Below are 169835 nucleotides of genomic sequence, written 5' to 3' on the forward strand. Positions count from 1 at the left end.
GATTATATTTATCTCTAACTTTATAGGCAGTTGTATTTTTTTCAACATCTGTTAATACTTCATTTACAAATATTTTTATTTTAACCACCTCCAATAAAGCTAATAAGTTCTACAACATCTTCATCCTTTAATATATATGTATTGTAATTGGATTCTTCAATTATTTCTAGATTTATCTCAACTACAACTCTATCGCTCTTCAAATTATATTTATTCAACAAATCTATAACAGTTAAGTTTTCTTTGAATTCAACATTCTTTCCATTAACCTTCACTAAATCACCTCCTCATTTTGACTTTATTCAACTAATGCTCTGCACAAATTATATTAAATTAAGTTCCTCATTGTTTAATATTTTTTTAACTGTTCTCATTGAACACATTTTTCCACACATAGTACAACTATCTTCATGAGTCGGAGTTGACTCATCTCTATATCTTTTAGCTTTTTCAGGGTCTATTGCAAGTCTAAACATTTCACACCAATCTAAATCTGCTCTAGCTTTACTCATTTTGTTATCCCATTCACGAGCTCCTTTAACATTCTTAGCTATATCTCCTGCATGAGCAGCTATTTTAGCAGCTATTATCCCTTCTTTCATATCATCTAAATTAGGTAATCTTAAATGTTCTGCTGGAGTTACATAGCATAAGAAGTCTACTCCTTTAGCACATGCTAATGCTCCTCCTATTGCACTAGTTATATGGTCATAACCTGGGGCTATATCTGTAACCAATGGACCAAGAACATAAAAAGGTGCTCCATGACATAGTCTTTTTTCTAACACTACATTTGCTTCTATTTCATCAATAGCCATATGACCAGGTCCTTCTATCATGACTTGTACATTTCTTTCCCATGCTCTTTTAGTAAGTTCTCCTAATACTACAAGTTCTTGAATCTGAACTCCATCTGTAGAATCTTTTATACAACCAGGTCTACATGCATCCCCCAAACTTAATGTAACATCATACTCTTCACATATATCTAAAATCTTATCAAAATTAGTATAAATAGGATTTTCTTTATTATTTAACTCCATCCAAGCAAATAATAGTGAACCTCCACGAGATACTATATGAGTTAATCTTTCATGATTTTTTATCTTTTGACAAACACTTCTAGTAAGACCAGCATGTATAGTAATAAAATCAACTCCGTCAATAGCATGTTGTCTTATTACATTTAAAAATTCTTCTTCTGTTATATCCTTTAGTTCTTTTTCTAAATACCCTACTGCATCATACATAGGAACCGAACCTATCATTGCGGGTGACATTTCAACAACTTTTTCTCTAAATTCTCTAGTTTTTCCATAGTTACTCAAATCCATTATTGCTTCAGCTTTCATGTCTATTGCCACTTTAACTTTTTCAAGTTCATTTTCTATATTCTTACAATCTCTTGAAATTCCTAAGTTTACATTTATCTTTGTTCTTAAATTTTTACCTACACCTTCTGCACTTAAGGATTTATGATTTTTGTTAGCAGGTATAACAACTTGTCCCTTTGCTATTAATTCTCTTAATTCATTTACTTCTACTTGTTCCTTTTGAGAAACGATTTCCATTTCTTTAGTTATTATGCCTTTTCTAGCAGCATCCATTTGCGTTGTATAATTCATATTACATTCCTCCAAGATTAAAGTTATAGTTTTTAACAATAAAAAAAGTGCTTTTCCTTGTTTTGGAAAGCACTCTTATAATCATATATACACTTAGACAAATTTCTCACTATGCAGAATAATTTATCTATTTATATAACAAAATTATATTACAAAGCTTCCCTTCGCAAGCATTATCTTGATCAGGTTATTAGGGTTTGTAAGTTACGGCTTTATCTCTCAGCTAGCCAATTCTAGCGCCCCTAGCTCTAAATTTTTATCATTTTTACAAATTCAGTATAACACAGCAAAAATATTAGTTCAACATAATAATACAAATTTTATATTTTAATCCAGCTAACTTTACTCCAATGATGCACCTTTTTTCGAATTTTCAAGATAAGATTTAAGTATAACAGCCCTTATATTTTCATACTTTATTGAATCTGGAAGTTTTCTTTTTATGTTATTTAAATTTTCATAACCTACTTCTTCACATACTTCTAAAATCATCTTCCTTTCATCTTCACTATAAAAATTTTCTAAATCTAATGTAAATGATATACTTTGCCCATCTTTTAAATAATCATATACATATCCAATAACTGTAGATAGGGAGACTTCTATTTCTTGACTTACACTTTGTATATCCTTACCTTGATTTAACAAATCTAGTGCTATTTCATTGTTTTTTCTGCTTTCTCCATCTAGTATCAATTTTCTTTTTTTCTTTTTCTCCCAAGTAACATCAATACTATTTTCTTTTACATAATGTTTAACTTCATCTAAAATACTAGCCCCATACTTTTCAATTTTTACTTCACCTATACCAGAAATATCCTTTAATTGTTCTTTATCAATAGGATATCTTCCACTTATTTCTTTCAAAGCCTTATTAGTTAAAATCATGTATGGAAGTAATTTTTCTTTTTTAGCATATTCTTCTCTAATATTTATTAGCCTTTCATATAAAGCTTTATCTGTATTAACTTCAAGAAATTCACTATTGACATTTATTAAATCGACATTTTTTTCTTTGTCTTTTTTATCTATATTGTTTTTTTCGACATATTCTTTGATTAGTGTTTCAAAATCTTCACCATATTTTTGATATTTAATTTCTCCTACTCCAGATATATTTAGCATTTCTTCTTTATTGACTGGATAACTACTAGACATAGCTCTAAGTGTTCCATCTCCAAAAACCATATATGGAGCTATTCTTTCTTCACTTGCAATTAAGTGTCTTAATTCTCTTAAAGCACTATATAATTCATCTTCTATTTCTAGAGATTTTGTCATTACAATTTCCTTAAATTCTACCTTTACCTCGCCCTTCAAAACTTTCATAGACATATCATTTAATCTTATAGTTGGGTAACTTCCTCTGTTTCCGCTACCTAAAGTTTCGACTAAATCTAAAAAACCATGAGAAACTAATGTATTTATAAAATTCTTCAAGTCTTCACTTGAATAATCTCTCATAATATTATATGTAGACAAAGTATCTAAACCAAGTTGTAAAATTTTTTTGTTTTTAGACCCTCTAAGTACATCTACAATAGTAGTAACACCATAACTTCTTTTCATTCTAGCTACACATGAAATAACTTTTTGAGCATCTATAGTTTTATCCACTATTTCTCCTTCAACTAAACAATTACTACAGTTATTACAGTTTTCTATATAATTTTCTCCAAAGTAATTTAATATTGTCCTCCTATAGCATGAATTACTATAAACTAAATCAATCATATGCTGAAGTTTTTTATGTTGAAATAATTTTCTTTCAGGATTTTCAACACCAATATCTATTAAATATTTTTGTATATGTACATCTCCTGGAGAAAATAAAAGTATACATTCACTTTTTTCTCCATCCCTACCAGCTCTCCCTATTTCTTGGTAGTAATTTTCTACACTTTGAGGCATATTGTAGTGTATAACCCATCTTATATTGGGCTTATCAATACCCATCCCAAATGCATTTGTTGCTATCATTATATCTATATTATCATTTATAAAATCTTCTTGATTCTTATTTCTTTCATTTTTAGATAAACCTGCATGGTATTTTGATACAGATATATTTCTCTTTGCCAAACCATTATAAATATTTTCAACTTCTTTTCTAGTAGCTGTATATATAATTCCAGACTCATTTTTATGATTTTGAATATAGTCTAAAATATATTTATTTTTACTAGATGATTTCACTATATTTATTGCTAGATTTTCTCTATCAAACCCTGTTATGTAACAATCTGGACTCTCTAAACACAATAAATTTATTATATCAGCTCTTACCTCTTCTGATGCAGTAGCTGTAAAGGCTGTGACTATAGGTCTTTTAGACAAACTATTGATAAACGTAGAAATCCTTCTATAACTCAGTCTAAAATCATGTCCCCATTGAGATACACAATGTGCTTCATCTATTGCAATTTGACTTATGTCATTATTATTTATTAGTTCAAGAAATTCTTGGGTATCTAATCTTTCTGGAGCAATATAAAGTATTTTATAAGTATTTTTTCTAATATTACTTAATATTTCATTAAATTCTTTGTTTCCCAATGAACTATTTATAAAAGCAGCATTGATTCCCATGGCTTTTAAAGCATCTACTTGGTCTTTCATAAGAGATATAAGTGGTGAAATCACTACTGTCATCCCATCTAATATCAATGCTGGAAGTTGATAACATATAGATTTTCCTCCTCCAGTTGGCATTATAGCTAATACATCTTTTTTATTCAAAATAGAATTTATTATGGACTCTTGGCCTTTTCTAAAACTTGTATATCCATAGTATTTTGATAATATTTCTAAAGGTTTTTTATTCATATATTTCTCTCCCAATTCAAATTAATTAAACTTCTTTTCTGATTATGTTCAAATTTTTATTTTTATATTCACAATCGCATTATTCCAAAGTTTCTAGCTGTTATATATTATATATTAACATATATTTTTAAAAAAATAGTTTGCAAAGTAAAATAATTTATGATACATTCTAAATATAAATTTAATACTTAATCTTCGGGGTAGGGTGAAATTCCCAATCGGCGGTATAGCCCGCGAGCTGAGTTAAAACTTGGTTGATTTGGTTAAATTCCAAAGCCGACAGTAAAGTCTGGATGGAAGAAGATATATACTAAATAAGTGTTTTTGTAGAGCCGTTTTGCTATACATTTATACAATATTTATTGTAGATTATTCTAAACCCCGAGTTAATTCTCGGGGTTTTTTGTTTGAAAATTATCTAAGTTTAAATAGGAGGTGTAAATATTGTGAAATTTATAAGTCAAAAAGAGAAAGATATTTATTATATGAAAAAAGCTATTGAATTAGCCAAAAATGGAGAAGGTTTTGTAAATCCAAATCCATTAGTGGGATGTGTAATCGTTAAAGATGATGACATAATAGGTAAAGGATATCATGAGAGATTTGGCTCTAATCACGCTGAAATAAATGCTATAAATAGTGCTAATCAAAGTTTAAAAGACACTACCCTTTATGTAAATTTAGAACCCTGTTCTCATTATGGCAAAACACCTCCTTGTGTAGATAAAATTATTCAAAATAAGATTAAGAGAGTCGTAATATCTACATTAGACCCAAATCCAATCGTTTGTGGTAATGGAGTAAAAAAACTAAGAGACAATAACATTGATGTTACTGTAGGTATATTAGAAAAAGAAGCAAAACAATTAAATGAAATATTTTTTTACTATATAAAAACAAAAAAACCTCTTTGTATTGTAAAATCAGCAGTAAGTTTAGATGGCAAGATTGCCACAAAATCGCTAGAATCAAAATGGATATCTAATGAATCATCAAGATATCTAACTCATAAGTATAGAAATAAATATCAAGGTATAATGGTTGGGATAAACACAGTTTTAAATGATAATCCATTGCTAACTTGCAGACTTAACCAAGAAAATGTATCTCACCCTGTAAGAATAATAATAGACACAAACTTAAAATTGCCAGTTGATAGCAAATTAGTTAAAGATAAAAACAATAAAACTATAGTTTTTACGTGTTGTGAAGATAGTGAAAAATCATTAGTTCTAAGAAAAAATAATATTGAAGTAGTACTTTCTCCTAAAAAAAATAATATGGTAGATTTAGAATTTGTAATGTATAAATTAGGAGAATTAAAAATTGATTCTGTTTTAGTTGAAGGTGGTGCTACACTTAATGACAGTCTATTTAGAAACAATTTAGTTGACAAAGTCAAATTGTTTTTATCACCTAAAATTATAGGTGGAAAAGATGCTCCTACTTTCGTTTCTGGAGATGGAATAGATTACTTATCAGATGCTATACAATTAGAAATTAAGAATGTAACTTTAATAGATGGCGATATTTTGGTAGAGTCTGATGTTTTAAATTAAATTTATAAATATATACGTCTAGGAGGTTAAAATGTTTACTGGCATAGTAGAAGAAGTTGGAATACTTAGAAAAATTACTGCTAATGGCAAAAGTGGAAAAGTCACCATACAATCAAATAAAATACTAGATGGTACAAATCTTGGAGATAGTATTGCTGTAAATGGAGTTTGCTTAACTGTTTCAAGTTTAGGTAAAAATGAATTTACTGCTGATGTCATGATGGAAACAGTCCGTTCCACAAATTTAAGTTCATTAAATCCAAGTGATGAAGTAAATCTTGAAAGAGCTATGAGCCTTTCTTCTAGATTTGGTGGACACCTAGTAACAGGTCATGTTGATAGTAAAGGTACTATTTGTAAATTTGAAAAAGATGAAAATGCAGTTTTAATAAGCATACAACCGTCCAAAGAACTTTTATCAACAATGATACACAAAGGTTCTGTTGCTATTGATGGTGTAAGTCTAACTATAGCTTATTTAGATGATGAGATATTTAAGGTTTCGGTTATACCTCATACTAAATTTAACACTACTCTCTTGACAAAGAATATTGGAGACTTTGTCAATTTAGAAAGTGATGTAATTGGAAAGTATATTAATAATTTTCTTGTAAAAAACTACAAGGAATTAAATTCTAATAGTAGTAACTATAAATCAAATATAGATAAAGAATTTTTATTTAAAAATGGTTTTTAAAAATAATAAAAGGAGTGAATTACATGTTTAACACTATTAAAGAAGCTATTAATGATATCAAAAATGGAAAAATGGTAATCGTAGTTGATGATGAAAGCAGAGAAAATGAAGGAGATTTATTGATGGCAGCTGAAATGGCTACACCTGAGACAATAAACTTTATGGCTACATATGGTAGGGGCCTTATTTGTCTTCCTGCTACTGAAGAAAAATTTAAAAGTCTAAATATACCTCTTATGGTTAAAGAAAATACAGACACATTTCAAACTGCATTTACTGTCACTATAGATGGAATAGATACTTTAACAGGTATATCTGCATATGAGAGAGCTGAAACTGTCAAATTATTCTGTAATGAAAGTTCCACAAGTAAAGATTTTAAAACACCTGGACATGTATTTCCATTAATAGCAAAAACTGGAGGTGTCCTAGTTAGAGATGGTCACACAGAAGCTTCTGTAGACCTTGCTAGACTTGCAGGATTTAAAGAAATTGGTCTTATCTGCGAAATAATGAAAGATGATGGTACAATGGCAAGAGTTGATGATTTAATGATATTTAAAGAAAAACATAATTTAAAAATAATTACTATAAAAGACTTGATAGAATATCGAAAAAGAAATGAAACCACTATAGAAAAAATTTCTAGTGCTTTTCTTCCAACAAAATATGGAAATTTTGAAATAATAGGATATAAAGATATTTACTCAAATGAAGAACACATTGCCCTTACTTATGGAAATGTAAATGAAGAAAATACACTAGTCAGACTTCATTCTGAATGTTTAACAGGTGATGTATTTCATTCTTTAAAATGTGATTGTGGGCTACAGTTAGAAACTTCTATGAAAAAAATTGTAGAAAATGGAAGTGGTGTTTTAATTTATATGAAACAGGAAGGCAGAGGTATTGGGCTTTTAAATAAAATTAAAGCTTATAAACTTCAAGAAGAAGGTTATGATACTGTTGAAGCGAATTTAATGCTTGGATTTGAAGAAGATATGAGAGATTTTTATATCGCTGCTCAGATATTAAAAAATTTACATATAAAAAGTATAAACCTTTTAAGTAATAATCCTGACAAAATAAATCAATTAGAAAAATATGGAATAAAAATTGAACATAGAGTTCCTATTAATGAAGAAATTAATGATTTTAATAAATTATATCTGAAAACTAAGAAGGATAAAATGGGACATCTATTAGATATTATATAGCTAATGGTATTTAATTTTTATTCTACTAAGTAATTTTTATTACAATAATATGCATATATACTAAAAATATAGATTTATAACCTAAATAAAATTGGAGGAAATAAAAATGATATATGAAGGAAAACTTATTGGAAAAGATTTAAAAATAGGTATAATAAACTCTCGTTTTAATGAATTTATAACATCAAAACTTTTATCTGGTGCTCAAGATTGCCTTTTAAGACACGATGTTACTCAGGAAAATATAGAAGTGGTTTGGGTACCTGGAGCTTTTGAGATTCCTCTCGTTGCTCAAAAAATGTCTAAGAGTGGTAAGTATGATGCTATAATATGTTTAGGATGTGTTATAAGAGGTGCTACTTCTCATTATGATTATGTATGTAGCGAAGTATCTAAAGGCATTGCAAAAGTATCTTTGGATAATGAATTACCTGTTATATTTGGAATAGTAACAACAGAAAATATTGAACAAGCTATTGAAAGAGCTGGCACAAAAGCTGGAAATAAAGGATATGATTGTGCTATGAATGCACTAGAAATGGCAAACCTATTTAAGGTTCTAGATTAAATACCTTTATTGATTAAATAGTGGAAATTAAAATAGAGGCTATAAAATACTATTAAGTACCAATATGGCAAAGCATACTTGTCTTTTGGTACTTAATAATTTTAAAGATAATTATCTATTTGAACAACCTTACCCATATCTTCATATTCATTAGAAATGCCAACTCTATTCACGTATATTTTGAAATTAAAATATATACAATCATTATGTAAATTTTTAAGGACACAAGATAGATTTTTAGTGTTAAATTCCCTGTAATCTAGGAAATATAAGTTAATAATAAAAAATACTTTTAAAAGCTTAAAATAACTACAAATATAAATCTAAATATAAAATACCATAAATTTGTACATATTACTATCAAAGCTATCGTTTTTATTTATAGCATATATTAATGTTATATTAATTATCTATTTTATTATTTTCTCGATTAATTATACAATATAATTAAGTAAGCAATAATAAACTATAAATGAACACCATAATTTAATGGTTGTTTATTGAATATTTATGGGGGACTGAATTATGAAAACAAGTTCAATACAAGATTTAACACTAGAAAAACGTAACCTTATAAAAAAATATTCTCTTACTTTGAATGAAGATTTAATCTGGGAATTTAAACACGATAAATACCACACTGTAAAATACTTCACACACAAGTTTGCAGTTAAAGAATCTATATTTGCTCTTTTATTCAATATACACAGATTATGTTATGCTAAAATAAAATACTTTGAATCAAATTTTTCAAAATATGAACCTTATAAATACAACTATCAAGAAGGATTTGTTAAATGTGAAATATATGATATGAGTTTTATGTTGCATAAATATAGCAACATGATGATAGACTTAAGAAATTTACAAGAAATCAAAAATATAGAAGAGTTTAGATTATTTTGTGATTACTTAGAAAGCTTTGAAGATAACTTACAAGATTTAATTGTGTAGTATTTAAAAAGAGAGGTTTTAATATATTATTTATGATAACTAAATTATATTAAAATACTAAAAACTCTTAATAAAATATAATATACTTGATATAAAAAAATATTACTGGAATTAAAAATTCCAGTAATATAAGTTAGCTAAAATACTATATTCACATAAATTAAATACATTCTAATCTATCAAAATTACTCTATAATTTTTATACTACTTTTTATCCTAAACGTTCATCAGATAATTCAGTGTGCCACTCTGATACATTTTCTAGTCCTTCTATTTCATCTGCAATAAATACAGGGTCTTTTATTCCAGATTTTTTTTGGCTTGTATAGTCTTTTAAAGCAATAAATGCGTACTTACCTAAAAGAGTTATTGCTATTAAGTTTATTATAGCCATCAGTGCCATAAATAAATCTGCTAAATTCCAGACTACTTCTACTTGAGTAAGAGAACCAAATAAAACCATACCTACAACGAAAACCCTAAATACATTAAGTTTAATTTTACTTCCACTCATAAACTCCATATTTGATTCTCCATAGTAATAATTTCCTACTATAGAACTAAATGCAAATAAGAATATACAAACTGCTATAAAAATATTTCCTATTGGACCTATATGGTGAGTTAAAGCTTCTTGAGCTAATTCAATTCCTGTTGCTCCACTACTAGCATAATCTGAATATAATAATACCATGAATGCTGTACAACTACATATAATTATAGTATCTGTAAAAACACCTAGAGATTGGATTAAACCTTGTTTTACAGGGTGAGTTACATGTGCTGTTGCAGCAGCATTAGGTGCACTACCCATTCCTGCTTCATTAGAAAATAAACCTCTTTTTACTCCAGTCATTACAACTCCCATAAATGTACCAATTGCCATTCCTCTAAAATCAAATGCGCTTTCTACTATTAATGATATAACTCCTGGTATTTCTGTTATATTCATTACAACTATAGCTAAAGCAACTAATATGTATAATCCTGCAAATACAGGAACTATTATTTCTGAAACTTTTGCTATTCTATGAACACCACCAAAAATAACTATTGCTGTTAAAATTCCAAGACCTATTCCCATAGCCATTTTACTTATACCAAATGCATTATTAAACGCCAATGAAACAGTATTTGCTTGAACTGCATTGAATACAAATCCATAACAGATAGTTATAAGTATTGAAAATAAAACACCCATCCATCTTTTATTTAAACCTTGTTCCATATAATAAGCTGGTCCACCCCTAAAAGCTGGTCCATTCTTAACTTTATAAATTTGAGCCAATGTACTCTCCACAAAACTTGAAGCAGAACCAATTAAAGCTATAAGCCACATCCAAAATACAGCACCAGGACCTCCTGCTACTACTGCAATTGCTATCCCTGCTATATTTCCAGTACCAACTCTTGAAGATGTACTTATACAAAAGGCTTGAAATGAAGATATTTTTCCTTCTTTTTTTGCATTTTTATTTGCTGCACCATCACCTAAAAGCCTAAACATTTCTATAAAATATCTGAATTGTACAAAATTTGTTTTAATAGTAAAGTAAATACCAATTACAACTAACATTATAATTAGAATATAAGACCATAAGTAATTGTTTACAAATACTACTGCATTGTTAATGCCTGTTAAAATACCATTTAAAAAATCCATTTTATTAATTACCCCCTGTTAATATTGTTTTCTCAATAAATCTTAAAATCAAAAAAATGCATAATTCCTTGTGAAAAATTCATTAATTTAATTATAATATTTATAAAATTAAATTACAAGGTTTAAAATGAATAATTTCTTTAATAAATTGCAGTTTTATCTTTAAATTCAACTTTATTTTATTAATTTTATAACTTAGATGTAATTAATACTTTATATTGCTTATCAAATACAATAAATTATACTTTTGAAGTATATTTTTTCGTTTGTCGTTTAATATTATAAGTAATGATATGATTTTAAAATTTATTTAAATAACAAAAATTTTCTCTAAATTCTGTTAATTTTTTAAAAACTTTGTTAAATAATATACTTTTATACATCCATTGAAAAAACTAGAAAAAAGTAATACTATATATAGTACTAGCATTAGACACAAAAGAATACAAATGGAGGTACTTATATTATGGAATTTCAACAAATAATAGCTATATGTATATTTTTAATAGTTATGGCAGCTATTATTACAGAAAAGGTAAACAGATCTGTAGCAGCGGTTGGTGGTGCACTATTAATGATAATATTCAATATACTTACACTTGATGAAGGATTAAGCCATATAGACTTCAATACTATTGGAGTATTGGTTGGTATGATGCTATTTGTTGCTGTTGTTAAAAACTCAGGACTATTTGAATATATAGCTATTTGGACTGCAAAAAAAGCTAAAGGTGATCCATGGAGAATAATGATTTGTTTTGCTATTATAACAGCTATTTTATCTGCTGTATTAGATAATGTTACTACTGTTTTACTTATAGGTCCAATGACTATAGTTATTACACAAATTCTAGGACTTAATCCAGTTCCATTTTTAATAACACAAATTTTAGCTTCAAATATCGGAGGTACATCTACTCTTATAGGTGACCCTCCAAATATTATGATTGGTAGTGCTGCCAATCTTAGTTTCATGGATTTTGTAATAAATTTAGGACCTGCTGTTATAGTAATACTTATTATAACAATAATATGTTTTAAATTTATTTATGGAAAAGAACTTGTTGTAGATGATAAAGCCAAAGAAGTAATATTAAAGCTTGATGAAAAAAAATCTATTAAAGATAAACCCTTACTTATAAAAAGTCTTCTTTTAATAGCATTTATACTCTTTGGTTTTATGTTTCATAGCACAATCCATATAGATTCTTCTGTTGTAGCATTAACTGGTGCATCTATAATGCTTCTTATAGGAAAACAAGATGTAGATGAAATTATGGCAGGTATTGAATGGTCTACAATCTTATTCTTTATGGGATTATTTGTAGTAGTTGGTGGATTAGTAGAAGTGGGTATAATAAATAAATTAGCTCAAGCATTGATTGGACTTACAGAGGGCCATATTGTATTTACAATGTTATTAATATTATGGTTATCAGCAATAGTTTCTTCATTCTTAGATAATATTCCGTTTGTTGCAACATTAATTCCACTTATTTTGACTATGCAAGCTGAAGGAATTGATGTAATGCCACTATGGTGGGCAACATCCCTTGGAGCTTGTCTTGGAGGTAATGGGACACTTATTGGAGCCTCTGCCAATGTTGTACTAGCAGGTATAGGCAATAAGCATGGTCATCCTATATCTTTTAAAGAGTATTTTAAGATAGGTTTTCCACTTATGATTATATCTATTATTATATCTACTGTTTATTTAATTATAAAATTTTAGAAAATATAGTATAATAGTATTAAAGGGGATGTGTATATATGAATATTAATACTGTTCAAGGAGATTCAATTGAAGTTCTTTTAAGACAACTTGGAGCTACAAAAATATCAAAAGTAAGTAGTACATTATATTTTATTAAGTTTGATTTAGGAGACAACTGGGAAATATCTTATACTTATAATATTAATGCTAAAGATCAATATTTTTTACAAAGAATTGAACCATATCCTATTGGTAGAGGTCTTTTTAATGATGAATATGAAATAATATCATTTATATCAAAGGATTTAAACAAATTTCTAAATGCTAAAAATAGTAGTAACTTTAAAACTTTTGTTGAAGTTACTAGAAAAGTCAATTCTATTATTGATAATGTAGAAGAGTTATTTTTAAACTATAATGTAGATGGAGATGATTTAAAAACACTCAATAAAGAACTTAACGATATATTAAATGATATTAACTATATAGAAAAGCATACAAAGAAAATCTAAAGTAAGATACTTATAAATTTAAGGTTATATAAAAAAACTTTGTACAACCTCAAAATTTAATACTAAATATAAAGAATCTTATTTGTTAAAATGATAAAATAGCTGATGAAGCATATGCTTCATCAGCTATCTTGTTTTTAATGATGCCCACATCCATCATGTGAACAAGTATGATTTGATGGAAATTCTACTAATTTTCCATCTTTAAGTAAGTCCAAATTACCACTGATAGTATCAGCTTCAGCTCTATAAACTTTTATTCCCATACTATTTAATTTAACTATGGCACCTTGCCCTATTCCTCCAACTACTACTGCATCTACAACTGTACCTGATAATGCTTTTATTGGTTGGCATTTCCCATGTTCATGACCTAAATCTCCATTGTCTAAAGATTTAACTTCTCCACTTTCTAAGTCACACACAACAAAGATTGGTGCAGAACCAAAATGACCATATGGTTTACTATCTAATCCTTTATTTTCTTCTACTGGTATACATACTTTCATTATTATTTCTCCCTTCTCTTGCAACATTTTTTCATAGATTTACATTCTTTACTGCATCCTAGATGTATTGTATTTATATCAAATACATCTATAAAGCTTTCACTAGAATTACTTAACATAGAATTTATAAAATCCATACATATGTTAAACACTTCTTTGTTAATATGATATAAAACATAGTATCCTTCTTTATATCCTGTTATTATGCCAACTTCTTTTAATATTTTTATATGTTGTGAAACAGCAGAATCTGAAATTCCTAAATATTTAGAAATTCCTTTTTGGCAGATATTTCTTTTAGATACTAATATAAGTATGTTAAGTCTAGTTTCATCACTCAATGCTTTAAATATTTTAACCAAATTTTCCATAAAGACCTCTTTTTGATTAAGTAATTACTTAATTAAATTATAGTACTCTTAATTAGATTTTTCAACTATTATTTTGAAATTTTGGAACTTATTATAAATAATTCTAATTGTTTCTATATATATTTCAATTGTCAATTTAAATCTATCAAAATAAACATACCTAGAGATACATCTCTAATGTATCTTGAAGTAAAATAATAATATACAAATAAAAAACTGTCTAAAATAATTATATTATTTTAAGACAGTTTTTTATTTGTATATTTAAAAATTTACTTACTAATTATACTAAGCTCTTTTTAATTTATCTAGATAATAAACAGCATTTAATGCTGCTATTTGTCCTTGCCCAGCTGCTTTGATATAAGAATAGGGTTTACCTACACAGTCTCCTGCGGCAAAACATCCTTCTATATTAGTTTTCATATTATTGTCAACCTTAATATGGATACCATCAATTTCTATTCCAGGAATCAATGTACTTGGAGCTGTACTATCTTTTATAACGAATACTCCATCAACTTCAATATGATTTTCTTTAAAAGATATCTTATTTACAAGTTTATCTCCATCTATTTGCACTGGTCTATCATGTATAATCTCAATAGAATCATCTAAATTATCTGAACTTCTCATAAGGTTTTCTTTTTTATACATAGGTATAAAATAAGTTTTTGAAGTAAGTTCACTTAAGAAATTTGCCTCTTCTTTAGATTCTTCATTATATCCTATAACTGCTACTTTTTTATTTCTATAAAGTGGTGCATCGCATGTAGCACAATATCCTACTCCTCTTCCTAGAAATTCTTCTTCACCTTTTATTGGTCTAGTATATTCTACACCAGTTGCAAGGATTACAGTAGTAGCTTCATACATATCATTTCCAGACATTATTGCAAAGTATTCTCCCATAGCATAAATATTATTTATTCTTTTATTTTCAATTGAAATATCCATGTTATCTATATGGGATTTAAATTTGTCTTTTAATTCATCTCCACTTATATCATAAAAACCTAAATAATTATCTATTGAAGGAGCTTTAACAAGCTTATTGCTTAAATTATCATTGCCAAACATAATCATTGTTTTATTTCTTATTTTTGCATTTATAGCAGCAGATAATCCTGCTGGACCACTACCTATTATAGCTATGTCATATCTCATAATATTCACCCATTTTTATAAATATGATTTTACTTTCATCTCAATTTTGTTCTTAGGCATAAATCCAATTAGAGTTTCAACTGGCTCTCCATCTTTAAATATAATCATAGTTGGTACTGTAGATACACTAAATTGTTGAGCTATTTCTAAGCTTTCATCTATATCAACTTTTACAAATCTAGCTTCGTCTTTCATCTCTTCGCCTAATTCTGCAAATACAGGTCCTAACATATTACAAGGTCCACACCAAGTTGCAAAGAAATCTACTACAACTACTCCTTTACTACCTTCAACACTACTTCTAAATTCAGATGTATTTATAATTTTTGCCATTTTTTTAATCCTCCTAAAAATTTATTATCCTTATAATTATACTATGAAATTTATAAATATAATTTTACTTTTATAAATTCTTTTATATTTTATTTTATACTATTAGTATACCCATTCTTTATTTGTAAAAACAGATTTTTATATTTTTATTATTTTAATTTTTTTGGTATTGATATTTCAAATGTAGTTCCAATACCTATATCAGAAGTTACATCTATTTCGATAGATAAATTCAAGCTAATCATATGTGCTATTGAAAGACCTATTCCAGAACCTTCTAAATCTTTATTTCTCACATTTTCACTTCTAAAAAATCTGTCAAATATAAAAGGCATTTCTTCTTTTTTTATACCTATACCAGTATCTCTTATAAGTAATGTTACTTCATCTTCCACATCTTCTTTTAATTCTAATACTATCTCATCACCTAGTTTAGTATATTTAAAAGCATTATCAATAAAAATTAATATAAGTTGTCTCAATTTATTTTTATCTGTTATTATAATTTTATTCTTTAATTCAGAGTTAAATGTAAATTTTTTTTCTTGAAACTCAGCAATATCCACATAATCTTCTGATATTTCTTCTAGTAATTTTTCTAAATCAATTTCCTCCAAGTTAACTTTAACAATAGAATCTTCCTTAGTAAGAGATAGTAAATCCGTTATCATCTTTTTAAGTCTTCTAGTTTCTTTCATTGCAGTAGCTATTGTTTCAACTTCATCATTTACTGTATTTTCTGGAGATTTTAACATACTTTCTAATTTTGATGAAACTATTGTTATTGGAGTCCTTAACTCATGTGAAGCATCTTGTATAAATTTAGCTTGGTTCCTCCAAGCAGTCTCTATTGGAATTAATGCTTTTCGAGTAAGATATACAGCTACAAAGTATGTTATTATAACAGAAATTAGTATTCCAATTATAAGTACAGATGTCAACTGTTTTAAAGAATTCATCTCTGAGTCAATGTTTCTGATTATTTGTATCTGATATCTGCCCACATCCACATTTAATTCTCTAAATGTATAACCATTTTCTGTATATTTAAAAAATGTATTTTTCTTATCTAGTCTTCTGTCTGGAAGTAATTCATCAAAATATTCATTTTGAGTATAGTAACTTATTCTGTCATTCTCATAAACATATACCATATCTTTAGGGTCTTTAAGTCTTATTGGGTTTAAAAATGAGGTTCTCTTAAATTGAGAAACTATATACTCCAGTTCATCATTGATTTCACTATCAATTCCACTATATGTAAGACCTCTAAAATATGAATATATAAATATAGAAAATATTATTAAAAAACTACCCACTACAACAATGTACATTTTTATCAAATGGTTTTTAGTGCTGGTAAATACATTCTTATTTATCATCGAATATGTATCCTACCTTACGCTTAGTTTTAATATATTTATCATATCCATATTTACTTAGTTTTTTTCTCAGATTACTTACATATACCTCTACTATTTCAATAGTTGCATCTGAATCAATTCCCCATATTCTATCATAAATCTGTTCTTTTAATAAAATTGAACCTTTATTTAAAACAAAATATTCCAATAAGTTAAACTGTTTATTTTGAAGTTTTATTTCTTCTTCTTCAATATACACTCTTTTTTCTAATGTATCTAGATATAAAGATTTAAATTCTAATCCATTTCTTTCTTTTATTTTTCCATTAGTCCTCAATATGGCATATACTCTTGCTACTAGTTCCTCCATATAAAAAGGTTTTGTTAAATAATCATTAGCTCCTATAGTAAATGCTTCTACTTTATCATCTAATGCTTCTTTAGCAGTCAATATAAGTACAGGTGTATCTATATTATTGATTCTCATTTTCTTCAAAATATCAATTCCATTTATATTAGGAAGCATTAAATCTAAAATAACTAAATCATATATATTTTGATTTATTAAATATAATGCTTCTTCTCCATCTTCACATTTTTCAGTTTCAAAATGATTACTAAGTTCTTCTACTACACTTTCTAAAAGCACCCTATTATCTTCAACTATCAAAACCTTCATAAATATCCCCTACCTTTACTTGTCTATCTTGACTTTATGAGATTTCAAATCAATATCTACATTTGCTTTTTCTTTTATATCATCATAAGTATATCCTACTATTTCAACATTCTTTGCTTTTGTTGAACATGTTATATCTATATCTGTTTCTTCTGAAGCCTTCAAAACTTTGTATGATGGTACACGACTTACTGTCAAGTATTCCCCATTATCATTAACTTCTGCCGTCTTAAGGATAATATTTCCTAAGTCTTTTGATGATGAATTCTTTACTTTTATTTGATATGTGATTCCCTCTTTTGACTCATTTACTTTTTTAAGTTCTGAAGTAGATAATACTTCATACTGACTACTATTTTCTAGCTTAATTTTATTGTTTCTTATATCAATAGTATTTTCTTTTAAATTAACATATACAATTTTACCCTCTGCTTCATATTCATATGCATAGACTTCTACACTTTTAGCAAAAGTTTTATGTCCACATTCTACATAAGCAACTTTCCCAGGCATTAAAGTCATATCTAGCAGAGATTTACTATCAGATGAAGTAATTTTTTTATTATCATCGTATTCATTATATATTAGTTCAACATTCGATATATTAAATGTTGAATTATTTTCTATCTTTGTGGATGTATCTATTTTTCCACCTTCATCTACAGTTATAATCTCTGTTGCTCCTATATTCAATACTTTTGCATTGTCCTTATCTATTGTCACTTCATTATTGTCTTCTGCTTGAATCTCAACTGAATCAGATTGCTCTTCTTCCCTTTTACATGCAGTCAGTGTAAAAATAAATATTGTTAATATAATCATTAAAAAAATTAATTTTTTTACTATTTTATTCATATTAAGCACCTCATATAGTAGTATTTTATAGTAGATTTTTATACTTTTTCATAAATTCCTTCAATGCTTGTGTAAGTATTTGGTGTTTTTCAAAATTTGAGTTGCTACATAATCTTTCAAAGTCACTCCAAGTTTCTTTATCTATACGTACTCTTGTTGTTTTTAATTCACTTAAAGATTCATTATCTATATGTACATCTTTTTTATTAGATATTTTTTTAGGTTTTATATTATAATCCTTCACTTCTAAATACCAATCATACACTTCACAAAGCTTATCTAAATCTTCTTGAGTTATATTTATTTTTCTGTCTTTTTTAGGTTTAATATTTTTTCTTGATTTTATATTTTTTAAATCTGTGTCGTTAAACTCAATTTGTTCAATACTCTTATTTAAAACCTTTTCATTAGATTTCTTCTTTTTGGTGCTTACCTTTTTTACATTATTAGTGTTATCTTCCTTAGTTTTTTCTTTATCCAAATCTTCTTTATTCTTTAATTCGTCTTTTAATATGTATTTACCTTTTTCTGACTTATATCCTTTTTTATTTAAAAAAGTTCTTAAAGTACTTTGACTAATTTTTAGATTTTGAGCTATCTCTGTAAATTTGATTCCTTTACTTTGAAATTCTAAAAATTTATCAATTCTTTCCTCATTATTCATTAATACTCCTCCGTCAATATCTTCTTGTCTTTCTTTTCATACTTCTTATTATATTCTTCTTTTCTAAATCTACTCTGTTTGATTCAACTATTTTTTGTAACATTTTATTATAAGTAAAATCATCTAAATTATTATTTTTTATATAAAGAAGTGTTTCTTCTTCATACTTAACAAAACAAATTGACAATAGCCATGCCATACCCATTTTAACATAATATTCTTCACTTTGTATATTGTTACAGTATTCAAAAATATCTTTAATATGTTCATCATCAACATAATATATTAAAAACATAACTAATGCAAATCTAATCTCCCACGGATTTTCTGAACAAACATATTTTTTTAATATATCATACATGTATTCTTTATAATTATTTGTACATTTTAGTCCAGAACAAAATCCATCACAAATTGCCCAATTACTAATTTTAGGTACAAATTTTTTTATGTAATATAAAATCTCTTCAAAATTACTATTTATATTGCCAATCACCATACCCTGTAACATAACTTCTTCATAATAAGTATCTTCTGCTACTTCTAAAAATTCTTTCCAGTTGCCTTTACTTATTTCTTTTGACAACTTTCTTAAATTAGGAATTCTAATACCTATTATATTTTCTGTTCCTGGTATAAGTTTCTTATTAAAATCTCTATACTTAACATCTTGCATAGATTTCATATACTCTAAAAATTCGATATATTCCAATTTATCCCATTTTTCCCTACTAAGCATCATTTATTTACTCCTTAGTTCCTTTTTTCTTATTGTAACATAAAATTATATAAAAAAAAGCTTCTACATATCAGAAGCTTTTTCAAAAATGTACTAAATTTTTCAATTTAAAATTTAAATTAAATTAATCTTTACTACAGCATAATATCTCTTTAGAAAATCTTACTAATCTCCCACACCGAAGTCTGTATTATTGTATAAAACTTCTATATTTGGATTTTCATTTAAAAATTCATACTTATTAATAAACCATTTAACCAACTCTTCATCTCTTTTTATTTTAGAAGAATTGTTTATAAAAACATTCACAGTTGCTTTTTCAAAAGTATTTAGAATAATATCCATGTCATTATCTATCATTTCTTTAGTCTGTCCTTTTATTCCAACCATAATACAAGGCGAATCAAAATATTCTTTTACATCTTCTGGAGTTTTAAATCTTGCATTCTTATTTAAAAAATTATTTCTAAAATCATAATCAAATGTTTCAACCCCAATTTTAAATATTATAGGAATTTCAAAATAATCTCTCATTTCCTTTAGTCTATTTTTGTAGGACCAATGACTTTCTAAGAATAGTTTTTTTATATTTTTTTCTTTTATAATCTTCTTTATTCTCTCTAAAGTATCTTTAGGTATTTCAAAACAGCTACCAGAATTTATGACTTCAAGAACTCCATATTTTCCAGTTATATTTTTTAAAACTTCAAAGTTTACTTTGTTCATTTCTTCTTCCAAATTAGAATTATCATCTATATAATCACAAAAAGAACATCTTCCCCATATACATGGAAAGCTTTTAAGTAAAACTATTTCTCTTTGATTTTTATTTATTATCTCACTATATCTATCCATATTCTCTCCTATCTTTCTCCAGTTAATGATACTTTTAAAGTCTTTGGAACTGCATTTAATCCCAAATTTACCAAAACAACAGCAATTAATTTATCTGTATAATCTGTGAACACTTGAGTTATAAACACACTAAATACATCTCCAAGCCCTAGTACTTTTAAAATTTGAACTATATAAGAAGAACCCGATGATGTCACCCCGCCAAACAAAAAAGCTGAAATTACTGAGCTTACTATAGATGTTGGTATGGCAAACAACAATACTCCTAATGGAGTTTTTAAACCAGTTAAGAATTTCTTTTTAAAAGCAATACCAGCAAGTAATCCTGTTGATATCTGAACTGGTGCAAAATAAAGAGAATATACATCAAATGTAACTCCACTTATTAAACTTCCAAACACACCTGTAATAACAGCATATTTAGGCCCCAAAAGTGAAGCTATCATTATAGTTCCTATTGAATCTAAATATATAGGTAGCCTCAGCCCCATAGCTATAAACGCACCTACTATATTTATAGAAATCCCAAAGGCTATAAGTGTAATAGTTTTGACACATATTTTTCTTTTCACACTATATCACTCCTTCCACAGAGTCTATAATGTTTTCATATCCTTTAAAAAGTCTTTTTAAAAACATATACATAAATTTCTTTTCATCAACCTCATTTAAAATAATCGCATTAGCATGTTTTTTGTAGAAATTAAATGAGTCTACTATGGATTGCCCCATAGCTATTCCATCTTCCACAATTTCTACATATGATTCAAATCCTTTACATATACTTCTGTCTATAAAATATGCCACTGCTAGAGGGTCATTTATTACACAACCTATTATTCCTTCTTGCTCCCAATGAAAATCAATATAAAATCTAGTGATTTCAGTTATATATTTTGCCATTTTTTCATCAAGTCTATTTATAAACTCAATAATATTAGGAGTAAGTACAATTTTTCTAGTTACATCTAAACCTACCATGTGAATTTTTTTAGATAAATTCTTGTAAACATAATCTGCTCCATGTGGGTCTACCCAATAGTTAAATTCTGCTACTGGAGAACAATTTCCATGAATTTTAAAAGCTCCTCCCATAGATACAAATTCATCAAGATTTTCAAAGGCTTTTTTATCTTTCATAAGTGCTTTAGCTATGTTTGTAAGTGGTGCAAGTGCTATTATAGATACTTTTTCACGATTATGTAAAGTATTTATTATAAAATCTACTGCTCCATTTTTTGCTTTAACTTCTGTCACTTTTTGATAAAAATTTTCTCCTATACCATCTTCTCCATGTGTATCTTGAGCTGTTACAAGTGTTCTTTTTAGTGGTGCTTCTTCTCCTATATATACTGGAATATTTAGTGAAGAACACATTTGAAGTGTTTTTAGTGCATTTTCTGCACCTACATTTGCTGGTACGTTACCACAACATGTGGTAATTCCAATTACTTCTAGCTCTGGTGAGTTTAAAGCCAAAAGGATTGCCAAAGAATCATCAATTCCTGGGTCACAATCAATTATTACTTTTCTTTTTTCCATATTACTATCCTCCTTGATTTGTGGTCGAGGAGAACTACACATCTTTTTTCCACTTTCAAAAAGGTGTGTCTAAGGGTATTAATTATATACTGCCACTATATAATTCCTTAGTTTTTTATACTTGGAGTTCTCGAACAAGTACAGATGTTAAGTTTAGTTATGATTTTAAGTCATTTATTATAACCTGTCAATCAACTAAAACCTTTCAAACACCTGATTTACTAACTACAAAAACACTGTTTGTAGTTTAAAAGAATTTATTATATTTTTATGTGTCTCATTAAAGCATGCTTAAATAATAAACAAACTTTAATAAAATGTGGCACGTTTAAACCGATTATTATTATACAACAATATTATAAATATTACAATTAATACCTTTAATTAAATTTACATATAAAATTTATACTAAATTTAATTTTTATGTTGCAAATAAGCATCAAATGTTATATATTTTTAACAAGAAGTTAAAAATATATAACATTTACTAAAGGAGTTGTTAATAATGAAAAGTTTTAGGGAATTAAATAAACTAGGATTTTTAGGTTTCTTAGGTTTTTTAGGACTAGCTGGAATATATGCTGGTGAAATACGAACTATTAGTTTTTGTGCATTCTTTGTTTTTTTTAGATACTTTAATATTATGCCAGATGAATTATTTAGAGAAAACCTGAGAAAAGCAGCTGTGCCAGCATTTTTCTTTACACTTTCATCGCTATCAGTAGCTATGGTTTTATCCATCATCTCAGATAATATTTCTACTATTGAAAATGGTCTAGGAATAAGTTTTTCTATATCAATGATTAGCTTTGTTGCAGTTTTTGCATACTTACAGTATAAAGAAGGAAAAGGACTAGAGTAATGATGATTCGTTCAAGAACTAAAGAATATAGAGCAAAATATAATATGAAACAAGATGAACTGGCATCATTAGTAGGAGTAAGAAGAGAAACTATAGGAAATCTTGAAAATGGAAAATATAACCCTTCATTAAAATTAGCATTTGACATTGCTAACGTATTCAATGTAAGTATAGAAGAAGTTTTTGAATATATAAAGGATTAGTAACTATTCTCTTCTTAAAATTTTTGCTATACTTTTCTTAAATAGATTAAAACTAATACAATTTGGTGATTATATGAAAAGAAAACTTTCAACACGCTTTTTTGGATATATTTGGTTTGTTCATATTCTTTTTAGTGGCTTTTATATTAAAAAATTAGTACTAGATACTATGATAGGAATAATAATTCAACCAGTTTTACAGTTGTAATATCCAGTTTTGCATATACACTTGTAAAATATATTAAAGCGAAGTATTATACATATATATTTTCAAATAAAATAATTTATTTTATTTACTGAATATTTTTATTTTTTAGGGGGATGTATTGTGTTTAAAGACAAAATTGATGAATGTGTTCATATAATGACTGCATACATTGTTAGTTTAAAAGAATACTATTCATTTATAGAAACTCAGATTGATGATTTTATTAAAAGATATGGAGAAGATATTGTAGAGTCTTGTCTTCATAGAATTATGATTTTATTATGTGAATGTGGTTTGGCATAAAATTTAATTCATCAAAAAGAATAAGAAGAATTTTATATAAATTCTTCTTATCTAAATATTTAATTTAATAAAGATTTTAAATTACGCTTTTTCTTTTATAAATGCTCTTACTTTATCCATTGTTGACCACACATCACTATCATATATTTGTGTAAATTTTTCTCCTGTGCTCTTACTCATTTCTTCCATCTTGCTACAAGCACCTCCGCCAATAACATACAAATTTTCTGTTTTATATGGCTTATAATCTTTTATATCTGTTACTAAACAGCTTTCATCTTTTCTTTTATAATATAACCCTATTATTTCTGCTGAAACTCTATCATCTCCACTATAAACTATTGTATGTTTAATCTGCTTGATATCTCCACCATTTATATTATTATTTAATACGCCTTCTACGATTAACTTAGCCACACCCTCATATCCAAGTTTTTCTGCTTTCTCATAATCCTCTTTATTGTCACAAAAAAAACTTTCTATTAATATAGCAGTAGGTTTTGAACTATTTAGAATATACAATCCTTTATCTAATTTGGCTCCTCTATTTTTAAATACCATACCTAATTTATTACATATTCTAGTTGCATATTCTAAACCTTTATTACTATAATATAACACTTCTGAGCCTTTTCCTTGACCATCACTTGCATTTAAATGTAACTCTATAAGTAAATCATATTCTCCATTATTAACTTTAGGTATTTTATAAGACTTTTCCTCATTTTTAGAACTAAACTGTTTTTCAGGGCATATTATTACGCTTACTGTATGCCCTTTTTTCCTAAATATATCTGCTAATATTGGTGCCAATAATTTGTTATACTGATATTCATTAACTAATCCATCAGCAGAAGTACATGCACCATTTTTTAGAATACTGTGTCCTACTGTAATACATATTTTCATAACATTTTACTCCTTTAATTAAATTTTATCCATGTATATGTCCCATAATAATGAAAATCTAAATTTATATAAATCATTCATCTTCATAAAAAAAATAATTATCATTTTATTTTTTATAAAAATATCACAAATATTCTTAATATTCAATATATAATACATAAGTGGTAATCTAAAACGCATAACTAGACAAAAACATTTTTATTTTCATTTATTTTCATCTGATTTGATAAACTTTTATGTGATTCTACTATATAATCTCTATTGTCTATTTTTATTTAAAAATTCGTAAAATTATTAATTGATAATACTTTTTTTAACTATAACACTTTTTTATCATTTATATATTTTATAAATACTCTGTTTTAATTTTTTTATGTTAATATCTAATGATTACATTTTTTAGTATAACTTTAGTTATATCAAAAATATTTTAAAAATCTTAAATATATTCACACATTCTCATAAATTATGTTATAATGAGAATATTGCGATGACAGTTTTAGATTTTTGACAACTGGAGTGTAAAATCACTCCCTTTTCTTTTTACTAATTATGATAAATATTTAGTTAATACTAATATGCTATTATATAAAGTAAATATAAAAAATAAACTTTGTTATATGTACATTTTGCATTAATGCAAAAATGAATTTCATATATATTTCTCACAATAGGAGTGCTATGGCACTCTTTTTTGTTTTTTATAATTATGTGAAATATTCAGATACCATGTAATAAACCTTCATTTTTCAATTTTATATAAGAATCAATCATTAGATAAATACTATCTTTTTTATCTTAATATTATCCAAATCAGCACATAATAAATCCAATGTATCTTCTTAATATCACATAAGAAGATTCTAATCAATTTTAGTATCCTAAATTATTTTGCAAAACCAAATTAATTTGATTTAATAGTAATTTAATTAAAATGTGTAAGTACTGTACCAATATAGAAAGTATAGAAATCTAGATTGTTGACAAACTTAAAAATAAAACATACAATAACATTGTAAATTAAATTAACACTGTTAAGTTAAAGAGGTGATTATATGAGTGTCAAAGAAAGACGTAAAAAGGAAAAAATAGAAATGAAGAAAAAAATTATAGATGCTGCCATTGAAATTATCAATCAAGAAGGATATGAAAATTTATCAATTAGAAAAATTGCTACAAAAATAGAATATTCTCCAACTACTATTTATCTTTACTACAAAGATAAGGCACAGATTATTAATGATATGGCTAATGAACTTTATAATAAAATAGAAAATGATTCTATTACTGTTATGGATAAGTACTCCTCATTTTCAGTAGATAAACAAATCAGAGAAATTATGCTTACTTTTATCAAAATTCTTTCTAGCAATCCAGAAATGACAAAAGCCATAATGTATAGTGGAATGAATATTATATTTGCATCTCAAAATACTGCTAGTACTCCTGCTAATAATGGTATAGAGATGTTTGATAAACTTCTTGCTATTGGAATTAAGCAAAAAATATTTAAACCAAACATAGATAATGCTTCTTGGATGCTTATAAGTGCATTATTAGGCTTTGTTTTATGTGCTGTTGAAAATCACTTGTATTCTTTACATAACTTCCCACAATTTATAGACAATTTCGTGGATATTTTACTTGGAGGAATTTACAATGAGCATTCACATCAAAAATCTTAATAAGAAAAATAAATTTTTAAGAATTCTAAAAGTATTAATAGTTTTATTTTTTATATTTATATGTATTATTATTGTAGCTGTAGTTAATTTGAAACCAGAAAAATTAGTAGTACAAAATATAAATCCTACTAAAATAAAAAATGGTACTTATCTTGGAAATGCTGATAATGGTCTAGTAAAAGCTACTGTATCTGTCAAAGTTAACAATGGAGTAATAAAAGATATTCATATATTGAAACATGACACTCTTTTAGGTAAACCAGCTGAAAAGATTGTAAATAATATTATTAAGCAACAATCTTTAGAAGTGGATGCTATAACTTCTGCAACTTACAGCAGTGATACTATACGAAAAGCTATAGAAAATGCTTTACAAAAAGGAGAGTAAAATATGGATACTATTATTGTATATTCAAGTAAATATGGTTGTACAACAGACTGTGCAAATATATTAAAAAGTAAACTATCAAATAATGTGACTATTGTTGATATTAAGGATAAAAACAGTAAAATTGAATTATCAAAATTTGATACAGTTATTATTGGAAGTTCAATATATGTGGGTTCAGTTTCAAAAGAAATTCGTACATTCTGTAATGATAATATAGAGTCATTAAACCAAAAGAAAGTTGGAATTTTTCTTTGTTGCGCATTCTCTGAACAGACGGATAAATATCTATCAAGTAATTTCCCATCATCATTATTAAAGAGTGCAAAATCAATAAGTGTATTTGGTGGTGAAGCTAGATTAGAGAAAATGAAATTTTTTGATAAATTGATTATGAAGTCAGTTACAAAAAATGATTACAATGGTTTGAAAATATCACAGGATAATATAGATAATTTTTTAAGAAATTTTAATGACTAAAATAAGCTATACTCTTCGTTAACAACCCCATCTACCCCTACTTTATGGCAAAGAGCTCAAAAGTCATGGAATGTTTTACCATATATTTTTATATCAAAAGTTACATAACTTTCCCTTATATAACTTTTGATATAAAATATAATAAAGTATACAATATGTTTTCACATTTAAACTTGAACATTATAAAACAAAAACTATTATATTTACTACATTGGAGATGATACTTATGGGAAAAGTTAAAATCAGACTAGCAAAGGAAACAGATGCTGAAGAAATATTAAAAATATATACACCATATATCACTAATACAGCAATTACTTTTGAATATGATATACCAAATATTAGTGATTTTAAAAATAGAATAAAAACAATTTGTTCAAAATATCCATATCTAGTATGTTTAATTGATGAAAAAATTGTTGGATATACTTATGCTCATGAACATAATGAAAGAACTGCTTATCAATGGAATGCTGGATTATCAATTTATATTGATGAAAGGTTTGTAAGTTGTAAAATAGGCATAGCTCTTTATAATTCAATAATAGATATATTAAAATTACAAAATATTCAAAACTTATATGTTAGCATTGCATCGCCTAATATTAAAAGCGAAAGACTTCACCAACACTTTGGTTTCAAACTATGTGGAATTTATCATAATACAGGATATAAGTTTGGTAGTTGGCATGATGTTATGTTATTTGAAAAATACATAGGTACTCATCCTATAAAACCAGACTACATAAAAACAATCAAACAAATTGATACGAAAGAAATCGACACTATTTTAAAAAAAAGCAGTCTTCTTGTCAAATTACTTTAAAATAAAAACTTTAAATAAACCAAAATAAAAATAAGAAAGTAACTTTAAAATAAGTATTTTAAAGTTACTTTCTTATTTTTTATTAAATTTTATAATAATAGTCATATTAACGTAAATACTATAAAAAGAGTTTAAATTTATTTATTTAGTAAAATTAAATCAAAATAGAAAAAATGGAAGGAGAATAATTGATGATAAAACTGATTGGTATATTAATAGTTGTGATTGGATTTATACTTAAAATTGATACATTATTTACTGTATTATTAGCAGGAATAGCAACAGGACTTGTAGCAGGATTAGATTTTAACCAAATCTTTACAACTCTAGGAGATTCTTTTGTCTCAAATAGAGGTGTGTCATTGTTTATACTAACATTACCTGTAATTGGTGTTTTAGAAAGATATGGATTAAAACAAAGAGCAGTTTCTCTAATAGAAAAATTACAAAGACTCACAACAGGAAAAGTACTGAGTATATATATGTTTGCTAGACAAATAGCTGGAGCCTTATCAATAAGAATGAGTGGACATCCTCAATTTGTAAGACCACTTGTTAACCCCATGGCACAAGCTGCTGGATTAAGCAATAGTGATGAATTAAAAGAATCAGACGAAGAAGCTATAAAAGCATTATCTGCTGCATCAGAAAACTATGGTAACTTCTATGGTCAAAACTTATTTGCAGGTAGCAGTGGAGTTTTACTTATAGCATCTACTCTTACTCAATTTGGATATAATGTAACTGGAATTGAGATTGTAAAAGCTAATATCATTATGGCCGTAATAGCATTTATAGCTGCCACAATCCAATTTACTCTATATGATAAAAAATTAAATAAAAGTCATAAGAGATAGATTTATTTAGGAGGTATAAAAGTGCAAAATTTTATAAACATATCATTAGAAATTTTTTATGCATTAATGGGGCTTTTAATGATTGTCATAGCATACAGGTCTTTTACTACAATAGACAATAATAAAAAATACGGTACATCATTATTTTGGATACTAATATCACTACCATTTATATTTGGAAGATTAATTCCAGCTAATATAATAGGAATCATACTAATATTATCTAGTTTATTAACACTTACTAAACAAGTCATATTTGCAAAATACGAAGAGCCAAATGAAAATTTTGGGAAAGAACAGGCAGACAAACTTAAAAATAAAATATTCATACCATCATTAATATTAGCTTTTGCAGCAGTAATTGTAGCTATGAGTCTTTCTAATTTCGATAATTCTTCACAGTTTGCAATAGGTGTAGGTTCAATAATTGCACTAATATCTGCTCTTATAATAACCAAATCAAAATCATCTACCTCAGTTCATGATGGTTCAAGATTATTGCAACAAATGGGACCAGCTAGCATGCTACCACAACTTTTGGTTGCATTAGGTGCTTTGTTTACTCAAGCTGGAGTTGGCGAAGTTATCTCAGGTATGATATCAGGAGTAGTTCCTACTGACAATAGATTATTTGGCGTTATAGCTTATGTATTGGGTATGGTTATATTTACTATGATAATGGGAAATGCATTTGCTGCATTTTCAGTCATAACGGCAGGAATTGGAATTCCTTTTGTATTGTCTCAAGGTGGAAATCCTGCTATAATTGGAGCATTAGCATTAACAGCAGGATATTGTGGAACTCTACTTACTCCAATGGCAGCTAATTTTAATATAGTTCCAGCAGCTTTACTTGAATGTAAAAATGATTATGTTGTTATAAAGTATCAAGCACCAGTTGCTTTAATATTAATTGTAGCACACATATTAGTAATGTATTTTTTAGGATTTTGATATAAATAGGAGGTAAAATAATGAAAGTTTTATTAACAGGGTTTGACCCATTTGGTGGAGAACCAATTAATCCCGCTCAAGAAGCTGTCGAAAGGGTCAAAGATAATATAAATGGCTCAGAAATTATAAAAATAACTATACCAACAGTTATGACAAAATCTGTTGAAGCAATAGATAAAGCTATTCAAAAACACAACCCTGATATAGTAATATCAGTCGGACAAGCAGGAGGTAGATTTGATATTACACCTGAGAGAGTTGCTATAAATGTAGATGATTTTAGAATAAAAGATAATGAAGGAAATCAGGTTATAGACACGGTTATAAAAGAAGATGGTCAACCTGCATATTTTTCAAAATTACCTGTAAAAGCTATGGTAAAACATATGAATGAAAATAAAATTCCAGCTAGTGTTTCAAATACTGCAGGTACATTTGTTTGCAATCATGTAATGTATGGAATTCTTTACATGATAGATAAAAAATATCCTAATATAAAAGGAGGCTTCATACACATACCATACATGACTTCTCAAATAATAGATAAAAAGAATACACCATTTATGTCTTTAGAAGAAATAGTTAAAGGTTTGGAATTAGCCATAGAAGCTTGTGTAATCTACAAAGATGATATAAAAGAAATTGGTGGTGAAATTTCATAAAAAATATCTAAAATAAATTTTTTAAATTATAAATGAAAATAGACATTTTTTTAAATATAGACTGTAAGTATATTTGTTTAAATTCAAATTTACCTACAGTCTTTTACAATATGTACAATCTTCAAATGTAAAATTAAATTCTATTCTGTTCTCCCCACTCACACATTGCATCTAAAATCTTAATCAAAGACTTCCCTCTCTTTGATAAACTGTATTCTACTTTAGGTGGTATTTGAGGATATTCAGTACGAATAATCAAATCATCTGCTTCTAATTCCTTTAAAGATAAACTCAGAGTCTTATAAGAAATAGTCTTTATATAACGTTTTAGTTCATTATATCTAACAACTTTAAATTCAGCAAGGCAATAGAGAATTACCATCTTGTATTTTCCATTAATCAGTGAAAGTGTATAACTAAACCCTGTTTCACTTAAATCTGCTTGTGAGATACAATCCATATCCATGTGCTACACTCTCCTTTAGGTTAGTATTGAACAAAAATGTGCGTACTTGTCTTTTAGCTAATTTATAATAAAATTATAGTGTAAGAACAATTAAAAGTCAATTTGCTATAATACATATAAATTCTACTTAATGCTAGTACTTTAGCATATTGTCAAATTTTAATTTATTTACTCTTTAATTCAAGTTATAAAAAACTTCTAACATAATGTAGTTTCATATCACTGATAAATTTAGTAATAGGAGGTGTTTTAAATGTAAATCTAAGAACAAATGGAATATACCTGTACTTATAGATTCATAGAAAACCTATTTTAGAAAAAGCAAAGACCCTTGAATATCGATTAAATAAATTTTACTGGAGGAATTTCTAATGAAAGTTTTATTAATAAATGGTAGCCCAAACCAATACGGGTGTACTTATACAGCATTAAATGAAGTTGCTAAAACATTAAATAAGCATGACATTGAAACCGAAATATTATATTTAGGTAAAAAACCAATACCAGGTTGTATTGCTTGCTCATCATGCTTTCAAACTGGCAAATGTACTTGGAATGATAAGGTCAATGAGTTAGCGAAAGAACTAGATAATATTGATGGTATTATTGTTGGCTCACCTGTATATTATTCTGGTGCAAGTGGACAACTAACTTCATTTCTTGACCGCTTATTTTTTTCAGCTGGAAGTAAAATGGCAAAGAAACTTGGTGCATCAGTTGTATCATGTCGACGTGGTGGAGCAACTGCAACATTTGACCAACTAAATAAATATTTCTCAATCAGTAATATGCCTATTGTATCATCACAGTACTGGAATCAGGTTCATGGTTTTACCCCAGAGGATGTTATGAAAGATAAAGAGGGATTACAAACTATGAGAACTTTAGGTGAAAACATGGCATGGCTTCTTAAGTGTATTTCAGCTGGGCAAAAAACAGGAGTCAAAGACCCTCAATATGAAGAAAAAATTATGACTAATTTTATACAATAAATAATTTGGTTTTATTAATTGTTAATTTAAAATTAAAGTGATACTTAATAAATGGAATAGCGCATAGAAAGCAGTATAATACCTAAATAGTGGTTTTGATTCTATTTATATCGAAACCACTATTTTATTATTTAATCTGTTTAAAACGATTAATTTCTGACATGCTCAGTTATACCCTTCCATTTTCTTTTATAAAAATAGATTAACCCAATAATAGCTGGGAGTATTGGTGATAAAGATTGAGCAAAATAAACGCCTATAAATCCATATTCTAAAATAGTTCCTAGTGTATAACTAAGGGATAGTCTAATAACTACAGAATCTAATAATGCATTAAACATAGCTAGACTAGTAAAACCTATACCAGTTACAAATGAATCATAAATATGCATTACTGCATAAATCAAACTGTTAATTAAACAATAAATTCTAAGATACACAATTCCCTCTCTAATAACTTCTTGATTTTTAGACCCCCAAAATACAACTATTGATTCTGCAAATATTTGTACAAAAACAATGGAAATAAATGTTACAACCAAGCTTAATAATGACAGCTTGACCAACTGCCCAACATAGCATCCCTGCAAAAGTATTTATCTTCAATCCAATTCCAGATACTGCTGAGACAGCAACTCCATAATTATTTAACATGCCAGTCATTAATAAGTAGAATATATTGACCATAGACATTTGTATGAAATATAGAAAGTTATTAATAACCATACTTATCAATGTCTTCTATATTCTTAGATTTTTATCAAATACACTCCTAAAATATACAATATATATATATGTATTGGATAGTATAAATAAAACAAATATTTCATACTCTTACCTTTTTCTCCATTATAAAGCAACATAAAAGGAAGTGACGCAATCATCATCCATTGGTAATTTTCTAGAAGAGATTTTTTCAAGCTATAATCTCCTCCTGCTATGGCTACAAATATAAATATACACATCAAAAAATAACAAATACTTAAACTAAACTTCTTTCCTCTACATAAATAAAAAATAATCCCCAGTGCAATCAAAATTGGTCCCCCTTCTACCAAAAATGGTACTGGTACAAAAATCATAATAAACATAAGTACTTTATCCGCTGAGCTAAAAAGTAAAGTTAATATAACGATTCCTAAAATTATAGGAACACTTATCATCAAAAGCCCTCTCACAAGATACTTTTTTCTTTTTCTGTTCTAAATTTCTTTATAAATTCTATAGCCTGTAAATAAATTACTACCAAAAATAATGTTGCAAAAATATTATTCATAATAATTGAACCTTCTGGATTTTGGAAAGCAGTATTAATTATTTGATTCCCTATTGCCATAATGATAGCCCCTACATATAATCTAGCAATATACTTTTTTTTGTTGCTTGTATGACAAAACCCTTCTACTACCATAAACGTAAACAATGGTGCTGATATTCTACCTAACCAATGAAACCAAACTGGTATATGCATTGTTTGTGGCATAAAAGCTGCTATATGGTCAAATGTCATAAATACCAGTGCTAATATTTTAATAGTAAATCCATTGAAACCTTTTTTAAGAAAATCCATATCATATCTCCTACTTCTGATTTATTTTTATGACGACTTCTGTTCCTATTCCTATTTCACTATTCACATAAATACTACCTTTATGAATCTCTATTATCTCTTTAGAAATAGCCATTCCAAGACCAGAGCCTTTATGTAATTCACCTGTATTAGTACCTCTATAATATTTTTCAAAAATATGCTTTAAATCATTTTTACTTATTCCTACTCCACTATCTTTTATTATAATTTCTATAGTATCTTTTTTTACTATTTCTATTTTTATCAGAGTTTCTTCTTTATTATGCACTATTGAATTAAATATAAGATTTGTTATAGCTCTTCTAAATAAAATTGAATCTACATATACTTCAATTAAATCTTCATAACTTACAAACTCAATATTTCTATTTTTATATCTATTGTCATTTAGAATATCTATTATTATATTTCTAACCAAACTAACTAAATTTATTTTCTTCTTGTTCAAAACTAAGCTATTATTTTTTAATCGAGTTGATAAATTTAAATCATCAACCAAATTTTTTATATACTTGGACTTATTGTATATAATCTCTGTATATTCTCGTAATTCCTCTTCCACAAATTCATAATCTTTATCATTGATTATCTCTGCATATCCTTGTATAGAAGCCAGTGGTGTATTTATATCATGTGTTATATTAGCTAACCATTCCTCTCGCATCTCTTCATTTTCTTTTCTCTCTGCTTCGTTTACCCTCAATGTATCAGCCAACATATTGATATTTTCAAAAACTTCTTCATATATTCCCCTGTTTTTAAGATATAAACTATAATTTCCGTTAGCCATAGTTTCAATACTCCATATTACATTGGATATTGGCTTTGTAAGTTTTCTACTAAATAAGTATCCTATGCTTAAAGCTACCATCCCATCAATTATCAATGTCAAAGTGATAATCTTATTTAAAATTGCTTTAGCATTATCTTGAGAATAAGTTAAAATTATTCTCGATACATCTCTACTAGGCATACCTATTATTATATTTAGATGTTTGTTGCCTAAATATTTTTCTAAAACAAAATTAGTATACTCTGTTTCTATATATTTGTAGTTATTAACCATTTGAAAAGGAGTATATTTTTTTGGAGTATTCGTTGGCACATTTACTCCATACAATTCTTCTCCTGAGTCATTTAAAACTTGTACCCAAGAATGTGATTTTTTTAATTTTTCAATGCCAGCTTTTGATAACTTGAACTCTCCATTTTTTTCATATAGCTCTTTTTCAAAAGAACGAGCAAACTCTTCAGGACTGTTTTTAGAACCTACAACATTAAAAAAATTATTAGTCGAAATCACATATAAAATAGACGCAATATTTATAATAACCACTGATATAACTACAAATACGATTGTAAACATAAAGTTTCTAGTAATCTTCCACTTCATATTCTAATCTTCCTTTACTGCTAATTTATATCCAAGTCCTTTTATCGTAAGGATATATTCTGGCTTTGAAGGATTATCTTCTAATTTTTCTCTAATCTTTCTAATATGAACCATTATAGTATTATCAAATCCAATATAATCTTCACCCCATACTTTATCCCATAACTTTTCTTTACTTATAATTTGATTTTGATTGTGTGCAAATAAAGACAATATTTTTAATTCTTTTGCAGATAATGCAATAGACTTACCATCTTTTATGAGTTCTGCTCTACTTTCATTTAATTTATATGGACCAAATGATATAATCTTTTCTTTATTATCTGAGTTTATGCTTTCATTTTGTTCTTCATTAAAATAATTTAGTCTTCTTAGATGAGCTTTTGCCCTAAAAGCGACCTCTTTAGGACTAAAAGGCTTTGTAACATAGTCATCGCCTCCAATTGCTAGTCCAAGTAATTTATCTAACTCTTCCGTCTTAGCTGATAAAAATATGATTGGTACATTAGAGTTTTTTCTTATTTCTTTACAAATATCGTACCCTTCACCATCTGGCAACATAATATCCAGAATGATTAAGTTAGGATTATATTTTTTAAATACTTCCAATCCTTCCTTTCTTGTTTTTGCAGTATACACATTGTTAAGACCTTCTTTCTTAAATACAGTTTCTAAGAGTTTTAAAATTTCTACCTCATCATCTATTACTAAAATGCTATTTTCCATAAATAACCTCCTATGATAATTTATCTATATATTAACATATATCTTCTCTAAGCTTCATTTATATTATTTTAAATCAAGTCAATATATAAACAAAATCATTGTTCTTTTTTATTCTTAATTAAAACCTTTTACTTGATGTAAAATTTTTATATGTTATTTTAGTTAATATTATTATCAATATGATTGAGATTAATATAGATAAACCTATTAAAGTATTTGGTACATTATACTTAACAATTTGTTGACTCATCATAATCCAGTTTGGAGTAATAGAAACAAATTTTATAGCATTATCTGGTATAAAGCCTGTAATAAAGTATGGAACAGCCATAATTAAGCCTCCTAATATGAAAGGCATTACAGCTGATTTAAATATTGAAGAAAGTGCTAGTCCTATTTGTGCAAATATGAAAGAACCAAAAATGACTGATACTATAACAATCAAGTACATTTGTATTACTGTAAGATTTAAATTACTATTACTAAAATACCATAAGTTCTTAATTGGTTCATTCAAATTTTTAAATTCAAAAAAACTAAATCCTCTAATCCCAACCAATAATACAAAAGAAATGTTAATCATGGACAAAGTCAATCCATTAGCTATTATTTTTGATACTACTACTGACTTTTTCCCATTTTTAGTTGTATTTATTAGACTTGTCATATTAGAATCATATTCTTTTGTATAGTTTCCAGAAGTTATTATAAACATTATCAACCCTATTAAAGGTATAGAACCCTCTATTTTATAAAATATATCTGAATATGTGTCAAAAACATTAAATTTTCTAATCAATACAAACCCAAATAATAGTAAAAATATCCAAAGCATCCAAACACTTTTTAATTTTAAGGCTTTTATTATTTCTGCTTTAACTAAATTTATCATATCTGTTATATCTCCTTTGCATCTTCTAAATCAAAGTAAAGCATATATACATCCTCAAATTTTGCTTGAACTAGTTGTACATTAGCTTCAGTTGGAGTATTTTCTGACACAACTCTAATTACTATTGAATTAACATCACTTTGAATACTTATAACTTTATATTTAGATTGAATCTCATCAATATCACACTCATCTTCAACTTGAATATTATAAACTTTATCTTGCATATGATTTAATATTTCTTTATGTGTTCCTTTCATAAGAAGTTTACCATTTTTAATCATTATTGTTTCTTTTGCAACTGATTCTATATCTGAAATTATGTGAGTAGAAAGAATTATTATCTTATCCCTTGATATTTTTGCTATTAGATTTCTAAACCTCGCTCTTTCTTGTGGGTCAAGTCCTGCTGTTGGTTCATCAAGTACTATTATTTTAGGATTGTTTAATAAAACTTGTGCTATGCCAACTCTTCTTTTCATACCTCCAGAGAATTTTCCTATAGCCTTATTTCTGACATCATAAAGACCTACTAACTCTAACAATTCATCTATCCTACAATTTAAATTTCTGCCTTTTAGACCTTTCAACGCTCCTATATATTGTAAAAATTGTCTAGCTGTAAAGTTTTTATATACTCCAAATTCTTGTGGTAAATATCCTAAAATATTTCTATAATCATCATCCATATTAAATATATCCTTACCATTGTAAAGTATTTGCCCACTCTCAGGTTTTATTAGTGTGGTTATTTGTTTCATTAGAGTGGATTTTCCTGCTCCATTTGGTCCTAAAAGACCATAAACTCCATTTTCTAATGTAACTGTAATTTTATCATTTACTACTTTTTTTCCATATATCTTTGAAATATTTTTAACTTCTAATTTATTCATTTTAATTCCCCTTTTATCTATTTATATACTTTGACTTTATTACTGAGAAACACAAAGTCATTATACCTAAAAATATTACTACTAAAAGTCCTATTGATAGATTGACAATATCTATATTCATTTTAAATATTCTAATATCACCTAAATAATTTCCTATTATTTTATTAAATCCAAATATTAAATCATAGTAATTTACTGTTGAAATAATCGAAAGCAATCCTTTAGGTAATATGTGAACTACTGACATCACTTTAGCTACAGCTATACTTAAAATAAGAAAACCTACTGATGATATTGAAGATTTGCTAATAAAAGAACCTAACATAGCTATCATTGCCCATCCTTCAAACATTAAAATATCTATAGCTATATTTGATATTACATAATTGGCTATATTTGAATTTGCTTTTAATGTAGCTATATTGTCTACTATCCTAAACGATTCTAAGTCACCATTAATTGGTAATCCTTGTTGTATGCAGGTCATAATAAATATCCAGATTAAATAAACAAAATAAATTACTAATGGTATAAATATAGCAATAACTATTTTAGATTTTAATGCCTTTTCCTTCTCTTTTGATGATAGTATAATATCTTTTACTGAAGAAATTACTTCATCTGTATAAAGATTTGATACAGTTATGATTATGACAATCAACATCCCTATATTTATAAGTGAATTTGTGGCTCTATAATTAAATACCTTCCAAAAGTCAACATTTTTATATTCATCAACATTTAGATTATCAAGTTTTTCTTTTGACATGGATTTAATCTTTTTAGAAAATTTATCACTATATGTTTGATTTGAAAGTTGTTTTAAAATATCAAGTTTTTTTTGAAATTTATCATTAGCTATATCTGTTCTATTACTTGTATATTCTATATGACCTTTTTTCTCATCAATATAATAATCTTCTGTTTCTAAAACAGGTTTAACAAATATACTGATTAATAATATGAATATTAATATCCCTAAAGATATCAACATGCTCTTAGATTTAATCAATTTCTTTATTTCCCAACTTATCAATATACATTTCCTCCTAAGTCTTTTTAATTGCTTTTTATTTATATACATAATAAAACTTAAATCTTATATCAATATAATTCTAACCTTAAATAAAACTTAAATTATGTGTTTAGTTTTATTCGCTACTTATTTTTATTGTAATTTTTTAGTTTACATTTTTTATAATAAACTTGCTATACTTTTATTAATAGGATTAAATCTAAGATAAGTTGGTGATTGTATGAAAAGTATAGATATTTATACAAAATTAAAAATAATCTTCTTAATATCTATGGCTATGTTTATTATTGGAGCAGCATTTATCTTTTTTATAGAAAATTATATAGTATCAATTATTTTTGTACTTGTTGGTATTTTTATTGATTGGAAATTTTATCGTTGCCCAAATTGTAATCATTATTTAGATTCAAGAATGGAACTTGTAAAGAATAGTACTTATTGCCCATATTGCGGAAAAATTATCAAATAGTGACTTAAATTGCATTTTATATTTAAAAGGAATTTTTTAATATAAAAACTTTATTATTAATAATCAAGATATTACATATAAATAATATAGTTTAACCAAATTTAATTGCATTGTTTTATTTATTTTTATAAAAGAACATATATATGTGTTATAGATATGCTCTTATCTTTTTTGTTGTCTCTTAAAATTTTTTATCATAACAAAAAAGATATAAAGAGTTATCTACAAGCTCTTTATATCTTTTAAATATCTATAAGTAAATCAATTAGTTTTTATATCCGTTTTAAAATATCTATCTTAAAATTCTTACTAACAATAAATTTTATTTTTTATATTATTGTTAATTTTAATATTCTAGCATTTCACTTTATTTATTCTTACATTCATTTTAATAATATATCCTGAATACTTTTTTAGTTTATCCTCTACTTTGAATCTAATTAATTCAAATATATAAACCTTTAATTCAATCTATTCATGTAAACCTTATCAGTTTATTGTCAGAGTTTATTCTTCAAAAAATAAATATAATTTTATAATATTTTTTAATCTAAAACAAGCATGTTGAATAATAAATCATATTCTAGTATTATTAACTTGTAGAATAAAAGCTAAATTGGTAAAACTAGAAAAATTTAGTAATAAAGTTATAGTGATAAGTACTAAAAAATGCTTTGTAAGTTATGTTAGCAAATTAGCACATATATAATTTTTTTATTTTTACTAAAGTTTTTAGGGGGATGGATAATATGTTTATTGGAGAAATAGACAGATGTACACATATATTGACTGCTTATATAAGTAGTTCATATGATTATTGTAATTTTATAGATACACAATTAGATGATTTTATATCAGAATATGGAGAAACTGTAGTTGAATCTTGTTTATATCAAGTTTTATTGTTAGTAAGTAGATATAATTAAAATTAAGTTTCATTTTCTAGAAAAACCTTTTTAGATTTTCTACCTTAAATAACTATATAATTTTTTATACTTTTCAAGTAACTATAACTTATTTTAAAGTAAAGATGTATTGGGAGTACATCTTTACTTTTTCACTATATAATTTAAAAGTATATACTATAAAATAAAACAACTATACAAATTACATCCTTTATATTCTCTTGAAACACAAGAATCATTCTATACACATATTCTACAATTTCATCAAATATGAATCTAAGTTTTTACTACTCCAAATTTTATCTATCTATAACGCAAATTATATTTATAAAATATCCCCCTATTGTACTTAAATCATATATAAAGTAACATCAATATTTAGAATATTCAATATCAATTGCGTAACTGGTCAATAAAAATGTATAACTAGACAAATTTCCATATTTATATAAAAAATTCAAGAAAAATAATCATTTTATTTAGATATATTTTTTATTTTTTTATTTAATTTATATTAAAAAATATCACTAATAAAGATTTTAATTAGTGATTTTCAAAGTATTAATCACAGAAAATTATATACCTGTAAATTAACTTTAGCATTTCTAATTTATAAAATAAAAGCCCAGCAAAATCTTTACTGGGCTTTTATTTTATAAATTGAGTTTATTATTTTCACCCCATTTACACATTTCTTCTAAAATAGGCATTAATGACAATCCCCTTTTGGAAAGTGAATATTCAACTTTAGGAGGAATTTGAGGATATTCTTTGCGTATGATAATACCATCTCGTTCCAATTCTTTTAACTGATTATTGAGAATCTTATCAGTTATTGAACCAATACATCTTTTAAGTTCTCCATAACGTAATACATCATACTCGACTAACCAAAACATTATAATCATCTTCCATTTTCCTCCAATAATTGAAAGAGTATATCCAAATGGTGTAGAAGTTATATTAGTTAAATCAGATGTATTATAGTTTTTCATACTCATTTAATCACCATCCTATAATAAAGATACTATCCTAAATGTTAGTACCTTACTTAAAAGTAAATACTTGTTTAAATATAAGATAGCACATATACTTATATAAATAAAAGTTACAAATTACGAGGAGATGACTTTCATGAAAAAATGTAAAATAGAAGTAATAAAAACAACATTCCATAAAGATTTAGCAGATGAGTATGGATGTAAAGGTATTGGAAAATGCCCTATGCATAAAGTAGGAGAAGTATTTTTTGGAGATTTTGCTAAACCTGAAAAATTATGTGACGAAGCATGGAAAGCAATGTATCAATATGTATTTGCTTTATCTCATGGTAGTGAAAAATTTTACTATGGAGATTGGATAGATAAAGAAGGAGTGGCTATATGCTCCTGTAATGATGGAATTCGTCCTGTCATTTTTAAAATTGAGAGAACTGATGAAGAATCTAAAATGGAATATAAACCCATAAGATAGATAATCGTCTTAAACTAATTTTACTAATCATATTTTAAATGCATTATTCCAATTTATTCCTTAAAATTTAATGCTTATAGTGAAATATAGTACCAAAATTAAATTAATGAAATACAATAAAAGGAAATTGTATATTGTACAATTTATGTCATAAAAAAGATTCATTTAAATCGATTTTAAAAACTGTTAAGTAATGTACCTAATATTTTTTTAATCCACTTATAAAGAGAATACTCCTACCAATAGATGTCTCTAACATGATTATAATATATGATAAATCTTGTTCATTTTGTCATATATTATAATCTTATTAATTCCTAATATATTTTTTGTAATACAAAATTTCCTAATGTAAGAATCCTTTGAAATTTCACTTTTATATAATTTTATTATTTTATTCTCTCCATAATCATAAATTTTAGATGTATTTCCTTTACCAATACATTCGTATTGTTTCATTATTTTCATCCTCTCAAATTCAATAATATTTATTATTATTTAATAGTATTTATAACTCAGATTTGATATAATACATAGGGTAAAATTTTAATTAATAAACCCTATATATTTACTTATATATTAAAGTTAACAAATTTAAAACTAAGGAGAGCTATATGTTAAAAGCAATAAAAGGAAATATAATTTTTACAAAGACTTCAGATACTTTCACAGTATTTGAAAATAGCTACATTATACTGAACAAAGGCAAAGTAAAAGGTGTCTTTAAAGATATACCTAAAGAATATAAAAACTCAGAAATCATAGACTATACTGATAAACTTATAATACCTGGTATGAACGACCTTCATTGCCATGCACCTCAGTTTAGAAATTTAGGCATGGCTATGGACAAGGAACTTATACCATGGCTTGAAACTTATACATTCCCAGAAGAATCAAAGTATATAGATATAGAATATGCTACAAAGATGTATAAAAAATTTGTAAAAGAAGTATGGAAATCAGGTACTACTAGAATAGCTGTATTTGCAACAGTACATAAAGAAGCATCTATGAAACTTATGGATATTTTTAAAGAAGCTGGTCTTGGAGCATATGTTGGTAAAGTAAATATGAACATGAATTGTCCTGACACTCTACTAGAAAATACTGAGGATTCTATCAACGATACAGAAGAAATAATAAACAAATACAGTGACATAAATTCTATTGTAAAACCAATTATAACTCCTAGATTTATACCTAGTTGTACAAGTAATCTCTTAAGGGAATTAGGAGATTTATGTTTAAAGTATAATGTTCCTATACAATCACATTTATCTGAAAACCATGATGAAATTGAATGGGTTAAAAGTTTAGAACCTGAATCTAAATTTTACGGAGATGCCTACAATAGATACAATTTATTTGGTCAAACACCTACATTAATGGCTCATTGTATTCACTGCTCTCAAGAAGAAATAGATTTAATGAAAGAAAATGAGGTTATGGCTGTTCATTGTCCTGCTTCTAATTTTAATGTTGGTAGTGGAGCCATGCCTATTAGAAAATTACTTGATAATAATATAAAACTAGCTCTTGGTTCAGATATAAGTGGTGGTCATACATTGTCAATATTTAAAGCAATAGTATCTGCAATCCAGCTATCTAAATTATACTGGGTAAATTCTAATAAGAAATGTAATTTCCTATCGTTATCTGAGGCTTTTTATATTGCAACTAAAAGTGGAGGAAGTTTTTTTGGAAAAGTTGGTAGCTTTGAAGAAAATTATGATTTTGATGCATTAATTATTGATGATTCAGATTTAAATCATGACAACTACTCTATACTTGAAAGACTTGAAAGATTTATCTATGTTGGTGATGACAGAAATATTATTCATAGATATGTATGTGGAAAATTAATTGAGGAACCTTCTGTAGAATTATAATAAAAAATTTTATTGTACATACCTTACTTAATTCATATACTCAATATTCATATACTCAATAAAAAGAGTATGTACTAAAATCCATGAAATCATAGATTAAAACATACTCTTTTAGATTATCTTTGATTTATTTCTAGTTGTATTTAATTTTAATAATTATATTGTGTTTTTTCATAGTCAGTTTTCTTTCTAAACTTTAATTTGTACACATTACTCTTAGTCCTTAAATAAGAATGCTACAATTTTTATGAAGTTTAACTAAATTACTCTTTGTAATACCCTTCTAAGCTTTAATTTTAGTTTTATTGTATGCTTTGCATACAATAACTATTAAGCCTATACCTATAATCACCAAAGCTATTCTACTTATTACAAATCTCTGTGGAATATCAAATGCAAGATTACCCATCGTGTCTGCAACTTTACTCTCTAGTATAGAGTTCACTAGATTTTTACCAGATATAATAGATAGTGTACCAGAATTTGTTATAAGAAATATTATTGGAATAAAAATATATAGAAAGTTTCCATTTATATTACCAATAAACATGCCCATACCTGATATAAATAACACAGATGGTATTAAAATTAGAATTATAGGTTTTATAAATTGACTAAAATCATTAAATTGAAATAATCTATTGTAAAAAATGAAACTTATTGCAATTACAACTGCAACTGTTAGAAGATACGCAACTGCTATTGTAACACTTTTTAAGCAAAAATATGTTGTAGGTTTTATCTTAGTGGTCATAGTAATTGTCCTTACAGCTTCTTCTCTCTTTGAAAAGATGTACGTGCAAAACACAAGAACTATAACTAGTAAAAATGGATTTACATCAAGTAAAAAACCAAAATAGCTCCACTCTGAAAATGGTGCTGTGTCGTTTAAACCATAGATTGTCTTTGTCTTAAGGACATTGTAGGAGAACCATCCTGTTATTAATATTAAAACCAAATATACCTTAGAGAATAACAATCTCTTCATTTCATATTTTATTATTTTTAAATTATTCAAAATTCAATTCCTCCCCTGTAAGATTACAAGCCTTTAAGAAATCATCATATTTTAATATATTGTACTTATATTTGTTATATAAGTCTTTAAGAATAGCTTCAAACTTATCTTGTCCTAAAATCTCTTCTGCCTTCAAAATTTGTAATGGCATTTTGTTATATAGAAGTCTCATAGAATTAGGTGATAAAATATTGAATACATAATTTTCAGGCAATTTTTCCAAATACTGCGGATTATTCATATAGAAATTTCTCTTAAGCTTATCATTTTCTTCTTTCCAATTATCTATAGTTTTTTTACTATACTCTTTTCCATACTCGTATTCCATGAACTTATTAGTTGCATAATTTGTTATTCCTTCTGGTGACCAAGGAGGTGTCATTTGGTCAACTTGTACTATAATCCCCCACCACTGGTGGCATATTTCATGAGCCAAAACTTCAGATCCATTTTCTCCCTCTCCTATGTGAGTATCAAATACATCTGGGTTGAAAATACTTTCATCCATATAACTTATATTCTCATGTGCTTTTCCTCCAGTTACCTGTCCTGATGAGGCTCCTCCTTCTACTAGCTTAAGCGGAATAACTTTATAACGTTCTAGTTCTCCATATTGTTTTGTATAGAAATTGATAGAATCTTTTATAATTTTCTCTGCATTCATTTTATTTATTTTATCTCCATGCTTTCTATTATAGTAAAATTGCACATCAATCCCACCTGCTTTTATATCTTTTTTTACATAGTCTGCAGCTATTATAGTCAACATTATTCCTCTTGTGCTAAATTTCCATGTACATTCATTATCCTTTTTATCACCTTTTACCTTTTCTGTACTGATTCCACTTACTACAGGTGTTATTCCAGTAGGTAGAGTTATATTACCATGAATCATCGATTCCATTGTATTCATAGCATCAACTTTAGGTTTTGGAAATATTGAACCTTTACTACGTAACTCAACCTTATCTTTACTTATTGTATCTCCTGCAAGAATAGTTTCAAATAGTTGATTGTTTATTAATTTCCCTCCATACTCAATTTCAATTTTAAGATTTTTTTCTTTAGGTATATTCAAACTAAGTCTTCCTTCTGCTTGTTTCTTCTTAGAAATATCATATTTAGCTTTCTTACCATTTATCTTAATATCTTTAATATCGTATCCAGGATTTAAATCAAATTCCAAGTTTTGATTTTCTCCACTAGTATTTTCCATAGTGTAGTGTATTTTGCCATCTAATCTTGCCTTTTTAGGATTTATTTTTATATCAAGATCTGAATCAAGTAATTTTATATTCTTATTTAGCTTTTCATCAGCACCAGTAGACATAACAGCACCTAAGCCAGACTTCTTATCTGATACCTTTTCCATTTTAGGTGGAGGAGTATCATCATAATATGGTTCAAATGCATATACACTATAAGAACCTGCAATTAATACTATAGTTAAAATTGATAGTAATACCTTTTTCATATTAATTAGTATAGATGAAAAAACATTTTTTTCATATTTTCTTGTGCATATCACACCTAATAAATACGTTGATATTGATATAAAACTCCAAAGTAGTCTATTCCAACATAAAGCTTTTAATTGCAAAGTATTCCCAAAGCTATCAGAATAAATAGTAACTTTTGTCTGTACCCAATCAATAAGATAACTATCTTTTATATTTATAGATAAAAATACTAGAACAAGGAGTATAATCATACTTAAATCAATACGTCTTGTTATAGAATAAAATCCTGCTGAAAGTAAAATACCAAATAATAAGGCTGGTAACATTAAAACTAAATAGTTTATAAGATAAGTACTTAAACTAAAATTATCACCCATCTTAATGATAGAATATGGAAAACATGTAATCATCGAAATTATTACAGATACTATAGTTGATACAAGAATAGAAATCACTCTAGCTAAATTTAAACTTTTAGCATCCATAATAGTTTCTATGATACCATTGGTTTTGTTTCTATAAATACTATCCATCTCATATATTGTAAACATTGAGAATAAAACTGTACCTATTAAAGCCCCTAACTTTGCTGGATTAAGTAAAACAGGTATACTCAAACTAAGTGATTGTCCTGAACTACCTTGGGGCAATAATCCAGGATTTTCATACATTATTATTGATAGACCTGGTATCAGTGCTATTACTACTATGAAAGTCCATGTAATCTTTGAGCTAAAAATCCTCTTTATCTCATCTTTGATAAATTTAATTGATTGCATTACTTTATCTCCTCCTCAGATATTAAAAACATATACGCATCCTCTAATGATGGTTCTACAGGTATCGCAAATTCTGGAAGCTTATGACTTACAATACGATATGAAGTCCCTGTTGTAGTAAGAATACTTGATGTAACTTTAAATTTGCTTGTTTTATTGCTATGTATTTTTCCATTTTTATCTTCATAAACTCCAACATGTCCCTCCGCTTTTTTAATTAACTCTTCAGAACTTCCATCAAATAGCACATTTCCTTTATTTATTACTATCAATCTATTACATACAGACTGAACATCTTCTATAATATGTGTGGACAATATTACAATCTTATCTCTTGAGTTTTTTGAAAATAAATTACGGAAGTTTATTCTCTCCTCAGGGTCTAGTCCGACTGTAGGTTCATCTAGTATTAATAACTCTGGATTTCCCATTATTGCTTGAGCTATTCCAACTCTCTGTTTTTGACCACCTGATAGGGTCTTAATCTTTGAATTTATCTTTTCTAATAGATTAGTTTGACTAATAACTTCTTCTATTATCTTTTTTGTGTTCTTATTAATACCTTTTAAAACTGACATGTACTCAAGAAATTGATACACTGTCAACTCATCATACAAACCAAATTCTTGTGGTAAATATCCTAATTTACTTTTTAAATTTGTTTCATTCTGTTTAAGGGGTTTACCATTTACTAAAATCTGACCTGAAGTTTGAAGTATTCTTGAAGTCAAAAGTTTCATTAAAGTACTCTTACCTGCTCCATTAGGACCAAGTAAGCCTATCAAATTTGGACTTTCAAGACTTATATTTATATCTTTTAGTGCTTCCTTCCCTGCTCTATAAATCATATTTAAATTTTTAACATCAATTTTCATGTTTCACTCACCTTTCACGTTTTTTAGTTTCTTATTACATTTTTTATTATATAAATGAAGTATGTAGTTAATATGTTCTTATCTTGTTTTTTATATGGTAGCTAAATACTTTTTAAATACATTCTTATACTCAAAATAACCCTATACTAAAATTTAAATTTAACCTTAAAATTTTAGTATAGGGTTATTTTATTTATAAAATATTTACTGCAATGTATTTTTTAATGCGATAGGAAATATAGCTGTAAATTTTACACCTACTGATGTATTTTCAATTTTATATTTGACCTTGTGCATATCAAATATAACTTTAATAATATACAATCCTAGACCACTTCCACCAGATTGTCTACTTCGTGACTTATCTACACGATAAAAAGGATTAAAAATATTTTCTATCTCAGATTCTTCTATAAATGTATTTGAATTCTCAACTTCAAAAACTCCACATTCATTATTCTTATACAATTTTATACTTACCAAAACACCATTTTTTGAGTGCTTAATTGAATTGTTAATAATATTAGAAATAGCTTTTTTCATCAATTTTATATCTACAAAAGAGTATAAATTTTTTTCTATATCAGTAATAACATCTATATTCTTATTTTCTGCTAATATCAAGTAATTTTGTATTGATTTCTGTACTAATGAACTCATATTGATTTCTACTGTATTTAATTTAAATCCAGATGACTCCATACGAGAAATATCGAGAATTTCACGTACCATTTCTTCCATACTTTCTATTACCTTAAGTGAATGTCTTAAATAAGTATCTCTATCTTTATACATGCCAACATTGTATATCATGCCTTCAAGTTGACCTTTTATAATCGTAATTGGTGTTTTTAACTCATGAGATACTGCTGCAAAAAAGCTCTTCTACTTATTTCATTCTTTCTTTCCTTTTCAATGTCTTCTTGAAGCTTTAAATTTGCATGCTCAAGATTATTAAGTGTGCTTGATAAATTATGTGCAAGCTCATTTAAACTTAAAGCAAGAGAGCCTATTTCATCATCACTTTCTACATCACATCTAACATCTAAATTCATCTGTGCAATTTTTTTTGAAGTATTACTTATCTTGACAACAGGTTTTGTAATTACTCTAGAATAAATAAATGAAGTAACTAGTGATATTATCAAAATCATTATTGCAACTACTGGTATCAATTTTAATAAAACCATAGAAGCTTCATCAACTACCATCAATTTTGGCATAACAGAGAGAATATATTTATCTGAACTATTTTTAAATGTAATATCAGTGGATATGGCACTTACATAACTACTTCCCGAAATTTGATTATTATTTAGGTAATTATATAAAAAATTATCTTCATTGAATATGGCTCTTTGCTTCTTATTTGATATAATATTTTCATCACCTAATTTCCCATACTTTATATTAGATGGTATTTCTACTGATTTTCCATTTTTCATTAAATTAATAGACACATTATTTTCAATTATAAAATCATAAAATTTAGGTGTAGAATCCTCATATTTAGTCTTCTCAATAACTTTAACAAATTCATTCAGATTTTTTTTGATATCATCTGTTAAGTATGATTTATATGTTTTGGGCATTGATATCATGATAAATATGTAAATTAGTGTACAGGATAAAATAAGTATCAAAGTTGTACTTAAAAAAACTTTTCTATTTAGACTTTTCTTAATCCAATACATCAATCCTATATCCTACCCCTCTTATTGTTTCTATGTAATTCACATCAAGCTTTTTTCTAAGATTTTTTATATGTGTGTCTACAACCCTTTCATCTCCTAAAAAATCATATTTCCACAGGCTATTTATTAAATTTTCTCTAGTAAGTACACGACCCTTGTGTTCTATTAGTTCCTTTAGAACTTCAAATTCTCTAGCAGTCAATTCAATCTGTTTACAATTAACAAAAACTTTATATCCTTCAACATCAACATTGATATCTCTATATGATAAAAATTCTCTATCTTCATGATTTTCTTCCTTATCCCCAGTTCTTCTTAATACTGCCTCTACTCTTTTTAGAAGAACAATTGTAGAAAATGGTTTTGTAATATAATCATCCACTTTTAATTCAAATCCTTTTACTTGGTCTGTTTCTTCATCCAATGCTGTAAGTATAATAATTGGAATATTAGATTCATTTCTTATTATTTCACAAACTACAAAGCCATCTATTTTTGGCATCAGTATGTCTAATAAAATCAAATCAAATTGTTGCTTTTTAAACTTTTCAATTCCATCAAGACCATTATTTGCTGTTATGATAGTATAATCTACATTTTCTAAAAATGTTTTTATTATATTTTGGATATCTATATCGTCTTCTATGACCAATATTCTCTTTGACAAGCTTATCCCCTCTTTCTATAATTATAAACTTTAGATTGTATAACATATTTAGATTATACACTATCTTTATGTTTTTGATGTGTAGCATATGGTACTTCTCCTAAGTACTTTTCATATTATATTTATAAAATTGCGAAGTCAATATAATAACAATATGAATTTTTTCCATTCATTTTTTAAATTTTTTCTTATTTTATCTTTATTAATTTTTTTTATAAATACTAAATTTTATTTGTAAATATATAGCAATTTTTATATTATTTCTATATAATATATATGAGTAAATAATTTTGGAGGATTTGTCTAATGAGTGAATTTAAAGATGTTACTGCAGTAAAAAAAGCAAACGTTTATTTTGATGGTAAAGTAAGTAGTAGAGTAATAATATTTCCTAATGGAGAAAGAAAAACTTTAGGATTGATGTTACCTGGAGAGTATACTTTTTCTACTAGAGAAGAAGAAATAATGGAAATGCTTGCTGGAAGCATGGATGTAAAACTACCTGGAAGCAATGAATTTGTGACATATAAAGAAGGTCAAAAATTTAATGTTCCTTCTGATTCAAGTTTTGATTTAAAAGTTAATGAAGTTGTTGACTATTGCTGTTCATACATAGCTGATTAATAAATATATATGATATTCTTATATAAAATTTAATGTAAATAAAAAAAGAACAACTATATTTAATATTAAGTTGCTCTTTTTTTTATATTGCTCAAATTAGTTTAAATCTGGAACTATTGTGTCTAGTATCTCATCTAATACAAATAACATAACTTTTATCATAATCGGCATTAACACTGCTAATACCATAGTTATAAGGATTAGCTCTTTACTTAGAGCTACAAATGAGAATAATCCACCTAAAAATAGAATCCCAATAACAAATGCTATGGTCATGCTTACAATTAAAAATAATCTTTCTTTATTAAATGGCAAGCATTGCTGTCTTAGTATTAAAAGACCACATATACCAGTTAATATAGCACACATTGTGGAAAATACACTTGAACTATAACCTAAATATTCGACTATATTGTAAACAATAATTACATTTAATGTTACACATAATGCTCCTGGTAAAGCATTTTTTAATATATTAAGTAAAAAATTTCCTGAAATTCTACTTCTATTTGCCTCAAGAGCTAAAAAGAATGATGGTATACCTACTGTTACAGCTCCAATCAATGATAATTGAATTGGCACAAATGGATACTGTCTACTAAAGAAAAATAATGTTAATAGTGATAAGAAGAATGAAAAGATTGTTTTTACTAAAAACAAAGAAGATGCTCTTTGAATATTATTGATTACCTTTCTCCCCTCCATAACAACCTTTGGCATGGATGCAAAATTTGAATCTAATAAAACTAAATTAGAAACATTTTTGGTAGCATCACTTCCAGATGCCATTGCAATACTACAGTCAGCTTCTTTAAGTGCTAACACATCATTTACACCATCTCCTGTCATTGCTACTGTACGATTTTGTTGTTTTAATGCTACAATCATTTGTTTCTTTTGTTGTGGGCTTACTCTTCCAAAAACACTATATTTATCAACAGCATCGTATATGTCTTTATCATTTTTAAGTGTTGTTGCATCAATAAATCTATTAGCTGTTTTAAGACCTGCTTTTCTTGCTACTTCACTTACTGTTATTGGATTATCTCCAGATATAATTTTTATATCTACACCTTCATTATAAAAAAATTCTAAAGTTTCCTTAGCCTCATTCCTAATTTTATCTAATATCAATATAAAAGCAAGCGGTTTTATATCTTCAGGTATCTTATTATCTTCCATGTAAGAGTTACTATGAGCTAAAGCTATTACTCTATTTCCTGCTTTAGAATATTTTTCAATTTCTATTTTTAAGTCTTTATATCTATCTTTAAAAATAAACTCAAAGGCTCCTATTAAGTATGTACCTTCATTTTCAAAAACAACACCACTGTATTTTCTTGCTGATGAGAATGGAATCAAATTTTTAACTTTATACGTATCTGAAATATCATATTTATCTCTTATAGCATTTAATGTCGCATTATCATCTTTAAGAGAATTACACAAATTTCCCATAATCTCATTTACATCAACTTTTTCAAGCATTACTACATCATCAACTTGCATTTTACCTTCTGTAATTGTACCTGTTTTATCAAGACATAATGTGTCAACTCTAGCAAGAGTCTCTACACAATATAATTCTTGAACTAAAGTCTTGTGGCTTGCAAGTTTTATTGTCCCAACAGCTAAGGCAATACTTGTAAGCAGAGTTAATCCTTCTGGTATCATTCCATTTACAGCTGCCACAGTACCTACTACAGATGTTACTATAGAATCTCCATTTCCAAAATGTTGTTTTACAAACAATATAATTCCTAAAGGAATAATTATTACACCAACAACTTTTAATATTGCATTTAATGAATTTCTGAGTTGAGAATTGTGTTTCTTGGAAATTTTAGCGTCACTAGCTATCTTATTTGCATAGTTATCTTTTCCTATATTTTCAACTTTTACAAATGCATCTCCAGAAACTACAAAACTACCAGAATATAAAAAATCACCTTTGCTTTTTACAATAATATCAGATTCTCCTGTGATTAGAGATTCATTTACCTCTAACTTTCCTTCTAAAACTTTTGAATCAGCACAAATTTGATTTCCTGTTTTTAAAATCATAATATCGTCTAGCACTAATTCTTGAACATCAATCTTTATTTTCTCTTTTTCTCTTATAACAGATACTTTGCTTGATACTATAACAGATAGATTGTCCAACAATCTTTTTGCTCTTATTTCTTGAATCACACCAATAATAGTATTAATTACAGCAATAAATATAAATAAGGTATTTTTAAAAGAGCCAACTGAAACTAGCAAACAAACTAAAACAATATTTATAAGATTAAAAAGTGTAAATATATTATCTTTAAAAATTTGCTTGTATGTTTTAGTTTTTCCATTGTCAAATACATTAATTAAATTGTCTTCTCTTCTACTTTTAAGTTGTTCACTGTTTAATCCAACATTTATATCACAATTATATCTTTTTAAGTTAACTTTATCCATATTATACTCCTTTCAACTTAACTTTTTCTTTAATAGTAATATCTATAAATATATTGTAAAATTCTAATTTAGTTTAATGTATCTTATTGTAGTTTATATAATAAAACATAAATCTAAAGATTTTAATATCATAATTCTTAAGATTTCCTAAATTTTTTATGAATTTCGATATATTCTTATTAAGTTTAAATTAAGTTAAAAGAATAAATAGGTTTATTCCCTATAAAATAAAACTAGTTTATATATTCAATTTCCAAATCTTCATGTTTTCCTTTACCATATATAATCATTCCTATAACTGAAATTATTATAAGCATACTTCCTACAATACTATAAAAATTGAACTTTTCATTCAGTAAAAATACTCCTGCAAATATAGATACTACCGTAGCGATATTTGATAATATTGATGTAAATGATATTGTTCCAATTAGTTGCATTGCTGCTGTTATTTCAATTGGTGTAAATTCACTTTTAGATAATTTTCTTACATATACACCATATGCACCTGCACAAATTACTGCCGCAAGTATCATTATTCTTCCAAGTATACTACTTGTTTGATTACCTGTATTTTGTAAATTTATTATTATAACTCCAAATGTCTCAAGCATAAAATATAGAAATGGTTGAAACATACATAAAATCAAGAGGGATTTAAATCCTTACATTTTCTAGTAATATATAAAAAACTTTAACAGTACATACCATGTATGTCAACATATATACAAAAAAGCTATCTAATTTAAAATAGTTTAGATAGCTTTTTAATACAAATACAAAGTTTTTGTATATTTAAATTATTTATTATTTTAATTACTTATCTTTGTGACCATGTTAATATAGGCTTTTTCACTGCTCTTGCATCATCAACTCTTTTAACTAAAGTATTATGTGGAGCAGTTTTTAGTAATTCTGGCTCTTCCTTAGCTTCTTTGGCGACATTCTTCATAGCTTCAATAAAACTATCTAATGTTTCTATACTCTCACTTTCTGTAGGCTCTATCATAAGTGCTTCATTTATAATAAGAGGGAAATACATTGTTGGAGGATGATATCCATAATCCAACAATCTCTTTGCTATATCAATAGTTTTTATATTTGCTTCTCCTCTTGGTAATCCACCTAATACAAACTCATGTTTACATAAAGTGTCTATTGGTAAAATATAATCATCTTTTATACTTTCTTTTATATAATTAGCATTTAGAACTGCCATTTCACTAGCTTCTTTAAGTCCATCTCTTCCCATTGTCAATATATATGTGTAAGCTCTTACAAGGACTCCAAAGTTTCCATAGAAATTTTTAATTTTTCCAATAGACTTTGGTCTATCATAGTTTAATACATATTTATCTTCTTGTTTTTCGATTATTGGAATTGGTAAAAAAGACACTAACTCTTTTTTTGCTCCAACAGGTCCAGCCCCTGGACCACCGCCACCATGAGGAGTTGAAAATGTCTTATGAAGATTAAGATGGACTACATCAAATCCCATATCTCCTGGTCTTGTTATTCCCATAATAGCATTCATGTTTGCACCATCATAATACAAAAGGCCACCTGCTTCATGTACAAGGTCAGCTATTTCTTTTATATTTTTTTCAAATAGCCCAAGAGTACTCGGATTAGTAAGCATAAGGGCTGCTACTTCACCATTTAAAACTTCTTTTAATGCATCTATATCTACAGCACCATTTTTATCAGACGTTATTTGAATTACATCAAAATTCGCCATAGCTGCACTTGCTGGATTTGTTCCATGTGCAGAATCTGGAATTATTACTTTAGTTCTTTTATAGTCTCCTCTATTTTCATGATACGCTTTTATAAGCATAAGACCTGTAAATTCACCATGTGAACCTGCTGAAGGTTGAAGTGTCACTTCATCCATACCTGTAATTTCTGCAAGTTTATTTGATAAATCATACATAAGAGCAAGAGACCCTTGTGCTGTATCTGAAGATTGATATGGATGCATTCCAGTAAAGTTTGGAAGTGCTGCCATATCTTCATTAATTTTAGGGTTATATTTCATTGTACAAGAACCTAAAGGATAAAAACCAGTATCAACACCAAAATTCTTATTTGACAATAAAGTATAATGTCTAACTAATTCTAATTCACCAACTTCTGGTAAGTTTAATTCATTTTGTCTAGCCATAGTTGGGTCAATCATATCTTCTATTTTTATATCATCTATATCTAATTCTGGAAGTGAGTATGCTTTTCTACCTTTTTTAGATATATCTATCAACAAACTATTATATTCTTTCATTATAACCCCTCCATTATTCCAACTAACTTATCTATTTCATTTTTACTTCTTTTTTCAGTTACACAAAGTAAAGTTGAATTTTTTAATTCTGGATAATTGTGTTCTAAATTATAACCACCTAATATATTTTCTTCTAAAAGTTTATCGTTTATAGTGTCTATATTATAATTTCCTTGTACTGCAAATTCTTTAAAAAATCTGCCTTTAAATATAGGTCTGTATTTTCCTGTTTGCACAAGTTTATTATAAGCATAGTGTGCTTTTTTCATTGATTGCATACCAACTTCTTTAAATCCTTCTTTACCCATAGTAGCCATGTATATTGATGCTACAAGAGCATTTAGAGCTTGATTTGAACATATATTAGAAGTTGCTTTTTCTCTTCTTACATGTTGCTCTCTAGTTTGTAAAGTTAATACATATGCAATTTTCCCTTCTGTATCTAAACTTTGCCCAACTATTCTTCCAGGCATTTTTCTTGTATATTTAGATTTACTAGCCAAAAATCCTACATAAGGACCTCCAAAATTAAGAGGATTTCCTAGTGATTGAGCTTCTCCAACAACAATATCTGCTCCTATTTCACCTGGTGTTTTTAAAACACCTAATGATATTGGGTCAACACTCATAATTAACATGGCTTTATTTTCATGAGTTATTTTTTCTATTTCTTCCATCTCTTCAATAATCCCAAAGAAGTTAGGAGTTTGTATAAGGACACATGCTGTATCTTTATCTACAGAAGTTCTTAATTTTTCTATATCTGTAGTTCCATATTCATTACAAAAATCAATTTCTACTATTTCACAATCTTTATATTGTAAATAAGTTTTTAGTACTGATAAAGTTTCTGGATGTGTAGTTTTTGATACTACTATTTTACTTTTTCTAGTTTGATTCATTGCCATTATACATGCTTCTATTGCAGCAGTCGCTCCATCATACATTGATGCATTTGCAATTTCCATACCAGTAATTTCTGCAATCATAGATTGGAACTCAAACACTACTTGCAAAGTTCCTTGACTTATTTCTGCTTGATATGGAGTATATGCTGTATAAAATTCGGACCTTGAAGTTATATGCTTTATAATTGATGGTATATAATGGTCGTATGCACCAGCTCCAAGAAAACAAGTTAAATCTTCTAGACTTAAATTTTCCTCTGACAATCTTTTTACTATTTTACTAACTTCCAATTCAGATTTTCCACTATCTAGATTTAAATCTCTTTTTAATTTTAGTTCATCTGGTATATCTGAAAATAATTCATCAACTGAGTTTAATCCAACTACTTTTAACATTTTTTCCTTATCTTCATTTGTGGCAGGTATATATGAAAATTTATTTTCTTTATTTACTACAACATTATCTTTTTTATATTGTTTTTTATAAAAAGGCTTCTTAACTGTTATAGCAGGAACAACTTTTTTTCTAATTGCTATACCTATTTCATTTCCTGCTTTTGCATATTCAGCATCTATAATTCCCATTCCTAAGATTTTTCCTGTTGTTGGAGATGCACACCCAGTAGTTACAAAACCAACTGTTTTATCTCCAACTTTTATATCATATCCATTTCTAGGCATCCCTTTACCTTGCATTTCAAATCCTACTAATTTTCTTTTAATCCCATTTTCTTTTTCTTCTGCTAAGATTGATTTGCCAATAAATGATTCCTTATTTACTTTTACAAAAATAGATAATCCTCCTTCAAGTGGAGATATGTGTTCATTTATCTCATGTCCATATAGAGGTAGAGCTGCTTCAAATCTTAAAGTATCTCTACAACCTAGACCAGCTGGACATATATCTTCTCCTCCAACTTTCAGGACTTCATCCCAAATTGCTTTTATATGTTCATTTTTGCAATATATTTCAAAACCATCTTCTCCAGTATATCCTGTTCTTGAAACTAAACAAGAGTATCCAGATACTTTTATTTTTGGCATTGACTTATAAAATTTTATTGATTCTAAATTTATGTCCGTGATTTTTTGAAGAATTTTTTCTGCTTTAGGTCCTTGAACTGCTAATTGACAAACTTCATTAGATATATTTTTTATATTTACTTTATACCCTTCACTTTGCTTCATTATCCATGCAACATCTTTGTCTATATTTCCTGCATTTATTACTAACAAATAATCTTCTTCCCCAAACTTATATATTAATAAATCATCAACTACTCCACCATTTTCATAGCACATAGGTGTATATATGATGTCATTGACTTTTAATACACTTATATCATTCGTAACTAGATTTTGTATAAATTTTTCTGATTCTACTCCTTTTACTTCTATCTCTCCCATGTGAGATACATCAAATATACCTGCACTTTTTCTAACCATTTCATGCTCTTTGTTTATTCCTTCATATTCTAAAGGCATTTCCCAACCAGCAAATTCAACAAGCTTTGCACCAAGCTCTTTGTGTGTATTATACAAAGGTACTCTTTTTAATTCATTCATATATAACCCTCCCTATAAAACTAAACTTATTCTATTTAAGCAACTTCGCCATTATGTCCTGTATTTTCCCATAAAAAAAAATATATAAGCATAGGAAATAATCCTAGCCTATATATCCCTGTTTGTATACCTGAAAGATTTAATAATTTAATATTATTCTGCTTCTTCGGTGACTTATAGTATTTAACTTAAGTCTCTCCAGAGTCCCATCAATTAGCGATATCTTTGCCTGAAAGCTTCTCTAAGAATTGGCATTTCTTAAATTTCTTCTTCGGCGCCTTTTTGTATAAAGGTCTCTCTCGCTAATCTCACTTGGAAATATTTATTTTCAATTTTATTTTATGAATATTTAAATCAAATGTCAACACATTATATTTATTTTTTTTTATGTATTAATTTTTTTGTTAAGTTTTTATTATCAATTATTTCTCTTTTATATTATTCACTCTTCTGCAAACATATTATATATTAATGCAAAATAACATTTTCACTTAATTTATTATTAAAATAACACACAAAGAACCAAATGTAAATTTGTATCGAGATTTACTATAACATGTTAAAAGTATATTCATACACTTGATGAAATCGTTTACAATTTTAAACTTGTGAAAAATAAGATTTTTAAAATAGAATATTTTTAATAGAATTACAACTATTGAATGGTTATGTGATTTGAATATTTCTTAAAATTTTAATCATTTTATACTTTTAAAATACATTGCTATAAAATTTTATACCTTTATTTACATACATTTTAAATGTTGTATATGTAATTTTATTTTTGTATAACAAAAAGAACTTATTGAGCTTTTTTACAAGTTTTCTAAAAATAACAATATAGCAAATTCCTATCATTAGGTATCCCTATTAATTTAATATAGTTATTTATCAAAAAATAAAAACGGGATAGCCCACTCCGAAAGCCAGCAACCCCAGTTTTTTTTCAGCACAACTAAGTACTGTAAAGTGCGGATGAAGGGAGTCGAACCCCCACGCCAATGGCGCTAGATCCTAAGTCTAGTGCGTCTGCCAATTCCGCCACATCCGCTTATATTACTCTTTTATTTTACTATATTTCGCTATTATTTTCAATAACTTTTTTAAATTATCTAAAAATAAACAAAATAATGATAATAAAAGGTAAAATTCATTTACAGCCTTATTCTGCAAGTTCTATTTCTGCTTCATCTACTCTCTTACCTATAATTTGAAGACCTATAAATACAGCTGCTATAGCAACTGGCAATACTATATATATTGGCAATCCAAATCCAGCTGGTATATATCCAAATACAATAGTAATTACTGCTGTAAATATAGCATATGGCATTTGAGTATTAACATGGTCTATATGATTACATCCAGCTCCCATTGAAGAAAGTATTGTTGTATCTGAAATTGGAGAACAATGGTCTCCAAATATTGCACCTGTTAAAACTGCACTTGTGCTTACTATTACATAAGACATGTCAGGATTTAGTGAATATGCAAGTGGTATCGCAAGTGGCATAAGTATACCCATTGTTCCATAAGCAGTTCCAGTAGCAAAAGATATTATTGCTCCTAATCCAAATATTAAACTTGGTAGTAAGAATGGAGGCAGTGAACCTGATAATAAATGTATCAAGAATTTAGCTGTACCTAACTCTTTTATTACTGAACTTAATGACCAAGCAAGTATTAATATTACACCAGTGATTACTAAACTTTTCATACCATCTATCCAAACATCAATTGCTTCTGATACTGTAAAAATCTTCTTAACTACAGCCATTATAATAGCAACTAAACTTGCAACTAATGCAGATTGGAATAATGCTCTAGATGCATCAGATGCACTAAACGCTTCTTTGATTGCTTCAAAAGAATATGGCGAATTTGTAAATAATTGTATTAAAGTCTTATCTTCTCCTCCCATTATAGATGTATATCCACTATAATAGAATGATGCTAGTGCAACTACTATTAATGTACCTATTGGAATTATAGCATTCCATACACTTAATTTCACTCCATCTTTTGGAGCTAAATCATCCAACTCTTCAACACCTTCATCAAGGTCTGTACCAATTTTTCTACTTCTAGATTTTATTTCAGCTTTTCTCATTGGTCCAAATTCTTTTAATAATAACGCTGAAATTACAATAAATGCTAATATTAATATGTTATAAAATCTAAATGGTATTGTATTTAAAAATATGCCAAATGCATCAACATCTACACTGATACTTTCAAAAGCATCATGTATCAAACCAACTTCAAGACCTATCCATGTAGATATTATAGCAAGCCCAGCAACTGGTGCTGCTGTAGCATCTATTATAAATGCTAATTTTTCTCTTGATATTTTCATTTTATCTGCAACTGGTCTCATCATAGGTCCTACAATTAATGAATTAGCATAATCATCAAAGAAAACTAAAAGACCTAAAAACCAAGTTATAATCTGTGTACCTTTAGCTGATTTTGCTCTCTTTGCAAGTGCTTCAGCTATAGCCTTAGCACCACCCATCTTGGCAACAAGATTTATTACTCCCCCAATTGCTAAGACTTGTAGTATTATCCCTGCATTCCACGGGTCTGATAGAGATACTAAAGCTCTATCTACTAAGTCTAAAAACGCTTGTATAAATGCAGCAAATACATTAACTCCACTGACTTGAATTATAAAACTTCCAGAAAGAATTCCTAGCAATAAAGAAATTATTACATTTTTAGTTATAAATGCAAGTATTATAGCAACTAATGGTGGTATTAAAGTTAAAATTCCAAATTTTTCTGCGTTAGCCAGTGCAATGGTATCTATATCTTCCTCTGCAAATACCATTACAGTTGACATTATAAACATAATTGTCGTCAGAAAAATAATGTTAAATTTTTTATTTCTCATATAAATCTCCCTCTCTTTTTAATTTTGTGAATTATATAGGGTATTATGGGTTATGATAAAATAAAAAAGCCTTGAGTGGTAAACACTCAAGGCTTAAACATTACAATACATTGATAATACTAAAAACAAATATAATATAATTCCTTAAATGATAGCTCACCACAAATAAACCTGTGACAGTTGTACATATATTTTATGTACCCCCAGCAATATAATCTTAAAGCATCGATTATAAAACTTCGGCAATATCCCCTTTCCCAATAATTCTTTGTGCTTAACTCCTTATTGGTACTGATAGATTATTGCGCCTCTACCCTTTTATTCACTTTTATTAAATATATTTTGAGTATATATTATTTATTTAAAATTTGCAAGGAAGTTTTAAAAATTTTACTTTAAAGGATTTTTTATATTATTGTCGAATTATAAAAATAATTGTACTAAAATCAGCTAAAAAAATTTTATCAATTATATGGAGGAATTACTTTAATGTTATTAATTTACAATGAAAAAACAAACCCTTATTTTAATTTAGCAATGGAAGAATATCTACTTAAAAACTTTGACGAAGATTTATTTATTTTATGGAGGAACGAACCTTCTATAATCGTTGGAAAAAATCAAAATACACTTTCTGAAATAAACTTAGAATATATAAAAGAACATTCAATACCAGTTGTTAGAAGACAATCTGGCGGAGGAGCTGTATTTCATGATTTAGGAAATATAAACTTTACATTTATAGCTTGTAATAATAATAGCTTTAGTGATTTCAGAAGATTCACTCAACCAATAATAGACTTGCTTAAAACCTTAGATGTCAATGCTGAGTTTTCTGGAAGAAATGACCTTCTTATAGAAGGTAAAAAATTCTCTGGAAATGCTCAACATAACTATAAAAATAAAGTGATGCATCATGGGACACTTTTATTTTCATCTGAAATAAATGACCTTTCAAATGCACTAAAAGTAAAACCCATAAAGTTTGAAGGTAAAGGCATAAAATCTGTAAAGTCTCGTGTAACCAATATAAGCGAACATTTACAGTCTGATATGGATATACTTGAGTTTAAAGATGCTATAATGAATTATCTTTCTTCAACAAATACTGGTAATACAAATTACTCTCTAAGTAAATATGACATAGAAGAAATAGAAAAACTTACTAAATCAAAATATGAAACTTGGGATTGGAATTTTGGTAATTCACCAAAATACTCTCTTTCAAATGAATTAAAATATGCTGGTGGAAATGTAGAATTTAATTTAAATGTTGATAAAGGTATAATAACTAGTATAAAGTTTTTTGGAGATTTCTTTGGGAAGTGTGATGTATCTTTTGTAGAAGATAAACTTATTGGTACAAAGCATGAGGAGAATTCATTGAGAGCTATTTTAGATGCTATTGAAATAAATGACTATTTCTTGGGTGCTGATACTAATATTTTAGTTTCTGGAATTTTGGGTGTTAAATAGAAATAACAAAAACTTTAAAATATTTATAAAATTATGTTTACAGATACAAAAAATCATGCTAATATGTATAACATAATTAAAAATTAATACTTCTTATCCAGAGTGGTGAAGGGACTGGCCCTGTGAAACCCAGCAACCAGTATATTTTTTAATATACATTGGTGCTAAATCCTGCAGTATTGTACTGAAAGATGAGTTTAAATTAGCTTTTAAAGCCTGAGTTTACACTCAGGCTTATTTTATTTTCACGATGTGATAAAAAGAGGGTATTTTATTTTTAACTAATCAATTATATTCAGGAGGGAATTTTTATGAAATTCAAAAAATTATTAAGCTTGTTATTATGTCTAGTATTTACTTTATCTGTAGTTGGATGTTCAAAATCTAAAGACGATAAAAAAATTGTTGTTGGTGCTACTTTAGTTCCAGGTGGAGAGTTGTTAGAGGAACTAAAACCACTGATTGAAGAAAAAGGTTATACTTTAGAAGTTAAGAACTTTGACGATTACATACTTCCAAATGAAGCTTTAAATAATGGCGAAATTGATGCAAATCTATTTCAACATGAACCTTATCTAAAAGAAGCTGTTAAAGCTAAAGGTTATAAAATAATGGCAGGAACTAAACTATATGTATGCCCAGCGATACTTTACTCTTACAAAATAAAATCTGTTGATGAATTTAAAAAGGGAGATACAATTGCAATAAGCAACAATCCATCTTCTTGTTCTAAAGACCTTAGATATCTTGAAAGTATAGGACTTTTAACTTTACCTAAAGAAAATAATTTAGTTAGTCCTAAAGATATAATTGAAAATCCAAAGGGCATACAATTCAAAGAATTAGATATTGCTCAAATACCATCTTCTCTTCCAGATGTAACTGCTGCATTTATAGACACTACTTACGCAGTACCTGCTGGTCTTGATGCTAAGAAAAATGGAATCTACACAGCACCAGTAAATGATGAATATGCTAATCTTTTAGCATTTAGAAGTGAAGATAAAGATAGTGAAAAAATTAAAGTTCTACAAGAAGTTCTTACATCAGATAAAGCAAGAAACTTAATTGAAGAAAAATACAAAGGAATTGTAATTCCTGTTTTTTAGTAGAATTAGTATAATTTTAATATTATTATTGTAATCTTGTTGAATATTGACTTGTTAAGTGCTACCATTTAAGTAAATCTATGTTTGTGGAGGAAGATTACTATGGCTATAGAATTGAAAAAAGGACAAAAAATAAATCTTACAAAAAAAGAAAATACCGATTTAGGTGAGATTTTAGTTAATCTAAATTGGAATCAAAAAGTACAAAAAAAGGGCTTTTTTGGAGCTCTAAGAAATAGTAATATAGATTTAGATTTAGGTTGCTTGTTTGAAATGAAAAATGGTGTAAAAGGTGCTGTTCAAGCGTTAGGCAATTCCTTTGGCAATTTAGAACATCCTCCTTTTGCTCAACTAGATGGAGATGACCGAACAGGAAGCAATACACAAGGCGAAAATATAAGAATCAATGGTAACAAGATAAAAGAAATAAAAAGAATATTGATTTATGCTTTTATTTATGAAGGTGTGGCTAATTGGTCAGAAGCTGACGGAGTTGTAACTATTAAACAAAAACAAGATTCTGATTTAGTGGTTAAGCTTGATGAGCATAAAAATGGCTATAATATGTGTTCAATAGCATTAATAGAAAATGTAAATGATGAAACATTTAGTGTTGAAAAGGTAGTTAAATACTTTAAAGGACATAGAGAAATGGATAATGAATTTAACTGGGGCTTAAAATGGGTTGCAGGGAAAAAATAACAATGTTTAAGAGACTATAAGTAAATCTACTTATAGTCTTTATTTATGTATTCGCCATCAACACTATCAATAAGTTCATCTTCTCTAAAACATAACTCTATATTATTTACACCTCACATAAAACCTTATAAGAATTTATAGTTTTCATGTAATTATTTAAATAAAGTTGTATATTATGTATTGATGTTATTCTCAATATTTGTATCACTGTACATTTTAAATAGTTAACAAAATTAATAAAGCACTTATATTATAAGCACTTTATTAGATTAGTATATATTAAAATATACTTTAACTATTATAAACTATAAACAGTTTCTTCATCTAATATTTTTTCAAAGTCTAATATTGGCATTGGTTTATAAAAGACAAATCCTTGAACCAAATCACACCCAATCTCTTTAAGAAACTCAACCTGTTCTTTATATTCAATACCTTCAGCAACAGTTATAATATTTAACTCTTTTATCATATGTATAATATTTTTTATTACTATCTTCTCTTTTTCTTTATTTAAACTTTCTTTAAAAAACATTGAGTCAAGCTTTAAAACATCAAATGGTAAATCCTTCAAAACACTTAGAGACGAGTATCCTTTTCCAAAATCATCCAAAGAACAAGTAAAGCCACTTTCATGTAGGTCATGTACAATTTCTAAAAGATGCTCTTGATTTTCAAAAGCAACACTTTCTGTAAATTCAATTTCTATAGTATTTTTAGGTATATTATATTTATTTTGTATACGCGAATAAGTTTCTACAAACTTAGTATTATAAAATTGAATCTTAGAAACATTAACTGAGATGGGAACAACTTGTTCATTTTCATCTAATCTCTTTCTAATCCATCTGCATACCTCTTCAAATACATATTGGTCTACTAAGCTAATAAAAAATTCCTTTTCTAATATTGGAATAAATATCGCTGGAGATATCACACATTTGTCTGGTGTCATCCAACGTACTAAAGCTTCTGCACAATCTATTTTTTGATTATGTAAATTAACTTTAGGTTGAAAATAAACAACAAATTCTCTTCTATTGAGTGCTTCATGTATTCTACTCTTAATGGTATTTTCTTCAATCATTTTTTTGCGAATATTTTCATTATAAAAAGCATACTTAGTACCAGGTTTATTCTTGACAGTCTTTTGTGCAAAATTTGCACGATTTATCAAATCATCTATATTTAATTTTTCATTCACATCTTCAATACAACAAATTCCACTGACAATAGTAATACTATATTTATTTTTAATTTCATCTGTAATGTTAATCAACTTATCATCTACAATTTGTTGTCTTCTTAGTAAAGCTTCCTTATCTACATAACATCTTAATGCAACAAATCTATCTGCAATCTCTCTTGCAAATGTTTCATATTTTCCAATATCATCCATCATGAAATTAGAATAGCGTTTTAATATCATGTCCCCATAATCGTATCCAAATATATCATTGATATACTTAAAATTTTCAAAATCGATATAAAATATAGCAAATTTCTTGTCTTTATGTTTATAAATATACTGTTCTGCATCCAACTTAAACTTGTCTATAGTATTTGCTCCTGTAAGTTCATCTTTATATGCAATATTTTTTAAATCTACATTTAATTTTTCAAGTCTAATTAATCTTCTATTGTACTGCATAATCAATATAATCCATGCTACTATACCTACAATTGATATTATAATTATTAAAGTCATTAAGTAATCGCTTTTTTCTTTCGAATAATGTTCTATCTCAAATACTGTGTCATTTGCAATCTTAAAAAATTCTTCACTTGTTTGTAGTAACTGACTACTATCTTCTTCCATCCTTACTTTTTTAATTTCAATATTTAAATCTTCCCATTTTCTTTCTAATAAAGATAAATACTCGTTATATTTTTTACAATCAGTGACTACTAGACCATATTTTCCATGTCCTGTATTTAATTCATGTAAAATTTCATCGATATATTCTACTAGTTCATCATTTGGTTGAAAATTCATTTCTAATTTAGTTAGACGTTGACTCGCTCCACGAACAATACCAACATAATTAATCAACTTTCCATAATCTCCAATGTTGTGAATTAATTGAACAGAAATGTAACTTATAGAAATTAATAAAACAAATAAAACTAAGATAGTTATCTTTAAAAATCTCTTCATAAAATACCTCTATCCCCTATGTTTTCACGTTTATCAGATATTCTACAATTATGCTAACTAGGTTTTATATGTTATAAATAATTAATATGATTTCTTCAATAAATTTTCTAAACATTTTTAATAACCAACTTAGTAAAATATTGTATAATCATTTTCTCAAATAACGTGTATTAAACCTTAATAAAACTCTCTTATTACTTAAAATATAGAAGATTTTATTCTACATAGTTTATTTTTGACATTGCATATTTTTGTAAATCATCATTTTTTCAAATTTTCCAATAGGTCTAGGTTTAGTTTCTGTTAACAAACTTTAGAACCTATATAAATACTATAATCATAATAGCTATTGCAAGTTTAATGTTTGTTTATTTTTATTCAAAATCTGCAATCTAAAATCTATCGTGACCTTTTTCCTTTTTTTCATTGTTATTAATCTAGGTTGTTCATTATCCTTTGTAGGTGGTATTGAAAATATCAATGTGTTTTTTATAATCATACTTAATAAAATAATCACTCATAAGTCCATACACTTGTAAATGTTTTTCAAGTTTTGTTGTGCAAAGTATTTTTTATGTAAACTAGTTGAGAAATAAGGGTCTGTTTAATCAATTTCTACATTCTTTCTTTAGTGCATATGCTGGAGGTTTTATACGGATAAAATCAATAATTAGTAACAAAAATAGAAAAACGTTTTTTTAGAAGATTTTATTCTAATATTTAAACCACTCTTGAGAGATTATATAATAAATATATATCCATTGAATTATTAATATAATAACATAACCTTGTTCATGTATGTATTAGATTAATTGTATCAAAATAACTAATAAACCGCAAGTTCTAGCTAGTTTTCTTAAACCTTAAACATAGAATGATAAAATAAGATTCATCAAATAAGTTGTATAATAATAGGAAGTGTAAATACTTTGAAACACGAATATGGCTTGTATTATTTAATTTATGAATACTATGTATAGAGTATATTATTTGGACATTATAAAAAAGGGCAAACTCTACCATCTATTGAAACAATTTGCAAGCAATTTAGAGTTGCACCACAAACAGCTCGTACTGCTCTATCACGAATGCAAGGTGCTGGCTATATTTCAATTAGAGTTAAACTAACTTCTATTATCATCTCTGAACAAGATGAAGAAATTCAAAAAAGTATTCAATTAATTACTTTTCAGCAATAAAGGAAACTGTTATAGATTTATACAAGTCTACAAAACTCGTCCACAGAAGTATTTAAATCAAAAAAAATCAGCCACTTTAAGGTGGCTGATTACATAATCATTATATAAAACACATTTGCCATAAAAAATAGACTTACTTATTAACTGCTTTTGAAGCATCATCTATCATCTTATTTAAAGATGTAAGACCACCATCATTTACATACCATGTTGGTGCATCTAAGTATATTATATTATCATTTTTATAAGCATCCATAGACTTTATTACGTCATTGTTTAAAACAGATTTAGCTGTTAAACCAGCTTTCACATCACTACCAGTAGCTATACCTCTATCTATAACAAACATAATATCTGGATTTTGTTTAGCTACATATTCAAAAGTAATATTTTGACCATGACTTGATTCCTTTATATTTTTATCTTTATTCTTAAATCCAAAACTATTATATAATATGCTAAATCTAGACTCTTCACCAAATACACTTAAATTCCCCTCATTTACCATAAGAGTTAAAGCATTTAAGTCTTTTTCTGTTACTTTTTTATTTAAAACTTCTATTTTCTTTTCAATTTTAGCAAATTCTTGATTAGCCTTCTCTTCTACTCCAAATATTTTAGCTATTTTATTTATATTATTTTTGACAGATTCTAAATACTTCTTATCATCTTTACTTGTACTTATTGTTGGTGCAATCTTAGATAATTGCTCATAAAAATCTTCTTGTCTTCCATTTATTATGATTAAATCTTGATTTGTTGATTTTATACTTTCTAAATCTGGTTCTTTTAATCCACCTAAATCTGCATATTTTTCATCTTTATACTTTTCTAAAGATACTGGTAAGCTTGATTTTGGAAGTCCTGCTAAACTCTCACTTACACCTAGTGCATCCATTGTATCTAGTGCTGAATAATCAAATACTACTACTTTTTTAGGCTTCAACTTTACATCTGTTTCTCCTAAGCTATGAGTTATTTTTATAGTAGCATTTGAAGCATCTAATGTTTTCTTATCACTTTTTTTACTCCCACCTAATGCAAATACTGCTACTAATCCTACTATAGCCACGGTTGCTATTATTGCTGCTTTTTTATTCATCTTAATGTCTCCCTCATTTTTTATTAATACTTGTCTTAGTTTAAATTTTGATTAGAAAATTCATAGATTTTTATCTATAGTGTTTTAAAAATAAACACATATTCTATTTCCATTTATATGCTTAATGTCAAAGTTCATTTCGTAAATATCTCCTAAAACTTTTTCATTAACTATTTCATCTGTACGACCTACCTTTTCAATTTTTCCATTTTTAAGTGCAACTATATTATCTGAATAGCATGAAGCAAAATTTATATCATGCATGACCAACACTATAGTCTTACCTAACTCATCACAAAGACTTCTAAGTACCTTCATCATTTGTACTGAATGATTCATATCCAAATTGTTAAGTGGTTCATCAAGTAATATGTACTCCGTATTTTGGGCTATTACCATTGCTATATAAGCTCTTTGTCTTTGACCTCCACTTAATTCATCCAAATATTTGTCTTGTATATCAGTTAATTTCATATACTCTATTGCTTCATTAATATATTTTTCATCCTCTTGAGTTAAATTTCCTTCACTGTATGGAAATCTTCCAAAGCCAACTAATTCTCTTATTGTGAGTTTTAAAGTTATATTATTAGATTGTTTAAGTATAGCTATTTTTTTTGCAAGTTCTTTATTGTTGTAAGAACTCAAGCTTTTTCCTTCTATCAATACTTCTCCACTATCACCTCCTATAAGTCTTGTTACTATTGATAACACAGTGCTTTTACCAGCCCCATTTGGACCTATAAAAGATGTTATTTTTCCTTTTTCTATATTAAAAGAAACATTATCTACAACATTTTTATTTTTATATTTTTTAAATATATTTTTTATTTCTATCATCTATTTGCCCCCTTTAATAATAATTGGATAAAGTAAATTCCTCCTATAAAATTTATTACTACACTTAATGTTGTATCAAATTTGAATATATGTTGTATAAAAAATTGACCTATTATTAACGTAATCATTCCTAGCAATATAGAACCTAAAATTAAATAGGTATGTTTATATGTTTTAAAAACTTCTCTAGCTATGTTGGCTAGTAAAAGACCTAAAAATGTCATAGGTCCAATAAGTGCCGTTGATACTGAAACTAAAATTGCTATTAGGATTATCATTTTTTTTACTACTTTATCAAAATCTACACCTAAATTAATTGCTTGCTCTCTACCTAATGATAGTACATCTAAATATTTTATATCATCATATATAAAAGGTATTGTTGCAATAACTATTATAAATGCAATTAACAATACATTTGTATTTATATTATTTAGACTAGCCATTATGCTAGTTTGTAGTGCTAGAAATTCATTAGGGTCTATCATTACTTGAATAAATGTTGTTGCACTTTTAAATAGAGTTCCAAATACCATTCCTACTAGGATTAAAAAGAAAATATTATTTTCTTTTCTTTCAAATAATGCCCTATACAATAACATTGAAGCTACAATCATTATAGTCACATTAATGATAAAATTATAATTTTCATTTGTAATGAGATTACTGCTTGCTCCAAATATAAATACTATTATAGTTTGAATCATTACATATAAGGAATCTAATCCTAGCACACTTGGTGTTAATATCTGATTGTTAGTAATTGTTTGAAATACTACTGTAGTAAATGCTATACATCCTCCTCCAAGTATCATTGCAAGTATTTTTGGTATTCTTTGTGATAATGCATAATCTAGATTATTCATATCTATTCCATAGGTTAAAAAAAGTGCCATTGATATCAAGAGTAATGCAGTCACTAAGTAAATTTTTTTATTAAGACTAAGCTTCATTTATATTCCTCCTTAGTATTAAGTAAAGGAATAGTATACTTCCTATAACACCAACTGTAAGCCCTATAGATATTTCATATGGATAAATGATAAGCCTTCCAAAAATATCACATATAAGTACAAATAGTGCCCCAAATAATCCCGTATGCCATATACTATCTCTTATATTGTCACCCATATACAAAGATACAATATTAGGAACTATTAGACCTATAAAAGGTATATTACCAGCAGTAACAACTACACATACTGTAACAAGAGCTACTATTATTAAACCTACATTAACGACTTTTTTATAACTTAGACCTAGGTTAGTTGCAAAATCCATCCCCATCCCAACAACAGTAAATCTATTTGCATAAATATATGCTACTATTATGAGAGGTATTGTTATGTATAATATTTCATAATTTCCTTTAAGTATCATAGAAAAGTCACCTTGCATCCAAGAACTTACATTTTGACTCAAATCATATTTATATGAAATAAAATCAGTCATAGAACCTATTATATTTCCAAACATTATACCTACTAATGGCACGAATATTATACTTTTAAACTGTAACTTCCTTATTATTTTCATGAACATAAATGTTCCTATAAGAGAAAATATAAATGCTATTATGGTCTTCGTGAAAATCGATGCACTTGGTATTAAAAGCATACAAATTACTATACCAAATTGAGCCGCATCTATTGTTGCTCCTGTAGTAGGCGATACAAATTTATTTTTACTTATCTGTTGCATTATAAGGCCTGCTATACTCATTCCTATACCTGCAATTAATATACTTATTAATCTTGGTATTCTACTCATGACAAATATCATAAGTTTATGCTGATTTTTTGCAAATATATGCATTATGTTTATATCTTCTGCTCCTATAAATAAGGAAAAATAAGATAAAATTATTATTCCTATAATTAAATATCTCTTTTTCATTCTCCCTCCTTAATTTTTTTACTAAAAATGATAATTATTATCATTTCTTTTTACATTTTATCAATAATAATTATCATTGTCAATATGTATATATATTTGTTTTTTTATATAAAAAATGTTACTAGAATTAAAAATTCTAGTAACATTTAAATTTAATCTAAACCATATCTCATATATAAATCTATATATATGAATGCTTCTTATTAAATATAGTATTTTCTACACCTAATTTAATTACTATCTTACTTTAGTATCTCTTTAAACACTCTATAAAAGTTTCCACTCGATATTAGATTTATATCACTTTTTTTATATCCTCTTTTTTCAAGCTCTACTATTATATTTTTAGCTTCATATGTACTTTTAAGCCCATCTACACTTGGATTTTTGGAATTTTCTTCAGTAAAAGAACCTATAGTCTCTTCTCCTAGATAATCGCTAAAATCAAAACCAAAAGATACATGCTCTATACCTATAAGATTCACCATATAATCTATATGGTCAACTAAATGTATTAAATCTTGCTTCTTAGGATTAATATTGGTAAATGCTCTAAAGCTATTTATTCCCACTAATCCACCTGTTTTTGAAATTTCTTTTAATTGATTATCTGTAAGATTTCTTTTTACATCACATAGATTCTTAACATTAGAATGAGATGCTATAACTGGTTTACTTACAACAGACATCAAATCCCAAAATGATTTTTCATTTAGATGTGATACATCTATTAGCATACCTAATTGTTCTAACTTATCTACTGCTTTTTTTCCTATTGCAGTTAAGCCTCTGTTTTCATCTCCTAAACACCCTGTAGCAAGTTCATTCTGCTCATTCCAAGTTAATGATGCATGTCTAGCTCCAACTTCTTTATAATAATATTCGATTAAGTCTAAATTTTTTCCAACATGGCTTAAACCTTCAAGACCAATTAAAATATTTATTTTATTCTCATTTAGACCTTTATTTATATCAGAATATTTTTTTACTATGTTTACAATATCCTTCATATCTTCAATTTCTTCTTTTACACATTCTATTATCTGCTTAACTCTCTTTTCAGGCTTTTTATCATATGGTGGGTCTATCCATATTACAAAAATAGCCCCTTCAATATTTGCTTTTTTAAAATTTTCAAGATGGATTCTTCTAAATACATCTTTCTCTCCATTAATTCTTCTTATCGTTACATCTGACCAAGTATCTGAATGTCCATCAAAAATCATGACAACCTCCAATTAAATAAAATCTTTTTCAAACGTTTGTTTTTCACTCTTTACAAAACTTATATTAAAATATTTCCTACCAAAAGACCAAAATAATTACCAACTATATAACCAAATGTTCCAACTATAAGTATTGGCCCTACTAACTTAGACCACCCTTTTGATATTGCCATAGCTGCTGCTGTTGTAGGTCCACCAATATTTGCATTAGATGCAAGAATAGCTTCTTCCAAGCTAAACTTAAATATTTTGGCAACTGTAAATGTAACTAGCATGTTTATAAGTACCATTATTCCACAATATAAAAGTAATAATGGTGATTTTTGAATTATTAATGGGATTGAAGCAGGAACACCTACTACGACAAAGAAAATGTAGATTAAAAATGTACCCAGCTCTTGCGCTCCTTTTATATCACTAAAGAAATTAGGCATAAAGGTAGCAAACATCATAGTTAAAGTAGTTATTATTAGATATTGATTGCCAAATAAAGTATTTAACATTGCTAAAAATGGATTTGATGTTGGTATTATAGCTTTAAACCAACCTGACAATTCTACTGATACTGCAACTATTATAAAAGCACTACCAATGGCTATTGCTATATCTTTTAAAGATATTTCTTTTCTTCCCCAATAATTTGCTGCTATTGTTTCGCCTTCATTTACACCTATGCTTTCCATCTCATCTACATGTGGATGTTTAAAATGTTTTCTAAAAAATCCAATAGATGGGATAGCTATTAAAACAAAGAAATATAATGCCATTAAAAGATTATCTGCTACAACAGTTGCTGATACCAATTCTCCAGGTGCATCAAATGCTCCTGACATAGCTGCAAAGTTTACATTTCCACCTATATAAGAACCTGTCATCATAGCTGCAACAATATTTAAATCTGGTACTGCATTTTTTAATGCCAAGAATCCAATCATAGCTCCAAGTACAGTTCCTATAGAACCTACAAGAAATATTACAAGTAATCTTCCACTTTCTTTCCATATCTTTTTGATATTACATTGATATAACAACAAAGCTATGGCTAAAGGGACAACATAACCCCAGACTTGGTCATATACAACAGACTCTACTGGTATAATATTTAGATTTGATAATAACATTGCTCCTACAAGAGCTATTATTGCTCCTGATATTTTTGATGCCCAACTATACTTTTGCTCTAAATAAATACTAAATGCTGCCCATCCAGTTACAATTGCCCACAATACCCAAATATTATCAGGACTTACAAAACTCCTCATCTCAACCGCCTCCATTTCATTAAATTAAAATATCAGTATTAATATTCAATATATTGAATATTAATACTATTATAATTCATCTTTTCAGAAAATTCAATATAACGATGTAAATACATGCATTATATAACTTTTATTTTATTTTATTAATTTTGAAAACTATATATGTTATAATCATGTTTGAGGGGGTTTTTATCTAATGGACATAGATGTTGGAAGCAAAATTAGAGCTCTTAGAAAATCTAAAAATATAAGTATAGCTACCTTAGCAAAAGAGTCTGGTTTAAGTACAGGTTTAATAAGTCAAATTGAACGTAATATGGTTGTTCCATCAATTATAGCAATGTGGAAAATATCAAAAACGCTTGATGTAAACATAGGTTATTTTTTTGATGATATTGGGAAGGATAATTCTAATATAGTAGTAAAGAAAAACAATCGAAAGAAAATAGTAACTAACGATTCTACAAAATTTTACGAGCTTCTTGTTCCTAATTTAATTGGAAAAAAAATAGAATTTATACTTGTTACATTAAATGGACATACAAAAAAAAGTAATGAATTTGTGACACATGAAGGAGAGGAATGCGGATACATAATAAAAGGAAAAATGAAAATAACACTTGGTAATAAAGAGTATATATTAGAGGAGGGTGACAGTTTTTATTTTAACAGCACTATACCACATATATATGAAAACTGTGATGATGATGAATGTATTTCCGTCTGGGCAATGACTCCTCCTTCATTTTAATATATGCAGCTCTTGTTTAAATATAAATTAATAAAAATCTGAAATAAATTAGTATGATAAATTTTATCCTAATTTATTTCAGACTTTTCTAGTTTATTGGTTATATATTGAGTAGACAACTTTCATCTAAAATTTCAGATAATATTTCCTCAGTTCCACTCATTCCATCAAATTTACTTGATATAAATGTGTTTTTTATTTCATTTTTATTTATATCACCATGCTTCAATACATAAGCTTTATTTGAAATATCGAGCATCCCATAATCCATAATAGAATCCCCAATTGCATAAAAATTTTCTATTCCTAATTCTTTGGTTAAATATTCTATGGCATTTTCTTTTGAGATTTTTTTTGGTATAAAATAAATTTTTCTACCACTCACATACAATCTCCAATTTTTTGATTCTAATATATTTATATACTCCCTAATTGAATCTAAATTAAATTTTTTAAAATCTACAACTATATAAAAAAATGTATCCTCTGCAACTTTAAAATTAGTTATTCCTTCTACATTCAAATAAATTTTAAATTTATCTACCATGCTTTCAATAGGCTCATAGTCAGATTTTAATTTGTCTATCTTTTCACTCCATGATTTCAATATTTCATTATCTTTAAGTATAACTCCTCCATTTGAAGTTATACTCCATGGAAAGTAAATACCATATTTATTAAATTCTATACGCTTAAACTGCTCTATTGTTCTAGTAGTAGTTGGTACAAACATACCATAGTACTGTATTTGTTTTATTAAATTTATAGTATTTAAAGATATATAAGAGATTTCTTTCTCTTTATAGATTTCTATATTGGTATATCTCTTATTAGTATTTAAAAATTTATCAGAGTAAATAATACTCCTGTCTAAGTCTGAAAAAACAATCATTCAGCATTCTCCTGTCAAATATATTTTCTAAACATCTTTCATATTCTTTATTATGCCACAACACTTGTAAGCTTTTAAATCTATTTTCTCAACTTCAACATTTTTTTCTTTTGCCAAAATAAATATATGCTCTAAAGATTTATCATTTAAGTCTTTAACAAGTATCTTATATGGAACTCTCCTAAGTAAAACTCTTGTTGTTTCTCCTACCCCTGGCTTGATAAAGTTGATATCTTTTATATCGTACTTTTCCTTTATATTTAAAACATCAAAATAACCATCTTTAGTTATAATATCACTTTTCCATTTTTCAACTTCATCAGATATATTTTCAAATTGGTTTTTGAAACATGCTTCTATAGTTTCTATATAATTTATAGACTCATCTTTATCCTTTAAATGGCTATAAAACTTAGCACCATGAAAATCATCCTTACCAATCAAATCTTCTCTTAGCACAGTTCTACTCACTAATCCAGAAACAGTTGAGTTTAAACATGCACTTGGTATTAAAAAGTCTTCTCTAATTCCATAAAGTCCAGAATATCCAGCAGGGTCAGCTAATACAGCAAGTGTTGAATCAAAATTCTTTTTAAATTTAATTTTAAGCTCATCACATGCTTTTTCTAGCTCCCTTGATATTGTTCCCTTGCCAGTCCATCCATCTAAAAATTGTATGTTTGAATTTGGATGACTACTTATTATATATTCAACTGCATTCATATCTATTCCTTTATCTCTTATTATAGATATTGTATAGTGAGGTAAATTTAAACTATACTTATTTTTTAGATATCTTTTTGCCAAAATACCAATTGGTGTTCCTGCTCTAGCAAGTGAAACTAGTACAACATCATTTCCATTTTTTTTAATTATCTTTTCACACATAACACCTATAGAAAATGCAAGTTTATTCTTATTTTCTTCTAGTTTATCATGATATAATTTCAGATAATCTTCGCTAACCTCATACTCTATTGGTATCATTTCCGAATAATGTCTGCCATTTTGTATTTTTAACTCTCTCTCTTTGTTTCCTTCTTCTTCAATTAAATTTGATATATCTTTTAATAAAAAGATAACATCATCTTTAGAATATGTGCTAAATTCTCTCATATGACTCAACTCCTATCTTAAAACTGTGATATATTTTATCGCAATAAAACATTTTAGCTACAACATACTATAGTCAATTTTTTTATACTTGTATTTTTAATTATATCAATAAATTCCAGATAAGAATTCTCACTTTTATCTAACTCAACAAATAAATAACACTCAGAAAAATTATGTCTGTCTATGTTGTAAATGTAATTTTGAACATCTAAATTATAAAAACTCTTTAATTTAAACTTACTTCTAATAGGATAATTATTTTTATCAATATTAATTATTGGACTTCTAGTTGTTGAATGATAGTATATATCACATTGATTTTCTTTTTCTTTTGCAAATAACATAGGTATATACATAAATTCTTCAGTGCCTAAAAATAGAACCTTTTCTGCTTTCTTTTTTAAAGATTCTTTACTTTCTATAACTATTTTTTTACTTTCTCTTTTTATAATTTCTTTTAATTTAATTTGTTCTCTTTTGTTAATTCCAAACCTACCTGTATATCTTATATATTTTTTATTTCCAATATAATCTTCTAAATCAACATTGATATGATTTACTATTAAATTTATTTTATCATCCTTCATAATACTCAATTTACTAATATTGTAATTATCATTGTAATTTGCAACAATATCTTCATTTATATCAAAATTAAAATCTCCTTTAAATAAATACACAAATTCTATTTTACATCCAAGTTCTATTTCTAGACTACTAATTCTTCTTAAATTTTCATCACTTACCCAATTAAGTATAGAACATATAGTATATATTTTTTTAGGATAGATACTTTGAATCTTTTTGATTATATTCATACATGTATTAGCTGTAGTAATTTCATCATCTACCAAAATTACTTCATCGCCAAATTTAAAGTTGTCTAGCATTTCAAAATATAAATTTTGGTCTGTTGCATGAGAATGTTCTTCTAAAAAATCTAAATTTTCTAGCTCATCAAATTGCTCTCTAGTGGTATGAATAAATTCATAATTTCCAGATAAGTAATCAAAAAAGCTATGCCCAACGGCTGTCCCAGTTTCTGCAAAAGCTATTACAGTTCCATTTGATGCCACCTTATTTTTTTTATTATAAATCGTAGCCATTAGTTTTCCTAAATTATCCATTTCACTTGGCTTACAAGCTAAATGTTTTCCAAGTTTTTTTGATATAAATAAAAAACGTCTTTTGCTGTTATTTCTTATTCCTATATCTAAAAAATCATTTAAATCTAAGTTCAATGGATTATCAACAATGTCAATCTCACAATTAAAATTTAAGCAATTCTTCATAGTCTACTCCTTTATTTAATACACCATATATTTTAGATAAAATCAATGTTTTTTTAGCCCATAAAAAATGAGGATTAGTTTCATTCATTCTCTCACCTAATATGCCTTTACTCACACCATATTTACTATTTGTACTATCAAGTATCTCCAAAGCATCAGTAAAATCTTCATATGATACTGCAGACAAAGCTTGTACAATTTGAATTTGCATTGGATGAATTACTGTCTTTCCAACTAATCCATGAAATTTATCCAATAGTATTTCTTCTATATACTTATTTCTTATCTCTTCATTTGTCATATCAAAAAATTCCGATACACCTCCACTTATTGGTATATCTATCTCTGGTCTTTGAAGATATGTAATTATATCTAATATAAAAGAAGAACAAATTAAATTATTATATATAGAAAAATTTTTATTTCTTCTTATACCATACATACCTAATATGTCAGTTAGACCTATTCTAATACTGAGTATTCTTGATTTATATCTTAAAATAGTATTATATAAACTACTGAAGCTTAATTCTTTGTTTTCTTTATATATGAATTCTCTTGTTTCTATTATTGGAATAACATACATATTTTGAAGACCTATAGAATTCAAAACTTCTATACAGTTTTCAATTAACTCAGAATTTGCTTTAGGAATCAATATTCCTGTTATTGTATTATTGTTTTTAATTATAATATCTTTAATTCTTAGCAATTGCTCTACATCTTTTATTCTCACAAAAATTAATGGTATACCATCTTTATTAGTTATATTTTCATTGCTAATATTTTTCAAAATCAATTTAAGATTTTCTATAGCCTCAGATTCTCCATTTGCCCCAACAGCATCTTCTAAACAAATAGCTAATGGTCTAACTCCCTTAACATCACCTATAATACTTTTATAAATCATGTTATATTGAGTCGCTGGAACGTATAAAAAAGCACCTAGTGCATATTTCAGTACATCTTTTTCAGTATTGGCATTAAAGTCTTCTGGCACTTTCAAAAAAATTTTCTCTAAATCCTCTTTGCAGATATAATCGAAATATTTCAATGTGTGGCCTCCTCATATACATAGAAAGGGCCAACTTTATCAAAATTAGCCCTTAATATACTACTTATTATAAATTATAGCTGTATTTAATTCTTCTAATCTCTTTGTATTATCCTTAATTGTAACTCTATTATTTTCTTCTATTCTCATAGTTTCATCTATACCAGATTTAATTGTATTGTACATTTTTTCTAATGTCTCTATTTGCACAGAGCTTGTTCCAGCCATTCTAGCTATTTGTGCACTTTGAGAACTTACATTTTGTGCATTTCTAAGCAGTAATTCATTAGTTTTATCATCAAGAGCTTTTAAAGACTTTGCTTGTAATTCTTGCTTTTTAAGTAATATAGCTTGAGATAAACATTGTTTAAATACTGGTAGAGTTACAACAAAGGCACTATTGATTTTTCTAATTAAACCATAGTTATTATGTTGCATACCTCTAAGCATAGGTATAGTCTGAATAGCTATATTTTCTGCTATCCTTAAATCATAGACTCTTTGATTTAACATATCATAGACTTTTAATAGTTCTTGATAGTTGACAATATCCATTTGGTCTCCACTAGTCTCTGATTTTTGTTTGAAATATGGTAGTATTTCATTATCCATTTCTTCTACTGCCATTTCTCCAGCAACAATATATTTTTGAAGTTCATTATAAAAGTCAAAATTTTCATTTAGCATAGCACCAATTTGCTTGTTAGAAAGAGCTATATCTCTTTCATATTGTTCAAGTTCAATTTGAATCTTTTCAACTTCTCCTCCCAGTGTTTCATACTTTTGAAACATCATTTCAATAGCATTATTAGCTTTTTTGAAAAGTTTTTGAACAAAATTTGGTTCCTTAGTTTCTTGAAAATCATCTAAATCAAACTTATCCATTATTTTAGTTAAGTGAACAAGCATCTTAGAATTTTCTTCATTTCTATTTAATTTTATTGTGTTTAATAGGCTATCAGAAACTCTAGCTACTCCTTCAGATGCTTTTCTACCAAATTGTAAAATTGTATCTGGATTTTCTACTTCTATAAGAGAAGTTAAAGCCTCCACCTCTTTAGACTTTCTAAGTTCATTTTTTTTATTATTTGTATATTCCATTATATCAAAATTTTCTTCTTGTATAGTCGTAGGTAAATTTTCAACAGTCTCTACAGAATTATTATCTTTTGAAAAATTATTTATATTTATCCCCATTTAAAATCGTCTCCTCTTGCCAAAAATTTTTTTAAGTAAAGGTATTCCATCTTCAAGTAAGTTCAATTTAAGGTCATATACCATTTTATCCAATCTGTGTATATCAATCAATTGGTTATTTATAACATTTTCTATATTATTTTCTCCGCCTGGAGATAATATAATAATATCAAATCCAATTTTACTAAGTAAAAGCATTAGGAATACAACTTCTTTATCAAACACAATGCTCTTATACATATATATAACCAACTTTGGATTTATGAGAGAGTAATCGAAATTATTCATCATATGAACAAGCTTTTTATCCATATGAAGTACTGTGAATAAGCCTTTTATTTTATCCTCTCCACTTAGTCCATTTAAAAACATGTTGCCTTCTATAAGTTCTTCCACTTTTTCTAAAATCATAATTTGTTGATTTAATGCTAATGTTGAAATAGAATATTCTTTATTATTTAAAACAGAATTTTTATCTATAATACCTTTTGAATTTAATACAAATGATAGGCTAAAAGCTTCTCTTGTAAATTCTTTTGAAAATCTATCTATCTCTCCATTAAATTCAATAAATGTTGAACTTTCTGAATCTCTTAATAAATCTAAAAACTTAATGTATTCATTTTTATCATTATATATTCCATTGATTTTAGAAAAGAAAACTGGAGTTTCTACTATAGTATCATTAAACTTAAATCCTGGTCTCAATTTTAATGGCTGATTCCAATATATTGATATTTCATCAATAGTTGAACTTAAAAGCAAGCTTTTTATTTTTCTATCTTGAAGTTGCCAGGGTTTTATAAATCCAGCATCATTTAACAATTCTTCACTTATTCTTTTTGATGCTTCTGCTCCAACAGTAAAAGCTTTTTTTACAGAACCTTTATCTATCTTTTCACCTGAAACAACTCTATCTTCAAAAGAAACATTTTCTTCTATTATATTAGCCTCTTCTAATTCTATCTTATATTTCTCTAAATTTAAGATACTTATATTACTCTTTGAGTTTGGATTAAGGTATAATATATCAAATCCTGCTAAGTACAATATTAAAAGTAGATAGACTTCATGCTTTTTTATGTCTCCATAAAATATTATTTTTGGAGCATCATTTTTATTTATATCTAAGGCACCAATATAAGTCTTTATCCATGCCATTATTTTCACTATAAAATTTTGTTTAACTCTATCATTAGTAAAATCTTTTTCTTCCTCTTTTAATACTTTATCTATTGCTTGCTTTATTTTATAATCTATTTCTTCAAACCCTAAAATACTTATGTCTACATCTTCTGTACTGTTTTTATAATTTTTAAGCCCATTTTTAAAATAATTAATAATGTCAAAATCACTAGGATTTGCTATAGCATCAGTAAATAAGGCAATATCTTTTCTACTATCAATATTTTGCTTCGCCTTAAATATTTCAAGATTATACAAAATCTCATCTTCTAAACCAATATATGAAATAAAATAACTTAGATATCCCTTTGAAGGAGTGTAATTTCCTCTATCTGATTGGCTGGAGAATATTTTTTCAAATACCTTTGAGTCACCCATAATTATCCTCCCAATTTAATTGTTTATTGATAACTGACTCAAAATATATATTTTGAGCCAGTTTGTTTTTTTATAAAATTTGTTTTAAGCTGTTTTCTTTGGTTTTACTAATCTTATTACACACTTTACAACTTCATTGACTACAACTACACTTGCTGCAACACATAAAACTTTTACCCATGTCATAACATCCATAGCTACAGAATTAAAGAAATCTTGGAATAACTGAGTAAATATTACTTGTGCAATACCTGTTAAAACTATTATTTGTAATGCTAGTTTATTATGTGTAAAGTTTGGAAAAATACTATCTGCACTAAATTCTCTACAGTTAAATGCATTAAATAATGCACTAAAAGCAAATAACGCAAACATTACAGTTCCCTTATGAGCTTCATCAACACCTAAGAAGTTAAATGTAGATTGTAACATTAGTATTGCTGTTATATAGAATGCATTTAATACTATTGTATATACCATTGACTTAGAAATTATATTTGCTTTTCTATCAACAGGTTTTCTATTTAATACGTGGTCTCTAACAGGCTCTAAACCTAATGCTAGTGCTGGTGGCCCATCCATAATTATATTTACCCACAACAATTGTATTGTTGTAAATGGCATTTCTTGTCCCATAACCTGAGATATTATAGCCACTAAAAATGCAATTACATTTACTGTTAATTGGAATTGAACAAATCTTTGGAAGTTATCATAAATTCCTCTACCCCATTTAATACCTTTTACAATAGTGCTAAAACTATCATCAGTTAAAATTATATCTGCTGCACTTTTTGATACTTCTGTACCAGATATACCCATTGCTATACCAACATCTGCCTTTGAAAGCGCTGGGGCATCATTTATCCCATCACCTGTTACAGCAACAACATCTCCACTCTTTTGAAGAGCTGAAACTATTCTCATTTTACTATCTGGCTTACTTCTTGCAACAATCGAAATAGTTTGTATTTCTTGTTTTAATTCTTCATCATCTAAAGTATCTATATATGAAGCTTCAACTGCTCTCATATTTCCTTTTAATAGACCTAACTCTTCACCTATAGCTCTTGCTGTATTTATATTGTCTCCTGTAAGCATTTTTACAGAAACACCAGCTTTATTTGCTGTATTCACTGATTCTATAACATCTTTTCTAAGTGGGTCTCTTATACCAACAAATCCACTAAATACTAAATTACTTTCCATTGCACTTACATTCATAGAATCACTTTCAGCAGTTACTGCTGCTTCTTCTTCAGCTTGGGAAATTTCTTTATATGCAAAACCTAAGGTTCTCATTGATTTTACTTGTAATTTTTTTATTTCTTCTAAAATCTCATGTTTTATACCTTCAGTTATTGGAACTATGTCTTTACCTCTTTGAATGTGTGAACATAGCTCAAGCAATACTTCTGGTGCTCCTTTTGATAACAACACATGATTATTATCTTGACCTATGACAGATGTCATTCTCTTTGAATCAGAAGTAAAAGGATTTTGAGCTACTATATTAGATTCTTTTCTAACTTGTCTGTAATCTACATTTTTATAATATAGAAGTAATGCACATTCTGTAGCACTTCCTAGGTACTTAACATCATTATCATTATGCTCTACATCAGCTGTAGAGTTTATCATACAGTTTTCTTCAAAATAACTATTTATTTCTTCTTCTGAGCTCTCAATATATCTTCCATCAATATATGCAACTTCTACTGTCATTCTATTTTCTGTTAATGTACCAGTTTTATCTGAACATATTACAGAAACAGAACCTATAGTTTCACAAGCTTCTTTTTTGGTAACTAAGGCATTTATTTTAGCCATTTTTTGCATTGTTATTGCAAGTGTCATATTTATCATAGTTGGCAGACCTTCTGGAACTGCTGCAACTATCAATGCAACACATACTGTAAAGGCTGTTTTAACGGGGTCTATTGATTCTAAAAATGGTAAAATTCCAGACATATCAACATTTAATACATTCTTACTTACCATTTGGAAAACCATGAATATAAATAATAGTCCTGCTACTGCACTGGAAACTTTAGCTATCAATCCACCTAAATTTCCAAGCTTTATCTGAAGTGGAGTTTGCTCATCTGCATCTGATAAGTTTTGAGCAATTTTACCCATTTCACTGCTATCTCCAATTGAAGTTACAACTAATATTCCTCTACCATAAGCAACAAGTGTACCACCAAATACCATATTTATTTGTTTTGCAGGAATTGGTTCTTGTACCACTAGTGCTCCTTTAGATTCTATTTCTTCCATTGGAACTACTACATCACATTTTTTAGATACATCATCTGATTCTCCTGTTAACATATCTTCTCTAATTTTAAGATTTATAGTTTCTATAAGTCTACCATCAGCAGGTACCATATCACCAGTTTCAATATATACTATATCTCCTGGTACTAGTTCATTCTTAGAAATTTGATGTATTTCTCCATCTCTTAGTACTTTAACTTCAATATTTTCAGTCATCTTAGAAAGAGCATCTGCTGCTTTCTTAGAACGACCTTCTGTAATCATACCTATTGCTATACCTATTGCTATAGCTCCTACAATCCCTATTGCATCATGAGTTTCTCCAATTACTGCACTTACTACTGCTGCAATAATTAAAATAACTATCATTGGTTCACTTAAACTGTCTTTTAAATCATCCCAAAAGCTTCCTTCCTCTTTTGGTGTAAATTCATTTAAACCATACTTTTCTCTTCTAGTCTTGACTTCTGATTCTGATAGACCTCTATCAGGGTTAACAGATAAGTCTTTAGTTACGTCTTCTTTGTCAACATTATAATATTTGATATCGTTATTAAATTCCATATACACACTCAATCCTGTCTAAATTTTGCATTACTTCTTTAAGACCCGCATCTTTTGTTCCTTCACCTATTGCTTTAAACTGCCAACTTCCATCTTTTCTATATATAACCCCTACTATAAGAGTAGTTTTTTCTGAATAATTATCAGATAAATTATACTTTGCTATTTCCTTTTTATTGCTTTGGTCCTCAACTCTTATATAGGCATTTTTTATCATCCCAAAGTGTTGTTTTCTGTCTATACAATTGTATATATTTACTACAAATAATAATCTGTGAATATTTGATGGAACTTTATCTAAATTAACTAGAATTTGTTCATCATCACCCACACCTTCACCAGTTAAGTTATCTCCTGTATGTAAAACTGACTTACAGGCACTCTTTAAATTTCCAAAATAAATTAAGTCTTTTATACCACTTAATTTTCCTTCCTGATTTAGCATAAATACAGATGCATCGCAATCTATATCAGCTTGTCCTCCACCAAATAAAGACTTAAGGAATCCTCCACCTGCCTGTTGCACAGGGTCCCATCCTAGGCCCACAAGTATATTACTCAATCCTGGGTTGGATTTTTTTAAATCTATTTTATCACCCTTTGATAAATTAATTGACATACTAAACCTCCATAAAATTTTATATAATATAACCTATACATTATTTGTATAGGCTACTTATATTTAATATACTGTGTTACTCATACTAAACACTTAATCCATAGTTTCTGCAAAGTGCTTCTAAGCCACCTTCAAATCCTGCTCCAACTGCACTAAACTTCCATTCTCCATTATATTTATATATCTCGCATACTGTAATTGCAGTCTCTATACTAAATTCTTCACCTAAGTCATATCTTAATATTTCTTGGTCATTTTCAGAGTTTAAAACTCTTATATATGAGTTGCTTACTTGTCCAAAGTTTTGTTTTCTTTCAGCAGCTTCATATATTGTAACTGTTACAGCTATTTTTTGTATATGCTTTGGCATTGTATCTAAGTTTACTAATATTTCTTCGTCATCTCCATCACCTTCACCAGTTCTATTATCACCTAAATGCTCAACTGCTCCAGATGGATGTTTTAAATTATTATAGAATATAAAATCTTCATCTCTTTCAACTCTTTGAGATTCTCCTACCATAAAAACACTGACATCTAAATCGTAATCATATCCACTATCAAATGAATTTGTATCCCATCCTAGTCCAAGTCTAATATTTTTAAGTCCTGGATTTCCCTTAGTTAAATCAATTTTTTGTCCTTTTTTTAATACTATAGCCATGGAAAATACCCCCTCTAGTTTATTGTATTTAAAATTATAAGTTTATTCCAAAGTTTCCACATAACGCAGCAAGTCCACCTTCAAAACCAGAACCTAGTGCGTTAAATTTCCATTCTCCATTGTGTTTATATATTTCAGCTACTACTATAGCTGTCTCTATACTAAAATCTTCACCTAATTCATACTTTATTAGTTCTTCATTTGTATCTTTATCTACTATTCTTATATAAGAATTACTTACTTGCCCAAAATTTTGTGTTCTTTCTGTAGCATCATGAATTGTAACTGTAAAAGAAATTTTGCTTATTTCTCCAGGAATCTTAGATAAATCAACAACTATTTGCTCATCATCTCCATCACCTTCACCAGTTCTATTATCACCTAAATGTTCAACTGCTCCAGAAGTATGCTTTAAATTGTTGTAAAATACAAAATCTCCATCATTAGTAACACTTCCACTTGCTCCTGTTAAAAATGCTGCTGTATCTAAGTCAAAGTCAAATCCACCATCATACTTGTTAGTGTCCCATCCTAACCCTACTAAAATATTTTTAAGCCCTGGGTTTCCCTTAGTTAAATCAACCTTTTGGCCTTTTGATAATGTTATACCCATAATTTATCGCTCCCTTGTTAATTTTAGCTAAACAAATCTTGCTAATTATTTATCTTTTTCTTTAATCATATTATAACATTTTTTATTCATTTGTGAATAAAACTTACTTGATATTTTTAAAATATAATTAAAAAAATGTTTATATTTCTTACTTTTTACATAGATTTTACATATTTTTTTAAATAGATAAAATCTATGTTTAATATGTAATTATATATCATTTATATATACAAGTATACATTTTATTTTGAAACTACAAAATTCTTTGTACTATATTGTTTTAAGATGTTTTATAATAGATTATATCATCTTATTAGAGGAGAAAAAATATGATTTGTACTATTAAACCATTAAAAGTTGTAATAAAGAACTCAAAAGAGCCTTTAAATGAATTTATGTCTAGTAAGTCTTATACAAATAAGAGTTCTTCTTATATTAAAGAAGTCTACTTTACACGATATATAGGTATTGATAATTCGATTGATAAATACATAAAAAACATCAAAAATATAGATGCTCATTTTTTTAACAATATAACAGTTCCCTATATTAGGCTAAACAACTTAAATATAAATTTTGATAAATCACAAACAGATAAGATGCTCAATACTTTCAATACTTATAATGATGCTAAATTTAACAGTTGGAATTTATACAATATTGAATTTCCTTGTAAGATAGAAAATGATACATTAGATTGGACAAAAAAAATTGCATTTAAAAATACATTAGATTTGTTTTCTAAAAACACACCACATTCAACACCTTCTATTGTTAAAAATTTTGCTGTTAAACTTTTATGTTGGATAGATTATTTTCTACCTAAATTATTTTATAATAAAATTAAAATTACTGTTTCACCCAAGGTAGTGTATTTTGGAAATATTAAGAGACAGGAACTTTTTTTCTTATATTTTTTATCACAGCTTGGATGTGATATTTTATATATAAATCCTCATAAGGATATCCTTGATTTGTATCCTGAATGTTCTAGATTTTCTACTTTAGTTGAATTTTCTAAAAAAAGTCCAACTATGCTAGATATACCTTTGGAAAAATTAAATACAGATATAAATAAGAACATCAATAATAACAAAACTTATACTCCTATAAATAAACCTCAATCTGAACAAACTTCTGTTGACACAAACTTTACATCTACAAAAAATAAAAAAGATAAAGAAATAGAACTTACATATGAAGAACTCGCAAAATTATCAACTTCCGTTGTTATGATTGTTGTGTGTGATAATGAAAACAAACCATTCAAGAGCGGTTCTGGAGTAGTCATAAATAGTGAAGGTTACATACTTACAAATCTCCATGTAGTTAATGAAGGCTATTCATTTTTAGTTAGATTTGAAAATGATGATAAAGTTTATACATCACATCAAATCATAAAATACCACTCAGATTATGATTTGGCTGTAATAAAAGTTGATAGAGAATGTAAATCAATACCAGTCAAGGTTAGTAAAAAACCTGTAAGAGGCCAAAAAATAGTTGCAATTGGAAGCCCTTTAGGTCTTTTCAATACAGTTTCAGATGGAATTATCTCTGCTTTTCGTGACTTTGAAACAGTTCAAATGATACAATTTACAGCTCCAATCTCTAGTGGTAGTTCTGGAGGGGCTCTTTTAGATATGTTTGGCAATTTACTGGGATTAATTTCTGCTGGATATGATGATGGACAAAACTTAAATCTAGCAGTGGAAAGTCATCTTGTCAAAATATTTGCCAATAATTTTATCGAAATAATAAACTAATTTACTCTTTCTTCATACCAATAGAGAGGGTGAGAACATTATATATGTTCGCCCTCTCCATATCATGAAAAAATTAATACTTGATGTTTTTATGCTCTATAAACAATTGATGCCATAGACAAAATGTAAATATAGTCCATATTTTCCTTGAATTATCTTTGTGACCTTTTAGATGTTCATCTAAAAGTTTTATTATATATTTTTTATCAATAAACTCGTCTACATTTGCATTGGAAATAGTTTCTCTTACAACAACTCCTAAATCATCTTTTAACCAAACTCTTATTGGCGTTGGAAATCCTAATTTTTTTCTCTGAATAACATGCTCTGGTACTATATCTTTAAAAGATTCTCTAAGTAGCACTTTTGTGTTATTTTTTGTTATTTTTTGTTCAACTCTTAAATTTTTTGCTACATCAAATACATCTTTATCTAAAAAAGGTACTCTAAGTTCTAGATGCTCAGCTACAGAAAATTTATCAACTTTTTGAAGTATATCACCTTGAAGCCATGTATTTACATCTATATGTTGCATTTTACTTATATAATCGTAATTATTTTTCTGCGCTTCTCTGTACAAATTTGATAATAAATACTCATGTATATTCTTTTCCTTATATTTAAAAAAGAATCTTTTTACTTCATTATTTTCAAAAATCTTCGCATTTCCTATATATCTCTTTTCTAAAGGTGTTGTAGCTCTGTAAAGATAATTTTTGCCTTTTATATTAGGCATAAGCTCTGAAACTCTATTTAATACGCCTCTAATATACACTGGTGAATTTATAACTGATTTCACATTATTATATTCCTTATATACATTATATCCCCCGAATAATTCATCAGCACCTTCTCCAGACAAAGCTATTTTAACATATTTACTAGCTTCTTTAATTAAAAAATAAAGACCTACTCCTGATGGGTCTGCCACAGGGTCATCCAAAAAATAAATTACACTCGGTAATGCTTTTATATAGTCATCTTGTGTTATGTTAAGTGGAATGTTTTCTATGCCCAATTTATCAGCTGTTTTTTTAGCTATTTCCAATTCACTATACCCTTTAACATTAAAACCTAGCGAAAAAGACTTTATATTTGGATTAATTTGTGAAGCTATAGAGGTTATAATTGATGAATCTATACCACCAGACAAAAATGTCCCAATTTGTTTATTTTCTGCTACCTGTCTTCTTACCGAATCTATTACTACATTTCTTATTTCTTCTTCGCCTATATCTCTATTCCCTAAATGATTCTTACTGTAAAAAAATTTTGTACTACTCCTAAATTCAAGTTTATTGTATCTCTTTAAAGATAGTATTCCGTTTTCCACTCTAAAAAAATGTCCTGCTGGTATCAATCTTATTCCTTGTATCATAGTATCTTCAGGAAGAACATATTGAAACGAAAAATAACTCTGTAAACTTCGTTCATTTATGTTTAGTTTTTTAACATACTCGAGTATAAATTTATATTCTGATGCAAAGATTATCACTTTTTCTTTATTTATATAGTAAAGTGGTTTTATTCCAAATAAATCTCTTGCCCCAAATATGCTTTCATTTTCTTTATCATATATTATAAAGCTAAACATACCTTTTATCTTATGTACACAATTTTTTCCAAATGCTATATAAGATGTTAATAAGATTTCAATATCACTATCTGTAGCAAAGCTGTACCCTTTTTTAATCAATTCTTCTTTTATCTCGCAACTATTATATATTTCACCATTTAAAACTATAACCTTTCCATCTTTTTCAAATGGTTTAACTCCATGTATAACATCTATTACATCAAATCTATTAAAATCAAACTCTTTTTCCTCACCTTTTAAGTATCCTCTACTATCAAGACTTATATGATTTATATTATTTACAGATTCTTTTATTTTAAATTTAATATCTTCTTTTTTAGATATATCTCCTTTATAATAAATTGAAATATTGCCACACATATTATCAAATTTCCTTCCTAATTTTTAGTGTTATCCTTATTTCATAGTTTTGTCTTTGCCTTCAAAACTTATTCAATTTTAAAAAAATTACTATCAAATTTTTATAAATTATCTGCTAATCTTTCATAATTTTTTAATTTCTAGAAATACTATATTAGGAGGTGATTTTTATGAAGAAAAAAATGTTAATACCAGTTATTATGTCTTTATTTATACTTTCACAGTGTATAACTTTATTTGCTTTTACACCCGAAAATAACAAGTTTAAGGTTAAACCATTACCTTATGCTTATGATGCACTTGAGCCACATATAGATAAAGAAACTATGATTTTACATCATGATAAACATTATCAGGCTTATGTTGATAAGTTAAATGCAGCTCTTGAAAAATATCCTGAGCTTTATAATTATTCTTTATGTGAATTATTACAAAACTTAGATTCTTTGCCTAAAGACATTGCTACAACAGTAAGAAATAATGCAGGTGGTGCTTACAATCATAAATTCTTTTTTGATATAATGACTCCTGAGAAAACTATACCTTCTGAATCTTTAAAAGCAGCTATTGACAGAGATTTTGGTTCTTTTGAAAAATTCAAAGAAGAATTCCAAAAAGCAGCTTTAGATGTTTTTGGTTCTGGTTGGGCTTGGCTGGTAGCCACTAAAGATGGTAAATTGTCCATTATAACTACTCCAAACCAAGATAGCCCTGTAAGTAAAAACTTGACTCCTATCATAGGTCTTGATGTTTGGGAACATGCTTACTATTTAAAATATCAAAACAGAAGAAATGAATATATTAACAACTGGTTTAATGTAGTTAATTGGAATGGAGCTTTAGAAAATTACAAAAATTTAAAATCTCAAGAGTAATTAAATATTAAAATCCTTTTGAAAAAAACTTATGTTTGCTATATAATATAATAAAAGATAGTCTAAATTTACCAATATTGTGTTTATAGTGACGATTCAGGAGGATTTTTATATGATAAAAGAAACACATGAAAGGGGAGGATATATATTAGCGCTTTTGATACTCCCCTTTATAAATAATATATATTTAGTCAAATACGATACTACATATAAAATAGTATTAATTATAATCTATATCTATTTTGCATATTTAGGTTCATTGTTTCCAGATATAGATATGAGAGGTTCTTACATAAGTAAAAAATTCATATTAATTTACAAATTATTTGGAAGTAGGTTTAGACACAGAGGGTTTACCCATAGTCTTCTTGCATTATTACTCATTAGTAGTTTTTTTAAGTCTCTAACAATCTTTACTAACAACAATATAGTTTTTTCATGTCTGTCTAGTGGATTTATAATAGGATATTTTTCTCACATGTGTCTTGACCTTATTACCAAAGAAGGTATCGAATTGTTTTTTCCCATTACTATAAACATTTCCTTACTCCCTATAAAAACTAGTTCAAAAACAGAAAAATTCATATCTAAACTTTTAAATTTCATAGTTATTTTTTTAATCGGATATCAATTTTACATTTTATTTTAATGTATTTTTATAGCTACATATTTATAAATTAATTAAATAAATTAAAAAAATTGTCTTAAAAGAATACTTTTAAATTTAATTTTTATTTAAGTCTAATTCTTTTAAGACAATTTTAATTTTTTGACAAGTTAAATTCTTTTGTTATCTCTATCATTATCGTGTTTTTTATGATGAAATTCATAGTTATGATTTTCAAGGTTTTTATTAACTTTACTTCCAATCTTCCATGATAAAAATACTAATAGTATAAATGATGCTATCTTTAGTGGACTTGTTATAAATCCTTCTATATCACTTGCCACATAACTTATTACTATAAACATTACAAATTTTCCTGCCAACATTGCTGGAACAAAATCTTTTATATCTTTTTTACAAAAAGCTGATGCAACAGTAACTAAACACCCAGGCATAAATGGACAAGCATATGCTATAAATAGCAGTTTAAATCCCTGTTTGTCCATCCAACTTATTGCTCTTTCAGTTTTACTATTTCTCAACTTATTAAAAAGTCTACTATCAGTAAATCTACTTATTAATAAAAATAATGAGGTTGTCCCAAGCCCTGAGCCAATCCATGATAGCAAACACCCAAGTAATAACCCTTGTATAGCAGCATTTGCTGTAACTATCGCCACAAGTGGTAAGGCTGGTATAAAGCTTTCTATAAATGCACTTAATAAACCAATTATTGTGGCTAACACCCAATAGTTTTGAGTTAAATCAAGTAATTCTTGTATATACTGCATATTGCTTTTCCCCTTTTTTAACTTTAACTATTATTATATACTCTATATTGCTATTACATACCAATTTCAAAAAGGAATCTAATATTCAAAAGTAAATAATTTATGTAAATTTACAGTTAAGGTATCTTTATTTTATTATATATTATAACAAAAAAGTCTTAAAATATGAATCTATCATATTTCAAGACTTTTTCTTTTTATCTAGATATATTTAAACTATAGTATATCTGACTTCATAACATCTTCAAAATCCCCTTTTTCAGATATTAATCTTATCAATTTAACAGTGCAACTTAAATCATTTATAAGTATAGCTCCTACTAATGAACCATCTTTCATAAATAATTTTTTATATACTCTTTTACCTTCATCTTTTGATGAAATTTCTTTATCAAAATCTTGTATATTACCAATACTAAATACTTTAACATTCATAGCATCTAATGAAACTGGATATACATCACTTTCAAATTTCAAACTATCTCCACTTGCATTTGCTCCTGCTATTTTTCCCATTTCTACTGAAGATGGCCATATTGCTAGACTAGTGTTTCCTACTTGTGCAACATCTCCACAAGCGTATATATCTTTAACATTTGTCTGTAATGTATTATCTACAACAATACCTCTATCAATTTTTACAGATGTATCTTGAACCATCTGAGTATTTGCTCTCACTCCAATTGAAAAGACTACCATATCACAGTCAACACTATTGCCATCTTTAAATACAACTTTTTGGGCCCTTCCATTGCCATCAATACCATCAACTGCCACACCTAATCTTACATCTATGCCTGTATCTCTTACACATTGCTCTAGTATTTTACTGCCTTCTTTATCAAGTTGTTTTGATAATATACCATCCATTGCTTCAACCACTACTACTTCTAAGCCTTTTAATTTAAATTCCCATGCTGCTTCAAGACCTAATAGTCCTCCACCAATTACTACAACTTTCTTAGACTTTTCTAATGCTTCTTTTACATTATATAAGTCTTTTATATTTCTAAGTGTAAATACATTTTCTAAATCATGACCTTTAATTGGTGGTATGAAGTTTCTACTTCCTGTGGCTATTACAAGCTTATCAAATTTAATAGCTCCATCATTTACTACAATAGTTTTATTTGCTTCATCTAATTTATCTACATTTGTTCCTAATATTACTACTATGTTGTTTTCGTCATACCAAGCTTTATCTTCCATATAGAAATCAGAATTAAGTTCTTCATTTATACCATCAGAAAGTGCAGGTCTATAGTAAGTTAACTCTTCCTCATTAGAAATCATAGTTATCTTACAAGTCTTATTTCTTTTTCTTATAGCATCTGCTGCATAGAAACCAGCTGCACCATTTCCTACTATAACAAAATATTCGTCAGTATCTTTTCTAAAAGTAACCTCATCTTCTTCAACTTCTATAAATTGGTCCTCTTTGGCTCCACATACAGGGCATATACTAGGAGCACTATCTCCTTCAAATACTTCATTACAAATTACACATTTAAACTTTTTAGTCTTCTTTTTACTTCCAAAAGTAGAGTTTAACTTATCTAAGAATTTTCCTGTATAAGCATATAATTTGTCAACTTCTTCCCCTGATGGTTTAAAATTAACAGCAAATGGTTTCACTGTTGTCATTCTAAGCTGATTGATTCTCTCCATAGCATTTTCTATACCTTCTCCACTCCATCCATATGAACCAAATACTGATGCAACTTTTCCACCATGAAGAACTGGATTTAAAGATACTAATATATCCCATATAGGTTTTAATGCATCCCCTAATATTGTTGGTGTTCCAAATAATACACCTTGCGATACTGCTATTTTATCTAGAATTTCTTCTTGCTTATGCTCTATTACATCAAATAAATTTACTTTATAATTGCTATTTTTTTCAATATATGATTTTATAGCCTCTGCCATGATTTTTGTATATCCATGTGCAGAAACATAACAAATTGTAACTTCTTTTTCTAATTTTACTTGTTCATTTACACTCCATTTATAATAAAGGTCTATAATTTTTCTAGGATTTTCAGTCAATACTGGTCCATGACCTGGGCACACTGTGTCTATATCTAAATCTTTTATCTTTTCTATAGCAGTTACCATAGATGGTTTAAATGGCCCCATTATACAATCATAATAATATCTTAAGGCATCTAAGTAATCCTTTTCTTCATCTTCATTAAGAGTGTTTACTATCTTGTCATTACTATAATGACTTCCAAATGAATCACATGTTACAAGAGTTTTATCTTCTTTTATATATGTGTATATAGTATCTGGCCAATGAAGCATAGGTACAGAGAAGAATTCTAAAGTCTTATCGCCTATTGATAGCACATCTCCATCTGCAACTGCAATATATTCAAAGTCTTTGTTTACGATTTCCTTTAGATACTTAATAGCAGTTTCTGAAGCTACTACTTTTGCATTTTTTGCTAAATCTAATAGCTTTTCAACGCTTCCTGCATGGTCTGGTTCAGTATGACTTACCACAATATAGTCAATTTTTTCAAAGTCTATATTTAAATCATTTAATCTTTCAATATATTTCTCAAAATGTTTATCTTTAACTGTTTCAAATAAAACTGTTTTTTCTGTGCCTTTTAAGACATATGAATTATAAGTTGTTCCATAAGGTGTATACATAATTATGTCAAATACTCTTAAATCAGGGTCAAGTGAACCTACCCAATATAAATTTTCTTTTATTTTCAATGATTTTAATGACATACCGTACTCCTCCTAAAATAGTTATTTAACCTTTTTATACCCTATTTGTTATATTTTAAACAAATTTTATTCAAAAAAGAATTTATTTTAAAAGCAACTTGAAACTCTTAATCTTCTTTTTCTACCTCCAGTATAGTTCCTTTTTTAGAATCTACCTTTATGTCATATTCATTTTTATCTTTATCTATTCTTATTTTATAAAAAGTAACATCTAAATCTTTATCTAAACTCCATTCTTTTACTATTCCATCTTGTTCTTTCAATGCAATTTCCATAGCTTTTTGAGGTGTTATTATATCATTTAAATCTAATTTTTCTTTTCTAGCTTTACCATTTAAATCTTCTGAATCCAATTTTTCAGTTTTATCTTGCAATACATCCTTTGTATTAGCATCTATTTTCATCTTATACTCATTATTATCATCTACACCTTCAACAGTATAAACATATTTATTTAAATCGCTTTCAAGACTTAAATCTACTATATCAGCATCCTTATATTTGTCTTTAAACATATTTATTGCATCTGTATAAGGTACTTTGAAGTCTTGTTCCATTAAACTTTCATCAATTTTGCCATCTTTTAAATCACTATTTGAAGCATTTGCTTCTTTTTTTGTATTGCTATTTTGAGGTGCTTGTCCTGAATTTGAATTTCCACTACATGCAGTTAATAAACCTGCAATAAGTATACTTGCTACTAATAAATATAATTTTTTACACATAAAAATCCTCCTTAAATAATAATTAATTTATTCTATATTATGCCCTTTAAACCCTTCATTTACCCTTTTATATTGCATATTTTCCTTACTTTATTTTAATTATTTTCAAAGCTTTATAATCAAAAGCTAAAAATCTATTTTAATATTACTTATATGAAAATTAACCTAAATAATAAGATATGAGTACAAATTTTTAAATTTCTAATATAATACCTGTTTATAAATCATAATTATTCTTAAAAATAGAAATGTTGAGATAAACTGAGATGAAATTGGATGATACACAAATATCCAAAGTTATACAACTTCTTATTATTTTAAAATACTGAGATAAGATGATTTTCTGTCTATCATAAAATAATATTTAACTATACGTGTATCGCTCAAAGATGAAATATTTTTAAAATCTATATAATATAATTTATTATACCAGAATTTTAAAATTTAAATCTATAAAATAGTAAAAATTATCATTAATTAAATATGAAAATAAAAAATCTACATAAAATAAAAACAACTAAAAGAGATGCTTTAAATAGCATCCCCTTTATATAATTAAAAACTTAAATTTTATTTAGTTCCCTAACTGTTAAATCCATTTTAGGATAAGGTATTGTAATTCCTTCTTCATCAAATCTAATTTTAACATCTTCTAATAAATCAAGGTAAATTGTCCAATAGTCTTCTGTCTTACACCAAGCCCTAATTGCAAATTTAATGGCATTATCTCCATGTTCTACTACTCCTATAAATGGTTCTGGTTCATTTATTATTAATTTATGTCTATTTACAATTTCTTTTAAGACTCTTCTAACATGTAATATATCATCTTCATATCCTACACTAAAAACTAAATCAACCCTTCTAGTATTTTTTGCAGAATAATTTATCAGACTATCATTTGATACAGAGCCATTTGGTATAAGTATCTGCTTATTATCTGGAGTAGCTAATTGAGTATAAAAAAGTCCTATTTGCTCAACTGTTCCTCCATGACCTGCTGCTTCTATGTAATCTCCTACTTTAAAAGGTCTAATCAAAAGTATAATAAATCCTCCAGCAAAATTTGATAAACTACCTTGCAGCGCTAAACCTATCGCTACCCCTGCTGAAGCTATTACAGCAGCAAAACTAGATAAACTCATCCCCCAGTATTCAAGAACAACTATTATAACAGCAACTTTAAGTACACTTAAAAGAAGAGATTTCAAAAACCTTCTTAAAGTTAAATCGACATCTCTTTTGCCAAGAACTGTCATGACATGGTTTACAATTTTTTTTATTATTTTAAATCCAATTGAAAGTATGAGTAAACCTATTATAAGTTTTACTCCACTTGTAGTTGCCCATTCCAAAAGGCTTTCCATCAAACCACCCATGTCCATTTTATTAATATCTAGATTATTTAAATCTAACTTACTTATATCATCTATTTTTGTTGTATCCATAGAAAAAACTCCTTACTTTATATTTTAGAACCAATATTATAGTTTAAAGTTCTTATTTTTCTATTTAATATGATACAATATCATTTAATCATAGTAAACAAGATTTATATTCCAGTTAGCTCTTTTTTCTAAATCCAAACCTTCTATTATTTGTAGAACTTTATGCTAAGCCACTATGAAAATGCTATTGAGTTTTAAAATCATCATTTTTTACACCAATATGAGATGCTATTATAGTTATAATACTTAATACTATAAATACAATAAATCCTCTTTTATATCCATCAACTGTATTATAGAAATTTATTTGTAAAGATATAGCTATGATTAAATTAATAATACCACTTCCTATAAATTCAAAGGTATTAATAACACTAGTTGCCAATCCAGAATAAATCTCTTTATTTTTATATTTAGCATCATTAAATACTTGTAAATGTGACATGACTATACACCCCATTATAAAAAATGCTACTGGTAAAAACATTATTGGTGGTTTTACTTTAAAAACAATTACAATTATTATCCATATAAATAAGTCTATCATTGCACCATATTTTATTATGTTAAACTTGCTAGACTTTATTTTTGCAAACACAAAATCCATGATTATTGAACCAAATATAAATCCATATGTAAAAAATGATACTATAAACGCAGAAAAACTCTTACTAACTCCATAAACATCCATTATGTATCTTACTCCCCAAAGACTTGTAAATGCACTTGTTAAACCTACAAAAGAAAACATTATTATTGAATTATACCATGTTGACTTATTAATTATAACGGACTTAATCCCTTCAATAATACTAATTTTTTCTGATTCTTCATAAATATCAACATTTACATTAAATCCATATTCTCTTGGTGTATCTCTAACAATAATATACATACAACATCCAATTAAAATACCTATTATACCTATTAATAAAAATGAATTTCTCCAACCAATAAATTCGGACAAAAATACTAGCGGAAAAGTAGCAAGAACTCCTCCCACATTTCCAACAAATGAGAACTTAGCTGTTGCAGAAGCAAACTCCGATTTATCAAACCATCTACCTTGAATTTTTAAGATACAGAGTAGTATTACTGATGTTCCTGCTCCTACAACTATACGAGAAAGATATGCTAATTCTATATTTTGTATTAATCCAAATAGTATCGAACCTATACTAGCTGTTATTATTCCAATACTACTAATCTTTCTTGCTCCATATTTATCAATTAATATACCTGCTGGTATTTGCATAAGTGCATATGAGTAAAGGCAAAATGATGCTATATTTGATATTTGTATAGAATTAAACCCTAACTCTTTTGCTAAATTATCTGAGACAACAGCAGTTGACATCCTTAAAAATAAGACTAAAATAAATGAAAATGTAATTATGCCCCAAACACTCCATTTAGTCTTTGTATAACTTTTCATATTTTCTCCCTCAAATCTATGTAATTTTAACTTTTATTACTCTGTTTGTAGACTTTCTATTTACAGTATGTGTTTATAAGAATTTTGTAATTATTTATCAAAATTTTTAATATGCATTTCTATTATACAATACACATACACATTTAACCATATATAAGAATTTATTCCTGTTTATATAATACTTAATTAATTCTTAAAGTAAACAAGAGCCATCTTTTAAAGTAACTCTAAAAGATGGCTCTTTATAAAAATATCTATTCTAAATTTAAATTTCTATCTAGTATATATTTTGTAGCAATAAATAATATTACTAAAATTATAATACTACCAAGTATAGCAAACATAAAATGAGAACTTTGATATAAATGATAAATCATGTTAGTATTTTCTCCTGGTAAAAATCTTTCAATTGTACTACCAACAGTTGATATTATCATATTTATAATTATAAAAGAAACAAATGCAGATACATTTCTATGTTTATTAAACTTTGGTAATTGCCCCATTGAAATTGCTGTATATAGCAATAAAATAAATGAAGTATATGAAATAAGCATTGTTAATAATAGCAAGAACATATCTAAAAAATTTTCAAACCCCAATCTGAAAACATTATTAAAAAAATCTAAAATCTCAGCAAATGCAATTCCAGAAGCACTAAAAAACATTAGTACTGCAAATGTACCTACTGCAACTATAAAACTAAGTACCGCATATATAAGTGCTGTTATACATTTGGATAATATAAGTGAACTAGTACTAACAGGAAGAGTAAACATTAAATAGCCTTCATCTCCCAAAAGATTTTTTCTAAATCTTTGAATTGTAACTACAATAGTTAAAACACCCAGTGCCATAAAAAGACTTGTAAGTACAAGTATTCCTATTCCTTGTATTTGGAATATATCAATCTTCATAAATATTCCATTTAATATAGCCACTACTATTATAGCTATATATAATGGTATAAACGTTCTTCCACTTGCCTTTAACTCATATTTTAATAGTTTTCCTAACATTTGAATTCCTCCCTAAATAATGCATCTATAGATTTACCTTTTTCCTCTCTTATTGATTCAACATCTCCTTGTAGTACTATCTCACCTTTAGATATAAATATTACTTCATCACATATATTTTCTATCTCACTTATTAAATGAGTTGCAATCAGCAAAGTACTATCCTCATAATAGTTTTTTAGTATAGTCTTAAGTATATATGACCTTGCAGCTGGGTCAACACCTCCAATAGGCTCATCTAAAATATATATATTTGCTTTTCTTGACATAACTAGAATAAGTTGTACTTTTTCTTTAGTTCCTTTAGACATTGTTTTTAATTTTTCATCTACATCAATATCTAAACTCTTAATCATTTCATTTGCCCTTCTAACATCAAAATCACTATAAAAATCATAGAAAAATTTAAGTAAATCTGATACTTTCATCCAGTCGTTTAAATAAGTTCTTTCTGGTAGGTATGATACTATTTTCTTTGTTTCTATAGATGGCTTCATTCCATTTATCATAATTTCACCATCATCAGGTTGTAATAATCCATTCATCAATTTAATCATTGTACTTTTACCACTTCCATTAGGACCTAACAAGCCAACTATTTTTCCTTTTGGTATATTCAACTCAACATTCTTTAAAACCTTTTTAGTTCCATAGCTTTTATTTACACCTTTAAATTCAACTATGTCATTTTGAGAAACATCATTTATATTTTTATCCATTTTATAATTCTCCTTTCAAATTTTCTGTTATAAGTTTTAACATTTCATCTTCGTCATATCCAAGTTTTACTAAAGTCTCTTTTAATGTATTTATTTCAACATTGGCTATTTCCTCTTTCATAGCTTTTATTTTTTCCTTATCATCTGTTACAAATCTTCCTTTTGTTCTTTGGCTATAAACCAATCCTTGTCTTTCCAGTTCTGTTAAAGCTTTTTGCATCGTATTTGGATTAACTTCAGCATCCTCAGCAAGTGCTCTTACTGTTTCTAATTTAGAACCTATTTTTATTTCCCCTGAAACTATTTTTAACTTTAGATGTTCTACTAATTGTATATATATAGGTTTGTTATTATCAAGTTCCCATTCCATATTCATGCCTCCTCATTGTGTTATTATATTATTGTATTAATAACCTAATACAATAATATAATAATACAGCTCATATGTCAACTATTTTTAAATAAAATTATGAATATCTACAAGCTTTTTCATTTAAAGATAGTTTTTATAAAAAATAGCATTTTAAAACCTACTATTAAACCTCAAAATCTTCAAGTCTAAATAGGTATAATACAAGAAATTTCCTTAATCACTATGTTTTTTGATATTTCATTTGGTATTTATTTTTCTCTTGTCTGACTTAGAGATTTACATTCAAGGCTACCAAATTTTATATGAATCTATAAGAATATATGAAGTGAAAAAATAGAATTGTATTTTCAGGTTTCAGTAGCCTTTATTATAATTATGTTCACATGCTATTACTTTTTTATCCTTTTAGCAAATTTTTCCTTAGCAAAATCGTATGACTCTTGTATCATTACTTTTAATTCTTTAAATGTTTTTTCTGAAGGATTTAAGACACACACCCATCCCATCCATGCATAAACAGGATGAGGCATAATTGTATCCAGTTTTGTAAAATCAAAGTCCATTTTCACAATTTGCCCAGCATCTGGTCGTTTTGGGATATTATCAAACCTTTTAATAAATGTTTCCTTTTTCAAGCATACATTTACACGATAAACATTACTTCGGTTTAGTGATGAACTTTTGTCATTTTCACCATCTTTTTCTTTGATAGTAAGAACATATACTCCTTTCTTTAAAATACCATTAGGATTATAAAATATCCCTCTTTCCCCCCAATTTTCTGTTAAAACAACATCATCTAAATTTGATACACAGTAATTGAATATATCGTCAGCTTTCATATTAAATATCCATCCTTTCTATAATATTTATATTGCTTTCAACACGATAATATCCTATCATATAATAGTGACAATAATTGTCACTATTGTAAAAAAAGGAGTAGAAAAATGTCAAAGGCTGAGCGCTTAATTGAATTGATGATAACTATAAATGCAAAAAGAAATTTTACTCTAAGAGAATTGGCTGAAGAATTTTGTGTATCAAAACGAACAATACTTAGAGATTTACAAGCTTTAGAAAGCATGGGATTCCCTCTATATTCAAAAACAGGAGCAACAGGTGGTTATCATATGTTAAAAGAACGTATACTACCACCAATTACCTTTTCAGAAAGTGAAGCAAAAGCAATATTTTTTGCCTATCAATCGTTAGCTTTTTATCGTGATTTGCCATTTGAACAAGAGAGAGTCTCTGTATTAAAAAAGTTTTTAAATTGTCTACCAGCAGATGTACAACATAATATTACTCAAATACAAAATAAAATTGTATTCTGGACACCAGATAGACATTGCTCTTCTCCCTTGCTAAAAGAACTATTTAACATAATTACAAATAATTCTGCTCTTACAGTTCAATATTCATCAAATAAAAACCAAAGTATCAGAACTATTATACCTGTTGGTTTATATGCAATGAATGGTCTTTGGTACTGTCCAGCGTATTGCTTAAAGTCAAAATCTATCCGTGAATTTCGTGTAGACAGAATTGAAAAGATTGTAAGTATAGAAAATATAACAAGTTCAAAATACAGTATTCCAAATTCAATACATGAATATCTTGAAAATTTAGAAGTTGCTAAAGATTATCATATTAAAATTCAACTAACAGATATAGGAGTAAAACGCTGTGAGGCAGAATTTCTATTAGCAAAAGGATTGACTGTTTTTCCTAATGGCGGTTACATAGATATGTATATCTCAAAAACAACACTAAACTGGGTAGCTGAATATTTCTTGTCATTTGGAAAAGAGGCCACAGTACTAGAACCAATTGAGCTTAAAACATTGATAAAATCAAAAGTTCAGGAATTATACAATCATTACTGCAAAATAAACACTGGAGTGTAATGTCAATGGATGCTATCAATATATACTACATTCTAGTGTTTTGTCTAATCTATATGAGATAAGACTATATTTATATTTGTTAATGTTTACATATTTTATATAAAAATCCACATAAAAAAATGAACACTAGCTTAGAGTTCATTTTTAATATAACTTATTCATTTTTTATAAAGTAAACTGATTATTCTTTTGCTGAAGTGTATGCAATCAATTTTTCAAATTCTTCAATTGGCATTGGTTTTCCAAATAGATATCCTTGTGCCATATCACATTTGACTTCCTTCAATAGTTTAAACTGTGCTTCTGTCTCTACACCTTCAGATATTACTTTCATCCCCAATTCCTTTGCCATCTCTACAACTTTAGTAACAATTATTTTACTTCTCTTACTATTATATGTTTCCATGATAAATTTTTGGTCAAGTTTTAAAATATCCATAGGAATTTCTTTTAACATATTTAATGATGAATACCCTGAACCAAAATCATCCATAGATATTAAAAAACCTATCTCTTTTAAACTATTCATTATATCAATTAAAATATCAAAATTATCAAATATAATACTCTCAGTTAATTCAAGTTCTATATATTTTGCAGGTATATTGTACTTGTCAATTATATTTTTATAGGTTTCTATAAAATTATTACAATATAAATGTATTCTTGATACATTAACTGAAATAGTTAATGGGTTTATACCTGTGTCAATCCATTTTCTAAGTTGTATACAAACTTCTTCTAGTACATATAAATCTAAATTTATTATAAAACCATTTTTCTCAAAAAATGGTATAAACTCATTTGGAGGAATTAATCCCTTATCACGACTTTTCCATCGTACAAGTGCTTCCGAACCTTGTATTTCTCCTGTATTTAGTTCTATTTTAGGTTGCAAGTATACTATGAACTCTTTATTTTCTAAGCTTGAGAACATTGTATTTTCCATCTCTTTTTCTTTTATTTCTTGATCATGAATCTTGTTGTCATAAAATGCATATGAACTTTTATGTCCTCCCTTTGCCATTTTATGAGGTATATTAGCTCTATCTATTATTGGGTTGATATCTTTATCTTCTGGAAGTATAAAGTATATTCCACAACTTAAAACTAATTTATATTTTTCTTCCTGATTATTATTAAATAAATCCAATTCTTTAAATATAGATTCTAATCTATTTATTATATCTTCTTCTTCTCTATATTTCATGATTATTGTGAAATTATCAGCAGATATCCTTGCAAATATTTCTTCTTCAAATATATTATGTTTAATAATATTTGTTAAACTACATAAAATTTTATTTCCCACTTCATATCCAAACAAATCATTTATATACTTAAATTTATCAATATCTATATATAATAACGCATATTTCTCTTGAGTGTTTTTGCTTAATATTTTTTTAGCATCAATTACAAATTTATCCATAGTACTTGCTCCTGTAAGACCATCTGTATATACTATCTTTTGCAATTTAACTCTTAAACTTAATTTATCATATATTATATAAAAAATAAGTACTAGACATATTATCGTCATAATAAATATTATCTGCAATGCATAGTAGCTAATAAATTGTTTATTAAATAATCTGAATTCAAGGTTATTTATGGAGTTATTTTTATAAAGCTTATGTAAAGAATAGACTGGTGTTGTATATTTAACTTGTAAAATTATACAAATAAATAAAAAAACCATTAATTTTTTTTGTAATTTCCTCATAAAAATTTCCTCCCATTAAAGCACCTCTATTTGATTATAAATCACTAGCAAACAAACACATTCCAAAAGTTTCCATTTCTTGTAAAATGGATAGTTTATATTTATTTTAAAATTTGTAAAATTTTGCTATACTATATATATAGAATATGTTATAGTAGTTGTCTTTCCTATTGATTTATACATTTCATATCGGTATAATAGAAAATAAATTGGATTATTTTGGCATATAATTATTGATGAAAAGCCTATATCTTTCTATGAATTTTCTGAAAAATTTTATTTTTATATTATAATTATATTAATTTTTAATAAAAACTATCCATTTTACAAGAAATGACTACTTTTTATTAAAACACAGTATTTCCAATACATTCACCTTTAAAATTTCATTATGTTTTTCTTCTTCTATTCATTTCGACAAATCAACACTTAATTTTTATAATTAACTAAATTGAATAATATTTAATATAAATTTTTTAATATGCCTTTTTTACCTAATTTTTTAAAGTCATTTTTTAGATATAAACTCTTTATAAATTCATTTATATAATTAAAATATTATATAAATGAATTTATAAAGAGTTTATATAATGAATAAATAAATAAAATAACACTAAAGTATATATAAATAAAGCAATACTTATATATTTTAGTGTTATTTATTATCTCAATATATTTAAGAAATTTATATTTAATTTTTTAAATCTTTTCTGTATAAAAGTCTCATTCCTAATATAACTAATATAAAGCTTATTACAAGAACTAAAGCAAATTTAAATATATTTAAATTTGAAAAATCAACCTCAATAAACTTATATAAGTTAGCTATATTTCCTGTTGCATAATGGCTTACTATAACCGCTACACTATTATTTAAGAAATGTAATAACATTGATACAAATATAGAGCCAGACTTATATACACTGTATGCAAATATGATTCCTAATATTGATGTTGGAATTATTCTTATAAAATCCATATGCATAATACCAAACAATACTCCACTACATATTATTGCTAACTTTACAGACTTAACTCCATTTTTGGATTTACTAAATGCAGAAAATATAAAACCTCTAAAAAATATTTCTTCACATATAGCTGGCAATAATCCTATTATCAATAAATTCAATAAAAATTTATCCTTCATAAAAAAAGATTTATTTAAACTCTCAGCCACTTCCATATTTTGAGGAAATAAAAATAAAATTAACTGAGTTATAATCATAATAATTATGTATCCTCCAACCCAAAGAACAACGCCTCCTAAGAGATGTTTTAATGTTGGAATCTTTATACTAAATACTTCTCTAAAATCAGCTTTGATATAATATGCAAATATTAGTGGTAAAGCAATTATCATAACTTGCGTCATTACAATACCTGCTGTTCCAAATTTAATTTGAACCAAAGAACCAACATAAATTAAAAGAACTAATCCTACTGCATACAAAATAATACCATCACTCACAGTTGGTATAGACCCTTTTTTTATATTGCATCTTTTCTCCAAAAAAGAAAAACTCTTACTATTTCCAAAAAGTATTTCTTCAGAATTAAACATTTTAGACAGAAGTATAATTGCCAATATTACAAAAGCTATATTTGATGTTAAAACTAGTGCTATCAGATTTAAATCACTTTTAAAAGACAATACACTTTTTATAAGTAATGATATGTTTACCACAGGTATTACAGCTGTTACTCTATCCAATACTATATTGGGTATCATAGAAACATAAGATGGTATCATAATAACCAACATAAGAGGAGTTATATAGTTTTGAGCATCTTTAAAACTTTTTGCTAGTGAACATACACACATACTTATTGCTGCAACTACCATTGAAAACAGACATACACATATTAAAGTAGTAATAACTGGTAAAACTAAATCTCCATAATTAAAATTTCCAAAACCAAACTGGCTACTAAGACCACCACTAACTAAAATAAATGCCATCGTTAATCCTATAGATAAAATATTTAAAATTGCTGTTACTATTGCACTAAGGGAAACCGCCATATATTTTCCCATTACTAATTCTAAATTCGATATTGGGAGTGTAAATAAAGTTTCTAGTGTACCTCTTTCCTTTTCTCCAGCCATAACATCTATTGCTGGATATATTGAACCAAGCAAAACTCCTATTATTAATATAAATGGTAATATCTGACCTAAAAAGTAACCTGCTACTTCTTCTGTTTTTGCAATATCTATAGTATTGTATGTTATAGGTTCCAATGTACTCTGTACATCTAATCCTTTTTCAGCTAAAGTATTTTCTACAGTAAGTCTCTTGTATTTATCTAAAACAGTTTCAATTCTTTTTACAGAGTTAGAAGAATTTTCCTGAGATGAATTCATATATATTTTATAACTTGTAGCTGATTGCTTTTCTTCTATTTTTATGTAGGCATCAATTTTATTTTCTTCTAAAGACTTCTTATAATTATCAACACTTAATATTTTTATCTTGCCTTTATCATTTGTAGTATCTTTATTGTTCCCAGTGTCTTCCTCTAAATTATTCTCCTTTTCAATCATTGATACAAGCACTTTATTGGGTGTACTATCAAAAGCTATATTAATATCTTTACTATTCATACTATTTGCGGACATATTCATTACCTGAATCATCAACAACATAAGCAAAGGATATAAAAGAAGTGGTATAACAATCATCATAAATAAAGTCTTTTTGTCTCTTAGTATGTCTAACATTTCTTTTTTGAATATGTATTTTACAATTTTACTTCTCATCTAAACCTCCTCCATTCTAGCAAGATTTATAAACACATCTCTCAAGTTATTTACTCCTGATTCTTCTTTTAAACTTTCTGGAGTCCCTGATGCAATTATTTTTCCATTATGAATCATTAAAATCTTATCACATAAAATTTCTGCTTCTTCCATATAATGAGTTGAATAAAGTACAGTTTTTCCTATTAACTTTTCATTTTTCATAAAGTCTATTATAGATGCACTACTCAAAACATCAAGACCTAATGTCGGCTCATCAAAAATATATACTTTTGGGGAATGTATTAAGCAACGAGCTATAGATGTTCGCTGTGTCTGACCAGTTGATAGATTTTCAATTCTGTTGTCTATAAACTCATTCATATCCATTACTTTTACAACATTTTTAATTGATTCTTCTATTTCTTCTTTTGTCATTTCATATAAACTTCCAAAAGTTGTTAAAAGTTCTCTAGGAGAAAGTCTCCCATACAGCTTTGTATTTCCAGATAGATATCCTATTTCTTTTTTTGCTGAATTTCTATCTATTGAATAATCATATCCAGAAACACTTATATTTCCTGATGTTGGTGTTAATATTCCTCCTAACATTCTAAGTAATGTTGTTTTTCCAGCACCATTTGGTCCTAATATTCCAACTATCTCACCTTCTTCAACACTAAAAGAAACATTATTTACAGCAAGAAAGTCTTCTTTTTTAGTTTTAATCTTCTTTAATTTTTTTATCGAACTTTTACTTTTATCATCTTTTACAACCCTTGTAAAAGATTTACATAACTTATCTACCTCTATCATTTACCAACTTGCTCCTTTCTTATTTATAGATATATTTATATAAATATAACATATAAACCTTTTTTATATACTGTTTTTTATTTTAAAATATATTATTTATAAAAACACATATATTTACATGACAAATTATTACTTTTTATTCTTTTATAATATATATATTAACTAATGGATATAAAATAACATATGAATTTTTAAAGTATTAATAAATATTATCAATAAAAAAAAGTGTCTCTAATCTTTTAAACATTCTTTCAGACACTTTTTTCTAATTTCTCTTTTATTTTATTATCTAACTTTTTTGCCAAGTTTAAATACTGATAAAACATCTGACATTACATCTATATTATCTATAGGATTTCCATTTACCACTATCACATCTGCTTTCTTTCCTTTTTCTAGAGTTCCATAATTTTTATCAATTCTTAAAAGTTCAGATGCAGTTTTTGTAGCTGCTACTATTACATCCATGTTATCCATACCATAATCTGACATTAATTTCATTTCATAATACGTCTTTCCATGTTCATTATAAGAAGTTCCTGCGTCAGAACCAACTGCAATTTTAATTCCTTTTTTATACGCTTTTAAGAATGATTCCTTATGAGGAATAGCAACAATTTCGCACTTTCTAAGAGTAGCCTCAGTTATTCCACTTTCTTTTCCTGCATTTAAAATAAAATATGGTGCAGCAACTGTTGGAACTAGATATGTTCCTTTTTCAAGCATCAAATCAATTATTTCATCATCTAAATAAACACCATGCTCTATAGAAGTAATACCTGCAAGAACTGCATTTTTTATACCAGTTCTTCCTTGTGCATGTGTAGCAGTTATTTTACCTGCTTTTATAGCTTCATCTACAGCAGCCTTCATTTCCTCTAAAGTCAACTGTGGTGAACCTGGCTCAACACCATCAGTTGTTACACCTCCAGTAGCCATTATCTTTACACAATCTACTCCATTTTTTAAAACTGTTCTAGCTGATTTTCTACATTCATCTACTCCATCACTTTCAATACCAAAATAGTATCCATGTCCTCCTGTCATACATATAACTGGACCTGAAGTAACTATACCAGGACCATCTATAGATCCTTTGTCTATAAGATTTTTAAGTTGTACATCCACATATTTCGGACAACCTAGACTTCTAATATATGTTACTCCTGAATCTAAATATGCATCAAGTTGTTTTATTGTATTTACTACAAGCTCTACATCAGATACATTCTCATAATAAACTTTTGGATTTCCTACTGGTTCCATTGTCAAATGCACATGACAATTCATAATTCCTGGCATAACAGTTTTATCTAGGTAATCATACACCTCATATCCACTTAAATCTTCTCTTATATCTTCAATTTCAAGTATAGTATCTCCATCAATAATTATACCTTTATTCTCCATAATACTATTTCCTGTTCCATCAATTAAATTTCCTGCTTTTATATACTTTTTACTCATTTTTAAATTATCCCCCTCTTCAAGTATAATGTATTATTTATTTATTATTTTTAATATTCTAATAATTAATTCTACCACTATATTACTATCATTTCAAATTTAAGTGAATTAAATATCGGATTAAACTAGAATATATTATAATATTAGAATATTTATAATATGTAAAAGATATTAATCAAATTGCTTTTATATCAATGCTAAAATAAGACAAGATAATCAAAATGTATATAATTATCTTGTTTTATTTTTATCTATTCATTTTTATATTTTACATGAAAAAATATCTAAATTTAAAGTTATTTGATTAATACTATTATTTAATTTGCTACAAAGAATAACTTATCTTGTAAACTTACATCTCCATTTATCAATTCAGCTTCATATACTGTTTTTTTAAGATTCATATCAAATACTTGAAATTTTATTGGCTTGGTTCCAACTATATCAGAAGTAACTCCACTTCCTTTTTTCTCTCCTGAAATAGTTTCCTTTACACTTGAAATAGAGTATATTTTATCGTCTAATAACTTAACTTTCCTAACACCAGATAGTGCTTCATCATAATCTACTTTTAAATTAAGCTTTTCATAATCTTCTAGTTTAATTTCATTAGAATCAACACTATAAACAAGATTAATTATAAAACGACTCTTATCTGTAACTATAATATTTAGTTTGTTATCTTTAACGATATAGTCTAACTTTGTTTTACTCAATAAGCCCATTTCCCCTTGGTCAGCATTTTTTTCTTTATTTAAATTATCCATAAACTTGTTACTTTTATCGAAAGAATTCTCTTCTATATCATACACAATGAAATCTGAATAATTATCATGCCCTTCAATGTCACCATTTATCTCTTTGTTGTTTAACCTCTCTAAATAAAGTTTACTTCCAATAGAAAATTTAATCTCATTAATATTTTGTTGGTATTTACTTTGTGAGTCTAAATTAAATCTATTTAATAATTTATAGGATTTATTTTTTATATCTACCTTTAATATACAAATATTATTGACTGTAACACCTGAAACATTTGTTTCACTAATCACCATATATAAATTTCCTCTATATATTTTGTTAAAAATAGTTTGCCAACTATTTTCTTTAAAATCAGATTTTTTTAAATCAATATCAAAATTTTCTTCTAAGCCACTTTTCAAATTTTTATTTGAAACTTTTATATAATCATTTAAATTGTTTCTTTCCTGTACTGAATTAGACTTAGTAGAAGTATATGCTACCCCTATATTCAAATCATCTTTATATATAAATTCGATTCCTTTACCATCAATAAAATCGCTGTATTTCTTATCAATATGCAAATAATCATTTCCAATTTTAGTTTTAGGATTTATATCATTTCTTGTCCCATTTTTACTTATGGTTACTTCTTCATAAGTATATCTACTTATATTTGGTGTATATACTAAACTAACTCTTCCTATATCCTTTAGATTACCATTTAAAGTTCTTATAGATAATTTATTTTTACTAAGACAACTCAATATCAAAGTCATAATAATCATTGATAAACATACTGTTATAAAACATATTGTATATTTTCCTAATTTCTTTTCTCTCATATATACACCTCCTAAAAGTCAATTTTATTATTTAAAAGTTTATTAGACATAAAACTACATACAAATATGCTCACACTTGAATATACTACAGTAAATACATTACTATATTCATAAGGTATAATAAACTCTACAAGAATTATAAATATTAGAATTTCTATAACTAAAAATAGAAAACTCATTAAAGCTCTCATCTTATACACAGATTTATTTATAAGAATTGATGTGAATACTACACATATAACTCCTATTAGTAAAAATACATATTCTACTAATAAGTTCTCAAAGCTGTATGGAAGTAAAATATTTAATTTATATATTGTTTCTTGTACAAAATTATAGTTTGCAATACTACCAAGCATATAATTAGGTAGTATTTTACTTGCAATAAATAAAGTTATTGTAAATAATATAGTGTAGCTATACACTAGAAACAATACATTTAATAATTTAGATATATAAATATTAATTTTATTCTTAGGAAGCATCACAAGTGTATATATGGATTTGCTTTTCATGTCAAAATCTCTATACCAAATAAAAAAAGCATAACAAATACACACAAATATCCCAAATAAAAAACATGATTGTATAGAACCCATTATGTTTCCAAAACTTGAAAATCCCATGACACTTGCTGTTTCTATTGTCTTTCCTACTTTTGATAACTGCTCAGTTTTTACTGCATTTTCTATTATATAGTTATAATCATTTAAATTTTTCACTAGATTTAAAAATACAATAGAACAAAAACAACTTATTATAAATATATAATTTTTTATGTTTCTTTTTAAATCAAACTCAAATAACTTCATTAAATCCCTCATCAATTCACCTACTTTATTTCAAATTCTAAACTGCTATTTGAACTATTAAACTGTAATTCTCCCTTATACACTATTTCTTTCGAATTTTTATTTATTATATATAGAATAGTCTTATTGTCCCAGGGTAGTACGGAATTTGTTTTTGATGTACATACAATGATTTTATTTGAATCAATTTCAATGTTTCTGATGCTTCTTTCTTCTTTTTCATCCAAAACATATTTATCTTCAACTAAACTGCCATCTAGTATGTTATAAGTTATTAAATTTACCTCTTTACTTTTATTGGAATTATCTCTTTCTGACATTATCATATATAATTTACTATCTTTTAGCTTTGCTTTTTCCAAAGACATTCTATTATAACTTTTTAATTCTATTATTTTCTCTTTATTCTCTTTAACATTATACTCAAGTAAATTGAGCTTAGAATCAACATCATCCCATGTATTTGCATTTATCGCTTCTATCAAAATATACATTTTATCTCCATCTTTACTAGAATAACTTACATCAATACTCTGTATGTTGTTGTATTTTTCAAAAATATACTTGCTTATATTTATACTTTTTATCGTCTCTATTTTTTTACTTTTAGTATTAATCTTTATTATATCTATAGTATTCAAATCTTCTTCATTTTTTTCTGATGACTCATTTGGAGCATAAAGCACAGACACATATAAATCTTTTTTGTATCTTTTTGATGATAGCACTTTTACATGATACTCATCGATATCTTTATCTACTTTATATTTAGTTCTTATAAAATTATCCATATCTAGTTTTTCATATTCAACTTTTCTATCACTTCCTTCTGAAATAAATACACCTTTTTCTAGGTCTTCTTTTTTCTCATCTATAACAAAATTTATCCCTTTTGAACTAGATTTAGAATCATCACTTATTTCAAAACCAACATGAGCTATTGAATCCAAACCACTAGAGACATCGATTAGGTTATTCGTGTTCTCACTCTCTTTTATTGATTTTAATAATTCTGTTTTTTTAGTTTTATTGCTTCCATTTATTATATATCTTGAATTTATATATCCATTAAAATCATATCCAAAATATATGTTTATATAACCCAATTCATCTTGGTCACCTTTTATCGTTTTTATACTTAAATTGTTTTCATTGTTCAATAGGTCTATACTAAAATATATTGCCACTGCTAAAAATATAATAAGTATAGATATTTTAGATTTTAATTTCATGTCACACCTCCTAAATAGACAATTTCTTATTTATTAAGAAATAAGAGATTCCATTTAAAATAAACATTATAACTATAAAACTTAATACATAGTTACCTAAGGAATTAAGTTGTGTTCCAACAAATCCATAATACTTTCTAAACAAACTAATTATATTTATATATACTGTTGAAAAATATAACCCTGCCAAAATTATCAAGGTAATTAAAATCACATAAAATTTACCTCTGTAAGAAAATGTGAATAATATACAACTATTCAAAAAAGAAATAGCTACAAACAGTAAAAATACATAAATTGTTATGAAATAAATAAAATCGATTGGAATACTTTTTAAATTTAAATAATATAAATCCTGAGTAAAGGACATATTAACTATTGGAACATTTCTAAAAACAAAATTAAATATGTGTTTACATATAAATAATGTTGCTATCTGACTTATCAAAAAACCATATACCATTGTTATCAAAGTGATTGACTTAGATATACAAAGTTTAAATTTATTCTGAGGTAACATCATTAAAGTATAAATACTTTGATTTTTAGAAAAGAAATCTCTTTTCCACATAAAAATATAGTATGTAAACATTCCCAATATTCCATACAGCAAAATTGTTTGGATACATCTAAGATTGCCAATGATACCTATTCCATAAAATACACCTCCAAAATCCTCTATTGCTAAGTTTATAATAAATTTAGAGTTCTTAAATTTAATAATTTCAAATAAATTTAAGCCCAATGTAATTAAAGATAAAAAAGATATATAGGCTATATAAAACCTCTTATTTCTCCTTAAATCTACATTTATTAGACATAGAAGCTTATTCATTCTTATATACCTCCCTCATTTTATCTAATATAGACTTACCTTCTCTTTCTCTCAAATCTTCTGCATTAAATGATGTTATTACTTTACCTTCATCAAGAATTATAACTTCATCAACTAGACTTTCTATTTCTACTATCTCATGAGTGGTTATAATAATAGCTTGATTTTCTTTCATATACTGTGCTATTACTCCTATAAATTCTTCTCTTTTAAACAAGTCAATCCCTGTGAATGGTTCATCAAGTAATATATAGTCTGGGTCTTGACAAAATCCAAGAATTAATTTTACTCTTGCAATATTTCCTTTAGATAAATTGTCAATTAATTCATTTTCATTCAGTTTAAATATATCCATCATTTCTTTTGATTTTTCTTTATTCCATCTTGGATAAAAAATTTCCATAAATTCAAATGACTCTTTTATTGTTGTATTACTAAAGTGAGATTCTACATCTGGAACAAATGCAAGTTTATTATATATGTTTTTATTCATTTTTTCTCCATCTATTAAAATCTCTCCACTATCAATTTTTATAAGCCCTGCTATTGCTTTTAAAATTGTTGACTTACCAACACCATTTATCCCAAGTAAAGCTGTTATTTTTCCTTTTTCAATACTAAAGCTTACATTCTTTAAAGCATCTATTTTCTTTACTTTTAGTCCTTGCATTCTTTTATATGTTTTGCTTACATTTTTAATTTCTATCATATTAGTATCCTCCATATTTAATATGCTTGTACAATTAACCTTATAAGTTAAGTGTTTATATTTGTTAAAAAACTAATATCTATCTTCTATTATCTTTAAAACTTCTTCTTTAGTAACATTTATTGCCTTCATATCTTCTATAAATACAACTAAAGATTCATTTATTAACTCTAGTTTTAAATTTTTTAATATATTTTCATCAACTGTCACGCTACTCTGATAGTTTTTAAAAGTATTTATTATATTCATATCACCCATCTCCTTATATGCTCTTTGAACAGTATTTAAATTTACTTTTAAATTAAGTGCCATTTCTCTTCTTGATGGTATTGTTTCTCCTGGTTTTAATTCTCCTGTTACTATTTGTCTCTTTATATGCTTTATTATTTGCAAATAAATTGGAGATGTATTATCTAATTCAAAATTCATACTTCCTCCTATTCTAGTGTATTAATACGATAATACACTTTTTCTAAAAAAATACACTTCTACTTTAAATTTTATTTTATATTTCGTTAAGTGTATTATACGATTAATACACTTAATTTGTAAATACTTTTTAATAAATTATTTGATTTTAATTTATTAAATCATTAAATTCAAAATTCAAATAATAAGTTTACAAAATTGAGCATCAAATGAGAGGATATATATTTTATGTTATGTTAGACTTGAAAACAAACAAGGTAAGGTTATATCATCAATGAATCAAAAATCTTATATTGTACTAATACTTAATGGGTTAATTAAACCATTATAAACATACCTAAGGAGGAAAACAAATGAATTATAAAATTGAAATTAAAAACATCGAATCAGTCACAGCAGCTACTATGAGTTACAATGGACCCATGACTGAAGCAACAAAATATTTTCCAAATGTATTTAAATCCATAAAAGGAAAATCAAATGGTGCACCATTCTTTTGTTACCATAATGTTGACCAAGAAACTGGCATAGGAAAAATGGAGTTATGTGTACCAACTTCTGAAACTCCAAATCGTATGGGTGTAACAATAAAAGAGTTTCCTAAAACAAAAGCTTTGTTTTTTACCCACATTGGTTCATATAACAATTTGCCGAAAACATATGAAATGATATTTAAATATATTCATGAAAATAATCTAACAATAAAAACTCCTTGGAGAGAAGTATTTATTAAAGGACCAGGTATGCTAATAAAAGGTAATCCAGATAAATATATTACAGAAATCATATTTCCACTTAAAGAGGAGGAATAATACATGTTGGCAATCGAAATCAACAATTTAGTAAAACAATATAAAAATGGTGTAAGAGCTTTAAATGCTCTAAGTTTTAGTGTAAAGACTGGAGAAATATTTTCTTTACTTGGTCCAAATGGTGCTGGTAAATCTTCGCTTATCAATATTTTGACCACTTTTTACAAGCCTACAGCGGGTAATGTAACGATGCTTGGAAAAGACTTAATAAATAATCCATCTTGGATACGCACTCAAATTGCTTGTGTAGCACAACAAGTATCTATTGATGAACACCTGTCTCTCATGGAAAACATGATATTCCAAAGCAAAATGTATAAAGTGGAACCACAAGTTGCAAAAGAAAGAATAAACTCTTTAATTGAAAAATTTGAGTTAACTAGTTACTTAAAGTATCCTACTTCATCTTATTCTGGTGGAGTAAAACGTAGATTAGATATAGCTATGAATATGGTGTCGTCTCCTAAGATTCTGTTTTTAGATGAACCTACTGTTGGTATGGATGTAGATTCAAGAAAAGCTATGTGGGATATGCTACTAAAAATTAGAGATGAATATGATACAACTATTTTTCTAACCACTCATTATCTTGAAGAAGCTGAACAGCTAAGTGATAATATCTGTATTATGAAAAATGGAAAAGATTTGGCACAAGGAACACCATCTAGTTTACGTAATTATATTAAGCAAAATATACTTCGTATCGCATTTCATGATATTGAAGATATAAAAAAATATAAGAATGATATTAAAAATGCTTGCTTAGTTAAATTTATGAATATACATGAAAATTCTCTTTTCATAAGTGTAGAAGAAAGTAGAACTTCACTTACTTTAATAAATAAATTTCTTTTAGAGCATAATATAAAGTTTGATGCAATAGAAATTGTAGAGCCAAGTCTTGAAGATGTTTTTTTAGCATTAACAAGTTCTAAGAAAGATTTAAAGGAGGAATGGAAATGTTAAATATCTTATGGCGTAATATGAAATGGCGTTTTAAAAATCCAATTTCATTTGTAGTTACTATATTACAACCTCTTCTTTGGCTTGTACTTTATAGCTCTGTCGCAAACCAAACTATGAGTGATATGAACATCGATAATTATACAGCTTTTATACTTCCAGGTATAATTGTATTGGTTATCTTTTCATCATGTAGTAGTGGTGGTATCATCAATTTTATAATGAAAAATAGCGGGAGTTTTTATAGAGTTTTAATTGCACCTATTAGTCGATATTCCATTGTCTTTGGTCAGTTACTAGAAGCTATCCTAGTGTCTTTTATTGAAGTAGCAATTTTATGCATAGTAAGCATATTCTTTTCAGTAAAAATAGCATCTGGTATTGGTGGAATTGCTATAATGATAGTATTGATATTTATGACAGCCTTTTTTTTATCAAGCCTAGCTTATGCTATAAGTCTATTATTACCAAATGAAATAATTTATGAAACAATTATGACTGCCATTGTACTTCCTATTTTCTTTTTAAGCTCTGCTCTCTTCCCTGTTGAAGATTTATCTGGAGGATTAAAAATAGCAGTTATGCTCAATCCATTTACCCATGTTATTAATACTTTACGTAGTCTAATATTTGGTGAAACCATTCTAGTTGGAGATATACTACCTGTTATAGTGTTATTTTTAATATTATGTTGTGGAAGTTTCGCACTTGCTATGTGGAGACTGAAAAAAGAAATGGTAAGTTGATTTTTGAAGATAATGTGTGTAGATTTGTAAAAAACTAATCTATTATATATACACTAAAAAGTGGTGTTCCAAAATTATTAATTAAAATCATTTTGAAACACCACCTTTATAATTCATGCTACTTAAGTGTATATTTATAAATTTATACAAGAAACTATAAACTAAAGTACTTATATGTATAATTACTTATTAAACTTCTTACTACCTAACTTCATGTGGAACTTAGTATCTTTTGGAATACTTGGGTTTATACCTCTTAATGTAGGTATTTCTCCACATATCAATTGTATAGGTACTATGAAGTTAAACGTTTGATAGTAAGGATTATCTATAATATCTGCCTTTAAATTTTTATCTTCTTCTGCAACATCTCTACCTATGACAAATACATTGTCTGTCCATCCAGAAAGTACTTCAACCATCTTAGTTACTCTAGGTTCTCTTCCTGTATCTAGTATAAATATAGTAGAATCACTATTTATAGCATTGTATACACCATGTATGAACTCTTCAAACTCATATCCAGTTACAGGAATTCTCATTGTCTCTAATAATTTTAATGCTGACTCTAATGTATCTCCATATATATCAGAGTGACCTACTACTCTTATTTCTTTAGCGTTAACTAACTTTTCTTTGTTTCTTTCAATCCATTGCTCAGATGATTTATATACTGATTCAAATCTATCTATTGCATCCAATATCTTATTTATCTCTTCATTGTACTTTTCACTAGATATTATTCCCTTTTCTCTAGCTATTTGAAGACCTAATAACATTAAATTTAACTTTGTACAATAAAAGCCTTTTGTTTTAGCACCAGATTTTTCTTCACCACAATTCACTGTTAATATATAGTCAGAAATCTCATCTATTAGAGCATTTTTACAGCCTGCCATAGATGCTATTTTACAACCCTTGTCTTCAGCTAACTTCATAGCATTATATGCAGAATAACTACTTCCACCTTGAGATATTCCCACCACTAAAGTATTTTTATTATCAAATTTAAATGTATCTTCAGTTATCATAAATGGATACTTTTCTACAACATCTATGTCTAATAAATTTTGCAAATATGGTTGTACTTGCAATCCTGAGTGATAACTAGTACCTGAACCTGTTATTATAATCTTTTTTATATCTTCTTTCTTAATTTCATTAAATAAATTATCTGCATTAGATATCATTTCTCTCATTTTTGCTGGTGTTTCTAACATATAATCTTGTATTCTCATTTTGTATGCCTTCCTTATTCATATATTTAATAAATTATAATTTTTTTTCTATAATAACCCTATTGCATGTAAAGCAATTCCTCCCACTATAATGCCTAGAGTTAACTTTGTTACACTTACCTTTCGCTTTAGCATGTAATATATTACAAATGCAAAAGCTAAAGGTAACATGTTAGGTATTATTTTATCTAATATATCTTGTAAAACCACTTCTGCACCATTTAAATTAAATTTTAGTGGAGTAGTTATACTCAACATTGTTGCAACCATTCCTCCTACAACGAATAAACCAACAGTTGTAGCCATAGACATTATTTTCTCCATAAGCCCTTCTCTTTGTATTCTTTCAAGTGAATTTACTCCGACTTTATATCCATATTTAAGTCCAAGTATTCTTAGAGCAAATGCTGGGATATTATACAACAGTAAGAATAATAGCGGGCCAAATATATTTCCTTCTTTTGCAAGTGATACTCCTATTCCAGCAGCTATAATTCTAAATGTTCCCCAAAATAGTGAATCCCCAATTCCTGCAAGAGGTCCCATAAGAGCTGTTTTAACAGCACTGATTGAGTTTTCATTAAATTCTGAATTATTAGCATTCTCCTCTTCCATAGCTGCTGTTATACCTAATATAGCAGGAACTACTACTGTGGTTGTATTAAAAATTTCTAAGTGTCTTTCTATCGCTTTTGCTTGATTTTCTTTTTTATTATATAACTTCTTTATTGCAGGTAACATTGCATAACAATAACCTAAGTTTTGCATTCTTTCATAATTGAACGCACCTTGAAGAGCAAATGAACGCCAAAACATACTTCTTAATTCTTTTTTTGTTAGTTTATTCAAAGTCAATCTCTCCTTCCGTTAAAATATTAGTTGCTACTTGAGGATTTTGACTATTTTCTTTGCTGTTAATATAAAAGTTTAATATAACTGCTACACAGACTCCAAACAACGCTATTGCAGTTATATCTAGTCCAACATAAGATGCTAAGAGGAATCCTATAAAGAAAAATACAGACATCTTTTTTGAAAGTAGCATATCCATAAGTAGTGCAAATCCTACTGCTGGTAACAATGTTCCTGCAACACCTAATCCATCTAATATAACTTTAGGTATTGCATTTATTAATGTTGTAACTTTATCAGCACCAATCATAATTGCTAAAAATGTTGGAACTGATGTACTTAAAAAGAATAATACTACTGGAATCCACATCATTATAGTAACCTTTTTAAAGTCAGCTTGTTTAGCATAAAAAACTGCCTTTTGAGAAAAATATGAGTTTACTATTCTAACCAATACTCCAAGAGATTGTGCTAAAACTGCTACTGGCACTGCTACAGCTAGAGCAACTTCTGCACCATTTCCTGATAATATAGCAAACGCTGTACCTAATACACCACCTGTTACTACATCTGGAGGAGTAGCTGCACCTATTCCTGCAATTCCCATCCAAATTAATTCAAGTTGTGCACCAATCATAATTCCTGACTTTATATCTCCTAAAACTAATCCTACTAATGCCCCTGTAACTATTGGTCTATCAAACATAGACTGACCAAATATACGTCCATCTAATATACCAAAGCCTGCTATAATAGCTAACATAATAGCTTGTACTAACATAGTGAACCTCCCTCTTAATTTACATTAATTACATCACACTTTTGATTTCATTTTTATTTTCTAATAGTTCATTTACATGAACTATTCCATTTCTCGCTTCCTCTAAACCTGATTTAGCTAATAGCTTTGCATCCTCTTCTGTTGATAAAAGAATAGCCAAAAGCATCGGTAAATTTACTCCTGTCAATAACTCAAATTTAAACCCTTGTAAAAGTAAATTAGTACATATGTTTGCTACACTTCCACCAAATATATCTGTTAGTATGATAAGCTCTCCATTATTTTTGTTATTTGATAATATACTTATCATTTCTTTCTCAGCATCGTCTGCTGATTTATCTTTTGTCATACAAAAGTACTCAACATTACTTAATGAACCAATTATTAATTTACTTGTCTCAACAAGCTCCTTAGATAATTCTCCATGTGTTGCAACTAAAAAATTTTTCATTTTCTTTCTCCCAAATTATTTTATTAAGTCTGATAATTTTTTCTTTTTGTCTCTAGGTAACATTCTAAATTCTATATCAATTCCTAAATCAGTTATTTCTTTAAAATTGTTTATATCATTATCATCAACAGCAACTAAGTCTGTCAGCTTCTTCTTTCCTTCCTCGTATCTTAATCCACCTACATTTATTTCTTTTAAAACTCCTCCTGAGTTTTTAGCTACATCTAAAGCATCTTTTGTATTTTTTACTAATACTAATACATTACTTTTCTTTGAAGAAGCAAATTTTTCTACTATTTCTCCAGATTCCTCTACCCCCCTTATATATAAAGTTACATTGCTAGGCTTAGCTAAATTTAATGACATGGCTTTCATTTGATCGTTTTTTGCTTCATCATTTGCAACTAATATTACATTTATACCTAATGATGTTGTCCATCCATATGCTACCTGACCATGTATTAGTCTGTCATCAATCCTCATTAAAGATATCATTTTCCTCAAATCCTCCATTATATATTAAAATTTTTATTTTTTATCCTCTTGTTTATTTATAAAAGCAAAAAGCATGCCAACTAGTGGCATACTTTTTTTCAATTTTATTTATTTATTTTTTAATACTGTATTTTACTGAAGTGGACCATAAATAATATTATAGATATATCCGATTTCTGAAATAGATATTTGCACACTATAACTCTTTTCTAGCACACTAAATGCATTTTTTATTAGTTTAACTTCACTGTGATGGTTTTTAATTAATAAATTCATATCAGTATATTCTTCAATCTCAGCTTGTCTAACCAATCTTTCAATCATACAACTTAAGTGAACATATAAAGCAATTTTTTTATCATTAGGAAGTTTTTTCTTTTGATTATTTTCTATAGCATTGATTCCTTCTTCTATTCTCTCTATTATTTTTTTTGAGTCTAAAATAGTCAGACTATCTATTACTCTAATCAAAGAAAAATTCTTTATGATAGAATCATTTATGTTTTTGATTTTTTCACTTTCTACTACTTTACTAAATATTCTAAAGACATCATCTTCTCCTTTTCCTGATATTATATCCTCTAGTAGTATGAAGTCTACTCCATTTACATTTGGATTAGCAGTTCCTACTATGGCCAATACATCATACATTTTAAAAAGTGGATCTTTATCTCCCATAGAAACAAGACTCTCATAATCGTGCGGTATTATCTTAACATCAACTATCCCCATTAAGCTTTCTGAAAGTAGATGTTGGATTTTTATAGCAGTACCTATCCCAGTAAAACAAGAAGATACTATAGCATACTCTTTATTTTTTTGAGGATAATACAATTGTATGTTGGGTTTAATTTCTTCATCCATAATTTCTGCTATATCTTCAATGTTTTTACCTTGCATTAATAAATTACCTACCTCTAGTGCAAAAATAGTGGATATTTGGTCTATAAACAACATTGGACTACTTATTTTACTTTTTAAATCTTCATATATCAGATTAAGAGAGCCCATATCAAATAACACAACTAGTCCATTTTTTATCCTATCTCCTTCCAAGTATCTAGACATTTGATTTGATACATCAGCAATTGTCGCATCTATAGGCATATCTATAGCTGTAAATACATTTTTACCCAACATACGATTACATACATTTGCCATACTACTAGCAGTAGCATACCCATGTGCTATAATCATTGCATTAACTTTATTAGACTTCATTCTTATAACTGTCGACTTAATAAATATAATCATTATAATTATATCTACATTATTAAGATACATATCCAATCTATTTGCTATTAATGTCGATACTTTATTTACTATAGAGTATTCTTTGTAATTTTCTTTCTTTAAATATGTTAGTAATTTACTTTGTAAGATTTTACATTCATCAGACAATTGATAAGACTCATCCTTCAAATAAAGATACGAAGAAAATGCTAATACATTATTTCCATCATATTTTATATTGTTGTTAACTTCTAAATTTCTAAATATATCCTGTATTATAGATATTATAAGCTCCATAAGTACATTTTTATTTTCATCATTATTTGAAAAAACTAGGTTATCCATTAACCTAATCATTAAGTTTGAGCTCTTTTCACTAAATATCTCTTTTGTTATTTCTTTTTTTTCTAGTCTATCAAAATAATCTAAACACTTTGTAAGACTTTGATATATTATATTTCTTTTATTTCCTTCATCTGATGTCTCAATATTAAATTGTTTAGGAGAAAACACAATACTTTTGCTTTTAGCACTTTGGAACTGAAATATATCTACATTTTCTATATAAATATTTCTAGGAAGGTCTTGAAGTGTAACAAAAATATTTCCATTTCTTTTTTGGTTTTTTGCATATGCCCTTCCACATGCATATTTTATTACATTTTTACATTCACCTATATTACCTTTGAATTTTATCTTTAAAATCGTATTTAATGTAATTTGAGTTATCTCTATAGGTAAACCAAGCACCTTACTTTCCTCATATATAAAATGTTCTATAATCTTCCTTTTTTCAATAGTTCCTCTTTCATCTATATTAGGAACATAAATATTTATAGGTATTCTTCTTAAAAAAGTCTGCAAAAACTCAGATAAGCTTTCTGTTGTAGCAAATACTAGCCTTACCTTAGCACTTCTATTTACTCCATTCTCTCCAATTCTAGAAAATGTACCTGTATCCATAAATGTAAATAACTTTTCCTGACCTTCACTGTTTAATCTATGTACCTCATCTAAAAATAATATACCACCATCAGATTTCTCTATTAACCCAGCTCTAGATTCATTTGCTCCAGTATAAGCCCCCTTGACATGTCCAAATAGTATACTTGATAATAACTCTGGATTATTATAGTACTGTGCACAGTTTAGTACATTATATGGAGCATTTTTTTCTAATATATTACTACTTACACTATACTTATATATTACCTTCGCTAAAAAAGTTTTACCTACACCACTTTCACCTGTTAGCATTATTGTAAGTCCATCATTTGGATAAAGTACAGCGGTTTTTATTTGCTCTATTGCCTCTTTTAGGCTACTTTCATGACCTATAATACTGTTAAATACAATCTCCTGCTTTAATAATTTACACTCATTACTAAGTTCATCAACACTTTCATAAATACTTTTTTTCGTAGGACCTATTGCATCATTTATCTTATTTTTTGGTAGAAAGATAACAGGTCTACTATTTATTTTTATAAGATTATCAGACTTTACCAAATCATTTAATAATCTGCTTGATTGAGTTCTACTTAAATTAAACTTTTTTACTATATCTTCTGTTACTATACCACTTTGTTTTTTAAGTTCATCAAAATTGTCAAATAATACCTTTTCATTTATAAAACGTAAAATTTCATTCTTCATAATCAACCTCCAATATAAATGTCAATGATACCAGTATATCCTTTATATATTAGTGAAAAAATAAATTATATTCTTTTATTCTAATAAATAGTACTGCACTAATTTCATACAATCAAATCCAATTATTACCATATAAATTGATAAACGAGTAAATAGAAGTGTATTTTGAATAGATTAAAATCTAAATGGATAAGTATATAATCAGTGCAAATTTAGGAATAATTTACATATAGAAACAACTCTACCTTATATTCTCCTTTATTAATTTTTTTCTAGAAATAATTTTTTTCTAAGTTAATTATATATTAAGAGTCTATGAAGATGAACAATTTAAATCAGCCTTGTTGAAAATAAAAAAATTTGAAAAAAAACTATAAAATATAAAAAGTGAACTCTATATCATAGAGTTCACTATCAGTGATTAATTTAATTTAGTATTTCTAGTACTGCATTTAATACAGCATGACCATTACAAGTACCATAGTTTACCATATCTATTATAGCTACTGGAGCTTTATCTCCAACTATAGATTTTACATCATCAAACATAAATCTAAGCTGTGGCCCAAGAAGTAAAATATCAAAATTACCAAGTTCTGATTTTATATTTCCCTCTCCAACTGCCCATATTTTACAGTCTATATCTCTTTTCTTTGCATCTTTCTCCATTTTATTTACCAATAAAGTAGAAGACATACCACCAACGCACACTAATAATATCCTAATCATTAATATCTCCTTTTAATCAAATCTACATATATTTTGATTAAAAAGTATATGTAGAAAAGTTTACATTTATAACTTCCTATATTTTACTTTTAAATTATATCAAATTTTTCCAATTTTTTCACTACCATAACTCATTTTATATTTTTAATGTCCACTTTTCTACTTCTTCAGAAATATTTTCAGATTTTAATACAGCAGATATTATAGCATATCCATCACTATTTAAGCACTTAAGTTTATCTACATTATCTAGTTTTATCCCACCAATCAATACAAATGGTATATCTATCTTTTCTTTAATTTCTTTGACAGTTTCAAATGATGCGGATTTAGCATCCAGTTTAGTAGATGTTGTAAATATAGACCCTATACCTAAATAGTCTGCACCATCATTTTTTGCACAGATAGCTTCTTCTAAAGTTCTTGCTGATACACCTAGTATTTTATCTTTCCCTATAAGCTTTCTAACTTCTTTTGCATCAATGTCACTCTGTCCTACATGCACTCCATCTGCATCACAAATAATTGCTATATCTACTCTATCATTTATTATAAACTTAACACCATGTTTTCTAGTTATTTCCCTTAGCTTCATAGCCTTTTTTAAAAATTCTTTTCCAGAAGCATTTTTTTCTCTGAGTTGCACCGTTGTTATTCCAGAAACAATTGCATCTTCAATACATTTATAAAAATCTCTACCTTCTAGCATTTCAGAATCAGTCACTAAATATAACTTTAAGTCTTTTTTTAAACATTCTTTATCTATCATTTACAGCCTCCTGTTGACCATTTATTCATTTAAAAATTCAATATTAGAGTTTTTACTTATAATCTCTTCATCCATTTGATAAATAGAATTCATTAGATTTTCTTTAAATGTACCTATTGGTGGATTATTTAAATTAGCCAGCTCCCCACTTAACGACATTGTAAGTACACCCATTGTAGCTGCTTCTAATTTATTTTTAGTCACAGCCATAAAACTTGCAATCAAGCTAGCAGTCATACACCCTGTGCCTGTAATACCTTTTAATTTATCAGTTCCATTATTTATTTTATATGTATTCTTACTATCAGTTATTATATCTATTTTTCCAGTTGCTGCAACTATACATTCAAGCTTTTCAGAAACTTTTTTTATTATATCAGTAGAATCTTCTTCATCATCAAAGGAATCTACACCTTTACCCATTACATCAAAGCCACCTATAAATTTTATTTCTGCTATATTCCCTTTAACCACATCAAATTTAACTTCATTTAAAAGCTTATTTGTAAGTTCTGCTCTGGCTTTACTTGCAAAGACTCCCACTGGGTCTAAGATAACAGGTTTATTGTATTTATTTGCAGCCTTTCCAGCCAATAAAAACAAATCTAATATATTTGAATTCATAGTTCCTATATTTATAACTACAGCATTTGCTATACTTACCATTTCTTCTACTTCCTCATATGAAAAACTCATAAGAGGGCTTGCACCTATAGCTAAAGTTACATTAGCACAATCATTTATTGTTACATTATTAGTATAGTGAATTACTAATGGGTTTATTTTCTTTACTTCTTCAATTAAATTATACATATTCTACCTCCATAAAATTTTATTATTCAAACTTATAAAAATGATGTACTGGTCCTACTCCATGACCTATATCAAAACTATTTTTTATTGCTTCTGTTATATAAATTTTACTTAATTTTATTGCTTCTTTTATTTCATAACCTAATGCAAGGTAAGATGTTATTGCAGAAGATAATGTACATCCTGTTCCATGTGTATTTTTTTTATCAATTCTTTCACTTTTATACACTTCAAATATATTTTTACCAACTAAAATATCCACTGCTTCTCCATCTAAATGTCCACCTTTCATAAGAACAAATTTAGGTCCAAGCTCTAATATTTTCTTTCCTACTCTATTCATATCATCTACATTATGTATTTTTATTCCTGTAATTTCTTCAGCTTCTGGAATATTTGGTGTAATTATATATGCAAGTGGTATTAAATACTTAATTAGATTTTCCTTTGCTTCTGGTTTTAATAAATAATATCCACTTTTAGATATCATTACAGGGTCTACTATTAAATATTCTGGATTATATTTTTTTAAATTTTCAACTATTTCAAGTATAATTTCTGGGCTTGAAACCATTCCTATTTTTACTGCTCTTGGAGGTATGTCATCAAATACTGCCTCTATTTGTTTTTTTATTATACTTTGGCTTAAATCTTCTACAGCAAAAACTCCTTGAGTGTTTTGTGCCGTTATAGCTGTTATTACGCTCATTCCATATGTGCCAATTGCACTAAAAGTTTTCAAATCAGCTTGGATTCCAGCTCCTCCAGATGAATCTGAACCAGCTATTGTAAGTGTTGGTATTTTGTAGTTACTCATTTATACCCTCCTAAAAATTTAATTTAAATAGATTAACTAAAAAAGCTATACCTACAATAGGTATAGCTTAGAAATTCGCATATATCACAAATAATACATACTTAAGTTTTATACTAAGCTTTCCTACGCTGGCATTATCCAGTTCAGGTGTAAGGGTCGGTATTCCTCTCAGCTCTTGGCTCCCCTAGCTATTTTAATTTATTATATTTATAACTTCATTATATTACAATAGTATTTATTGTCAAGTTTTTACACTGTATACACTTATTTACAATATAATTAAAGACACTTACTTCAGTTCTTTTATCTCTTCTCCAATAATATAATTTTCTTTATTGTCAATTGAATCTATAAGTATATTGGGATTTTTTATTATAGATAATTTTTTATCCCTAGTTAACTTTTTTATATAGTATTCTAATTTCATTGCATTACTTTTTGTATTTGTTACAAAATAAACCTCTAACTTTTTAAATCCCCTTGCTCTTGTATACTTTGAATTAATTCCTGACTTATGCTCATTCATTCTTCTTTCTATATTGCTAGTATATCCAGTATATAGAGAATCATCTTTGCACCTTATAATATATGTAAAATACATCTTAATTCACATCCTTAAATTAAATATATAAACATTATATTATAAAATAAAAAAAACTGCTGTAAATTTTATATATTGGTCAGCTATAACAATAACTCAAATGTAAATTCGTAAAGTAGATTCTAAAAGTATTTGATGCTAAATTTTGACATATTAATAACATATTTATTCTTCTAACAAAAAATTCACAAATATAAAAAATAAAATTTTCAAAAAAATTATAATTTTCAAAAAAATAAATTGACATATATAAAAAAATTATGATAACCTAATAAAAAGGGGGCAATGATTATGGAAAACAATTTAATTATAGCTAAAAGCAATAATATTGAATTATCACAAAAGAACTTATTTAAAGTCAATTTACAGATAGGTGTAGACTTTACACTTTTGTCAAAATCACTTAAAGCCTTTTATAAAAAAGAAGAAGATTTTTATTGCATTGCTCTTGCACCATGCAATGTATCTGATGAAAAAGCAAGCAAGAAGATAAATATTCCTGAGATGATAAAAGAAATTAATACTTTAATTGAAAGTGTGACTGATAAAAGTGAACTTTTAAGTGAAGAAATATTTTCAAACAATTTATCAGAATTTTTCGACGAATTTTTAGATAACATTTATATAGAGTTAAGACAAGCATATCTATATCTTAATAAGAATACAAACAATCTTGATATAGAAAACTCCATTGAATATGTATTCGATGTCAGTATAAGTAATAAAACAAAAATGAAAGAAAATCCACTAATTAACTTTAATTCACTTTCTTTAGTGGTATGGAGTGGTGAAACAAAAAATATTTTACATCAAATGAACATTTTAGATTTAGAAAATATTCACTCCTCTTTTTCAGAAAACGATGCAAATATGACTTTTTATCGAGATGATAGCCTCAAATATGAAGTTAACAAAAACAGTAAAAATATAAGAGAAAGTAATATAGATATAATTGAACAAATGATTATACTTCCAGATAATTCAGACTATGATAAAGATGAAGTTGAAAACATGAAAAACAGACTTTCAAACATAAATGGAAAATATCTACAAACACTTAAAGAAAAAGATATAATTATAAAATTAATAAATTCAAATTTAACTGATGAACCAGAATTTAGTGATTTAAAACACCAATTACCTCCATGCTGGGTAAGATCAGGTAAAACTTGGAAAGATGTACCTGGGATATATAGAAACAACTCTATTGTGGCTAAAATAGGTTATAGTAACCCTAGTTATGCAAATGTTCATTCAGCTAAAAATTTGGAATTACATGAAACTGCACATGCTATAGATAAAAATGTATTAGACAAAAAATCAAATTCAGAAGAATTTATGGAAGTGTTTATTCAAGAAAGGTATAAACTTTATGACCCTAAACAAGTTGCACATGCATATATTAGTAAATTCCCAGAAGAATTTTTTGCGGAATCATTTGTGCATTATTATCTTGATGAAGACTCAAAAAATATATTGAAAGAAAATTGTCCTTTAACATATAATTTTCTTGAAGAATTAGAACTAAGCTATGAAACACATTAATACTTAATAATATATTTCTATTTAATAAAGTACTCTTTATAAAAGACTTTTTGATATTTATGTTATAATATTTCTAATGGTTATATTTTAAAATAGTTTATGTAGCCCATAATTTAAATAAATAATAAAAAGGATGAAGAGTTATGAAATTAAACAGAAACGATGCTTGTTGGTGTGGAAGTACTAAAAAATATAAAAAATGTCATATGGATATAGATAATAAAATAAATTCATTCGCTCAGCTAGGTCATATTGTACCTACTCACGACATCATAAAAAATGCAACACAAATTGAAGAAATTAAAAAAAGTGCTGTAATAAACACAAAGATTTTAGATTATATTTCGGATAAAATTAAAGTTGGAATGTCTACAGAAGATATAAATGAATTAGTCCATAATTTTACATTAGAAAATGGAGCTATTCCTGCACCACTAGATTATAATGGTTTTCCTAAAAGTGTATGTACATCAATAAACAATGAAGTTTGTCATGGTATCCCAAGTAAAGACATCCTATTAAAGGATGGAGATATTATAAATGTAGATGTGTCTACTATTTTTAATGGATATTACTCAGATGCTTCAAGAATGTTTATGATAGGAAATGTTAAAGAAAATGCAAAAAAATTGGTTCAAGTTACTAAAGAATGCATTCAAAAAGGCCTTGAAGCTGCTAAACCATGGGGATTCTTGGGTGATATAGGTAATGCTATTAATTCTTATGCAAAAGAAAATGGATATTCTGTTGTTAGAGAAATTGGTGGGCATGGAGTTGGACTAAGTTTTCATGAAGACCCATTTGTAAGTTATGTTTCTAAAAAAGGAACTGAAATGTTATTGGTTCCTGGAATGATATTTACTATAGAACCTATGGTAAATGAAGGAACTCATGAGATTTTTGTTGATGAAGAAAATGATTGGACTATCTACACAAAAGATGGTAAATTATCTGCTCAATGGGAGTGCATGGTTTTAGTTACAGAAACAGGAATTGAAATTTTAACTCAATAAAATATAAAAGCCTATAAAGATTGAGCTTTCAATCTTCATAGGCTTTTCTTTTGTTAATGCACATCTATTGCATCAACTGGACAGCTTTCTCTAGCCTCTTTTGCTGATTCTTCAGCATCACTTGGTATTTCATCAACTATAACATGTGATTTTCCATCATCAGCCATGTCAAATACTTCTGGGCATATTGATGGACATAATCCACAACCTATACAAGTATCTTGATTAACATTTGCTTTCATAATAAAATCCTCCTATATGTTACAAATTTAAAATTTTTGTTTACCAACGATTGGCGAACTAAAACTTTGACCTTCAGTTCTTTTTTATTATGTCCTCAAATTTGAAAATAATACCTTTTCAAAATAAATTTTATAAAATTTATTTTATAGTTATATTATGATTATTTTTCTTTATAATCTGATAAAACCTCGTCCATTGTATGAAACTTAATCTTTTATTTCTATTATTTCTATATTTTCTAATGCCCTATAAAACATATTAGTATCATATACTTTTTAAGATAAATATTGCTACTCAATATCTTTTTTAATCTCAACAATATCTTCTATGTTACAATCTAATGCCAAACATATTTTTTCCATTGTAGCCATAGAGACAACTTTATCCTCGTTCAATTTACTAATACTTGAACTTCCTAGTCCTGTCATTTCTTTAAATTCCATTTTTTTAATTTTTTTATCAATTAATAATTTCCATAAGCGATTGTATGAAATCATTTTATCACCTCTTTTAATTTATTTTATCATAATTAACCCATTAAGGGCAGTATTTCTCTTTTATAGTTAATTTTTCTTGACTTTATTATGAAATAGTAATATTATCAAATTAACCTTAAAAGATTAATATTAACTATTTAAGGATTGGCAAGCATAGTATGGCACCTTGTTTTAATGCCGAAGGCTTAGTTATAGAAGATAAAGAAAATGTATCTACTGCAGAAAAATATTTCGTAATAAGCAGATACTATGATGATGGTAAAACTATTGCTTTTATAGAAATAAATAACACTAAATATAAGACTGAATATGTTAGAAACTTTGACCAGTATGTAGACGAATTTTTTACTTTGGAAGAAGCAGAAAAGCGCTTACAAGAATGCCTTAGTGCTTAAGGGGTGATATAGATGTGTTTTAATACTTACATACTAAAAAGAGTTTTAAACAACAAGCAACTAGAATTAACTCGTAGTTTTGACCTAGATAATCTTATTGATACTGCAACAGAGATTTTGAAAGATAATAAGATTAATTTGATAATTATTGATGAAGTAAACAAGGTTGTTTGGAAAAATGAAAAAAGCACTCCCGCTCATGAGAATGCTTAGTTATAGCTATAGAAGTGTACTACCAATACACTTCTATTTTTTTATTATATCATATAATTTTGTGTATGAAAAAGACTCATTTAAATCAATTTTAAGATGTGTTAAGTAACGCTCTTGATAGTTTATACATCAATAAATATACAATATAATTATAACATGTCTTATGTTTTAGTATAATAATTTTCGTTCGTTTTATTATTACAACTTCTACTATAGTTTTATATAACCTGTTAATATTTGTAATATTTTAGATACTCTTTATACTTACATTGCTGCTATACTTTTATTAAGAAAATTAATACAATATGAATTTGTTATTATAGAAAAGAAAGTAATATGTTAAAGGAGGTTTTTGTATTGAAATTACAAGAAAAATGGATTGATTTATTAAATCCAAGATATATTGAAAATGAAGAAAAAAGAAAGAAAATACAGATTATAATATTTTTTTCTATAACTTTTGGCTTAACTTATTTATTAGGTTTTCTATTATATTTCAATAAGTTTATTGACCCAGGAAATTTTGCATCATTCATAATGATATTGCCTTTATCTTCTGTCGCTATTGCAAAATTTTACTCAGAAGGAAAAACTAATAATGAGTATAAGTTTTATTCATTAGTAATATTACTTTTTCTTAGTTATTTTTTATTATTTATTGCTAAATCATTTAACTTAATAAACCTCAATCAATCTCAATTAGTGAATTCTATATTAATTTTAATAAGCAGTTTATATCTTATTATTTATTCTTTTAAATCAAAAGAACTGTATATTCTAAAAAATGTAAGAACAGGTGCTTTATTAATTATCTACTTTATATTTTCTCAAGTTATCCTTGGATTAATAATAAGTAGAAATAATCTTAATTATAATGGTATTTTATTTTATCTGAACCTTACTATAATATCATTAATATATATTTATCCTTTTTTGTCTGAAGAATATGGCTGGAGATGTTTTTTACAAAGTATTTTCTTTGATAAATTTGACAAAAAAATAGGTGTTATAATTGTAGGTGTTTGTTGGAGTTTATGGCATTTACCTCTACAATTTACATTCTATAGTCCAGATGCTCCAATACTGGGAATTGTAATTCATTTAATTTATGGAATCGGACTTTCTATATTTTTAGGTTATGTTTATTTGAAAACTAAAAATATATGGATTTGTTCTATAATTCATGCTTTAGTTAATAGTTTAGATGTTATTTGTAATAGTTCTGAAATGCCACTTAGCTATTATGTTATTTTAGAGAGACTTATATTTGTATCACTATTTTATCTTCCTTTCCTCTTTACAAAAGAATATAAACAACATACATAAAAAAATTATTATGCTAAAGGAGGTATATACTATGAACTTTGGAAATATCAATCTTATACTTATTGGAGTAGGAATTATAATATTAACTACAATAATATCTTTAATTAAACCTAAAACTAGTTTTTGCAGTGAAAAATATTTTAATAAATTAGAATCAACGTATGGAAATATAGATAGGAAAAGAACTGTTAAACTAGAAATACTTTCTCGCTATGTAATGGGTCTTGAATATATAGCAATAGGCTTATTCACAAGAAAATTAGACATTACAATAATAGCAATGATAATAGCAGCCATTATAACAACAGCATTATATTATCTAGTTAGAAAGAAATATATAGCTATATAAAATCTAATAGGATTAATAGCAAAAGAAGGTAACAACTAACTAGTTGCTACCTTCTAAAATATACCTAATTTTATTGGGGGGTCTTTAAATTAAAGTATCTATATAATTTTTTTGCCCATTAATATTTTGATTTTTCTTGTATTTTTCAGCATCTTTATCTAACTTTTCTATTCTTGACTCAATTTTCTTTATTTCCTCTTGAGTCATACTCATAAAATCTTTAAGCATATTTTCAAGTTCTTCGCGAGTTTTACCTTCTAAAAATAAATTTTCAAGTTCTTTATCTTCTTTATCAATATGTTTTTGTTCTAGTTCTTCTGACTCTTTTTCATTATCGACGCCTTTTTGATCTAATTCTTCTACCTTTTCTTCATTTTTATCATTAAGTCCATCTGTATTTAATGATTCCTCTTTTTCTCCTGTATTTAGAGAAATTGGATATTCTTCCAAAATAGTATTTTTATTTTCTTCTTCTACATTACTATTTTTATTTTCTTCTTCTGATTTAAATAAATTTCTGATTGCTTCATTTATTTTTTTAGCATAAAGTTCTTGTTTATCTTTTAAATCTTTAATTCTATTATCAAGTTCTTGTTTTTGTTTCATGATATTAGATAAATAATTATTTTTTTCTATAGTTTCATTTTTCTTAATAATATTTGTATTTTTTTTTGTATTTTTTATGTTACTTTCATTATTTAATAAATATTGGCTTCTATATTGACTAGAAATTTTCATTATATTTACCTCTCCAAAATAAATTTATTCTTATATTAAAAAAGTAATTATATGTTAGTTTTAAAACCATTCATATAATTACTTTAAAACATACATTAATTACATATGTTGAGATATAAAAACACCAGAATACTTGCTTAATACATCTGCAAAATCATAATTTCTTCCATCTATAAACCATTTACCCTTCCATGTACTTGTATTCCCAGAAATGCTTATTGTATCTCCATTCTCAAGTCTAATATTTTTCTCGTTTTTTAAATTTATGTCCTTTTCCATTGCGTTTGAAATAACCAGATTAGAAAACGATAATGCTAAAATACTAATTGTTGCTAATGACATAGATGTTATTTTCTTAAAATTTATACAATTATACCCCTTCAATTATCTTATATTTAATCATATCCTAGCACTATAGAGGTAGATTTACAAGAAATCTGCATAACTAGTCAATAAACACGCAAAATCGGCTAATATTTTTAAAAAATTATTTTTTTTCATAAAATAGTAATAATTTATACAAATACCTTATATATTTTAAAATATTATCTATTTATGAAATCTAATGCTTTGTAAAGCGTATCATTCCCCTTTATCATAGTGAACTTTTCTTTAGTCATAGAACCTATCTTTTCACATGCTCCACCACCAACAACAGCACCTACTCCTCCAAATAAAACTCCTTCTGCTAAAGCTCTTCCTATCCCACCTTTAGTCACAGTTTCACCATTTTCCAAAAGTTCATATTCTATAACATCACTATGACTATATATAATATACATTGTCTAACTCTTCGTATTCGTAGGATACTTCTCTTTTATTCTTTTTTACAGGTTCTAGATTTCTTATTTTCACTATTTTTGCTGGTATACCAACAACTGTGGCTCCATTAGGTACATCTTTAACAACAACTGAATTTGCACCTATTTTTGAATTAGAACCGATATTTAAAGGTCCTAGTATTTTTGTTCCAGCTCCAATTAATACATCATCGCCAACAGTTGGATGTCTCTTGCCAGTATCCTTTCCTGTAGCACCCAAAGTAGCTCCTTGATATATTGTTACTCTATTTCCCACTTCAGCTGTTTCGCCAATTACAACACCCATTCCATGGTCTATCAAAATACCTTCTCCCATTTTAGCTCCAGGATGTATTTCTATACCAGTCATAAATCTGGATATCTGGGATATTAATCTAGCTGAAAAAAGCATCTTCTTCTTATAAAGAAAATGAGCTATTCTATGCATTATCATTGCATGCACTGATGGATATAGTAAAAAAACTTCTATCTTAGATCTAGCTGCTGGATCATTCTTCATTATATATTCAATATCTTTATTTATTTTTTTAAACAAAGTATTCACTCCCTCAAATAAAATTATTAAAATATTCCCATGGACATATATTTATCTACTCCATCTGGAGCTACTGTTACTATTTTTTTATTTGGATATTTTTTCGCCATTTCCATAGCTCCAAATATATTTGCTCCAGAAGATATACCTACCAAAATCCCTTCCTTTGATGCAAGTAATTTAACTGTATCAAAAGCATCTTCATCATCAACTAATATTACTTCATCAACTACACTAGAATCATAATTTTCAGGAACAAAGTTAGCTCCTATTCCTTGTATTTTATGAGGTCCAGTTTTATTTTCTGATATAGCTGGAGATTTTTTTGGCTCAAGTGCAACTACTTTTATATTTGGATTTTGCTCTTTTAAATATCTTGCAGTCCCTATTAAAGTACCACCTGTTCCAACTCCACATACAAATATATCTAAATCTCTAACATCATTCATAATTTCAACTGCTGTTGTTTTATAATGTGCATTTGGATTGTCTTTATTTTCAAATTGTTTCAAACTTTTATAGTTTGGATTTTCTCTCAATAGTTCATTTGCTTTTTCTATAGAGCCTGACATTCCAGCTTTTCCATCTGTAAGTACTAAATTTGCTCCATAAGCCTTCATTAAATCTCGTCTCTCGATACTCATAGTCTCTGGCATTACTATTACTACTTCATATCCTTTTAATCTTCCTATCATGGATAATGCAATACCAGTGTTGCCACTAGTTGCTTCTACTAGTACATCACCCTTTTTTAATTCTCCTCTTTTTTCTAATCCTTCTAGCATTTCATAAACTGCTCTATCTTTTATACTTCCTGCTGGATTTACTTTTTCTAATTTTACATATATGTTAGAACACCCGTTAGTACATCCTAAATTATTTAACCTTACTACAGGTGTGTTTCCTATCAACTCTAATGCGTTATTATATAACATACTACTTCCTCCTATATGTCCAATTCTATTATCAAATTGATAACGATAAATATATTATAGTATTATCATTTTGATAATGCAACCTTTTTTTGGATTTTATCCTTTCAATTGTTTTATTTCTAATATTAGTAATATTCAAACAAAAAAAGTGAAAATCATTATCGATTTTCACTCTTCAAACTTCAAGCTTTATGCTAAGTCATACACAATACTTCACTACAAAAATTCTACGAAATACTATATAAGACCTAATATTTTTGCAACCTCTACATTAACCTTTAACACATTAACTCTATCTTCACCTAAAACTCCGAAAAGTTTTTTTGAAGTATTATCATCTACAATTTTTTGTAATTTACTCTCTGATATTCCTGATACTTTTGCTATAGCAGGTATCTGAACCTTTGCAGAAGCGGGACTTATATTAGGGTCAAGTCCTGAACCTGATGCTGTAAGCAAATCTGTTGGTATATCTTCTTTTTTTACACCTGGATTATCCTTCAAAAACTGTTCAATGTCTTTTTGAACTCTATCATGAAGCTCTGGATTAGTTGCCCCATAATTAAAAGAACCCGATGAAACACCGCCATAAACTGTATTTCCATCCTTATCTGGTATTAAATCTTCTTTTGTATAAGTATTATAGTTTACTGATGAAACTCTTCCCTTAAAAAATCTTGCATCTGTAAAACTTTGACCAATAAGCTCTGAACCAACCTTTACGCCATTTACTTCTATCATACTTCCATTAGCTTTATCTTTAAATGCAACTTGACTTACGCCTGTTAAAACAAGTGGATATACAAGTCCGCAAACAAATAACAATACAAGACTTACAAGCAATGCTGGTTTTAATGTTTTCATTTTTATATCCTCCATTTATTAACCTAAATTAAGAACCATTACTAAAGGTGTAATTAATAAATCAATTACTTTTATTCCTAAAAATGGTACTATAACCCCACCAAGACCAAAAATAAGCATATTTCTCATTAGCATAGCTTGCGATTTCATAGGTCTATATTTTACCCCTTTCATAGCAAGAGGTATTAAACATGGGATAATTATAGCATTAAATATTAAAGCTGATAATATCGCACTAAATGATGTAGAAAGCTTCATTATATTTAATATCTCCATTTGAGGTATTGCAAGGGTAAATATAGCTGGTATAATTGCAAAGTATTTTGCAATATCATTTGCTATACTGAATGTTGTTAAAGCACCACGTGTTATTAAAAGCTGTTTTCCTATTTCAACCACTTCTAATATTTTAGTTGGGTCTGAATCTAAATCTACCATGTTTGCTGCTTCCTTTGCAGATGTTGTACCACTATTCATAGCAAGACCCACATCTGCTTGAGCAAGTGCAGGAGCATCATTTGTTCCATCCCCTGTCATAGCAACTATTTTACCTTCAGATTGTTCTTTTTTTATTGCCTCTATCTTATCTTCTGGTTTACATTCTGCAATAAATCCATCTACTCCAGCCTCTCTTGCAATTGTGGCTGCTGTTAAAGGATTATCTCCTGTACACATGATTGTCTTTATTCCTATCTCACGAAGTCTAGCAAATCTTTCTACAAGACCTGATTTTACTGTATCCTTTAAGTAGATAATACCGTATATCTCATTATCGACACACACTACTAGAGGTGTACCACCTAATTTTGCTACTCTATTCACACTTTCTTCTAAATCGTCTGGTACTAATCCACCAGAAGATTTTACTCGATTTATTATACTGTCATAAGCCCCTTTTCTAATAGCTGTTCCATCAGATAAATTTATACCACTCATTCTAGTTTGTGCAGAGAATTCTACAAACTCAGCTTCTTCGGCCTCTTTTGTTTTTCCTGTTGAACCTAGTTTTATCCCTAAATCAACTATAGACTTTCCTTCTGGTGTGTCATCTTTTAATGAGCACATAACAGCATAGTTTATTAAATTTTTTGAATCTGCATTTCCAACTGCTATAAATTCTGATGCAAGTCTATTTCCATAAGTAATAGTACCTGTCTTATCCAAAATCATAGTATCAACATCACCACAAGCTTCCACTGCCTTTCCTGACATTGCAATAACATTGAATCTAGTTACTCTATCCATACCTGCAATACCAATAGCTGACAATAATCCACCTATCGTAGTTGGTATTAAGCACACCAAAAGTGCTATCATAGTAGAAATTGGAATCTTTACACCTGCATAATTTGCCATTGGATAAAGAGAGATTAAAACAACCATAAATATAAGTGTTAATCCCACCAATAAAGTATTTAAAGCAATTTCATTTGGTGTTTTTTGTCTTGAAGCTCCTTCTACAAGAGCTATCATTTTATCTAAGAAGGATTCTCCTGGTTTTGTTGTTATTTTTATTTTTAGCCAGTCACTTACAACTGTAGTTCCTCCTGTAACAGAAGCGAAATCTCCTCCAGATTCTCTCATAACAGGTGCAGATTCTCCAGTTATTGCTGACTCATCCACAGAAGCTATACCTTCTATTACTTCTCCATCATTTGGAATAACTTCTCCTGCATTGACTAAAACAATATCTCCCTGTTTTAGCTCGCTTGCACTTATCATTTTTTCATTTCCTAATTTATCTAAAACTCTTGCAACTGTATCTTTTCTAGTTTTCTTTAATGTATCTGCTTGTGCTTTTCCTCTACCTTCAGCTACAGCTTCAGCAAAATTTGCAAAAAGAACAGTTATAAATAGTATTATTGTTACAATCCCATTATAAGCTCTTAAGTTATTACCTTCATCTCCAAACAAACTAGGTACTATTGTAAGTATCAAAGTTACTATAAATCCAATCTCTACAACAAACATAACTGGATTTTTCATCATATATTTAGGATTTAATTTTTTAAAAGCTTCTATAATGGAAGTTTTGAAAATATCTTTTGTAATAAACTTTGTTTTTTTAGTTTCCATAAAATTTTACTCCCTCCCAATTTTTTAGTGCCATAATACTAGATGCTCTGAAATAGGTCCAAGCGCTAAGGCTGGGAAAAATGTTAAAGCACCAACAATTAAAACAACCAATACTAAAATTATTGTAAATGTGAAATTATCAGTTCTAAGTGTTCCTATGCTTTCATTTACAGAGTTCTTAGATGCTAATAAACTTGATATTGCAAGTAATATTATAATAGACACATATCTTCCAAAAAACATAACTATACCTGTTGTTATATTCCAGAACATAGTATTATCTCCTAAACCTTCAAATCCTGAGCCATTATTAGCTGCTGAAGATGCAAACTCATATAAAACCTGTGATAATCCATGGAATCCAGGATTTGAAATTCCCTCAAGACCTGCTGGTAATGCTACTGCAAGTCCAGAGAACATAAGTATCAAAAGTGGATGTAATATAATAAGTAAAGCTATAAGCTTCATTTCTTTTCCTTCAATTTTCTTAGTTAAGAATTCTGGTGTTCTTCCTACCATTAATCCACATAAAAATACTGCTATTATAGCGTACATTAGCATATTCATAAGACCTACACCTTTACCACCAAATACGACATTTAACATCATATTTAAAAGTGGTACTAATCCTCCTAGAGGAGTTAAAGTATCATGCATGTTGTTAACTGTACCAGTTGTAAAGGAAGTCGTCACTGTCGTAAACAATGCTGATTGAGCTATACCAAATCTAACTTCTTTACCTTCCATACTTCCCATGCTTTGATTAAGTCCTAATTGTGATAAGATAGGATTTCCTGCACTTTCTGCTCTAAAACAAACCACTAAACCTATTAAAAATATGATTGACATTGCACCAAATACAACCCAGCCTTGTTTTTTATTCTTTATCATATGTCCAAATGCAACAACACAAGCTCCTGGTAATATCATCATAGATAACATCTCTACTATATTTGATATTATTGTTGGATTTTCAAATGGATGTGATGAATTTGAACCAAAAAATCCTCCTCCATTTGTTCCTAAGTGTTTTATTGATTCAAGTGCTGCCACAGGACCTTTAGCTATATCTTGAAGTTTTCCTTCTATAGTAGTTACTGTTTCTGTACCAGCAAAAGTTTGTGGTACTCCTTGTGTAACTAATATAATACCAACAATTAAAGCCCCTGGTAAAAGTACTCTTGTTGTTATTCTAATTAAATCTACATAAAAGTTGCCTAATGTTTTCTTTTTGCCTACTAACCCTCTTACAAATGCCATGGCCGCTGCATATCCTGTTGCTGCTGATGTAAACATCATGTATATTATCACTGTCATTTGACTAAGATATGAAAGCCCTGTTTCACCTGAGTAATGTTGAAGATTCGTGTTTGTCATAAAACTTATTATTGTATTAAATGATAAACTTTGTTCCATACCTTTAATTCCATTAGGATTAAAAATATGCATGCTCTGAGTTCTAAGTATTACATATCCTATAAACACCATGACTGCATTTGTAACTAATAAAGCTAAAGCATATTGCTTCCAATTCATTTCTTTTTTCTTATCTATGCTACATACCTTATATATTCCATTGTCTATTTTATCAAACACTTTATCTCCAAATGTTTTTTGATTAGTGGATATATGATATAAATATTTACCCATAGGTATTACTAAAACCATAAATATCGCCAATACTATTACTATCTGTACCATAAAAATTTTCCCCCCAATTCAACTTGCTTATTACCTCTATACTATTTAGAATTTTTCAGGATTAATAAGCGCATACACCAAATATACTATCAACATTACAATTACAACTGCCAGAAACCACATAGGTAATACCTCCATACATTACATTATTTTTTTTCAGTTTGTTTCCCACACCAGCCAGCAAGCAACTTCATGGAAATAAATCCTATAGCCAGTGACACTATCATCACTATATCTAACATTTCGACTCCTCCATTTACTTTAGTTTCTTTGATACGTTTTGGTTTCATATTGCTACTTCATTTATCTTATCATTTTAGGTATAAAGATAGGGTTAAGATACATCTATTATTGATTAGTATTGCATAAATATAAAATTAGCTCTTCTCTACTTAATTTAGACATAAAAAAAGGAGGCAAGTTTGCCACCTTTCAAAAATACTGTTATTTAGTTTATATTAACATTCTGGAACTATTTCATTACTCATATCCATATCTAAATTTTTACCATGATAGTAAATAAAATCAATTACTTTACCACTAATCGTAACAGCAATTAAAGAATAAAAAATATCAAATGCGGATAGGTAAACTAATGATAACAACAATACAATAACATCTGTTGCTAGATAAACTTGCCCTATGTTCAAAGATGTAGTCTTAGAAATTACTAATGCTAAAGCATCGTCTCCTCCCGATGCACAACCTGCTTTTACTATTATCCCTACTCCTACTCCTACAGTTATACCTGCCAAAATAGTTGATAAAAGCATATTTTGTGATTGTAGTACAAGAGGTCCTATAGCTTCAAATAAATCATATAATACTGAAAAACTTATAGAAGCTACTATTGAATATATTAGGAATTTTTTACCGAAAAATTTATATCCTACTAAAAGTAGTAAACCATCAATTACAATATTTGCTATTGCTGGTTGTATGTTGAATAAATTTTTTAACAGTAGTAAAATACCTAACACTCCACCTTCTGTTATGTTGTTTAGATAGTAAAAATTATAAACTCCAAATGCTAATATTGCTGAACCTAATAATATAAGTCCAATTCTTTCTAAAAATAACCGCCTGGCCATACATATCCCTTCCTTTTTCTTAATTTATATATATTATATACAAAAGAATTGGCTTTGTATACCACACTTTTTAAAACTTTAATTATACAAAATTTTTTTATTTTTTTCAATAGTTTTTTTATGTTTTTTTATGTTTTTTTAATAATTCTTTTGAACCTTAGTATTTTCAATACTTTAAATGTTTTCTCATTTTACATAAGTTTATATTAATTTGACTTATAATTTAGTATAAATAAGTCTTTGTTTATATTAATTTTTTATTTGTTTAGAAATACTATCCAATAACTTATTACTAGGTTGGATTTAAAGAGAGAGTTACTTTAGAAACTATATAAAGTAACTCTCTCAATTTTAATGTATGTAATATCTTACCATTCACCCTTAAATTCTGAAATATTATCCTTGTTGACTTCAACTTGTTTAATTTGTGTAACAGGTTCAACTTTTTCGCCTTTAAGGAAATTAGATGCCTTTTCTATAACTAATGCACCTTCTTCAACAGCAGACATATAAGTTGTACCATCTATTAACCCATCAGTTACAGCTTTTAATCCGTCTTTACTTCCACCTAAACCTATAACTTTAACTTTATCTTTAAGACCAGCATCTTTTAAAGCTTGTCCTGCTCCTGTAGCAGAGTTATCATCTTGACATATTATAACATTAAAATCAGTTTTCTTTTGAATTAAATCTTCTGTTACCTTTAAGGCTTGCTCTTTCTCCCAATTTGAAGTTTGGTTATAAACTATTTGTATGTTACTATCTTTTAACTCTTTTTCAAGACCTTTTTTTCTTAATACTTGTGGAGTAGTTCCTGGAACACCTTCTATTAATACAGCTTTTCCACCAGCTTCTCCTAATAAGTTTTTAGCAATTTTACCTGTTAATGCTCCTGTTTCTTCCTCATTTTGCCCTATATAGGTAACTAAGCCTTTAAATTCTCCAGTTGAGTTACTTCCTATAGAATTTGTAAATGCTATTATAGGAACTTCTGAATCATTAGCAGCCTTAACTATTCTCTCGCTTACAGCAGAATCAACTCCACATAATGCAATCATATCTACTCCTTTAGCCATAAAATCTTCAGCTTGTGATAATTGTTTACTAGCATCCCATTGAGCATCTGCATATTCTACATTTACACCTAATTCTTTAGATTTTGCATCTATACCTTGTTTAGTTGCTACAAAATAACCTGTTGAACCTGGCAACAATACGGCTATCTTTTTTTCTCCATCTTTTCCTTTTCCACTATCATTTGAGCATCCAACTAAACTGAATATCATAGCAAGTGATAGTAATAATGCTAAATGTTTCATTAATTTTCTCATAAAAAATTTCCCCCTCTTATTTTTTATCTTGAAGCAAGCTTTTTCTTGCTATAAGAATCAAATCCAACTGCTGCTAAAATTATTAAACCTTTAAATATGTATTGGAAATATACATCTATTCCAAGAAGATTAAAACTGTTGTTTATAACACTCATAAGTAACACACCTATAACAGTTTTAAGTACAGAGCCAGAGCCTCCTGCTACTGATGTCCCTCCGATTACAACAGATGCAATAGCATCCATATCATAGCCTTCACCTGCAATCGCAGTTGCCGTTCCAAGTCTTCCAGTTAGTACAATCCCAGCTATTCCTGCAAGTACAGCATTAATAATAAATACTTTTATTTTATGGGAATCCACATTTATACCATTGAGTTTACTTGCTTCTTGATTACCTCCTACAGAATAAACATATCTACCAAACTTAGTTTTATTTAGTACAATAAATGCAACTAGTACTACTATAAAGAAAATTACTACTGGTATTGGTATATTAAATAAATATCCATTTCCAATATAATCGAGTATTGGTATATTTTCAGTAATTGGATATCCTCCTGTAAGCATCAAAAGCAATCCTCTTACAATAGTAACCATAGCCATAGTAGCTATTAGCGATGGTACATTTATCTTTGCAACTACTATCCCATTTATTAGTCCTATTACTGCACAAATTGCTATACCTAAAAGCATAGATACAAATAAATTGGTTCCACCAGTCGCAAATTTCATCGTTATAGCACCTGCAAGAGCTGCTACTGCCCCAACTGATATATCAAAGTTTCCAGATATTATAACAAAAGTCATACCTGCCGAAATTATTCCAATTATAGAAGATTGTCGCAAAAGATTAAGTATATTTTGTTTACCTAAAAATGATGGAGTTGCAACACTTATCGCTATACATAAAGCCAAAAAACCTAGTAATACTCCATAATCTCTTAAATTCAATTTCTCAAAAGCTTTTTTCATCTCAGTCCTCCATTTTCATTTCTTTTATACATTAAATATACTGTTCATTATATCTTGAACTTTTATATTCTCATTTTTTAAATCATCCACAATAGAACCTTCTCTTGTCACTAAAATTCTATCACTTACTCTTATTACTTCTTCCAAATCAGAAGATATAAAGATTACTCCTATCCCTTTACTTGAAAATTCTTTTATTGTATTAAAAATATCTTCTTTTGCAGCAATATCTATTCCCTTTGTTGGTTCGTCATATATTATTAAATCTAAGTCTTTGTCTAACCATTTAGAGACTACTACTTTTTGTTGATTTCCACCACTAAGTTCTTTTACTTCTTGTTTTACATCACTAACTTTTATTCCTAGTTCATTGACACCCTTTTTAGAAAACTCAATTTCTCTATTTTTATCTATAAACAAGAATTTCTTAAATTTATCAATTTGTACTGATGCCGAATTAGTATATATAGCTTGTTCCAAAATTAGCCCAAGATTTTTTCTATCTTCAGGGATTAACCCTATTTTATTTTTTATAGCAACTTTAGGAGAAGTTATATCTACATTTTTACCATTAATAAATATATCTCCACTATCTTTATTATCTATCCCAAATATTAAATTTATAATTTCAGTTCTTCTTGAACCCACAAGACCTGCAAGACCTACAACTTCACCTCTATAAACTTTAAATGAAACATTTTTTATTTTATTAGACCAACTTACATTCTTAACATCTAATACAGGAGCTTCTTCATATTTTGCGAATGTATAATCCTTCTTCTCAATAAGTTTGTGATTATCATTTCCTGTCATAAGTTGAGTTATTTTTAATTTAGTTAAATCTTTTACATCATAAGTTCCAATCATAGTTCCATTTTTCATTATACTTGCACTATCACATATTTTAAAAACTTCCTCTAGTATATGAGAAATGTAAACTATAGTCTTACCTTTAGATTTCAATCTGTTTATTATTTTAAATAATCCTTCTTTTTCATTATTAGTAAGTGATGTTGTAGGTTCATCCATTATGATGATTTCAGAATTACATGAAACTGCTTTCATTATCTCAACCATTTGTTGATTTGCTACACTCAAATTAGACACTACTACATGTGGGTCTATATTAAAGTCAAAATCTTCACAAATTTTCATGTATTCTTCTAGCATATCTTTCTTATTTAAAAACACAATTCCTTTTAAAGTCTCTCTACCTAAAAAAATATTTTCAATAACTGTAAGAGTTGGTATTAAACTTAATTCTTGATAAATTATACTAATACCATTTTCTTTAGAATGATGTGGGTTTTTAAACATTATTTCATTGCCAGCTAAAATCACTTTACCTTTAGTTTGAGAATGGACTCCTCCTAGAATCTTAATAAGTGTAGATTTTCCTGCTCCATTAGCTCCTAAAAGGGCTCTTACTTCTCCTTTTTCTAGTTCAAAATCTATACCATTTAAAACGTCTACCTTTCCAAAACTTTTATATATTTGTTGCATTTTTAGTATCTTACTCACTATATCACCTCACTAATTCCTAAACCAATTTATAACTTCATCAATATTTTCTTTTGGTGCTGATAACAAATCCCAAGATAGTACATACCCTTTTACTGTTGTCTTATTTATGTTTGAAATATTTTCACTTATATATTTAGGTGTAACAGGAGCTATAATTTCTTTTTTATTTATTTCAATACCTACATATATATCTTTGACAAGATTTTTTGTTATAAAATCGATTTCCTCTAGCACAAATTTTATAGGATATATATCTCCTTCATACTCTCTAATTCCTAAAATATCTAATAAATTTCTTTTTGCAATCTCTTTATTTTCATGTACTGATTCATCAATTAATCTTTCAAATTCAAATGGCAAACCTGCTGGAGCTTTAGTAATTCTATACATCATTGGTTTTATAAAATCTGCTACTTCTTGTAATTTTTCTAAATCTTGACCTACAAAGTAAGAGATAAAAGGGGAAAAAGTGTCTATCCCTATTTTCAATCCTTTACTTTTAAAATAACTACTTATATCCACTAGTGCGTTATATATATTTTGACTTTTCATTTCAAAAAAATCTTCCCATATTTTATTTTTAAATTTGTATTTTCCATTAATGTATTCTGTTATACCAAATGGAGTATCTTCACTAACTATAACTTCATTAGATACATTATCCATTTCTATCATTAATGACCTTTTATCAATATTATTTTTTTCATATATATCTAAACAATCTTTACAAAAACAATTAAAAACACCATTTAATTTATTAGAAAAAGAGCCATACCTTATCTTATCTAAAAAAATTCCATCAAACTCAATTTCACTAAAATAAGTACTATATATTTTCTTTATGTTTTCTATATTTCCCTTACTATTTGGACAATAAAATTCAAAGTTTTCATCTTCTTGTAATGCATATCCTTTAACTTCTTTTCCAGTATAATCAACTAATAGATTACTTTTTTCAAGTAATCCTACTTCCGAAAAACATGGGAACCAAAGATATAATTCAACATTATATTTTTTTAAAAGTTTTTTAGTTTTTACATATAGTTCTTTGTCTACACTCCAACCCATAATGACTTTTTCTACATCAATACATTCCATTAATTCTAATAGCTTACATTTTATATCATTAAATTTTATTTCTTTATTTTTGAATCCACCTGTAAAGATTTGTACAACTATTTTTTTCCTATCCATGTTTGATCCTCCTATTAGCTAACGCCATAGCAAGTCTTATACCTCCATATACTGGCTGATTTTCTTGAAGTATAAATTTTAACTTTTTATCTGTATTTTCTTCCCTTAAGTTGTCCATTAACATTTGAGCATATATAGTTTTGTTTAATGTACCACCAGATAAAACTATATCTATTTCACTTTTATTATTTTTCATTGAATTAGATATTTTACTTAATATTACTTGAGCTAATTTGGACAGTTCAATTGATGACTCTCTCAGTATTTCAATAGCTAATTTATCATCTCGTTCAGCACAATCAATCACTAATGAAGCTAAGTTTGCTATTTCAACATTGTTATTTATTTCAGTAATCATATATGTAAGTTTCTTAAAGCTATCTGCATTAAAGAAATCTAAAACACAATCGAATAAATCACTATATTCATGGCACTCATCACAATAAAGTAAAACTTTCTTTAGTACTTTTCTTCCTATATCATATCCAGAACCCAAATCGCTAAAATTATATCCCCATCCACCGACTCTATATATGTCTCCATCTTCCCTAATTCCTAATACAATTGAACCTGTACCAGCTACAATTACTAAGCCAGGAGCATCAGTTTGCGCATAAAAGGCTAAAACTGCATCATTTACTAAATATATTTTTTCTTTGTTAAACCCAACTTTTAATATTTCATCCATTATAATATTATAATCATTTGGAGAATCACATCCAGATATACCAAATACAGTGTACTCAATATCGTTATAGTCAATATGTAAATCTTTTAATATTTTCTCAAATCCATTATTAATATTTTCATATGTTTTTTGAACTCCAACTGACTTATAATTAGTTGAACCAGTAGTATGTTCTTTAAGTATATTTCCATCTAAATCACTTACACAAAATTTTGTTTTTGTTCCCCCTCCATCTATTGAAATCAAATATTTCACATTAATATCCTCCTTTTTTATTAGATAGGGAATATTGGTAGTCAGTTTCTTTTAAACACATACTAATTACCCCATTTATACTTCCCTCTCTCAATGACTCCACTTTTATTAGTCTAGGGAAATTTTCTCCTCCAACACTTTTATTTACATCTTCTTCTATAAATTCCATGTCACTTTTAGTTAATATATTGCATTGTATAATCATAGCTTCTGGATTTAAAACACAAACAAGAGTCCTTACAAAATTTGATATTATAGATAAAATTTCTTTCTTAAATTTATTATCTTTGCTCTTTAAATATCTTTTTCTTAAACTCATAATGTAATCTTCAATATTTAAGTTATCATAGTTATACTTGCTAAACTCTATATTTAGATAGCTTAGTTCACCAGCAAAATTTGTAGAACCTAGATATAATTCACCATTTATAACTATACCTGAGCCAATACCATCATCTAAATACATAAGTGCCATATTTTTATATTCGTCTTTGTACTGTTTTTGATAAATTCCAATAGTGGTAATATTTGTATCATTTTCTATAAATACTTTAGTGTTATATTTACTCTTTATTAAATTTTCTAAATCTATACCTTCCCAACTTTTTATTGTTGGAATGTTTTTGACTACACCTTTTTTTACAACTCCTGGAACACCAATTCCAATCGCTCTTATATTGTTTCCCCTTACTTTTTCAATCAAAGTATCTATAACAAAAAAAGTATCGTGGTTAACGTTTTCATATGTATCCATTCTTATATTGAACTCTTCTTGATAAGTTATTTCACCTAATAAATTTGCAACTACTCCTATACAGCTGTTTCTATAATAATACAAGGCTATTATATGTTCTAAGTCTGCATTTATTTCAAATAGTTGAGCTCTTCTTCCTCCAGTAGATTCATTTAATCCACTTACTTTAACTTCATTTTTCAAAGCTAATTGTTCTACAATTTTATTAACTGTTGCTAAACTCAATTCAGTAATGCTTGAAATTTCTGGCTTTGTTATAGGTCCATCATTTTTTATAATATTTTTTATTAAGTCTTCATTTACTTTTTTTATCGTTTGTGGCTTTCCAACTATATTTTTCATAAACAACACCTTACTTTATAAACTTTATTTATTAAGTTTAGTATAATAGTTACAGGTTAAATTTGTCAATATTATTCCAATAAAAAAGAAATAAATTTAAAATAGGTTATTTCTAAATTTATTTCTTTTAAATTCTCAACTATAATATAAATAATTGTTTCTAAAATTTTATTTTTTACTGCAGTATATATTTTTATAACAATTAAAACTCTCTTTATCTACTTCTTAAATCTAACTTCTGCTGCCTTTGCATGTGCATATAATCCCTCTTCTTTTGCTAGCTTCTCTGCAACAGGAGCTAATACTTCTATAGCTTTTTCATTTAATATTTGCTTTGTACAAGTTTTTATAAAAGTACCAACCCAAACACCACCAGTATATCTTGATGCTTTTAATGTTGGTAGTGTATGATTTGTACCTGAAACATAATCACCAAATACCTCAGCAGATAAGTTTCCAATAAACAATGAGCCATAGTTAGTTAGTTTATCACAAATTTCTTCATATTTATTTACTGCTATTTCTAAGTGTTCTGGTGCATAAAAATTACTTATTTTTACTGCTTCATCTATATCATCAACCAGTATTATTTCACCATTATTTTTCCATGAATTATATGCAATATCTTTTGTTGGTAAATTTTCTAACATGATTTTCATATTTTTTTCAACCTCTTGTGCTATTTCTAAACTATCAGTTAATAATATACCTCTTGCATTTAAATCATGCTCACATTGTGCCAACAAGTCAGCTGCAATATAGACTGGATTTGAAGTTTCATCAGCTATTATAAGAACTTCACTTGGACCAGCTACAAAATCAATTCCGACTTGCCCATAGCATTGTCTTTTAGCTTCTGTTACAAACTTATTTCCTGGTCCTACAATTATATCAACAGGTTTAACCTTTTCTGTACCATATGTAAATGCTGCTATAGCTTGAACTCCTCCAGTTGCATATATTTCATCAGCTCCTGCTATATCCATAGCTACTAATGTTTTAGGATTTATATTTTTAGTGTTTTTCATAGTTGGTGAACATGCCACTATTCTTTTTACTCCTGCAATTTTTGCAGGTATTATAAGCATAAGAGCTGTTGAAAATAAAGGATATTGTCCACCTGGAACATATGCAAGGCATGACTCTATAGGAATATTAGTTTGACCTAAAATAACGCCTGGATAGATTTCCTTTTCAAAAGAATTTTCGAAACTAGCCTTTTGGGCTTTTGCAAATTCGCTTATATTTTTAGCAGCAATTTTCAAATTGTTTATAAACTCCTCATCTACATGTTTGTAGGCTTCTTTTATTTCTTCTTCAGTAACTCTGAATTCATCTCTTGTGTTTTTATCAAACATTTCATTATATTTTTTCAACGCAGTCTCTTTATTATTTCTTATATCTTCTATTATAGAACTTACTTCTTCTCTTAGTATTTTTTCATCTACCTTTTCTTTTATATTTGATTTTTTTATAATCTTCATCTTTTCCCTCCTAGTTTTATAATGTTATCATTCTAGCAATAAATAAAAACTCCCACCCTCTATCAATAACTAGAGGATAGGAGTTTAATCATATTGTACTCACCTCACTGACTGAGCACTATTTGTCTAATAACTATACTTATATTTCAGTTAATCTTTCTGAATTTTCTCTTTATTATACATAATATGATATATTTTAACTATTAATTTGTCAATGAAATTTTTTATCTTCTACAGCAATTGCAATTACATCTATCACATTTGCATTTGTTGCATTTGTCACATTTGCATCTGTCACAATTACACTTATGACATCTACATCTATCACAATCATGGTTATTATGGTTGTTTCCATTTCTTCTAGCTTCACATTCCATACCTTCGTCAAAGAATCTTCTAGACTCTTCTAGAGATTCTATACCTTGATAATTATAAGCTGAGTGTTCATTCCAAGATTTTTCTGCTTTTTCCCACATTTTTCTAGCTTCATTTTCAAATTTTCTTGCTTCTCTTCCTCTTTCTTCAGCTTCACAGAATGCTTCTCTTGCTTCTCTTTCTCTTTTTTCTGCTTCTCTTCTAAATCTATCACAATTTCTATCTCTATCTCTGTCTCTGTCTCTGTCACTATCTCTATCTCTGTCTCTGTCACAATCTCTATCTCTGTCTCTGTCACTATCTCTATCTCTGTCTCTATCTCTATCCCATGAATTATTATCATCTTGGAACCATCTTGATGTAGAATAACTTCTTCTATACCAATCTCCTGAACATTTATTATTTCCCATATAGCATATCTCCTTTTAATTTTAATTTTTTATGAGATGTTTTGTTTCATCTCATACTATATAGTATTAAAATTTCCAAAATATGTTACATAGAAACCTATATTCTTTTCTTTTTAGCTTATTTTCAACATTTTATTCATTTTTTCACAATATCCTTTGTCTTTTATTAGACATAAACTGTTATTTATTTCATACTCAGAGTCAGCATAAACCATAATAGCAAGCTCATCATCATCATTTAAAATATCATAGTTTACTAAGCAATTTCCAACTATATTCAATATTTCATCTTTATTACATTTTTTAAATCTAAGAAGTGCTCCACATTTTTCTCTAACTATTTTATTTACTTGTATTCTATCTTTAGTAAAAGAATCTATACTAGAAACTCTGTTATCTATTATATCAATAACATCTGAGTAAACTGCACTTCCTGTTGCTAGACTTCCAGCTCCCTTACCTACAAAAGAAACTTCTCCTACTGAATCTCCATTTACTATGACAGCATTAAACTCATTGTCTATTCTAGCAAGTATGTTATCTTTTTCCACTAAAACAGGTCTAACAAATGCACTTACTTTATCATTTTCATATTTACTTTGCCCAATTAATTTTATTTTACAATTTAGTTTTTTAGCATATTCTATGTCTTTTTCATCTATATCTGTAATTCCTTCTAGATATACATCTTTCCAGTATACTCTATTATCATAAGCTAGAGTTGACAATATTGATAGCTTTCTAGCAGCATCATATCCTAATACATCTGACTCTGGGTTTGCTTCAGCAAAACCTAATTCTTGAGCTTGTTTTAATGCCATGTCATAAGACAAATCCTCATCATACATTTTAGATAATATAAAGTTAGTAGTTCCATTTAAAATAGCATTTATGCTGTCTATATTATTTCCTTCTAATGATTCTATTATTGGCTTTAATACTGGTATACCTCCAGCAACTGAAGCTTCAAATTTAATACTTACTTTATTTTCACTAGCTAATTTTGCAAGTTCATCTCCACATTCAGCTAGTAAATCTTTATTTGCTGTAACAACATGAATTTTATTATTTAATGCTTTTTTTATATAAGATAGTGTTGGTTCTAAACCACCCATAACTTCAACTAATATATCTATATCTTTCTCAAATATGTCATCTATATTATTAGTTATTATATTAGAGTATTTTTTTTCTTTATGCTTTTCTAAATTATTAACTAATATTCCAACTATTTCTATATTTCTTTTCTCTTTATTATTATCTATTATATCTATAAGTCCACTTCCTACAGTTCCATATCCTAGTACTCCAATTTTCACTTTATTTTGCATTTTATTTTCCTCCTAAATTTATAATTTTCCGATTTTTTTTAATTTTCAATCTTTTATTGTAATAAAAATAGACCCATCCCTATATAAAGGGACGAGTCTATACTCGCGGTTCCACCCAATTTGATTTTTGTCAATTATTGACAAAATCCACTTTGTACTTTAACGCAGTTAACGGTTAATCTTACTAAAACTCTTTTTAGAGTAACTTCAGATAACAGCTCCTAGGTAGTTTTCAATCCCTCTAATTTAAAAAGTCTTTCAGCCAATGGACTTTTCTCTCTGATAATCGAATTAGATTTACTCTTCCTATTCATCGCTTTTATAATTTTTTATAATTCCTTTTTATACTTTCAAATAATATTTTAAATAACAAAAAACTCCCATCCTTATAACATAAGGACGAGAGTATAATTCCCGCGGTTCCACCTAATTTAGTTTTCATTTTTTATGAAAACCCACTTTAAACTTTAACGTAGTTAACGACTATTCTTACTAAAATCTATTAATATAGATAACTTCAGAAAGTAGCTCCTAGGTAGTTTTCAATCTCTCTAATTTAAAAAGTCTTTCAGCCAATGGACTTTTCTCTCTGATAATCGAATTAGATTTACTCTTCCTATTCATCGCTTTTTTATTTATTATATTGTAATTTATTTTAAACCCTTACAAATAAATTGTCAATAGTTTTTTTAATTTTATTTTTTATACTTAATCTATAAATCCGAAAATTCTATTTCTAATTTTTTACTTAGCTCACTACTGAGCTCTCTTTTATAATTGCATTTTTCACTATTATTGCTTCTAACTGGCAACGAGACAATAAATTCACTTCCAACACCAAGTTGACTTTTTAAAGATATACTACCATCATGCAATTCAACTAAAGATTTCACTAATGAAAGCCCAATTCCACTGCCTTTAACTCTATAAGAAAGTTCATTGTCAATTTGTTCAAACCTATTAAATATTTTATCTATTTTTTCTTTTGGTATACCTATACCACTATCAGATATTTTCATTTCAAACATATTATCTTTCACATATAAAAATATATTTATTTTCCCATTTTCTTTGTTGTACTTAATTCCATTAGAAAGTAAATTCAATATTATTCTTTCCAATTTTTCTGAATCAAATAACATTGAAAATTCCTCTATTTCTGTATCAAATGTAAGTTGTATATTATTTTGACTTGCAAAATCAGCTACAGACATACATATATCTTCCACAAATGATATTATATCAGACTCTTTTGGCTTAAAATCCAAATATCCCGACTGCATTTTTGTAAAATCTATAACATTATTTACTAATCTCAATATTCTATTTCCATTTTGTTTTACTATACCTAGATTTCTTTTTAGAGTATCATTTGATTCTATTAAGTCTGCCTCTTTCTTTTCTATTACTTGTAATGAAGATGATATTAAATTTATAGGAGTTCTAAGTTCATGAGATAGATTTGCAAAAAACTCCATTCTATTTTTATCCATCTCTTCTTCTAGTTTTTTTCTTCTACTTATATCTCTTGCTGTACCAATTATTCCAATGACACTACCATAACTATCAAAATATGGTCTTTTTGTAATCTCAATACATTTATTTTCGTTATGTATAGTCATATTTGATTCAAATGTAACAATCTTTTTATTTTCAACTACATCCTTATCACTTTTACATATCTTGTCTATAAGAGATTCTTCTGTTGATAATTTATGACTATTCTTACCTAGTAATTCTTCTTTATTCATACATGCTAGATTCAAAAATCCTGAATTAAATCCAATATAATTTCCATATACATCTTTATAAAACATATTCTCTGGTATTGAATGTTCAATCATCTTCATTAAGTTTTTTGAATCATAGTTTTTATTATTATATCCACTGTATATTATATTATCTATTATTCCTATAGTACCTAAAAGTTCACTTTCATCATATAAGAAATATTTTTCAACCATAAAAAATGTTTCTTCGTATTCAAATAGTTTTTGTAAAAATCTTTTTTTACTAGATATTCCTTCTAAATAGTCATCTCTAAATAATTTTCCAGTTCGTTCTCCCCATACTTCTATATCGTTTTTTCCAAATATATCTTTTGTAGTTTTAATTTTGTTATTTAATATTGATATTAAATTTTCACTACAATCTATATATATTCCTTCTTCATCTTTAACATAAGCTAATTTTTCTTTTTTATCAAATGAATCGATTATCTGTCTATAATCGAATACTATTTTACTAAAATACAAAACTACGTACGAATCTCCAACTATTTGTTTTCTTATGTTTATCCAATTTTTAAGTGCTGGAATATATCTTTTTATACAATCTATATTATCTGAGAACAACTCTTTAGAATATTTTTTTGCTCTAAATATAGGTAATACATCTAATATATCTTTATCACAAATTCCCTCTTCTAGTTTCAATACTTGACTCATACCTTTACTTATATATTCCACTCTATATTCTATATCTTCATGTTCTCTTATAATCTTACAGTATAAAAAAGGCACAGGTATATTTTTTATAAAATTCACATATTTATTATGGATATCCATATCCTAACCACGACCTCTCAATGTTATTTATAATAATACTTCTTAAGTAATTATATGACATTTTTCTATTAATTATAACATATTTCATAACAAATATTTTCAAATAAATTTAATTTTATGTAATTTATTATTTGTTTATAATTATTTGTGTCGCTTTTTTTTCATCGGTAATGACATGTGTTATGTATCCAGTCTTCAGTGCACCTGTTATTGAATCTATACTAGAATCTGAACATATAGCTATTACTTTTTTTGCCTTTTTTAATTTTTCAAGAGGTATTTGTATGACATAATCACTATCACTTTTAATTATTTCTCCATCTTTATTAAAATAATAAGATAAAAAGGAACCTATTGCTTTTTCTTTTGTAAGCTTCTTTCCAAATCTAATCGCAGTAGCTTGGTCTGGAACCTGAGGATAATTATCAACAGATAAAATTATTGTATCTATATTATCCCATTTTTTCTCCATACTCTGATAATTTTCAGTTTTCAAATAGATATTTCGCTCTTCACTACTAGTTGGAAATGCAGGCGCATATAAAAATACAGGACTAAATCCTGTACTATTTGAAAATACAGATATTAATTCATTAGGGTGATATCCTTTATTTGGTATGTTAGCCATTCCAACCAATGGATATACTTCTCCTTTAAAAGTAAAAGTATCCTCACTCTTTTGTATTTCTTCTATTATATTACCTATAGTATATCCCCATCCTATACCGACATTACTAACCTTAGGTAATTCTTCTTTTATATATTTTATTCCATGACTTAGTATAGTTTGTTGAGTTATATATTCGGTTTTAGCTTCTGGTACTATTAGTCCACCTCTAATGTTAAATATCTCTTTCATCTGATTCATCAGCAAATCATTACTAGAAAATAGTTCCCTAATCTCTATCTTTACTATTCCAATTTCTTTTGCTTTATTTAACATTTTACTTATCAATGGTCTTGATACTCCTAAAATTTTTGCAATCTCTGCTTGAGTTTTATTATCTTCATAATACATTTTTGATACTTCTACTAATTTCAACATTTCGTTTTCAATAGTCATATTTTCATCCTTTCAAAGCTAATTCTAAGATAAAATTATCTCATTAGATAAAATTTGTCAAGTTGTATAAAAAATTTAAAAAGCCCAGAAAAATTCTGGGCTTTTTAGCTTAATTATTAACATTCTTGCATTAATTCAATTATAAAACCACCATTAATTATAAATGCACATTTTAAGTTATCTCCTACTTTAAAAGGTTCTACAATTACTTCATTCTCACTCAGATATTTGTCCATATTTTTTACTTTATATGCAACATGAGGATTTTTTTGCATTATTTCTGGAAGTGGACTTCCTTCAACAAATCTTAAATATTCATATTTGAAATCTGTGTATTTTGGGTCTGTTATATACACCTTCAATTCTTCATTAAACTCTTCATGCTCTTGTGGCTTATCTGTTATAACACCTATATGTACAAATTCCATAAATTCCCCTCCAATTATATTAAAACCTATATATTAAACTTATACTACTTATACTCTTCTTTTAATTCTTCAAATAACTTGTATGCTTGTTCTGGAGTATTGTTTTCATGAACTACAGCCTTTATTGCCTTTATCATAGCTTTTGGATTTTCTGATTGGAATACATTTCTTCCCATATCAACTCCTGCTGCTCCTTCATTTATAGCTCTATAAGCCATTTCTAACGCTTCTTTTTCTGGAACTTTTTTCCCTCCTGCTATAACTATTGGAACTGGACAAGCAGATGTTATTTTCTCAAAATCCTCACAATAATAAGTCTTTACTATACTTGCTCCAAATTCAGCTAACATCCTAGTGGCTAATAGAAAATATTTTGCAGTTCTTTCCATCTCTTTACCTACTGCAACGACACCCAAAACTGGTATTGAATATCTATTTCCCATATCTATTGTTTTGACTAAATTTTCTATAGCCTTACACTCACCTTCAGCCCCCATAAATGTCTGTATAGCTAGGCATGATGCATTCATTCTTATAGCATCTTCTATATCAACTCCTATAACCTCTCTACTCATATCCTCTCTGAGTACGGAACTACCAGCCGAACATCTAAGTGCTATAGCTTTATCTTGAGTGGGATTTATACACGTTCTTAAAGCTCCCCTTGTAGCCATAAGACAATCTGCATCTTCTATAAGTTCAGGTATTGAAAGGTCTAATCTTTCTAATCCTTGAGTAGGACCCATTATATATCCATGGTCAAAAGCTAACATCAATGATTTTCCTGTTTTAGGATTAAATATCTTTGATAATCTATTTTTCATTCCCCAATCTACATTGTCCATTCCTTTTAAATAAAAACTTTGTTGAGGTGGTTTTATCCCTATTCCATAATCTTTTGGTAATATTATTCCATCTTTATCTGCCATTTTTTATCTCCCTTTAATTTAGTCTAATTCTTTTTAAAGTAAGGCGTATTACATGGTGAATTGAAGTATCTCAATAATTCATCATCCATTCTAGCTATAAATAGTTGGAATCCAGCTGTTTCTTGAGTAGTCAAAAGTTCTCCAACACAATTTGAAACTATTTCTATATTTTTTTCTTGTAATATTCTATGGCACTTTCTATAAACTATTAACATTTCCATTAAAGTAGTAGCTCCTGAACCATTAACTACTAACATTACTTTTTCACCATCTTCGATATCCAAATCCTTTATTAAAGCTTGTGTCATTATTCCAGCAGTTTCATCAGCAGACTTCATTTCCATACGTCCACCTCCACCTTCTCCATGTTGCCCCATTCCTATTTCCATCTCATTTTCTCCAAGTTCAGAAATTACCATACCTGTAGATGGATGAGTTGCTCCTTTACATGCAACAGCTATAGTTGCCATATTATCAGCAAATTTTTGTGCTATTTCTGCAACTTCATCTAAAGATTTTCCTTCTTTAGCAGCCCCTGCAGCTATTTTATATAAAGGTATACATCCAACCAATCCTCTTCTATCATCACTATTTTCTCTCGGTGCATTTGCTATATCTTCTTGAGTAACAACTTTTCTAACATTTAATCCTTCTTTTTTAACTTGTTTCATAACAAGGTTTCCTGTCAACATATCTCCTGCATGATTAAGAACTACAAATAATACACCTTTCCCTTTGTCTGCCATCTTTATAGCCTCTAAACAAGAATTTGGTCCTGGAGCGGCAAATACATCTCCGACTACAGCTATATCAACCATTCCATCTCCAACAAATCCACTCAAAGCTGGTTCATGACCTGCTCCTCCTAAAGTAACTATTGTTACTCTGTCTTCTTCTTCCAACTTTTTGTTTATCACTAAATTTGAATCTGTAACTCTTAGTAACTCCGAATTTGAAAGTTCTAAACCTTCTAAAACTTCTCTAGTTAAATCTTCTGGTTGGTTAATAAATTTTTTCATTGACATGATAAATTCCCCCTATTAAATTTGTTATATTGATTAATTGCTGTGTTAATCTCTTTTATAATGCGTCATATAAACCTTTAAACATTAATGATATAGAAACAGCGCCTGGGTCCATATGCCCTAAACTTCTTTCCCCTATACTTTTTGCTCGTCCAAATTTTGCTATGTAAGTTTTAGTGCTTTCTGCGCCTTCTACTGCTTTCTCATAACCCACTTTAAAAACATCTTTTATGTTGTCACTTTCAATAGTATGCATAGCATCTATTGCTGGGTATAATGCATCTACTAGTGTTTTTTGACCTACTTTAGCAGTAGAAATAAGAGATAAATTTTCTCTTGCTTCAATAAACATATCTTTTACTTCTTCTATTTTAAGTTCTTTTTTATCTTCTATTCCTTCAGCCATTCCCTCAAATATAGTTCCCCATAAAGGTCCTGCTGACCCTCCATTTACATTCATACATAAAGTACTCAAATCTTCATTAATTGATTTTATACTATCATCATCATGCTCTTCTAGAGCCCTTTTTCTCATACAATCAGCTATTCTGTCTATAGTAACTCCATGGTCACCATCTCCAACTATACCATCTAATTCACATAAATATATCTTATTTTCTTTTAATATTTCTGCTGCACTTATTAGCATTTTTCTCCATGTAACTGTCGACAACATTGAATCATCTCCTTACCAATATCTTAACTCAATATTATCATATGTAATAACAAATGTAAATTATTTTTAGAAAACGTTTTTACAAAATTTACATTTGCAATATCAAATACCAATTTTTATTTTAATATTTTACTTTAACATTTCATTTCTTATCTTTCTAAAATACAATCTTGAATTTAATTCATAACCTACAACAATAACCCAACTACTAAAATATATCCATGTCATAAGTACAATTATTTCAGCTATGCTTCCATAGATTACTTCATAGTTAGCATAATAGTTTGTATAATAAGAATAGAAAAATGATACTACAAACCAAGCAAACGTAGCAAAAATAGCACCTGGAGCAGATTCTTTCATAGTCAAACTCTTATTAGGTGTATACTTATACAAAAATGTAAATATTACTATTATTGTTGCAATACCTACAGTGTATCTTAGAATATCCCATATTTTTATGAATATCTCATCTAATCCTATAAAGTTAAAAATAAAATAACCTATCTTCTCTCCATAAACCAAAAATATCATAGATAAAAAAATCAATACCAAAAGCATAATCGTAAATAAAAATGATATAGATAAGATTTTAAAAAAAGACCTAGTTTCTTTAACTTTATAAGCTCTATTCATTCCTTTAATAAGTGCTTTTACTGCCCTTGAAGATGTCCACATCGTAAGTACAAAACTGACAGCTAAAAAATTTAAACTTCTATTGTCTATTGCAGAAACTATAATTGAAGATAATACATCAAAAGCACTCTCTGGCATCATGTTTCTAAATAAGGCTATATATTTATTTAAATGAAGAACTGGTATATATGCTATAGAACTTATTGTAAATATTAAAAAAGGAAATATAGACAACATTAAGAAAAAAGATACTTCTGCTGATTTTGAACTTAACTCACTATAATTAGATTTTGCTACTATATATTCAATTAATTTCTTATCTATCCCAAACATAAATATCCCCTTTTCTCTAATATTAATTTCATTATACAATATTAATTATACTCAGATTCATACCATAATATAATTATTTAAACAAAAATAAAGTAAATAAAAGCTGAAAATAATAATTCTACTAATATTTTAATTTTTTAATCACTGAAAATAAAAAGTATAATCTTGAATTAAATATATATTATTGGACTATAATTATGATTATATACAAGCTTCTAGTGGTATTAATTTAAAAAGATAAAATTCGAGATGTATTTTCTAATTGAATTGACAACACAAAAAGGTTTTTTAAAGTAACAACAAATAAAAATATTAAACAAACTAGTATTAGCAGGATAACTTTTAAATTTATTATATTTTCTTCTTAAACAATTATTGATTATATCAAATCAATATTAATCTTATGCTTATAATTTAAGAAATATGTAATAAAAGTTAAGTATTTATGGTTATAATGTTTATCTTTTGAATAAAATACATTATAATTAAAAGTAAAGTTGCAAATTTGCTATAATTTTAACAAGTTAATTTTCAGAATTATACAAATTTTACATTAATTGTTAATGCAAATTCTATTTAAATAATATTTTTATATTCAAAAATAAATAAAACGGAGGTCTTAAAATATGAGTAACTTTATAATATGTAATTATTGCGGAGACAAGATAGACAAATCTAAAAATAAGTATATAACTTACTCTGAAAAAGATAGTTGTAATGAAGTAAATATTTGTACTAATTGTGCTTTAGACTTATTAGAAAAAACTAATGAAAAATCAAAGATTAAATCTGCAAAAGCTTTAATAAAACAAATAGGATAAAGACACAATATAAATTGTATAAATAAGAAAAGCACCTTTTAATTATAGGTGCTTTTTCTATATATAGATAACTTCATAAGGTATTAAGGTAGATTAATACAAATATATATTATAATCTATTCTATTTATTTAGCTCTTTATATTTCCTTATTTTTAAATATTAAACTCAGATTCATAGCAGTAGCACATATACTGTATTTTACTTCTGTTGGCACATAATCTACTCCATTTATAAAATCTACCAAATATTGTTCTTCAACATGTGCAACTTTAGCTATAAATTCAATATTAATTTCATATATCTCAATTAGTAAACTTAAAATACCTCTAAGCCTAGAATCTGAATCAACATCTATAGTATATTCGAGTTGCAAAACAAAATTTATCCATCTTGCCCATACGTCTAAATCTGCTGTAAATTCTTTTTCATATTTTTTATAATTTCTTAGTTTTTCTGATTCTATTTTAATCAAATTTGATAAAATATCTTCATTTATGTGATATTCATCAATTAATTTATTAAGTAAAGGTTCTATGTAATCACTATCAATCTTTTTTACTTCCATATAAGTTAAACTCCTCTAAGTAAAATTAGTAAGTATCTTTTTATTATATCACACTTAAATAGTCTCAATTATAATAAAGAAATTTTAAAAACTTGAAATATAAACTTTTTTGTTTCTTTATTTCTTATTGTAATATTTTAGTAACTCTTTATTCTTATTCTCTTGTTATACTTTGATTAAGAAAATCAAATATAAGTTACTGATTATTTTATGAAAAACATTTTAAAATATTAATATTTACAAGGAGGAAATACAATGAATAAAAGAGCAAAACAAGCATTCTTTCAAACAATCCCAAACTTAATAATTGTATTATTAGCACTCATATTTGCATTTTATACTAATACTTTTGACCTTGATTTAAAAGTATTACTCTTATTACCTATAGTATATATTGTTTTATTTTTATATTATTATACAAGACTGAGATAGATTAGTAGTAAGTATGAAAAATAAATCTATTTTCAAAACAAATGTCTTTAAAGTTTACATACTAAGAAAATATACTGTTGTATAAAATTTAATAAATCATTTATTACAAATATAACAAAAGCTGTCAAAACAAATAATTAAAATAATAATTTTCGTAAAATACTTTTTAATTAAAAAACTGGCTAACTTTCAGTTAAATGTCAACCAGTTTTTTATAATGCTTTTATTTAAATACAAATAAAATTGCATCTTTAATACTTATTTACTATTCTTTTATGTAGCAATTTAGTCTATTTTATTTTAATTTTGATACCATAATATCTATATATTCTTTTAAACCTCTAAGCTTTTCATCTGCTTCAGCATCACTAGTTCCTTTTACAGCTATATAAAATTTCAGCTTTGGCTCTGTCCCAGATGGTCTTATAGCTACCCAAGACTCATCTTCCAAGAAATATTTTAAAACATCAGATTTAGGGAGATTATCTACACCATTTTTGTAGTCTTTTTTATCAATTACCTTTATATTATTTATACAATCAATTTGATTTTCTCTAAAATAAGATATTATCTCTTTTATTTTTTCCACACCTTCTATACCTTTTAAAGTTAAAGATATAGTCTGTTCTTTAAAGAATCCATATTTCTTATATAGTTCTATTAAGCCTCCATATAAGCTCATGCCTTTTGAATAGTAAAATGCTGCCATTTCAGATATTAATAATGATGAAACAACACCGTCTTTATCTCTTGCATGAGTTCCAACTAAATAACCATAACTTTCTTCATATCCAAATACATAATTTCTATCTTTATTTTCTTCAAATAATTTTATTTTTTCACCAATAAATTTAAAACCTGTAAGAACATTTAGTACATCAACATTATTTTCTTTTGCTATATCCGCTCCAAATTCTGATGTAACTATAGTTTTTATCATTGTAAGATTTTCTTTTAATTGATTATTTTCTTTTAAGCCTTCTATTATATAGTGTGTCAACATTCCACCAATTTGATTCCCTGTAAGTAATACATATTCCCCTGTAGTGGTTCTTACAGCTACACCTACTCTATCACAATCTGGGTCAGTTGCTATTACAAGGTCTGCTCCTTTTTCTTTTGCAAGCAATATTCCTCTGTTTAAAGCTTTTTTCTCTTCTGGATTTGGGTAGTCAAGCCCTGCAAAATTTGGGTCTGGATTTTCTTCTTCTGGAACCACTAATATGTTTTCAAATCCTACTTCTTTTAATGCTCTTCTTATTGGAATATTGCCAGTTCCACAAAGAGGTGTATAAACTATTTTAAAATTTTTACCTACGCTTTTTACTAAATCTTTTCTTATAACTTGACTTTTTACAGCTTCTATAAATTCAGTATCCTGTGTTTCGTCCAATAAGACTACTAAATTTTTATTAGCTTCATTTAAAGTTGGTATTATACTATAATCATGTATGCTATTTACTTTTTCTGTTATTGCATTTGCAATATCTGGCATAACTTGTGCCCCATCTTCCCAGTATACTTTGTATCCATTGTATTCAGGTGGATTATGGCTAGCTGTTATAACTATCCCTGCTATTGCATTTAGATTTCTAACAGCAAAGGACAATTCTGGAGTAGTTCTTAAACTATCAAATATATATGCCTTTATACCACACGCTGCTAATGTATTTGCAGATTCTATACAAAATTCTCTAGATTTATGTCTATTATCATGAGCTATTACTACGCCCCTATTTTTTTCTTCCTCTGTAGTATTTTCTAGTATATAGTTTGCCAATCCAAAAGTAGCTCTTCTAACTGTATATTTGTTAATTCTATTAGTTCCTGCTTCAATTACACCTCTAAGACCAGCCGTTCCAAATTCTAAATCTTTATAAAATCTATCTTCTATCTCTTTTTCATTATCTTTTATTTTATCTAATTCTAGTTTTGTATCTTCATCAAAATATGAACTCTTTACCCATTCTTCATAAGTTTTAGTATAATCCATAATAAAATCCTCCCTATTTTATCCATTTATTATAATTGCATAGATAAACCTTTTTTATATAATTATGACTCTTCTATATACTTATTAATTGACTTAATAAAAATATTTGCAATTATTCTATGACCTTCCTTAGTTGGATGTAATCCATCAAAATATAATTTTTTATATCCTTCTTTTTCCATACTCTTATTATATTCAGAATAAAAATCTACAAAATCAGTATTAAATGTCACACTAAATTTTTTTATCCAATAATTATATGACTCTAACTTTTTTGATACTGTATTAAAATCCGTAAAGCTACTCCAATCTTCCCTAACATTTGGAATATCTGGTCTCAGTGGTATACCTATTATTGGTATAATATTTTTTGCATATGCTTGATGTACCATAGCCATTATATTAGAATTAATAACTTCATTTCCTGCTCCAGCAATAAAATCATTAGTACCACCCATTATAAAAACCATATCGGGAGAATTCTGTAAAACATCTTCATTAAATCTAACTAACATACCACTTGTTGTATCACCATTTATACCCTTATTTATTATTTCTAAACCAGTCTCCTGACTCACAATGTTTGTCCATGAATTACTTCGTGATACTCCAAATCCATATGTTAAACTGTCTCCTAAGCAGACTATTTTCATCTTATCCCCCCTTAGCTATGTTTTTTCTGTTTTAAGAATAATCTAACAGTTTAATTAATTCATATTTTATACTTTTTTTCCTTCTAAGTAAAGTTATTATATTCACTAAATTAATACACATATACATCTAGACTCTGTCTCCCCCAATTAGATGCTTTTCCTTCACTATTCATAAATATATCTATTCTGTTCCCTTTAATTGCACCTCCACAGTCTTCTGCAACAAATGTCATACCTAATCTAGGTATATATACTTTTGTTCCATATGGTATTATATTTGGGTCAACTGCAATTACCCCCCATCTTGGTGTTGTACCAGTAGATGTTATAGTATCTCCTGCATATGCAGTAGCAACTACTCTCATATGTTTTCCTCCTCTTGTATTTGCTCCTCTTGATGCAATTAATACTTTTTCTTTAGTTCCATTTTTTATAATTTTTGTAGTTGGTTCTTTAGAAATCACTTCTTTTGATAAGACTTTTTTGACTAGCTTTCCATCATGGTAAGTTAAATTATAGACTAGTTTTTTCTCTCCCTCTATTCCCTCCTGATAGACTTTAGATTTTCCTTTTACTAAATTGCTATCATTCACATGTTTTGTGTCAAATGGTATTTTTTCAAATTCTTCTTTTTGATTTTTAGTTACTTTAACAACCTTGATTTTCATGTTATCCTTTAATTCTGTATTCAAACTTGGATTAATTTTATCTTCAGAATTGTATTTCACTCCCTGTTCATCCAAAAGTTCTTCAACTGTCTTTTTAAATGAAGACACTTTTTGTTCTTGGCCTTTAACAGTTAGACTTATCTCTTCTTTATTTAATATAGAATATATACTTACTAAACTCATTAAAATTGATACACTTAATAAAGATGATATTATTATTTTCTTTTCTCTTTTCTCCATAATATTTCCCCTTTCATGTTCAAATTTTAAATTAACTTATTTATTACAGTTTTAATCTTATATTATATATGTATATTATAACTTTCTAAATTTATGTAACTTTTTTGTAACTTCTAAATTTGTTTTATTCATAATTTTTTTATATTCTACGGTTAATGACTTATTTCATACAAATTAAATCTCTATGTTTGATAACTTATTTCATGCAAATAAAAAGCTAGAAACAAGATATTTACTTTATTAAGTATCCTGATTTCCAGCTTTTTATTTACTAATTTCAGTTCGTCACACTAAACATTTATTTATCTTTTAACATTTTCTCCAATTCTGAAACCTTTTTAATTATAGATTCAAAAATTGGTTCTTCTCTTAATTCATTAAAACTATTATCATTAAACATGATAAGTAGATTAGTATATACATTAAAAGTATATGAATTTCTAGATTTTACTTTATCAAAAAACATCATTTGACTTGTATCTGAACTTTCATGTAGATGATATTTTTCTAATATTTCATTTAAACCATATAAAGCTTCTTTAGCTTCTTCTTTCATATTAAAAAATAAGAAATTTAAAGACAACTCTATGTAGTCCATGTATATTCCAAAAAAAGCACCTCTATTTTCACTAAATTTCTTCTTTATTTCTAAAGATATATTTGCATATCCTAATGATTTATTTTTTATATATTCCATTTCTTTTTCTGTTGTTTTTTTGTTATAGCTTCCATCATCTAATTCTTTCTTTAATTCTTTATATTTATTTTTACATACATTAATTAATCCTTTACAATCCAGAGTTGCATTAAATACATCGCTAAATAATTTATTTTGAAGTAATGTTTCTGCTTCATCTAATCTATTCTGACTTAAATATATCATAGCTAAATTAACACTTGTGTCTCCTATTGCTTTATGTATCATATTTAAATATAATTCTGCCTTTTCGTAATCGTCTAACATATAATATGCATTTGATAAAATAAGAAGCGCTGTTTCTTTAATCTGAATATCATCTGTATTTCTAACTATATCTTCAAGAATATTTGTTGTTTCTTTAATTTTACTATTGAATTTATCTTTACCAAATTTATATGAATACATTTGGTATAGCGAACTTATTTTTAACTTTAGCAGATAACTTTGAGGATATTTCTCCATATACATATTAGCAAGTCTTTCTACAGATTCTAAATCTTCTTTAAATTCTTCTAATGGTTCCTCTATTAATAAATCAATTTCTACTTTAGCAAGAGTTGCTTCTAGTTCTTTATAGACTTTCATTACTTCTTCTTCACTTAAATCTACTTTATAGTTTAAAAGTTTATCAACAGATACATTAAAAAAATCTGCTAATACTGGCAATAGTTCTATATCTGGATAGGAATTTCCACTTTCCCATTTAGATACTGCTGGTGTTGACACTCCTATAAACTTTGCTAATTGTTCTTGTGTTAAACTTTTTTCTTTTCTCAATGTTTGTATGACTTCACCTATTTTAATTCGCATATATACCTCCTTAATGTATATCTCTTAATTTAAGTATATTAAAAAAGCATTTATTAGTAAATTGAGGTAAAGTTAACAAAAAACCTATAATTTAACTATTGGTTAAATTATAAGTTAAAAGCTTATTTCATTGACTACAAAATTCCCATTTTTCATTTAACCAACAAATAACATCCTCAAAAACTTCCTCTTTATTTATCTCATTCAATAATTCATGTCTTCCATCTTTATAGAGTTTACATGTTACATCTTTTACTCCTAATTTTATATATCTATCCCTTAGCCTTAAGACACCCTTACCATTTTTACCTATAGGGTCTTTATCTCCAGATATTATATAAATAGGAATATCAAGTGGTATCTTTTTTAAGTTTTCTTTATCCTCTATTTCTTTTAATCCTTGCACTAAATCATAAAAAAAGCCACAAGTACATACCACCCCACAAAATGGGTCATTTATATATTTTTCAACTTGTTCTTTATCTCTACTTAACCAATCAAATTTAGTATTTTTATTTCTTCTTATGCTTTCTCCACCAAATATTAAATCATTTATTTTATTGCTTCGAGAATTTCTTCCATACTTTTTAATCTCATGATTAATTATTAGATGAGCAAAATTTAGAATAATACCTTGTTTTCCATTTGAACCACATAATATAAGACCAGATAAATTATCACTGTAATCCATTATGTATCTTTGACTCGCAAATGACCCCATACTATGCCCAAATAAATAAATTGGCAAATCTTTATTTTCCTTTTTTATAATACTTGTTAAAGTATTCATATCTTCTACAAGGCATCTAAAACCTTCTTTTTCAGCTAGATGCCCAACATTCTCTACTGTCTTTGCGGTTTTTCCATGTCCTCTATGGTCATTTATATATACTATATATCCATTTTTAGTAAGCTCTTTAGCAAAAACTTCATACCGTTGTGCAGTTTCTGCCATTCCATGGGCAATTTGTACAATTGCCTTTGGGTTTTCTATACTTTCATCTTCCCATTTATATGTATATATATCTAAATCTTCTTTTCCCTTGAAAGTAAAATTTGTACACTTCATAATTACTCCTCCAGCCTGAATTTATTCAACATATTAACTTATATACTATATTACTACAATTTTCAAGTCAAAACGTTCTATATAAGTTTCTTACTTATTAATTATTAGCATAAATTGCTATACAAGTGTTGCTCTAAATAACTATATAATAATTTAGTTATTGAATATTAATTATTTAGAGAGAACATTTAACTATACTTGGACATCATATTGACATTATATTCAATTCGTGATATTCTGTTTTCGTCAAAATAGTATCTAAATACAAAGGAGATATTTTATGGATTATTCAAATGAATTGAAAGAATTGTTTCTAATGAATCAAACATATGCAACTCTTTTTACTCTTACAAACAAAATACAAATAGAAGGCGATAAGTATTTTGATGTACTTACTTCAAGACAATATATGACTATTTTATCTATTCTTCACTTACCAGAAGAAGAAACAACATTAAATAATATTGCACGAAAAATGGGTACAAGTAAACAAAATATAAATAGAATAGTTGCTAACCTTGAAAAAAATGAATATGTTCAGGTAGTTCCAAGCCCAAATGATAAAAGAGCAATTAATGTAAAGGTTACCGATTTAGGAAAACAAGTCATGATTAAATGTAGTAGAGTTGGAATAAATTTTATGGCAGATGTATTTCATGAGTTTACTCAAGACGAATTAGAAACCTTGTGGAGTTTACTAAAAAAAATGTATCGTTTTAATGGCGAAGAACAAGATGGATTTGAAGACGATGCTAATTTTATGGAGGATGAAGAACTTGATAAAATTAAAGCTGAAGCACTTAAAGAATTCTCAAGAAGAAGAAATAAAGTAAATAAAAAAGATTAATATTATAATGAAAAAGCTATCTATAATATCACAATATTTTTAAATGCTCATGAGATTAAAGATGGAGGTTTGAAATATAGATATTTGTATAATATAAATCAAAACATGAAAACGGCGACTTTAATTTTTTCAAAATCGCCGTTAAATCTGAGACTGTAAATTAATTTGTGCTTTTAAAGATAATTTCTACTTTATAGCAACAATTATTTATTTACTATTAATATTTCCCAATATATGAATTTTATTCTAATAAATTGTAAAAAATATATACTGGGATATTTCTAAATATTTTTGTAAACCATATATATTATGGCAAATTTTTGAAATATGATTTTTAAAAATTATATTCTATTATCAAAGAATATAGATAACTGATTATATATACTATCCCAGTTTCTATATCTCATAGTCCATTTTTTCAT

At 27.2% G+C, this 169835-nt stretch carries 166 protein-coding genes, 1 tRNA gene, 1 pseudogene, 7 riboswitches and 2 other annotated features (1 of these 177 only partly in view); of the genes and pseudogenes, 44 read left to right on the forward strand and 124 right to left on the reverse strand.

Annotated features, from left to right (window positions below):
• The 4 genes from thiF to recQ form a co-directional block, all read right to left on the reverse strand.
• Positions 1-88: the start of a sulfur carrier protein ThiS adenylyltransferase ThiF gene (gene thiF, locus IC213_RS05470; protein WP_227862820.1), read on the reverse strand. 716 nt of this gene lie to the left of the window's left edge; the window shows 88 of its 804 coding nt (coding positions 1-88); the start codon lies at positions 86-88; its stop codon lies off the left edge, out of view.
• Positions 81-275 carry a sulfur carrier protein ThiS gene (gene thiS, locus IC213_RS05475; RefSeq protein WP_227433196.1) on the reverse strand — a complete coding sequence of 65 codons (195 nt, stop codon included), beginning with the start codon at positions 273-275 and terminating at the stop codon, positions 81-83. The genes thiF and thiS overlap by 8 nt, the downstream gene beginning before the upstream one ends.
• Positions 276-323: 48 nt before the next feature.
• A complete protein-coding gene (gene thiC / locus IC213_RS05480; protein ID WP_227862821.1) occupies positions 324-1625 on the reverse strand; it encodes a phosphomethylpyrimidine synthase ThiC in 1302 nt (433 codons plus the stop codon).
• 142 nt (positions 1626-1767) lie between these two features.
• Positions 1768-1879: riboswitch (TPP riboswitch) on the reverse strand.
• Positions 1880-1967: 88 nt separating this feature from the next.
• Positions 1968-4451 carry a DNA helicase RecQ gene (gene recQ / locus IC213_RS05485; RefSeq protein WP_227860911.1) on the reverse strand — a complete coding sequence of 828 codons (2484 nt, stop codon included), beginning with the start codon at positions 4449-4451 and terminating at the stop codon, positions 1968-1970.
• A gap of 187 nt (positions 4452-4638) precedes the next feature.
• Positions 4639-4760, forward strand: a riboswitch (FMN riboswitch).
• Positions 4761-4897: 137 nt separating this feature from the next.
• Between recQ and ribD the strand changes: the two genes are divergently transcribed.
• From ribD to IC213_RS05510, 5 genes are all read left to right on the forward strand, one after another.
• Positions 4898-6010, forward strand: a complete 1113-nt coding sequence (ribD, locus tag IC213_RS05490) for a bifunctional diaminohydroxyphosphoribosylaminopyrimidine deaminase/5-amino-6-(5-phosphoribosylamino)uracil reductase RibD (RefSeq protein ID WP_227433193.1) — start codon at positions 4898-4900, stop codon at positions 6008-6010.
• A gap of 31 nt (positions 6011-6041) precedes the next feature.
• Positions 6042-6707, forward strand: a complete 666-nt coding sequence (locus IC213_RS05495; RefSeq protein WP_227823815.1) for a riboflavin synthase — start codon at positions 6042-6044, stop codon at positions 6705-6707.
• 23 nt (positions 6708-6730) lie between these two features.
• On the forward strand, positions 6731-7924 hold the full coding sequence (locus tag IC213_RS05500; protein ID WP_227433191.1) for a bifunctional 3,4-dihydroxy-2-butanone-4-phosphate synthase/GTP cyclohydrolase II: 1194 nt from the start codon (positions 6731-6733) through the stop codon (positions 7922-7924).
• Positions 7925-8030: 106 nt separating this feature from the next.
• Positions 8031-8492, forward strand: coding sequence for a 6,7-dimethyl-8-ribityllumazine synthase (ribE, locus tag IC213_RS05505; protein WP_227433190.1), 462 nt, complete (start codon positions 8031-8033; stop codon positions 8490-8492).
• A gap of 525 nt (positions 8493-9017) precedes the next feature.
• Positions 9018-9446 carry a hypothetical protein gene (locus tag IC213_RS05510; protein WP_227433189.1) on the forward strand — a complete coding sequence of 143 codons (429 nt, stop codon included), beginning with the start codon at positions 9018-9020 and terminating at the stop codon, positions 9444-9446.
• Between the two features lie 211 nt (positions 9447-9657).
• Here IC213_RS05510 and IC213_RS05515 read toward each other — a convergent pair whose 3' ends face one another.
• The gene (locus IC213_RS05515; RefSeq protein ID WP_227433188.1) at positions 9658-11109 is read right to left on the reverse strand and encodes an alanine/glycine:cation symporter family protein; all 1452 of its coding nucleotides are present in this window, start codon (positions 11107-11109) and stop codon (positions 9658-9660) included.
• 466 nt (positions 11110-11575) lie between these two features.
• Between IC213_RS05515 and IC213_RS05520 the strand changes: the two genes are divergently transcribed.
• Both IC213_RS05520 and IC213_RS05525 read left to right on the forward strand, forming a co-directional pair.
• Complete coding sequence (locus IC213_RS05520; protein WP_227433187.1) at positions 11576-12841, forward strand: ArsB/NhaD family transporter; 1266 nt, start codon at positions 11576-11578, stop codon at positions 12839-12841.
• 38 nt (positions 12842-12879) lie between these two features.
• A complete protein-coding gene (locus IC213_RS05525; protein ID WP_227433186.1) occupies positions 12880-13335 on the forward strand; it encodes a hypothetical protein in 456 nt (151 codons plus the stop codon).
• Positions 13336-13472: 137 nt separating this feature from the next.
• Here the strand turns inward: IC213_RS05525 and IC213_RS05530 are convergent, their stop codons facing one another.
• The 12 genes from IC213_RS05530 to IC213_RS05585 form a co-directional block, all read right to left on the reverse strand.
• Positions 13473-13844 carry a NifB/NifX family molybdenum-iron cluster-binding protein gene (locus IC213_RS05530; RefSeq protein ID WP_227433185.1) on the reverse strand — a complete coding sequence of 124 codons (372 nt, stop codon included), beginning with the start codon at positions 13842-13844 and terminating at the stop codon, positions 13473-13475.
• A gap of 2 nt (positions 13845-13846) precedes the next feature.
• The gene (locus tag IC213_RS05535; RefSeq protein ID WP_227433184.1) at positions 13847-14215 is read right to left on the reverse strand and encodes an ArsR/SmtB family transcription factor; all 369 of its coding nucleotides are present in this window, start codon (positions 14213-14215) and stop codon (positions 13847-13849) included.
• A gap of 288 nt (positions 14216-14503) precedes the next feature.
• A complete protein-coding gene (locus IC213_RS05540) occupies positions 14504-15382 on the reverse strand; it encodes an NAD(P)/FAD-dependent oxidoreductase (protein WP_227433183.1) in 879 nt (292 codons plus the stop codon).
• Between the two features lie 15 nt (positions 15383-15397).
• Positions 15398-15715, reverse strand: a complete 318-nt coding sequence (gene trxA, locus IC213_RS05545; RefSeq protein WP_227433182.1) for a thioredoxin — start codon at positions 15713-15715, stop codon at positions 15398-15400.
• Between the two features lie 149 nt (positions 15716-15864).
• Positions 15865-17097 (reverse strand): sensor histidine kinase, encoded by a 1233-nt coding sequence (locus IC213_RS05550; RefSeq protein ID WP_227823812.1) that lies wholly within the window; start codon positions 17095-17097, stop codon positions 15865-15867.
• Entirely contained in the window at positions 17087-17758 is a 672-nt protein-coding gene (locus IC213_RS05555; RefSeq protein ID WP_227433180.1) for a response regulator transcription factor, read from the reverse strand. Before IC213_RS05555 ends, IC213_RS05550 begins: the two co-directional genes overlap by 11 nt.
• 15 nt (positions 17759-17773) lie before the next feature.
• Positions 17774-18613: a hypothetical protein gene (locus IC213_RS05560; protein ID WP_227433179.1), complete on the reverse strand. Its 840-nt coding sequence runs from the start codon at positions 18611-18613 to the stop codon at positions 17774-17776.
• Between the two features lie 25 nt (positions 18614-18638).
• Positions 18639-19277, reverse strand: coding sequence for a DNA-binding protein (locus IC213_RS05565; protein WP_227433178.1), 639 nt, complete (start codon positions 19275-19277; stop codon positions 18639-18641).
• 13 nt (positions 19278-19290) lie between these two features.
• Positions 19291-20019 carry a DNA alkylation repair protein gene (locus IC213_RS05570; RefSeq protein WP_227823811.1) on the reverse strand — a complete coding sequence of 243 codons (729 nt, stop codon included), beginning with the start codon at positions 20017-20019 and terminating at the stop codon, positions 19291-19293.
• A gap of 162 nt (positions 20020-20181) precedes the next feature.
• Positions 20182-20871 (reverse strand): radical SAM protein, encoded by a 690-nt coding sequence (locus tag IC213_RS05575; RefSeq protein WP_227433176.1) that lies wholly within the window; start codon positions 20869-20871, stop codon positions 20182-20184.
• A gap of 8 nt (positions 20872-20879) precedes the next feature.
• Complete coding sequence (locus IC213_RS05580; RefSeq protein ID WP_227433175.1) at positions 20880-21443, reverse strand: ECF transporter S component; 564 nt, start codon at positions 21441-21443, stop codon at positions 20880-20882.
• Between the two features lies 1 nt (position 21444).
• A complete protein-coding gene (locus IC213_RS05585) occupies positions 21445-22413 on the reverse strand; it encodes a nucleoside hydrolase (protein ID WP_227433174.1) in 969 nt (322 codons plus the stop codon).
• Between the two features lie 101 nt (positions 22414-22514).
• Positions 22515-22558, reverse strand: a riboswitch (PreQ1 riboswitch).
• A gap of 360 nt (positions 22559-22918) precedes the next feature.
• On the opposite strand from IC213_RS05585, the gene IC213_RS05590 reads away from it, so the two are divergent.
• The 3 genes from IC213_RS05590 (at position 22919) to IC213_RS05600 (ending at position 23989) form a co-directional block, all read left to right on the forward strand.
• Positions 22919-23275: a DUF3796 domain-containing protein gene (locus IC213_RS05590; protein WP_227433173.1), complete on the forward strand. Its 357-nt coding sequence runs from the start codon at positions 22919-22921 to the stop codon at positions 23273-23275.
• Positions 23276-23277: 2 nt separating this feature from the next.
• Complete coding sequence (locus tag IC213_RS05595; RefSeq protein ID WP_227433172.1) at positions 23278-23478, forward strand: helix-turn-helix transcriptional regulator; 201 nt, start codon at positions 23278-23280, stop codon at positions 23476-23478.
• Positions 23479-23806: 328 nt separating this feature from the next.
• Positions 23807-23989, forward strand: coding sequence for a hypothetical protein (locus IC213_RS05600; RefSeq protein ID WP_227433171.1), 183 nt, complete (start codon positions 23807-23809; stop codon positions 23987-23989).
• An 81-nt stretch (positions 23990-24070) separates the two neighbouring features.
• Here IC213_RS05600 and IC213_RS05605 read toward each other — a convergent pair whose 3' ends face one another.
• Entirely contained in the window at positions 24071-24898 is an 828-nt protein-coding gene (locus IC213_RS05605) for an N-acetylmuramoyl-L-alanine amidase (RefSeq protein ID WP_227433170.1), read from the reverse strand.
• Positions 24899-25953: 1055 nt separating this feature from the next.
• Here IC213_RS05605 and IC213_RS05610 point away from each other — a divergent pair.
• The 7 genes from IC213_RS05610 to pcp all read left to right on the forward strand — a co-directional run bounded on the left by IC213_RS05610 (position 25954) and on the right by pcp (position 30750).
• The gene (locus tag IC213_RS05610) at positions 25954-26583 is read left to right on the forward strand and encodes a TetR/AcrR family transcriptional regulator (RefSeq protein WP_227823810.1); all 630 of its coding nucleotides are present in this window, start codon (positions 25954-25956) and stop codon (positions 26581-26583) included.
• Positions 26558-26971, forward strand: a complete 414-nt coding sequence (locus tag IC213_RS05615) for an FMN-binding protein (RefSeq protein WP_227433168.1) — start codon at positions 26558-26560, stop codon at positions 26969-26971. Before IC213_RS05610 ends, IC213_RS05615 begins: the two co-directional genes overlap by 26 nt.
• Before the next feature lie 3 nt (positions 26972-26974).
• Positions 26975-27451, forward strand: coding sequence for a flavodoxin domain-containing protein (locus IC213_RS05620; protein ID WP_227433167.1), 477 nt, complete (start codon positions 26975-26977; stop codon positions 27449-27451).
• A 226-nt stretch (positions 27452-27677) separates the two neighbouring features.
• Positions 27678-28277, forward strand: coding sequence for a GNAT family N-acetyltransferase (locus IC213_RS05625; protein ID WP_227823809.1), 600 nt, complete (start codon positions 27678-27680; stop codon positions 28275-28277).
• 191 nt (positions 28278-28468) lie between these two features.
• Complete coding sequence (locus IC213_RS05630) at positions 28469-29134, forward strand: DUF969 domain-containing protein (RefSeq protein ID WP_227433165.1); 666 nt, start codon at positions 28469-28471, stop codon at positions 29132-29134.
• A 21-nt stretch (positions 29135-29155) separates the two neighbouring features.
• Positions 29156-30088, forward strand: a complete 933-nt coding sequence (locus tag IC213_RS05635) for a DUF979 domain-containing protein (protein WP_227433164.1) — start codon at positions 29156-29158, stop codon at positions 30086-30088.
• A 20-nt stretch (positions 30089-30108) separates the two neighbouring features.
• Positions 30109-30750 (forward strand): pyroglutamyl-peptidase I, encoded by a 642-nt coding sequence (pcp, locus tag IC213_RS05640; protein ID WP_227433163.1) that lies wholly within the window; start codon positions 30109-30111, stop codon positions 30748-30750.
• 133 nt (positions 30751-30883) lie between these two features.
• Here the strand turns inward: pcp and IC213_RS05645 are convergent, their stop codons facing one another.
• Entirely contained in the window at positions 30884-31216 is a 333-nt protein-coding gene (locus IC213_RS05645; RefSeq protein ID WP_227433162.1) for a winged helix-turn-helix transcriptional regulator, read from the reverse strand.
• A gap of 371 nt (positions 31217-31587) precedes the next feature.
• On the opposite strand from IC213_RS05645, the gene IC213_RS05650 reads away from it, so the two are divergent.
• Entirely contained in the window at positions 31588-32208 is a 621-nt protein-coding gene (locus tag IC213_RS05650) for a flavodoxin family protein (RefSeq protein WP_227483251.1), read from the forward strand.
• Between the two features lie 149 nt (positions 32209-32357).
• On the opposite strand, the gene IC213_RS05655 is transcribed toward IC213_RS05650, so the two are convergent.
• From IC213_RS05655 to IC213_RS05685, 8 genes are all read right to left on the reverse strand, one after another.
• Positions 32358-32798 carry a hypothetical protein gene (locus IC213_RS05655; RefSeq protein ID WP_227823808.1) on the reverse strand — a complete coding sequence of 147 codons (441 nt, stop codon included), beginning with the start codon at positions 32796-32798 and terminating at the stop codon, positions 32358-32360.
• Between the two features lie 159 nt (positions 32799-32957).
• Entirely contained in the window at positions 32958-33371 is a 414-nt protein-coding gene (locus IC213_RS20900) for a TraX family protein (protein ID WP_255616313.1), read from the reverse strand.
• 11 nt (positions 33372-33382) lie between these two features.
• Entirely contained in the window at positions 33383-33778 is a 396-nt protein-coding gene (locus IC213_RS20905) for a TraX family protein (RefSeq protein WP_255616312.1), read from the reverse strand.
• A gap of 10 nt (positions 33779-33788) precedes the next feature.
• Positions 33789-35192, reverse strand: a complete 1404-nt coding sequence (locus IC213_RS05665) for a sensor histidine kinase (protein ID WP_227862822.1) — start codon at positions 35190-35192, stop codon at positions 33789-33791.
• 3 nt (positions 35193-35195) lie between these two features.
• Complete coding sequence (locus IC213_RS05670) at positions 35196-35918, reverse strand: response regulator transcription factor (protein ID WP_227433156.1); 723 nt, start codon at positions 35916-35918, stop codon at positions 35196-35198.
• A 118-nt stretch (positions 35919-36036) separates the two neighbouring features.
• The gene (locus tag IC213_RS05675; protein WP_227483255.1) at positions 36037-36810 is read right to left on the reverse strand and encodes an ABC transporter permease; all 774 of its coding nucleotides are present in this window, start codon (positions 36808-36810) and stop codon (positions 36037-36039) included.
• 5 nt (positions 36811-36815) lie between these two features.
• Entirely contained in the window at positions 36816-37703 is an 888-nt protein-coding gene (locus IC213_RS05680) for an ABC transporter ATP-binding protein (protein WP_227831078.1), read from the reverse strand.
• 13 nt (positions 37704-37716) lie between these two features.
• Entirely contained in the window at positions 37717-38739 is a 1023-nt protein-coding gene (locus tag IC213_RS05685) for a hypothetical protein (protein WP_227862823.1), read from the reverse strand.
• 220 nt (positions 38740-38959) lie between these two features.
• Between IC213_RS05685 and IC213_RS05690 the strand changes: the two genes are divergently transcribed.
• Together IC213_RS05690 and IC213_RS05695 are read left to right on the forward strand one after the other, a co-directional pair.
• Positions 38960-39208, forward strand: coding sequence for a hypothetical protein (locus tag IC213_RS05690; protein WP_227862824.1), 249 nt, complete (start codon positions 38960-38962; stop codon positions 39206-39208).
• Between the two features lie 749 nt (positions 39209-39957).
• Positions 39958-40134: a hypothetical protein gene (locus tag IC213_RS05695; RefSeq protein WP_227433148.1), complete on the forward strand. Its 177-nt coding sequence runs from the start codon at positions 39958-39960 to the stop codon at positions 40132-40134.
• 632 nt (positions 40135-40766) lie between these two features.
• Here the strand turns inward: IC213_RS05695 and IC213_RS05700 are convergent.
• Positions 40767-41108 carry a winged helix-turn-helix transcriptional regulator gene (locus IC213_RS05700; RefSeq protein ID WP_227433313.1) on the reverse strand — a complete coding sequence of 114 codons (342 nt, stop codon included), beginning with the start codon at positions 41106-41108 and terminating at the stop codon, positions 40767-40769.
• 139 nt (positions 41109-41247) lie between these two features.
• Here IC213_RS05700 and IC213_RS05705 point away from each other — a divergent pair, with 139 nt between their 5' ends.
• Entirely contained in the window at positions 41248-41586 is a 339-nt protein-coding gene (locus IC213_RS05705; protein WP_227433146.1) for a TIGR04076 family protein, read from the forward strand.
• Positions 41587-41847: 261 nt separating this feature from the next.
• Here IC213_RS05705 and IC213_RS05710 read toward each other — a convergent pair whose 3' ends face one another.
• On the reverse strand, positions 41848-42045 hold the full coding sequence (locus IC213_RS05710; RefSeq protein WP_227483258.1) for a hypothetical protein: 198 nt from the start codon (positions 42043-42045) through the stop codon (positions 41848-41850).
• 155 nt (positions 42046-42200) lie between these two features.
• On the opposite strand from IC213_RS05710, the gene IC213_RS05715 reads away from it, so the two are divergent.
• Positions 42201-43478, forward strand: a complete 1278-nt coding sequence (locus IC213_RS05715) for an amidohydrolase family protein (RefSeq protein WP_227862825.1) — start codon at positions 42201-42203, stop codon at positions 43476-43478.
• A 283-nt stretch (positions 43479-43761) separates the two neighbouring features.
• Here the strand turns inward: IC213_RS05715 and IC213_RS05720 are convergent, their stop codons facing one another.
• The 6 genes from IC213_RS05720 to IC213_RS05745 all read right to left on the reverse strand — a co-directional run bounded on the left by IC213_RS05720 (position 43762) and on the right by IC213_RS05745 (position 49971).
• Complete coding sequence (locus IC213_RS05720) at positions 43762-44496, reverse strand: hypothetical protein (RefSeq protein WP_227862826.1); 735 nt, start codon at positions 44494-44496, stop codon at positions 43762-43764.
• Positions 44489-46735 (reverse strand): M1 family aminopeptidase, encoded by a 2247-nt coding sequence (locus tag IC213_RS05725; protein WP_227862827.1) that lies wholly within the window; start codon positions 46733-46735, stop codon positions 44489-44491. Before IC213_RS05725 ends, IC213_RS05720 begins: the two co-directional genes overlap by 8 nt.
• A complete protein-coding gene (locus IC213_RS05730; protein WP_227862828.1) occupies positions 46735-47610 on the reverse strand; it encodes an ATP-binding cassette domain-containing protein in 876 nt (291 codons plus the stop codon). The genes IC213_RS05725 and IC213_RS05730 overlap by 1 nt, the downstream gene beginning before the upstream one ends.
• Positions 47611-47814: 204 nt before the next feature.
• Positions 47815-48453, reverse strand: a complete 639-nt coding sequence (locus IC213_RS21250; RefSeq protein WP_227862855.1) for a sensor histidine kinase — start codon at positions 48451-48453, stop codon at positions 47815-47817.
• Positions 48454-48461: 8 nt separating this feature from the next.
• Positions 48462-49202 (reverse strand): HAMP domain-containing protein, encoded by a 741-nt coding sequence (locus IC213_RS05740; RefSeq protein ID WP_227862829.1) that lies wholly within the window; start codon positions 49200-49202, stop codon positions 48462-48464.
• An 88-nt stretch (positions 49203-49290) separates the two neighbouring features.
• Positions 49291-49971 carry a response regulator transcription factor gene (locus tag IC213_RS05745; RefSeq protein ID WP_227862830.1) on the reverse strand — a complete coding sequence of 227 codons (681 nt, stop codon included), beginning with the start codon at positions 49969-49971 and terminating at the stop codon, positions 49291-49293.
• Positions 49972-50277: 306 nt separating this feature from the next.
• On the opposite strand from IC213_RS05745, the gene IC213_RS05750 reads away from it, so the two are divergent.
• A complete protein-coding gene (locus IC213_RS05750) occupies positions 50278-50595 on the forward strand; it encodes a pyrimidine/purine nucleoside phosphorylase (RefSeq protein ID WP_227433130.1) in 318 nt (105 codons plus the stop codon).
• Between the two features lie 96 nt (positions 50596-50691).
• On the opposite strand, the gene IC213_RS05755 is transcribed toward IC213_RS05750, so the two are convergent.
• The 6 genes from IC213_RS05755 to IC213_RS05785 form a co-directional block, all read right to left on the reverse strand.
• Positions 50692-53049 (reverse strand): HAD-IC family P-type ATPase, encoded by a 2358-nt coding sequence (locus IC213_RS05755; RefSeq protein WP_227482419.1) that lies wholly within the window; start codon positions 53047-53049, stop codon positions 50692-50694.
• Between the two features lie 233 nt (positions 53050-53282).
• Positions 53283-53687, reverse strand: a complete 405-nt coding sequence (locus IC213_RS05760) for a hypothetical protein (RefSeq protein WP_227862831.1) — start codon at positions 53685-53687, stop codon at positions 53283-53285.
• A gap of 182 nt (positions 53688-53869) precedes the next feature.
• Entirely contained in the window at positions 53870-55327 is a 1458-nt protein-coding gene (gene gcvPB, locus IC213_RS05765) for an aminomethyl-transferring glycine dehydrogenase subunit GcvPB (protein WP_227482417.1), read from the reverse strand.
• A complete protein-coding gene (gcvPA, locus tag IC213_RS20920; protein ID WP_255616311.1) occupies positions 55327-57801 on the reverse strand; it encodes an aminomethyl-transferring glycine dehydrogenase subunit GcvPA in 2475 nt (824 codons plus the stop codon). The genes gcvPB and gcvPA overlap by 1 nt, the downstream gene beginning before the upstream one ends.
• A 207-nt stretch (positions 57802-58008) precedes the next feature.
• A riboswitch (glycine riboswitch) is annotated at positions 58009-58113 on the reverse strand.
• A gap of 658 nt (positions 58114-58771) precedes the next feature.
• Positions 58772-58852, reverse strand: a tRNA-Leu gene (locus tag IC213_RS05780).
• Positions 58853-58963: 111 nt separating this feature from the next.
• Positions 58964-60694: a Na+/H+ antiporter NhaC family protein gene (locus IC213_RS05785; protein WP_227862832.1), complete on the reverse strand. Its 1731-nt coding sequence runs from the start codon at positions 60692-60694 to the stop codon at positions 58964-58966.
• A gap of 144 nt (positions 60695-60838) precedes the next feature.
• Positions 60839-61015: riboswitch (Lysine riboswitch) on the reverse strand.
• A gap of 168 nt (positions 61016-61183) precedes the next feature.
• Between IC213_RS05785 and IC213_RS05790 the strand changes: the two genes are divergently transcribed.
• The 3 genes from IC213_RS05790 (at position 61184) to IC213_RS05800 (ending at position 63981) form a co-directional block, all read left to right on the forward strand.
• Positions 61184-62170 carry a lipoate--protein ligase gene (locus tag IC213_RS05790; protein ID WP_227433120.1) on the forward strand — a complete coding sequence of 329 codons (987 nt, stop codon included), beginning with the start codon at positions 61184-61186 and terminating at the stop codon, positions 62168-62170.
• A gap of 90 nt (positions 62171-62260) precedes the next feature.
• A riboswitch (SAM riboswitch) is annotated at positions 62261-62368 on the forward strand.
• 113 nt (positions 62369-62481) lie between these two features.
• Positions 62482-63279, forward strand: coding sequence for a MetQ/NlpA family ABC transporter substrate-binding protein (locus IC213_RS05795; RefSeq protein ID WP_227433118.1), 798 nt, complete (start codon positions 62482-62484; stop codon positions 63277-63279).
• Between the two features lie 102 nt (positions 63280-63381).
• Entirely contained in the window at positions 63382-63981 is a 600-nt protein-coding gene (locus IC213_RS05800) for a TerD family protein (RefSeq protein WP_227433117.1), read from the forward strand.
• Between the two features lie 298 nt (positions 63982-64279).
• Here the strand turns inward: IC213_RS05800 and IC213_RS05805 are convergent, their stop codons facing one another.
• The gene (locus IC213_RS05805; protein WP_227862833.1) at positions 64280-66139 is read right to left on the reverse strand and encodes a GGDEF domain-containing phosphodiesterase; all 1860 of its coding nucleotides are present in this window, start codon (positions 66137-66139) and stop codon (positions 64280-64282) included.
• 983 nt (positions 66140-67122) lie between these two features.
• Between IC213_RS05805 and IC213_RS21255 the strand changes: the two genes are divergently transcribed.
• A complete protein-coding gene (locus tag IC213_RS21255) occupies positions 67123-67338 on the forward strand; it encodes a GntR family transcriptional regulator (RefSeq protein ID WP_227862856.1) in 216 nt (71 codons plus the stop codon).
• Positions 67339-67471: 133 nt separating this feature from the next.
• On the opposite strand, the gene IC213_RS05815 is transcribed toward IC213_RS21255, so the two are convergent.
• The 6 genes from IC213_RS05815 to IC213_RS05840 form a co-directional block, all read right to left on the reverse strand.
• Positions 67472-68440: an ABC transporter substrate-binding protein gene (locus tag IC213_RS05815; RefSeq protein ID WP_227862834.1), complete on the reverse strand. Its 969-nt coding sequence runs from the start codon at positions 68438-68440 to the stop codon at positions 67472-67474.
• A gap of 84 nt (positions 68441-68524) precedes the next feature.
• Entirely contained in the window at positions 68525-69280 is a 756-nt protein-coding gene (locus IC213_RS05820; RefSeq protein WP_227433112.1) for an ABC transporter ATP-binding protein, read from the reverse strand.
• Positions 69277-70233 carry an iron chelate uptake ABC transporter family permease subunit gene (locus tag IC213_RS05825; RefSeq protein ID WP_227855802.1) on the reverse strand — a complete coding sequence of 319 codons (957 nt, stop codon included), beginning with the start codon at positions 70231-70233 and terminating at the stop codon, positions 69277-69279. The genes IC213_RS05820 and IC213_RS05825 overlap by 4 nt, the downstream gene beginning before the upstream one ends.
• Positions 70223-71176 (reverse strand): ABC transporter permease, encoded by a 954-nt coding sequence (locus tag IC213_RS05830; RefSeq protein WP_227823793.1) that lies wholly within the window; start codon positions 71174-71176, stop codon positions 70223-70225. Before IC213_RS05830 ends, IC213_RS05825 begins: the two co-directional genes overlap by 11 nt.
• Positions 71177-71418: 242 nt before the next feature.
• Positions 71419-72402, reverse strand: coding sequence for a dipeptidase (locus IC213_RS05835; protein WP_227433108.1), 984 nt, complete (start codon positions 72400-72402; stop codon positions 71419-71421).
• Positions 72403-72461: 59 nt separating this feature from the next.
• A complete protein-coding gene (locus IC213_RS05840; protein ID WP_227433106.1) occupies positions 72462-73664 on the reverse strand; it encodes a DUF819 domain-containing protein in 1203 nt (400 codons plus the stop codon).
• 196 nt (positions 73665-73860) lie between these two features.
• Here IC213_RS05840 and IC213_RS05845 point away from each other — a divergent pair, with 196 nt between their 5' ends.
• Complete coding sequence (locus tag IC213_RS05845; RefSeq protein WP_227433104.1) at positions 73861-74415, forward strand: cupin domain-containing protein; 555 nt, start codon at positions 73861-73863, stop codon at positions 74413-74415.
• 100 nt (positions 74416-74515) lie between these two features.
• On the opposite strand, the gene IC213_RS05850 is transcribed toward IC213_RS05845, so the two are convergent.
• From IC213_RS05850 to IC213_RS05895, 10 genes are all read right to left on the reverse strand, one after another.
• Entirely contained in the window at positions 74516-75307 is a 792-nt protein-coding gene (locus IC213_RS05850) for an HAD hydrolase family protein (protein ID WP_227836086.1), read from the reverse strand.
• A gap of 27 nt (positions 75308-75334) precedes the next feature.
• Positions 75335-76423, reverse strand: coding sequence for a cysteine protease StiP family protein (locus IC213_RS05855; RefSeq protein ID WP_227433100.1), 1089 nt, complete (start codon positions 76421-76423; stop codon positions 75335-75337).
• Between the two features lie 53 nt (positions 76424-76476).
• On the reverse strand, positions 76477-77715 hold the full coding sequence (locus IC213_RS05860; RefSeq protein ID WP_227862835.1) for a phosphoribosyltransferase family protein: 1239 nt from the start codon (positions 77713-77715) through the stop codon (positions 76477-76479).
• Positions 77693-78769, reverse strand: a complete 1077-nt coding sequence (locus tag IC213_RS05865) for an HpcH/HpaI aldolase/citrate lyase family protein (RefSeq protein WP_227836085.1) — start codon at positions 78767-78769, stop codon at positions 77693-77695. Before IC213_RS05865 ends, IC213_RS05860 begins: the two co-directional genes overlap by 23 nt.
• Positions 78770-78829: 60 nt before the next feature.
• Positions 78830-79966, reverse strand: coding sequence for a toxic anion resistance protein (locus tag IC213_RS05870; protein ID WP_227433096.1), 1137 nt, complete (start codon positions 79964-79966; stop codon positions 78830-78832).
• Entirely contained in the window at positions 79967-81529 is a 1563-nt protein-coding gene (locus IC213_RS05875) for a YceG family protein (RefSeq protein ID WP_227433095.1), read from the reverse strand.
• Positions 81530-81613: 84 nt separating this feature from the next.
• Positions 81614-84373 carry a calcium-translocating P-type ATPase, PMCA-type gene (locus tag IC213_RS05880; RefSeq protein ID WP_227823788.1) on the reverse strand — a complete coding sequence of 920 codons (2760 nt, stop codon included), beginning with the start codon at positions 84371-84373 and terminating at the stop codon, positions 81614-81616.
• Positions 84363-84992, reverse strand: a complete 630-nt coding sequence (locus IC213_RS05885) for a TerD family protein (RefSeq protein ID WP_227433092.1) — start codon at positions 84990-84992, stop codon at positions 84363-84365. The genes IC213_RS05880 and IC213_RS05885 overlap by 11 nt, the downstream gene beginning before the upstream one ends.
• Positions 84993-85077: 85 nt before the next feature.
• Positions 85078-85656, reverse strand: coding sequence for a TerD family protein (locus IC213_RS05890; protein ID WP_227433091.1), 579 nt, complete (start codon positions 85654-85656; stop codon positions 85078-85080).
• Between the two features lie 34 nt (positions 85657-85690).
• Positions 85691-86269 carry a TerD family protein gene (locus IC213_RS05895; protein WP_227433090.1) on the reverse strand — a complete coding sequence of 193 codons (579 nt, stop codon included), beginning with the start codon at positions 86267-86269 and terminating at the stop codon, positions 85691-85693.
• A gap of 329 nt (positions 86270-86598) precedes the next feature.
• Between IC213_RS05895 and IC213_RS05900 the strand changes: the two genes are divergently transcribed.
• Positions 86599-88035 (forward strand): trypsin-like peptidase domain-containing protein, encoded by a 1437-nt coding sequence (locus IC213_RS05900; RefSeq protein ID WP_227482406.1) that lies wholly within the window; start codon positions 86599-86601, stop codon positions 88033-88035.
• Positions 88036-88108: 73 nt separating this feature from the next.
• Here the strand turns inward: IC213_RS05900 and asnB are convergent, their stop codons facing one another.
• Complete coding sequence (gene asnB, locus IC213_RS05905) at positions 88109-89992, reverse strand: asparagine synthase (glutamine-hydrolyzing) (RefSeq protein WP_227433087.1); 1884 nt, start codon at positions 89990-89992, stop codon at positions 88109-88111.
• A gap of 170 nt (positions 89993-90162) precedes the next feature.
• On the opposite strand from asnB, the gene IC213_RS05910 reads away from it, so the two are divergent.
• Both IC213_RS05910 and IC213_RS05915 read left to right on the forward strand, forming a co-directional pair.
• Complete coding sequence (locus tag IC213_RS05910) at positions 90163-90867, forward strand: superoxide dismutase (protein ID WP_285894828.1); 705 nt, start codon at positions 90163-90165, stop codon at positions 90865-90867.
• A gap of 112 nt (positions 90868-90979) precedes the next feature.
• Entirely contained in the window at positions 90980-91516 is a 537-nt protein-coding gene (locus tag IC213_RS05915) for a metal-dependent hydrolase (RefSeq protein ID WP_227433086.1), read from the forward strand.
• A 128-nt stretch (positions 91517-91644) separates the two neighbouring features.
• On the opposite strand, the gene IC213_RS05920 is transcribed toward IC213_RS05915, so the two are convergent.
• From IC213_RS05920 to IC213_RS05960, 9 genes are all read right to left on the reverse strand, one after another.
• Positions 91645-92265: a TVP38/TMEM64 family protein gene (locus IC213_RS05920; RefSeq protein ID WP_227433084.1), complete on the reverse strand. Its 621-nt coding sequence runs from the start codon at positions 92263-92265 to the stop codon at positions 91645-91647.
• 216 nt (positions 92266-92481) lie between these two features.
• Complete coding sequence (locus IC213_RS05925) at positions 92482-95013, reverse strand: FAD-dependent oxidoreductase (protein ID WP_227433083.1); 2532 nt, start codon at positions 95011-95013, stop codon at positions 92482-92484.
• Between the two features lie 107 nt (positions 95014-95120).
• Positions 95121-95738, reverse strand: coding sequence for a PepSY domain-containing protein (locus IC213_RS05930; RefSeq protein ID WP_227433082.1), 618 nt, complete (start codon positions 95736-95738; stop codon positions 95121-95123).
• A gap of 563 nt (positions 95739-96301) precedes the next feature.
• Entirely contained in the window at positions 96302-97186 is an 885-nt protein-coding gene (locus tag IC213_RS05935) for a mechanosensitive ion channel family protein (RefSeq protein ID WP_227433080.1), read from the reverse strand.
• 184 nt (positions 97187-97370) lie between these two features.
• Positions 97371-98621: an MFS transporter gene (locus IC213_RS05940; RefSeq protein ID WP_227482403.1), complete on the reverse strand. Its 1251-nt coding sequence runs from the start codon at positions 98619-98621 to the stop codon at positions 97371-97373.
• Between the two features lie 254 nt (positions 98622-98875).
• Positions 98876-99640, reverse strand: a complete 765-nt coding sequence (locus tag IC213_RS05945) for an ABC transporter permease (protein WP_227433076.1) — start codon at positions 99638-99640, stop codon at positions 98876-98878.
• Complete coding sequence (locus tag IC213_RS05950; RefSeq protein WP_227433074.1) at positions 99634-100359, reverse strand: ABC transporter ATP-binding protein; 726 nt, start codon at positions 100357-100359, stop codon at positions 99634-99636. The genes IC213_RS05945 and IC213_RS05950 overlap by 7 nt, the downstream gene beginning before the upstream one ends.
• A 1-nt stretch (position 100360) precedes the next feature.
• Positions 100361-100729, reverse strand: a complete 369-nt coding sequence (locus IC213_RS05955) for a GntR family transcriptional regulator (RefSeq protein WP_227433073.1) — start codon at positions 100727-100729, stop codon at positions 100361-100363.
• 392 nt (positions 100730-101121) lie between these two features.
• Positions 101122-101574, reverse strand: a complete 453-nt coding sequence (locus tag IC213_RS05960) for a DUF6194 family protein (RefSeq protein WP_227482402.1) — start codon at positions 101572-101574, stop codon at positions 101122-101124.
• A 108-nt stretch (positions 101575-101682) separates the two neighbouring features.
• Between IC213_RS05960 and IC213_RS05965 the strand changes: the two genes are divergently transcribed.
• Positions 101683-102642: a helix-turn-helix transcriptional regulator gene (locus IC213_RS05965; RefSeq protein WP_227482401.1), complete on the forward strand. Its 960-nt coding sequence runs from the start codon at positions 101683-101685 to the stop codon at positions 102640-102642.
• A 181-nt stretch (positions 102643-102823) separates the two neighbouring features.
• On the opposite strand, the gene IC213_RS05970 is transcribed toward IC213_RS05965, so the two are convergent.
• The 10 genes from IC213_RS05970 to IC213_RS06015 all read right to left on the reverse strand — a co-directional run bounded on the left by IC213_RS05970 (position 102824) and on the right by IC213_RS06015 (position 114997).
• Positions 102824-104368: a bifunctional diguanylate cyclase/phosphodiesterase gene (locus tag IC213_RS05970; RefSeq protein ID WP_227433063.1), complete on the reverse strand. Its 1545-nt coding sequence runs from the start codon at positions 104366-104368 to the stop codon at positions 102824-102826.
• A 691-nt stretch (positions 104369-105059) separates the two neighbouring features.
• Positions 105060-107132, reverse strand: a complete 2073-nt coding sequence (locus IC213_RS05975) for an ABC transporter permease subunit/CPBP intramembrane protease (RefSeq protein WP_227433061.1) — start codon at positions 107130-107132, stop codon at positions 105060-105062.
• Entirely contained in the window at positions 107133-107927 is a 795-nt protein-coding gene (locus tag IC213_RS05980; RefSeq protein ID WP_227433060.1) for an ABC transporter ATP-binding protein, read from the reverse strand.
• A gap of 285 nt (positions 107928-108212) precedes the next feature.
• Positions 108213-109394, reverse strand: a complete 1182-nt coding sequence (locus IC213_RS05985; RefSeq protein WP_227823784.1) for a metal-dependent hydrolase family protein — start codon at positions 109392-109394, stop codon at positions 108213-108215.
• A 317-nt stretch (positions 109395-109711) separates the two neighbouring features.
• The gene (locus IC213_RS05990; RefSeq protein WP_227831098.1) at positions 109712-110980 is read right to left on the reverse strand and encodes a hypothetical protein; all 1269 of its coding nucleotides are present in this window, start codon (positions 110978-110980) and stop codon (positions 109712-109714) included.
• Between the two features lie 11 nt (positions 110981-110991).
• On the reverse strand, positions 110992-111792 hold the full coding sequence (locus tag IC213_RS05995; RefSeq protein ID WP_227831099.1) for a hypothetical protein: 801 nt from the start codon (positions 111790-111792) through the stop codon (positions 110992-110994).
• A gap of 20 nt (positions 111793-111812) precedes the next feature.
• On the reverse strand, positions 111813-113024 hold the full coding sequence (locus IC213_RS06000) for a hypothetical protein (RefSeq protein ID WP_227862836.1): 1212 nt from the start codon (positions 113022-113024) through the stop codon (positions 111813-111815).
• Positions 113025-113034: 10 nt separating this feature from the next.
• Positions 113035-113859 (reverse strand): ABC transporter permease, encoded by an 825-nt coding sequence (locus IC213_RS06005; RefSeq protein ID WP_227862837.1) that lies wholly within the window; start codon positions 113857-113859, stop codon positions 113035-113037.
• Positions 113852-114568: an ABC transporter ATP-binding protein gene (locus tag IC213_RS06010; RefSeq protein ID WP_227433054.1), complete on the reverse strand. Its 717-nt coding sequence runs from the start codon at positions 114566-114568 to the stop codon at positions 113852-113854. Before IC213_RS06010 ends, IC213_RS06005 begins: the two co-directional genes overlap by 8 nt.
• 72 nt (positions 114569-114640) lie before the next feature.
• Complete coding sequence (locus IC213_RS06015; protein WP_227433053.1) at positions 114641-114997, reverse strand: GntR family transcriptional regulator; 357 nt, start codon at positions 114995-114997, stop codon at positions 114641-114643.
• A 353-nt stretch (positions 114998-115350) separates the two neighbouring features.
• Here IC213_RS06015 and IC213_RS06020 point away from each other — a divergent pair, with 353 nt between their 5' ends.
• The 3 genes from IC213_RS06020 to IC213_RS06030 are packed head-to-tail and all read left to right on the forward strand — an operon-like array spanning position 115351 to position 117518.
• Complete coding sequence (locus tag IC213_RS06020) at positions 115351-115809, forward strand: GyrI-like domain-containing protein (RefSeq protein ID WP_227482395.1); 459 nt, start codon at positions 115351-115353, stop codon at positions 115807-115809.
• A 3-nt stretch (positions 115810-115812) separates the two neighbouring features.
• Positions 115813-116775: an ABC transporter ATP-binding protein gene (locus IC213_RS06025; protein ID WP_227433051.1), complete on the forward strand. Its 963-nt coding sequence runs from the start codon at positions 115813-115815 to the stop codon at positions 116773-116775.
• On the forward strand, positions 116769-117518 hold the full coding sequence (locus IC213_RS06030) for an ABC transporter permease (RefSeq protein WP_227433050.1): 750 nt from the start codon (positions 116769-116771) through the stop codon (positions 117516-117518). Before IC213_RS06025 ends, IC213_RS06030 begins: the two co-directional genes overlap by 7 nt.
• 182 nt (positions 117519-117700) lie before the next feature.
• On the opposite strand, the gene IC213_RS06035 is transcribed toward IC213_RS06030, so the two are convergent.
• The 11 genes from IC213_RS06035 to IC213_RS06085 all read right to left on the reverse strand — a co-directional run bounded on the left by IC213_RS06035 (position 117701) and on the right by IC213_RS06085 (position 127953).
• On the reverse strand, positions 117701-118756 hold the full coding sequence (locus IC213_RS06035; protein ID WP_227433048.1) for an SIS domain-containing protein: 1056 nt from the start codon (positions 118754-118756) through the stop codon (positions 117701-117703).
• A gap of 48 nt (positions 118757-118804) precedes the next feature.
• The gene (locus IC213_RS06040; protein WP_227831102.1) at positions 118805-119605 is read right to left on the reverse strand and encodes a PTS system mannose/fructose/sorbose family transporter subunit IID; all 801 of its coding nucleotides are present in this window, start codon (positions 119603-119605) and stop codon (positions 118805-118807) included.
• Positions 119598-120389, reverse strand: coding sequence for a PTS mannose/fructose/sorbose/N-acetylgalactosamine transporter subunit IIC (locus tag IC213_RS06045; protein WP_227831103.1), 792 nt, complete (start codon positions 120387-120389; stop codon positions 119598-119600). The genes IC213_RS06040 and IC213_RS06045 overlap by 8 nt, the downstream gene beginning before the upstream one ends.
• 28 nt (positions 120390-120417) lie before the next feature.
• Positions 120418-120840 carry a PTS mannose transporter subunit IIA gene (locus IC213_RS06050; RefSeq protein WP_227831104.1) on the reverse strand — a complete coding sequence of 141 codons (423 nt, stop codon included), beginning with the start codon at positions 120838-120840 and terminating at the stop codon, positions 120418-120420.
• 15 nt (positions 120841-120855) lie between these two features.
• The gene (locus IC213_RS06055) at positions 120856-121335 is read right to left on the reverse strand and encodes a PTS sugar transporter subunit IIB (protein ID WP_227433042.1); all 480 of its coding nucleotides are present in this window, start codon (positions 121333-121335) and stop codon (positions 120856-120858) included.
• A gap of 132 nt (positions 121336-121467) precedes the next feature.
• Positions 121468-124224, reverse strand: a complete 2757-nt coding sequence (locus IC213_RS06060; RefSeq protein ID WP_227862838.1) for a sigma 54-interacting transcriptional regulator — start codon at positions 124222-124224, stop codon at positions 121468-121470.
• 426 nt (positions 124225-124650) lie between these two features.
• A complete protein-coding gene (locus IC213_RS06065; protein WP_227433038.1) occupies positions 124651-124953 on the reverse strand; it encodes a PTS sugar transporter subunit IIB in 303 nt (100 codons plus the stop codon).
• A gap of 136 nt (positions 124954-125089) precedes the next feature.
• The gene (gene thiE / locus IC213_RS06070) at positions 125090-125722 is read right to left on the reverse strand and encodes a thiamine phosphate synthase (RefSeq protein ID WP_227831105.1); all 633 of its coding nucleotides are present in this window, start codon (positions 125720-125722) and stop codon (positions 125090-125092) included.
• Positions 125723-125743: 21 nt separating this feature from the next.
• The gene (gene thiM, locus IC213_RS06075) at positions 125744-126535 is read right to left on the reverse strand and encodes a hydroxyethylthiazole kinase (RefSeq protein ID WP_227862839.1); all 792 of its coding nucleotides are present in this window, start codon (positions 126533-126535) and stop codon (positions 125744-125746) included.
• A gap of 22 nt (positions 126536-126557) precedes the next feature.
• Positions 126558-127352 carry a bifunctional hydroxymethylpyrimidine kinase/phosphomethylpyrimidine kinase gene (gene thiD, locus IC213_RS06080; protein ID WP_227855129.1) on the reverse strand — a complete coding sequence of 265 codons (795 nt, stop codon included), beginning with the start codon at positions 127350-127352 and terminating at the stop codon, positions 126558-126560.
• Positions 127353-127455: 103 nt separating this feature from the next.
• Positions 127456-127548, reverse strand: a riboswitch (TPP riboswitch).
• Positions 127549-127641: 93 nt separating this feature from the next.
• A complete protein-coding gene (locus tag IC213_RS06085; protein ID WP_227433034.1) occupies positions 127642-127953 on the reverse strand; it encodes a GIY-YIG nuclease family protein in 312 nt (103 codons plus the stop codon).
• A 291-nt stretch (positions 127954-128244) separates the two neighbouring features.
• On the opposite strand from IC213_RS06085, the gene IC213_RS06090 reads away from it, so the two are divergent.
• On the forward strand, positions 128245-129498 hold the full coding sequence (locus tag IC213_RS06090) for an anthrax toxin lethal factor-related metalloendopeptidase (RefSeq protein WP_227862840.1): 1254 nt from the start codon (positions 128245-128247) through the stop codon (positions 129496-129498).
• Positions 129499-129641: 143 nt separating this feature from the next.
• Complete coding sequence (locus tag IC213_RS06095) at positions 129642-130511, forward strand: methionyl aminopeptidase (protein ID WP_227823777.1); 870 nt, start codon at positions 129642-129644, stop codon at positions 130509-130511.
• A gap of 53 nt (positions 130512-130564) precedes the next feature.
• On the opposite strand, the gene IC213_RS06100 is transcribed toward IC213_RS06095, so the two are convergent.
• Together IC213_RS06100 and IC213_RS06105 are read right to left on the reverse strand one after the other, a co-directional pair.
• Positions 130565-130753 (reverse strand): ferredoxin, encoded by a 189-nt coding sequence (locus IC213_RS06100; RefSeq protein ID WP_227433029.1) that lies wholly within the window; start codon positions 130751-130753, stop codon positions 130565-130567.
• A 291-nt stretch (positions 130754-131044) separates the two neighbouring features.
• Positions 131045-131251, reverse strand: a complete 207-nt coding sequence (locus IC213_RS06105) for a helix-turn-helix domain-containing protein (protein WP_227433028.1) — start codon at positions 131249-131251, stop codon at positions 131045-131047.
• Between the two features lie 158 nt (positions 131252-131409).
• Here IC213_RS06105 and IC213_RS06110 point away from each other — a divergent pair, with 158 nt between their 5' ends.
• The 4 genes from IC213_RS06110 (at position 131410) to IC213_RS06125 (ending at position 133534) form a co-directional block, all read left to right on the forward strand.
• Positions 131410-131646, forward strand: coding sequence for a hypothetical protein (locus IC213_RS06110; RefSeq protein WP_227862841.1), 237 nt, complete (start codon positions 131410-131412; stop codon positions 131644-131646).
• Positions 131647-131658: 12 nt separating this feature from the next.
• Positions 131659-131859, forward strand: a complete 201-nt coding sequence (locus IC213_RS06115; RefSeq protein ID WP_227862842.1) for a hypothetical protein — start codon at positions 131659-131661, stop codon at positions 131857-131859.
• Positions 131860-132216: 357 nt separating this feature from the next.
• Positions 132217-133185: a CPBP family intramembrane glutamic endopeptidase gene (locus IC213_RS06120; RefSeq protein ID WP_227482384.1), complete on the forward strand. Its 969-nt coding sequence runs from the start codon at positions 132217-132219 to the stop codon at positions 133183-133185.
• A 31-nt stretch (positions 133186-133216) separates the two neighbouring features.
• On the forward strand, positions 133217-133534 hold the full coding sequence (locus IC213_RS06125; RefSeq protein ID WP_227862843.1) for a hypothetical protein: 318 nt from the start codon (positions 133217-133219) through the stop codon (positions 133532-133534).
• Positions 133535-133618: 84 nt separating this feature from the next.
• Here IC213_RS06125 and IC213_RS06130 read toward each other — a convergent pair whose 3' ends face one another.
• The 27 genes and pseudogenes from IC213_RS06130 to IC213_RS06260 all read right to left on the reverse strand — a co-directional run bounded on the left by IC213_RS06130 (position 133619) and on the right by IC213_RS06260 (position 160614).
• Positions 133619-134272, reverse strand: coding sequence for a hypothetical protein (locus IC213_RS06130; RefSeq protein ID WP_227862844.1), 654 nt, complete (start codon positions 134270-134272; stop codon positions 133619-133621).
• A 99-nt stretch (positions 134273-134371) separates the two neighbouring features.
• Complete coding sequence (locus IC213_RS06135; RefSeq protein ID WP_227482381.1) at positions 134372-134614, reverse strand: hypothetical protein; 243 nt, start codon at positions 134612-134614, stop codon at positions 134372-134374.
• A gap of 203 nt (positions 134615-134817) precedes the next feature.
• A pseudogene (locus IC213_RS06140) lies at positions 134818-134928 on the reverse strand (cell wall hydrolase); the annotation flags it as partial.
• Between the two features lie 109 nt (positions 134929-135037).
• Positions 135038-135628, reverse strand: coding sequence for a serine O-acetyltransferase EpsC (epsC, locus tag IC213_RS06145; RefSeq protein WP_227433022.1), 591 nt, complete (start codon positions 135626-135628; stop codon positions 135038-135040).
• Positions 135629-135654: 26 nt separating this feature from the next.
• Positions 135655-136563, reverse strand: a complete 909-nt coding sequence (gene cysK / locus IC213_RS06150) for a cysteine synthase A (protein WP_227433021.1) — start codon at positions 136561-136563, stop codon at positions 135655-135657.
• Between the two features lie 237 nt (positions 136564-136800).
• Positions 136801-137427 (reverse strand): K(+)-transporting ATPase subunit C, encoded by a 627-nt coding sequence (locus tag IC213_RS06155; RefSeq protein WP_227433020.1) that lies wholly within the window; start codon positions 137425-137427, stop codon positions 136801-136803.
• 18 nt (positions 137428-137445) lie between these two features.
• Positions 137446-139503, reverse strand: a complete 2058-nt coding sequence (kdpB, locus tag IC213_RS06160; RefSeq protein ID WP_227831108.1) for a potassium-transporting ATPase subunit KdpB — start codon at positions 139501-139503, stop codon at positions 137446-137448.
• A 24-nt stretch (positions 139504-139527) separates the two neighbouring features.
• The gene (gene kdpA / locus IC213_RS06165) at positions 139528-141204 is read right to left on the reverse strand and encodes a potassium-transporting ATPase subunit KdpA (RefSeq protein ID WP_255612887.1); all 1677 of its coding nucleotides are present in this window, start codon (positions 141202-141204) and stop codon (positions 139528-139530) included.
• Between the two features lie 45 nt (positions 141205-141249).
• Positions 141250-141342: a K(+)-transporting ATPase subunit F gene (gene kdpF / locus IC213_RS21260; RefSeq protein WP_413926919.1), complete on the reverse strand. Its 93-nt coding sequence runs from the start codon at positions 141340-141342 to the stop codon at positions 141250-141252.
• An 8-nt stretch (positions 141343-141350) separates the two neighbouring features.
• Positions 141351-141494, reverse strand: coding sequence for a hypothetical protein (locus IC213_RS06175; protein WP_227823772.1), 144 nt, complete (start codon positions 141492-141494; stop codon positions 141351-141353).
• Between the two features lie 168 nt (positions 141495-141662).
• Positions 141663-142295 carry a YitT family protein gene (locus IC213_RS06180; protein WP_227862845.1) on the reverse strand — a complete coding sequence of 211 codons (633 nt, stop codon included), beginning with the start codon at positions 142293-142295 and terminating at the stop codon, positions 141663-141665.
• 368 nt (positions 142296-142663) lie between these two features.
• On the reverse strand, positions 142664-143626 hold the full coding sequence (locus tag IC213_RS06185) for a sugar ABC transporter substrate-binding protein (protein ID WP_227845867.1): 963 nt from the start codon (positions 143624-143626) through the stop codon (positions 142664-142666).
• A gap of 23 nt (positions 143627-143649) precedes the next feature.
• Positions 143650-144600 carry an ABC transporter permease gene (locus IC213_RS06190; protein ID WP_227433013.1) on the reverse strand — a complete coding sequence of 317 codons (951 nt, stop codon included), beginning with the start codon at positions 144598-144600 and terminating at the stop codon, positions 143650-143652.
• A gap of 24 nt (positions 144601-144624) precedes the next feature.
• Complete coding sequence (locus IC213_RS06195) at positions 144625-146121, reverse strand: sugar ABC transporter ATP-binding protein (RefSeq protein ID WP_227862846.1); 1497 nt, start codon at positions 146119-146121, stop codon at positions 144625-144627.
• A gap of 12 nt (positions 146122-146133) precedes the next feature.
• Positions 146134-147318 (reverse strand): hypothetical protein, encoded by a 1185-nt coding sequence (locus tag IC213_RS06200; protein ID WP_227831110.1) that lies wholly within the window; start codon positions 147316-147318, stop codon positions 146134-146136.
• Positions 147311-148261 carry a BadF/BadG/BcrA/BcrD ATPase family protein gene (locus IC213_RS06205; protein ID WP_227831111.1) on the reverse strand — a complete coding sequence of 317 codons (951 nt, stop codon included), beginning with the start codon at positions 148259-148261 and terminating at the stop codon, positions 147311-147313. The genes IC213_RS06200 and IC213_RS06205 overlap by 8 nt, the downstream gene beginning before the upstream one ends.
• Before the next feature lies 1 nt (position 148262).
• A complete protein-coding gene (locus IC213_RS06210) occupies positions 148263-149357 on the reverse strand; it encodes an ROK family protein (protein WP_227823767.1) in 1095 nt (364 codons plus the stop codon).
• 218 nt (positions 149358-149575) lie between these two features.
• Positions 149576-150841: a histidinol dehydrogenase gene (gene hisD / locus IC213_RS06215; protein ID WP_227831112.1), complete on the reverse strand. Its 1266-nt coding sequence runs from the start codon at positions 150839-150841 to the stop codon at positions 149576-149578.
• A gap of 224 nt (positions 150842-151065) precedes the next feature.
• Positions 151066-151626 (reverse strand): hypothetical protein, encoded by a 561-nt coding sequence (locus IC213_RS06220; protein ID WP_227862847.1) that lies wholly within the window; start codon positions 151624-151626, stop codon positions 151066-151068.
• Between the two features lie 113 nt (positions 151627-151739).
• The gene (locus tag IC213_RS06225) at positions 151740-152957 is read right to left on the reverse strand and encodes a homoserine dehydrogenase (protein ID WP_227433002.1); all 1218 of its coding nucleotides are present in this window, start codon (positions 152955-152957) and stop codon (positions 151740-151742) included.
• An 84-nt stretch (positions 152958-153041) separates the two neighbouring features.
• Positions 153042-153280 (reverse strand) — a binding site (T-box leader).
• A gap of 69 nt (positions 153281-153349) precedes the next feature.
• Positions 153350-153590, reverse strand: a binding site (T-box leader).
• Positions 153591-153670: 80 nt separating this feature from the next.
• The gene (locus IC213_RS06230; RefSeq protein WP_227862848.1) at positions 153671-155503 is read right to left on the reverse strand and encodes an ATP-binding protein; all 1833 of its coding nucleotides are present in this window, start codon (positions 155501-155503) and stop codon (positions 153671-153673) included.
• A 148-nt stretch (positions 155504-155651) separates the two neighbouring features.
• The gene (locus tag IC213_RS06235; protein WP_227433000.1) at positions 155652-156587 is read right to left on the reverse strand and encodes a sugar-binding transcriptional regulator; all 936 of its coding nucleotides are present in this window, start codon (positions 156585-156587) and stop codon (positions 155652-155654) included.
• Between the two features lie 116 nt (positions 156588-156703).
• Positions 156704-157015: a hypothetical protein gene (locus tag IC213_RS06240; protein WP_227432999.1), complete on the reverse strand. Its 312-nt coding sequence runs from the start codon at positions 157013-157015 to the stop codon at positions 156704-156706.
• A 44-nt stretch (positions 157016-157059) separates the two neighbouring features.
• On the reverse strand, positions 157060-157944 hold the full coding sequence (gene lsrF / locus IC213_RS06245) for a 3-hydroxy-5-phosphonooxypentane-2,4-dione thiolase (protein ID WP_227432997.1): 885 nt from the start codon (positions 157942-157944) through the stop codon (positions 157060-157062).
• A 23-nt stretch (positions 157945-157967) separates the two neighbouring features.
• Complete coding sequence (locus tag IC213_RS06250) at positions 157968-158969, reverse strand: dihydroxyacetone kinase subunit DhaK (protein ID WP_227831116.1); 1002 nt, start codon at positions 158967-158969, stop codon at positions 157968-157970.
• A 55-nt stretch (positions 158970-159024) separates the two neighbouring features.
• On the reverse strand, positions 159025-159645 hold the full coding sequence (gene dhaL / locus IC213_RS06255; protein ID WP_227831117.1) for a dihydroxyacetone kinase subunit DhaL: 621 nt from the start codon (positions 159643-159645) through the stop codon (positions 159025-159027).
• A 129-nt stretch (positions 159646-159774) separates the two neighbouring features.
• A complete protein-coding gene (locus IC213_RS06260; RefSeq protein WP_227823762.1) occupies positions 159775-160614 on the reverse strand; it encodes a YihY/virulence factor BrkB family protein in 840 nt (279 codons plus the stop codon).
• Between the two features lie 626 nt (positions 160615-161240).
• On the opposite strand from IC213_RS06260, the gene IC213_RS06265 reads away from it, so the two are divergent.
• Positions 161241-161435: a DNA-directed RNA polymerase gene (locus tag IC213_RS06265; RefSeq protein WP_227432990.1), complete on the forward strand. Its 195-nt coding sequence runs from the start codon at positions 161241-161243 to the stop codon at positions 161433-161435.
• Between the two features lie 137 nt (positions 161436-161572).
• On the opposite strand, the gene IC213_RS06270 is transcribed toward IC213_RS06265, so the two are convergent.
• The gene (locus IC213_RS06270) at positions 161573-162001 is read right to left on the reverse strand and encodes an HTH domain-containing protein (protein WP_227432988.1); all 429 of its coding nucleotides are present in this window, start codon (positions 161999-162001) and stop codon (positions 161573-161575) included.
• 255 nt (positions 162002-162256) lie between these two features.
• Between IC213_RS06270 and IC213_RS06275 the strand changes: the two genes are divergently transcribed.
• A complete protein-coding gene (locus IC213_RS06275; protein WP_227432987.1) occupies positions 162257-162433 on the forward strand; it encodes a hypothetical protein in 177 nt (58 codons plus the stop codon).
• 295 nt (positions 162434-162728) lie between these two features.
• Here the strand turns inward: IC213_RS06275 and IC213_RS06280 are convergent, their stop codons facing one another.
• The 5 genes from IC213_RS06280 to IC213_RS06300 form a co-directional block, all read right to left on the reverse strand.
• Positions 162729-164426 (reverse strand): phospho-sugar mutase, encoded by a 1698-nt coding sequence (locus tag IC213_RS06280; protein ID WP_227862849.1) that lies wholly within the window; start codon positions 164424-164426, stop codon positions 162729-162731.
• Between the two features lie 62 nt (positions 164427-164488).
• Positions 164489-165079 (reverse strand): SGNH/GDSL hydrolase family protein, encoded by a 591-nt coding sequence (locus tag IC213_RS06285; RefSeq protein WP_227432984.1) that lies wholly within the window; start codon positions 165077-165079, stop codon positions 164489-164491.
• 110 nt (positions 165080-165189) lie between these two features.
• Entirely contained in the window at positions 165190-165987 is a 798-nt protein-coding gene (locus IC213_RS06290) for a 3D domain-containing protein (protein ID WP_227482365.1), read from the reverse strand.
• Positions 165988-166285: 298 nt separating this feature from the next.
• The gene (locus tag IC213_RS06295; RefSeq protein WP_227823760.1) at positions 166286-167497 is read right to left on the reverse strand and encodes a helix-turn-helix domain-containing protein; all 1212 of its coding nucleotides are present in this window, start codon (positions 167495-167497) and stop codon (positions 166286-166288) included.
• A gap of 127 nt (positions 167498-167624) precedes the next feature.
• Positions 167625-168566, reverse strand: a complete 942-nt coding sequence (locus IC213_RS06300; protein WP_227432979.1) for an alpha/beta hydrolase — start codon at positions 168564-168566, stop codon at positions 167625-167627.
• A 280-nt stretch (positions 168567-168846) separates the two neighbouring features.
• Between IC213_RS06300 and IC213_RS06305 the strand changes: the two genes are divergently transcribed.
• Entirely contained in the window at positions 168847-169413 is a 567-nt protein-coding gene (locus IC213_RS06305) for a MarR family winged helix-turn-helix transcriptional regulator (protein ID WP_227432977.1), read from the forward strand.
• Positions 169414-169835: the final 422 nt, after the last annotated feature.

Origin of the sequence: Clostridioides sp. ES-S-0049-02 (assembly GCF_020658465.1) — a bacterium.
Classification (GTDB): domain Bacteria; phylum Bacillota; class Clostridia; order Peptostreptococcales; family Peptostreptococcaceae; genus Clostridioides.

Excerpts from the sequence above, each read along its gene's own strand:
- thiC (WP_227862821.1), bottom strand. The coding sequence starts at position 1,625 with ATGAATTATACAACGCAAATGGATGCTGCTAGAAAAGGCATAATAACT.
- recQ (WP_227860911.1), bottom strand. The coding sequence starts at position 4,451 with ATGAATAAAAAACCTTTAGAAATATTATCAAAATACTATGGATATACA.
- IC213_RS05495 (WP_227823815.1), top strand. The coding sequence starts at position 6,042 with ATGTTTACTGGCATAGTAGAAGAAGTTGGAATACTTAGAAAAATTACT.
- IC213_RS05500 (WP_227433191.1), top strand. The coding sequence starts at position 6,731 with ATGTTTAACACTATTAAAGAAGCTATTAATGATATCAAAAATGGAAAA.
- ribE (WP_227433190.1), top strand. The coding sequence starts at position 8,031 with ATGATATATGAAGGAAAACTTATTGGAAAAGATTTAAAAATAGGTATA.
- IC213_RS05510 (WP_227433189.1), top strand. The coding sequence starts at position 9,018 with ATGAAAACAAGTTCAATACAAGATTTAACACTAGAAAAACGTAACCTT.
- IC213_RS05515 (WP_227433188.1), bottom strand. The coding sequence starts at position 11,109 with ATGGATTTTTTAAATGGTATTTTAACAGGCATTAACAATGCAGTAGTA.
- IC213_RS05520 (WP_227433187.1), top strand. The coding sequence starts at position 11,576 with ATGGAATTTCAACAAATAATAGCTATATGTATATTTTTAATAGTTATG.
- IC213_RS05525 (WP_227433186.1), top strand. The coding sequence starts at position 12,880 with ATGAATATTAATACTGTTCAAGGAGATTCAATTGAAGTTCTTTTAAGA.
- IC213_RS05530 (WP_227433185.1), bottom strand. The coding sequence starts at position 13,844 with ATGAAAGTATGTATACCAGTAGAAGAAAATAAAGGATTAGATAGTAAA.
- IC213_RS05535 (WP_227433184.1), bottom strand. The coding sequence starts at position 14,215 with ATGGAAAATTTGGTTAAAATATTTAAAGCATTGAGTGATGAAACTAGA.
- IC213_RS05540 (WP_227433183.1), bottom strand. The coding sequence starts at position 15,382 with ATGAGATATGACATAGCTATAATAGGTAGTGGTCCAGCAGGATTATCT.
- trxA (WP_227433182.1), bottom strand. The coding sequence starts at position 15,715 with ATGGCAAAAATTATAAATACATCTGAATTTAGAAGTAGTGTTGAAGGT.
- IC213_RS05550 (WP_227823812.1), bottom strand. The coding sequence starts at position 17,097 with ATGATAAATAAGAATGTATTTACCAGCACTAAAAACCATTTGATAAAA.
- IC213_RS05555 (WP_227433180.1), bottom strand. The coding sequence starts at position 17,758 with ATGAAGGTTTTGATAGTTGAAGATAATAGGGTGCTTTTAGAAAGTGTA.
- IC213_RS05560 (WP_227433179.1), bottom strand. The coding sequence starts at position 18,613 with ATGAATAAAATAGTAAAAAAATTAATTTTTTTAATGATTATATTAACA.
- IC213_RS05565 (WP_227433178.1), bottom strand. The coding sequence starts at position 19,277 with ATGAATAATGAGGAAAGAATTGATAAATTTTTAGAATTTCAAAGTAAA.
- IC213_RS05570 (WP_227823811.1), bottom strand. The coding sequence starts at position 20,019 with ATGATGCTTAGTAGGGAAAAATGGGATAAATTGGAATATATCGAATTT.
- IC213_RS05575 (WP_227433176.1), bottom strand. The coding sequence starts at position 20,871 with ATGGATAGATATAGTGAGATAATAAATAAAAATCAAAGAGAAATAGTT.
- IC213_RS05585 (WP_227433174.1), bottom strand. The coding sequence starts at position 22,413 with ATGGAAAAAAGAAAAGTAATAATTGATTGTGACCCAGGAATTGATGAT.
- IC213_RS05590 (WP_227433173.1), top strand. The coding sequence starts at position 22,919 with ATGAAAAGTTTTAGGGAATTAAATAAACTAGGATTTTTAGGTTTCTTA.
- IC213_RS05595 (WP_227433172.1), top strand. The coding sequence starts at position 23,278 with ATGATTCGTTCAAGAACTAAAGAATATAGAGCAAAATATAATATGAAA.
- IC213_RS05605 (WP_227433170.1), bottom strand. The coding sequence starts at position 24,898 with ATGAAAATATGTATTACAGTAGGACACAGTATTCTAAAAAATGGTGCA.
- IC213_RS05610 (WP_227823810.1), top strand. The coding sequence starts at position 25,954 with ATGAGTGTCAAAGAAAGACGTAAAAAGGAAAAAATAGAAATGAAGAAA.
- IC213_RS05615 (WP_227433168.1), top strand. The coding sequence starts at position 26,558 with ATGAGCATTCACATCAAAAATCTTAATAAGAAAAATAAATTTTTAAGA.
- IC213_RS05620 (WP_227433167.1), top strand. The coding sequence starts at position 26,975 with ATGGATACTATTATTGTATATTCAAGTAAATATGGTTGTACAACAGAC.
- IC213_RS05625 (WP_227823809.1), top strand. The coding sequence starts at position 27,678 with ATGGGAAAAGTTAAAATCAGACTAGCAAAGGAAACAGATGCTGAAGAA.
- IC213_RS05630 (WP_227433165.1), top strand. The coding sequence starts at position 28,469 with ATGATAAAACTGATTGGTATATTAATAGTTGTGATTGGATTTATACTT.
- pcp (WP_227433163.1), top strand. The coding sequence starts at position 30,109 with ATGAAAGTTTTATTAACAGGGTTTGACCCATTTGGTGGAGAACCAATT.
- IC213_RS05645 (WP_227433162.1), bottom strand. The coding sequence starts at position 31,216 with ATGGATATGGATTGTATCTCACAAGCAGATTTAAGTGAAACAGGGTTT.
- IC213_RS05650 (WP_227483251.1), top strand. The coding sequence starts at position 31,588 with ATGAAAGTTTTATTAATAAATGGTAGCCCAAACCAATACGGGTGTACT.
- IC213_RS20900 (WP_255616313.1), bottom strand. The coding sequence starts at position 33,371 with ATGATAAGTGTTCCTATAATTTTAGGAATCGTTATATTAACTTTACTT.
- IC213_RS20905 (WP_255616312.1), bottom strand. The coding sequence starts at position 33,778 with ATGGATTTTCTTAAAAAAGGTTTCAATGGATTTACTATTAAAATATTA.
- IC213_RS05665 (WP_227862822.1), bottom strand. The coding sequence starts at position 35,192 with ATGAAGTGGAAGATTACTAGAAACTTTATGTTTACAATCGTATTTGTA.
- IC213_RS05670 (WP_227433156.1), bottom strand. The coding sequence starts at position 35,918 with ATGGAAAATAGCATTTTAGTAATAGATGATGAGGTAGAAATTTTAAAA.
- IC213_RS05675 (WP_227483255.1), bottom strand. The coding sequence starts at position 36,810 with ATGATAAATTTAGTTAAAGCAGAAATAATAAAAGCCTTAAAATTAAAA.
- IC213_RS05680 (WP_227831078.1), bottom strand. The coding sequence starts at position 37,703 with ATGAATAAATTAGAAGTTAAAAATATTTCAAAGATATATGGAAAAAAA.
- IC213_RS05690 (WP_227862824.1), top strand. The coding sequence starts at position 38,960 with ATGAAAAGTATAGATATTTATACAAAATTAAAAATAATCTTCTTAATA.
- IC213_RS05695 (WP_227433148.1), top strand. The coding sequence starts at position 39,958 with ATGTTTATTGGAGAAATAGACAGATGTACACATATATTGACTGCTTAT.
- IC213_RS05700 (WP_227433313.1), bottom strand. The coding sequence starts at position 41,108 with ATGAAAAACTATAATACATCTGATTTAACTAATATAACTTCTACACCA.
- IC213_RS05705 (WP_227433146.1), top strand. The coding sequence starts at position 41,248 with ATGAAAAAATGTAAAATAGAAGTAATAAAAACAACATTCCATAAAGAT.
- IC213_RS05710 (WP_227483258.1), bottom strand. The coding sequence starts at position 42,045 with ATGAAACAATACGAATGTATTGGTAAAGGAAATACATCTAAAATTTAT.
- IC213_RS05715 (WP_227862825.1), top strand. The coding sequence starts at position 42,201 with ATGTTAAAAGCAATAAAAGGAAATATAATTTTTACAAAGACTTCAGAT.
- IC213_RS05725 (WP_227862827.1), bottom strand. The coding sequence starts at position 46,735 with ATGCAATCAATTAAATTTATCAAAGATGAGATAAAGAGGATTTTTAGC.
- IC213_RS05730 (WP_227862828.1), bottom strand. The coding sequence starts at position 47,610 with ATGAAAATTGATGTTAAAAATTTAAATATGATTTATAGAGCAGGGAAG.
- IC213_RS05740 (WP_227862829.1), bottom strand. The coding sequence starts at position 49,202 with ATGCCCAAAACATATAAATCATACTTAACAGATGATATCAAAAAAAAT.
- IC213_RS05750 (WP_227433130.1), top strand. The coding sequence starts at position 50,278 with ATGAGTGAATTTAAAGATGTTACTGCAGTAAAAAAAGCAAACGTTTAT.
- IC213_RS05755 (WP_227482419.1), bottom strand. The coding sequence starts at position 53,049 with ATGGATAAAGTTAACTTAAAAAGATATAATTGTGATATAAATGTTGGA.
- IC213_RS05760 (WP_227862831.1), bottom strand. The coding sequence starts at position 53,687 with ATGTTTCAACCATTTCTATATTTTATGCTTGAGACATTTGGAGTTATA.
- gcvPB (WP_227482417.1), bottom strand. The coding sequence starts at position 55,327 with ATGAAAGAATATAATAGTTTGTTGATAGATATATCTAAAAAAGGTAGA.
- gcvPA (WP_255616311.1), bottom strand. The coding sequence starts at position 57,801 with ATGAATGAATTAAAAAGAGTACCTTTGTATAATACACACAAAGAGCTT.
- IC213_RS05785 (WP_227862832.1), bottom strand. The coding sequence starts at position 60,694 with ATGAGAAATAAAAAATTTAACATTATTTTTCTGACGACAATTATGTTT.
- IC213_RS05790 (WP_227433120.1), top strand. The coding sequence starts at position 61,184 with ATGTTATTAATTTACAATGAAAAAACAAACCCTTATTTTAATTTAGCA.
- IC213_RS05795 (WP_227433118.1), top strand. The coding sequence starts at position 62,482 with ATGAAATTCAAAAAATTATTAAGCTTGTTATTATGTCTAGTATTTACT.
- IC213_RS05800 (WP_227433117.1), top strand. The coding sequence starts at position 63,382 with ATGGCTATAGAATTGAAAAAAGGACAAAAAATAAATCTTACAAAAAAA.
- IC213_RS05805 (WP_227862833.1), bottom strand. The coding sequence starts at position 66,139 with ATGAAGAGATTTTTAAAGATAACTATCTTAGTTTTATTTGTTTTATTA.
- IC213_RS05815 (WP_227862834.1), bottom strand. The coding sequence starts at position 68,440 with ATGAATAAAAAAGCAGCAATAATAGCAACCGTGGCTATAGTAGGATTA.
- IC213_RS05820 (WP_227433112.1), bottom strand. The coding sequence starts at position 69,280 with ATGATAGAAATAAAAAATATATTTAAAAAATATAAAAATAAAAATGTT.
- IC213_RS05825 (WP_227855802.1), bottom strand. The coding sequence starts at position 70,233 with ATGAAGCTTAGTCTTAATAAAAAAATTTACTTAGTGACTGCATTACTC.
- IC213_RS05830 (WP_227823793.1), bottom strand. The coding sequence starts at position 71,176 with ATGAAAAAGAGATATTTAATTATAGGAATAATAATTTTATCTTATTTT.
- IC213_RS05835 (WP_227433108.1), bottom strand. The coding sequence starts at position 72,402 with ATGATTTTTGATGGACATTCAGATACTTGGTCAGATGTAACGATAAGA.
- IC213_RS05840 (WP_227433106.1), bottom strand. The coding sequence starts at position 73,664 with ATGAGGAGTTTTGTAAGTCCTGATAATATTTGGGTATTGTGGGCAATT.
- IC213_RS05845 (WP_227433104.1), top strand. The coding sequence starts at position 73,861 with ATGGACATAGATGTTGGAAGCAAAATTAGAGCTCTTAGAAAATCTAAA.
- IC213_RS05850 (WP_227836086.1), bottom strand. The coding sequence starts at position 75,307 with ATGATTGTTTTTTCAGACTTAGACAGGAGTATTATTTACTCTGATAAA.
- IC213_RS05855 (WP_227433100.1), bottom strand. The coding sequence starts at position 76,423 with ATGAGAGAATTTAGCACATATTCTAAAGATGATGTTATCTTTTTATTA.
- IC213_RS05860 (WP_227862835.1), bottom strand. The coding sequence starts at position 77,715 with ATGAAGAATTGCTTAAATTTTAATTGTGAGATTGACATTGTTGATAAT.
- IC213_RS05870 (WP_227433096.1), bottom strand. The coding sequence starts at position 79,966 with ATGGGGATAAATATAAATAATTTTTCAAAAGATAATAATTCTGTAGAG.
- IC213_RS05875 (WP_227433095.1), bottom strand. The coding sequence starts at position 81,529 with ATGGGTGACTCAAAGGTATTTGAAAAAATATTCTCCAGCCAATCAGAT.
- IC213_RS05880 (WP_227823788.1), bottom strand. The coding sequence starts at position 84,373 with ATGGAATTTAATAACGATATCAAATATTATAATGTTGACAAAGAAGAC.
- IC213_RS05885 (WP_227433092.1), bottom strand. The coding sequence starts at position 84,992 with ATGTCAATTAATTTATCAAAGGGTGATAAAATAGATTTAAAAAAATCC.
- IC213_RS05890 (WP_227433091.1), bottom strand. The coding sequence starts at position 85,656 with ATGGCTATAGTATTAAAAAAAGGACAAAAAATTGATTTAACTAAGGGA.
- IC213_RS05895 (WP_227433090.1), bottom strand. The coding sequence starts at position 86,269 with ATGGGTATAACATTATCAAAAGGCCAAAAGGTTGATTTAACTAAGGGA.
- IC213_RS05900 (WP_227482406.1), top strand. The coding sequence starts at position 86,599 with ATGATTTGTACTATTAAACCATTAAAAGTTGTAATAAAGAACTCAAAA.
- asnB (WP_227433087.1), bottom strand. The coding sequence starts at position 89,992 with ATGTGTGGCAATATTTCAATTTATTATAAAGGAGATATATCTAAAAAA.
- IC213_RS05910 (WP_285894828.1), top strand. The coding sequence starts at position 90,163 with ATGAAGAAAAAAATGTTAATACCAGTTATTATGTCTTTATTTATACTT.
- IC213_RS05915 (WP_227433086.1), top strand. The coding sequence starts at position 90,980 with ATGATAAAAGAAACACATGAAAGGGGAGGATATATATTAGCGCTTTTG.
- IC213_RS05920 (WP_227433084.1), bottom strand. The coding sequence starts at position 92,265 with ATGCAGTATATACAAGAATTACTTGATTTAACTCAAAACTATTGGGTG.
- IC213_RS05925 (WP_227433083.1), bottom strand. The coding sequence starts at position 95,013 with ATGTCATTAAAATCATTGAAAATAAAAGAAAATTTATATTGGGTAGGT.
- IC213_RS05930 (WP_227433082.1), bottom strand. The coding sequence starts at position 95,738 with ATGTGTAAAAAATTATATTTATTAGTAGCAAGTATACTTATTGCAGGT.
- IC213_RS05935 (WP_227433080.1), bottom strand. The coding sequence starts at position 97,186 with ATGGATACAACAAAAATAGATGATATAAGTAAGTTAGATTTAAATAAT.
- IC213_RS05940 (WP_227482403.1), bottom strand. The coding sequence starts at position 98,621 with ATGAAAAGTTATACAAAGACTAAATGGAGTGTTTGGGGCATAATTACA.
- IC213_RS05945 (WP_227433076.1), bottom strand. The coding sequence starts at position 99,640 with ATGTTAGGAAAACTATTAAAATATGAGTTAAAGGCAAGTGGAAGAACG.
- IC213_RS05950 (WP_227433074.1), bottom strand. The coding sequence starts at position 100,359 with ATGGATAAAAATATAAATGATGTTTCTCAAAATGACATAGTTGAATTT.
- IC213_RS05955 (WP_227433073.1), bottom strand. The coding sequence starts at position 100,729 with ATGGAATGGGAACTTGATAATAACAAACCTATATATATACAATTAGTA.
- IC213_RS05960 (WP_227482402.1), bottom strand. The coding sequence starts at position 101,574 with ATGAAAGCTGACGATATATTCAATTACTGTGTATCAAATTTAGATGAT.
- IC213_RS05965 (WP_227482401.1), top strand. The coding sequence starts at position 101,683 with ATGTCAAAGGCTGAGCGCTTAATTGAATTGATGATAACTATAAATGCA.
- IC213_RS05970 (WP_227433063.1), bottom strand. The coding sequence starts at position 104,368 with ATGAGGAAATTACAAAAAAAATTAATGGTTTTTTTATTTATTTGTATA.
- IC213_RS05975 (WP_227433061.1), bottom strand. The coding sequence starts at position 107,132 with ATGAGAAGTAAAATTGTAAAATACATATTCAAAAAAGAAATGTTAGAC.
- IC213_RS05980 (WP_227433060.1), bottom strand. The coding sequence starts at position 107,927 with ATGATAGAGGTAGATAAGTTATGTAAATCTTTTACAAGGGTTGTAAAA.
- IC213_RS05985 (WP_227823784.1), bottom strand. The coding sequence starts at position 109,394 with ATGAGTAAAAAGTATATAAAAGCAGGAAATTTAATTGATGGAACAGGA.
- IC213_RS05990 (WP_227831098.1), bottom strand. The coding sequence starts at position 110,980 with ATGAGAGAAAAGAAATTAGGAAAATATACAATATGTTTTATAACAGTA.
- IC213_RS05995 (WP_227831099.1), bottom strand. The coding sequence starts at position 111,792 with ATGAAGTTATTTGAGTTTGATTTAAAAAGAAACATAAAAAATTATATA.
- IC213_RS06000 (WP_227862836.1), bottom strand. The coding sequence starts at position 113,024 with ATGAAATTAAAATCTAAAATATCTATACTTATTATATTTTTAGCAGTG.
- IC213_RS06005 (WP_227862837.1), bottom strand. The coding sequence starts at position 113,859 with ATGAATAAGCTTCTATGTCTAATAAATGTAGATTTAAGGAGAAATAAG.
- IC213_RS06010 (WP_227433054.1), bottom strand. The coding sequence starts at position 114,568 with ATGATAGAAATTAAAAATGTAAGCAAAACATATAAAAGAATGCAAGGA.
- IC213_RS06015 (WP_227433053.1), bottom strand. The coding sequence starts at position 114,997 with ATGAATTTTGAATTAGATAATACATCTCCAATTTATTTGCAAATAATA.
- IC213_RS06020 (WP_227482395.1), top strand. The coding sequence starts at position 115,351 with ATGAATTATAAAATTGAAATTAAAAACATCGAATCAGTCACAGCAGCT.
- IC213_RS06025 (WP_227433051.1), top strand. The coding sequence starts at position 115,813 with ATGTTGGCAATCGAAATCAACAATTTAGTAAAACAATATAAAAATGGT.
- IC213_RS06030 (WP_227433050.1), top strand. The coding sequence starts at position 116,769 with ATGTTAAATATCTTATGGCGTAATATGAAATGGCGTTTTAAAAATCCA.
- IC213_RS06035 (WP_227433048.1), bottom strand. The coding sequence starts at position 118,756 with ATGAGAATACAAGATTATATGTTAGAAACACCAGCAAAAATGAGAGAA.
- IC213_RS06045 (WP_227831103.1), bottom strand. The coding sequence starts at position 120,389 with ATGTTAGTACAAGCTATTATGTTAGCTATTATAGCAGGCTTTGGTATA.
- IC213_RS06050 (WP_227831104.1), bottom strand. The coding sequence starts at position 120,840 with ATGAAAAATTTTTTAGTTGCAACACATGGAGAATTATCTAAGGAGCTT.
- IC213_RS06055 (WP_227433042.1), bottom strand. The coding sequence starts at position 121,335 with ATGATATCTTTAATGAGGATTGATGACAGACTAATACATGGTCAGGTA.
- IC213_RS06060 (WP_227862838.1), bottom strand. The coding sequence starts at position 124,224 with ATGAAGAATGAAATTTTACGTTTTATAAATGAAAAGGTATTATTTGAC.
- IC213_RS06065 (WP_227433038.1), bottom strand. The coding sequence starts at position 124,953 with ATGATTAGGATATTATTAGTGTGCGTTGGTGGTATGTCTTCTACTTTA.
- thiE (WP_227831105.1), bottom strand. The coding sequence starts at position 125,722 with ATGATAGATAAAGAATGTTTAAAAAAAGACTTAAAGTTATATTTAGTG.
- thiM (WP_227862839.1), bottom strand. The coding sequence starts at position 126,535 with ATGTATAATTTAATTGAAGAAGTAAAGAAAATAAACCCATTAGTAATT.
- thiD (WP_227855129.1), bottom strand. The coding sequence starts at position 127,352 with ATGAGTAACTACAAAATACCAACACTTACAATAGCTGGTTCAGATTCA.
- IC213_RS06085 (WP_227433034.1), bottom strand. The coding sequence starts at position 127,953 with ATGTATTTTACATATATTATAAGGTGCAAAGATGATTCTCTATATACT.
- IC213_RS06090 (WP_227862840.1), top strand. The coding sequence starts at position 128,245 with ATGGAAAACAATTTAATTATAGCTAAAAGCAATAATATTGAATTATCA.
- IC213_RS06095 (WP_227823777.1), top strand. The coding sequence starts at position 129,642 with ATGAAATTAAACAGAAACGATGCTTGTTGGTGTGGAAGTACTAAAAAA.
- IC213_RS06100 (WP_227433029.1), bottom strand. The coding sequence starts at position 130,753 with ATGAAAGCAAATGTTAATCAAGATACTTGTATAGGTTGTGGATTATGT.
- IC213_RS06105 (WP_227433028.1), bottom strand. The coding sequence starts at position 131,251 with ATGATTTCATACAATCGCTTATGGAAATTATTAATTGATAAAAAAATT.
- IC213_RS06110 (WP_227862841.1), top strand. The coding sequence starts at position 131,410 with ATGGCACCTTGTTTTAATGCCGAAGGCTTAGTTATAGAAGATAAAGAA.
- IC213_RS06115 (WP_227862842.1), top strand. The coding sequence starts at position 131,659 with ATGTGTTTTAATACTTACATACTAAAAAGAGTTTTAAACAACAAGCAA.
- IC213_RS06125 (WP_227862843.1), top strand. The coding sequence starts at position 133,217 with ATGAACTTTGGAAATATCAATCTTATACTTATTGGAGTAGGAATTATA.
- IC213_RS06130 (WP_227862844.1), bottom strand. The coding sequence starts at position 134,272 with ATGAAAATTTCTAGTCAATATAGAAGCCAATATTTATTAAATAATGAA.
- IC213_RS06135 (WP_227482381.1), bottom strand. The coding sequence starts at position 134,614 with ATGTCATTAGCAACAATTAGTATTTTAGCATTATCGTTTTCTAATCTG.
- cysK (WP_227433021.1), bottom strand. The coding sequence starts at position 136,563 with ATGTTATATAATAACGCATTAGAGTTGATAGGAAACACACCTGTAGTA.
- IC213_RS06155 (WP_227433020.1), bottom strand. The coding sequence starts at position 137,427 with ATGAAAACATTAAAACCAGCATTGCTTGTAAGTCTTGTATTGTTATTT.
- kdpB (WP_227831108.1), bottom strand. The coding sequence starts at position 139,503 with ATGGAAACTAAAAAAACAAAGTTTATTACAAAAGATATTTTCAAAACT.
- kdpA (WP_255612887.1), bottom strand. The coding sequence starts at position 141,204 with ATGGTACAGATAGTAATAGTATTGGCGATATTTATGGTTTTAGTAATA.
- kdpF (WP_413926919.1), bottom strand. The coding sequence starts at position 141,342 with ATGGAGGTATTACCTATGTGGTTTCTGGCAGTTGTAATTGTAATGTTG.
- IC213_RS06175 (WP_227823772.1), bottom strand. The coding sequence starts at position 141,494 with ATGAAACCAAAACGTATCAAAGAAACTAAAGTAAATGGAGGAGTCGAA.
- IC213_RS06180 (WP_227862845.1), bottom strand. The coding sequence starts at position 142,295 with ATGGCCAGGCGGTTATTTTTAGAAAGAATTGGACTTATATTATTAGGT.
- IC213_RS06185 (WP_227845867.1), bottom strand. The coding sequence starts at position 143,626 with ATGAGAAAATTAATGAAACATTTAGCATTATTACTATCACTTGCTATG.
- IC213_RS06190 (WP_227433013.1), bottom strand. The coding sequence starts at position 144,600 with ATGAAAAAAGCTTTTGAGAAATTGAATTTAAGAGATTATGGAGTATTA.
- IC213_RS06200 (WP_227831110.1), bottom strand. The coding sequence starts at position 147,318 with ATGGATAGGAAAAAAATAGTTGTACAAATCTTTACAGGTGGATTCAAA.
- IC213_RS06210 (WP_227823767.1), bottom strand. The coding sequence starts at position 149,357 with ATGAAAAATATAGTTGGAAAGCCACAAACGATAAAAAAAGTAAATGAA.
- hisD (WP_227831112.1), bottom strand. The coding sequence starts at position 150,841 with ATGAAGATTATAAAAAAATCAAATATAAAAGAAAAGGTAGATGAAAAA.
- IC213_RS06220 (WP_227862847.1), bottom strand. The coding sequence starts at position 151,626 with ATGGGAAATAATAAATGTTCAGGAGATTGGTATAGAAGAAGTTATTCT.
- IC213_RS06225 (WP_227433002.1), bottom strand. The coding sequence starts at position 152,957 with ATGCAAAATAAAGTGAAAATTGGAGTACTAGGATATGGAACTGTAGGA.
- IC213_RS06235 (WP_227433000.1), bottom strand. The coding sequence starts at position 156,587 with ATGACTATTGAAAACGAAATGTTGAAATTAGTAGAAGTATCAAAAATG.
- IC213_RS06240 (WP_227432999.1), bottom strand. The coding sequence starts at position 157,015 with ATGGAATTTGTACATATAGGTGTTATAACAGATAAGCCACAAGAGCAT.
- lsrF (WP_227432997.1), bottom strand. The coding sequence starts at position 157,944 with ATGGCAGATAAAGATGGAATAATATTACCAAAAGATTATGGAATAGGG.
- IC213_RS06250 (WP_227831116.1), bottom strand. The coding sequence starts at position 158,969 with ATGTCAATGAAAAAATTTATTAACCAACCAGAAGATTTAACTAGAGAA.
- dhaL (WP_227831117.1), bottom strand. The coding sequence starts at position 159,645 with ATGTTGTCGACAGTTACATGGAGAAAAATGCTAATAAGTGCAGCAGAA.
- IC213_RS06260 (WP_227823762.1), bottom strand. The coding sequence starts at position 160,614 with ATGTTTGGGATAGATAAGAAATTAATTGAATATATAGTAGCAAAATCT.
- IC213_RS06265 (WP_227432990.1), top strand. The coding sequence starts at position 161,241 with ATGAGTAACTTTATAATATGTAATTATTGCGGAGACAAGATAGACAAA.
- IC213_RS06270 (WP_227432988.1), bottom strand. The coding sequence starts at position 162,001 with ATGGAAGTAAAAAAGATTGATAGTGATTACATAGAACCTTTACTTAAT.
- IC213_RS06275 (WP_227432987.1), top strand. The coding sequence starts at position 162,257 with ATGAATAAAAGAGCAAAACAAGCATTCTTTCAAACAATCCCAAACTTA.
- IC213_RS06280 (WP_227862849.1), bottom strand. The coding sequence starts at position 164,426 with ATGGATTATACTAAAACTTATGAAGAATGGGTAAAGAGTTCATATTTT.
- IC213_RS06285 (WP_227432984.1), bottom strand. The coding sequence starts at position 165,079 with ATGAAAATAGTCTGCTTAGGAGACAGTTTAACATATGGATTTGGAGTA.
- IC213_RS06290 (WP_227482365.1), bottom strand. The coding sequence starts at position 165,987 with ATGGAGAAAAGAGAAAAGAAAATAATAATATCATCTTTATTAAGTGTA.
- IC213_RS06295 (WP_227823760.1), bottom strand. The coding sequence starts at position 167,497 with ATGCGAATTAAAATAGGTGAAGTCATACAAACATTGAGAAAAGAAAAA.
- IC213_RS06300 (WP_227432979.1), bottom strand. The coding sequence starts at position 168,566 with ATGAAGTGTACAAATTTTACTTTCAAGGGAAAAGAAGATTTAGATATA.
- IC213_RS06305 (WP_227432977.1), top strand. The coding sequence starts at position 168,847 with ATGGATTATTCAAATGAATTGAAAGAATTGTTTCTAATGAATCAAACA.